185 protein-coding genes, 12 tRNA genes and 1 other RNA gene (1 of these 198 running past the window's edge) are annotated in these 200,663 nt (G+C 69.0%); 83 read left to right on the top strand and 115 right to left on the bottom strand.

All coding sequences use genetic code 11. The annotated features are described in order from the left end of the window. Positions 1 to 32: 32 nt before the first annotated feature. The 3 genes from IE075_RS01720 to IE075_RS01710 form a co-directional block, all read right to left on the bottom strand. A complete protein-coding gene (locus IE075_RS01720) occupies positions 33 to 857 on the bottom strand; it encodes a hypothetical protein (protein WP_189452696.1) in 825 nt (274 codons plus the stop codon). A gap of 108 nt (positions 858 to 965) precedes the next feature. Next, a complete protein-coding gene (locus IE075_RS01715; RefSeq protein WP_189452694.1) occupies positions 966 to 1,679 on the bottom strand; it encodes a pseudouridine synthase in 714 nt (237 codons plus the stop codon). A gap of 59 nt (positions 1,680 to 1,738) precedes the next feature. Further along, on the bottom strand, positions 1,739 to 2,023 hold the full coding sequence (locus IE075_RS01710) for a GNAT family N-acetyltransferase (protein WP_189452691.1): 285 nt from the start codon (positions 2,021 to 2,023) through the stop codon (positions 1,739 to 1,741). A 330-nt stretch (positions 2,024 to 2,353) separates the two neighbouring features. Between IE075_RS01710 and IE075_RS01705 the strand changes: the two genes are divergently transcribed. Continuing rightward, positions 2,354 to 3,496: a hypothetical protein gene (locus IE075_RS01705; RefSeq protein WP_189452690.1), complete on the top strand. Its 1,143-nt coding sequence runs from the start codon at positions 2,354 to 2,356 to the stop codon at positions 3,494 to 3,496. A gap of 80 nt (positions 3,497 to 3,576) precedes the next feature. Here IE075_RS01705 and IE075_RS01700 read toward each other — a convergent pair whose 3' ends face one another. The 3 genes from IE075_RS01700 to IE075_RS01690 all read right to left on the bottom strand — a co-directional run bounded on the left by IE075_RS01700 (position 3,577) and on the right by IE075_RS01690 (position 6,592). Continuing rightward, positions 3,577 to 4,185 carry a rhomboid family intramembrane serine protease gene (locus tag IE075_RS01700; protein ID WP_189452688.1) on the bottom strand — a complete coding sequence of 203 codons (609 nt, stop codon included), beginning with the start codon at positions 4,183 to 4,185 and terminating at the stop codon, positions 3,577 to 3,579. 15 nt (positions 4,186 to 4,200) lie between these two features. After that, positions 4,201 to 5,757: a POT-type proton-dependent oligopeptide transporter gene (locus IE075_RS01695; RefSeq protein WP_484484279.1), complete on the bottom strand. Its 1,557-nt coding sequence runs from the start codon at positions 5,755 to 5,757 to the stop codon at positions 4,201 to 4,203. Between the two features lie 187 nt (positions 5,758 to 5,944). Beyond that, positions 5,945 to 6,592, bottom strand: a complete 648-nt coding sequence (locus IE075_RS01690; RefSeq protein ID WP_189452684.1) for a glutathione S-transferase family protein — start codon at positions 6,590 to 6,592, stop codon at positions 5,945 to 5,947. Positions 6,593 to 6,797: 205 nt separating this feature from the next. On the opposite strand from IE075_RS01690, the gene IE075_RS01685 reads away from it, so the two are divergent. Beyond that, the gene (locus IE075_RS01685; RefSeq protein WP_189454712.1) at positions 6,798 to 8,603 is read left to right on the top strand and encodes a M14 family metallopeptidase; all 1,806 of its coding nucleotides are present in this window, start codon (positions 6,798 to 6,800) and stop codon (positions 8,601 to 8,603) included. A 29-nt stretch (positions 8,604 to 8,632) separates the two neighbouring features. On the opposite strand, the gene IE075_RS01680 is transcribed toward IE075_RS01685, so the two are convergent. After that, positions 8,633 to 9,484, bottom strand: coding sequence for a DUF72 domain-containing protein (locus IE075_RS01680; protein ID WP_189452682.1), 852 nt, complete (start codon positions 9,482 to 9,484; stop codon positions 8,633 to 8,635). A gap of 165 nt (positions 9,485 to 9,649) precedes the next feature. Between IE075_RS01680 and IE075_RS01675 the strand changes: the two genes are divergently transcribed. Beyond that, a complete protein-coding gene (locus IE075_RS01675; protein ID WP_189452681.1) occupies positions 9,650 to 9,892 on the top strand; it encodes a hypothetical protein in 243 nt (80 codons plus the stop codon). Between the two features lie 7 nt (positions 9,893 to 9,899). Here the strand turns inward: IE075_RS01675 and thpR are convergent, their stop codons facing one another. Beyond that, positions 9,900 to 10,424, bottom strand: coding sequence for an RNA 2',3'-cyclic phosphodiesterase (gene thpR / locus IE075_RS01670; protein ID WP_189452680.1), 525 nt, complete (start codon positions 10,422 to 10,424; stop codon positions 9,900 to 9,902). A gap of 170 nt (positions 10,425 to 10,594) precedes the next feature. Between thpR and IE075_RS01665 the strand changes: the two genes are divergently transcribed. Continuing rightward, on the top strand, positions 10,595 to 11,386 hold the full coding sequence (locus IE075_RS01665; protein WP_189452679.1) for an SDR family oxidoreductase: 792 nt from the start codon (positions 10,595 to 10,597) through the stop codon (positions 11,384 to 11,386). Between the two features lie 58 nt (positions 11,387 to 11,444). On the opposite strand, the gene IE075_RS01660 is transcribed toward IE075_RS01665, so the two are convergent. Further along, positions 11,445 to 13,328 (bottom strand): ATP-binding cassette domain-containing protein, encoded by a 1,884-nt coding sequence (locus IE075_RS01660; protein WP_189452678.1) that lies wholly within the window; start codon positions 13,326 to 13,328, stop codon positions 11,445 to 11,447. A gap of 147 nt (positions 13,329 to 13,475) precedes the next feature. Here IE075_RS01660 and IE075_RS01655 point away from each other — a divergent pair, with 147 nt between their 5' ends. Next, positions 13,476 to 15,557 (top strand): S8 family serine peptidase, encoded by a 2,082-nt coding sequence (locus IE075_RS01655; RefSeq protein WP_189452677.1) that lies wholly within the window; start codon positions 13,476 to 13,478, stop codon positions 15,555 to 15,557. A 99-nt stretch (positions 15,558 to 15,656) separates the two neighbouring features. Here IE075_RS01655 and IE075_RS01650 read toward each other — a convergent pair whose 3' ends face one another. Beyond that, positions 15,657 to 16,409, bottom strand: coding sequence for a DUF5666 domain-containing protein (locus IE075_RS01650; RefSeq protein ID WP_189452676.1), 753 nt, complete (start codon positions 16,407 to 16,409; stop codon positions 15,657 to 15,659). 149 nt (positions 16,410 to 16,558) lie between these two features. After that, positions 16,559 to 18,118 carry a protein adenylyltransferase SelO gene (locus IE075_RS01645; RefSeq protein WP_189452675.1) on the bottom strand — a complete coding sequence of 520 codons (1,560 nt, stop codon included), beginning with the start codon at positions 18,116 to 18,118 and terminating at the stop codon, positions 16,559 to 16,561. Between the two features lie 162 nt (positions 18,119 to 18,280). On the opposite strand from IE075_RS01645, the gene IE075_RS01640 reads away from it, so the two are divergent. The 3 genes from IE075_RS01640 to IE075_RS01630 all read left to right on the top strand — a co-directional run bounded on the left by IE075_RS01640 (position 18,281) and on the right by IE075_RS01630 (position 21,110). Further along, complete coding sequence (locus IE075_RS01640) at positions 18,281 to 18,436, top strand: hypothetical protein (RefSeq protein ID WP_189452673.1); 156 nt, start codon at positions 18,281 to 18,283, stop codon at positions 18,434 to 18,436. Then, positions 18,433 to 18,906 carry a YaiI/YqxD family protein gene (locus IE075_RS01635; protein ID WP_268244902.1) on the top strand — a complete coding sequence of 158 codons (474 nt, stop codon included), beginning with the start codon at positions 18,433 to 18,435 and terminating at the stop codon, positions 18,904 to 18,906. The genes IE075_RS01640 and IE075_RS01635 overlap by 4 nt, the downstream gene beginning before the upstream one ends. A gap of 137 nt (positions 18,907 to 19,043) precedes the next feature. After that, positions 19,044 to 21,110 carry a DEAD/DEAH box helicase gene (locus IE075_RS01630; protein ID WP_189452670.1) on the top strand — a complete coding sequence of 689 codons (2,067 nt, stop codon included), beginning with the start codon at positions 19,044 to 19,046 and terminating at the stop codon, positions 21,108 to 21,110. A gap of 564 nt (positions 21,111 to 21,674) precedes the next feature. Here the strand turns inward: IE075_RS01630 and IE075_RS01625 are convergent. Beyond that, complete coding sequence (locus tag IE075_RS01625) at positions 21,675 to 22,556, bottom strand: pseudouridine synthase (protein ID WP_189452668.1); 882 nt, start codon at positions 22,554 to 22,556, stop codon at positions 21,675 to 21,677. A 147-nt stretch (positions 22,557 to 22,703) separates the two neighbouring features. Between IE075_RS01625 and IE075_RS01620 the strand changes: the two genes are divergently transcribed. Both IE075_RS01620 and IE075_RS01615 read left to right on the top strand, forming a co-directional pair. Beyond that, the gene (locus IE075_RS01620) at positions 22,704 to 23,258 is read left to right on the top strand and encodes a YaeQ family protein (protein ID WP_189452667.1); all 555 of its coding nucleotides are present in this window, start codon (positions 22,704 to 22,706) and stop codon (positions 23,256 to 23,258) included. 3 nt (positions 23,259 to 23,261) lie between these two features. Further along, positions 23,262 to 24,455 carry a BaiN/RdsA family NAD(P)/FAD-dependent oxidoreductase gene (locus tag IE075_RS01615; RefSeq protein ID WP_189452665.1) on the top strand — a complete coding sequence of 398 codons (1,194 nt, stop codon included), beginning with the start codon at positions 23,262 to 23,264 and terminating at the stop codon, positions 24,453 to 24,455. A 97-nt stretch (positions 24,456 to 24,552) separates the two neighbouring features. Here the strand turns inward: IE075_RS01615 and IE075_RS01610 are convergent, their stop codons facing one another. Beyond that, on the bottom strand, positions 24,553 to 25,074 hold the full coding sequence (locus IE075_RS01610) for a pyridoxamine 5'-phosphate oxidase family protein (RefSeq protein WP_189452662.1): 522 nt from the start codon (positions 25,072 to 25,074) through the stop codon (positions 24,553 to 24,555). A gap of 104 nt (positions 25,075 to 25,178) precedes the next feature. Between IE075_RS01610 and IE075_RS01605 the strand changes: the two genes are divergently transcribed. Beyond that, positions 25,179 to 25,646: an FKBP-type peptidyl-prolyl cis-trans isomerase gene (locus IE075_RS01605; RefSeq protein ID WP_189452660.1), complete on the top strand. Its 468-nt coding sequence runs from the start codon at positions 25,179 to 25,181 to the stop codon at positions 25,644 to 25,646. Here IE075_RS01605 and IE075_RS01600 read toward each other — a convergent pair. The 3 genes from IE075_RS01600 to IE075_RS01590 all read right to left on the bottom strand — a co-directional run bounded on the left by IE075_RS01600 (position 25,630) and on the right by IE075_RS01590 (position 28,301). Beyond that, positions 25,630 to 26,406: a sulfurtransferase gene (locus IE075_RS01600; protein ID WP_189452658.1), complete on the bottom strand. Its 777-nt coding sequence runs from the start codon at positions 26,404 to 26,406 to the stop codon at positions 25,630 to 25,632. The two genes, IE075_RS01605 and IE075_RS01600, sit on opposite strands and share 17 nt — an antisense overlap. 61 nt (positions 26,407 to 26,467) lie before the next feature. Then, complete coding sequence (locus tag IE075_RS01595) at positions 26,468 to 26,620, bottom strand: hypothetical protein (RefSeq protein ID WP_189452656.1); 153 nt, start codon at positions 26,618 to 26,620, stop codon at positions 26,468 to 26,470. A 31-nt stretch (positions 26,621 to 26,651) separates the two neighbouring features. Further along, a complete protein-coding gene (locus tag IE075_RS01590; RefSeq protein ID WP_189452654.1) occupies positions 26,652 to 28,301 on the bottom strand; it encodes a serine hydrolase in 1,650 nt (549 codons plus the stop codon). A 107-nt stretch (positions 28,302 to 28,408) separates the two neighbouring features. Between IE075_RS01590 and IE075_RS01585 the strand changes: the two genes are divergently transcribed. Then, positions 28,409 to 29,659, top strand: a complete 1,251-nt coding sequence (locus IE075_RS01585; protein WP_189452652.1) for a TIGR03862 family flavoprotein — start codon at positions 28,409 to 28,411, stop codon at positions 29,657 to 29,659. Here IE075_RS01585 and IE075_RS01580 read toward each other — a convergent pair. Both IE075_RS01580 and IE075_RS01575 read right to left on the bottom strand, forming a co-directional pair. Continuing rightward, positions 29,637 to 30,248 (bottom strand): DUF998 domain-containing protein, encoded by a 612-nt coding sequence (locus IE075_RS01580; protein ID WP_189452650.1) that lies wholly within the window; start codon positions 30,246 to 30,248, stop codon positions 29,637 to 29,639. The two genes, IE075_RS01585 and IE075_RS01580, sit on opposite strands and share 23 nt — an antisense overlap. Positions 30,249 to 30,261: 13 nt before the next feature. After that, on the bottom strand, positions 30,262 to 30,771 hold the full coding sequence (locus IE075_RS01575) for a DUF1993 domain-containing protein (protein WP_189452649.1): 510 nt from the start codon (positions 30,769 to 30,771) through the stop codon (positions 30,262 to 30,264). Positions 30,772 to 31,014: 243 nt separating this feature from the next. Here IE075_RS01575 and IE075_RS01570 point away from each other — a divergent pair, with 243 nt between their 5' ends. Together IE075_RS01570 and IE075_RS01565 are read left to right on the top strand one after the other, a co-directional pair. After that, complete coding sequence (locus IE075_RS01570) at positions 31,015 to 31,383, top strand: response regulator (protein WP_189452647.1); 369 nt, start codon at positions 31,015 to 31,017, stop codon at positions 31,381 to 31,383. A gap of 1 nt (position 31,384) precedes the next feature. Continuing rightward, positions 31,385 to 32,233 (top strand): cyclic di-GMP-binding domain-containing protein, MshE-related, encoded by an 849-nt coding sequence (locus IE075_RS01565; RefSeq protein ID WP_189452645.1) that lies wholly within the window; start codon positions 31,385 to 31,387, stop codon positions 32,231 to 32,233. Positions 32,234 to 32,354: 121 nt separating this feature from the next. On the opposite strand, the gene IE075_RS01560 is transcribed toward IE075_RS01565, so the two are convergent. Continuing rightward, positions 32,355 to 32,969 (bottom strand): HD domain-containing protein, encoded by a 615-nt coding sequence (locus tag IE075_RS01560; RefSeq protein ID WP_189452643.1) that lies wholly within the window; start codon positions 32,967 to 32,969, stop codon positions 32,355 to 32,357. Then, positions 32,959 to 34,044, bottom strand: a complete 1,086-nt coding sequence (dinB, locus tag IE075_RS01555) for a DNA polymerase IV (protein WP_189452640.1) — start codon at positions 34,042 to 34,044, stop codon at positions 32,959 to 32,961. The genes IE075_RS01560 and dinB overlap by 11 nt, the downstream gene beginning before the upstream one ends. 114 nt (positions 34,045 to 34,158) lie before the next feature. Between dinB and IE075_RS01550 the strand changes: the two genes are divergently transcribed. Next, a complete protein-coding gene (locus tag IE075_RS01550) occupies positions 34,159 to 35,400 on the top strand; it encodes an App1 family protein phosphatidate phosphatase (RefSeq protein ID WP_189452638.1) in 1,242 nt (413 codons plus the stop codon). Between the two features lie 297 nt (positions 35,401 to 35,697). Then, positions 35,698 to 35,997 (top strand): hypothetical protein, encoded by a 300-nt coding sequence (locus IE075_RS01545; RefSeq protein ID WP_189452636.1) that lies wholly within the window; start codon positions 35,698 to 35,700, stop codon positions 35,995 to 35,997. 67 nt (positions 35,998 to 36,064) lie between these two features. Here the strand turns inward: IE075_RS01545 and IE075_RS01540 are convergent, their stop codons facing one another. After that, on the bottom strand, positions 36,065 to 36,721 hold the full coding sequence (locus IE075_RS01540) for a COG4315 family predicted lipoprotein (RefSeq protein WP_189452634.1): 657 nt from the start codon (positions 36,719 to 36,721) through the stop codon (positions 36,065 to 36,067). 183 nt (positions 36,722 to 36,904) lie between these two features. Here IE075_RS01540 and IE075_RS01535 point away from each other — a divergent pair, with 183 nt between their 5' ends. Next, positions 36,905 to 37,804 (top strand): SDR family NAD(P)-dependent oxidoreductase, encoded by a 900-nt coding sequence (locus IE075_RS01535; protein ID WP_189452632.1) that lies wholly within the window; start codon positions 36,905 to 36,907, stop codon positions 37,802 to 37,804. Between the two features lie 121 nt (positions 37,805 to 37,925). Here IE075_RS01535 and IE075_RS01530 read toward each other — a convergent pair whose 3' ends face one another. The 4 genes from IE075_RS01530 to IE075_RS01515 all read right to left on the bottom strand — a co-directional run bounded on the left by IE075_RS01530 (position 37,926) and on the right by IE075_RS01515 (position 42,761). Then, positions 37,926 to 39,032, bottom strand: a complete 1,107-nt coding sequence (locus IE075_RS01530; protein ID WP_189452630.1) for a sensor domain-containing diguanylate cyclase — start codon at positions 39,030 to 39,032, stop codon at positions 37,926 to 37,928. 245 nt (positions 39,033 to 39,277) lie between these two features. Then, a complete protein-coding gene (locus IE075_RS01525) occupies positions 39,278 to 39,883 on the bottom strand; it encodes a GIY-YIG nuclease family protein (RefSeq protein ID WP_189452628.1) in 606 nt (201 codons plus the stop codon). Positions 39,884 to 39,938: 55 nt separating this feature from the next. Then, the gene (locus tag IE075_RS01520) at positions 39,939 to 40,880 is read right to left on the bottom strand and encodes a M48 family metallopeptidase (protein WP_189452626.1); all 942 of its coding nucleotides are present in this window, start codon (positions 40,878 to 40,880) and stop codon (positions 39,939 to 39,941) included. 39 nt (positions 40,881 to 40,919) lie between these two features. Beyond that, a complete protein-coding gene (locus IE075_RS01515) occupies positions 40,920 to 42,761 on the bottom strand; it encodes an SUMF1/EgtB/PvdO family nonheme iron enzyme (RefSeq protein WP_189452623.1) in 1,842 nt (613 codons plus the stop codon). Positions 42,762 to 42,843: 82 nt separating this feature from the next. Between IE075_RS01515 and rnd the strand changes: the two genes are divergently transcribed. The 4 genes from rnd to IE075_RS01495 all read left to right on the top strand — a co-directional run bounded on the left by rnd (position 42,844) and on the right by IE075_RS01495 (position 45,465). Beyond that, entirely contained in the window at positions 42,844 to 43,941 is a 1,098-nt protein-coding gene (gene rnd / locus IE075_RS01510) for a ribonuclease D (protein WP_189452621.1), read from the top strand. Between the two features lie 39 nt (positions 43,942 to 43,980). Further along, positions 43,981 to 44,056, top strand: a tRNA-Ala gene (locus IE075_RS01505). 177 nt (positions 44,057 to 44,233) lie between these two features. Then, positions 44,234 to 44,674, top strand: coding sequence for a DUF2243 domain-containing protein (locus IE075_RS01500; RefSeq protein ID WP_189452620.1), 441 nt, complete (start codon positions 44,234 to 44,236; stop codon positions 44,672 to 44,674). Positions 44,675 to 44,676: 2 nt separating this feature from the next. After that, positions 44,677 to 45,465, top strand: a complete 789-nt coding sequence (locus tag IE075_RS01495; RefSeq protein WP_229792259.1) for a cytochrome c oxidase assembly protein — start codon at positions 44,677 to 44,679, stop codon at positions 45,463 to 45,465. A 204-nt stretch (positions 45,466 to 45,669) separates the two neighbouring features. On the opposite strand, the gene IE075_RS01490 is transcribed toward IE075_RS01495, so the two are convergent. After that, positions 45,670 to 47,361 carry a D-(-)-3-hydroxybutyrate oligomer hydrolase gene (locus tag IE075_RS01490; protein WP_229792258.1) on the bottom strand — a complete coding sequence of 564 codons (1,692 nt, stop codon included), beginning with the start codon at positions 47,359 to 47,361 and terminating at the stop codon, positions 45,670 to 45,672. A gap of 223 nt (positions 47,362 to 47,584) precedes the next feature. Here IE075_RS01490 and IE075_RS01485 point away from each other — a divergent pair, with 223 nt between their 5' ends. Further along, positions 47,585 to 48,349 (top strand): 3-hydroxybutyrate dehydrogenase, encoded by a 765-nt coding sequence (locus IE075_RS01485; RefSeq protein WP_189452613.1) that lies wholly within the window; start codon positions 47,585 to 47,587, stop codon positions 48,347 to 48,349. A gap of 6 nt (positions 48,350 to 48,355) precedes the next feature. Continuing rightward, complete coding sequence (locus IE075_RS01480) at positions 48,356 to 49,021, top strand: response regulator transcription factor (protein ID WP_189452610.1); 666 nt, start codon at positions 48,356 to 48,358, stop codon at positions 49,019 to 49,021. 440 nt (positions 49,022 to 49,461) lie between these two features. On the opposite strand, the gene IE075_RS01475 is transcribed toward IE075_RS01480, so the two are convergent. Together IE075_RS01475 and IE075_RS01470 are read right to left on the bottom strand one after the other, a co-directional pair. Continuing rightward, positions 49,462 to 52,854, bottom strand: a complete 3,393-nt coding sequence (locus IE075_RS01475; RefSeq protein WP_229792257.1) for a hybrid sensor histidine kinase/response regulator — start codon at positions 52,852 to 52,854, stop codon at positions 49,462 to 49,464. A 147-nt stretch (positions 52,855 to 53,001) separates the two neighbouring features. Then, positions 53,002 to 55,257, bottom strand: a complete 2,256-nt coding sequence (locus tag IE075_RS01470) for a TonB-dependent receptor (protein ID WP_189452608.1) — start codon at positions 55,255 to 55,257, stop codon at positions 53,002 to 53,004. A 247-nt stretch (positions 55,258 to 55,504) separates the two neighbouring features. Between IE075_RS01470 and IE075_RS01465 the strand changes: the two genes are divergently transcribed. Further along, complete coding sequence (locus IE075_RS01465) at positions 55,505 to 56,908, top strand: GntP family permease (RefSeq protein WP_189452606.1); 1,404 nt, start codon at positions 55,505 to 55,507, stop codon at positions 56,906 to 56,908. A 19-nt stretch (positions 56,909 to 56,927) separates the two neighbouring features. Here IE075_RS01465 and IE075_RS01460 read toward each other — a convergent pair whose 3' ends face one another. The 5 genes from IE075_RS01460 to IE075_RS01445 are packed head-to-tail and all read right to left on the bottom strand — an operon-like array spanning position 56,928 to position 66,121. Further along, positions 56,928 to 57,377 (bottom strand): SMI1/KNR4 family protein, encoded by a 450-nt coding sequence (locus IE075_RS01460; protein ID WP_189452605.1) that lies wholly within the window; start codon positions 57,375 to 57,377, stop codon positions 56,928 to 56,930. 8 nt (positions 57,378 to 57,385) lie between these two features. Beyond that, a complete protein-coding gene (locus IE075_RS01455; RefSeq protein ID WP_189452603.1) occupies positions 57,386 to 62,062 on the bottom strand; it encodes an RHS repeat-associated core domain-containing protein in 4,677 nt (1,558 codons plus the stop codon). Positions 62,063 to 62,094: 32 nt separating this feature from the next. Beyond that, positions 62,095 to 62,223 carry a hypothetical protein gene (locus IE075_RS15765; RefSeq protein WP_268244901.1) on the bottom strand — a complete coding sequence of 43 codons (129 nt, stop codon included), beginning with the start codon at positions 62,221 to 62,223 and terminating at the stop codon, positions 62,095 to 62,097. After that, complete coding sequence (locus IE075_RS01450) at positions 62,220 to 63,842, bottom strand: hypothetical protein (protein WP_189452601.1); 1,623 nt, start codon at positions 63,840 to 63,842, stop codon at positions 62,220 to 62,222. Before IE075_RS01450 ends, IE075_RS15765 begins: the two co-directional genes overlap by 4 nt. Positions 63,843 to 63,850: 8 nt before the next feature. Beyond that, a complete protein-coding gene (locus tag IE075_RS01445; protein WP_189452599.1) occupies positions 63,851 to 66,121 on the bottom strand; it encodes a type VI secretion system Vgr family protein in 2,271 nt (756 codons plus the stop codon). Positions 66,122 to 66,357: 236 nt separating this feature from the next. Between IE075_RS01445 and IE075_RS01440 the strand changes: the two genes are divergently transcribed. The 6 genes from IE075_RS01440 to IE075_RS01415 all read left to right on the top strand — a co-directional run bounded on the left by IE075_RS01440 (position 66,358) and on the right by IE075_RS01415 (position 71,570). Then, positions 66,358 to 66,434, top strand: a tRNA-Arg gene (locus IE075_RS01440). Between the two features lie 126 nt (positions 66,435 to 66,560). Next, the gene (gene amaB / locus IE075_RS01435) at positions 66,561 to 68,093 is read left to right on the top strand and encodes an L-piperidine-6-carboxylate dehydrogenase (RefSeq protein WP_189452598.1); all 1,533 of its coding nucleotides are present in this window, start codon (positions 66,561 to 66,563) and stop codon (positions 68,091 to 68,093) included. Between the two features lie 51 nt (positions 68,094 to 68,144). Further along, on the top strand, positions 68,145 to 68,432 hold the full coding sequence (locus IE075_RS01430) for a DUF4190 domain-containing protein (protein ID WP_189452596.1): 288 nt from the start codon (positions 68,145 to 68,147) through the stop codon (positions 68,430 to 68,432). Positions 68,433 to 68,436: 4 nt separating this feature from the next. Then, on the top strand, positions 68,437 to 69,504 hold the full coding sequence (locus IE075_RS01425) for a quinone-dependent dihydroorotate dehydrogenase (RefSeq protein ID WP_189452594.1): 1,068 nt from the start codon (positions 68,437 to 68,439) through the stop codon (positions 69,502 to 69,504). Further along, entirely contained in the window at positions 69,501 to 70,541 is a 1,041-nt protein-coding gene (murB, locus tag IE075_RS01420) for a UDP-N-acetylmuramate dehydrogenase (RefSeq protein WP_189452592.1), read from the top strand. Before IE075_RS01425 ends, murB begins: the two co-directional genes overlap by 4 nt. 123 nt (positions 70,542 to 70,664) lie before the next feature. Further along, positions 70,665 to 71,570, top strand: coding sequence for a DMT family transporter (locus IE075_RS01415; RefSeq protein WP_229792256.1), 906 nt, complete (start codon positions 70,665 to 70,667; stop codon positions 71,568 to 71,570). A gap of 3 nt (positions 71,571 to 71,573) precedes the next feature. Here the strand turns inward: IE075_RS01415 and IE075_RS01410 are convergent, their stop codons facing one another. Further along, complete coding sequence (locus IE075_RS01410; RefSeq protein ID WP_308427800.1) at positions 71,574 to 72,305, bottom strand: phosphatase PAP2 family protein; 732 nt, start codon at positions 72,303 to 72,305, stop codon at positions 71,574 to 71,576. Beyond that, positions 72,283 to 73,554, bottom strand: a complete 1,272-nt coding sequence (gene ispG / locus IE075_RS01405) for a flavodoxin-dependent (E)-4-hydroxy-3-methylbut-2-enyl-diphosphate synthase (RefSeq protein ID WP_189452590.1) — start codon at positions 73,552 to 73,554, stop codon at positions 72,283 to 72,285. The genes IE075_RS01410 and ispG overlap by 23 nt, the downstream gene beginning before the upstream one ends. A 118-nt stretch (positions 73,555 to 73,672) precedes the next feature. Between ispG and xseA the strand changes: the two genes are divergently transcribed. Both xseA and IE075_RS01395 read left to right on the top strand, forming a co-directional pair. Next, positions 73,673 to 75,040 carry an exodeoxyribonuclease VII large subunit gene (xseA, locus tag IE075_RS01400; RefSeq protein ID WP_189452588.1) on the top strand — a complete coding sequence of 456 codons (1,368 nt, stop codon included), beginning with the start codon at positions 73,673 to 73,675 and terminating at the stop codon, positions 75,038 to 75,040. A gap of 140 nt (positions 75,041 to 75,180) precedes the next feature. Continuing rightward, on the top strand, positions 75,181 to 76,611 hold the full coding sequence (locus IE075_RS01395; protein ID WP_189452586.1) for an aldehyde dehydrogenase family protein: 1,431 nt from the start codon (positions 75,181 to 75,183) through the stop codon (positions 76,609 to 76,611). A 12-nt stretch (positions 76,612 to 76,623) separates the two neighbouring features. Here IE075_RS01395 and IE075_RS01390 read toward each other — a convergent pair whose 3' ends face one another. After that, positions 76,624 to 79,596 (bottom strand): EAL domain-containing protein, encoded by a 2,973-nt coding sequence (locus IE075_RS01390; protein ID WP_229792255.1) that lies wholly within the window; start codon positions 79,594 to 79,596, stop codon positions 76,624 to 76,626. A 139-nt stretch (positions 79,597 to 79,735) separates the two neighbouring features. Between IE075_RS01390 and IE075_RS01385 the strand changes: the two genes are divergently transcribed. From IE075_RS01385 to IE075_RS01370, 4 genes are all read left to right on the top strand, one after another. Further along, positions 79,736 to 80,293, top strand: coding sequence for an RNA polymerase sigma factor (locus IE075_RS01385; protein ID WP_189452584.1), 558 nt, complete (start codon positions 79,736 to 79,738; stop codon positions 80,291 to 80,293). 153 nt (positions 80,294 to 80,446) lie between these two features. After that, on the top strand, positions 80,447 to 81,394 hold the full coding sequence (locus IE075_RS01380) for a flagellar biosynthesis protein FlhF (RefSeq protein WP_189452582.1): 948 nt from the start codon (positions 80,447 to 80,449) through the stop codon (positions 81,392 to 81,394). Further along, on the top strand, positions 81,391 to 81,987 hold the full coding sequence (locus IE075_RS01375; protein ID WP_189452580.1) for an IMPACT family protein: 597 nt from the start codon (positions 81,391 to 81,393) through the stop codon (positions 81,985 to 81,987). The genes IE075_RS01380 and IE075_RS01375 overlap by 4 nt, the downstream gene beginning before the upstream one ends. 232 nt (positions 81,988 to 82,219) lie before the next feature. After that, a complete protein-coding gene (locus tag IE075_RS01370) occupies positions 82,220 to 84,010 on the top strand; it encodes an ABC transporter transmembrane domain-containing protein (RefSeq protein WP_189452578.1) in 1,791 nt (596 codons plus the stop codon). Positions 84,011 to 84,194: 184 nt separating this feature from the next. On the opposite strand, the gene IE075_RS01365 is transcribed toward IE075_RS01370, so the two are convergent. The 8 genes from IE075_RS01365 to IE075_RS01330 form a co-directional block, all read right to left on the bottom strand. Continuing rightward, positions 84,195 to 84,413, bottom strand: a complete 219-nt coding sequence (locus IE075_RS01365) for a cold-shock protein (RefSeq protein WP_189452575.1) — start codon at positions 84,411 to 84,413, stop codon at positions 84,195 to 84,197. Between the two features lie 114 nt (positions 84,414 to 84,527). Next, positions 84,528 to 85,280, bottom strand: a complete 753-nt coding sequence (locus IE075_RS01360) for an S-methyl-5'-thioinosine phosphorylase (protein WP_189452573.1) — start codon at positions 85,278 to 85,280, stop codon at positions 84,528 to 84,530. Between the two features lie 81 nt (positions 85,281 to 85,361). After that, a complete protein-coding gene (locus IE075_RS01355; RefSeq protein ID WP_189452571.1) occupies positions 85,362 to 85,913 on the bottom strand; it encodes a hypoxanthine-guanine phosphoribosyltransferase in 552 nt (183 codons plus the stop codon). Continuing rightward, positions 85,913 to 86,908, bottom strand: coding sequence for a beta-N-acetylhexosaminidase (nagZ, locus tag IE075_RS01350; RefSeq protein ID WP_189452569.1), 996 nt, complete (start codon positions 86,906 to 86,908; stop codon positions 85,913 to 85,915). Before nagZ ends, IE075_RS01355 begins: the two co-directional genes overlap by 1 nt. 111 nt (positions 86,909 to 87,019) lie before the next feature. Continuing rightward, a complete protein-coding gene (locus IE075_RS01345; protein WP_189452567.1) occupies positions 87,020 to 87,532 on the bottom strand; it encodes a CYTH domain-containing protein in 513 nt (170 codons plus the stop codon). A 151-nt stretch (positions 87,533 to 87,683) separates the two neighbouring features. Beyond that, entirely contained in the window at positions 87,684 to 89,057 is a 1,374-nt protein-coding gene (gene rlmD, locus IE075_RS01340; protein WP_229792357.1) for a 23S rRNA (uracil(1939)-C(5))-methyltransferase RlmD, read from the bottom strand. A 103-nt stretch (positions 89,058 to 89,160) separates the two neighbouring features. Then, positions 89,161 to 89,799 carry a DUF1318 domain-containing protein gene (locus tag IE075_RS01335; protein ID WP_189452562.1) on the bottom strand — a complete coding sequence of 213 codons (639 nt, stop codon included), beginning with the start codon at positions 89,797 to 89,799 and terminating at the stop codon, positions 89,161 to 89,163. Positions 89,800 to 89,820: 21 nt separating this feature from the next. Further along, positions 89,821 to 91,845 carry a hypothetical protein gene (locus IE075_RS01330; protein WP_189452560.1) on the bottom strand — a complete coding sequence of 675 codons (2,025 nt, stop codon included), beginning with the start codon at positions 91,843 to 91,845 and terminating at the stop codon, positions 89,821 to 89,823. Between the two features lie 30 nt (positions 91,846 to 91,875). On the opposite strand from IE075_RS01330, the gene IE075_RS01325 reads away from it, so the two are divergent. Next, positions 91,876 to 92,574 (top strand): Hpt domain-containing response regulator, encoded by a 699-nt coding sequence (locus IE075_RS01325; protein ID WP_189452558.1) that lies wholly within the window; start codon positions 91,876 to 91,878, stop codon positions 92,572 to 92,574. 6 nt (positions 92,575 to 92,580) lie between these two features. Here IE075_RS01325 and recO read toward each other — a convergent pair whose 3' ends face one another. The 9 genes from recO to rpoE form a co-directional block, all read right to left on the bottom strand. Continuing rightward, positions 92,581 to 93,324 (bottom strand): DNA repair protein RecO, encoded by a 744-nt coding sequence (recO, locus tag IE075_RS01320; RefSeq protein WP_189452556.1) that lies wholly within the window; start codon positions 93,322 to 93,324, stop codon positions 92,581 to 92,583. A 106-nt stretch (positions 93,325 to 93,430) separates the two neighbouring features. Continuing rightward, the gene (gene era, locus IE075_RS01315) at positions 93,431 to 94,324 is read right to left on the bottom strand and encodes a GTPase Era (protein WP_189452554.1); all 894 of its coding nucleotides are present in this window, start codon (positions 94,322 to 94,324) and stop codon (positions 93,431 to 93,433) included. A gap of 185 nt (positions 94,325 to 94,509) precedes the next feature. Continuing rightward, complete coding sequence (gene rnc, locus IE075_RS01310) at positions 94,510 to 95,196, bottom strand: ribonuclease III (protein WP_189452552.1); 687 nt, start codon at positions 95,194 to 95,196, stop codon at positions 94,510 to 94,512. A gap of 7 nt (positions 95,197 to 95,203) precedes the next feature. Further along, a complete protein-coding gene (locus IE075_RS01305; protein WP_189452550.1) occupies positions 95,204 to 95,590 on the bottom strand; it encodes a DUF4845 domain-containing protein in 387 nt (128 codons plus the stop codon). Between the two features lie 42 nt (positions 95,591 to 95,632). Continuing rightward, positions 95,633 to 96,418 (bottom strand): signal peptidase I, encoded by a 786-nt coding sequence (gene lepB, locus IE075_RS01300; RefSeq protein WP_189452548.1) that lies wholly within the window; start codon positions 96,416 to 96,418, stop codon positions 95,633 to 95,635. A 127-nt stretch (positions 96,419 to 96,545) separates the two neighbouring features. Next, positions 96,546 to 98,339, bottom strand: coding sequence for a translation elongation factor 4 (gene lepA / locus IE075_RS01295; protein ID WP_189452546.1), 1,794 nt, complete (start codon positions 98,337 to 98,339; stop codon positions 96,546 to 96,548). Between the two features lie 97 nt (positions 98,340 to 98,436). Further along, entirely contained in the window at positions 98,437 to 99,957 is a 1,521-nt protein-coding gene (locus tag IE075_RS01290) for a Do family serine endopeptidase (RefSeq protein ID WP_189452544.1), read from the bottom strand. Between the two features lie 69 nt (positions 99,958 to 100,026). Further along, on the bottom strand, positions 100,027 to 100,899 hold the full coding sequence (locus tag IE075_RS01285) for an RseA family anti-sigma factor (protein ID WP_189452542.1): 873 nt from the start codon (positions 100,897 to 100,899) through the stop codon (positions 100,027 to 100,029). Further along, on the bottom strand, positions 100,896 to 101,516 hold the full coding sequence (gene rpoE, locus IE075_RS01280; protein WP_189452540.1) for an RNA polymerase sigma factor RpoE: 621 nt from the start codon (positions 101,514 to 101,516) through the stop codon (positions 100,896 to 100,898). Before rpoE ends, IE075_RS01285 begins: the two co-directional genes overlap by 4 nt. 205 nt (positions 101,517 to 101,721) lie before the next feature. Here rpoE and IE075_RS01275 point away from each other — a divergent pair, with 205 nt between their 5' ends. Further along, positions 101,722 to 103,794: a 3-hydroxyacyl-CoA dehydrogenase NAD-binding domain-containing protein gene (locus tag IE075_RS01275; protein ID WP_189452539.1), complete on the top strand. Its 2,073-nt coding sequence runs from the start codon at positions 101,722 to 101,724 to the stop codon at positions 103,792 to 103,794. Positions 103,795 to 103,891: 97 nt separating this feature from the next. Here the strand turns inward: IE075_RS01275 and IE075_RS01270 are convergent, their stop codons facing one another. The 13 genes from IE075_RS01270 to IE075_RS01210 form a co-directional block, all read right to left on the bottom strand. Further along, complete coding sequence (locus IE075_RS01270; RefSeq protein WP_189452537.1) at positions 103,892 to 104,251, bottom strand: PilZ domain-containing protein; 360 nt, start codon at positions 104,249 to 104,251, stop codon at positions 103,892 to 103,894. Then, positions 104,248 to 105,297 (bottom strand): DNA polymerase III subunit delta', encoded by a 1,050-nt coding sequence (locus tag IE075_RS01265; protein WP_189452535.1) that lies wholly within the window; start codon positions 105,295 to 105,297, stop codon positions 104,248 to 104,250. The genes IE075_RS01270 and IE075_RS01265 overlap by 4 nt, the downstream gene beginning before the upstream one ends. Then, positions 105,294 to 105,947: a dTMP kinase gene (gene tmk / locus IE075_RS01260; RefSeq protein ID WP_189452533.1), complete on the bottom strand. Its 654-nt coding sequence runs from the start codon at positions 105,945 to 105,947 to the stop codon at positions 105,294 to 105,296. The genes IE075_RS01265 and tmk overlap by 4 nt, the downstream gene beginning before the upstream one ends. Further along, on the bottom strand, positions 105,944 to 106,993 hold the full coding sequence (mltG, locus tag IE075_RS01255; protein ID WP_189452531.1) for an endolytic transglycosylase MltG: 1,050 nt from the start codon (positions 106,991 to 106,993) through the stop codon (positions 105,944 to 105,946). Before mltG ends, tmk begins: the two co-directional genes overlap by 4 nt. Beyond that, positions 106,990 to 107,826, bottom strand: coding sequence for an aminodeoxychorismate lyase (gene pabC, locus IE075_RS01250; RefSeq protein WP_189452529.1), 837 nt, complete (start codon positions 107,824 to 107,826; stop codon positions 106,990 to 106,992). Before pabC ends, mltG begins: the two co-directional genes overlap by 4 nt. A gap of 30 nt (positions 107,827 to 107,856) precedes the next feature. Then, positions 107,857 to 109,209, bottom strand: a complete 1,353-nt coding sequence (locus IE075_RS01245; RefSeq protein ID WP_189452527.1) for an aminodeoxychorismate synthase component I — start codon at positions 109,207 to 109,209, stop codon at positions 107,857 to 107,859. Between the two features lie 228 nt (positions 109,210 to 109,437). Beyond that, positions 109,438 to 110,691 carry a beta-ketoacyl-ACP synthase II gene (gene fabF / locus IE075_RS01240; protein WP_189452525.1) on the bottom strand — a complete coding sequence of 418 codons (1,254 nt, stop codon included), beginning with the start codon at positions 110,689 to 110,691 and terminating at the stop codon, positions 109,438 to 109,440. Positions 110,692 to 110,925: 234 nt separating this feature from the next. After that, positions 110,926 to 111,165 (bottom strand): acyl carrier protein, encoded by a 240-nt coding sequence (acpP, locus tag IE075_RS01235; RefSeq protein WP_189452523.1) that lies wholly within the window; start codon positions 111,163 to 111,165, stop codon positions 110,926 to 110,928. A gap of 124 nt (positions 111,166 to 111,289) precedes the next feature. Next, positions 111,290 to 112,033, bottom strand: coding sequence for a 3-oxoacyl-ACP reductase FabG (gene fabG, locus IE075_RS01230; RefSeq protein WP_189452520.1), 744 nt, complete (start codon positions 112,031 to 112,033; stop codon positions 111,290 to 111,292). A gap of 61 nt (positions 112,034 to 112,094) precedes the next feature. Then, on the bottom strand, positions 112,095 to 113,057 hold the full coding sequence (gene fabD, locus IE075_RS01225; protein WP_268244900.1) for an ACP S-malonyltransferase: 963 nt from the start codon (positions 113,055 to 113,057) through the stop codon (positions 112,095 to 112,097). A 181-nt stretch (positions 113,058 to 113,238) separates the two neighbouring features. Next, the gene (locus tag IE075_RS01220; protein WP_189452519.1) at positions 113,239 to 114,219 is read right to left on the bottom strand and encodes a beta-ketoacyl-ACP synthase III; all 981 of its coding nucleotides are present in this window, start codon (positions 114,217 to 114,219) and stop codon (positions 113,239 to 113,241) included. Between the two features lie 207 nt (positions 114,220 to 114,426). Beyond that, on the bottom strand, positions 114,427 to 114,621 hold the full coding sequence (rpmF, locus tag IE075_RS01215) for a 50S ribosomal protein L32 (protein WP_189452517.1): 195 nt from the start codon (positions 114,619 to 114,621) through the stop codon (positions 114,427 to 114,429). A 39-nt stretch (positions 114,622 to 114,660) separates the two neighbouring features. Next, entirely contained in the window at positions 114,661 to 115,182 is a 522-nt protein-coding gene (locus IE075_RS01210; protein ID WP_189452515.1) for a YceD family protein, read from the bottom strand. Between the two features lie 135 nt (positions 115,183 to 115,317). On the opposite strand from IE075_RS01210, the gene IE075_RS01205 reads away from it, so the two are divergent. Both IE075_RS01205 and IE075_RS01200 read left to right on the top strand, forming a co-directional pair. Further along, the gene (locus IE075_RS01205; protein WP_189452513.1) at positions 115,318 to 115,695 is read left to right on the top strand and encodes a hypothetical protein; all 378 of its coding nucleotides are present in this window, start codon (positions 115,318 to 115,320) and stop codon (positions 115,693 to 115,695) included. Further along, entirely contained in the window at positions 115,692 to 116,267 is a 576-nt protein-coding gene (locus IE075_RS01200; RefSeq protein WP_189452511.1) for a Maf family protein, read from the top strand. Before IE075_RS01205 ends, IE075_RS01200 begins: the two co-directional genes overlap by 4 nt. Here the strand turns inward: IE075_RS01200 and IE075_RS01195 are convergent. The 3 genes from IE075_RS01195 to IE075_RS01185 all read right to left on the bottom strand — a co-directional run bounded on the left by IE075_RS01195 (position 116,264) and on the right by IE075_RS01185 (position 120,924). Continuing rightward, positions 116,264 to 118,060 carry a glycosyltransferase 87 family protein gene (locus IE075_RS01195; RefSeq protein WP_189452510.1) on the bottom strand — a complete coding sequence of 599 codons (1,797 nt, stop codon included), beginning with the start codon at positions 118,058 to 118,060 and terminating at the stop codon, positions 116,264 to 116,266. The genes IE075_RS01200 and IE075_RS01195 overlap by 4 nt on opposite strands. Continuing rightward, positions 118,050 to 118,952 carry a glycosyltransferase gene (locus IE075_RS01190; RefSeq protein ID WP_229792254.1) on the bottom strand — a complete coding sequence of 301 codons (903 nt, stop codon included), beginning with the start codon at positions 118,950 to 118,952 and terminating at the stop codon, positions 118,050 to 118,052. The genes IE075_RS01195 and IE075_RS01190 overlap by 11 nt, the downstream gene beginning before the upstream one ends. 100 nt (positions 118,953 to 119,052) lie before the next feature. After that, positions 119,053 to 120,924, bottom strand: coding sequence for a glycosyltransferase family 39 protein (locus IE075_RS01185; RefSeq protein ID WP_425489328.1), 1,872 nt, complete (start codon positions 120,922 to 120,924; stop codon positions 119,053 to 119,055). Between the two features lie 43 nt (positions 120,925 to 120,967). Between IE075_RS01185 and IE075_RS01180 the strand changes: the two genes are divergently transcribed. The 4 genes from IE075_RS01180 to IE075_RS01165 all read left to right on the top strand — a co-directional run bounded on the left by IE075_RS01180 (position 120,968) and on the right by IE075_RS01165 (position 125,412). Beyond that, a complete protein-coding gene (locus IE075_RS01180; protein ID WP_189452507.1) occupies positions 120,968 to 121,921 on the top strand; it encodes an AAA family ATPase in 954 nt (317 codons plus the stop codon). A 3-nt stretch (positions 121,922 to 121,924) separates the two neighbouring features. Continuing rightward, positions 121,925 to 122,890 carry a DUF58 domain-containing protein gene (locus tag IE075_RS01175; RefSeq protein WP_189452505.1) on the top strand — a complete coding sequence of 322 codons (966 nt, stop codon included), beginning with the start codon at positions 121,925 to 121,927 and terminating at the stop codon, positions 122,888 to 122,890. A gap of 1 nt (position 122,891) precedes the next feature. Beyond that, positions 122,892 to 124,859: a transglutaminase TgpA family protein gene (locus IE075_RS01170; RefSeq protein ID WP_189452503.1), complete on the top strand. Its 1,968-nt coding sequence runs from the start codon at positions 122,892 to 122,894 to the stop codon at positions 124,857 to 124,859. Positions 124,860 to 124,926: 67 nt separating this feature from the next. After that, a complete protein-coding gene (locus tag IE075_RS01165) occupies positions 124,927 to 125,412 on the top strand; it encodes a Slp family lipoprotein (protein ID WP_189452501.1) in 486 nt (161 codons plus the stop codon). Between the two features lie 63 nt (positions 125,413 to 125,475). Here the strand turns inward: IE075_RS01165 and IE075_RS01160 are convergent, their stop codons facing one another. After that, the gene (locus IE075_RS01160) at positions 125,476 to 125,826 is read right to left on the bottom strand and encodes a histidine triad nucleotide-binding protein (RefSeq protein ID WP_189452498.1); all 351 of its coding nucleotides are present in this window, start codon (positions 125,824 to 125,826) and stop codon (positions 125,476 to 125,478) included. Positions 125,827 to 125,933: 107 nt separating this feature from the next. On the opposite strand from IE075_RS01160, the gene IE075_RS01155 reads away from it, so the two are divergent. After that, positions 125,934 to 127,070: a saccharopine dehydrogenase family protein gene (locus tag IE075_RS01155; RefSeq protein ID WP_189452496.1), complete on the top strand. Its 1,137-nt coding sequence runs from the start codon at positions 125,934 to 125,936 to the stop codon at positions 127,068 to 127,070. Here IE075_RS01155 and IE075_RS01150 read toward each other — a convergent pair. The 9 genes from IE075_RS01150 to dnaX all read right to left on the bottom strand — a co-directional run bounded on the left by IE075_RS01150 (position 127,060) and on the right by dnaX (position 134,494). Beyond that, positions 127,060 to 127,473: a thiol-disulfide oxidoreductase DCC family protein gene (locus IE075_RS01150; protein ID WP_189452494.1), complete on the bottom strand. Its 414-nt coding sequence runs from the start codon at positions 127,471 to 127,473 to the stop codon at positions 127,060 to 127,062. The genes IE075_RS01155 and IE075_RS01150 overlap by 11 nt on opposite strands. Further along, a complete protein-coding gene (locus IE075_RS01145) occupies positions 127,460 to 127,999 on the bottom strand; it encodes a DUF4166 domain-containing protein (RefSeq protein WP_189452492.1) in 540 nt (179 codons plus the stop codon). Before IE075_RS01145 ends, IE075_RS01150 begins: the two co-directional genes overlap by 14 nt. Next, a complete protein-coding gene (locus tag IE075_RS01140) occupies positions 127,996 to 129,258 on the bottom strand; it encodes an FAD-dependent oxidoreductase (protein ID WP_189452490.1) in 1,263 nt (420 codons plus the stop codon). Before IE075_RS01140 ends, IE075_RS01145 begins: the two co-directional genes overlap by 4 nt. 145 nt (positions 129,259 to 129,403) lie before the next feature. Then, on the bottom strand, positions 129,404 to 130,282 hold the full coding sequence (locus IE075_RS01135) for a carbon-nitrogen hydrolase family protein (RefSeq protein ID WP_189452488.1): 879 nt from the start codon (positions 130,280 to 130,282) through the stop codon (positions 129,404 to 129,406). After that, on the bottom strand, positions 130,279 to 130,884 hold the full coding sequence (locus IE075_RS01130) for a GNAT family N-acetyltransferase (protein WP_425489327.1): 606 nt from the start codon (positions 130,882 to 130,884) through the stop codon (positions 130,279 to 130,281). The genes IE075_RS01135 and IE075_RS01130 overlap by 4 nt, the downstream gene beginning before the upstream one ends. Beyond that, entirely contained in the window at positions 130,881 to 131,306 is a 426-nt protein-coding gene (locus IE075_RS01125) for a ketosteroid isomerase-related protein (protein ID WP_425489326.1), read from the bottom strand. The genes IE075_RS01130 and IE075_RS01125 overlap by 4 nt, the downstream gene beginning before the upstream one ends. Positions 131,307 to 131,561: 255 nt before the next feature. Beyond that, on the bottom strand, positions 131,562 to 132,158 hold the full coding sequence (gene recR / locus IE075_RS01120) for a recombination mediator RecR (protein ID WP_189452484.1): 597 nt from the start codon (positions 132,156 to 132,158) through the stop codon (positions 131,562 to 131,564). A 170-nt stretch (positions 132,159 to 132,328) separates the two neighbouring features. Continuing rightward, on the bottom strand, positions 132,329 to 132,649 hold the full coding sequence (locus IE075_RS01115; protein WP_189452482.1) for a YbaB/EbfC family nucleoid-associated protein: 321 nt from the start codon (positions 132,647 to 132,649) through the stop codon (positions 132,329 to 132,331). Positions 132,650 to 132,655: 6 nt separating this feature from the next. Beyond that, positions 132,656 to 134,494 carry a DNA polymerase III subunit gamma/tau gene (dnaX, locus tag IE075_RS01110; RefSeq protein ID WP_189452480.1) on the bottom strand — a complete coding sequence of 613 codons (1,839 nt, stop codon included), beginning with the start codon at positions 134,492 to 134,494 and terminating at the stop codon, positions 132,656 to 132,658. Positions 134,495 to 134,685: 191 nt separating this feature from the next. Between dnaX and IE075_RS01105 the strand changes: the two genes are divergently transcribed. Both IE075_RS01105 and ffs read left to right on the top strand, forming a co-directional pair. Next, positions 134,686 to 134,778, top strand: a tRNA-Ser gene (locus tag IE075_RS01105). A 105-nt stretch (positions 134,779 to 134,883) separates the two neighbouring features. Continuing rightward, an RNA gene (gene ffs / locus IE075_RS01100) (signal recognition particle sRNA small type) lies at positions 134,884 to 134,980 on the top strand. Between the two features lie 81 nt (positions 134,981 to 135,061). Here the strand turns inward: ffs and IE075_RS01095 are convergent. Continuing rightward, a complete protein-coding gene (locus IE075_RS01095; protein ID WP_189452478.1) occupies positions 135,062 to 135,817 on the bottom strand; it encodes an MBL fold metallo-hydrolase in 756 nt (251 codons plus the stop codon). Beyond that, the gene (locus tag IE075_RS01090; protein WP_189452476.1) at positions 135,817 to 136,566 is read right to left on the bottom strand and encodes a 3-deoxy-D-manno-octulosonic acid kinase; all 750 of its coding nucleotides are present in this window, start codon (positions 136,564 to 136,566) and stop codon (positions 135,817 to 135,819) included. The genes IE075_RS01095 and IE075_RS01090 overlap by 1 nt, the downstream gene beginning before the upstream one ends. A gap of 22 nt (positions 136,567 to 136,588) precedes the next feature. On the opposite strand from IE075_RS01090, the gene IE075_RS01085 reads away from it, so the two are divergent. Next, positions 136,589 to 137,656 carry a glycosyltransferase family 9 protein gene (locus tag IE075_RS01085; RefSeq protein WP_229792253.1) on the top strand — a complete coding sequence of 356 codons (1,068 nt, stop codon included), beginning with the start codon at positions 136,589 to 136,591 and terminating at the stop codon, positions 137,654 to 137,656. A 95-nt stretch (positions 137,657 to 137,751) separates the two neighbouring features. Here the strand turns inward: IE075_RS01085 and IE075_RS01080 are convergent, their stop codons facing one another. Beyond that, on the bottom strand, positions 137,752 to 138,159 hold the full coding sequence (locus tag IE075_RS01080; protein ID WP_189452474.1) for a DUF6165 family protein: 408 nt from the start codon (positions 138,157 to 138,159) through the stop codon (positions 137,752 to 137,754). A gap of 123 nt (positions 138,160 to 138,282) precedes the next feature. Here IE075_RS01080 and IE075_RS01075 point away from each other — a divergent pair. Together IE075_RS01075 and IE075_RS01070 are read left to right on the top strand one after the other, a co-directional pair. Continuing rightward, positions 138,283 to 138,373 (top strand) — tRNA-Ser (locus IE075_RS01075). Between the two features lie 254 nt (positions 138,374 to 138,627). Continuing rightward, complete coding sequence (locus IE075_RS01070; RefSeq protein WP_189452472.1) at positions 138,628 to 139,332, top strand: PP2C family protein-serine/threonine phosphatase; 705 nt, start codon at positions 138,628 to 138,630, stop codon at positions 139,330 to 139,332. A gap of 82 nt (positions 139,333 to 139,414) precedes the next feature. Here IE075_RS01070 and dnaQ read toward each other — a convergent pair whose 3' ends face one another. The 3 genes from dnaQ to IE075_RS01055 all read right to left on the bottom strand — a co-directional run bounded on the left by dnaQ (position 139,415) and on the right by IE075_RS01055 (position 141,425). After that, positions 139,415 to 140,167: a DNA polymerase III subunit epsilon gene (gene dnaQ / locus IE075_RS01065; protein WP_189452470.1), complete on the bottom strand. Its 753-nt coding sequence runs from the start codon at positions 140,165 to 140,167 to the stop codon at positions 139,415 to 139,417. Positions 140,168 to 140,212: 45 nt separating this feature from the next. Beyond that, a complete protein-coding gene (gene rnhA, locus IE075_RS01060) occupies positions 140,213 to 140,689 on the bottom strand; it encodes a ribonuclease HI (protein ID WP_189452468.1) in 477 nt (158 codons plus the stop codon). A gap of 64 nt (positions 140,690 to 140,753) precedes the next feature. Next, on the bottom strand, positions 140,754 to 141,425 hold the full coding sequence (locus IE075_RS01055) for a class I SAM-dependent methyltransferase (RefSeq protein WP_229792252.1): 672 nt from the start codon (positions 141,423 to 141,425) through the stop codon (positions 140,754 to 140,756). Positions 141,426 to 141,500: 75 nt separating this feature from the next. Between IE075_RS01055 and gloB the strand changes: the two genes are divergently transcribed. Next, positions 141,501 to 142,265, top strand: a complete 765-nt coding sequence (gene gloB, locus IE075_RS01050) for a hydroxyacylglutathione hydrolase (protein ID WP_189452464.1) — start codon at positions 141,501 to 141,503, stop codon at positions 142,263 to 142,265. A 324-nt stretch (positions 142,266 to 142,589) separates the two neighbouring features. Beyond that, entirely contained in the window at positions 142,590 to 143,384 is a 795-nt protein-coding gene (locus IE075_RS01045; RefSeq protein ID WP_189452462.1) for an enoyl-ACP reductase FabI, read from the top strand. Between the two features lie 82 nt (positions 143,385 to 143,466). On the opposite strand, the gene IE075_RS01040 is transcribed toward IE075_RS01045, so the two are convergent. The 14 genes from IE075_RS01040 to IE075_RS00975 form a co-directional block, all read right to left on the bottom strand. After that, positions 143,467 to 145,443: a SurA N-terminal domain-containing protein gene (locus tag IE075_RS01040; RefSeq protein WP_189452460.1), complete on the bottom strand. Its 1,977-nt coding sequence runs from the start codon at positions 145,441 to 145,443 to the stop codon at positions 143,467 to 143,469. Between the two features lie 190 nt (positions 145,444 to 145,633). Continuing rightward, positions 145,634 to 145,710: transfer RNA gene (locus IE075_RS01035), tRNA-Asp, on the bottom strand. Between the two features lie 87 nt (positions 145,711 to 145,797). After that, a tRNA-Asp gene (locus tag IE075_RS01030) sits at positions 145,798 to 145,874 on the bottom strand. A 103-nt stretch (positions 145,875 to 145,977) separates the two neighbouring features. Continuing rightward, positions 145,978 to 146,052, bottom strand: a tRNA-Val gene (locus IE075_RS01025). Positions 146,053 to 146,089: 37 nt separating this feature from the next. Next, positions 146,090 to 146,362, bottom strand: coding sequence for an HU family DNA-binding protein (locus IE075_RS01020; protein WP_189452458.1), 273 nt, complete (start codon positions 146,360 to 146,362; stop codon positions 146,090 to 146,092). Positions 146,363 to 146,562: 200 nt separating this feature from the next. After that, positions 146,563 to 149,010 (bottom strand): endopeptidase La, encoded by a 2,448-nt coding sequence (gene lon, locus IE075_RS01015; protein ID WP_189452456.1) that lies wholly within the window; start codon positions 149,008 to 149,010, stop codon positions 146,563 to 146,565. 217 nt (positions 149,011 to 149,227) lie between these two features. After that, positions 149,228 to 150,517, bottom strand: coding sequence for an ATP-dependent Clp protease ATP-binding subunit ClpX (gene clpX, locus IE075_RS01010; RefSeq protein ID WP_189452454.1), 1,290 nt, complete (start codon positions 150,515 to 150,517; stop codon positions 149,228 to 149,230). 154 nt (positions 150,518 to 150,671) lie between these two features. Beyond that, positions 150,672 to 151,298, bottom strand: coding sequence for an ATP-dependent Clp endopeptidase proteolytic subunit ClpP (clpP, locus tag IE075_RS01005; RefSeq protein ID WP_189452452.1), 627 nt, complete (start codon positions 151,296 to 151,298; stop codon positions 150,672 to 150,674). Between the two features lie 143 nt (positions 151,299 to 151,441). Next, the gene (tig, locus tag IE075_RS01000; protein WP_189452450.1) at positions 151,442 to 152,734 is read right to left on the bottom strand and encodes a trigger factor; all 1,293 of its coding nucleotides are present in this window, start codon (positions 152,732 to 152,734) and stop codon (positions 151,442 to 151,444) included. A 249-nt stretch (positions 152,735 to 152,983) separates the two neighbouring features. After that, a tRNA-Leu gene (locus IE075_RS00995) sits at positions 152,984 to 153,068 on the bottom strand. Positions 153,069 to 153,149: 81 nt separating this feature from the next. Further along, positions 153,150 to 153,225: transfer RNA gene (locus IE075_RS00990), tRNA-Lys, on the bottom strand. 66 nt (positions 153,226 to 153,291) lie between these two features. Continuing rightward, positions 153,292 to 153,368, bottom strand: a tRNA-His gene (locus IE075_RS00985). Between the two features lie 24 nt (positions 153,369 to 153,392). Beyond that, positions 153,393 to 153,469, bottom strand: a tRNA-Arg gene (locus IE075_RS00980). Between the two features lie 31 nt (positions 153,470 to 153,500). Beyond that, positions 153,501 to 153,577 (bottom strand) — tRNA-Pro (locus tag IE075_RS00975). 159 nt (positions 153,578 to 153,736) lie between these two features. Here IE075_RS00975 and IE075_RS00970 point away from each other — a divergent pair. Then, a complete protein-coding gene (locus IE075_RS00970) occupies positions 153,737 to 154,471 on the top strand; it encodes a Bax inhibitor-1/YccA family protein (protein ID WP_229792251.1) in 735 nt (244 codons plus the stop codon). 69 nt (positions 154,472 to 154,540) lie between these two features. Here the strand turns inward: IE075_RS00970 and IE075_RS00965 are convergent, their stop codons facing one another. From IE075_RS00965 to grxC, 3 genes are all read right to left on the bottom strand, one after another. Next, a complete protein-coding gene (locus tag IE075_RS00965; RefSeq protein WP_189452446.1) occupies positions 154,541 to 155,548 on the bottom strand; it encodes an isocitrate dehydrogenase in 1,008 nt (335 codons plus the stop codon). A 143-nt stretch (positions 155,549 to 155,691) separates the two neighbouring features. Next, the gene (locus IE075_RS00960) at positions 155,692 to 156,090 is read right to left on the bottom strand and encodes a carboxymuconolactone decarboxylase family protein (protein WP_189452444.1); all 399 of its coding nucleotides are present in this window, start codon (positions 156,088 to 156,090) and stop codon (positions 155,692 to 155,694) included. Next, positions 156,087 to 156,377 carry a glutaredoxin 3 gene (gene grxC / locus IE075_RS00955; protein WP_229792250.1) on the bottom strand — a complete coding sequence of 97 codons (291 nt, stop codon included), beginning with the start codon at positions 156,375 to 156,377 and terminating at the stop codon, positions 156,087 to 156,089. The genes IE075_RS00960 and grxC overlap by 4 nt, the downstream gene beginning before the upstream one ends. Before the next feature lie 197 nt (positions 156,378 to 156,574). Between grxC and IE075_RS00950 the strand changes: the two genes are divergently transcribed. The 9 genes from IE075_RS00950 to IE075_RS00910 all read left to right on the top strand — a co-directional run bounded on the left by IE075_RS00950 (position 156,575) and on the right by IE075_RS00910 (position 167,800). Next, positions 156,575 to 158,155, top strand: coding sequence for a M48 family metalloprotease (locus IE075_RS00950; RefSeq protein WP_484484278.1), 1,581 nt, complete (start codon positions 156,575 to 156,577; stop codon positions 158,153 to 158,155). Positions 158,156 to 158,249: 94 nt separating this feature from the next. Further along, a complete protein-coding gene (phoB, locus tag IE075_RS00945; RefSeq protein WP_189452440.1) occupies positions 158,250 to 158,957 on the top strand; it encodes a phosphate regulon transcriptional regulator PhoB in 708 nt (235 codons plus the stop codon). A 42-nt stretch (positions 158,958 to 158,999) separates the two neighbouring features. Further along, positions 159,000 to 160,319, top strand: coding sequence for a phosphate regulon sensor histidine kinase PhoR (phoR, locus tag IE075_RS00940; protein ID WP_189452438.1), 1,320 nt, complete (start codon positions 159,000 to 159,002; stop codon positions 160,317 to 160,319). Then, complete coding sequence (gene ppk1 / locus IE075_RS00935) at positions 160,316 to 162,439, top strand: polyphosphate kinase 1 (protein WP_189452436.1); 2,124 nt, start codon at positions 160,316 to 160,318, stop codon at positions 162,437 to 162,439. The genes phoR and ppk1 overlap by 4 nt, the downstream gene beginning before the upstream one ends. 14 nt (positions 162,440 to 162,453) lie before the next feature. Next, positions 162,454 to 163,983 carry an exopolyphosphatase gene (gene ppx, locus IE075_RS00930; RefSeq protein ID WP_189452435.1) on the top strand — a complete coding sequence of 510 codons (1,530 nt, stop codon included), beginning with the start codon at positions 162,454 to 162,456 and terminating at the stop codon, positions 163,981 to 163,983. Positions 163,984 to 164,091: 108 nt separating this feature from the next. Then, positions 164,092 to 165,270 carry a glycosyltransferase family 4 protein gene (locus IE075_RS00925; protein WP_189452433.1) on the top strand — a complete coding sequence of 393 codons (1,179 nt, stop codon included), beginning with the start codon at positions 164,092 to 164,094 and terminating at the stop codon, positions 165,268 to 165,270. Beyond that, positions 165,267 to 165,812, top strand: a complete 546-nt coding sequence (locus IE075_RS00920) for a phosphatase PAP2 family protein (protein WP_189452431.1) — start codon at positions 165,267 to 165,269, stop codon at positions 165,810 to 165,812. The genes IE075_RS00925 and IE075_RS00920 overlap by 4 nt, the downstream gene beginning before the upstream one ends. 120 nt (positions 165,813 to 165,932) lie before the next feature. Next, positions 165,933 to 166,790 carry a 23S rRNA (adenine(2030)-N(6))-methyltransferase RlmJ gene (locus IE075_RS00915; protein WP_189452429.1) on the top strand — a complete coding sequence of 286 codons (858 nt, stop codon included), beginning with the start codon at positions 165,933 to 165,935 and terminating at the stop codon, positions 166,788 to 166,790. A 107-nt stretch (positions 166,791 to 166,897) separates the two neighbouring features. Further along, complete coding sequence (locus IE075_RS00910; RefSeq protein WP_189452427.1) at positions 166,898 to 167,800, top strand: DUF808 domain-containing protein; 903 nt, start codon at positions 166,898 to 166,900, stop codon at positions 167,798 to 167,800. Between the two features lie 31 nt (positions 167,801 to 167,831). On the opposite strand, the gene chrA is transcribed toward IE075_RS00910, so the two are convergent. Beyond that, positions 167,832 to 169,142: a chromate efflux transporter gene (gene chrA / locus IE075_RS00905; protein WP_189452426.1), complete on the bottom strand. Its 1,311-nt coding sequence runs from the start codon at positions 169,140 to 169,142 to the stop codon at positions 167,832 to 167,834. Next, positions 169,126 to 169,476 carry an MmcQ/YjbR family DNA-binding protein gene (locus IE075_RS00900; protein ID WP_189452423.1) on the bottom strand — a complete coding sequence of 117 codons (351 nt, stop codon included), beginning with the start codon at positions 169,474 to 169,476 and terminating at the stop codon, positions 169,126 to 169,128. Before IE075_RS00900 ends, chrA begins: the two co-directional genes overlap by 17 nt. Positions 169,477 to 169,527: 51 nt before the next feature. Here IE075_RS00900 and IE075_RS00895 point away from each other — a divergent pair, with 51 nt between their 5' ends. After that, the gene (locus IE075_RS00895; RefSeq protein WP_189452422.1) at positions 169,528 to 170,073 is read left to right on the top strand and encodes a GNAT family N-acetyltransferase; all 546 of its coding nucleotides are present in this window, start codon (positions 169,528 to 169,530) and stop codon (positions 170,071 to 170,073) included. Between the two features lie 60 nt (positions 170,074 to 170,133). Here IE075_RS00895 and IE075_RS00890 read toward each other — a convergent pair whose 3' ends face one another. Then, positions 170,134 to 170,559, bottom strand: a complete 426-nt coding sequence (locus IE075_RS00890) for an organic hydroperoxide resistance protein (RefSeq protein ID WP_189452420.1) — start codon at positions 170,557 to 170,559, stop codon at positions 170,134 to 170,136. Between the two features lie 246 nt (positions 170,560 to 170,805). On the opposite strand from IE075_RS00890, the gene mfd reads away from it, so the two are divergent. The 6 genes from mfd to IE075_RS00860 all read left to right on the top strand — a co-directional run bounded on the left by mfd (position 170,806) and on the right by IE075_RS00860 (position 180,062). Next, the gene (gene mfd / locus IE075_RS00885; RefSeq protein WP_189452418.1) at positions 170,806 to 174,321 is read left to right on the top strand and encodes a transcription-repair coupling factor; all 3,516 of its coding nucleotides are present in this window, start codon (positions 170,806 to 170,808) and stop codon (positions 174,319 to 174,321) included. Between the two features lie 122 nt (positions 174,322 to 174,443). Continuing rightward, the gene (locus tag IE075_RS00880) at positions 174,444 to 177,746 is read left to right on the top strand and encodes a PAS domain S-box protein (protein ID WP_189452416.1); all 3,303 of its coding nucleotides are present in this window, start codon (positions 174,444 to 174,446) and stop codon (positions 177,744 to 177,746) included. Beyond that, positions 177,743 to 178,327, top strand: a complete 585-nt coding sequence (locus IE075_RS00875; protein ID WP_189452414.1) for a SixA phosphatase family protein — start codon at positions 177,743 to 177,745, stop codon at positions 178,325 to 178,327. The genes IE075_RS00880 and IE075_RS00875 overlap by 4 nt, the downstream gene beginning before the upstream one ends. Continuing rightward, positions 178,324 to 179,064, top strand: coding sequence for an endonuclease V (locus IE075_RS00870; protein ID WP_229792249.1), 741 nt, complete (start codon positions 178,324 to 178,326; stop codon positions 179,062 to 179,064). Before IE075_RS00875 ends, IE075_RS00870 begins: the two co-directional genes overlap by 4 nt. A 14-nt stretch (positions 179,065 to 179,078) precedes the next feature. After that, the gene (locus IE075_RS00865) at positions 179,079 to 179,447 is read left to right on the top strand and encodes a hypothetical protein (RefSeq protein ID WP_189452412.1); all 369 of its coding nucleotides are present in this window, start codon (positions 179,079 to 179,081) and stop codon (positions 179,445 to 179,447) included. A 165-nt stretch (positions 179,448 to 179,612) separates the two neighbouring features. Then, complete coding sequence (locus IE075_RS00860; protein ID WP_189452410.1) at positions 179,613 to 180,062, top strand: hypothetical protein; 450 nt, start codon at positions 179,613 to 179,615, stop codon at positions 180,060 to 180,062. Positions 180,063 to 180,155: 93 nt separating this feature from the next. Here IE075_RS00860 and IE075_RS00855 read toward each other — a convergent pair whose 3' ends face one another. The 4 genes from IE075_RS00855 to IE075_RS00840 form a co-directional block, all read right to left on the bottom strand. Next, positions 180,156 to 181,019 carry a pirin family protein gene (locus IE075_RS00855; RefSeq protein ID WP_189452408.1) on the bottom strand — a complete coding sequence of 288 codons (864 nt, stop codon included), beginning with the start codon at positions 181,017 to 181,019 and terminating at the stop codon, positions 180,156 to 180,158. Between the two features lie 219 nt (positions 181,020 to 181,238). Further along, positions 181,239 to 183,677, bottom strand: a complete 2,439-nt coding sequence (gene rlmKL, locus IE075_RS00850) for a bifunctional 23S rRNA (guanine(2069)-N(7))-methyltransferase RlmK/23S rRNA (guanine(2445)-N(2))-methyltransferase RlmL (protein WP_229792248.1) — start codon at positions 183,675 to 183,677, stop codon at positions 181,239 to 181,241. 3 nt (positions 183,678 to 183,680) lie between these two features. Beyond that, on the bottom strand, positions 183,681 to 184,211 hold the full coding sequence (locus IE075_RS00845) for an alpha/beta hydrolase (RefSeq protein WP_189452407.1): 531 nt from the start codon (positions 184,209 to 184,211) through the stop codon (positions 183,681 to 183,683). Then, positions 184,208 to 184,723, bottom strand: coding sequence for an MOSC domain-containing protein (locus tag IE075_RS00840; protein ID WP_189452405.1), 516 nt, complete (start codon positions 184,721 to 184,723; stop codon positions 184,208 to 184,210). Before IE075_RS00840 ends, IE075_RS00845 begins: the two co-directional genes overlap by 4 nt. Before the next feature lie 40 nt (positions 184,724 to 184,763). Between IE075_RS00840 and IE075_RS00835 the strand changes: the two genes are divergently transcribed. The 7 genes from IE075_RS00835 (at position 184,764) to IE075_RS00805 (ending at position 191,529) form a co-directional block, all read left to right on the top strand. Then, a complete protein-coding gene (locus tag IE075_RS00835; protein WP_189452403.1) occupies positions 184,764 to 185,339 on the top strand; it encodes an N-acetylmuramoyl-L-alanine amidase in 576 nt (191 codons plus the stop codon). Between the two features lie 173 nt (positions 185,340 to 185,512). After that, the gene (locus IE075_RS00830; RefSeq protein WP_189452401.1) at positions 185,513 to 187,117 is read left to right on the top strand and encodes an MFS transporter; all 1,605 of its coding nucleotides are present in this window, start codon (positions 185,513 to 185,515) and stop codon (positions 187,115 to 187,117) included. A 117-nt stretch (positions 187,118 to 187,234) separates the two neighbouring features. Continuing rightward, positions 187,235 to 188,134 carry an acyl-CoA thioesterase II gene (gene tesB / locus IE075_RS00825; RefSeq protein ID WP_189452399.1) on the top strand — a complete coding sequence of 300 codons (900 nt, stop codon included), beginning with the start codon at positions 187,235 to 187,237 and terminating at the stop codon, positions 188,132 to 188,134. A gap of 31 nt (positions 188,135 to 188,165) precedes the next feature. Further along, positions 188,166 to 188,990 carry a hypothetical protein gene (locus IE075_RS00820; RefSeq protein ID WP_189452397.1) on the top strand — a complete coding sequence of 275 codons (825 nt, stop codon included), beginning with the start codon at positions 188,166 to 188,168 and terminating at the stop codon, positions 188,988 to 188,990. A 106-nt stretch (positions 188,991 to 189,096) separates the two neighbouring features. Continuing rightward, a complete protein-coding gene (locus tag IE075_RS00815; RefSeq protein WP_189452395.1) occupies positions 189,097 to 189,852 on the top strand; it encodes an arginyltransferase in 756 nt (251 codons plus the stop codon). Beyond that, positions 189,747 to 191,117 carry an endonuclease/exonuclease/phosphatase family protein gene (locus tag IE075_RS00810; RefSeq protein WP_425489345.1) on the top strand — a complete coding sequence of 457 codons (1,371 nt, stop codon included), beginning with the start codon at positions 189,747 to 189,749 and terminating at the stop codon, positions 191,115 to 191,117. The genes IE075_RS00815 and IE075_RS00810 overlap by 106 nt, the downstream gene beginning before the upstream one ends. A 46-nt stretch (positions 191,118 to 191,163) precedes the next feature. Beyond that, the gene (locus tag IE075_RS00805) at positions 191,164 to 191,529 is read left to right on the top strand and encodes a cupin domain-containing protein (protein WP_189452393.1); all 366 of its coding nucleotides are present in this window, start codon (positions 191,164 to 191,166) and stop codon (positions 191,527 to 191,529) included. Positions 191,530 to 191,586: 57 nt separating this feature from the next. On the opposite strand, the gene IE075_RS00800 is transcribed toward IE075_RS00805, so the two are convergent. Next, positions 191,587 to 191,985, bottom strand: a complete 399-nt coding sequence (locus IE075_RS00800) for a hypothetical protein (RefSeq protein WP_189452391.1) — start codon at positions 191,983 to 191,985, stop codon at positions 191,587 to 191,589. Positions 191,986 to 192,027: 42 nt separating this feature from the next. Further along, on the bottom strand, positions 192,028 to 193,260 hold the full coding sequence (gene purT, locus IE075_RS00795) for a formate-dependent phosphoribosylglycinamide formyltransferase (protein WP_189452389.1): 1,233 nt from the start codon (positions 193,258 to 193,260) through the stop codon (positions 192,028 to 192,030). Positions 193,261 to 193,371: 111 nt separating this feature from the next. On the opposite strand from purT, the gene IE075_RS00790 reads away from it, so the two are divergent. The 7 genes from IE075_RS00790 (at position 193,372) to IE075_RS00760 (ending at position 198,156) form a co-directional block, all read left to right on the top strand. Beyond that, positions 193,372 to 194,298 carry a hypothetical protein gene (locus tag IE075_RS00790; RefSeq protein WP_189452387.1) on the top strand — a complete coding sequence of 309 codons (927 nt, stop codon included), beginning with the start codon at positions 193,372 to 193,374 and terminating at the stop codon, positions 194,296 to 194,298. 99 nt (positions 194,299 to 194,397) lie between these two features. Continuing rightward, positions 194,398 to 195,261 (top strand): SPFH domain-containing protein, encoded by an 864-nt coding sequence (locus tag IE075_RS00785; protein ID WP_189452385.1) that lies wholly within the window; start codon positions 194,398 to 194,400, stop codon positions 195,259 to 195,261. A 10-nt stretch (positions 195,262 to 195,271) separates the two neighbouring features. Then, the gene (locus IE075_RS00780; protein WP_189452383.1) at positions 195,272 to 195,619 is read left to right on the top strand and encodes a hypothetical protein; all 348 of its coding nucleotides are present in this window, start codon (positions 195,272 to 195,274) and stop codon (positions 195,617 to 195,619) included. Then, the gene (locus IE075_RS00775) at positions 195,619 to 195,804 is read left to right on the top strand and encodes a type II toxin-antitoxin system antitoxin (protein ID WP_189452381.1); all 186 of its coding nucleotides are present in this window, start codon (positions 195,619 to 195,621) and stop codon (positions 195,802 to 195,804) included. The genes IE075_RS00780 and IE075_RS00775 overlap by 1 nt, the downstream gene beginning before the upstream one ends. Continuing rightward, positions 195,801 to 195,980, top strand: coding sequence for a DUF4177 domain-containing protein (locus tag IE075_RS00770; protein WP_189452379.1), 180 nt, complete (start codon positions 195,801 to 195,803; stop codon positions 195,978 to 195,980). Before IE075_RS00775 ends, IE075_RS00770 begins: the two co-directional genes overlap by 4 nt. A 1-nt stretch (position 195,981) precedes the next feature. Next, positions 195,982 to 197,337 carry an alpha/beta hydrolase gene (locus tag IE075_RS00765; protein WP_229792247.1) on the top strand — a complete coding sequence of 452 codons (1,356 nt, stop codon included), beginning with the start codon at positions 195,982 to 195,984 and terminating at the stop codon, positions 197,335 to 197,337. A gap of 9 nt (positions 197,338 to 197,346) precedes the next feature. Next, positions 197,347 to 198,156, top strand: coding sequence for a M15 family metallopeptidase (locus IE075_RS00760; protein ID WP_189452377.1), 810 nt, complete (start codon positions 197,347 to 197,349; stop codon positions 198,154 to 198,156). Between the two features lie 36 nt (positions 198,157 to 198,192). Here the strand turns inward: IE075_RS00760 and IE075_RS00755 are convergent, their stop codons facing one another. The 4 genes from IE075_RS00755 to IE075_RS00740 form a co-directional block, all read right to left on the bottom strand. Then, complete coding sequence (locus IE075_RS00755; protein ID WP_189452375.1) at positions 198,193 to 198,591, bottom strand: hypothetical protein; 399 nt, start codon at positions 198,589 to 198,591, stop codon at positions 198,193 to 198,195. 94 nt (positions 198,592 to 198,685) lie between these two features. After that, a complete protein-coding gene (locus tag IE075_RS00750; RefSeq protein ID WP_189452373.1) occupies positions 198,686 to 199,357 on the bottom strand; it encodes a DNA-3-methyladenine glycosylase family protein in 672 nt (223 codons plus the stop codon). Next, entirely contained in the window at positions 199,357 to 199,704 is a 348-nt protein-coding gene (locus IE075_RS00745; RefSeq protein WP_229792246.1) for a DUF423 domain-containing protein, read from the bottom strand. The genes IE075_RS00750 and IE075_RS00745 overlap by 1 nt, the downstream gene beginning before the upstream one ends. 238 nt (positions 199,705 to 199,942) lie before the next feature. After that, positions 199,943 to 200,663: the 3' portion of a polyketide cyclase gene (locus IE075_RS00740; protein ID WP_189452369.1), read on the bottom strand. It continues 416 nt past the right edge of the window; the window shows 721 of its 1,137 coding nt (coding positions 417–1,137); its start codon lies beyond the right edge, outside the window; its stop codon occupies positions 199,943 to 199,945.

Below are 200,663 nucleotides of genomic sequence, written 5' to 3'. Positions count from 1 at the left end.
TGGAGGTTCGGGCGGGCGGGTGGGCATCGCGGTCAGCCGGCAGGCGCTGCGAACAGATCACGGTACTGCGGCGCCACCAGCGGTCGAAGCGCGTCGGCGGGCACTTCAACCGTGTGCGTGCCATGCAGCCCGGTGTCGAGCTGCGCCGCCGGGAACACGAAGCGCAGCGCCCCGATCCGCCCGCCCGGGCCCGCTACCGGCTCGAACATCGCGAAATGCGTGGCGCCTGCAGCGGTTCCTCGCTCGATGCGCTTGGCGGCCTCGCGCGTCGCCGCGCTGCGCTCCGCCGCCGGCATGCCATCGGCCTCGATGCGCTGGGCGTAGGCCGTGCGCAGCTGCGATCGCACGTCCTCGGCGATGCGCGTCCAGTTGCTCTCGTCGGGCACCAGATCGGCTGCGGTGAGCAGCCGGTCCTCGTCTCGGAGCCACACGAAGCGCGCGGCCAGCGGGCGGCTCGCATCACCCCCGGTGTAGGTGCTCCCGTCCGCAGCCACCGCGATCAGCTGGGGCGACTCGTAGACTTGGCTGAAGCTCAGCGTCAGGTCGTACGGGGGCGCGTCTGCGCCGCGTCCGGCGACCGCCTTGGCGAGCTCCTCGCGCTGGCGGTCCGCATAGCGCTTCAGTTCGACCGCAAGCCCAGGCTCGCCGGAGATCGTCTTGGGGTAGCTGATGCCGACGACATGCGTGGGCGCGGTTTCGACCACGTCTTCGAGCGCGGCCGCAGGAGGCGCAGCTGGGGCAGCAGCCTCGGCAGCGGGCTGAGCATCGGCGCCGGCCCGCGGCGCGACGCCGTCGCGCGGTGTGTTGTTTGCATCAGGCGCGCCGCGTTCGCACGCGGCAAGCAGAACGCACGCCATCACCGCCGCAGCCCCGCACCGCATCATTCGATTCATTTCAACGCCGGCCCGACCGTTCATTGCAGCCAGCCTAGGGCGCGCGTCGTGACGTCCGGATCGACGCGCTTGCTACCACTCCGTACGCAGCGGCAGCAGTCCGCGCAGCTCCGCGTCGGTCAGGTTGCGCCACTGCCCCGGCTTCAGGTGCGCCAGCTTCACGTTGCCGATGCGCACGCGCACAAGCTGCTTCACCCGATAGCCGAAGTGCGCCGCCATGAGGCGGATCTGCCGGTTCAGGCCCTGCACGAGCACCACACGGAAGCCGAACTTGCCGAGCCGGCCGGTCTTGCACGGCAACGTCGTCTGCCCGTGCACCGGCACGCCGCGGGCCATGCCGCGCAGGAACTCGTCGGTCACCGCGTTGTTCACCGCCACGAGGTACTCCTTTTCGAGCTTGTGCTCCGCTCGCAGGATCTCGTTGACGATGTCGCCGTTGCTCGTGAGCAGGATCAGCCCCTCGGAGTCCTTGTCGAGGCGACCGATCGGGAAGATGCGTCGCTCGTGCCCGACGAAGTCGACGATGTTGCCCTTGACGTCGCTCTCCGTCGTGCAGGTCACGCCCACCGGCTTATGAAGCGCGATGTAGACGTGCTTGCGCTGGCCCTTCGCGACGCTGCGCGCCTGCAGCTTCTGGCCATCGACGAGGACCTCATCGTCCTCCCCCACTTCCGCGCCGACACGCGCCCGCGCACCGTTGACGGTGACGCGGCCCTCGGCAATGAGGCGGTCGGCCTCCCGTCGCGAGCAGAAGCCGGTTTCGCTGAGGTGTTTGTTCAGGCGCATGCGAAGGTCGCGTTCGGCAGGGCGCGCATGCTGTCACAACCGCGAGGGCTGCGCAGCGATCACTGCAGCAGGTCGCGCACCTCGGGGTGGCGTTCCGCCCAGCCCGCGGCGTAGGAGCACATCGGGCGCACCTGCAGCCCCTCCTCGCGCGCGGCCTCGAATGCGCGCCGGGTCAGGCGACTTGCGACGCCGCGGCCGGAAATCGCGTCCGGCACGCGCGTGTGGGTGATGACCATCCAGCCGTCGACTCGGTCGTACTCGAGCTGTGCCTCGTGTCCGTCCACGCCAGCGCGGAAGCACTGCGCGTCGCGATCGTGTTCGATTTCGCTCAGTCGTTCGTTCATGCGGTTCCTTGTCACAAAGGGAAAGACCAGCGGACATCATCGATGCGGGCGCGTGGAGCGCCCGCATCGACTCGCGCGACACTGATCGGGATGCCGCGTCAGACGGATGGCTGCGCGCCGCCGCCCTGATACGACGACGCGGGCACGATGCCTGCCGGTGCGGTCAGCCGGTCGCTGCCGCCTCCGTCACGGCTCCGGCGCTTGCCCGGCCCCTGTGCGCCGACGCCGGCACTCGACGCGTCGGGGCGGTTCGCGGCGCCCGCGCCGCGTCCACGCGTCGGCGTATGCGGCGAGGCCGTGCCCTTGCTTACACGCTTCGTCGAGGCGGACTTGTTGGTGTCGCTCGTGGCGGTGTCGGGGATGCGGGCGCGCGTCGACGCACCCGCGCGGCCCGCGTCGCGAGACACGCTGCTCGCAGCACGGCCGCCCGCGTTTTTGCCGACGGCCGCTCGCGCCGTGTCGTTCGACGTGCCACTTCCGGCGGTCCGGCTGCCGCGGCCCTCGGACGACTGCCGCTGCTGCGGCGTCCCCCGGCTCGACTGCGTGGCACCGCCCGTCTCGCGGCCGGAGTCCGCGGCGCTCCTGCCCGTGGGTTCAGCACCGGACGCGCGAGCGGCGCCCGCGGATTTCGCCGAGCGCGACTGCGTCCCGTTGCCGCCAACGTCCGCGCGCTCGCGCGACGCGACCGAGCGGCCGTTCGACTTCACGCGTTCGGAGTCCTTTTTGGAGGCCGTGCTCGTCGAGCCAGGGGCTTTAGAGGCTCCGTTCTTCGACGGTGCATCCGTGGCGCCCGCGCTCTTCGTTTCAGCCGCTTTCGACCCGGTGCGCTTCAGGCTCGCATCGGACCGGGAGGCCTTCGACTTCAACGCGCCGTCCTTGCGTGCCGTGTCGCCCCGCGACGCCGACGCATTTCGCTCGGCTTCGGCGCGATCGGACGCGCCGCCGCGTCCGGCAGCCGTCTTGCTCTTGGTCGACTTCGATGTTCCGCCTGAGGTCGCAGTGCCGGAGCGGGCTGCAGAGCTCGCGCCGCGGGACGAGCCCTTCGACGTCGAATCGCCGGCTCCGTTCGACGCCGACGATTTCGATGCCACGGACTTCGACGCTGCGCCCTTCGATGATCCGCTTCGGGATGTTGAGGCGCCCGCGCCTGTGGACGCCGCACCGGTCTGCTTCGACGCACCCGCCGCCTTCGACGCGCGCTTGCTCGCGCCGTTCGCGCTCGACGCAGCCGCGCCGTCACCCGCCGCGCGCCGGCCCGCCGACCGCGAAGAGGCGGACGACTTCTTCACTGCCGAACCGCGTGACGCAGTCGATGCGTCGTCCCCGAGTGCCTCGCGCGCGCTCTTCGATCGTCCTGCCTGCTTGCTGACCGTGCCGGCCCGCGCGGCGCCCGGTCCGGTACGTCCACCTGCTGTCGTTGCCATGGGAATGCTCCGTTCGAACGTCGCGCCGGCTGGCGCATCGCCCTCGTAGCACGCAACGCATTCAGATCAGGTGACAAAAAAGCCCGGACATGCCGGGCTTTTTTGCATTCGAGCGCAGCGCTTGGCGCGTCAACGGAGAAACTGCGGATTCGTCAGCTCTCGCACGAAGGTTCCGCCCACGCCGGGGTCCATCAGCAGCATGAAGAGCACGCCGTAGGCGGCACCGGATAGGTGCGCGCTGTGATTGACGTTGTCGTGCCCGAGCCGCTCGGCATAGAACGAATAGCCGACGTAAGCGACCGCATAGACGATCGCGGGCACCGGCAGGAAGAACACGAAGATCAGCGACCAGGGCTTGAGCAGGATGAAGGCGAACAGCACGGCGGACACCCCGCCCGACGCGCCGAGGCTGCGGTAGCTCGGGTCGTGCCGGTGCCGCAGGTACGTGGGCAGGATCGCAACCACGATCGCCGACAGGTAGAACAGCACGAAGCCCAGCGGCCCCATGTAGTCCGCGAATAGCGGCTCGATCGTCTGCCCGAAGAAGAACAGCGTGATCATGTTGAACAGCAAGTGCTGCCAGTCCGCATGGATGAATCCGTGCGTGACGAGGCGGTCGTACTGCCGCTTTTTATCGATCGCGGGCGGCCACAGGATCAACCGCTCGAGCAGGCGCGGCCGTTGGAACGCGAGCCACGACACGAGCACGGTCACGGCGATGACGATGAGGGTCAGCATCGTTATGGCTCCGGGTCAGGCCGACCGGTAGTGGTCCTGCATCGGGTAATGCCGGGCGTACAGCGCAAATATCCCGGCAACCACCAGCGCGAACGCGGCGAAGAAGAACATGAGGAATGCCGTCTCGCTGATGCCCCATGAGGCCACCTCGGCGGAGACCACGTCGTTGCGCAGCGCGGTGTTGGTCAGCAGCACCCACAGGTTGCCGACCGTGACCGACAGCAGCCAGAAGCTCATGATCGTGCCCTTCATCGGCTGCGGCGCCTGGCTGTAGGCAAACTCGAGGCCGGTCGCCGAGACGAGCACCTCGCCAAACGTGAGCAGCGCATACGGCAGCACCTGCCAGACGATCGACACCGGGTCGCCGCCGTCGAGGGCCAGCTGCAGCATGCCGGCCGCAACCCACGCGAGCCCCGAGAACGCGATGCCCCAGCCCATGCGGCGCAGCGCGGTGACCTGGAAGCCCATGCGGCGCAGGGCCGGGTACAGCACGAGGTTGTTGAACGGGATGATGAGCATCACGAGCAATGGGTTCAGCGCCTGCATCTGCGCGGCCTGGAACCAATCGGGCTTGGCCATCTCCTGCCCCTGGAGCACCCAGGTCGAGGCCTTCTGGTCGAAGAGTGACCAGAACGGGGTGACCAGGGCGAACACGATGAGGATGCGCAGCACCGCACGCACGCCGTTCACCGCCTCATCGGGATGCGCGCCCCGCGCGCGGTCCAGGTTGACTGACGCGCCCCAGCCACCGAACGCGATCACGAACACGAGCGCGAGGCAGAACGAGGACACGAGGCCGAGCGTGCCGATGTAGAAAAAGCTCACGACCGCCAGCGCGGCGCCCACAAGCGCGATCCCAAGCCCCTTGCCGCCGCCCGACGCGGTGAGTGCAGTGCGCACCACGTTGATGAACGAGTGCGGGTTCGGCGGCGTGGGTGCGAGCTTGACGTACTTGTCGCGTCCGGCCCAGAAAATCGCGAGCGCGACGAACATCAGCAGGCCCGGAATGCCGAACGCCACCGAGGCACCGTAGTTCTTCAGGAAGAACGGCATCAGCAGCGATGCGAAGAAGCTGCCGAAATTGATCGTCCAATAGAACACGTCGTAGACGATCTTTGCCTTCGCCTTGTTCGTTTGGTCGAACTGGTCGCCGACGAACGCCGAGACCAACGGTTTGATACCGCCCGAGCCGATCGCGATCAGCAGCAGGCCGGTATAGAAGCCCTTCGGATTGTCCTCGAACACGGCCAAAAACCCGTGACCGATCACGTAGACGACCGACAGCCAGAAGATCGTGTTGTATTTGCCGAAAAACCGATCGGAGATCCAGCCACCGATCAGCGGGAAGAAATACACGCCGATCACGAAGGTGTGGAAGATTTCCTTCGCCAGGCCCTCGCGCTCGGCGAGCGGCGCGTAGGCGAGCATCATGCTCGTGACCAGGAACGGCACGAGGATGTTGCGCATGCCGTAGAAGCTGAAGCGCTCGCACGCCTCGTTGCCGATGATGTACGGGATCTGGCGGGGCATCGGGCCCGACGCGTCGGTCGGGGCGGCGGCGGTGTTCATCAGCGGGACTACCTCACGGCATGCAACGAGACGGCGGCGCGCGATCGTTCGGGATCGCCGCGCCTGCGGGTATGGATGGGGCAGCCAAGCCTAACCGATGAGGCTCAGCCGGATGGAGCCCGCACGCGGCCTCCGGCGGGGCCACGCGGCTGCCGCCTCGGCATGCGCGCGGCCCACCTGCGTCAGTGGGTCACGGCCATTCGGTGAGGCCTTCGCGTTCGTAGAGCGTCCGGAACGACGGGCGGGCGGTGAGCGTGCGGGCGAGCGTCGCCAGGTGTGGCCATTCCGTCGCCGGACGCGGCATGTTGCGCGACCACCGCATCAGCATGAGCAGATAGAAATCCGCTGCGCTCATGCGGTCACCGAGCAGGTGCGGGCCGTTCGCGGCGAGATGCGCGTCCAGCCGCTCCCAGGCCGCCTCGATTCGGGGCGCAACGTGCGCACGGGCGGCCTCGGCCTGCGCCTCGCCTGCGACCTCATGCGGATACCACCAGATGCGGAAAAGCGGCTGCACCGAGTTCGCGAGGTGGAACATCCACTGCGTGTGCGCGCCCCGGCGCGGGTCGTCGAGCGCGGGAGCGAGCCCGGCCTCGGGGCGACGATCGGCGAGCGTCTGCACGAGCGCGGCAGCTTCGAACTGCGGCTCGTTGTCGATCACCAGCGTCGGGACCACGCCGTTCGGGTTCAGCGCGAGGTACTCGGGCGATTTCTGCTCGCCCGACTTCGTGTCGACGAGCCGGAGCTCATAGGCTTCGTCGAGCTCAATCAGCAGCCAGTGGACGACCAGGCTCGCAGCGCCGGGTGAGTAATAGAGGGTATGCGGGGCGGTCGACGACACGGCAGACTCCGGGGGCGGGAAGCCGCCGAGTTTATGCGGCGCACGCGTCGGCCGGCACGCCGTGGCGCCGCGGCGGCAGGCGCGCGCGTCGCCGGACTTCGCCCACTCGCGCGCTTTGCGCGATCGGTGCGGCCAAGGGGCCGCACGGCGCCCGCGCGCGGGGCTTCGTTACCATCGCGGTTTTCTACGAACGGACCCGCCCATGATGCGTCGACTGCCGTCGCTTCCGCGCCTCACGACGATCGCTGCCGCGCTCGCAGTGCTGGCCGCTCCGGCCTCCGGCCTTGCGGCAACGCCGTCGGCCGACGCGCTCACGACCGTCGCCGAACGCAGCGGCTACGCGCGCACCGGCCGCTATGACGAGGTGATCGCGCTGTGCGATGCGTTCGCGCAGCGTTACCCCAAGTCCGTGCGCTGCGAGACGTTCGGCACCACGCCCGAAGGTCGGCCGATGAAGCTGCTCGTCGCATCGACGTCTGGCGCACTTACACCCGAGGCCGCGCGCGAACGCGGGCTGCCGGTGACGCTCGTGCAGGGCGGCATCCACGCCGGTGAGATCGACGGCAAGGACGCAGGTTTCCGTGCGCTGCGCGAAGTGCTCGAGGGCCGCGCGGCGAAGGGCGCGCTTGATGCGCAGGTGCTCGTGTTCGTGCCGGTCTTCAACGTCGACGGACACGAGCGCTTCGGCGCATGGAATCGCCCGAACCAGCGCGGCCCCGAGGAAATGGGCTGGCGCACCACCGCGCAGAATCACAACCTCAACCGCGACTACGCCAAGGCCGACACGCCCGAGATGCAGGCGATGCTCGCGCTGATCGACCGTTGGGACCCGCTCGCCTACGTCGACCTGCACGTCACGAACGGCGCGAAGTTCGAGCACGACGTGTCGATCCAGGTCGAACCGCTGAACTCGGGCGACGCCGAGCTGCGCAAGGTTGGCCGCGCGTTCCGCGATGGCGTCATCGCCGACCTCGCGAAGGAAGGCGCATTGCCGTTGCCGTTCTACCCCTCTTTCGTCGAGAACGACAACCCGGCTTCCGGCTTCGAGGACAGCGTCGCGCCGCCGCGCTTCTCCCACGGCTACATGCCGCTGCGGAACCGGCTCGGCATGCTCGTTGAAACGCATTCTTGGCGCCCCTACTCGCACCGCGTCGAGACCACGTACGACACCGTCGTCTCCGCGCTCGACCGCGTGGCGCGCCGCGGGCGCGAGTGGCAGGCCGCGACGCGCGCCGCCGATGCGCGTGCCCGCGAGCTCGGCGGCGACCCGGTGCCGCTCGACTACAAGACGACCGACACGGCCCGCACCATCCCGTTCCGCGGCTACGCGTACTCGCGCACGCCGTCGGAGGTGTCGGGCGCACTGATGACGCGATACGACGAAACCACGCCGCAGCTCTGGCAGGTGCCGCTGCGCGATGAGATCGCGCCCGGCCGCACCGTGACCGCGCCCGGCGCGGGCTACCTCGTGCCGGCCGCTCACGCCGCGTGGGTGGGCGACAAGCTCCGGCAGCACGGTGTCCGCTTCGAGACCCTGAAGGCGCCCCTGGACGATGCGCGCGTGGAGGCGTTCCGCGCTGAAGGCAGCGAGTTCGCGAGCGGCTCGGTCGAGGGCCGGCAGCGCACCACGTTGGCCGGCGCGTGGGCGCCGGAGACGACCGACGTAGCGACGGGCGCGCTCTTCGTGCCGATCGCGCAGCCGCTTGCGCGGCTTGTCGTCGCCCTGCTCGAACCGCAGGCGCCGGACTCGCTGGCGTCCTGGGGCGGGTTCAACAACGCGTTCGAGCGCAAGGAGTACATGGAGGACTACGTCGCCGAGGAGGTCGCCCGCGAGATGCTCGCGCGCGATCCGCGGCTGAAGTCCGAGTTCGAGGCCCGCCTGCGCGACGACGCGGAGTTCGCGAAGAACCCACGCGCACGGCTCGACTTCTTCTACCGCCGGCACACCGCGTGGGATGAGCGCTACGGCCTGTATCCGGTGCTGCGTACGGACCAGGCGCCCGCGCGGTAAATCACACGGCCGCCTGACCCGGCGCTGCCTCAGAAGCCGAGGTGCGCCTGGGTCGGCGGCGATGCGCGCGGCCGCCGTGCGGCCGGTGTGTCGTACGCACCGGTCGGCTCCACGCCGCACAGCGCCTGCATCGTGGCGGCGTCGCTGGTCGCGTGGCCAGCGGCCGTGTTGTCGAGGATGCACCACGCCTCGCGCCCGGGCCGGGCACGTACGAGCAGGTCGTCTGCAAGCGTACGCAGGGCCGCGTCGTCGTATGCGCTGTAGTAGATCTTCGGCGATCCATGCCATCGCCAGTAATGCCAGCCGCCGTGCCCAGCGACCTCCCCCGCCCCTTCGACGCGCGCCGGGTCGGCGGCGACGCGCGCCACGTCAAAGCGCTCCCAGAGCGCGTCGAGCTCCGGCACGAACCAGCTGCGGTGCCGCGGCTCGCAGGCGAGCGCGACGTCCGTCCGCACCCGCAGTCGCTCGAAGAAGTTCTCGACGATGCGCGCATCGAACGCGAGGCTGGGCGGCAGCTGCACCAGCACACCGCCCAGGCGGTCGCCTAATCCGCTCACCTCGTCGAGGAAGCGGTCGAGGACGTCGTCGGCGCCGATCAGCCGCGCCTCGTGCGTAATTGCACGCGGCAATTTCGCGGAGAAGCGGAAGTCCTCGGGCACGGTTGCCGCCCAGCGCTCATAGGTCTGACGCCGATGCGGGCGATAGAAACTGGAGTTGATTTCGACCGTGTCGAACCGCGTCGCGTAGCGCGCGAGCATGCTGTCGCCCTCGCCGAACAGCGCGGCATGCGCCGACGCAATCGACCAGCCGGCGCAACCGATGCGGATCGGGGGGCGGGTACCGGACACTACGGACGGGTCATCGTGAGGGCGCGCGTGCATGCTCAGAGCCTGCGTCGCGTCACGCCGATAGCCCGTGAACGCTTAAGCTCGGCCATGCACGCTTCCATCACTGCCGCAGGCGAATATCGCCGCGCTGGAGTCCGCTCGCGCGGATGTTGCACGTTTGAATCATCACACGCCCGCAAATCCGTTCGAGGCTCTCCGATGCTGATCCAGGACCGCCGCCGTTGCCGCCCGCAGTCGACGAAAGACTTCCGCGCCCTTCTCAACACCTCCCAGCTCGTGCAGCTCGCGCAGTTGGAGCGCGATGGCTGGCGCCTGCAGTTCGTTCGCCAACGGCCATCGCAGCTGCCGGTCACCGTGCTCGCCGCCCGCGACCGTCGCACCGCCGTCCTGCGTTCCGACGGCCGCCTCGATACGACCACCTCGGTCTCGCTGCGCGACTGACCGGCGCTCAGCCGCGCAGCGGCCAGCGCCCGATTTCGACGTAGCCGCAGCCCTTGCGGCTTTCGATCAGCACAAACGCGTCCACCGGCCAGTCGATCGGTTCGATCGATGCGTCCGCCGTGGGACGGCGCACATCGCGCCGCACCGTCACGTGCGGCGCAAACGGACGCGACTCGACCGCGAAACCCCGCTCGCGGAGCGCCGCGCCCAGTTGAGCGTGGAGGTCGATGAGCGCGGCAGGTGTGTGCGAACACCCCAGCCAGGCCACCCGGGCGCGCGCGAAGCCGCCGGCGCGATCGAGCACGAGATCGAACCGATCCGCGGCAACGGCCGCGCCGGCGTCGCGCACTCCATTGCACGCACCGTCCGGGACATCGCCGAGAAAATGCAGGGTGAGATGCAAGCGCTCTGCCCTCACGCGCCGTGCTCCGGGCGCCGCTGCAAGAGACTCGGTCGCAGCGTCGATGCGCGTCCGCACGGCAGCGTCGGGCCACAGCGCAAAGAACAGTCGACGATGGCTTGAGTCGTCCATCGGGGCAGCATGTCAGCGCCTCTGCCGATGACGCGTGGACGTGGCGGCCGCCCGTGCCTTCATCGCTCTGCGACAGGGCCCTGACCACCATCGTCGCTTCTCACCAAGGGACACACTCTGTGGCCGCAAAGCGCGCGAAACGTGGCATTTCCCCCGGGCATCAGCGCTCCATGACGCGTAAGCCGGAGACGATCCGCGATAGCTATCGCGGCAGCGGCAAGCTCGAGGGCCGGGCCGCGCTGATCACCGGTGGCGACAGCGGCATCGGCCGCGCCGTTGCCGTGCACTTCGCGCGCGAGGGCGCCGACGTCGCCGTCCTCTATCTCGACGAGGACGACGACGCGCGCGATACCCAGGCCATGGTGGAGGCGGAGGGCCAGCGCTGCCTGCTGATTCGCGGCGATGCGCGTCGACAGGCGTTCTGCAAGAACGCGGTGGCCCGCACGGTGAAAACGCTCGGGCGCCTCGACGTGCTCGTCAACAACCTAGCGGACCACACGGAACAGGCGAAGCTCGAGGACATCACCGCAGCGCAGTTGCGGACGACGTTCGAGAACAACGTGTTCCCGTTCTTCCACCTGAGCCGCTATGCGCTCGAACACTTCGGGCCCGGCAGCACGATCATCAACACCGGCTCGGTGACCTCGTTCCGCGGCAGCGATCATCTGATCGATTACGCCGCGACCAAGGGCGCGATCGAGAGTTTCACGTACTCGCTTGCGAAGAACGTCGTGGACCGCGGCATCCGCGTCAACGGCGTCGCGCCCGGCCCGATCTGGACGCCGCTGATCACGTCGACCTTCGACAAGAAGAAGCAGCGCGAATTCGGCCGCAATACGCCGATGAAGCGCCCGGGCCAGCCCAGCGAAGTCGCACCCGCGTTCGTTTACCTGGCCTGCGACGACAGCAGCTACGTCACCGGCCAGTTCATCCACGTCAACGGTGGCGGGTTCATCGGCTGACCGGCAAAGACCGCGCGTCGCGGGGTGGGCGACGCGCGGCCACGGCGCCGCCGATGATTCAAGCGTCGAGTTCGGTCCAACGGGCGTAGGCGGCGTCCAGTTCCGCCTGCACGCGCGCGAGTTCCGCGCCGTGCGACGCAACGGCCGCGCTGTCCCGGCGGTAGAAGTCCGCCTCGTTCATCTCCGCCGTCATCGCGGCAATGCGCGTCTCCAGCGTCTCGATCCGCGCGGGAAGCTGTTCGAGCTCACGTGACTCCTTGAAGCTCAGCTTGCGTTTCGGTGCAGATGGCGCCGCGGCGCTCGGCGCGCTGGCAGCCGAGGGCGCAGTCGTCGCGCCCTTGCGTTCCGCGGGGGTCGGCGCGACCGGTCGCTGACGCACCCAGTCGGAGTAGCCGCCCACGTAGTCACCGACCTGCCCGTCGCCTTCCATCACCAGCGTCGAGGTCACGACGTTGTCGATGAAGTCTCGATCGTGGCTGACGAGCAGGAGCGTGCCGGAGTAATCGCCCAGCAATTCCTCGAGCAGCTCGAGTGTTTCCACGTCGAGGTCGTTCGTCGGTTCGTCCATCACCAGCAGGTTCGACGGCTGTGCGAAGAGCTTGGCGAGCAGCAAGCGGTTGCGCTCGCCGCCCGAGAGCCGCGTGATCGGCGCGCGCGCTCGCTCGGGCGTGAACAGGAAGTCCTGCAGATAGCCGATCACGTGCTTCGGCTTGCCGTTGATCTCGACCGACTCGCGCCCTTCGGCAACGTTCTCGATTGCGTTCCAGTCCTCGCGCAGCGTCGCGCGGTACTGGTCGAAATACGCGACCTGCAGGTTCGTGCCGATACGCACCTCGCCCGCCTTCGGCTGCAGGTCGCCGAGCAGCAGCTTGAGCAGCGTGGTTTTGCCGCTGCCGTTCGGTCCAATCAGGCCGATGCGGTCCCCGCGCATGATGGTCGTCGAGAAGTCGCGCAGGATCGGCCGACCGCCGTAGCCGAAGTCGACGTTCTTGACGTCGATGACCTTGCGGCCCGAACTTTCGGCGTTCGCCACTTCCATGCGCACGTTGCCGACGCGCTCGCGTCGCTGGCCTCGCTCATTTCGCATCGCCTCCAGGCGGCGCACCCGGCCTTCGTCGCGCGTGCGGCGCGCCTTGATGCCCTGCCGGATCCACACCTCTTCCTGCGCGAGCAGCTTGTCGAAGCGCGCGTTCTCCTGCGCCTGCGCGTGCAGCCGTTCCTCGCGGCGGCGTTCATAGTTGGCCCAGTCGCCGGGCCAGCTCGTGACCTGGCCGCGGTCGATCTCGACGATGCGGGTGGCGAGCGCGCGCAGGAAGCGACGGTCGTGGGTGATGAAGATCAGCGCGCCGGTCCAGCCCTTGAGGAAGGCCTCGAGCCAGTCGATCGCCTCGATGTCGAGGTGGTTCGTCGGCTCGTCGAGCAGCAGCACGTCGGGCGTGGAGACGAGCGCACGCGCGAGCAGCACCCGCCGCTTCATGCCGCCCGACAGGCCTGAGAACGCGGCCTCGCCGTCGAGTTCGAGCTTGGTCAGGGTCTCGGTCACACGCTGGTCCAGCGCCCAGCCATCGGCCGCTTCGATCTTCGTCTGCACGCGTGCAAGTGCGTCGCCGTCGAACACGTCAGCATGGCTGAGGTGGTGGTACTCGGCCAGCCAGCGGCCGAGATCGCCGAGGCCCTCCGCTACCACGTCCCACACCGCGCCTCCCGCGCCGATCGGCACCTCCTGCTCGAGCCTCGCGACGCGCACCCCGCCCTCGCGGCGGACCTCGCCGTCGTCGGCCTGCAACTCACCCGCGATGAGCTTGAGCAGCGTGGACTTGCCGGCGCCGTTGCGTCCGATGAGCGCGATGCGCTCGCCTTTATCGATGGAAAGCTCGACGTTCTCGAGCAACAAGGGGCCGCCGACGCTGTAGTCGACGTTCTGCAGGGTGATCAGGGGCATCCCGGCATTCTACCGGTCCGCGCGCCCGCGCCCGCCCGCATTCCGTGGCGCGTGAGGGTTTTCCCTCTTGCGAACGGGGCGGAATCCCGGATGGCCGTGCGCGACGGCGAGGCGGAGAGTCGGGTCATCCCCCTGGAGGCTGCCCCCATGCGTCGTCGCTCCGTCACCCACTCCGCCCTCGGCCTCGCCATTGCGCTCGGCCTTGGCGTCTCCTTCACCGCACAGGCCGATGCGCTGGTCTCGAAGGACCTCGAGCAGCGCCTGGCCACGCAATCCACGCACCGCGTCATCGTGACGTTCAGCGACAAGGCGCAGATGTCGCGCCTCGCGAACCTCACGAGCCAGATCCTGCCGATGAAGGCGCTGCCGATGGCCGGCGCGCTGCTCACCTCCTCGCAGGTGCGGGAGGTCGCGCAGTGGGACGGCGTCGAGAGCATCTACTTCGATGCGCCGTTGAAGTACTTCAACTACGACGCGGGTGAAATCACCAACGGTCACAAGGTGCACGACGGCATCGGGCTGAGCGGCAAGGGCATCACGATCGCCGTGCTCGACTCCGGCGTTGACGCAACGCACCCGGACCTGCCGCAGGGCACCAAGGTCGTGCAGAACGTGAAGCTCGTCGGCGACCTCGGCATCGCCGGCGCTTCGGCGTGGGTCGAGAACGTGCCGAACTCCGACACCAGCAGCGGCCACGGCACGCACGTCGCGGGCACGGTCGGCGGCACGGGCGCTGCCTCGATCAATGATTCGCGCCGCGCCCGCGCGCATGACGGCATTGCGCCGGGCGCGAAGCTCGTCGGGCTCGGTGCCGGCGAAGGCCTGAGCATCCTGTATGCACTGATGGGCTTCGACTACGCGCTCGCGAACCGCGAGAAGTACGGAATCGACATCATCACCAACTCGTGGGGCAGCTCGAACAGCGTCTACGACCCGAGCAACCCGATCAACAAGGCGAGCTACGAGGCGTACCGCCAGGGCATGATCGTGGCGTTCGCCGCGGGTAACGACGGTCCGGCGGAGAACACGCTCAACCCGTATGCGATCGTGCCATGGGTCATCAATGTCGGCTCGGGCACGAAGGCGAAGGACATCTCGAACTTCTCGAGCCGCGGTGTAGAAGGCGACTTCTACAAGCACATCGACGTGGTCGCTCCGGGCTCGAGCATCATCTCGACGCGTGCACCGAACACCGCGCTCGGCCAGACCGGCCTGATCGCCGACGTCAACAATCCCACCTACACGCAGTACTACCACACGCTCAGCGGCACGAGCATGGCGACGCCGTTCGTCGCGGGCGCCGCGGCGGTGTTGCTCGAAGCCAACCCCGATCTGTCGCCCGACCAGATCGAAACCATCCTGATGCAGACCGCGTCGCCGATGAACTACCCGTACCACGTCGTCGGCGGCGGCTACATCGATGTGCTCGCGGCGGTCGATCTCGCGTCGAAGACGCAGGGCCAGCGCAGTGAGTTCCTCAAGGGCATCACAAAGTGGTCGAGCAAGGGCCGCTGGGTCATCGCGGCGGACTCGCATTCGCTGCTGTCGTACAGCGGCACCTGGTCGAGCGTTGCAGACGAAGGCACCGTCGGCGGCAGCTACAAGACGGCGAAGGTCAGCAAGAAGTCGGTACCGCGCGTGAAGCTCGCATTCGAAGGGAGCGCGGCGCAGATCCTGTATCCGCGCGACCCGCGCGGCGGACTGGCCGATGTCTATGTCGACGGCAAGAACGTGGGCCGCATCAGCTTCTACAGCACGACCGAGGACGACCGGAACAGCTTCCCGATCACCGGGCTCGGCAGCGGCCTGCACCACGTCGAGATCCGCGGCGTGCAGGGCAACGTGTACTTCGACGGCAGCCTGACCGAGGGCCAGCTGTACTCGACGAACACCGTGCTCAGCGAAACCACCACGCGCTTCACCGGCACGATGGGCCCGTCGGCCGAGAACCTCGAGATCGACGAGTTCGCGTTCGAGGTGGGTGCAGACGCGATCACGGTCAAGGCCGTCATCGGCTGGGACGGCGGCGTCGACATCGACTTCTCGCTCGTCGATCCCGACGGCAACGAGGTTGCGTCCGGCGCCACGCTGAACAACCCGGAAGTGCTGGAGTTCGCAGTCGCCAAGCCGGGCACGTACAAGTACCTCGTCAAGGGCTACGCGACGGTGCTCGCGAACTACACGCTCGACAGCACGGTGGTCACCGCGAAGACGACGGTCGCGCCGTAAGGCTGAGGCTCTGCAACACAAATAGAAGCGGCCGGGGAAACCCGGCCGCTTTTTCATGCCCGTGATGGCCGCCTCGTCGGTCGGCCCCAGTGCCGGATCTCAGGGATACCGCGACCGCGCGTCGACCTGCACCTCGACGCGCTCGGCCAGCCAGTCCTGCCCGAAGCGCCGCGCCTGCACGCGGATCACGTCGCCCGATTGCAGCTGCTCGGGCCGCAGCCGCTGTCCGCGGTGCACCACTTCGGTGCGCTCGTCGTAGAACACGCGCTCGGCCCGACCGGTGTAGCCACCGCGCGTGATCTCGATCAGGCGGGCGCGCGGATCGACCATCCGCACGGCACCTTCGATCGCACCGCCGTAGGTGTCGCCGTAGCCGCTGCTCGGCGCCTCACGCACGTTCTGCACCACTTCGATGAAGCGCGCCTGCAGACGGCCGCCGGCGTTCGTCGTCTCGACGCGGATGCGGTCACCACGCTCGAGGCCTTCAACCGGATAGTCGCGCCCCTGGTACACCAGCCGCGTGCCGCGGTCGTAGGCGATCTCGAGCGCGCGTGCGCCGCCGTATCCGCTGCCGTCGGACGCGATGACGATCCGCCCGTAGTTCGGGTCCACCTGCTGGACCGTGCCGAGCACGACTTCCGCGCCGTACTCGCCGGGGTACTGCCCACCGGGGTACTGCCCGCCTGGGTAGCCTGTAACGGGACCGCCGGCCCCGGGGTACGCCGTCTCGCGGTACCCGCCGCCGGGATATCCACCGCCGTACGGCGTGGCGCACGCGGCGAGCAACAACACGCTCCCGCCGAGCGCCGTGGCGCGTGCCCGCTGAATCCATCGGACCGAATTCGGGTTCATTGCCGCTCTCCAACTGGACCGCGGCCAGCATCGGCGCACGCAGGTGAATGCGCGGTCTGCACACCGTCGGCTCTCCGACCCTCGGTTAAACCACGTCGAACAGACGCCTGTTTACGGCCGAGCGAGCGCGGCTCAACGGCGCACGGCGCCTACGAACTGCACGAAAGCATCGAGCACCCGGCCTTCGTCCGCGCCCAGTCGGGTCGGCGCTGCGCAAAGCGCTCGCTGCCGGGTTGGTCGTCGTACGGCCGGCGCATCACCTCGAGCAACTCGACGATCCCGCCCGGGTCGCCCTGCTCCGCGCGATCGATCGCCTGCTGCGCTAGGTAGTTGCGCATGACGTAACGCGGGTTCGCGAGCCTCATGCGCTCGCGGCGCGCGTCAGCCGGGGAGTCGTCCTGCGCAACACGGGCGGCATACCGACCAAGCCAATCACTGAGTCCCTGTGCCACCTCGTCTCGCTTCTCCGCGTCGTAGAACGTCTCCTCGAACGGCACGAGCGACGGCGCCGCGAGGTCCACGTCTATCAGGGCGCGGAAGAACAGCGTCATGTCGACTTCGCCAAGCGCGAGCAGCGAATACAAGGATTGGGCCAGCTCGACGTCCTCATCGCGGCACTCGGCAAGCCCGAGCTTGCGCGCGATCGTGTCGCGATCGGCATCGATCCACGCATCGACGTACGCCTGCAACGCCTCCTCGAGCGGCGTGGTCGTGCCGAACAGCGGCACCAGCGCGTTCGCGAGTTGCAGGAGGTTCCAATGGGCGACCTGCGGTTGCCGGCCGAAACGGTAGCGGCGGTTCTGGCGATCCGTCGTGTTCGGGGTCCAATCCGGGTCGAAGTTGTCGACCCAGCCGTACGGGCCGTAATCGATCGTGAGGCCGAGGATGGACATGTTGTCGGTGTTCATCACCCCGTGCACGAAGCCCACCCGCATCCAGTGGGAGACCATCACCGCCGTGCGCGTGCACACCTCGCGGAACCATGCGGCGTACAGCGCCTCGCCCTCGCCCGACAAATGGGGAAAGTCGCGACGGATGCAGAACTCCACGAGCCGGCGCAGCAACTCGACGTCGCCTCGTGAGGCCGGCAGCTCGAAGTTTCCGAAGCGAAGAAACGATGGGGCCACGCGGCAGACGATCGCGCCCGGCTCCGGCCGCGCATTGCCGTCGTAGAACATGTCGCGCACGACGTCGTCACCCGTCGCGACGAGGCTCAGCGCGCGCGTCGTCGGCACGCCGAGGTGGTGCATCGCCTCGCTGCACAGGAATTCGCGGATCGACGAGCGCAGGACGGCGCGGCCGTCGGCGGACCGCGAATACGGCGTGGGGCCTGCGCCCTTGAGCTGCAGCTCCCAGCGCTCTCCTGCGTCGTTGATCGCCTCGCCCAGCGTGATCGCGCGGCCGTCGCCGAGCTGCCCGGCCCAATGGCCGAACTGATGTCCGCCGTAGTTCGCGGCGAAAGGCTGCATGCCGGGCATCAGGCCGTTTCCGCCGAACACCCGGGCGAACTCGGGCGACTGCACGTCAGCCTCGTGCAGGCCCAACCGCGAGGCCATTTCGGCCGAGTGCGCGAGCAGACGGGGCGCCGCTACGGGCGTGGGGTCGACACGGGACCACGCCGCGCCGTGGACCTGCCGGATGCGCGATCCGGTTTCGGTGTCGCCCGGCAGCTCGCGCAGGAACGCATTGTCGAATCGCAAGGTACGCATGCGCACACCTCCGGGTAGTCGGCTCGCGATGGTGGTTAGATGCCTGCGACCGCGGCGTGACTGCCGCGCGCCCTCGCGCGTACACGCGTGACACGGACGTGTTTCACCCCACGTGTAGACCTTTCGCGCCTACACTGCCTCATTGACCGACCGGAGCCGACCTTGGCCAAGCCCAACTATTCCTTCGAAAAACGCCAGCGCGAAATCGCCAAGAAGAAGAAGCAGGACGAGAAGAACGCGAAGAAGCAGGCCGCCAAGGATCAGGCCACCCGCGACGCCGAGCGCGCGGCTGGCACCGGGTCCGACACCCAGGGGTGAGCCCCGCCGACGCGGCGTCCGATCGCTGCATCTGGGTGGACGCGGATGCATGCCCCGGCGTAATGCGCGACATCCTCGTGCGCGCGGCGCTGCGCGCTGCGGTGCCGATTACGTTCGTCGCGAACCAGTGGATCCGCGTGCCGAGTTCTCCGCTGATCCGTGCGCTGCAGGTCGAGCACGGGCCTGACGTGGCCGACACGGCGATCGTCGAGCGCGTGCAGACAGGCGACCTCGTGGTCACGCAGGACATCCCACTGGCTGCGCGCGTGATCGAAAAAGGCGCAGACGCGCTCAATCCGCGCGGCGAGCGCTACACGGCGGGGACGATCGCCGAGCGCCTGTCGATGCGAAATTTCATGGACGAGTTGCGCGGTGCCGGCGTGCAGACCGGCGGTCCGCCGCCGCTGCACGCGCGGGATCGGCAGGCGTTTGCCAATGAACTTGACCGGTGGCTCGCCCAGCGCGCTTGAGGTGCAATAGGCCCCGCGCCAGCGCGCCTACCTCGCTTGTACGAACATCCCGCATACGCAGCCCACACGCCGCGTTTTAACCCCACCGCTACACTGTCCGCATTCAGGCCGGTGTTCACCGGCAGCGAGCCCGCCCCATGAGCGCCGAATCTCCCGCGCCTTCGATCAAATTCACCGACCTCGACCTGCCCGAGCCGCTGCTGCGCGCGCTGACGGATGTGGGCTACGAGTCCCCCTCCCCCATCCAGGCCGCCACGATCCCGCCGCTGCTGCAGGGCCGCGACGTGCTCGGGCAGGCGCAGACCGGCACCGGCAAGACCGCCGCGTTCGCACTGCCGATCCTCGCGCGGATCGACGCCTCGCAGGCCAAACCGCAGGCGCTGGTGCTCGCGCCGACGCGTGAACTTGCGATCCAGGTCGCCGAGGCGTTCCAGAAATACGCGCACCATCTGCCCGGCTTCCACGTGCTGCCGATCTACGGGGGCCAGAGCTACTACCCACAGCTGCAGGCGCTCAAGCGCGGCGTGCAGGTCATCGTCGGCACGCCCGGCCGCGTGATCGACCACATCAACCGCGGCTCGCTGGATCTCTCCGAGCTGCGCTGCCTCGTGCTCGACGAGGCCGATGAAATGCTGCGCATGGGCTTCATCGACGACGTCGAGGCCGTGCTCAAGAAGACGCCAGAAACGCGCCAGGTCGCGCTGTTCTCGGCCACGATGCCGCCGCCGATCAAGCGCATCGCGCAGACGTATCTCAAGGAGCCGGTCGAGGTCGCGATCAAGTCGTCGACCACGACCGCCGCGAACATCCGCCAGCGCTACTGGTCGGTCAGCGGCATCAACAAGCTCGACGCGATCACGCGCATTCTCGAGGCCGAACCGTTCGACGCGATGATCGTGTTCGCGCGCACCAAACTCGGCACCGAAGAACTCGCCGAGAAGCTCGCCGCGCGTGGGATTGCGGCGGCGGCGATCAACGGCGACATCCAGCAGGCGCAGCGCGAGAAGACGATCCAGAACCTCAAGGACGGCAAGATCGACGTCCTGGTCGCCACCGACGTCGCTGCACGCGGCCTGGACGTCGACCGCATCAGCCACGTGCTGAATTACGACATCCCGTACGACACCGAGAGCTACGTGCACCGCATCGGCCGCACCGGCCGGGCGGGCCGCAAGGGCGAGGCGATCCTGTTCGTGACCCCTCGCGAGCGCGGCATGCTGCGCGCGATCGAGCGCGCGACGCGCCAGCCGATCGAGCCGATGACGCTGCCCACCGTCGAAACGGTCAACGAGCGGCGCGTGGAAAAGTTCCTCGACCGCATCTCCGAAGCGCTGCAGAGCCCCGACGTCGCCCAGTACCGCGACCTCGTCGAACGCTTCGAGCGCGAACGCAACGTGCCGGCGGTCGAGATCGCCGCGGCGCTCGCCAAGCTCGTGCAGGGCGACATGCCGCTGCTGCTCAAGGCCACCGATGACCAGGTGCGCGCCGCACGCGGTGCGGACTACGAACGACCGGCGTACAACCGCGGCGGACGCGAAGAGCGCGGGCCGGCGCCGCGTCGCGACGACGCGCGGGGCGGTCGCGAGCGCGGGTTCGACCGCGGTGGCGACCGCAGCGCGGGATCGCGCGATGGATTCGAACGCAGCGAACGCGCTCCGCGAGAGTCCGGCTTCAACCACGACGCACAACGCGGGCCCGCCCGCGACGATGCGGCGCGCGGTTCCGGGGCGAATGCGGGCGAAGGCGTTTTCGACGAGTCCCCTGCCCGGGCGCCGCGCGAGCCGCGCAGCGCGCCCGAAGTCGGCATGGAGACGTTCCGCGTCGAGGTCGGGCACGCCCACGGCGTCAAGCCCGGCAACCTGGTCGGCGCGATCGCGAACGAGGCGGAGCTCGAAAGCCGCTACATCGGCCGCATCGACATCCGCGACAGCTACAGCTTGGTCGACCTGCCGCAGGGCATGCCGTCTGAAGTGATGGATCACCTCAAGCGCGTGCGCGTCGCGGGGCAGCAACTCCAGCTCGCGCGCGCCGCGGAAGAGGACATTGCCGGCGGCCACGGGCGCGGGCCGCGCCCTTCGGGTCCTGGCGGTCCGCGACCGGGCGGTCCGGGTGGTCCGCGTGGCCCACGCACGGGCGGTCCAGGCGGTCCGCGTTCCGGCGGCCCCGGCGGGCGCCCGGGATTCAAGCCGCGGCCGCCGCGTTAAGGCGCTGGGGCGCCGCGTCGCGCGGCAGTTTCCAGCGCAATTCGGGCTCAGGCGAGCGGGGTCTTTCACTCGTGACCCCGCACCCGGTGCGGACGCGGCCTCGGCGGCGTTCCGTGCCGATGTCCGCTGTCGGCCGGCGCGGCAGATGCGCTCGCGTGCCGAGTCGGGCGCGTTTGACGTTCCGATCGCCTGCGCCATTCCGACGATCCGGCTGCGCCGCATGGGCATGCACCGCTAGCAAAAAAGGCATTGGCTCACTGATCGGATCGGGGTGCGAGCGAGGCGTCGTCCGACCCGTACTCCGCCATCCACGAAGCCGATATCGGCCAGCCGCGTCAGCGACTTCGGCTCACAAGCTCAAGCCCGGCTCCGGTCTTCCCACAAAGAAAGCCGGCTCTCGAACACGCGCTCGCGGCCATCCAGCGGATCGGCGAACGCGAGGCCGCGCGCGAGCAGCTTCAAGCGAGGCGTCGCCCGACTCGTACTCCGCCATCCACGAAGCCGATATCCGCCAGCCGCGTCAGCGACTTCGGCTCACAAGCTCAAGCCGTAGCTCCGGCCTTCTCACAGAGAAAGCCGGCTCTCGAACACGCGCTCGCGGCCATCCAGCGGATCGGCGAACGCAAGCCCGCGCGCGAGCAGTTTCAGCGGTCGCTCGAAATCGTCCGCGGCGGCGGGCGCAAGTTCGGGGTACAGCGGATCGTGTCGGATCGGCGCACCGAGCGAGGCCATGTGCACGCGGAGCTGGTGCTTGCGCCCGGTGACGGGTTCGAGGCGGTAAGCCCACTCATCCGGATGCCGGTCGATAATGTCGATGCGGGTCTCGCTGTTCGACGTGCCGCTGCATTCCTGCATCCGGAAGAACGGCGCGCCGGGCTCGAGTCGCGAGCGGTGCACATACGGAAACGACAACGATCGCAATGCCGGCGCGATCGCTTCGTAGTGTTTGACGATGCGCCGCTCGCGAAACAGGGTCTGGTAGCGGTCCCGCGCCTCGGTGTTTCTCGAGAACAGCACCAGCCCCGCCGTCAGGCGATCGATGCGGTGGAGCGGCGCCAGATCGTCGTCGGGAAACGCACACGCGAGACGCGCGAGCAGGGTCTCGCGCACGAAGCGACCCGCCGGCACCACCGGCAGGAAATGCGGCTTGTCGACCACGATCAGATGCGCGTCGACATGCAGCACGGTCTCGCGCACGGGGATCGGCGGTTCGTGCTCGAGCTCGCGGTAGTAGTAGATGTCGAGCCCGGTGCGCACCGGCGCGTCGGGGTCGAGCGCGCGCCCGCCCTCGCCCAGCACGCGCCCGCGCGCGAAGCGTCCAAGCCACACCTCCGCCGTCACGCCCGGGAACCGTTCGCACAGCGCATCGAGCAGCCGCGGCGCAGCGCCGGGCGCCAGTTGCAGGTGGCTGGCGGCGATGCCGTCGATCGATGGCGGGCGTGTCATCGGCGCAGCTTAGCGGCCACGCCGCAGCCGGCGCGCCCGAACCGACGCACGCATGCGGGACCGGCGAAGACACGGGCCGGCCCCCGGATCGGGTCGGCGACCGCGTTCGCCCCTAGAATGACGCCCCCTTCCCGCCCGGCCGCCACGATGTCGCCCAAATCCACCGTCGTCAAAGCCGAGCTGCAGGTCAGCGACATGGACCGGCACTACTACGCCACGCACGCGCTCACGCTGGCGCAGCACCCGTCGGAAACCGAGCGCCGACTCATGGTGCGGCTCCTCGCGTTCGCGCTGTTCGCCGACGAGCGTCTTGCGCTCGGGCGCCCGCTCGACGGCGAGGAGGAGCCCGACCTGTGGCGCCGCGACTACACGGGCGACATCGAGCAGTGGATCACGCTCGGCCAGCCCGACGAGGCCGACGTGCGCCGCGCCAGCGGCCGCGCCCGCGAAGTGATCGTCGTGACCTACTCCGGCGCGAGCGCGCAGCAGTGGTGGGACAAGAACGCCGCCGGCCTGTCGCGGCTCAAGAACCTCACGGTCATCGACATCGCCGAGGCCGACGTCGACGCACTCGAGGCGCTATACGGCCGCACGATGCGCTTCAACGCCCTGATCCAGGACCGCGAAACGCAGCTCATGGGCGAGACGGGCAGCCTCGCGCTGCGGCCGAACGTGCGCATGGGCGACGCGCTCGGCCACTGATCGATGGAGCATGTCGACGTCCTCGTGATCGGCGGCGGGGCCGCGGGCCTGTATGCGGCGATGACCGCGGGCCGGCGCGGGCGGCGCGCCGTCGTGATCGAGCACGCGAACAGGGTCGGCAAGAAGATCCTGATGTCCGGCGGGGGCCGCTGCAATTTCACGAACACCGGCACGACTCCGGAAAACTACCTCTGCGGCAACCCGCACTTCTGCAAGTCCGCGCTTGCACGCCACACGCCCTGGCACTTCATCGAGCTCGTCGAGCGGCATCGGATCGCGTATCACGAGAAAGAGCTCGGCCAGCTGTTCTGCGACGAATCGTCGAAGCTCATCGTGCGCATGCTCGTCGACGAGTGCACGTCGGCCGGCGTGCGCATCGAGACATCGTGCAGCGTCGAGCGCGTGGCTCACCGCGACGACGGGCAGTTTGAATTGCACACGACGCACGGCGCCTTCGTCGCGACGTCGCTCGTGGTCGCGAGCGGTGGGCTGTCGATTCCCAGCATGGGCGCGAGCGGCTTCGGCTATGAACTCGCACGCCAGTTCGGACACGCGCTCCTGCCCACGCGCGCGGGGCTGGTGCCGCTCACGCTCAGCGGCAAGCACCACGAGCGGCTCGCGGAACTCAGCGGCGTCGCGCTGCCCGTCGTCGCGACCTGCAACGGGCAGTCGTTCGAGAACTTCATGCTCGTCACGCACCGCGGCGTCAGCGGGCCATCGATCCTGCAGATCTCGTCGTACTGGCAGCCCGGCGACGCACTGACGCTGGATCTGCTGCCCGGCGTCGACGCGTACGAGGCGCTGTTCGGCTGGCAAAAGGCGCGTCCGGCCGCGGAGTTCAAGACCGTGCTCGGCGACGCGATGCCCAAACGGTTCGCACAGCGCCTGTGCGAGGTCTACCTGCCGCACGGCCCCCATACGCGGCCGCTGCGGCAATACACGCCGGCGCAGCTGCGGGCGATTGCGGATGTGCTGCAGGCATGGCCGCTCGTCGCGAGCGGGACCGAGGGCTACCGCACCGCCGAGGTCACGCTCGGCGGCGTGGACACCGACGGCGTTTCATCGAGCACGATGCAGTCGCGGCTCGTGCCGGGCCTGTACTTCGTCGGCGAAGTGCTCGACGTGACCGGCTGGCTCGGCGGCTACAACTTCCAGTGGGCCTGGGCGTCGGGACACGCGGCCGGGCTTGCGGCCTGAGCGGTCGGCCTGATCGGTCGCAGTCCCCGCATGCGATGACGCCAGCAGGCGCGCCGCATCACACGGCACGCCCGCCTCGACACCAACGGTGCGTCACTCAGTGGCGAAGATCGATCGTGCGATTTTCGTTCATGTGGCTCGGGTTCTTCGTCACCGCGGTGGTGACGAAGTACAGGCCCTTGCCGATCGCCGTGCTGGGGCCGTCCCAGTACTCGGCGCTCTCGGGATCGATGCGGATCAGGCACAGATTCGGATCGTCCTTGCCGTCCTTGAAGAAGATGCTCATCTGCGGCGACCACAACTCGTCGATGGTCTTGCGATCGCGGGTGATCGACGCTCGACCGGCTACGGACACGTAGGTGCCCTTGCTGCGCGATGCGTACGCGACGTTGACCTGCGGGTTCGCTTCAAGCTCGCGGACCTTCTCGCTGTGATAGCCGGTGGCGAACCAGAGCGTGCCGTCCATTTCGGCGCGCAGCGTGTGCAGCGGGCGGCTGTGCAGTCGGCCGTCGGGGGCGACTTCGGTCAGCATTGCGACTTCCACGTCCTCGATGAGGCCGTGCAGCTTCTTGAGAGCGTTATCGCGGTCGAGCGGGCGGTGCTCGTCATGGTCGGTCATGGTGGGCTCCTCAGGGGCGAACGGGACCGCTCCATCTCAACAGCCCTGCGGGAAACACGGAGTGAAACCGCAGGTTGGGGCAGACTGCGCGGCGGAGGACGCCCATGACCCACATCCCTCGCGCCATCGCGGCGCGCCCGTTCACTGCGTTGCTCTGCGCAGCGCTGCTCGTGTTGCCGGCCTGCCGTGACCCCGGACCGCCCCCGGGCGGCCGCGTGGCCGAGCTGCAGCGCGTCGAAAGGCAGCGCGGTGAGGGTGCACTCGCCCTGCCCGGCACGGAGGTGGCGGTGCACTACACCGGCTGGCTCTACGACGAGCGCGTGCCTTCAAAGCGCGGCGCGCAGTTCGACAGTTCATACGCGCGGGGCGAGCCGATCACGTTCCTGCTCGGCGCAGGCCGCGTGATCCGCGGGTGGGACGAAGGCGTGGCCGGCATGCACGTCGGCGGCAAACGCACGCTGCTGATTCCGCCGGAGCTGGCCTACGGGCGCCGGGGCGCGGGCGGCGCGATTCCGCCCCATGCGTCACTCGTGTTCGACGTGGAGCTGGTGGACGTCAAGCCACCGCGCTGATCACATCGCCCTCGCCCTCGCCCTCGCCGTCGACGAGCGGCTGCAGCTGCGCGTCGAGCGCGACGCGGCCGTCGAACACGAAACACCGGCCGTCGTAACCGAACCCGCCGACGCGTTCAAAGTAGTTGAGGATGCCGCCCTCGAGCTGCAGCAGGTTGTCCATGCTCGAAGCCTGCAGATGCAGCGCAGCCTTCTCGCAGCGGATGCCGCCGGTGCAGAAGCTCACGACCGTCGCATCCGCGAGCGCGTCCCGATGCGGCGCGAGCGCGTCGGGCAGCTCGGTGAAGTTGTCGATCGGCAGGGTGAGCGCGTTGTCGAACGTGCCGTAGCCGAACTCCTCGCGGTTGCGCGTGTCGAGCAACACGAGGCGGCGGCCCGTGTCGTCGTGGCCCTGTTCGATCCAGCGCGCGAGCGTCTCGGGTTCGACCGCCGGCGCGCGATCGCGGCCGAGCGGTTGGGCCTCGTCGATGCGGTAGCTGATGATCTCGGGCTTGACCTTGACCTTCAGCCGCCCGAACGGCTGCATGCGGCTCCAGCTGCGCTTGACGACGATGTCGGCAAAGCGCGCATCGGCACGAAGTGCATCGAGGAAACCGTCGAGCGCCGCTGCGTCGCCCGCGAGGAACAGGTTCAGGCCTTCGGGCGCGACGAGCACGGTGCCGCGGAGTTCCGCGGCTTCGGCACGCGCCTGAAGGGTGTCGGCAAGCGCGCGCGGGTCGGCAACCGCGACGAAGCGGTAGGCAGCGATGTTGAGGATCATGTCCGCGATTTTAAGGCCGCCGCAGCGCGCGGCGCCCGCTGTCGCTGAACCGCGGTCGGGCTTAGCGCACCGACAGGCCCAGGTGCGGCGCGAGCAGCCAGTACACGGCCCCTAGCACGAGCGCCCAGAGCGCCACCCGCACCACGAGGCCGACGGCCTTGATCGCGAGCCACAGGCCGATCACGACGATCGCGATCGCAATCCACAGGCTCATGCGTGCGCCGCCGTTCCGAACGTTCGCCGGCTCATGGTGAGCCCTGCCCGTCTTTGACCGGCGCCAGGCGCAGATCGTGGAAATCGAAGCTGAAGTCCGTCAGCGGCGAGATCGCGTGCATGCGCACGTCGCGGATCGCACCGTCCGGATCGAGCGAGAAGTTCACGAACGCGTCTGCGTTGAGCCAGCGCGCGTCCCAGCGGACGATGAATGTGTCGTGCTGCCAGTGCTCGAGCGTGCCGACGAGATCCGGGCTCGGCTTCATGCGCAGCCGCATTGCGCCCTTCTCGCGGGAGACCTCGACATCCCCGTACCAGGGATCGCGATAGGTGCCAGCGTACTTTTCGAGTGGCAGCGACGGCTTCGAACGTGCGTCGCGCGCGGCGACGTGCTTGGCCCAGTCCTCACCCGCGTCGTCGCGCGCTTTAGCGAGCGACGCTGCGTAGGCGGCCACCCAGTCGGTCTCCGGCGCACCGAGGTAGGCATCGAGAACGCGCAGCGTGATCGCCTGGAACGGCGCAGCGAGCTCCGCATTCGTGAGCACGACGACGCCGAGGTCATGCCCGGGCACGAGCGTGAGGCGCGAGACCATGCCCGGCCAACCGCCGGTGTGCCAGACAAGCTTGTGACCGCGGTAGTCCGACAGCTGCCATCCCTCTCCGTAGCCCAGGAAATTCGGCTTGGCCGCGCGCAGTTCGGGCACCGACGGGTTGGGGATCTTCATCGGCGTGACGACGGACCACATCGCCTCCTGCCGCTTCTCGCTGAAGAGCCGCTGCTCGTTGCCGGCCGCGTCGAGGTAGGTGCCGCCGGCGAGCTGCATCTGCATCCACTTCGCCATGTCGAGCACGTTTGAGTACAACCCGCCCGCGCCCGACACGTTGTGCCACGACACGCGCGGCGCGGGGACCGTGTGCTTGAAGTCCGCCTTGGCGTAGCCGGTGGCGACGTCGTCGCCGTCGCGGAGCGCGTCGCTGTTGTAGCGCGTGTCGCGCATGCCGAGCGGGTCGAGGATGCGCGTGCGCAGGAAGGCATCGAAGTCCTGCCCACTGGCCTTCTCGATCACGAGCTGGGCGACGCCGTAGAGGATGTTGTCGTACGCGTACTGGCCGCGGAAGCTGCCTTCGAGCGGCACGTCGCGCAGGCGCCGCGCGACCTCTTCCGTGCTGTAGCCGGTGCCCGGCCAGTACAGCAGGTCGCCAGCGCCCAGCCCGAGCCCGCTGCGATGCGCAAGAAGGTCACGGATGCGCATTTCGTGCGTGACGTATGGATCCGACATGCGGAACCACGGCAGGTGCTCGATCACGCGGTCGTCGAGCGAAAGCTTGCCCTCATCGGCGAGCATCGACAGCGAGGCGGCAGTGAACGCCTTCGTGTTCGACGCGATCGCGAACAATGTGTCGGCTTCGACCGGGGCGCCGGACTCCAGGTCGCGCACGCCCCAGCCGCGCGCGAGCACGACCTCCCCGTCCTTGACCACGGCGACGGCGATGCCCGGCACGTCGAATTCGGATCGCGCGCGCTCGACGAAGGCATCGAGCCCCGCCAGCGCGGGCGGGGTCACGCCCGGGGCGGTCGCCCGCGGGGTGGGCGCGGGCGTCGCCGCAGCAGCGCCCAGCGCCACCACGAGCGCGGCGCATGCGATCAGGACGAGAGGCAGGCGGCGGGCGGTGGACGTCATGCGGCGCACGGTGGGGAATGGATGGCCACCATAACCGACGCTGCCTGCACCGCCGTACGTACGGCCCCCGCGCCTATCATGGCGCCCCGTTCTCCGCCCCGCGCCCGATGCCCGACCCCGTTTTCCTTCCTGGTCTTGCCATTATCGGCGGCGGCCCCGCCGGCCTGATGGCGGCCGAAGTCGCGCGCGCCGCGGGCGTCGAGGTCGATTTATTCGACGCGAAGGGATCGGTCGGCCGCAAGTTCCTGATCGCTGGCAAGGGCGGGCTCAATCTCACCCATTCCGAACCGCGGCCCGAATTCGATGCGCGTTATCGCGAGCGGTCGATGCACGTCGGCGCATGGCTGGATGCGTTTGATGCGGACGCCCTTCGGGAATGGTCGCGCGGGTTCGGCATCGAGACCTTCATCGGCACCTCGGGACGGGTCTTCCCGACCGACCGCAAGGCCGCGCCGCTCCTGCGCGGCTGGGTGCGGCGGCTTCGCGAATCGGGCGTTCGGTTCCACATGCAGCACCGGTTCCAGGGCTGGGCCGACGACGGCGCGCTGCACATCTCGACGCCGGATGGCGAGGTGCTGCTGCACGCCCGCGCGACGGTGCTCGCGCTCGGTGGCGGCAGTTGGCCGGAACTCGGCTCGGACGGCGCGTGGGTGCCCTGGCTGGTCGATCGGGACATCGACGTGGCCCCGCTCGAGCCCGCGAACTGCGGCTTCGACATCGGCTGGAGCGAACATCTATCGACGAAGTTCGCCGGCGCGCCGCTGAAGCCCGTCGTCGCCCACTGGACCGATCCGAGCGGCGTCGCCCATGCACTGCAGGGCGAATGCGTGCTCACGACGACGGGCATTGAGGGCAGCCTGGTCTACGCACTGTCGGCCGACCTGCGCCAGCTCATCCAGCGCGACGGGCATGCCCGGCTCGAACTCGACCTCGCGCCGTCGCGCACGTTCGAGGCACTGCGGGACGCGCTCGCGCAGCCGCGCGGCAGCCGCAGCCTCGGCGAGCACCTGCGGCGGCGCGCGGGCCTGGAGGGCGCAAAAACCGCGCTCCTGTTCGAGTGCGTGGACCGCGCGGCGATGCAGGACCCGGCTCAACTCGCCGCGGCGATCAAGCGCCTGCCTCTCAAACTCGTACGGCCTCGCCCGATCGCGGAGGCGATTAGCAGCGCCGGCGGCGTGCGGCTCGAGGCCCTCGACGAGGCGCTGATGCTGCATGGCCTCCCCGGGACGTTCGTGGCCGGGGAGATGCTGGACTGGGAGGCGCCGACCGGCGGCTATCTGCTGACGGCCTGCTTCGCGAGCGGCGTGGTGGCAGGACGCGGCGCCGTCGAGTGGCTCAGGCGACGCGGCGCCGGCTGAAGCCGAACGCAGCCGCGCCGAGCCAGACCAGCACGAGCAGCACCACGATCTTCTGGGTCAGCCCGCGCGGGGCGTCGCGCCAGAGCGCATGCGTCCACAGCGCGATGAACGCGAGCGCGGCCAGTGCCAATGCCGGCGCATACCGGTGTCGCCACGCGGCGTCGAGCCTGAGCCGCCACGATTGCAGCAGCATCGCGACCGTCACGCACAGGAACGCCGCCTGCGCCGCGATGCCGTGCACGAGCGTCTCGAGCGTGACGTCCTGCCCCGGCAGGCGGCTGTCGGCAACCGCGACCACTGCCAGCGCGATGCCCGCCCACGCAAACAGCAGCGCAGGCGCGCCGCTGCGAGCGCCGCGGGACAGGCCCGCGTAGCCCGCTGCGCCCAGCCCCAACAGCGACGCGGCGAGCGCGAAGTACGCGGCCTTGAGCCACGCCCCGTGCGTGCCGAGCAGGTACAGGCTCAACGGGGCGTCGCGCCAGTCGAGATCGGTGCGCACGCCCTGCAGCGCTAACGCCACGGCCGCGAACGACACCACGCCCGCGAACGCGAATGCGCCCAGGGGGCGCGCGAGTCGTTCGTGTTCCATCGTCGGGTCAGGCTCAGTACTGACCCATGAAGTCCTTCTTGCCGATCGGCACACCGCCGTGGCGCAGCAGACCGTACGCGGTCGTCACGTGGAAGAAGAACTGCGGCAGGCCGTAATGCACGAGGTAGGTGCGGCCGTCGAGGCGGCGCTCCTTCGGCGTGCCGGGCCGCAGCACGACGTCGCGCCCTTCGCTGCCCTCGAACGCGCTCGCATCGAGCCCCTCGATGAACTCGCGCGTGCGCGCGATGCGCGCCTGCAACTCGTCGAACGTGCGCTCGGTGTCCTCGTAAGACGGCACCTCGACACCCGCAAGCCGGGCCGACACACCCTTGGCGAAGTCGCAGGCAATCTGCACCTGCCGCACGAGCGGGAACATGTCGGGCGACAGCCGCATCTGCAGCAGCGCGTCGGGCTCGATCTTGCGCTCCTCGGCGTGGGCCTGCGCCTTGTGCAGCACGTCGGCGAGACTGGCGAGCATCTGGCGGAACACGGGGACGGACGCGTCGTGCATGGAAAGCGCCATGGGCAGCTCCTGTTGAAGTCGGGCGGGGAAAAGGAATCGAGGCGCGCGATGGTAGCCGGTGTTGCGGCCGGGTCCGACCGGCCGCGCGTCGCGAGGCATCCGAAGCGACACGCTCGAGCCGCCGCGCCCTCACGAGGCCTTCCCGAACCCAGCGCTAAAGAACCCTGAGACGCAGCCGTTCATGTAGCAAGCACCGCACTCGCGCGGTCCCGTCCTGTTCCAATCTGACGCCGAGGTCCACCGATGACGCCCCGCACCACCGTCCTGCTCTGCGACGATTCCCGCGCGCTGCGCCTTCTCACCGCGCGCCAGCTCGCCGAATGCGGTTTTGACGTGATCGGTGAAGCCGACAACGGCGTCGCGGCGGTCGAGCAGTACGAGAAGCTGCGCCCGGACGTGGTGCTGCTCGACCTCGTGATGCCGCAGCAGGACGGCAAGGAAGCGCTGCGCCGCATCCGCGAGCTCGATCCGAATGCGCGCGTCGTGATCCTCAGCTCGCTCGGCGCGCAGCACGACATCGAGGAGTGCCTGAAGCTCGGGGCGAAGTCGTACCTGCAAAAGCCCATCGACCCCGACGCGATGGTGCGCGTGCTGCGCGAGACGGTGGCCTGACATGGCAGCGAAATTCTTCGGACAATTCCTGCTCGAACAAGGCCTCATCGACGGCGCGCAGCTGCTCGAGGCGCTCGAGGTGCAGCGCGCGTCCAATCCGCTGCTCGGCGAGCTTGCACAGGCGCGCGGCTGGCTGACGGCGGCGCAGGCGGCCCGCATCAACGAGCGCCAGCGCGCGGAAGACAAGCGCTTCGGCGACATCGCCGAAGAGATGGGGCTGCTCGACGGCCACCAGCTCTCGCAGCTGCTCGACGAGCAGAAGGCGCGTCGCAAGCTGTTCGGCGAGATCCTCGTCGACCGCAACATGCTCACCCGTGAGCAGGTGGAGTCGGCGCTCAAAGCGCAGCAGAACGACCGCGATGATGCGCTGAAGTCGCTCGAGCTGGGCATGGCCGGCCACCCGCTTGCCGACATCGCCAGCGCTGCGCTCGCGACCTGCGGCCGGCTGTTCCCGCGGCTGCTCAAGCAGCAGGCACAGTTCTCCCGCCTTGTCGACGCGGGCGAAGCCGCGCCGCCGACCGGTGTCGTGGCCTCGGTGCACATCGCGGCGCAGCGTTCTTTCACGCTCGCGCTGGGGTGCGATGCCGCCACGGCAACCGGGATCGCATGCGGATTCCTCGGCATCACGGCCGATGAGTGCGACGACGCGCTTGCACAGGACGCACTGGGCGAACTCGTCAACGTGCTCATGGGCTACGTCGTCAAGGATGTGCTGCCCGACGACATGGCCTACCGTCCGTCGCCGCCGTCGTTCAGCGACAACGTGGAGCCGCTGCTGGACGGCGCGCCGTCACTCGCCCTTGTGCTGACCTCACAGCTGGGTCCCGCGGTCCTCGTCGTCCGGGGCTGAGGTTCGAGGCAGCTGTCCCGCTTGGAGCAGTGACATGCGCCCGGGCAGGCTCGCCGCGTTGAGACGCGGGCGGTTGCACGCCCTTCACCGCGCTCGGCTACCGAACGGCTAGCGGCCGCGCTCAGCGCTTCTCGGTCACCGCGCGACGCAGGTTGACGCGGGCCGGCGCGTCGTAGCGCGCGTGGAAGTGCTCGCTGAGGAACAGCCGCTCGCGAGCAAGCAGGCCCTTCAGGAAGCGACGCCGGTTCAGCCGGTACATCCACGCCGGCACGGCGCCGCGGTATTCGGCAGCGATCGCACGGTCGTACGCCGCGAATTCCGCCGGCGACGCACCCAGGATTGCCATATCGCAGTCCAGGAACAGCGCTGCGTCGCGATCGACACCCGCGGGCCCGAGCCGCCCGTGCCGGGCCGTGAGCTCGATGAGCGCCGCGACGCGCCCGCCGTCGCCCCCCGCCTGCCAACGCGCCATGTGCTCGACGGCCAGTGCCGCGGAGTTCGCCTCGTTGTCGCTGCGACCGGGGACGTACACCGCGTCGTGGTAGAGCACCGCGAGGAACGAGGAGACGGGATCGTCCCAGCCCGGGCCGTCGTGCACATCGCGCCAGTGACGGAGCACGGCATGTACGTGCGAGAGGTTGTGGTACGCACGCGGCGGCGAGGCATGTGCGGCGGCAAGCGCCTCCCACTGCGCCTCGGGCACGTCGATCGGAAACGGGGCGAGTTCAGGCCACATCGTCGAACAATCCGCTCTGGGCATGGTGGAGGTCGCGGTCGACGAGGCCGCCGAGCCCGACCCCGACCAGCCGATACCGCGTCGTCGCGGGCAAAGCGACGCGCTCGCGCAACGCCAGCGCGATCCGCACCAGCGCATCGGCCGATGTCGGGACGGCGCGCGGCGTGAGGCTGCGGGTCAGGATGCGGAAATCGGACGTCTTGAGCTTGAGCACCACGGTGCGCGCCACGCGCCCGTGCTCGCGTTCGTAGTAGGTCCACGCCTTCTGGGCCATGCGCTCGATGTGCGGCGCAAGCGCGTCGAGCGGCACATCGTGTTCCAGCGTGTCTTCGGCCGAGACCTGCAGCGACGGGCGCTCGGGCTCCACGGGGTGGTCATCGATGCCGCGGGCGAGCTCGAACAGCCGCCGGCCCCAGCGTCCGAAACACTGCTCCAGCTCCGCAAGCCGCCGCTCGCGCAGGTCGCCGACGGTCGCGATGCCGAGCTTCATGAGCCGGGCCTCGGTGACCTTGCCGACGCCGGGCAGTCGACCGACGGGCAGCGGCGTCAGGAAACGCTCGACCTGCTCCGGCCGGATCACGAACTGGCCGTCGGGCTTGCGCCAGTCCGAAGCGATCTTCGCGAGGAACTTGTTCGGTGCGACGCCGGCGGACGCGGTAAGCGCCGTCGCCTCGCGAATTTCGGCCCGAATCGCCTCCGCGGTTGCGGTCGCGCTCGGCAATCCGGTCTTCGTTGTAGTGACGTCGAGGTAGGCCTCGTCGAGCGAGAGCGGTTCAACGAGATCCGTGTGGCGCGCGAAGATCTCCCGCACCTGGCGCGACGCCTGCTTGTACCGGCCGAAGTCCGGCGGGACGAACACCGCATCCGGGCACAGGCGTTCGGCACGCACGGCGGGCATCGCCGACCGCACGCCGAACACGCGCGCCTCGTAGCTCGCCGCGCACACGACCGAGCGCGGACCCCGCCATGCGACCACGACGGGCCGGCCGCGCAACGTGGGATCGTCGCGCTGCTCGACCGACGCGTAGAACGCGTCCATGTCGACATGCAGGATCTTGCGCAAGGGTGTGGTCATGGGGGCGGCGCGGCGGGACGCGGCCATTGTGAGCCAAGCGTGCGCGCTGCAGTCGCCGGCTGAGTGACTCGCATCATGACGGTGCATTCGCGCTGCGCACCGAAGGATGTGCGCATGGACAAGCCCTCGCCCCGCCGCCGCTGGCCCACCGCCCTTCGCGGCCATCTCCACAACATCGCAGTCGACGTCGACGAACACGTTGACACCGCCTGGCGCCGCGTGAACACGCGGCTTGGGACGAATGCCCCGCGCCACATTGCCGCGTATCGCGGGTTCGCCGATGCGCGTGGCGTCGAGCTGTTCGGCCGCGTGCTGTCGAACCGCCCACGCGGCGGCCCCGGCGACGACGACCGGTGGTGGGACAACCTGCTCAACACGTACCGCCGGTTCGAGAGCGACGAGGTGCCGAACGTGCCGCTGCGGCTGCGCTTCCGCGACGCTGACTTCGAGATCGCGAGCGATTCCGAGGGTTACTACACCGCGACGTTCGACACGAGCGCCACGCCGAGCGACGCGCTGTGGGACAACGCGATCGCGTCGCTCGCCGACGGCACGCTCGCGACGCCGCAGCCCGTGCTGCAGGTGGCCGACGGACCGGGCATCGGCGTGATTTCGGACATCGACGACACGATCCTGCACAGCGGAGTGACCGATTGGAAAACCGCCGCGCAGCTTACGTTCCTGCACAACGCCCGCACGCGAAAGCCGTTGGAAGGCGTTGCACAGCTCTACCAGGCCTTACAGGCCGGCGCCGACGGTCGCGGACGCGTGCCGATCTTCTACGTCTCGAGCTCGCCGTGGAACCTCTACGAGTTGCTCGAGGACTTCATGGAGCTCAACACGATTCCCGCGGGGCCGATCTTCCTTCGCGATCTCGGCGTCGACACCGGAAAGTTCATTAAGTCCGCAGGCCACGGCCACAAACTCGAGCGTGCAAGCCAGCTCATCGAGCGGTTCCCGCAGTTGCGCTGGGTGCTGCTCGGTGACTCAGGCCAGGCCGACGCCGAGCTTTATGCCGAAGCCGCGCATCGCTTCGGTGACCGGATCGCGGCGATCTACATCCGCGACGTCGATCCGGCGGCGCTGTCGCGCTACGACAGCGGCGTCGACGCACAAATCGAGCGCGTGCAAGGCACCGGCGTGCCGATGCTGCGTGCGGCCGACAGCCTGGCGATGGCCAGGCACGCGGCGTCGCTGGGACTGATCGCCACCGACGCGGTGACCGCCGTGGCACACGAGGTCGTGCGTGACACCCAGCGCCCGACGTTGACCGAAGCTGCAGGCGACGCTGCAACGGGTGCGAGCGCCGGGCGCTCGGATCCTCAGCAGGACAACGGCGACAATCGGGAAGCGTAGCGTTGCGAGTTCGATTTCGGCGCCGGGAATCCGCGACGTGCCGACCGTATAAGCGCCGATCAAATCGGCGTCCGCGCCGGCCGATTGACGCTCGGCGGCGACACTCCGTCGGCAAAAAACTGGCGGGGCTACGCACGTTTGCGACGTAGCGCTGCATGCGCCGGCAATTCGGCTAAATAGCCGATTTCGTACAAATAACGAACCGTTTTCGTAAACTAAATTGCGTGTTTACGCACGGTTGCGTATTGCAATTGGGAAGAGGCTGTCTATTAACAGTCCAACGCCCCCAGCGCGCCGATGCTCGACTCGCACCCCTCGATGGCATGCAAACGCGTCAGGTCGACCGTACGCAGTCGCTCGCGCTGGATCGCGCTCCTGACGGTGTTGCTGCTGGCCCCGCCCATTGTCATGGCACAGCCGCACGCGCCGGGAGAGAACCCCTCTCAAGCGAGCGCCGCCGTGGATTTCCGCATCGTCATTCCGGAAACCATTCGCTTCGTCCGGAACCAGGAGCAGCGCGAGCGCACGCAGCAGTACACCAGCCGCACCGTCGAAGCCGTCGACGGCCGTCAGGTCGTCACGGTCGCCCGCCCCTGATCTGCTGCGCGATTAAATGAACCGGCCGGGCGCCAAACAGGCCACCCGGCCGACCCACCCTCAATCGTCAGCGCATGCCACCCGTCGTGGGTGCCGCTCCGCCAGCCGGCTGCGCCGTACCGCCTGCCGCGGCAGCGCCGTCGCCCTTGTAGGGCTCGCCACGCGTGGTCAGCAGATACCAGTGGCCCGTTTGGTCTTTCACATCGTGACCCTGCGTCATCCCGCGGCCGCCGTCGGCTGCGTAGTGGTACAGCGGGTGGCTGTTGTACGTGACCTGCATCGACCCGTCCGGGCGCTTGATGCTCCCGACCAGCGCCGGGTCGAGGTTCGCCCCTGAGGTCGGCTGAGTTTCCGTGACGAGCAACGGCGGCCACGCCTGCAGGCAGCCACCCGTGCACTTGCTGCCGTCGCGATCGCCTTCGAGCATGTAGACCGCACGGCCGGCGCTGTCGGCCAGGAACGTACCGCCGTTCGGGCCGGCCGATCCGCTTTCGACCAGCGTGTGCCCCGTGACGGGAGCCGCGGGCATCGGGCCGCCCTCAATACGGGCCTGGCTGCTCGACATCGTGTCTGGCATCGCCTCCGGCGCCTGCGACGCGGCTTCGTTCGGCGTCACCACGGCGTTCGCATCAGCCCCCACGACCGGCGCCTCGGCCTCGCGGTTGCAACCGGCAATCGCCACGATCGAAGCGAGCACAGCCGACACGATCAGTTTCGTCTTCATTCCAATCTCCTCACCACGTCGGTGCCGGTGCGGCACGAACCGCCCGGCGGGCGTCTGGGCTCCACTGATAGGCAAACGATCGTGAACACGAGGTGGTCGCGCGTGGATTCACCGCCACACCACGCGCGTCCGCAGAGCATCCCAGCACCTGCCGCGCGCGGCACACGCCATCGGAGCATCGACATGCAGGGTCAGACCGTCGTCATCACCGGAGCGTCGAGCGGGTTCGGCCGCGGCATCGCACTGCGCTGCGCTGAGCGCGGGGCGAACGTCGTGGTCGCCGCGCGCCGCAAGGACCTGCTCGACGCGCTGTCCGAGGAATGCGGTCGCAACGCGCTTGCGGTGCACTGCGACGTGGGCAACCCCGACGATGTCGAGAAGCTCGCGCGCGCCGCGGTGGCGCGCTTCAACCGCATCGACGTGTGGATCAACAACGCCGGCGTCGCGGCGTTAGGTCCGTTCGACGAGATCCCGGTCGAGGACCATGTGCGCGTGATCCAGACGAACCTCGCGGGCACTATCGCGGGCAGCCATGCGGCGCTGACGCGCTTCCGCCGCCAGGGCTTCGGCACGCTCATCAACATGGCGTCCATGCTCGGCCACACGCCGGCGCCGTACTTCGCGTCGTACTGCGCAAGCAAGTTCGGCATCGTGGGGCTGTGCGGCGCGCTTCGCCAGGAGATGCAGGCACAGGGCCACGACGCGATCCACATCTGCGCGATCCTCCCGATGGCGGCCGATACGACGTTCTACGAACACGCGGCGAACTACACGGGCCACACGCTGCAGCCCTACCCGATCACCGACCCGTCGGAGGTCATCGATGCGGTGATCGAAGCGATCGACCGGCCGCGCGCGGAGATCAACGTCGGCCTGCCGGCCCAGGCGGCATCGCTGTCGCAGCAGATCCTGCCGCGGCTGACGGAGTCGGTGACCGCCACCGTGTCGCACCAGATCCAGATGGAAGACGCGCCGCCCGCGTCGACCACGCGCGGCAACCTGCATTCTCCGGTTGCGATGGGCCGCGGCATCAACGGCAATGTGCGTTCGCGGATGGCGCAGGAACGCGGCGGCGCCCACTGAATCGAGCGATGCCACCTCGCGGTCGCGGGCGGCATCGGTCTATGAGTCGAATGTTCCCGGAGCACGGGCGCGTACAGCCATTCGCTCGCGTGCAGCTTCGCGATAAGGAGTCGGCGACGCCTCAGCGTTGACCGCGTTCCTTCTTATTGCGGTACATCGCCTGGTCAGCCGCGGCCAGCATGCTCTGCGCGTCGTGGTTGTTGAATGTCTCCCAACCCACACTCGCACGAATCGTAAACTCGACGCCGTCGATCTCCCGCGGCTGTTCGAGGGAGCGCTTGATCGCCGCGGCAATCAGCTGGACGTCGTTCTGCGCATCGCGCAACGGTGACAGCAGGATCACGAACTCGTCGCCGCCGAGGCGGGCCACGAGGTCGGTGTCGCGCACGCAATCATGCAGCACGCGGCCGACCTCACGCAGCACGGCATCGCCGGTCGCATGGCCGTAGGTGTCGTTGATCGGCTTGAAACCGTCAAGGTCGATGAACATCAGCGCGAAGCGGTTCGCATGACCTTCGTGCGTGCGACAGGCCTCTTCGAGCTGGCCTTCGAGCATCGCGCGATTCGGTAGGCCGGTGAGCGCGTCGTACAGTGCAGCGTCCTTGTACTTGCGTGCCGTGGCCTGCGTGACGTGCAGCGCTTCTTCGAGACGCGCGAGCAGGCGGGCGTTGTCATCGAGCGCCATCTGACGCCCGAGCGCGCCGCCCATTGCGTTCCCCAGCAGCGCGACAGCCTGCGCATCGATCGTGTCAAACGCATGCGTCACGCTCGAGCAGACCTCGAGCACGCCGAGCACGTCGTCGCCGTAGCGCAACGGCGTGGCAATCAGCGAGCGCATCTTCGCGCGATGGCAGCCGGGTCCGTGCACGCGGGGGTCGTCGTGGGTCGCGTCGCTGTGCAGGACCGAGTGTGATTCAAGACAGGCGCGTGCAAGCGTCTGGCCGCTGTCGAACGCGCTGCGGTCGACCTGGGTCATCTGGCCTTTTACGCTTGCGACCGCCAAGCCCTTGCCCGCCTCGCTCAACAGCACGACAGCGCCCGTCGCACGGGTGAGCTCCATCACGGTGTTGAGTGCATCGTCCAGCAAGGACGCCGTGCTGCCGGAATGCTCGGCCGTGCGTACCAGGGCGTCGACGACGTTGCGCAGCCGGAGGAACTCGCTGTTGCCACGCGAGGCCGCGACCCAGGACCGGGAATCACGAGTGCTGTGCCCTGTCGTGGATTGCATGCGCCGAAGACCGTACAAAATCAGGGGATGATGCTAGTCGTCGTGGGTCAAGCGCATGTGAGTGCTTGCCTCATGCAGTGGAACACTGCGCACGAGCTACGGCCCGTCGTCGTGCGGATGACGCCGTGTGACTGAACCGCGCACCACTGCCGGGCCCTGGTTCGTAAACGCGGGTCGCGCGGAAGACTTCCGGACGGCCACCGGGCGTATGGGCGGGCGGCGCCGTCCCATGCCCGCCTACCCGTCTACCCGCGTCCTCCGCGCTGCCGATGCCAAGCGAGCACGGCCGGCGGAAGCCGCGGCTCGAGGTCGATGCCCAGTGCGCCGCACGCATCGAGCGCGTCGGAGACGAGGGCGCACGCGCGCGGGTCGCCCGCTTCGACCGGATCCGTTGGGAGCACTGCGAGCGTCCACGCGTACAGCAGGTCGCTGCGCGCGGTGAGCGCCGCCCTGAACCACGTGTCGGCCGGCCGATGCACGCGGTGCCCGCCCGCTTCGAGCGCGAGAACGGCTTGGTCGAGCCGACCATACGCGCCGCGGTACCACTCGCTGGCGCCGCCCGCCTCTTCGCGCATGACCAGCGGCGCAGGCGCGTTGTGCTCGCCGAGTTCGCGTCGAAGCCGCAGTTCGATTGCACGTGCATCGCGCACCGTCTCCGTTTCGACAAGCATCGCGCGGCCGAGATCGAAGACTTCGAAGTAGCGCCGATGCAAGGACCGCAACCGGTCCAGCGGGTCACGCGAGAACCCGAGCTTGAGAAGATCTTCGTAGGCGCACGGCGCGACATACACGTAACACGCGCCGCGACTTGCGGTGCGTCCCGCTGGATCGCGCCGATCGACGGGGCTCATCGTCGCGCAAGGCCGTCGCGGCTTGAGCGCAAGAGCGTTAACAGGACGGACTCGGTCACTGCAGCGGCGGCCGGTCAGCGCAATGCTCGCGGTAGAACGCTTCCGCCTGCGGCATCAGCGCGCGCAGCGTTTCCTGGCGGTTCGCGGGATCGGGATGCGTCGATGCGAACTCCGGCGGCCGCTCGCCACCGCCGAGCCGCCCCATGCGCTCCCACAGCGGCACCGCCTCGCGCGGATCGAAGCACGCTGCAGCCGCGAGCATGAGGCCGACCTTGTCCGCCTGGGTTTCGTGATTGCGCCCGTACGGCAGGATGAAACCGTACTGCGCGCCTGCGCCGAGCGCGGCCATGACGGCCTGCTGCTGTCCGGGGTCCATGCCGCCGAGCGCGACGCCCGCCGCCATCTGCCCGACCTGCACAAGCTTCTGCTGGGCCATGCGCTGCGAGCCGTGACGCAGCAAGGCATGGGCGATCTCGTGCCCGAGGATCGCGGCCATCGCATTTTGGTTCTCGGCGACCGGCAGCAATCCGGTGTAGACCGCGATCTTGCCGCCGGGCAGTACGAACGCATTCGCGTCGTCCGACTGGATCACCGCCGCGTCCCACTGGAAATCGCGATAGATCTGCGGCGCTTCCTGGCCGTTCTCGGTGGCGAGGGCTTCGGTGACGGCCGGCACCTTCGCGATCAAGCGCTCGGCAATCTCGCGGATCTGCCGGCTCACCTCCGCATCGGCCGGCAGTAACGCGCCCTGCGCAGTCGCGTCGCTGAGCACCTGCTGGTACGCCTGCGCGCCGAGCTGCACCTCCTCGACCGGCGAAGCTCCGTAGTGCGCGGTCTCACCCGTGTATGGGTCGGTCTCGGCGCTGCCGAACCAGCTGAAAGCGGCGTAGCCCGCAAACAGCAACAGCACCCACCAGCGAATGCCGCCGAAGCCGCGCCCTGCCCGCGCGCCGCCCGAGCGGCCGCGCCGCATGCCTGCAAATGGATCCACTCTCATGCCACCGCTCCTCGAAGCGGCGCGCGCAGGCCGCGTGTGTCAGATCTCGCGCACGACGCGAAAGCCGATGCGCGCGTTCGTGGTGTCCGCCTCACTCGACTGACGCCACGCCGCGCGCGTCTGCTGCGGCGAGCTCGCCCACGATCCGCCGCGCACCACGCGCAGCCGACAACCGGGGTTGACCCACGCATCGCCGCCGCTCGGTGCACGCCGGTAGCTGTCGTGCCAGCAGTCGGCCACCCACTCGGCGACATTGCCGGCGAGGTCGTGAAGGCCAAATCGATTGGGCCGGTAGGTGCCGACCGGCGCCGGCCCCCAGGCATCGTCGCCATAGCCTTCGAACGCATTGCGCCACTCACGGCCGCTCGGCGACACGTCACGGGCGCCCGTGTAATTGCCCGACCCCGGCGGCGGCGCACCGTTGCCCCAGGGATACGTCCCCGTGCTGCCTGCGCGCAGCGCGTATTCGAACTCCGCCTCGCTCGGCAGCCGATACGCGTGCCCCGTGCGCTCGCTGAGCCAGTCCGCGTACGCCGCGGCGTCCTTCGCGCTGATGTGTACGACGGGCAGGTCGTCCGCTGCCGGGCGGCCGGCGTAGTCGTCCTGCCAGTCCACGCGGCTGCGCCTAACGAGGTTGCCTGCGCGCTCGTCATAACCGATCGAGTAGCCACGACGCTCCGCACGCGTGCGGTGGCCGGTTGCGTTCACGAAGCGCCGGAACTCGCCGACGGTGACCTCGTTGCGCGACATCGCAAAGCCCCGCTCGAAACGCACGTTGCGCACCGGCCGTTCGGCGTCGGTCGACCCGCGCTCACCGGCGGGCGCCCCCATCCGGAACCCGCCGTGCGGGACGACGACCATCACCGGCCCCCGCCCGACGCCGCCGGTGAGCGCGTCCGTGAACACCTGACCGGGGCGGAACAGTCCGTAATGCACTGCAAGGTCGATGCGTTCGCGCAGCTCCGCGGCGGCGTCATCGCCCGCCGGCGCGATGCGCAACAGTGCGGCGAGGTGCTCCCGCGCAGTCTCGATCCCGTCCTCTTCAGTCAGCGCCGCGATGCCGCGATCGCGCAGCGCGCGCACGCGTGCGGCGCGCTGCGCCGCGAGCCGCGCCCGTGCATCGTCGACCGTCGCGGCCTCCGGCCGCACTTTCGCCGCGAGGTCGAGCCAACGTGCGACCGCAGCGTAATCACCGTCGTCCGCGGCGGCTTCCGCTCGACGGATCAGCGCGCTTTCGGCAGCGGCCAAGCCCTGCAGCGCGCGCGCATCGCCTTCGCGCGCCTCCAGCGCCTGCCGGAACGCGGCGATCGCGCCGCCCCCGTTCTCGCCGATGCGATCGGCTTCGAGCAGGCGCTCGCCCTCGGCGTTGGCAGAATCGGCGCGCTCCGCCGCCTCGACGCGTTCCGCGAGCGCAGCCACTCTCTCATCCTCGGGCGCGACGGCCCGGGCGACCGACAGGGCCTCGCGCGCGGACGCGATCGACTGCGCATCCGTGTCGATCGCCCCCAGCGCCTCGTCCGCCCGCTTGATCAACGCGACCAGCGCACGGTCCGCCAGTGCCGCGACGGCCTTGTCGTCCGGCGCGGCTGTGCGCAACGCGAGCACGATGGGCACGGCGGCGTCGGCGTCCTCGTAGAGCCGCCCCGCCTCGAGCGCAACACGCGCGCGTTCGCGCAGGCGCCCCTTCGTGCCTTCCGTCACCTCGACGGCCGGCGGCGCCCAGCCTGGGACCGGCTTCGGCGCCGACGGTGCGCGGGCCGGCTTTGCGTCGCGCTCGACGGGCGCGCTCGCGGGCTCCGCAACCGGCGCGGGCGCGGAGTCCGGCGTGCGCGAACACGCGGCGATCAACAGCACGGACGCGACGGCAAGGGTGGCTCGCACTCGGTCTCCTGGGCGGCCCGCGCGGACGGCGGGCCCGTGGAAAGTAGGCTATTGTCGCCCGCCGTCGCCTCAACGCCCAAACGTGCCGACCTGGATCACCGACCCTGCCGCGCTGCGTGCGCGTCTCGCAACGCGCCCGGCTCGCATTGGCCTGGACACCGAGTTCATCCGGGAGCGCACGTACTGGCCGCAGCTCGCGCTGGTGCAGATCGCGATCGAGGGTGACGGCGACGAGCTCGACGTGCTGCTCGTCGACCCGCTCGCGCCCGGCATCACCGAGGCGCTCGCATCGATCCTCGCCGACACGACGATCCTCAAGGTCATGCACAGCCCGAGCGAGGACCTCGTCGCGTTCAAGCACGCCTGCGGGGTCGTGCCCGAGCCGCTGTTCGACACGCAGCTCGCTGCGGCGCTGACCGGCATCGGCAGCGGCCTGGGCTACCAGAAGCTCGTCGAGCAGATGACCGGCGTCGCGCTTGCGAAAGGCGAAACCCGCTCCGACTGGCTGCGACGCCCGCTATCTCCCTCGCAGCTCGAGTACGCGGCTGACGACGTGCGCCATCTATTCGAACTGCACGACGCGCTCGACGGTCTGCTCGAGCAGTTGGGGCGCCGCGAGTGGGTCATTGAGGACGCATCGCGTGTCGTGTCCAATGCCCGCGACGAAGCGCCGGAACGCTGGCCGCAGCTCTCAATGCGCGCCGCGCAGTTCCTCGATCGCGACGCGCAGCTTCGCCTGGCGCGGCTGCTCCGCTGGCGCGACGTGTACGCACGCGAGCACGATCGTCCGCGCACGTGGATCCTCGACAATGAACTCGCGACCGCGCTCGCGCGCACGCCGCCGATCGACCGCGCCGGCCTGCAGCGCGAGCTCGACGCGCACCCGAAAGCGCCGCGCAAGCTTGGCGACGCCATCTGGGTCGCGCTCACCACCCCGCTTTCCGACGAGGCCGAGGCGCCCGAACCCATCGGCGAACGAATCGACCGCCAGCGCCTGCGCGACTTTCAGGACGCCGTCGCGGGGGTAAGCCGCGAGCTCGAACTGCCCGACGGCGTGCTCGCCTCGCGCCGCTGGCTGGAGCAACTGGCCGAGCGCGGCGAGTGGCCGGACGCGTTGTCCGGCTGGCGGCGCACTGCGCTCGAACCCGCGCTCGCGCCGCTGCTTCAACCGAAGGGCTAGCGCGTCGCCACGGACGTCGCTAGACTTGCAGCCTCGTGTGGGGCGGTAGCTCAGCTGGGAGAGCGTCGCGTTCGCATCGCGAAGGTCAGGGGTTCGATCCCCCTCCGCTCCACCACACGAATCAGCAAAAAGCCCCGCTTCGGCGGGGTTTTTTCATTTCCGCAGCTGGCATGCGTTGCTGCGATGCCTAGAGCGCTGCACGCGGCACGCGTTGCACCATCCTTCGGCAGCGTCCCGATCCGGGCTTCACGACCGGGCCTGCACCGTGACGCACCTGCACGCCGGAGGCCTCATGGACAGCAACCGCAAGCACCTGATCCGCGCGACGGTGGTGATCGGCATCGGCCTGATGGCGGCAGTCGACGAGATCGTGTTCCATCAGCTGCTCGCCTGGCACCACTTCTACGATCGGTCCACGCCCGCCGTCGGGCTGTTCACCGATGGGTTGCTGCATGCGGTGGAACTCATCGCAGTCGTGGCCGGCTTCTTCATGTACGCCGATGCGCGCCGTCGCGGTCCGATCGACCGCAATGCAGCGTGGGGCGGGTTCCTCCTCGGCGCGGGTGGCTTCCAGCTGTTCGACGGCCTCGTCGACCATAAGCTGCTGCGGGTGCATCAGGTGCGCTACGGCGTCGAGGACCTCTGGCCCTATGACCTGGCCTGGAACCTTGCAGGTGTTGCGTTGCTGATCATCGGGCGGGCGTTGCTGCGGCGTTCGCGTCGGGACGCGTAGGCGTGCAGCACTCCCCAGCCGTCGTGCCGACTGCCCTCGCGCTCGTCTGGGCGCTGATCGCGCTGGTGCTCGGCAGCTACGTGGCGGCGGCCCGTCGCCACCCGCGCTGGAGCCCGTGGCGAACGCTGAGCTTCGTAGGCGGCGGCGCGTTGCTGCTGGTTGCGCTGTCATCGTCGGTAGTGCACTGGGCCCACGCCGACCTCCGGGGCCACATGTTCCAGCACCTGCTGCTGGGCATGTTCGCGCCGCTGCTGTTCGTCATGGCCGCACCGGTGACGCTGTTTCTGGCCAGCGTGGGGCCGCGCACGGCACGGCGAACGGTGCGTGTGCTGCACAGCAGGCCGGTGCGCGTGTTGAGCCACCCAATCGCGGCGCTGCTGCTGAACGTGGGCGGGATGGTGCTGCTGTATTCGACGCAGCTGTTCGTACTGTCGCGCAGTTCGGCATGGCTGCACGTGCTGGTGCACTACCACTTCCTTGCGGCCGGCTATTTGTTCGCGTGGTCGATCGCGGGCCCGGATCCTGCGCCAGGCCGGCCTTCGGTGCGCTACCGAGCAGTCGTCCTGTTCGTCGCAATTGCCGTGCACAGCACACTCGGCAAGCTCATGTACGTGCACGGCTGGCCGCAGGGCGCCGGGGTCGCGCGGTCCGAGCTCGAAGCCGCTGCGCAATGGATGTACTACGGCGGCGACCTGGCCGAGATGTTGCTCATCGCCGCCCTGGGCGCCGTCTGGTATGCCGAGCGCGGTCGTTCGTTGGCCAGCGCGCGGACGGAGGCGACGTCCCACTGACGCGACAGGCGCCGCCGCGGCGGTCGATCAGGCAGGCGCCTGCCTTGCTCTGACGGCAACTGCTTCCGCTCGGCCCGATTCCGTTGATCCGCTGTAGAAATCAGCGTCCGTGTCAGTAGACGCTCTCCCACGGCACCGCGCTGCGCTTCAGCGCTCGAAGCCGCGCGAGTTCGCGTTCGTGCTGGGCTCGGCCACCCGGCGGGTTCAATAAGGCAACGCGAGGTTCGCAGCGTCGAGCGGCTGGTCGGGGCTGCGCGGCATTGCCTCGATCACCGCATTCGCCGGCAGCGCGGCCGCGGTGTCGAGATGCGCCGACACGCGATCAAGCGCGCGGTAGACGTACGGGAGCAGCGGCACGTACCGCGCGCCGTAAGCCGGCAGACCCAGGAACGCGTCGAAATGCTGGGCGTTGCGAACGCGCCAGTGGCGCACGTCGCGACCGGCCGCTGCGGCCTGCGTTACGTAGGGAATGCTGCTGAACGCCTCGGGGATCAAGCCGTCGTCCGTGCCGTGCACCACGATCATCGGCAAGCCTTCGCGCGGCAGGCCCGCGCGTGTCGCGGCGACACCTTCGCGCACACGCTGCGCAGCCGCGCCCTCCCCCGCCCACAGCGCGCGCAGGCACTGCAGGCCGTCGGTCGCCGTTCGTCCATCGGGGTCGAGCAATGCGATGCCCGGCGACGGTGGGATTCCGCTACCGTCGGACCACCACGCGGCGCGTTCGGCAGGCGTTGGCGGCCGTGGACCGTCGCTCCCGGCGGTGACATAGCGATACCCGCACGGGTGCGCGCCAACGCCGTACCGGCCATAGGCCGAGGCGTACGCGGCGGCGACCGCGCGCCACAGGTCGAAGCCGGCGCTCAGTGCACCAGCGCGCAGCGCGGCGTCGGTCCAGCCGCCCTTGTGCAGGACGTCGAGCGCGCTGCGTTGCTGCGCGACGAGGTCGGCGCCGTCGATCAGCCCCGAACGCACCGCAGCCTCACAGCGCGCTGCGACGTCGGGCGCCGCCGGCAGGCCGAGCGCGGGGAGCGCGCAGGGCATCAACAGCGCGGCTTCGGTCGCGTAGTCGTACAGCGTGCGTGCGCCGGGCGCGTCCACGTAGACGTTCGGCTCACCTGCAACGACCGCGTCGAGCCAGCCGCCTTCGAGCTCGGCTGCGCGAAGCACGGCGCCTCCGCCGTTTGAGATGCCAACGGCGATTACACGGGTGTTGTCGAACGTGAAAGGCGCCTGCTGCGGATAGGCCTGCGTCAGCGCGTGCAGTCCGAACTCGGCGGCCTGCTTCACGTGCCGGCCCCAGTCGGCCTCAGGATTGTCGCGCGAGTGCGCGTGCTTGAATGCGATGCCTGCGGCCGCCGCGTCCTGCGGCTCGAACGCGAGCGGCGCGCCTGCCGGCGCGCGCGTGCCGTCGAGGCGCACGCCGTCGGGCGCCGCAAAGTCGAAGTAATCCGTGCCCCCGCCCTTGTCGGTGTAGGCGACCGCGCAGCCGCGCGGCAGGCCCCACGCGCCGGCGACCGCAATCGCACCGTAGACGCCGCGCGAGCCCGACGAGGCAGTGACGAGCAGGCAGCGCTTGCCCGCATCGAACGCGTCCGGCGCCTGCAGCAGCACGCGGTGGGGCGTGCGCGCGCCGGGCAGCGTTGCGAACGCTTGGAACTCGCGTCCCGGCACCGCGACGGTGCTGCCGTAGAGCGTGCCGTAGCCGCCCGCGGGCGAGAGGTCCGCGATGCCGCGCCAGTTGCTCCACAGCGCGCGGCGGCGCAGCTCGGCCGGCGTCGGCGCCGTGGCGTCGGCGAACGCGGGCGGCGCCATCGCGCGCAGGCCGTCGAGGCCCAGCCCCGCGGTCAGCAGATCGTCGCCATCGCGGTGAGTCGTGACGCGCAGCGGTTCGAACATCGTCGAGGCTCCAGTCGAGGTCGCACCCTCTCGCGCGGGCCCCGGCGAAGCACAGGCGGACGCGAGGGCGGCGAGGCCGAGAGCGGAGGCGCGGATTAGCGGTCGGATATTCATTGCGCGACCGTAACAAGCGCGCGGTGGCGCAGCATCGTACCTTCGTACCACGTGGGCGCCGCGGCGGCTTGCTAGGCTGTCGGCGACCGTTCCACATGACAGCACGCCCATGACCCCACGCTGCATCCTCATCACCGGCGCCGGCAGCGGCATCGGTGCCGGCATCGCGACTGAACTCGCGCGCGAAGGCCACCATGTCGTGATCACCGATCTTGCGCTTGAGTCGGCCGAGGCCGTCGCCTCGCAGATCCGCAGCGACGGCGGCTCGGCCGAAGCGCTCGCGCTCGACGTGACCTCCGACGACAGCGTCGCGGCGGCGCTTTCCGCGGTGTCGCGCCCGGTCGACGTGCTCGTCAACAACGCGGGACTGCAGCATGTCGCACCCCTCGAGGACTTCCCGATTGCGAAGTGGGAGTTCCTCGTGCAGGTCATGCTCGTCGGCGTGGCGCGGCTCACACGCGCGCTGCTGCCCGGCATGCGCGAGCGCGGCTTCGGGCGCATCGTCAACATCGGCTCGATCCACTCGCTCGTCGCGAGCCCGTACAAGAGCGCGTACGTTGCCGCGAAGCACGGCTTGCTCGGCTTTTCCAAGGTGCTCGCGCTCGAGACGGCCGACACGGACATCACGATCAACACGATCTGCCCGACCTACGTGAAGACGCCGCTCGTCGACAAGCAGATCGCGGATCAGGCCCGTACGCGCGGGATCCCCGAGGACGAGGTGGTGAGCCAGGTGATGCTCAAGCCGATGCCGAAGGGCGTGTTCATCACGTTCGAGGAGCTCGCAGGCATCACGGCGTTCCTGATGTCGCCGGCGGCCCGCAACATCACTGGCCACACGATCGACGTCGACGGCGGCTGGACCGTCCAGTAAGCCGCGATGCCCACGCTGCTGATCGCCGACGACCATCCGCTGTTCCGGGCCGCCCTGCGCGGCGCGGCGGCCGATGCCGTTGCCGACCTGCACGTGCGTGAAGCGGACTCGCTCGACGGCGTGCTCGCGGTGCTCGATGCCGAGCCCGACGTTGACCTCGTGCTGCTCGATCTGCACATGCCGGGTAACCATGGGCTCGCAGGCCTCGCAGCGATCCGGGCCCAGTACCCGGGCGTGGCGGTCGTCGTGGTCTCGGCGAACGACGACCCGCGCGTGGTGCGCCGCGCGCTGGATCACGGCGCCGCCGGTTATTTGCCGAAAAGCTCGGGACTCGACGAGCTGCGCGATGCGATTCGCACCGTGCTCGCGTGCGAACAGTGGCTGCCGACCGGCCTGCGCGCGTCGGTGTCGCGCGCGCAGTCGTCTGCGCACGACGCTAACCTCGCGGCGCGGCTCGCGAGTCTCTCCCCGCAGCAGTTCCGCGTGCTCGTGCTTGTCGCGCAGGGTCTGCTCAACAAGCAGATTGCCGATCGGCTCGATGTGCAGGAACGCACGGTCAAGGCGCATCTCACTGCGATCTTCGAGCGGCTTGGCGTGCGCAACCGCACGCAGGCGGGCGTGGTGCTGCGCGAACTCGAACTCAGCGACCCGTCGCGGCAGATCGAGGCCTGAGGGCGGCCGCAGGCGGCTCGGAAGTAGCCGAGTTGCGCTTCCATTTCCGGCGTGAACACGACCGGGATGGCGGACGCCGCGGGTCTCGGCAGCCCCGACAGGTGCGGCAACTCCGGCTTGACGGTGCATGCCCGACCGCGTGCGCTTCGCTGACTCGGAACGCCACAAAGAGGCAGCCGGATAGCCACACGCTGTGGCGCGATCTCGACGCCGCGCACCCGCCGGATGGAGCGGCGCAGTGCGCTTCGCCTGCTAGGCCTACAACGGAATGGCAGCGACGCAGCGACCGGCATTTCGGCGCATTCTCGCTGTCAGGGATCAGCAGGAGTCAGGGTGACGGTGTAGTTCGCTTGGGCGCAGCTACCCAGACGAATGCACTTGAGGCGACACGCTGCGAGCCTTGCCGACTTGGGCTAATCGGCCCAGAGGTTGGCGTGGGGCTACGCGTCGCCGAGCTCGGCGTTTGCCATCGCAGGAATAGCCTGCACCGTGCGCGCTGCTAGCACGCGGTCGAGTACCGACTTCAGCGCCAGCGGCTTGAGCGGCTTGGTGAGCAGCGGCAGGCCCGCCTCGTGCACGGCACGACGCACCTCGGGGGTGTGATCGGCGCTGAGGATGACGGCGGGCCGCACGCCGAATTCCTCGCCGAGCGCCGCGCATACGGCCTGGCCGGTGTCATCGTCGTCGAGGTGGTAGTCGAACAGCCACACGTCGGCGGCCTCGTGCGCGAGCGCGGCGCGAGCTTCGGCTCGGTTGCGCACGGCGCTCACCCGACAGCCCCATCCGATGAGCAGGTGCTGCAGAGCCGACAATGCAACGGGCTCGTTGTCGAGGATCAGCACGCGCGTGCCCGGCAGGCGGACGCGGGTGTCGGCTTGGGGCAGCGCGACACGTGCCTGCGCACGTGCGCATCGCACTTCGATCGCGAACGCGGTGCCGCGGCCGGGCTTACTGCGCAAGGACAACGGCGCGTGCAACAGCTGCGCCATGCGGTCTGCGATTGCGAGCCCGAGGCCGAGCCCCTGCCCGCCCGCACCTTCGCCGCGGCGGAATTCCTCGAAGATCACACGTTGCTGCTCCAGCGCGATGCCGGGGCCGGTGTCGTGCACCTCGATGCGCACCGAACGCGCCATGCGCCGCACCCCGAGCACAATGCGGCCGCGGTCGGTGTAGCGCACCGCGTTCGCCAGGAAGTTCTGCAGCACCCGGCGCAGCAACTGCGGATCGCTGTGAACCCACGCGCGCGTCGGCATGCAGCGGAACTCCAGCCCACGCTCTGCCGCAAGTGCGCGGAACTCGGACGCGAGCGGATCGAGCACTTCGGCAAGCGGGAAGTCACGCGGCTGCGGCGCGAGGCCGCCCGCTTCGAGGCGTGACATGTCGAGCAGCCCGCCGAGCAGGCTCGTCGTCGACTCCAGGGCGCCGCGAGTCTGCGCGGCCAGGTCGCGCTGCGCGGCGACGGTGAGCTGCTGCGCGAGCGCGTCGGTGAACAGATGTGCGGCATGCAGCGGCTGCAGCAGGTCGTGGCCGATCGCCGCAAGAAATCGGCTCTTCGCATCGTTCGCGCGCTCGGCCTCGCGCTTCGCGCTTTCGAGCAGTGCCGTGCGCTCGGCGACGCGCTGCTCGAGTGTTTCGTTCGCCATGATCAGCGCGGCCTCGGTGCGACGGAATGCGGTGACGTCGGTAAACGTCGCGACGAATCCACCACCGGGCATTGGGTTGCCGCGGATCTCGACGATGCTGCCATCGGGAAACACGCGCTCGGACAAGTGCTCGGTGCCCGCACGCATGTGCGCGAGCCGCCGCTCGAGCGCATCGCCCGCGCTGCCCTGGTGCGACACGCGCTCGAGCGCCCAGGTCGAAAGCACGGCGATCGGCTGCCCCACGCGCACGAGCTCGTCCGGAAAGCCGAACAACTCGACGTAACGCCGGTTCCACGCGACGAGCCTCAGATGCGCATCGACGACGCTGATGCCCTGCGTCATGTTTTCGAGCGCGGCTTCGAGCACGCGCTGGTTGAATCGCAACGCCTGCGAGGCCTCGCCGACGATCGCGGCGACGGTATCGAAGTCGGCGCCCGCCTGCCGGTGAGCGGCATCGAGCAGCAGCCGCGCCGATGCGCTGCCGAGCACGGTCGCGAGCTCCTGCTCCACGCGCGTTTGCATCGCGGCCGGAACGGCGCCGTGAGTCGGCGCGTCGCGGAGCAATTCGTCGAGCCGCGCCTCGGTGATGAAGCGCCGGCCCGCGTTGCGCAGCGTGCGCTCATCGAATCCGCGCTCCTCCGGTCGGGGGCCATGTCCCCGGGCGGCGATCGCGAAGGTCACTGCGGTGCCGACGCACAGGCTTGCGCCGACCGCGCGGCCGAGCCTGCTCCATCCGGTGAGCCCAAAGAGCGCGTCAGGCGCAAGCCAGTCGATGCCGAAAAAGCCGCGCGCCAGCCACGCCGGCGACGCGCCCTGTGCCTGTGCCATCAGCGGCAGCAGCAGCGCCCAGCACCAGATCGCGAATCCCGCTGCAATGCCTGCGACGACCGCGCGCGGTGGCGTCTGCGGCCGCCACACCGCGAAGCCGAGCGCAGGCGCGAGCGTCGCGAGTGCGGAGAACGACACGGCACCCACGTCGGCGAGCGCCGCGTTGTCGCCGATGAGCCGGTGATAGGCCCAGGCGCAAAGCATGATCGCGACGATGCCGACGCGACGCAGACGCAGCACACTGGCACGCAGGTCACCTCCGGGCGTGGACCATGCACCGCGCAGCAGACCCGGCGCCAACCAGTGGTTGCCGATCATCAGACTCAGCGTGAGCGTGCTCACCACGACCATGCCGGTCGCGGCGCTGAGTCCGCCGAGGAAGCCGAACAGCGCGAGCGCCTCGTGGCCCTGCGAGAGCGGAAGCGCGAGCACGTACAGGTCCGGCGACAGGCCGGTGCCGGCGAGCAGCGCGTCGCCCGCATGCGCGAGCGGCAGCAGCGGCAGCGCGATGAGCAGCAGGTACAGCGGGAACAGCCAGCGCGCGGTGCGCAGGTGCGATTCGTCGCGGCACTCGACGACGCCGACGTGGAACTGGTGCGGCAGCGTGAACATCGCAAGCACGCCGAGCAGCACGAGCGGCATGAAACCGTCCGCGTCCGGGCGCTCGGCCGCAGCCGCACGTGTCGCTTCCGGCGGCAGGTCGATGCCGAACACGACGAACGCACCGATCGAGAGCATTGCGACGAGCTTGAACACCGACTCGAACGCGACGGCGAGCACGAGCCCGCGGTTGTGCTCGGCCGCGCTCACGCGCCGTGTGCCGAACAGCATCGCGAACGATGCCATCGTCAGCGCGACGTACAACGCGCCGTCGCGCCAGGGCTCGGGTGCGACGGCCGGCGACGTGCCTGTCAGCATCGCGTAGCTCATCGCGACCGCCTTCAGCTGCAGTGCGATGTACGGCACCAGGCCGAGCGCAGCAACCGCCGTGACCGTCGCCGCGATGCGCGTGTCCTTGCCGAGCCGCGTGGCGATGAGATCGGCGAGCGAGGTTGCGCCCGAGTCGCGCGCAAGCCGCACGAGCCGCGTCATCGCGGCCGCGGCGAATACGTAGAGAAGAATGGTGCCCACGAACGTCGGCGGCAGCGGCCAGCCGTAGCGCGCGGCCTGCGTCACCGTGCCGTAGAACGTCCACGACGTGCAGTAGACCGCGAGCGAGAGCGCGTAGACGAGCGGCCAGTGCGGCGCGAGCAGCCGCGGACGACGCTCGGCATGGAGCGCGACGGCGAACAGCACGCCCAGCCACGCCAGCGCGGCCAGCACCACGACCCCGACGCTCAGCACCGATCCGCCCCAGATCATCCCGTCACGCCGCGGCCGTCGCCGCGCCCCCTCGATGCCGGTGGATCAGTGTGCCGCCCGTCCGGAGCCGATCGCCCGCAGAATAACGCAGCGGCGAGCCGAAGCCCGCCGCTGCGTCCGCGCCGTCTTCGGGAGCGGCCGGATCGGTCAGAAGTCGTAACGCGCGGACAGCGAGACCTGGCGCGGCGCGCCGTAGAAGCCGGTGACGATCCCGTAGGAAGCGATGTTGTAGCCCGTGGTGCGATACTCCTCGTCGGCCAGGTTCGTACCTTGCAGCTGGATCGACCAGGCGTCATTGAGACGCAGGCTCACCGTCGCGTTGACCACGCCGTAGCCGTCCTGGCGGATCAGCGGGCTCAGGTCAGTCGTCGGCCAGACCTCGCTCTGGTAGGCGTAGCCCACACGCGCCGAGAGGTTGCCACCGCCCGCCAGTTCCGTGCGGTATTCGACATTGAGCGCGCCCGAGAACTCGGGTGCGTTCGTGAAGAACTGGCTGTCGGCGACGTTGACACCACCGGTGATGAACTCGTCGTACTTCGCGTCGAGCCACGCGAGGTTGCCGCTGATCGCCCAGTTCGGCGTCGGCAGGTACTGGTATTCGACCTCGACGCCGTTCACCGTGCCGGCGCCGGCGTTCGTGAAGTCGCCGAAGAAGCTCTGCTGGCCGTTGGGAAGCGTGAAAGCGGTGAACACCGACAGCTGGATGTCTTCGTACTTGTTGTGGAACGCCGCGAGGTTCAGGAACAGGCGGCTGTCGAGCAGTGCCATCTTGCTGCCGACCTCGAAGCTGTCGACCACCTCGTCATCGAACGGCTCACCCGAGCGCGGCACGGCCGTGGTGTTCGCGCGGATGTTGTAGCCGCCCGACTTGAAGCCGCGCGTCGCGAGGCCATAGACCATGATGTCCGGCGTGATCTCGTAGTTGAGCGCGACCTTCGGCGAGACATTCTGGAAGTTGACCGTCTTGTCGAAGTTCGCCGCGGTGCCCAGCGGCCCGACGACGGTGTAGGTGCGGTCGGTGTAGAAGCGGTTGAGCGCGAACGCGCTCTTGTCCTCGTCGGTGTAGCGCGCGCCGAGGTTCAACTCCATGCGGTTGCTGATATCGAACGACCAGTCCGCGTAGACGGCGATGCTCTCGGTGCCCACTTCGCCACGCGTGTCGCCGAAGATCGGGTTCACGATCGACACCGGCTGGCCCGGACGCCCGAAGATGTTCTGCACCACGCCGCCGGCGTCGCCGTCGAACGCATAGAGGCCGACCACGCCGCGCGCACGGCCGCCGGCGTCATAGTTCGCCTGCAGCTCGTGGCTGACCTGCTCGTCGTAGTAACGCGCAAACACGTCGACGATCTCGAGCGGCGTGGTGTCGAAGTCGATGTTCGTCGCGCTGTCGCTCTCGCGCTTGGCGATCACGTACTTGAGCGTCCAGTCCTCGTTCGCGCGCCAGTTGACGGTCGCGGACGCACCCTTGATCTCGGTGTCGTTGACGTTGCGCATGCCGCTGCGGATGTCGTAGCGGTCGGTGAGCGGCGGGAATGCCGGTGCGAACGGATTCGGGGACAGCATCTGCGCGCCGCGCACGCCGGACTGGTCGTCGACCCAGTCGAACGCGAACTGGATGTCGAGGTCGCCTCCGGAGTACGCGCCGAGGTTGAAGCGCGCCGCCGTGATTTCCTTGTCGCTGACGTCCTGACCGGTGAACAGGTTCTCACCGAAGCCGCCGCGGTTGAGGCTGGCGACGGCCACCCTGGCGCGCAGGCCGCTGTTCTCGCCGCCGATCGGACCGCCGACCGCGGCCTTCACGTCGAGCTGGTTGTAGTTGCCGACCGTGACGGATGCGAAGCCATCCAGCGAGGTCGGCAAGCCGCGTGAGATGTACTTGATCGCACCGCCGATCGTGTTCTTTCCATACAGCGTGCCCTGCGGCCCGCGCAGCACCTCCACGCGCTCGACGTCGAACACATCGAGTAACGCGCCCTGGGGACGCGCGATGTAGACGTCGTCGAGGTAGATGCCGACGCCCGGGTCCACGCCCCACAGCGGATCGGACTGGCCAACGCCGCGGATATACGCGGTGACCGTGCTCGTCGAGCCGCGCGCGGCGTAGACGGTGAGGTTCGGCACCTGCGCGTCGAGGTCGGACAGGTCGTCGACCGCGAGCTTGTCCAGCGCGTCGGCGGTGAACGCGGTGACCGCGACGGGCACGTCCTGCAGGGTTTCCTCACGCTTGCGCGCGGTGACCTTGACGCCGCCGAGGCTGGTAATGCCCGGGTCCGGACGGGACTCTTCCGCGCGCTCCGCCTGCAAGGCGGGCGTTGTGTCCTGCGCCCAGGCGGCCGGCGCAAGCAGCGCGCAGGCGATGGCGACGGTGAGGCGTTTGCGGCTGGTGGCGGTGCGGCCCATCGGTACTTCTCCCCGGATGCATGTCGATGTGCCGGACAGGTCGTCCGGCGCGATTCGGTCTGGCGGCGCTCGCCACCTTGCCCGCAAGCCTAGGAGCCGGCACCGCCGAGCAGCAGCTGTACCTTCGGACAATGCCTCGGCCGCGGCTAGCTGCGGACACTGCGACGCGTCGAACCGCGCATGCCGCGCAGGTGCGATGTCCGATCGCCGCGCGCGTCGCGCCGGCCCCAGCCCTCCGGGAGCCCCGATGTCCTTTCTGATCGTGCTGGCCGCGCTGCTGTTTCTGATGTTCGTCGCGTACCGCGGCTACAGCGTGATCCTGTTCGCGCCGGTCGCCGCGCTCGGCGCCGTGCTGCTGACCGACCCGTCGCTCGTCGCGCCGATGTTCACCGGCTTGTTCATGGACAAGATGGTCGGCTTCCTGAAGCTGTATTTCCCGGTGTTCCTGCTCGGCGCGATCTTCGGCAAGCTCATCGAGATCTCGGGATTCTCGAAGGCGATCGTGGCCGCGACGATCCGCCTGTTCGGCGCGGGCCGCGCGATGCTTTCCATCGTCGCGGTCTGCGCACTGCTGACCTACGGCGGTGTATCGCTATTCGTCGTCGTGTTCGCGGTCTATCCGTTCGCGGCCGAGCTGTTCCGCCAGAGTGACATCCCCAAGCGCCTGATTCCGGGCACGATCGCGCTCGGCGCATTCACGTTCACGATGGACGCGCTGCCGGGCACGCCGCAGATCCAGAACATCATCCCGACCGCGTTCTTCGGCACCACGTCATGGGCCGCGCCGGTGCTCGGCACGATCGGCGCGATCTTCATCGCGATCGTCGGCCTCGCCTACCTCGAATGGCGTCGGCGCACCGCGGCTGCACGCGGCGAGGGCTACGGCGACCCGGCCACCCTCCTCAACGAGCCCGCGCCGTATGCAGGCGGCGCGCTCGCAAATCCACTGGTCGCGATCCTGCCGCTGGTAATGGTCGGCGTGTCGAACAAGCTGTTCACCGCGCTGATCCCACGCGTGTACGGCACGAGCCACGAGTTCATGCCGGCGGTGATGGGCACCGCGACGCCGGTGGTGCAGGACGTCACCAAGGTCGCTGCGATCTGGGCCGTTGAGGGCGCGTTGCTCGTCGGCATCGCGACCGTGCTGCTGTTCGCGTGGAAGCAGGTGTTCTCGAGCTTTGCCGACGGCACGAAGACCGCGATCGGCGGTGCGCTGCTCGCGTCGATGAACACTGCGAGCGAGTACGGCTTTGGCGCTGTCATCGCCGCGCTGCCCGGCTTCCTCGTCGTCGCGAACGCGCTCGGTTCGATCCCGAACCCGCTGGTCAACGAGGCGGTCACCGTGACCGCGCTGGCCGGCATCACCGGCTCGGCCTCGGGCGGCATGAGCATCGCACTCGCGGCGATGGCCGAGAGCTTCATCGCGAACGCGCAGGCGGCCGGCATCCCCATGGAAGTGTTGCACCGCGTCGCCTCGATGGCGTCCGGCGGCATGGACACGCTTCCGCACAACGGCGCGGTGATCACCCTGCTGGCGGTGACCGGTCTTACCCACCGCCAGGCTTACAAGGACATCTTCGCGATCACGCTGATCAAGACCGCCGCAGTGTTCGTGGTGATCGCGGTGTTCTATGCGACGGGGTTGGTCTGACGGATCCGGCTGCCCCGCCCTAGGCGTACTCGTCGATCAGGCGCTCGAGAAACTGCGAGAAGGAATCGGCGTAGCGTTCCGGCTTGGCTCCGAACACATCCTCGCGAAATACCGCGTATTCACCGTTGGCCGATACGTCGCCTAGATCGAAGTAAAACACCTCTTCCGGACTGGTTTGGAGGATGAAGATGCGGCCCTCCGGCCAGTTGGGGTTCGCCCTGTTCAGGCGATGGATGTACACGAGATCGGCGTCGGCGTCGTCACGGAATTCGGGCGGCGCCAGCGTCAGAATCTCCGAGCCGCCTACGGCGCCACTGCCGAACGTTTTCAACCACCACTTGTATGACGGCGGCAGCCGAACCCCGAGTTCCTGCTCGGCGTCGGCAATCCACTCGTCCTCGACCTCCTGCCCCGGGTGCCAGCGGATCACATCGGTGCTGGAGATTTTTTCCTGAAGTTGCTCGTACATATGGGGTCCTATGACCTGCAGCCGGAAAGGAGATCGGCCGCGCGCCGTTTCCAGTAAGCGGTTCTGAAGTCGTTGAACTGCTTGTCGAGTGCGGATGCCGTTCCGTCAGCATTCTTACGGAAACTCGGGTAGCGGGGCAGCGTCTGCTTCGGACGGTTGGGATCACGCGGGAACGGATAGTGGAGGATCCTGGAATGATTCTGATGCGTGTCGGTCAGTATCTCGACCAGTGAACCGCGCTGCCCGGTGAATGTGTTGATCTCGGTCTGCGTCAGGTGGTGCAGCTGTACCGATTTCCCATCCGTGCCGATCGGCGCGAGCCCGTCACCCATGCGATCTAGGTTCGAACCGCGCTTCCATTGCCCGGTGACGGGGTCCTTCCAGGCACTCTTGCGTTGCGGATCGAATAGGTCGTCGCGCTGATATACGGTGCGGCCGTCGCTGGCGGTGACGCGCCGGTAGCGGCTCAGACCCAACGGATCGACGAACATGCCGGTGTTCGGGCCATACTCGTAAATGTTCGGGCCGGCAGCGATCCCTACCGGATCCTGCGAGATGTAGGCGCCCGTGCGGACGTCGTAATAGCGGAACCGGTTGTAGTGGAGCCCGGTCTCCATATCCAGATATTGTCCTTGCAACCGCAGGTGGTTCTGGATGCTGCCGGACTGCCGAGTCGTTGCCCCCCACGCCGTGTAGCTCGCCGACCAGACGACGTTTCCCTGCGGGTCGGTCAGGCGGGTGGGGCATCCGTTCGGATCGACGTGGTAGTAGTACACCTCCGCCGCGCCGGAATCTTCGGGTGGAATTCGAGCTGGGTCCGCCGGCCGCTTCCTTACTCGCGACTGGTCCGTCTCCGAAGGCCTGGCGGGGCGTGCAGGCGCCGGCTCGCGCACGATTCCGCCCAGCAGCGCCGTTCGGCCCAGCGCTCCCGCGCCCGGGCGGTCAGCCGGGGCGCCGCCCAGTGACAGTGACCCGAGGCCTCTGCTGCGCATCGCCCCGGATAGGCCGGCGGTGTGGCCGAGAACGGCCCATCCTGGATCTTCCGACAGGCTTGCCAGCAATACCCCGGTCGGATCGCCTGGATCAGGACGAAACCGGTTGCGCGACAGGGCGCGCGCGGCAGGCGCCGACGGCTCGGATGTGTTGTCCACGTCCGAGCGGGCAGTCACCTCGCAGGCCGACCGTGGTCGAACATGTAGGGCAGAGTCGATCGGCTGCCGCTCGATCAGCGCCAGCGGTACGAACGTACCGGGGTGATACACGTACTCACGGGCACGTGCGTGAAGCGCCGCAGTGCGCCGCTTCTTCTCTTGGAACTCGGTCAACTCGAGGACGTTGCTGCCCGTCGCGGCGCACGGCGCGCGCGACGCGTCATCCTGCACGACTTCAGCGGCGAGGGTGTCGCCGTCCCAGAAGAACCACGTGGTGTGCGTCGCGTTGCGCTTGAATACCCGACGGCCCACCGCGTCGTATCCGTACCGGGTGATTTCCGTGCCCTTCCGGCTTTCGACTAGGCGCTGGCTGGCGTCCCAGCGGAGGTGCAGCTCCTCCGACCGGTCCGCCAGGCCGGCACATGTTTGATCGGTGCTACGGAGCACCAGCGTGCCGGTGCGATCGAAGACGTAGCGGACCCCCTCGTGGACACCCTCTCGCGTCCACAGGTCGGGCATGGCATCACCACCGGAGACGCGCTTCATCCGCGCCGGCCGCACGCGCGTCTGGAGGCGGTCGCCAGCTGCATCGTTGAGAAAATGCGCGATGCGGCCCGTCGGGTCGGCGTGGCTCATGACCCGTCCCAGCGGGTCATGCGTGTAGCAATCGCTGCCGTGTTCGCTGTCCCTGCGCTCCGTCAGGTTGCCACTGCCGTCATAGCCGTACGAGGTTTCGAACAGCGGCAACTCGTCGCGCAGAACGGATTGCACGGTCATCAGGCCCCGTCCGTCGTAGTGCAGCCTGCGCTGCAGATGCTCACCCAGCTTCTCGTTGACCGCTCGCCCGAGAAGGTCGCGCTCGATCACGATCGGCACATCGTTGTTAATCCGCACGGTGCCGACCTGGCCACGAGCATCGAACGTATGCAGCACGCGATTGCCGGCGCTGGTCTCGCGAGCGACGCGCCGACCGAGTGCATCGAACCGGCTCGTGATGCGGAAACCGTCCTGCACCTCCTCGACGAGGCGGCCCTCCGGGTCGAACCGGCACGTGACATGGCGGTGCGGATTGCGGAGCTCGACCAGGCGCCCTCCGTCGTCGTATCGGAAGGTTTCCTGGACGAGATGGCCCGTCCGGTCCGGATCTGGAAGCGCTTTGCCCAAGACGCGGCCGAGTTTGTCGGTGGTATAGCTAACCGTATGGCCGAGCGCATCCTCGGTCGCGAGGAGCCGCCCGCACGCATCGTACCGATAGAGGCGGGCCTGCCCCCAGTAGTCGACCTCCTCGATGATGCGGCCCAGCGCATCGCGCCTGAGTTCGTAGCGCTCGCCACGCTGGTTGATGACGGCCGTCAGTTGCTCTTCGGTGTCGTACTCGTAGCACACACTGTGGCCGTCGGCCTGCAGGCGCCGCGCAATCTGGCCGATGCCCACGTACTCGAGCCTCGTGACATGGCCTGCCTCATCACGATGCCTCAGCAACTGGTCCTCGGCATCGTATTCGCAGTGGATACGGCCACCATCCGGCTGGATCATTTCCAGCAGGCGGCCTTTGCCGTCATGCCGGTAACGTGTCACCTGCCCCGCGGGACCGGTCTGTGCCTGCAGACTTCCAAGCGCATCGTGCTGGTAGTGACTTGTGACAGCCAACGGATCGACAACTTGCTGCAATTGGCCATGGCGGTCGAACTGCAGCCGCGTCACAGCGCCGAGTGGATCCGCGTGCGTACGCAACTGGCCGTAAGCGTTGTAGCCGAAGCGCGATATCGCACCGAGCGGCGTGCTCTGCTCGAGCAGCAGTCCACGGTCGTCCCATCGTTGCGACCATATCGCGCCGCCCGGATCTATGACATCGACAGGCCGGTCGCCGGCGTCATACGACGTTTCCAGTACGCTTCCGTCCGCCCGCGTCAGCTTCAGCAGATTCCCGCGCTCGTCATAGTCGAACGCGGTCCGCAACCCCATCGGATCGACCACAGCGGTCGTGCGGCCGACGTCGTCGTACTCGAACACGGCCACACCGTCGAGCGGGTCGATCTCGCACAGCGGCAGCCCGTTCTCGTCGAACTTCACCAGCGACGTGTGGCCGAGCGAGTCGGTGACCTGCGTCTCGCGCAGCAGCGCGTCGTACTCGAACGTATAACGGTAGAGCCCACCGTCGCCCCAGCTGCGAATGACGCGCCATTGGTCGTCAAACGCATAGTGGAACGACAGACCCAGACGGTCGGTATGCCGCACCATCCGGTGCTCGCGATATTCGAACGTCCTTGGCGCGTCCAGTGCATCGTGCGCGGCGATGAGGTCGCCCGCCGCATCGTATCGATAGCGAACGAGCGGATAGTTCAGGCCCGTGCCGGGGTCGTGCAGCGCGATGCGCTCGACGCGGCCCTGCCGTGAATCGATTTCGAGAAAGCGCCCCTGCAACGGTTGGCCGGTTTCCTCGTCGATGATGCCACTCTCGACAATACGCACGAGGTGCCCGTCGACCCGTTCGAACTGCCAGTGGTTGCCGCACAGGTCCTCGATGCGTTCGATCGGCATGCTCGACGGGCCGTTCGAGGGCGGGACGAAGACGTACCGCAGGCCGTCCTTCGTCCGGACGACGTACCGCACGCCGCAGGCATCGGCCTCGCGCATGAGACGGGCACCGTCGACGAACTCGAGCACCGCGTGTTCAGTGCCCTCCCCTGCCGGCAGATGTGGGAACACCGCCGTGCTCTGCACATCCACGAACAGCACCGCACCGTCCGGCTCGATGACCAGCCGGATGTCGGCGGGCGTCTGCCAGCCATGGCCGGACGCACCGGCATACGTTTCGGAGGAGCGGTAGTGCCGCGTCCATGCAAGCGGCAGGCGCCCGGGGATGGAGAAATCCTCGTGCGTCACGACGACGCTGCCGTCGCGGATATCGACCGGCTCAGCGCGCAACACCTTGCACTTGAGGAGCCCCGGGTTCATGTTCTTGCACGCCCGACGGCGCATGTTCGCGAACGCGTCGGCCGCACGCCGTGCGACACCGCTCTTCTTGAGCAGCCAGAACGCGCCCTTGAACGCCATGGCGGTCATTGAGATCGTCGGGGGGCCACCGACGTTCACGGTGGTCGGGATCGCCACGTTGATCGCGGTCGGCAGCGTCAGCGACATCTTTGGCTTCGGCGGGCTCTTCGGCCGCACGGGCGGGATCATGCCCACGAGGTTGCAATCGAGCACCGGCATGCCGAGGCGCGAAAACGGCTCGCCATCGGCAAGCACGGTGCGGCTGCCCATGAACAACTCGTCCTCGAACTGCGGGCCCATCGGTGCCTTCATGGGCGGTACCCACGCGCCGAGCGGGATGTGGATGCACAGTCCGCCCGTACCGGCCGTCGCGCGCTTCACTCCACTGACGTGCACGGTGCCGCCGATGATCGGCAGATAGTCGAACGGGTCCAGCACCATGCCGATATGCGGCGTCGGCAGCGGCGCGGGCGGAGCGAGGTACTGATGGATGTCGATCCCGAGTTGCGGGTCGAAATGCTTGGCGGCGAGGGTCACGGCAATCCTTTGCGTCGATGCGGGTTGATGCGCTAGAGCGCGCGGGCCACGGCGCGCAGCAGGGCGCGCGCTTCGTTGCCGTACTCGTCGCCGAGCATCCAAACGAGGCCGATCACGAGCGCAGTGACACCGGCGAGCACGAACAAACGGCGGGGCGTCATGCAACGGTTTCCTCGGCAGCGGGTGCGCGCGCCACGGTCGCCGACTCAGGCGTAAACAGCGGCTCCGGGTCGGGCAGCACCGCGAACTGCGGAGGCTCGCTCCACTCCACAATCGCCTTGTCGAGCGGATGCCGAATGTCGGGCAGGCCGCTCCATCTCGGATGCAGAAAGTCGCGGCCCACGGCGACCACGCGGCGGAAGAACGCGTCGCCACCCGCGATCTGCCGCTCGCGCTCGCGGGCGGCATTGGCGAATGCCGTCTCGTACCGCCCTTGCAGCTCCGCTTCGATGCGCTCCAGCTCCAGGCACGTTGGATCGGCGCCGAGTCGGGCAGCGCGCATCTCCGCGGCGTCGCGCGCCGATTCAACGGCCACGCGATACTGCTCCGCGGCGCGCTCGATCTTTTCGGTGCGCGGCGCGTCCTGCAGGCGTAACAGATCCTGCAGTAGAAGCGGCAGTGTGGTCATTGGACGGTCCGACGCAGGCACATCGCGCGCTGCTGCAAGCGCTTGCAGCCCGTAATCCCGCGCCGGTTCGCGACGCCCGGCTTGCGCGAGACAGAAGCCGGCCATGCGCAGGCCTTCGATCACGAACATCGCGTTCGGCATGCGCCGGGCCACCTCCGCGCCTTCGGCATATGCCGCCGCCGCTCGTTCCGGCTGACCGGCCACGAGCCACACGCCGGCTTCGCCGAACCACGTTTGCATGACGAGCTGGAGCCCGGCCGGGTGGGATGCGCGCTCGGCGTCGAGTGCCCGCTCGCGGGCGGTGCGGTAGCGGGCAATCGCCTCGGGAAACTGCTGCTCCTTCATGTACGCACCGGCGACTGCCATGTGCACCACGACCTGCTGATCGGGCCAATCAGCGCGCTGTGCAAGCGCGATAGCCCGCTCGCCGCGTGCGACCACCTGGGATGCACTGCCCTTGTCGAGCAGCGTCATGACATCGGCGAGCATCTGCCGGAATGCCGTCTGCGGGCCTGCCCCACCGGATTGAGCGGCGATGTCGCGCGCGATGTCGAACATGTCCACGGGCGCGTCGATGACGGTCACCGACGATCCGTGGCGCTCAACCAACGGCTGCCACTGCCGTGTGGACGCGTAGTCGACGAGGACGAGGCGGACATTGGCCGGGGCGGGCGTCGCGAGTGCCGCGTCCAGCCAGCGCTCGAACGCCGCCGGCGATGCGACCTGTTCGGGCGAGAGCACCGCCGCGAAGTAGCGCATCCGCTCCCGGTGGTGCGTCGCAAACGAGGCCCACTGCGCCAGCGTGCCCGCCGCGGTGTCCGGCTGTTGGCGGTAGGCATCGAGCCAGTCCTGCGCGACGCCCTCCTCTGCCATGTTGTCGCGGCTGTCCAGATAGCGACGCCGCAGATCTTCCTTCAGCGCCCGGCTGTACCCGAACCCGGTCTCGAACGGCGTCGACAGCCGCAGGAAGAAGTCGGGCGTGCCCGCCAGTTCGGGGTGCGCCTGCGCCTCGAAGAATGCCGCCATCATGCGATCGGCGTTATCGGGCACGCGCCAGATCACCGCTCGCACATCCGGTGCCTCAGTTGCGCGCAGCCATTGCTCGCACAGCACGTCGATACGCCGTTCAACGGCGTTCTTCTGCCTCGTCATGTGCACGCTCAGCAGTTGAGGTTGATGGTGGCACCGTCGACGCTCACGCCGCTCGCGTCGACCTTGATCGTCGACCCGCCTGCGCTGATCGTGATCGAGCCCGCGTCGATGACGACCGAAGCGCCGCCGACCGCAAGAACGACCTTCGCGCTCGATGCCACGGTCATGTCCGCGGTGGAGAAGCTCGTGTGGGGGCCCTGGACCTGATGGCTGCTGCTGCCGACCACGCTCACCGTGCGCTCGCCCTGATTGGAGTCCTCGACCGCGCCGACAACCGACCGGCTGTCACCGCCGGTGATCGAGACGGTTCGCCCGCCTGCGGTCACGGTTTCGGTCACTGCGGCATTGACGGTCCAGCTCGCCGGGCCGGTGATCGTCTCGTCCCACGGGCCATCGCGCAGGCTCTTGAATGGGCCCGTGAGCGCGCTGTCGAACTTGCCGGTGATGGTCTCCGAATATCCGACGGCCGGGATCGACAAGGTCTGCCCCGTCTCGAACGTCTCTGTGACCGCGCCCTTCACCGTCGTCGTGGCTGTGCCCTTGACGTCGGTCGTACGCCCACCGGTCACGCTCAACGAGTCGTCGCCGGTGACGCTGATGCCGCGCGTGCCACCGACGGAGATCGCCTGGTTCGCGCCGACACTCATCGTGTGGTTGCTTGCAACGCTGGTGGTCTTGTTGTTGTTGACCGTGGCGTTCTGGTCGTTGAGGACCGTCGTCGCCATGTCCTTCTGCGCGTGCAGGTTCAGCAACTGCTGGCCGGCCCCGTCATGCATGCTGACCTCGTTGTAGCCCTCGCCCTTGACGGTCCTGGACTTGATGCCGCTGACCTCGAGGCCGAACGGCGGCAGGTTGTCCTCGTTGTAGACCCGGCCGGTGATGAGCGGACGGTCTGGGTTTCCGTCGAGGAAATCCACGACGACTTCTTGCCCGACGCGTGGCGCGGAGACACCGCCCATACCCGCGCCCGCCCACGGGCTTGCGACGCGCACCCAGCATGAGCTCGCATCGTCAAACCGGCCGAGCCGATCCCAGTGGAACTGCACTTTGACCCGCCCGTAGCGGTCGGCGTGGATCTCCTCGCCGGGCGGGCCTACGACCGTTGCCGTCTGCGGGCCGGCCATGCGCGGCATGGGCGTCAGCCGCTGGGGGCGGAATGGAATCTTGTGGCGCAGGCACGTCGCGGCGCAGCGGTAGGTCGCGCCCTCGGCTTCGGTGTACCCGTCGCTGAAGTTGTTGCGGATGTCGTGGACGGTCTCGACAACGAGGAACTGCCGGGCCTCCTCGTCCGTTTCGAGATGCTCGAAGTGTCCGTGCAACACGAAGTGCCGCCCCGCCTGCAGCCCGCGGTGATCGCCCGTCGCCTCGAACCGCTTCGTCGGCCAGGCAGCCTCCTCGGCGCGCAGCAGCGCCAGCGCGTCGCCCACGCGGCAGTCCGCGAAGCGGGCCGCGCCGTCGTATCGGTAGGTCTCCAGTCGTGGGAGCCGCCCGTGGGGAATGCTCAACGGCAGATCCACCATCAGCGCGCTCTTGGGCTGCTTGAAGTCGAAGCTCTTCACGGCCTGCGCGTTGGAACCGATGCGCCGGCGCGAGATCCAGCTGTCGAGCCCATGCTCGTTTCGCACGCCGTCGTCCGCGTGGTAACTCACCCGCACCCGACCATCGATCGCGGGCGCACGCGTCGAGTCGTCCGACAGCACCATCGTGTGGCCGTCAGCGGCGTGGTCGAACCGGTAGTGGATGCCCTCGTCCTCGAGCAGCCGCGACACGAATGCAAAGTCGGACTCGTTGTACTGCACGCAGTACGGGAGCTTCGAGTAACGCGCCGCGTCGAGGTCGTAGCGGCAGGCGGCGAGCTCGGCGTACGGCGCAAACACCTCTTCGACGATCTCCACGACCGTGCGGTCCTGGAAGATCCGGCAATCGCTCGAGTGATCGAGAAACGCGAACCACGGCGCGAGCTCGGCGCGGTAGGTCGCCAGGTCTCCGTCGGTCCCGATGCGGGCGAACTCCTGCACGTAGCCGTGGAAATGGCGGTCGCCGTCCGGCGTGTGCAGGCTCAGGCGCATCGGATGGCCGACCAGCTGTTTGAGTTCCAGCTGCGCGTCCGGCGACAGCAGGTCCACGGAGAACTGGAAGGGGCGCGACAGCGCCTCGGTGCCGTGCACCCGATGGACGATGAATGCGTCGGCCTCGAGCGGCGACGCCACCCGGATCAGCCGGGTGTCCTGATTGAGGCGGGCAACGCGGGCGAGGCTTTCAGGGGTGTATCCGTACACGCTGCATCTCCAGACGGTGGGCCATCACCGCATCCGCGGCGGTTTGCATGGCACGACAAGGCTGGGAAGCGCCGCCGTCCATGGCTGTGCTGCTACTGCGCCTATGGTGGGGCCGCGGCGCTCTCATGGAAAGGCTCCCGCGCCTCGCGGGTGAGCGCGCCGCGAGCAGCGCCGGAGGCCGCCCGTCCAGGGGCCGATTCCGGCCCTCGGCCCGTTCGTGCAAAAATGCCCCGCTTGGCCCCGTAGCTCAGCTGGATAGAGCGGTCCCCTCCTAAGGGACAGGTCGCACGTTCGAATCGTGTCGGGGCCGCCAAGCAGGTCCCTCTGCATGAGCCCGCACGTCCCTGTGCGGGCTTTTCGTACGGGGCTTCGGCGGCGCGCTTTCGCGCGCGGCCTTCCGTGCCGGATGACCCGGCCGCTTTCGACTCAGGAGTTTCAAATGACCCATTCCGTCCTTACCGCCCTCGGCCTCACCGAACTCGAATCGGGCACCTATCTTGGCGGCGGGGAATGGTCGACCACCGGCGGCGCCGGCCTCGTCGAGTCCGTCAGCCCGACCGACGGCCAGGTGCTCGCGCGCGTGAACGCGACGACGCAGGCCGAGTACGAGACGATCGTCGAGCGCGCCCAGGCCGCCTTCAAGGTGTGGCGCCAGACGCCGGCCCCGCGCCGTGGCGAGGCGATCCGCCTGTGCGCCGATGCGCTGCGCACCCATAAGGACGCGCTCGGCTCGCTGGTCGCGCTCGAGATGGGCAAGTCCAAGCCCGAGGGCGACGGCGAAGTGCAGGAGATGATCGACATCGGCGAGTTCGCCGTCGGTCTGTCGCGCCAGCTCTACGGCCTGACGATGCATTCCGAGCGCCCGGGCCACCGCATGTACGAGCAGTGGCACCCGATCGGCCTGGTCGGAATCATCTCGGCGTTCAACTTCCCGGTCGCGGTGTGGGCGTGGAACTCGTTCGTCGCGGCTGTATGCGGCGATATCTCGATCTGGAAGCCGTCGCCGAAGACCCCGCTCTCGGCGATCGCGTCGATGAAGATCTGCAACGAAGCGCTGAAGGCCGGTGGCTTCCCGGACATCTTCTTCCTGTTCAACGACGCGGGTAACGAGCTCGCGCAGCGCTTCGTCGACGACAAGCGCGTCCCGCTGATCAGCTTCACCGGCTCGACCAAGGTCGGCCGCCACGTCGGCGAATGCGTCGCGCGCCGCATGGGCCGCTCCCTGCTCGAACTCGGCGGCAACAACGCGATCATCGTCGACCCGTCGGCCGACCTGAACCTCGCGATTCCGGCGATCGTGTTCGGCGCGGTCGGCACGGCCGGCCAGCGCTGCACGACGACGCGCCGCCTGTTCGTGCACGAGTCGATCTACGACGAGGTGCTCGGCAAGCTCAAGACCGCGTACAAGCAGGTCGAAGGCAAGATCGGCGACCCGACCGACGCGGCCAACCTCATGGGTCCGCTGAACAGCCAGGACGCGGTGAAGGGCTACCTCGATGCGATCGCCCGCGCGAAGGCGCAGGGCGGCACGATCGAGACCGGCGGCGAAGCGATCGATCGCCCGGGCAACTTCGTGCTGCCGGCGATCGTCACCGGCCTGACGAACGACGCGGAAGTCGTGCAGACCGAGACATTCGCGCCGATCCTGTACGTCATGAAGTACTCGACGCTCGAAGAAGCGATCGAACTGCAGAACGCCGTGCCGCAGGGGCTGTCGTCGTCGATCTTCACCACGAACCTCAAGAACGCCGAGCAGTTCCTCACGGCGTGGGGTTCGGACTGCGGCATCGCGAACGTCAACATCGGCACCTCGGGCGCGGAGATCGGCGGTGCGTTCGGCGGTGAAAAGGAGACCGGCGGCGGTCGTGAGTCGGGTTCGGACGCCTGGAAGGCCTACATGCGCCGCCAGACGAACACGATCAACTACTCCGACTCGATGCCGCTCGCGCAGGGCATCAAGTTCGATCTCTGATCCGAAGCCTGACGTCTGACACGTGGCCCACGACGCCCGGAGGGCGCCGCGATGAACGAACCCGCCCGCACGACTTCATCGCTCGCGATCGCGAGCCTCGTGTCGGGCGTGCTCGGCTGGACCTTGCTGCCGCTGATCGGCTGCCTCGTCGCGGTCGTCACCGGCCACATGGCGCGCGCCGAGATCCGGCGCGCGAGCGGCCTTGAGGGCGACGGGCTCGCGGTCGCCGGGCTCGTGCTCGGTTGGCTCGGCATCGGCATGGCAGTTGCCGCCGTGCTGATGGTGGTCGCGGCCATCGTGTTCTTTGGCGGACTCGCCTGGTTGTCGGAGATGCACTGAGACGATGCGCCCCGCCTACGCCCTCGCCCGCCCGCTGCTGTTCCGTCTGGATGCCGAAACCGCGCACGGCCTGACGCTGCGCGCGCTCGACACGCTGCACGCGATCAGCGGCAGACTGCTGCTGCCGCGCCCGCCAAAGCCGTTCCCGACGCGCGTGTTCGGGCTCACGTTCCCGAACCCGGTCGGCCTCGCTGCCGGGCTCGACAAGAACGCGCTGCACGCCGAAGCCCTGTTCGCGCTCGGCTTCGGCTTCGTCGAGGTGGGCACGGTCACGCCCCGGCCGCAGGCGGGCAACCCGAAGCCGCGCATGTTTCGCATCGCGGAGCACAGCGCGATCATCAACCGGCTCGGGTTCAACAACGACGGCGTCGACGCGCTCGCGCACAACGTCGAACGCATGCGCACGCGCCGCGGCGTGCTCGGCATCAACATCGGCAAGAACAAAGACACACCGAACGAACTGGCTGAAGCCGACTACTTGCATTGCCTGGAGCGCGTGTACCCGCTCGCGGACTACGTGACGGTCAATATCTCTTCGCCGAACACCGCGGGCCTGCGCGAGCTGCAGGAAGAACAGGCGCTGCGTCGGCTGGTCGGCGCGCTGCGCGAGGCGCAGGAGCGTCTTGGCGCGCGGCATGGCAAGCGCGTTCCGATGCTGGTGAAGATCGCGCCTGATCTGAGCGACAGCGATATCGAGGCCGCCGCGCGGGTGCTCAGCGACCTCCAGGTCGACGGCGTCATCGCGACGAACACGACGATAGGCCGGCCGGACGTCGAACACCTGCCCGTGGCCGACGAGGCCGGCGGCTTGTCCGGCCGACCGGTGATGGCGCAGGCAACGACCGTGCTGCGCATGATGCGCACCCGCCTGCCCGAGACGATCCCGTTGATCGGCGTCGGCGGCATCCTGTCCGGGGCCGACGCGGTGACGAAGATGGCCGCCGGGGCGAGCCTCGTGCAGTGCTACTCCGGCCTCGTGTACCGCGGGCCTGCGCTGATTGACGAGTGTGTCGAGGCGATGCGGCGGCGCAAGGAAGCCCCGAGCCGCGGCAACGTCCCGCCCGAGCAATGACCGACGCCGTAAGTCTCACGCGCGACGCCGACCTCACCGGGCGCAACACGTTCGGCGTTGCCGCGCGGGCGCCGTGGCTTGTCGAGGTCGCCGATGCGGCGCGCTTGCCCGAGGTGTTCGCACTTCCTCAGTTACAAGGCGCGCGGCCGCTCGTGCTCGGCGGCGGGAGCAATCTGCTGTTCGCAGGCGACGCGCCGGGTCCGGTGCTCGCGTTGACCGGCCGCGGCGTCTCGATCGTCAGCGACGACGGCGAGCGCGCGATCGTGCGCGCCGACGCGGGCGTGGAGTGGCACGCTCTCGTGATGGACACGCTGGGCCGTGGCTTCGCCGGGCTGGAGAACCTTGCGCTGATTCCGGGCACGACCGGCGCCGCGCCGATCCAGAACATCGGCGCGTACGGCGTGGAGGTCGGCGAACTCATCCATGCGGTCGAGGCGTTCGAGCCTGGAACGGGCACGATGCATCGGCTCGACCGCGATGCCTGCGCATTCGGGTACCGCGACAGCGTGTTCAAGCACGCGCCGGACCGCTTCGTCGTGACCGCGGTCGAGTTCGACCTATTGCGCACACCGTCGCTGACGCTCGATTACGCGGGGCTGCGCGAAGCGCTGGCCACGCGCGGCATCGAGTCGCCGACGGCACGCGACGTCGCGGATGCCGTCATCGACATCCGACGCAGCAAGCTGCCCGACCCCGCTGTGCTCGGCAATGCGGGCAGCTTCTTCAAGAATCCGATCGTGCCGGTCGAGCAGGCTGAGGCGCTGCTCGCCGAGCACCCGACGCTGCCGGTGTTCCGCGCCGGGTCGCCCGAGCTGCGCAAGCTCTCCGCGGCTTGGCTCATCGACCGCGCCGGCTGGAAAGGCCAACGCGACGGCGATGCCGGCGTCGCGCCTTCGCATGCGCTGGTGCTCGTCAACTACGGCAGCGCGAGCGGGCGCGACTTGCTCGACCTCGCCCGTCGCATTGCCGACAGCGTGCACGCCCGCTTCGGCGTGAGGCTGGAGCCCGAGCCGCGCGTCATCGGGGCCGCATGGTGATTCAGGCGTGACCGGCCACGCGGTCCCGCGCCCGGCCCGCGTCGCCTGCCCACAGCGGCAAAACGTCCTGCACGCGACTGCGCCTATCCTGCACGCCCCGACGCGCCCGCTGGAGACGCCCCGATGCCGCTGACGACGCACGGTCGCGCCGTGTGGCTCATGCTGTGCAGCACCGCGTTCTTCGCGCTCATGGCGGTCGCGATCAAGCTGGCGGCGGAAACGCTGCACACGTTCGAGATCGCGTTCTTCCGCAACTTCTTCGGCGTGATCGCCGCGCTGCCGTTGTTGGTCCACCACGGCCCGGGGCTGCTGAAAACCGACCGACTGTCGAAGTATTTCGTGCGCTGCCTCGTCGGCATCGTGTCGATGTTCTGCGGGTTCTGGGCCATCGGGAATCTGCCGCTCGCGCAGGCCGTCTCGTTGTCGTACTCGACCCCGCTGTTCGTCACGATTGCGGCGGTGTGGATCCTGCACGAGCAGGTGCGGGCGCGGCGCTGGGCGGCGGTCGTCGTCGGGTTTATCGGCGTGATGGTGATCGTCCGCCCCGGCACCGACAGCTTCACGGCGGGCACGCTCGTCGCGCTGACCGCCGCGGTGCTCAGCGGGCTCGTGTCGATCCAGATCAAGCAGCTGTCCGCCACCGAGCCGGCCGACCGCATCGTGCTGTGGACGACGATGCTGTGGGTGCCGATGTCACTTGGCCCGGCGCTGTTCGTGTGGGAATGGCCGCAGGGCATCACGTGGCTGTGGGTCGCGGCCGCGGGCACGCTGGGCACGCTCGGCCACATGCTCTGGACCCGAGCGCTCAAGCTCGGCGACGTCTCGGCGCTCACGCCGATCAGCTTCATGCAGCTGCCGATCGTCGCCGTGCTCGGCTACCTGCTGTTCGACGAGGCGGTCGACCGATGGACCGTCGCGGGCGCGGCCATCATCTTCGGCGCGAATGCGTACATCGCGCACCGCGAAGCGCAGCTGGCACGGCGAGCCGCGACCGCGGCCCCAAGCGCCGCCGCGAAGCCCGGCGAGTAGGCCTCAGGCGGCGCCGTGGTGCTGCCAGGGCCGGCGGCGCCCCCGGAACGCGACGAGAAACACCGCCGCCGTCCACGCGCTCGCCGCGGCCCAGCCCGCGAGGATGTCGGAGGGGTAATGCACACCGAGGTACACGCGTGAGAAGCCGACGGCGACGGTGAACGCGAGCGTCGCCAAGAGCACCGGCCACCGCCAGCGCGTGCGCCAGGCGAGCAGCACCAGCACACAGGCCAGCGTGGCCGATCCCATCGCGTGGCCGCTCGGGAAGCTGTAGGTCACCTCGGGCGCGATCGACTCCCATAAGGTCGGCCGCTCGCGCGCGAACGAGTACTTGGCCGCGGTGTTGAGCAGGCCGGAGCCGGCCAACGCGATCGTCGCGAACGTCGCCTCGCGGTACCAGCGACGCAGGGCGAGCGCCAGGATCAGCGCGATATCGAACGGAATCACGCCGTGCGCAAAGCCCAGCCGCGTGATCAGCAAGATTGCGGGATCGAGCGCATCGGACGCCATCGCACGTGCGTAACGCAGGATCGGCTCGTCGAAGTCGATCGCTTCCTGGTCGTGGATCTCGTCGGCCAGCTCGCTGAAGCCCCACATCGGCAGCAGCAGGCCGACGAACAGCAGCACCAGCCGCCAGCCGCGGCGGCGCAGGAAGCCGTAGGCGAAGTGCGCGCTGTGCCAGAGGGCGACCCCGGCGGCGCGGATGGCGTGCTCAGGCGGCGTCGGAAGCTGCACCGTACCGCCGCTCGACGTAGCGATCGATCAGGCCCACGAAGTCGTCGGCGATGTGCTCGCCGCGCAAGGTCACGGTCTTCTCCCCGTCCTCGAACACCGGCGCGGACGGGGCCTCGCCAATGCCCGGCAACGAGATGCCGATGTTCGCGTGGCGCGACTCGCCGGGGCCGTTGACGACGCAGCCCATCACCGCAAGCGTGAGGTTTTCCGCACCCGGGTGTGTGATCTTCCACTTCGGCATCTTCTCGCGCACATGCGCCTGCACCTTCTGCGCGAGCTCCTGGAAGAACGTGCTCGTCGTGCGACCGCAGCCGGGGCAGGCGGTGACCATCGGTGTGAAGGCGCGCAGGCCCATCGTCTGCAGCAGTTCCTGCGCGACGATGACTTCGTTCGTGCGCGACTGGCCTGGCTCGGGCGTGAGCGAGATGCGGATCGTGTCGCCGATGCCTTCCTGCAGCAGCAGCCCGAGCGCGGCGCTTGAGGCGACGATGCCCTTGCTGCCGATGCCGGCCTCGGTCAGGCCCAGGTGCAGTGCGTAATCGCCGCGCGTGGCGAGCTCGCGATAGACCGCGACGAGCTCCTGCACGCCGCTGACCTTTGCGCTGAGCACGATGCGATCGGCCGACAGGCCGAGCTCGACCGCGCGATCGGCCGAATCCAGCGCGCTGCGGATCAGCGCCTCGCGCAGCACGCGACCGGCGTCCCACGGGTTCGCGCGTTGCGCGTTCTCGTCCATGAGCCGCGCCGCGAGCGCCTGGTCGAGGGAGCCCCAGTTCGCGCCGATGCGCACGGGCTTGCCGTAGCGGATCGCGAACTCGATGAGCTGCGCGAACTGCAGGTCCTTCTTCTTGCCGAAGCCGACGTTGCCGGGGTTGATGCGGTACTTCGCAAGCGCCTCGGCGGCGGCCGGCTCGCCGGCGAGCAACTGGTGCCCGTTGTAGTGGAAGTCGCCGATCAGCGGCACCTCGATGCCCTGCATCGCGAGGCGATCGCGGATGCGCGGCACAGCCGCAGCGGCCTCGGCTGTGTTGACCGTGATGCGCACAAGCTCCGAGCCGGCGCGCCAGAGTTCGGCCACCTGCTTGGCCGTCGACTGCACGTCGGACGTGTCGGTGTTCGTCATCGACTGCACGACCACCGGCGCGTTACCGCCCACGCGCACGCCGCCGATTTCGACCTGGCGCGTGCGGCGTCGCGAATGCGGGCCGAACTCGGGAACCGTGCAGGGCGCGGGAGCTTCGAAATTCATCCGCCGATTGTAAGCCAGCCCTGCTGCGCGGCTGCCAAACGGGCGACCCGCCCGGGGCATGCCGGGTCGTCGACGGCCGCTGCGTTAAGGTAGCCGCCCTTCCGAGCCGCCTCCTCCGATGGAACCGAGCACTCCGCAGAACGTGTTCACGCCGAGCCAGCTCAACACGCTGGCCCGCGACATGCTCGAAGGCGCGTTCCCGTCGATCTGGGTCGAAGGCGAGCTCGGCAACGTGGCCCGACCGTCGTCCGGGCACCTGTACTTCAACCTCAAGGACGCGCGCGCGCAGGTGCGCTGCGCGATGTTCAAGCCCAAGAGCACGTGGCTGCGCTTCCAGCCGCGTGAGGGCCTGCGCGTGCTCGCGCGCGGCCGCGCCACGCTCTACGAGGCGCGCGGCGAATACCAGCTCGTGCTCGACCACATGGAAGAGGCCGGCGAAGGCGCACTGCGACGCGCGTTCGACGAGCTCAAGGCGCGGCTCGCCGCGGAGGGCGTGTTCGACGACGCACGCAAGCGGCCTCTGCCCGCGTACGCGCGCCGCATCGGGGTGATTACCTCGCCAACCGGCGCCGCGATACGCGACGTGCTGAGCGTGTTCGCGCGGCGTTTTCCGCTCGTCGAGGTCGACGTACTGCCGGTACCGGTGCAGGGCGCCGCGGCGGCCGCGCAGATCACCTCGATGCTGCAGAGCGCGGACGCATCGGGCCGCTATGACGTGCTCCTGCTCACGCGCGGCGGCGGATCGCTCGAGGACCTGTGGTCGTTCAATGACGAGCACCTCACGCGCGCGGTCGCCGCTTCCGGCACGCCGGTGGTCTGCGCCGTGGGCCACGAGACCGACTTCAGCCTCGCCGAGTTCGCGGCCGACCTGCGTGCGCCGACGCCGTCCGTCGCGGCCGAGCTCGTGGTGCCGAGCACGGACGACCTCGCCCGCCAGCTGCGTGCGCTCGCGTCACGTCTGCGCGCAACGCAGCTGCAGCGGCTGCGCCAGGCCATGCAGCGCACGGACCGCGCGTCGCTGCGGCTCAATGCGCTGCGGCCCCAGGCCCGCGTCGAATTGCTCCGCCGCCGCCAGGCCGAAGCGCTGCGGCGTCTGGAATCCGCGTGGCATCGCCGGCTCGACCGCGAGCGCGCCCGCGTGCGCCACGCCGACGCAGTGCTGCGCGCCCACCACCCGCAGCGCCGGCTCGCGCGGCTGCGCGAGCGGCTTGCGGCAATCGGCCACCGGCCGCAAAGCGCGATGGCGCGGCGGCTGTCGAACGATGCGATGCGCCTGCGCGGACTCGTGCGCTCGCTCGCCGCGGTGAGCCCGATCGCGACACTCGCCCGCGGCTACGCGATCGTGCGCGACGCCGACGGCGGAGTCGTGCGCAGCGCGTCGGACACGCAGCCGGGCGCAGCGCTTGATGTGCACCTGTCCGACGGCGGCCTGCACGTGCGCGTCATCGAGACGCGCAGCCCGCCCGCGGACGACTCGACGCCGTAGCAGGGCGGCCACCAGCTGGCGCCGGCGGCGCGCTTGCGCAGCTCAACCCGCCAGATGCTCGATGCATTGCCGCAGCGCGCAGCGTCGACGTTCGCCACACACGTCATCCGCATGCCGCACGCCCAACAGGAGTCCGCACCGTGACCGCTGATCCCCGCCCGTACTGGCTCGCGAACCGACCCGTCGCCCCGAACGGCGACCTCACCGTGCACGACAAATACACGCGCGAGCCGATCGCGCGCGTGGCGCTCGCCGATGCCGCCGCAGTCGACCAGGCGATTGCCGCCGCGCACGCCGCACGGGGGCCAATGCAGGCGCTGCCGCCCGACGCGCGGCGCGACGTCCTTGAGCATTGCGTCGGCCGGTTCCGCGAGCGGGAGGAAGAACTCGCGCAGCTGCTGTGCGCGGAAGCCGGCAAGCCGATCCGCGACGCGCGCGGCGAAGTCACGCGCCTGATCGACACCTTCCGCGAGGCCGCCGCGGAAGCCACGCGCATCGGCGGCGAGGTGCTCGAACTCCAGATTTCCCCGCGCACGCGCGGCTATCGCGGCATGACCAAGCGCGTGCCGGTGGGCGTGTGCGGCCTGATCACGCCGTTCAACTTCCCGCTCAACCTGGTCGCGCACAAGGTCGCCCCGGCGATCGCCGCCGGCTGCCCGTTCGTGCTGAAGCCGGCCGAGAAGACGCCGCTGGGCGCGCTGCTGATCGCCGAGGTGCTCGCCGAAACGGACCTGCCGACCGGCGCGTTCTCCGTGCTGCCCTGCACGCCCGATGAAGCGTCCGCAATCGTCGAGGATGACCGGATCGCACTGCTGAGCTTCACCGGTGGCCCCGTCGGTTGGGACCTCAAGGCGCGCGCCGGCCGCAAGAAGGTCGTGCTCGAACTGGGCGGCAATGCCGCCTGCATCGTGGATGCGGACCCCGGCGTGCCGCTGGATCGCGTCGTCGAGCGGCTCGTGCTCGGCGCGTACTACCAGAGCGGCCAGAGCTGCATCAGCGTGCAGCGCATCCTCGTGCATCGCAGCCTGATCGACGAGCTGCGTCCGCGCCTCGTCGAAGCGGTGTCGACCCTGTGCATGGGCGATCCGCGCGACGAGGCGACCTTCGTCGGCCCGATGATCGACGAGGCCGCAGCCCAGCGCGTGGAATCGTGGATCGACGAGGCCTGCGCGGGCGGCGCGACGCGTCTCGTCGGCGGCCCGCGCGACCGCCACCTGCTGCCGCCCGCCCTGCTCGAGAACGTGCCCCATGAAGCAAAGCTGCAGCGGTGCGAGGCGTTCGGACCGGTCGCGGTGCTCGAACCGTTCAACGAGTTCGACGCCGCGCTCAATGCGGTCAACGACAGCGCGTTCGGCCTGCAGGCCGGCGTGTTCACCGGCCGGCTCGAGCACGCGATGCGCGCGTGGGACCGGCTCGTGGTGGGCGGCGTGATCGTCGGCGACGTGCCGAGCTTCCGCGTCGACACGATGCCCTACGGCGGAGTCAAAGCGTCGGGCCTCGGCCGCGAAGGCGTGCGCTACGCGATCGAGGACATGACCGAATCGCGGCTGCTCGTGATCCGCGACCCCTGAGCGGCCGGTGCGCTACTGCGCGACAGCGGCCACGGGGTGCACAAGCTCCGGACGCGGCGCGTCGAGCACATCGACCCTCGGCCCCGGATGCTCGCTCGAATGCCCGAACAGGAATCCCTGTCCGTGGCTGCAGCCCAGCCCCTCGAGGATCTCGCGCTGCGCCTCCGTCTCGATGCCCTCGCCCACCGTGTGGATGCCGAGCGCGTTCGCGAGCGCCTGGATCGCACGCACGACGGCGATGCTCTCTGCGCACGACTCGCCGACCAGCCCGGCCACGAAGCTGCGGTCGATCTTCAGGCACTCGATCGGGAAACGGTGCAGGTACGACAGCGCGGAATAGCCTGTGCCGAAGTCGTCGAGCTGCGCGAGCACGCCGACATCGCGCAGCTGCTCCAGCATGCGCAGCGCGCGCGGCGCGTCGTCGAGCAGCGCGACTTCCGTGATCTCGATGCGCAGCCGTCGCGGGTCGGCGCCGGCGTAGGCGAGCAGGTCGAGCAGGCGATCGGCGAACTCCTCGCTGCGGAAATGCCGCGGTGAGACGTTGACCGAGATGTAGCCATCTTCGGTGCGCGCCAAACGGTGCGCCACCTGTTCGTAGACCAGCCAGTCGACCTCCTCGATGAGCCCGGTGTCTTCGCCCAGGCCGATGAACTCGCCCGGCATCAGCAGGCCGCGGCGCTCGTGTCGCCAGCGCAGCAGTGCCTCGTGGCCGATGACCTGACCGTCGGACAGGCGCACGATTGGTTGGTAGAACGCCACGAACCCGCTGCCGTTGATCGCGCGGCGCAGGTCGGCCTCGAGGTCGAGGATGCGCATCGCGTCCTCGCGCATTGCCTCGTCGAACACCGCCCAGTCGCTGCGACCGGCGGCCTTCGCGCGATACATCGCCGCGTCCGCGTCGCGCAGCATCTCGGCGCCGTCGTTGTAGCGCGGGTGCCACAACGCGATGCCGATGCTCGCCGACGGGAACAGCTCGCGACCGGCCACCCAGCACGGTGTGCCCAGCGCGCCGAGCATGCGCCCGGCCAGGTCTTCCGCGACCTGGCCGCTTTCGATGTCTTCGATGACCACGGCGAACTCGTCGCCGCCCAGGCGTGCGACGGTGTCCTCCGCACGCACGGTGTCGACGATGCGCCGGCTGACTTCTACGAGCAGCTTGTCGCCGGCCGCATGGCCCGCACTGTCGTTGATGAGCTTGAAGCGATCGAGATCGAGGAACAGCACGGCGAACTGGTGGCCCTCGCCCTCCCGCGCACGATCGATCGCGCGCGCGAGCCGCTGCAGCAGCTGCGTGCGATTCGGCAGCTGGGTCAGGGGGTCGTGAAGCGCCTGGTGCGTGAGCTGCTTCTCGGCCTTCACGCGCTCGCCGATCTGCGCGATGAGGCGCGAGTTCGACTGCGCGAGTTCGAAGGTGCGCGCCGCCACGCGCTGCTCGAGCTCGGCATGCGCCGCCACGAGCCGGTCCTGGGTCTGCTTGCGTGCCAGGCCGATACCGATGTGGTACGCGACGAACGTCAGCAACTCCTGATCACGCACGGTGAAGATCGTCTCGGGCGAATAGCTCTGCACGGCGATGCAACCGACGACGGCGTCGTCGCGACGCAGCGGCACGCCAAGCCAGCAGTGCGAGAGCGCACCGACGCTGCGCACCACGCCGTCGGCTTCGAGATCGAGGATGCGCGAGCGGTCGACGAGAAGCGCGCGCCCGGTGGCGATGACGTACTCGGTCAAGCCACTGGCCCGCTTGCGCGCAACGCGCTTCATGTCGCGCTCGTCGATCGAGTACGGGAACTCGAGCATCGTGCCGTCGGCCGACAGCAGCGCGATGTAGAAGTTGCGCGCGTACAGAAGTTCGCCGACGACGTCATGCACCTGCGCGTAGAAACGCTCGAGCGTGTCGGCGGTGATCGACAGTTCCGCAATCCGGAACAGCGCTCGCTGCAGGCGCTCGGCGCGCTGGCGCTCGATGATTTCGGCCTGCAGGTCGCGATTGCTCTTCCACAGCGCTTCGGTGCGCTGGTCGACGCGCCGCTCGAGTTCCTCACGCGCCCAGTGCCGCTCGAGTGCCGTCTGGATGTGCTGCGCCACGAACGCGAGCAGCGCGCGGTCCTCGTCGCTGTAGCAGTCGGCGCGGTCGTAGCTCTGCACGACGACCGCACCGCACACATGGTCGTCGCGCACGATCGGAACGCCGAGCCAGTCGAGGCTCTCCGGGCCGGCGGCGGCGGCGGCATCCGCGCGCGGGTCGCTGTCTTCGAGCAGCAGGCCGGTCTGCTGGCGGATCGCGTCGATCGACCCGCGAAGCGGCGCGCCGTGTCGCAACAATGCAAGCGTGAGGCTGTGCGGAAGATCCTCGGCGCCGATCTCGCGCTCGGGATCGGCCACGTACGGGTCGCGCTGGTCGGCGAAGTACAGGAACCGCATCCGCTCACGCTCGTCGTCGTAGGCGACGATGTAGAAGTTCTCAGCGAACATCAGCCGCGCGACGACTGCGTGCACCCGGCCGAGCATCACGCTGAACTCAAGGTCGGCGCCCGCGAGGTCGGCGATCTCGTACAGCGCCTGCTGCAGCCGCTCGGATTTGCGGAGCAGCTCGACGTGCGCCTGCGCGCGCGCTGCCACGAGGCTCGCCCACACCACGCGGCGCGTCAGCCCCGCCCATGCCGTGCTTGCGGCGGGAATCATCGGATCCGGCATCGAGGCGACGACCACCGCGCGCGTGCCGTCCTGCTCGTCCCACGCATCGATCAGCAGCTGGGCCGCGCGGGGCAGTGGGTCGTCGGAAAACAGGATCTTCTCGGCGAGTGGCGCCAGCCCGGCCGCCCCGTCGCTCAGCGAGCATCCCGACGTACCGTCCGGATTGCGCCAGCACACCGCGACTTCCGCGCTGCGCGGCAGCGTGTGCCGCAGCGACGCTGCGAGCGACACCAGTGCGCATACGCCATGGTCCCCCGCCGGCCGCGTCGTAAAGACCGCCTTCTGCACGTGCCGTCTCCCACCCCGCCACCCCCTGTGGCCGGGCGAGCATAGCGCGGCGTCTCAAATCGTGGCGCCGACATCGTCTTCACGCAGGCCGCGGGCAGTCCGCTATGCCTCATCCGCGCAAGACCGTACGCTGCGCCGGATGAATTCGGGCGCCGATCCCAGCGACGACGTGTTGATGCTCGCCTGGGCCGGGGGCGATGCCGGGGCGTTCGAGCGCCTCTATGCCCGGCATCGCGGTCCGCTGTACCGGTTCGTGCTGCGGCACGTGCGCGATCCCGCGCTTGCCGATGAGTTGTTCCAGGACGTCTGGCAGCGCGTCATCGCCGCGCGCGCGAGCTGGCGGCCGGACGCGGCGTTTCGGACTTGGCTGTTCCGCATCGCGCACAACCGCCTGGGCGACCACTGGCGCGCGCAGAAGCACCGCCCCGCGGCGCCCGCCGACGGCGAGGCGCGGCTTGCCGCGGCCACCGATGGGTCGACGCCCGAGCACGCGCTGTCCGACTTCGAAGAGCGGCGGCGTCTCCAGCGCGCGATCGAAGCCTTGCCCGACGAGCAGCGCACGGTCGTGCTGCTACGCCTTGAGCACGAGCTGAGCCTGGAGGCGATCGCCGAGGTGACGGGCGCTGGACGTGAGACGGTGAAGTCGCGGCTGCGGTACGCGATGGACAAGCTGCGTGCGGGGCTCGGCAGTGAGTGACCTGCACATGTTCGCGTTCGGCGCTGACAGTGCGCGCAGCGCTCGCGCGGCCGTGTGGGCTCCACGGTTTGGCGCTTCCCCGGATTTCCACGCTGCACGTGGCACGTTGCCGCGCCTGCTCCGCCTTTGTCACACGTTTCCGGACCGTCCCAAATGAGTGCTTCAGACCGCGACCCGCTGAGCCCCGACGAGCGCGATTTGGCCGCCCGCTTGGAGCGTGTGGCCGGTGCCGCGGGCCCGTCAGCCGCGGTCGACGCGCGCATTCTTGCCGCGGCGCGCGCGGCGGCAGGACCGGCGGCGGGCCATGCCAAGCGGGAGGCGCGACGTGCCGCCCGGTGGTCCGGCGGCGCCATCACCGCGGTCGGCACCGCGGCGGCATTCGCGATCGCAATCGGCACTGCGTGGCAGTTGCGGCCGGTCGACCGGCCGCCGCCTCGGGAGGAAACGATCGACGACGGCGTGGTCTCGGTCGAATTGCTCGGGCCCCGTCGGACGACTGCGCCGGCCGCTGCCGCCTCCGCCAACTCAGAGGCTGCGCCGGCGCCGGGCGCGGGCGCGCCGATTGCTTCGAAGCGCGCGCCCGGCAACAGCGCCAACGCGGCCTCGCCGGCGAGCCCGATCGCAGATGCGACCTCGATGCCGCCGGCGTCGTCGACGGCCCCCTCCGCCGCGGCTGCTGAACCTGCCACCGGCTCCGACGTTGCGCGTCCCGAGCCGCCTTCGAGTGAAACCCCGCAGGCGGCCGGCAGCGCGCCTGCACAACGCGCAATCACGTCGCCTGACGGCGCCGACGCCACCACGCAACCCAACCGCCCGCGTCGCGCCACCTACACCACGGCCGCGCGCGCACGTCCCGAGGCGCGCGACGACGCCCCCGGCGCTCCAAGCACACCCACGCAACGCGGCGCAGCGGCCCCCATCGACGTCACCGCGCTGCCGGTCAGCGACGACGCCGGCCTGGCGCCGGCCGAATGGCTCGAACGCGTGCGTGCGCGCCGCAACACGGGTGACGTCGAGGCCGCCCGCGAAAGCCTCCGTCGATTCAAAGACGCACACCCGCGCGTCCGACTGCCGCGCGACCTGCGTGAGCTCGCGCGATGACGCGCGACACGCTGGCCGCCCGCGCGTCGCACTCGCTCGAGATCAAGCACAGCCGGTTCCTCGCGCAGGCCGCGTCGGTCGAATCGCCGGACGCCGCCCTCGCGTTCCTAGCCGAGGTCTCCGATCCCGCAGCAACCCACAACTGCTGGGCCTACCGCATCGACGCGCAGTACCGCTCCAACGACGACGGCGAACTGGCCGGCACGGCAGGCCGCCCGATCCTCGCGGCGATCGACGGCCAGGGCTTCGACCGCGTCGTCGTGGTCGTGACGCGCTGGTACGGCGGGATCAAGCTGGGCGCCGGCGGGCTCGTGCGCGCGTACGGCGGGTGCGCGGCCGAGTGCCTGCGCGCCGCGCCGCGTGCGCCGCTGGTGGACATCGCGGAGGTGACGGTGTCGATCGCGTTCGACGACCTCGGCATCGCCCACTCGCTGCTTGCGAGCCTTGGCGCGACGCGGCTCGACGAGCAGTACGACGCCGACGGCGTGCGCCTTCGCGTCGCGCTGCCGGCCGACGGCGTCGACACGATGCGCACGCAGCTGCGCGACGCGACGCGCGACCGTGCGCGGCTGACGGTGGACTCGGACGGCTGATCGCGGTGCCGTTGCGCGCCCCAGGCGCGCCATCGGGTGCAACGCGTCGCGGCGCCGGCCCCGCCGAGGCTGCATCCGCTCTTCTTCAACCGAGTCAACAACGGTGAACGCGCACGCGCAGCCGCGCGCAACGGCCTGAAAGCACCCGCGACCGCCGCGGGCGTCGTCGCCGAAACACGCGAAAGCGAAGCCAACCCTGCGCCCGCAGCAGCCGATCGCCGACAATGCGCGGATGAGCGATTCCTCCGACGCCCCCTCCCCCGCCGACGCGACCCCCGCCACGAAGGCGCCGATCGGCAGCCTGCGCACGCTGTGGCCGTTCGTCAGCCGCCACCGCGGGCTGTTCGTCGGCTGGCTCGCCGCGCTGGCGGTATCGAGCAGTGCAACGCTGAGCCTGCCGATCGCGTTCCGGCGCATGATCGACGAGGGCTTCGCCGCCGGCGGTGGCGACGCGGTCGATCGTGCGTTCGTGCTGCTATTCCTCGTCGCCGTCGTGCTCGCACTCGCAACGGCCGCCCGCTTCTTCTTCGTTTCACTGCTCGGTGAGCGCGTCGTCGCGGACCTTCGCGAGCGACTGTATTCACACCTGCTCTCGCTCGACATCGGATTCCACGACCGGAACCGCAGCGGCGAACTCGTCTCGCGCCTGACCGCGGACGCCGAGCTGCTGCGTAGCGTGGTCGGCTCCGGCATGTCGGTGGCGTTGCGCAGCGCCGTGACATTCCTCGGCAGCATCGCGCTGCTGTTCGTGACAAGCCCCCGACTGGCGTCGTACGCGCTGATCGGCATTCCGCTCGCCGTGTTGCCGATCGTGCTCGGTGGGCGACGTCTGCAGAAGATGTCGCGCACAAGCCAGGACCGCATCGCAGAAGCGAATGCGCTTGCGAACGAAACCTTGGGGGCCGTGCGCACGGTGCAGGCGCACGCGCGCGAGCCGTACGAACGCGGCCGCTTCGGCGATGCAGTGCGCATGGCGGTGCACGCCGCCGCGCGACGCATCCGCGCGCAGGCCGTCGTCACCGCGGTTGCAATCGTGCTGATCTTCGGCGCGATCACGCTCGTGCTGTGGTCGGGCGCGCATGACGTCGTCGCGGGCCGCATGAGCGCGGGTGCCCTTGGGCAGTTCGTGCTCTATGCGCTGATCGGCGGCGGCTCGGTCGGCGCGCTCGCTGAAGTGTGGAACGAGCTGCAACGCGCTGCAGGCGGAATGAGCCGAATCAGCGAGCTGCTCGAAGAGACCAATGCCGTGCGCGCGCCGGATTCACCGACCGCCTTACCACCCCGCGTGCGCGGCGAGATCGTGTTCGAACGCGTGACGTTCCATTACCCACTCCGGCCCGACCTGCCGGCGCTCGACGACTTCGACCTGCGCGTGATGCCGGGCGAGACCGTTGCGCTTGTCGGCCCGTCCGGCGCGGGCAAGAGCACGGTGCTGTCGATGCTGCTGCGCTTCCACGATGCGCAGGCCGGCAAAGTGCGCGTCGATGGCGCCGATCTGCGCGCGCTGGATCCCGCGGCACTGCGCGAGGCGATCGCGCTCGTGCCGCAGCACCCGACGATCTTTGCAGCCAGCGCTGCCGACAACATCCGCTACGGGCGCCTCGATGCCGACGACGCCGCGCTCGCCCATGCGGCCCGCGCGGCGCACGCGAACGAGTTCATCGATGCATTGCCCGACGGCATGGCGACCGAGCTCGGCGAGCGTGGCGCCCGGCTGTCTGGCGGTCAGCAGCAGCGCATTGCGATTGCACGCGCGCTGCTCAAGGACGCGCCCATCCTGCTTCTCGATGAAGCGACGAGCGCGCTCGACGCGCAGAGCGAGCGGGCCGTGCAGCTCGCGCTGGAAACGCTGATGGAGGGCCGAACGACGCTCGTGATCGCCCACCGGCTGGCCACGGTGCTCAAGGCAGATCGCATCGTCGTGATGGACCGCGGACGCATCGTGGCCGAAGGCACCCATACGCAACTGCTCGAGCGCGGAGGGCTGTACGCGGAGCTTGCACGGCTGCAGTTTCTGGACTGACTGGCCGAGGTAACGATCGGCTGAAAAAAGACGCGTCGGGCTTTTCGATGCCTGCGCGGTACGCGTTCGCGACGTTCGCAAGGTTTACCGCGATAAAGGCCGACGCTTCGCTCCAAGCGAGCCGCACGCGACCGCTAAAAAAAGACCCCGCCGGAGCGGGGTCGGGAATTCGGCTCTGCGTCGATCAGGCCGTGGCGGCTGCCATCGGGGTGACACCCGATGCCTGCGCGCCCTTCGGGCCTTGGGTCAGCTCGTAGCTGACGCGCTGGCCTTCCTGCAGGCTGCGAAAGCCCTTGGCGTTGATCGCGGAGAAGTGCACAAAAACATCCGCACTGCCGTCCTCTGGCGAGATGAAACCGAAGCCTTTGGCGTCGTTGAACCACTTCACGGTGCCGTACTGCATATCCATGACCTCATGCTGGGTGCGATGTGCGCTGGCGCGTGATGCGGCTCAGTCGCGGTCCGAGTATGCAAACTGAACGATGAGAAAACAATTGCAGCAAAGTCCTGCAATGTTTCATTGCGGCAACAAAGCGCGCAACAGCGCCGGCAGGCCCTCGGAAGCAGCGGCCACGTTGTCGAGCACGTCCTGCAACGTGATGACTTCGTCCGGGTCCGGACCGGCGCCTGCGGCCCAGTTCGCGACGATAGCAAGGCACGCGTAATCCAGCCCGAGTTCGCGTGCGAGCGCAGCCTCCGGCATGCCAGTCATACCGACGAGGTCGCAGCCATCGCGGCGCATGCGCGCGATCTCGGCGCGTGTTTCAAGGCGCGGGCCTTGCGTAGCGCCGTAGCAACCGCCGTCGACGAGCGCGACGTTCGCGCGCTGCGCTGCATCGATCACTTCGCGGCGCAGCGCACGCGTGTACGGCTCACCGAAGTCGACGTGGATCACTTCCGTGCCGGATTCTTCGCAGATCGTCGAGACGCGGCCCCAGGTGTAGTCGATAAGCTGGTCCGGGCACGCGAGGACGCGCGGACCGAAGCGCTCTGTGATCCCACCGACGGTGTTGAGCGCCAGCACGCGGGTCGCACCGATCTGCTGCAGCGCAACGAGGTTTGCGCGGTAGTTGATGCGGTGCGGCGGCAGCGAATGTCCCTCGCCGTGGCGCGCGAGAAATGCGACGCGGTGACCCGCGAGCCGACCCACGCGGACCGGACCCGACGGCGTGCCGAAGCGTGTTTCAGGCTGCAGGGTCTCGACGTCGGCGAGGTCGGCCAAGCGGTACAAACCGGTGCCGCCAATGACGGCCAGTGCGATCGGATCCATGTCGTCTCCATTCGCGGCGCGATGCAAGTCGAGCGCCGCGTTTGATTCACTGCGCCGGGTCAACGCCGGCGCACACGCGGCTCAGCGCAGCGCGTAGATTCGCGGCAGGTTGCGGCCCTGCTCGTGGTAGTCCATGCCGTAGCCGAACACGTACCGGTCCGGCACGTCGACGCCCGCGTAATCGGCGCGGATGCCATCCACGCAGCGGTCATGGCGCTTCACCGCGAGCGCGGCGATGCGCACGTCGCTGGCGCCCTGTTCGACGCACCAGTTGCGCACTGCGAGCAGGGTGTGGCCCTCGTCGACGATGTCATCGACGAGCAGCACGAGTCGACCCTGCAACGACGTCGCCGGCCGGTGCTTCCACACGAGCTCGCCGCCCGAGGTCTCTCCGCGGTAGCGCGTCGCGTGCAGGTAGTCGAACTCGCAATCCAGCCCACGCTCGCCGAGTGCAAGTGCGAGTTGCCCGGCGAACGGCAGCCCGCCGTGCATGACGGTGAGGAAGACCGGCCGCGGGCCGTCCGCAAGGTCCGCGTTGATCGCGTCGGCCATCGTCGCGATCGCCTGTTCGAGCACGTCGCGCTCGTGGATCACGTCCGCGTTCGCGAGCGCGGCCTTCAGATCGCCGGCCATCAGCTCAGTCCCTCGAGGCGGTTGCGGGTGTCGCTGTAGCGGCCGTCGGCGAGCAGCCCGTCCCAACCCATCACGCCGCGGCCGAGCAGGCCGGCCAGCGCCATCGTGTTGAGCGTGCGGCCCTCGACCGCTTTGAGCGATTCGTCGACGAGGTCCGGGTGGCAGACGAGCACGACGTCGCAGCCGGCATCGAGGTGTGCGTCGATGCGCGACTTCACGCCGCCCGCGGAGAACGCAGCCGCCATGCCGATGTCATCGGAGAACACGACACCGCGAAAACCCATCTCCTCGCGCAGGATCTCCTCGATCCACTTGCGCGAGTAACCGGCCGGCTCGGGCGCCACCTTCGGATAGACGACGTGCGCCATCATCACCGCGTCGGCCTTTGCCTCGATGCCCGCGACGAACGGCACGAGGTCGAGCGCGCGGAGTTCTTCGAGCGGACGGTCGTCGACGGCGTTGTCGAAATGCGTGTCCTCAAGCACCGAGCCATGGCCCGGGAAGTGCTTGAGCGTCGCGGCCATGCCGGCCTCGTGCATGCCTTGGATGTACGCACGGGTGAACGCGGCGACGACGTGCGGATCGGCCGAGAACGCGCGATTGCCGATCGCGAGGTTGCCGCGACCGAGATCGACGACAGGTGCGAAGCTTAGGTCGACGCCGCTTGCGCGGATCTCGCTCGCCATCAGCCAGGCGTGTTCCTGCGCGAGCTGCAACGCGGCGGCCTGCTCCTGCGCGAACAGGGCGTTGAAGTTCTCGAGCGGCGGCAGCGCGCTGTAGCCGTCGCGGAAGCGCTGCACGCGACCGCCTTCTTGGTCGACGCACACGAGCTGCGGTCGCGGCGCGGCCTCGCGGATCGCCTGCGACAACTCGGCGACCTGCTGCTTCGATGCGAAGTTGCGCGAGAAAAGAATCACGCCGGCGCACGCGTCGTGCTGCAGCCAGTCGCGCTCCTGCGCGGTGAGTTCGGTGCCGGCGATGCCGATCACGAGCATGCGGAGACTCCTGGGCGGTGCCCAACGAAAGCGGCGCGCATTGTCGCGCAGATCGCGTGAGCGGGCATCCGGCGTGCGAGCGGTCGAGCCTGCACGGACCCTGCGCTGCCGTTATGGCGGGCCGGCGCGCTCCGTGTCGCTCCATTCGCAGAACGGCCGCGTCGACAGCGCGAGGTTGTAGAACCGCGACTGGTCCGTGACTTCCTCGCCGATCCAGTCGGGGCGTTCAAACGCCGCGTCGGCCGACTCGAGCTCGAGCTCGGCCACGACCAGCCCGACGTTGTCGCCGAAGAATTCGTCGACTTCCCAGGTGCGCCCGCCGTGGTCGACGTAATGGCGGCGCTTGTCGACGAGGCCGCCGACACACAGCGCGAGCAGTGCGCGCGCGTCGTCGACCGGGATCGGATAGTCGAACTCCTGCCGCGTGTGCCCGAGCTCGCGCGACTTGAGGTTGAGCCACGCGCCGTCGCCCGCGATGCGCACGCGCACCGAGGCTTTCATCGCGCCGCGGTCCATCGCCGCCAGATCGTTGAGGTAGCCCTGCGCCATCGGCTCGACCTTGCGCGCCGCAGCGCGCCAGCCGTCGCCGGTGACCCGGAACTTGCGTTCGATTTCGATGCCCATCGACTTTTCCTTTGGCGGGCCCGCGGGTTCAAGGCCTCAAAACGTGTTCGATCAAGCGTGGCGACGCGTCGCGTGAAGCCTGGCAAACGTGTTCAGCAGTGCGTGTGGACGCGTTGCAGGGGCCGCGCAACCGTGGTCATGCGCGGCCGGGTCACGCGCGGCGGGGCTCGAACACCGCGATGCTCTCGACATGCGCGGTGTGCGGGAACATGTCCATGACGCCGGCGGCCTCGAGCTTCCATCCCTTCTCGTTGACGAGAAAGCCCGCGTCGCGCGCGAGCGAGGCCGGGTGGCAGCTCACGTAGACGATGCGGCGGAACTGCGCCAGCGGCAGGTGCGCAAGCACGAAGTCCGCACCCGAGCGCGGCGGGTCGAGCAGCAGGCGATCGAAGCGTTCCCTCATCCACGGCTCGCGTGAAAGATCCTTCGCGAGGTCGGCCGCATGGAACTGCGCGTTCGCGATGCCGTTGTGCTCGGCGTTCTCGCGCGCTCGCTGCACGAGACCCGCCTCGCCCTCGACGCCGACCACTTCACGCACGCGACGCGCGAGCGGCAGCGTGAAGTTGCCGAGCCCTGCAAACAGGTCGAGCACGCGGTCGCCCGGTTCGGACTCCAGCAGATCGAGCGCCGTCTGGATCATCTTGCCGTTGAGGCCGGGGTTGACCTGGATGAAGTCGAGCGGTCGGAACTTGAACTGCAGGTCCCACTGCGGCAGCGAAAACGACAGTTGCGGGTCGGCCGGCCACAGCGGATGCACGGAGTCGAGACCGCCCGGCTGCAGGAAGATCGCAAAGCGCTCCGCCTGTGCGAACGCGACGAGCGCTGCACGATCGCCCTCCGACAGCGGCGCGAGGTGCCGGACGGTGAGCGCAACGCCGTCGAACTCGGGCGTCGGATCGCCTGCAATGAACTCGATCTGCGGAACGTCGCGGCGTGCATCGAGCGAATCGACGAGCGCGGCAATCGCTTCGATCCGCTCGCCGATCTGCGGCAGCACCGTGTGGCAATGCGTCACCTCCGCGACGAAGCGCGGATCGGTCTCGCGGAAGCCGACAAGCGTCTTGCCCTTCTTTTCGACGCGGCGCACCGAAAAGCGGCCCTTGCGTCGGTAGCCCCAGCTGGCATCGGCGAGCGGCGGCAGCACGCGTGCCGGACGCACGTGGCCGATGCGCTCGAGGTTCTCGAGCAGCACGCGCTGCTTCGCATGGATCTGCTGGGCCTCATCAAAGTGCTGCATCGCGCAGCCGCTGCAGGTGCCGAAGTGCCCGCAGCGCGGCTCGACGCGCTCGGGTGCCGCCTGCAACACCTCGACCGTGCGCCCCTCGTCGAAGTTGCGGTGGCGGCCCGTCTGCACGGCCATCACGCGCTCGCCCGGCAGCGCGCCGGCAACGAACATCGCCTTGCCGTCGCGGCGGGCAACGCCGCGGCCGTCATGGGTGAGGCCGGTGATCTCGGCTTCGAAGGGGGTCTTGTCGATGCGGGCCACGGTGCGCTGCTGCGAATACGAAGCCGCGCATTGTCGCAGAAGCCCGCACCGCGCCGGCCGCGCGCGTCGCCCGAACCCGCACAAACGCGAACGGCCGCACAGGCGGCCGTTCGGGGCGCAGGCACTCAGTCCGCCTGACGCGTCACTTTTGCTTCCACGCGCCGCCGCTCTGGTACCACCAGCCCGAACGCGCGCTGTCGATCCACTGCTTCGCAAACACCTCGCGGATGCGGTCTTCCCACTCCGGATGGCCGTTCGCCACCGCGACTTCGCGGTACACCGCCTTGCGGTCGCGGTTGTCGTCCGCAACGGCCGAGTTGATCGCGACGCGATCCTTGAGCGGCAACTTGCCCGCATCACGCACGACGATCGTGCCGTCGCTCGCAAAGCCGAGCGCGCCCGCCTCGAAGCCCGCACGCAGCTGGGATTCGAAACGCTCCGCCATGCGTGCCTGGATCGCCTGGATCGCCGGCGTCTTGATCGTCATGTCGGGCGACTGCGCATGCGCCGCGCCCACACCCAGAACCGCCCAGACATCAACCCGCCGCGCCAGCGCGGCCAGTTCGGACATCGCGTCGCGCGCGTCATGCCGCGACGCGCTCTGACCGCCCGGCCCCTGCTCGACCGGCTTCGGTGCCTTCGCCTCGTCGCCGATCACGTTCTCGACGAATTCGCGCGCGGCCTCCTTCGCCTCGGCCGCCGGGAAGTACACGTTGATCGTCACGCACGCGGTCAATGCCACGGCTGCGATCGGCAGCCCCATCCAACGCACCATCGTCATTTCTCCAGGCGCCTTGCGCCGTCAGTCCACCACGGGCCGTACATCGCCCGACCCCACGGCCGCCAGGCGCTCGACCAGCGTCGGCCAGTCGACGCGTTGGTTGAACCCTACAACCGTCAAACGCGGCAGCCCCGCGCCTTCGACGATAGTAAATGCGCGCCCCGCTGAACCGAGCCCGTTCATCGTGCACACCTCATCGACGAGACGGCACCCGATGCCGATCCGCGAGTAGCCGAAGTCGTCGAACAGCGCGAGCGCCTGCCCCTGCAACGTGTTGACGAACGACGCGTCACCGACGCTGGACAGGTCCTGCACCGCGCGCTGGCTGATGCGCTGTCGCACGCCTCGGCGGCGATCGGTCTGAAGCCGTGCGTCGAACGCAACCGGCTGCCAGTCGACGAGTCGGAGGCCGTCGATGCGACCGTCGAGTCGGCCGGTGATGCTGCCGAACCCGAACACGCCGGTGAGCGCTTCGAGATCGAGATCGTCGAGTGCGATGTCGGCCGTCATCGTGGGCGCCGTGCCGAACGGACGCTCCATCGCAACCGCCGACACCGCGACCTGCCCGTCGAACAGCTGCATCGAAAGGCCGCCGTCGAACGTGAGCCGATCCTCGCGATAACGCGCCTGTGGGATGCGCCCGCTCAGCGTGCCGCCGAACGCGGGCCACTCCATCGCCTGCGCGAGTTGCGACACCTCCAGGCCGTCGAGCCCGAGCCCGAAGCGCACATCGAAGCGCTCGCCGCCGGCGGGCGGCCGCAACACCAGATCCTCGATGCGCAGCGAGCCGCCGAGCACGCCGACCGCAAGATCCTCGCGCAGCCGCATGGCGCCGCCGCCGCTTGTCCACGGCAGGCGGGCGGGACCGAACGGCAGCCCGTACAGCGCGCCCTTGCGCCACGCGAGCGCGCTGTCGATCGCCGCCCCGGCCGAGAAGCGCACGTCGCCCGCCAGGCCCTCAAACGCGAAGCGCCCGCGCGGATCGTCGAACCCGGCATCGTCGAGCACGAGGGCGGCACTCTCCACCTCGCCGTCGTCGACCACGAGCGCGCCGCGCGCACCGCCGCTCGCGCGCAGATCACCCAGCCCCGCCGATCCAAGCCATCCGGACAGGTAATGCGCCGCAAGCGCCTGCAGGACCGGGCTGCGGAACTCGACGCCGAGCGTCGTGGGTGTGCCGTCGGGCGCAAGCAAGGCACGCGCGTCGACTTCGAGCACGCCCGCGTCGCGCCACGTAAGCACGGGCAGTTCCCAGCGCCCGCCTCCTGCCTGCCTGGCTTGCACCTGCAGCGGGACGGTGCGTGCGCCGAGCGCGACGTAGGTGCGGTCGAACAGCAACTCGCCGCCCTCCAGGCGGCCATCGATTGCGATGCGGTCGACATCACCGAATTCGGCATCGAGATCGAAGCGTGCGCCGAGCTGCTCGGCGGCAATGCGACCGTCCGGGGTGTCGAGGCCGGCGCCGCGCAGGACGACGGGCCCGGTGATGCGCAGCGACGCCCGCTCCGGCGCGGCAATGGTCAGCGACGCGTCACCGGTGCCCGCGGTGAACCGGGCCTCGCTCCACGCCTGCGCGAGCAACGCCTGCGTCCATTCGAGCGGCACGGCGGTCAGGTCGATGCGGGTCAGCGTCGGCTGCGCGGCGGCGCGGCGTACGTGGATCCGCGCGGCGCCGCGCGCGAGCGTGGCCTGCGTGTGGGCGTCGTCGAGCAGGAATGAAAACTCGAACGGCCTGGAGCCGCCGGCCCGCAGGGCGCCCGAGCATCGCCAGCGGCTTCCCTCCCGCTGCAGCGGACAGGTCCAGTCGAGGTTTCGGAACCGATAACCGAGGTCGGGCGCGTCGAGCCGCTCCGCACGCAGCCGGAGCGTGCCCGCCTCTGCGCCATCGGGCCAAGCGAGCCGCACTTCGACGCCCTGCAGCGTGGCAACCGGGGTCGCCACGCGTTCGATGCGGGCGACGGCCGTGCGTGCGTCCGCCACCGCCGGGCAGGCGGCAATCGAAACAAGCAGCAGCACTGAGAGCCGGCGTACGATGGCAAGCGACATGGTCGAAGGATACGGCCGGGAGACATCACGATGGACCGCAATCCCCGCGTATTGCTCGTCGAAGACGACGCCGTCAGTTCCAGCGTGTTCACTCTCGCGCTCGAACGCGCAGGCGCCCACGTCGATGCCCGTGGCTGCGTCGCGACCGCACACGACGCGGCAACACACGCACACCACGACCTGTGGCTCATCGACGCCCACCTGCCCGACGGCACCGGCATCGACCTGCTCGCATCGCTGCGTGCTCGAGGCCTGTTCGCGCGCGCGATCGCGCACACGGCTTCGAGCGATCCGGCGCTGCACGCGCGGCTGCGCGACGCCGGGTTTGTCGACGTACTCGTCAAACCGTTGCCGGCCGCCGAGCTGGTCGCGGCCGTATTGCCGTCCTCGAGCGTTGAACGCCGACGCGAGCCCGCTGATCGGTGGGACGACCCGCAGGCGCTTCGCGCGCTCGGCGGCCGCCGCGAATCGCTGCTCGCACTGCGCGCCCTCTTCCTTCAGGAGCTGCCCGACGCGCTTGCGCGCTGTCGCACTGCCGTGCACACGCATGACGACGCGGCGCTGCGGGCGACGCTGCATCGCCTGCAGGCAAGCTGCGCGTTCGTCGGCGCAGCCACCTTGCTCGAGTGCGTGCACGCCCTGCGTGGTGCGCCGGGTCCATCGACGCTTGCCGAGTTCGAACGCGAGGTAGGCGCCTTGCTCGCACGCGCGCCGACCGACGTCGCCTGACCGGCGCTATGGCTCCGGCGGCCGCGATTCACGGCCGACGCGGGCCATCTCCCCGATCAGTTCCCACGAGCGCAGGCCGCGCGGCCCCAGGTGATGCGCGAGCACCTCGCGCATCGGGCGTCGCAGGCTGACGAGGTCGTCCGGCGTCGGCGCGGTGTCCGACGCGAGCGCGATCAATGCGCGGCCCGTCGCCGCATGGCTGCGATCGCCGCGACCGCGGTCACTGAGCACGCGCTGCGGCCCCTGCTCGGGGTCGAGCCGGTAACGCGCGGCCGGATCGACCGGGCCGTGCGCGTCCTGCGCCCAGTCGAGCCCAACGCCGAGCGCATCGAGCAGATCGCGCTCGTAACGGCGCAATGTCCACGCAAGCGAGTCGCCATGACGAAGCCGCTCGCGTGCGTACGCGTACGCCTCGTACAGCTCCGGCTGCGGGTCGTCGCGAGGCGTCAGGCGCAGCGTGAGTTCGTTGAGATAGAACGCGGCGAGCATCGCGTCGCCGCCGAGCCGCGGAGCGGCATCGAGCGCTTCGGCCGACACCAACCGCGCGAGCTCGCCGCGCTGCACCGCATCGAAGCGGATCGACTGCAGCGGTTGCAGCGCCGCGCGCAGCACATGGCGCTTCGGGCCCTGCACGCCGCGCGCGACGATGCCGAGCCGCCCATGTCCCGCACTCAGCACCTCGACGAGCAGGCTCGTCTCTCGCCACGGGCGCGTGTGCAGGACGAACGCGGGCTCCGCGGTCAGGCGCATCGGACGGTCTCGGGACTCGCTTTAGTGCATCGGGGACGCGCGATCACGGTGCGCGACACCGCATCAACGCGCCGTGGTCCGCATCGATGCGAACCCGCCCTCGTCGTCAGTCGTATCCGAATGCGCGCAGCGCGGCTTCGTCGTCCGACCAGCCCTCACGCACGCGCACCCAGGTTTCGAGAAACACCTTCGATCCAAACAGGCGCTCCATCTGCTGGCGCGATTGGGAGCCGACCTCGCGCAGCCGCTCGCCGCCCTTGCCGATGACGATCGCCTTCTGGCCGTCACGCTCGACCCAGATCACCGCCCCGATGCGCAGCAGCGCGCCGTCGACGACGAAACGCTCGATCTCCACCGTCGTCGCGTACGGCACTTCGTCCCCGAGTTGGCGCATGAGCTGCTCGCGCACGAGCTCGCCTGCAAGGAAGCGCTGGCTCTTGTCGGTGATCTCGTCTTCGGCGTAGAGCGCAGCTTGCTCGGGCACGAGCGCGAGCACGTCGCGCACCAGCGCTTCGAGCCCTTTGCGCTTGAGCGCCGATATCGGATGGACGGCAGCGAACTCGCGTCCCTCGCTGATCTTCGCGAGGTACGGCAGCAACACCGTCTTGTCCTTGAGGCGGTCGACCTGGTTCACGACCAGCACGACCGGCACGCCGGAGCTGCGCAACACGTCGTAGGCCAGTCCGTCCTCGTCGTCCCACTGGCCGGCGCGAACGACCAGCATCGCGGCGTCCACGCCCTCGATCGCACCGCGCGCCGCACGGTTCATCATGCGATTCATCGCGCGCTTCTGCTCGCGATGGATGCCCGGCGTATCGACGAGCAGCAACTGCCCTTCGGGAAACGTCGCGATACCGAGCAATCGGTGCCGCGTGGTCTGCGGCCGGTTCGAGGTGATGCTGACCTTCGCGCCGACGAGCGCGTTGACGAGCGTGGACTTGCCGACGTTCGGCCGGCCGATGACGGCGACATGGCCGGCGCGATGGGGAGCGGTATTCATCCGGCGATTGTCGGCGCGCGGAGCATGCGTGGCAAACCGCATGCAGCAGACATCGATCTGGAGTTGGAATCGCGGGATGACGCCGGCTCTGATGCAAGCGGCATTTGTGGCCGCCTGGGTATGTGCGGATCGCACCTCGCGGGCTCAATGCTCTCCCGCGATCGAACCAGCGCAAAGGCCCGGTTTCAGCTCTTTGCGCGCCGAGCCTCGAGGTCCACGAGCGCCGCTTCGGCGGCGACCTGCTCGGCCGCCCGGCGCGACGCGCCTTCGCCCTCGGTCACGAGCGCCAGGTCGGTCACGGCGCAGCTCACGTGAAAGGTCTTCGCGTGCTCTTCGCCCGATTCGGAGATCAGCGTGTACACCGGCAACGGCTTCTGACGGCCCTGCAGCCACTCCTGCAGGCGCGTCTTCGCGTCCTTACCGACCTTGTGCGGCGGCGGCAGCGCTTCGATCGCGGACTCGAACCAGGGCAGCACGGCGGCGCGGCAGGCTTCGAATCCGGCGTCCAGGTAGATCGCGGCCACAATCGCCTCGAGCGCGTCGGCCAGGATCGAGTCGCGTCGGTGTCCGCCGGATTTCATCTCGCCCGGCCCGAGCGTCAGCTTGGACCCGAGCTCGAGCGTGCGGGCGATCGGCGCGAGTGCGGACTCGCGAACGAGTTCGGCGCGCGCGCGGGTGAGCGCGCCTTCGTCGGCCTGCGGCCAACGGGCGAACAGCGTCTCGGCGATGAACAGATTGACGAGCGCGTCGCCAAGGAACTCGAGCCGCTCGTTGTGGGGCGTGCCCGCGCTGCGGTGCCGCAGCGCCTGCGCGAGCAGCGCCGGGTCGCTGAAACGGTGCGCGTCGAGGCGCTCGGGCGAGGACCCGCTCACGCGCGGCTCAGTAGCTGCCGGAATCGCGCTCGCGGCGAAGTTCCTGCTCGGCTTGGAAGCGGCCGACGACGTCGATGTTGGCGATCAGCGGCTTGCGCACTTCGTAGTCCACGTTAACCACGAACCCGGCATCCTTGCGCGTGATCTTCACGTGCTCGGGCTTCACGTTCTCCGCGTAGCTCACGTACAAGCGACGGAAGAACAGGTCCTTGATGCGCGCGGTGTCCTGCGTCGTGATGCCCGGCTCCTTCGCGATGCCCTCGAGCGACTGCTTGACCGTGTAGTACTCCGAGTACATCGGGATCAGCTTCATGCCCATGTACGCGAACACGCCCGCGACCCCCAGGACCATGATGAACCCGATCAGGGTCATGCCCCGCTGTTGACGCTTCATCTGCTCACTCCCCTCGTCACGCCCGGACAGCCGGGCACCCGGTTACTCGATCGAGCTGCCGATGCGCGACAGATCGATGCCCCCGTCGATGTTCATCCAGATCAGGAACGCCTTCCCGCGGAGGTTCTTCTCCGGCAGGAAGCCCCAGTATCGGCTGTCTTCACTGTTGTCGCGGTTGTCGCCCATCACGAAATAATGCCCCGCCGGCACGACCCACTCGCCCTCGCCCTGACCCGGGTACAGCGACTCGGTGCGCTCGAGGATGCGGTGCGGCTGGTCACCGAGCTGCTCCTGGATCTCGGCGGCGCCGGTCATCTCGGTGCCGTTGCCCCGGCCCTCGTAAGTCCCGACCGGCGAATACGCGAGCGGCTCGCCGTTGAGAAGGACCTGGTTGTCGCGGTAGGCGATCCGGTCGCCCGGCAGGCCCACGACGCGCTTGATCCAGTCCTGCTCCGGGTGATGCGGCGGGCGGAACACGACGACGTCACCGCGCTCGGGCGCCCCAAGCTCGACGAGCTTGCGGTTCGTCACCGGCAAGCGCAGGCCGTAGGTGAACTTGTTGACGAGGATGAAGTCGCCGGTCAGCAGCGTCGGCATCATCGAGTTCGACGGAATCCGGAACGGCTCGGCGATGAAGCTGCGCAGCACCAGCACGACCAGGAGCACCGGGAAGAACGCCTTCGAGTAGTCGACGACGATCGGTTCCTTGCCCTCATCGAGCAGTCCCGACTCGGACGCGCGGCGCTTCTCGAAGAAAAGCTTGTCGAGCAGCCAGACGAGCCCGGTGAACACCGTCAGCACGACGAGGGCGATTTCAAACCAGCGCATCTTGTTTCCTTGAAAGGCGAATGCAGCCCGGCAGTCCAATCACGGCGCGGGCGGCGGCCGTGATGCCGCGGGCCGCGACCGGCTCACCGGGCGCGTGCCGCTCGAACGAGCGTCCAGGCGTTCCTTGTTATTTGTTGTCCATCTGCAGCACGGCCATGAAGGCCTCCTGCGGAATCTCGACGCTACCGACCTGCTTCATCCGCTTCTTGCCCTCTTTCTGCTTCTCGAGGAGCTTCTTCTTGCGGCTGATGTCACCGCCGTAGCACTTGGCCAGCACGTTCTTGCGCATCGCCTTGACGGTCGAGCGCGCGATGACCTGCGAGCCGATCGCGGCCTGGATCGCCACGTCGAACATCTGGCGCGGAATCAAGTCCTTCATCTTCTCGCACAGGTCGCGGCCGCGTCGGTCGGCATGACTGCGGTGGCAGATGATGCTGAGCGCGTCGACCTTGTCGCCGTTGATCAGCGTGTCCACGCGGACGAACGGGCCTTCCTGGAAGCGCACGAACTGGTAGTCCAACGATGCATAGCCGCGGCTGACCGACTTGAGCTTGTCGAAGAAGTCGAGCACGACCTCGGCCATCGGCAGCTCGTAGCTGATCTGCACCTGCTGGCCCATGTAGGTGATGCCGATCTGCGAGCCGCGCTTTTCCTCACACAACGTGATGACGTTGCCGACGTAATCCGGCGGCGTGAGGATGTTCGCGCGGATGATCGGCTCGCGCACTTCCTCGACCATGTTCACCGGCGGCAGCTTGGCCGGGTTGTCCATGGAAACGATCGTGCCGTCGGTCTTGAGCACCTCGTAGACCACGGTCGGTGCGGTCGAGATCAGGTTGAGGTTGTACTCGCGCTCCAGGCGCTCCTGCACGATCTCCATGTGCAGCATGCCGAGGAAGCCGCAGCGGAAACCGAAGCCCATCGCCTCGGAACTTTCGGGCTCGAAACGCAGCGCGGCGTCGTTGAGGCGGAGCTTGTCCAGCGCCTCGCGCAGGTCCGGGTAGTCCTCGGCATCGACGGGGAACAGGCCCGCGAACACGCGCGGCTGCATTTCCTGGAAACCGGGCAGCGGCTTCGGCGCCGGATCGCCGGCGAGCGTCAGCGTGTCGCCGACCGGCGCGCCGTGCACGTCCTTGATCGCCGCGTGGATCCAGCCCACCTCGCCCGCGCGCAGCGCCGGCAGATCCTTGCGCTTGGGTGTGAACACGCCGACCTTGTCGACCTGGTGCGAGCGGCCGGTCGACATCACCAGCAGCTTGTCGCCGGGCTTGATCTCGCCCTGCATGACGCGCACGAGGCTTACGACGCCGAGGTAGTTGTCGAACCACGAGTCGATGATCAGCGCCTGCAGCTTGTCGGTGTCGCGCGGCTTCGGCGGCGGAATGCGATGCACGATCGCTTCGAGCACGTCGACGACGTTCAGGCCGGTCTTGGCGCTGATCGCCACCGCGTCCTCGGCGTCGATGCCGATCACCGCCTCGATCTCGGCCTTTGCGCGGTCGATGTCGGCCGTCGGCAGGTCGATCTTGTTGAGCACGGGCACGACTTCGAGACCCTGCTCAACGGCGGTGTAGCAGTTCGCGACGGACTGAGCTTCGACGCCCTGTGCCGCGTCCACCACGAGCAGTGCGCCTTCGCATGCGGCCAGCGAGCGGCTGACCTCGTAGCTGAAGTCGACGTGCCCCGGCGTGTCGATGAAATTCAGGAAGTACGTCTGCCCGTCCTTGGCCTTGTAGGGCAGCGAGACGGACTGGGCCTTGATCGTGATGCCGCGCTCGCGCTCGATCGGATTCGAATCGAGCACCTGGGCCTCCATCTCGCGGGCCTCGAGGCCGCCGCACAGCTGGATGATGCGATCGGCGAGCGTCGACTTGCCATGGTCGACGTGGGCGATGATGGAAAAATTGCGGATCTGCTGCATCGGGCGGCGCGGCTCGGGAAACGGGCAAAAACAGCGCGGAAGTATCGCACAGCCCGCAAGGCCGCCCGCGCCGGTCCGGCGCAGGCGGCGCGCGGCGTCAGCGGCCGTCGGCCGTCACGGTCACCCACTGCGTTGCACCGCCGCGGCGGACGAGCAGCATCACGGTCTTACCGGCCTCAACGCCGCCAAGCGCCTTAGCGAGCGCTGCGGCGCCGTCGACCGGCGTGCGACCGACGCGCAGGATCACGTCGCCCGGCTGCAGGCCTGCCTCGCGGGCGCCCTCGCCGTCGACGCCGGTGATGATCGCGCCCTGCCCGGCTTCGACGCCCAGGCGCTGGCGCTCGGCGGGCGCGAGGTCACGCGCGGCAATGCCGAGCGCGTTGCGCGCCGCCGGCGCGGGCGGCGCCCCGGCCGGGGCCGGTGCGTTGCCCGGCGCAGCGGCGGCCGTGGCGGGCTCGAGCGCGTCGAGCACGACCGGGATATCGCGCTGGCGACCGTCGCGGATCACCGTGATCGTCGCGCGCGTGCCGGGCGGGAGCAGGCCCACCAGCGGCGGCAGGTCGCTCGACACATCGACCGGCTTGCCGTTGACGGCGCGGATCACGTCGCCGACCTCGATGCCGGCCTTCGCGGCTGCGCCGCCGGGCTGGACCGCGTTCACGAGCGCGCCGCGCACGTCCTCGAGGCCGAGCACCCGCGCCTCCTCGGCCGTGACGAGCTGCACGCCGACGCCGAGCAGGCCGCGGCTCACGCGGCCGGTCTCGCGCAGCTGCTGCACCGCGTTCATCGCCACGTCGATCGGGATCGCGAAGCTCACGCCCATGTAGCCGCCGGAGTTCGAGAAGATCTGCGAGTTGATGCCGACAACTTCGCCCTTGGTGTTGAGCAGCGGGCCGCCCGAGTTGCCGCGGTTGATGGCGACATCGGTCTGGATGAATGGCACGTACTGCTGGTTCGCGTAGGGGTTCGCGCGGCCGACGGCACTCACGATGCCCGCGGTCACCGAGTGATCGAGCCCGAACGGCGAGCCGATCGCGACGACCCATTCGCCTGCTTTGAGCGGCTTGCCGCTGGTGCGTAGCGCGGGCAGGCCCTTGCCTTCGACCTTCAGCAGCGCGACGTCCGACTGCTCGTCGCTGCCGATGACCTTGGCCTGGAACTCGCGCCGGTCGGCAAGGCGCACCGACACCGTCTCTGCACCGTCGACCACGTGGTGGTTTGTCAGCACGTAGCCGTCGTCGGAGATGAGGAAACCCGTGCCCTGCGAAATGCCACGCGGGCGCGGGCCCTGCTGCGGGCCCGGCATCGGCATCTCGTCGCCGAAGAAACGACGGAAGATCTCCGGAATTTCTTCCTGGCCCGGCGCGCCCTCCGGGCCGCCGCGCATCGCACTCCGCGAGCCGACTTCGGCCGAGATGCTCACGACCGCCGGGCCGACCTGCTGCACCAGGTTCGTGAAGTCCGGCAGGCCGGACACCATCGACACTGCCGGCGGCGCGGTCGAGGGCACGGGCGGCAGCGCGGCCGGGCGGTTGTCGGGCGATTGCGCCGTGCAGGCGGTCGGCAGAGCGATCGCGATCGCGCCGACGAGGGCGAACGCGCGCAGCGGTCGGTTCATGGAATCGGCCTCCGAAGGGGATAACGGATTGTGGTCACGCGCCGACGGTCGGCACGTGACGGCGGAACGTCAGGGCTCGCGCGACACCGGCACGTCCACCGGCGGCTCGAACGGGTAGAACGAACGCGCGTCGGCGTTTGGCGCCTCGAAACTTGCGGTCAACGCACCGGCGGCCTGCGAGTTCGGGAGCACCGCGCGCGGCCATGGACGCGTGACGATTTCGGTCGCGGGACGGAACGGATCCGGCGCAAGCTCGGCGACGCGCGCGTCGGCTTCGTCATCGCGCTGGACGTCGCGCGCATCCCGCGCCGTCGTCGTCCGCGCGGCGAGCACGCGGCGCTCCGCGCGCGGCACGCGACGAGCGACCCGCGGTTCGGCGTCGTCCGCACTGGAAGCGACGACGGCGGGCGCGGGATCAACCGACGGCGATGAAGCGGACGCGGCCACGTTGCGATCCTCGACGCCGGGCTGAGGCACGCTGACCGCGGCAATGTCGCGCTCGACCGCGCCAGGCTCTGCTGCTTGCTGCGCAACGACCGACGAGGCCGGATCAATCGCAGGCGGCTCGACCGGCGGGCGAGCAACGAACACCGCGACGGCGGCCAGCGATGCTGCGAGCGCGCCGCCGATCCACATCGGGGCGCGACGACGCGGTGCGGCGCCGGCCGCGGGCCGCGACACAACGGGCATGAACTCGGGCACCGGCACGGGCTCGCGTGCGACCGCGTCGTGCACGCGCAGGGCGAAGTCGGCCGGCGCGGCAGCCGTGGCCTGCCCGCGCAGCGCGTCGCCGATAAGCTGCCAGCGCCCGCAGGCCTGCTGCCACTCCGCGTCGTGGCCGAGGCGCTTGCGCGCAAAACGCGCGGCATCGGCATCGAGCGCGTCGTCGAACAGCGCGCTCAGGTTTTCCAGCTCGTCGGCATTCGGACGGTCGGTCGTCATGGGCGTGCCCGCTCCCGGGTGGTGTGGTCGAGCAAGGGTTGCAGTTGCACGTCGATCGCCTCGCGCGCCCGGAAGATGCGCGAACGCACGGTGCCGATCGGGCACGCCATGCGCTCGGCGATCTCGTCGTAGCTGAGGCCGTCCATCTCGCGCAGGGTGAGCGCAGTGCGCAGCTCTTCGGGCAGCGCCTCGACCGCGCGCATCACCGTGCGCTCGATCTCTTGCCGCAGCAGTTCGTGCTCGGGCGTGTCAGTCACGCGCAGGCGCGCACCGGTGTCGAACTGCTCGGCATCGGACGCGTCGATGTCGTCGGTCGGCGGGCGGCGGTTTTGGGAAACCAAATGGTTTTTTGCAGTGTTCACGGCAATCCGGTGCAACCAGGTATAGAACTGGGCGTCGCCCCGGAAACTGCCCAGCGCGCGGTAAGCGCGGATGAACGTTTCCTGCGCGACGTCCTGGCATTCGCTCCAGTCCGGCACGTAGCGTCCGATCAGCGAGGTGATCCGATGCTGGTACTTGCGCACCAGTGCATCGAACGCCGCGCTGTCGCCGCGCTGCACGCGACGGACCAGCTCGTGGTCGAATTCCGTTTCCGGGGAAAACAATTTATCGGCCATGCCGCGCCGGCACTCCTGTCAGCTCGGCCAGGGCCGAACACTGGGACAAGCCCGTGGGGAAAAAGTTCAATCGTCGCGACGGGGCGACGGCGCTCACGCGATTCAGCGGCCCGTTGCCGGGGCGCGAACGCACCCGCGAATTGACGCCGATGAAACTCGCTCGGGATGATAGCGGCTTGTTCCATACCTGAACGGATGGTGCGGCATGTCGAACGACGCCCACGGACACACGAGTTTCGACGGGCTGCGCCTGCAGCACTGGCAGGCGCAGCGGCGCGACGACGGGGTGCTCGTACTCGCGCTGGACCGCGCAGGCGAATCCGTCAACGCACTGTCGCAGGGCGTGCTCGTCGAACTCGAAGGGCTGCTCGAGCGCCTCGCATTCGATCCGCCCAAGGGCGTGGTTGTCGCCTCGGCGAAGCCGAGCGGCTTCATCGCCGGCGCGGACATCGGCGAGTTCCAGACATTCGACCGCAACGGCACGGTCGTCGACGCGATCCGCCGCGGCCAGGCGGTGTTCCAGAAGCTCGCCGACCTGCCCTGCCCAACCGTCGCCGCGATCCACGGCTTCTGCATGGGCGGCGGCACCGAGCTCGCACTCGCCTGCCGATACCGCGTCGCGAGCCGTGACGCGTCGACGCGCATCGGCCTGCCGGAAGTGAAGCTCGGCATCTACCCGGGCTGGGGCGGCAGCGTGCGTCTTCCACGGCTCGTCGGCGCGCCGGCCGCGTTTGACCTGATGTTGACCGGCCGCTCGCTGTCGGCGTCGGCCGCTCGCGGCATCGGCCTCGTCGACAAGCTCGCCGAACCCGCGCTGCTCGTCGACGAAGCCGCGAAACTCGCGCTGCGCGGCACGACCCGGCCGGTGAAGCAACGTGCGATGGGCTGGCTGACGAACACCTGGGCCGCGCGGCAGGCGCTGGCCCCGGTGCTCACGAAGCAGGTCGCGCGGAAGGCGCGTCGCGAGCATTACCCGGCCCCGTATCAGCTGATCTCGACTTGGCAGCGCACCGGCGGCGGGATGCGTCGCAAGCTCGACGCCGAGCGCCGCTCGGTCGTGAAGCTCGCTTCGACGCCCACGGCGCGCAACCTCATCCGTGTGTACTTCCTGCAGGAACGCCTCAGGTCGCAGGGCAGCAAGGACCACGGCGTGACGCACGTGCACGTCGTCGGCGCAGGCGTCATGGGCGGCGATATCGCGGCGTGGTCGGCCTACAAGGGTTTCGAAGTCACGTTGCAGGACCGCGAGCAGCGCTTTGTCGACGCCGCGCTCGAGCGCGCGCAGCAGCTGTTCGCGAAGAAGGTCAAGGACGACGCGAAGCGGCCGGCTGTCGCAGCACGGCTCAGGGGCGACGCCGAAGGCATGGGCGTGCCGAACGCGGACCTCGTCATCGAGGCGATCATCGAGAACCCCGACGCCAAGCGCGGCCTCTACGCGTCGGTCGAGCCACGCCTCAAGCCCGATGCGCTGCTGACGACGAACACTTCGTCGATCGCACTGACCGAACTGCGCGGCGAACTTGCGCGGCCCGCGCAGTTCGCCGGGCTGCATTACTTCAATCCGGTCGCGTTGATGCCGCTGGTGGAAATCATCCGCCACGACGCGATGGACGCCGGCGTCGAACAGCGCCTCGCCGGGTTCTGCCGCGCGATCGACAAGCTGCCGGTGCCGGTCGCGGGCACGCCGGGCTTCCTCGTAAACCGCGTGCTGTTCCCCTACCTGCTCGAAGCAGTGACGGCGTACGCCGAGGGCATCCCGGGTCCGGCGATCGACAAGGCCGCGCTGAAGTTCGGCATGCCGATGGGCCCGATCGAACTCGTCGACACGGTGGGCCTGGACGTCGCGGCCGGCGTCGCCCGCGAGCTCGCGCCGTTCCTCGGCCTCAGCGTCCCGGCCGCACTCGCCGCGCAGGCGGAGCCCGGTCGCCGCGGCAAGAAGGACGGCCAGGGCCTGTACCAGTGGGAGGACGGCAGGGCCGTCAAACCCGACCTGCCCGAGGGCTACACGCCGCCCGCCGATCTCGAGGATCGGCTGGTGCTGCCGCTGCTCAACGAGGCCGTCGCCTGCCTCCACGACGGCGTGGTCGAGGACGCGGACCTGCTCGATGCCGGTGTGATTTTCGGCACCGGCTTCGCGCCGTTCCGTGGCGGCCCGATCCAGTACATCCGCGAGACCGGTGTCGATGCGGTGCTCGCACGCCTCAAGCAGCTGCAGGCGCGACACGGCGAGCGCTTCGCACCGCGTCCGGGTTGGGATTCGCCGGCGCTGCGCGGCTGAGGTCGAAAACAAGCGCGCCACCGGAGGTCCGGTGGCGCGAGGAGTAGTCGTTGCCCAAGGCGGCGGCGCGATGCGCGCCGAACCGCAGCCGTCTCGGCTACATCGTATACGTGCCGCGGTCCGCGCCGAGTTGGCCCGCGAGCAGCGTCTCGATCTTGCCGCGCACGGCCTCGCCGTCGGGCGTCTCGGGGAACTGCACGCCGATGCCTGCGGGACGATTGCCCTGCGCGCCCGCCGGGGTGACCCACACGACCTTGCCCGCGATGGGCAAGCGCTCGGTGGACTCGGGCAACGTCAGCAACAGGAACACTTCGTCGCCAAGAAAGTAGCGCTTCGGCGTCTGCACGAAGATGCCGCCGCTCTTGATGTAGGGCATGTACGCGCCGTACAGCGCCGCCTTGTCCTTGATCGCCAGGTTCAGGATGCCCTGGCGCGCCCCACCGCCCGTCGCGCTCATCGCCGTCGTCCTCCCGCGGCTGCGCCGCCTGTTCCATGCCCGACGCCGCTGCGCCAGGCCATCAGCAATTCCACCACGGCCAGATCCGCGCGGACCGTCGTGCGCAACTGCTCGCGCACCCGGTTTGCGTGGTCGAACCAGACCCCCAGACTGCGCACGCGCTGCGCATCGGTCAAGCCGGCGGCTTCGGCGGCTGCCAGGTCGGCCGCGTGCACGAGCCGCAGCGAGGCTTGGCCATCCGCGATCCATCGTTGTGCCACCTCGACCGCACCCGCTTCGCCCCGCGCGATGCGCTGGAGGTCGGCCGCCACCTCGCGCCGGAGCGCCAGCCCATCGCCTTCAAGCCACTCGCGCGCGATGCCCGGATGACCACGCGCGGCTTCCAGCGCCTCGCGAGCAGCGGAGTCCGCGAAACCGCAGTCGAGCAGCCACTGCAACGACTCGTCCGCCGCCGGCAGCGTGAATTCGAGCCTTTGGCACCGGCTGCGCACCGTCGCCGGCAGGCGCACCGGATGCGCGCTGACGAGCCACAGATAACGCCCCGGCACCGGCTCCTCGAGCGTCTTGAGCAGCGCATTGCAGGCGGCATGGTTGATCGCATCGGCCGGATCGATGATCGCCACGCGCGCTTCCCCGAACTGCGGCGTCAGCGCCAGCTCCTCGCCGAGCCGACGCATCTGCTCGATCACGATCTCGCCCCGCATCTTCGGCGGGCGCGCCTTGTCGTTGTGCTCGAGTCCGATCAGCAGGAAATCCGGGTGCGTGCTGTGACCGAACGGCTGCGCGAGCGAGCCGTCTCCGCGCAACTCGACGGGATCGCGCTGGTGGCGCTGGGCGAACAGCCGGCACCCGCGGCAGACTCCGCACGGATCGCCGCCCGGCGGCCGAGCCAGGCACAGCACGCGCTGCGCGAGCCGTTCGGCAACCGCGCGTTTGCCGAGCCGGGCGGGCCCCGCGAACAGCAGGCCGTGCCCGAGGCGCCCGGCGTCGAGCGCGGCGGCCGCGCGATCGTGCATGCGCTGCTGCCAGGGCGCGAACGCCGTCATCCCATCGCCTCCAGATGCGCGCGCAGGTGCGCGACGGCAGCCTCGGCGACCTCGTCCGCCGGGCGTGATGCATCGACGACGCGGAAGCGCTCGGCGTGTTGCGTGGCCCGCGCCAGGTATGCGCCGCGCACCGTGTCGAAGAACGCGTCGTGCTCGGCTTCGATGCGATCGGGCGCGCCCCGGCCGGCGATGCGTGCACGACCCACGGCGACAGGCACGTCGAGCAGCAGCGTCATCGCAGGCTCGATGCCGACGACGCGACGCTCGAGCGTCTCGATGAGCGCTGCATCGCCGCCGCGCGCCGCGCCCTGGTACACATGGCTTGCGTCGGTGAAGCGATCGCTGAGAACCCAGTCACCGCGCGCCAGCGCGGGCGCGATCACCGTCGAAACGAGTTGAGCCCTGGCCGCGAACATCAGCAGCAACTCGGCGGGCGGCGTCGGCGCGTCACCATCGGCCTGCAGCAACAGGCCGCGGATGCGCTCGGCGAGCGGCGTGCCGCCGGGCTCGCGCGTGCAGACGACGGTTTCCCCGCGCGCCTCCAGCGCCGCCCGCAATGCGGCGAGCACGGTCGACTTGCCCGCGCCCTCACCGCCTTCAAGGCTGATGAACCGCGCCGGACGGCCGAGCGCAGACGCGGCTGCCGTCACTGCGCTGCCTTGCGGGCCGCGCGGTAATTGCGCAGGTACTGCGCCACGTTCGCCTCGTGCTCGGCGAGCGACTTCGCAAAGAGGTGTCGCCCGCTGCCGTCGCCGACCGCGACGAAATACAGCGCGTCGCCGTCCGCCGGCTGCGCGACCGCGTTGAGCGCGTCCACACCGGGCATCGCAATCGGCGTCGGCGGAAGGCCGGCGCGCGTGTAGGTGTTGTACGGCGTGTCCGTCTGCAGGTCGCGCTTGCGGATGTTTCCGTCGTACGACGCGCCGATGCCGTAGATCACCGTCGGATCGGTCTGCAGGCGCATGCCGATGCGCAGTCGCCGCTCGAACAATCCGGCGATGCGAGGCCGCTCTTCGGCAACTCCCGTTTCCTTTTCGACGATTGATGCAAGCGTCAGCATCTCCTCGGGCGACTTCAGGACGCTGTCGGGACGACGGCGCGCCCAGGCTTCGGCGAGCGCCTTCTCCATCGCGGCATGGGCCCGGCCGAGGACATCGAGATCGCTGTCGCCGGTCGTGTAGAGGTAGGTCTCTGGCAGGAAGCGGCCTTCGGGATGCTGGCCCGCATGGCCGAGCGCCTTCATGAGCTCGGCATCGCTCATCTTCGCGGCCTCCTGCTCGAGCGGCTCGGCCCGCGCGAGGGCCGCGCGGAGTTCGCGGATGTTCCAGCCTTCCACGATCGTGACGCGCCGCTGCACGACGCGACCTTCGCGCATCTGCGTGAGCAGTTCACGCGGTGTCATGCCGGGTTCGAGCCGGTACTCGCCCACTTGCAGCCGGTCGGCCGCTCCGAGCTGCTTGGCCAGCGCGCTCCACTCGAACGCCTGCCCGTTTTCGACACCCACCTCGCGCAGCTTGCGCAGCACGCTCGTCAACGCGTCGCCGCGTTCGATGACGAGTGTTTCGCCTTCCTCGATACCCGCAAGCGGCGCGTCTGCGAAGCCCGTATAGCGCTGCCAAGCCCAAACACCGGCAATGCCGAGCGCAATCAACAGCAGCAGGACCAGTCCACCGAAGGACGCACGTTTCCGGGTCACGAAAGCTCCAGGGCGAAGGCGGGATGTTCGTCAGCGAGGCGTTCGCGCAGCGCGCGCACCTGCGGGTGCGGCGGCCATGTGCGCTCGCCAAGCTGAGCGACCGGCAGGATACCGCGCACCGCGTTGCACACGAACACCGCATCGGCCTGCTCGACGTCCGCCCTCGACAGCCGTGCCTCAGCGGCGCCGAGCCGCTCGATGGCCCAGCCGCGGCAGACGCCGGCGACACCGCAGCGATCGACGAACGGCGTCTGCCAACGTCCGTCGCGCAGCACGAACACGTTCGCGGCCGTCGCGCACACGAGGTGGTCGTCCGCGTCGGTCAGCAGACCTTCGTGCACGGCCGGGTCGGACCACTCACCCCGGGCGAGGACCTGTTCGAGACGGTTGCAGTGCTTGATGCTCGCGAGCGCCGGCTGGACAGCGAGCCGCAGCGTGCACCAGCGCAGCACGAGCCCGCCGGTCGGCGCGGCCGCGGGCAACGCGTGGCGCGAAAGCGCCCAGCTCGGCTCGGCATCGGCCGGCGGCATGTAGCCGCGGCCGCCGCTTCCGCGGGTGACGACGAGCTTGAGCACGCCGCCGCCGCCTGCAAGCAATTCCTGCGCCTCGGCTTCCACGCGGCATCGCTCCGGGAGTGCAAAACCCAGCCGGCGCGCGCCGCCCTCGAGTCGCGTCCAGTGCGCGTCCCACCACGGCACGTGGCCCTCGTGTGCGCGCATGGTTTCGAACAGTCCATCGCCGTACGCCGCGCCGCGGTCCGCGAGCGGCCATGCGTCAATCCGTTCTCTACCGTGGAAGCCCACGGCAGCGGCCGCGCCGTCGCCGGGCCTCACGCCACGCACGTCCGATGCATCCGCGCGCGATCAGCCGAGCGCACGCAGCATCCCGCGCGCTTTCGCGCGTGTCTCTTCAAGTTCGCGATCGGGATCGGAGTCGATGACGATGCCGGCGCCGGTGCGGAAACGTAGTGCGTCGCCCTCGAGCGTCGCGCTTCGGATCAGGATGTTGAGATCCATGTCGCCGTCGTGCGCAAGCCAGCCCATGGCGCCGGTGTACGCGCCGCGCGGCTCGCCTTCGAGCTCGGCAATGATCTGCATGCACCGCACCTTCGGACAGCCGGTGATGGTCCCACCCGGAAACACGGCGCGGATGACCTCGCCCGGCGTCACGCCGGCACGCAGCCTGCCGCGGACGTTGCTGACGATGTGGTGCACGTGCGCATAGCTCTCGACCGTCATGAGCTCATCGACCTCGACGGTGCCCGGCGCGCACACGCGGCCGAGGTCGTTGCGCTCCAGGTCGATCAGCATCACGTGCTCGGCGCGCTCCTTCGGATGGCCGACGAGCTCGCCGATGCGCAGGGCATCGTCGTCGCCGGCCACCCGCGGCCGCGTCCCGGCGATCGGCCGCGTCTCCACGACGTCGCCCCGCACGGACACGAGCCGCTCGGGGGATGCGCTCACGACCGCTCGCCCCTTGTGCAGGAAGATGCCCGCGAACGGCGCCGGGTTGTGCTCCCGCAGGCGCCGAAACAGCGCGTCCGGCGCCGGCGTCTGCGCGAAGCGCGCGGCCCAGCCACGCGACAGGTTCACCTGGAACACGTCGCCCGCAGCTAGGTACTCGAGCACGCGCCGCGCCCCGTCCGTGAACCGGTCCGCCGGCGCCTCGTCGATCGCCTGAGGCGGTGTCCACGCCGCCGCCGGGGCAAGCGCCGCCACGCGGTGCGCGTCGTCGACGATGCGATCAAGCCATGCCTGCGCGCCGGGCTCGCACACCGCAGTGCAGGCGCCGGTGCGTCGATCACGCAGCACGGCCGCTGGACACCGCAACGCGACCGCCACAGGCCCGTCGTCATGCGGGGTCGGCAGTGCGAGCACGGGCTCGACCTGCGCGGCGCACTCGTACGCCAGCAGCACCGCCCAGCCACCGGCAAACGGCAGGCCCGTCGGATCGTGTGCGTCGTGGCCGACGCGCTCGCGTCGCCACGCCGTGTCGAGTTCGTGGAAGAAGTCCGCGCCCCGCGCCTCGCCTGCCGTGTTCCGGACGACGCCATCCGCATCAAGTTCCAGGCATTCCCCGTCGCTCAGAAGCAGCAGGTCCCAGCGGCCCTGCGCGGTGCCAGAGGCGGAGGATTCGAGCAGCACCGGGTAGCGCGCAGGCGCAAGGCGATGCAGGTCGAGCAGATCCAGATTCGACAACGGGCGGGTCAGTGACATGCCGGCATTGTCGTACACGCGCGGCGGTAACGCTCGATTGCCGATCGCGGCGAACCGCCCGTCAGGCGGCGCGAAAAGGCGAGTGCAGCGTGACTCTTCTCAAGCCGCGAGGTTACGCATCGTGGCGCGTGGGCCCTGGACGCGGGCCACGTCGATCGCAGTGGCTGCGTCGACCCGCAGCGCCGGCCGGGACATTGCTGGCCCGGCTACCCGCCACGCAGGCGCCGCTCAGACGCGGCGGAACACCAACGTGCCGTTCGTGCCGCCGAAACCGAAGCCGTTCGACACTGCAACGTCGACCTTCGCTTCCCGCGCGACGTTCGGCACGTAGTCGAGGTCGCAACCCGCGCTCGGATTCTCGAGGTTGATCGTGGGCGGGATGACGCCCGTGTGCAGCGCGAGCACGGAGAACACCGCTTCCGCCCCGCCGGCCGCGCCGAGCAGGTGACCGGTCATCGATTTGGTCGAGCTGACCATCGTGCGGTACGCATGCTCACCGAGCGCGGCCTTGATTGCCATCGTTTCGGCAAGGTCGCCAAGCGGCGTCGACGTGCCGTGCGCATTAACGTAGCCGACGTCGCCCGCATCGACGCCCGCGTCCCGCAGCGCGTTCACCATGCAGCGAGCCGCACCTTCGCCGGTCTCGCTCGGCGCGGTCATGTGGTACGCGTCCGACGTCGCGCCGAAGCCCGCGAGCTCGCAGTAGATGCGTGCGCCGCGCGCCTTCGCGTATTCGTACTCCTCGAGCACCAGCACGCCGGCGCCGTCGCCCATCACGAAGCCATCGCGGCCCTCGTCCCAGGGGCGCGATGCGCGCGCGGGGTCGTCATTGCGGGTGCTCATCGCCTTCATCGAGCAGAAGCCGCCCATCGACGTCGGCGACGAGCCGCGCTCGGCGCCGCCGGCCACCATCACGTCCGCGTCGCCGTATTGGATCATGCGCATCGCCATGCCAAGCGAGTGGTTCGACGTCGCGCACGCCGATACGGCCGAGAAGTTCGGCCCCTTCATGCCGGTGATCAGCGAGAGCTGGCCCGGCAGCATGTTGATGATCGTGCTCGGCACATAGAACGGCGAGATCTTCCGCGGGCCGCCCTCGGCAAACTTCACCGTCTGCTCCTCGATGCCGAGGATGCCGCCGATGCCCGAGCCCAGGAGCGCGCCAACGCGCTCGGCGTTCGACTCGGTGATTTCGAGCCCGGCATCCTGCAACGCCATCAGCGATGCGGCGATGCCGTAGTGGATGAACGGATCCATCTTCCGCGCATCCTTCGAGTTCACCCAGCGGGTGACGTCGAAGTCGCGCACCTCACCCGCGATGCGGGTGCTGAAGTTGGACGCGTCGAAATGGGTGATCGGACCGATGCCCGAACGGCCGTTGACGATGCCGTCCCAGCTGCTCGTGACGTCGTTGCCGAGGGGCGAAACGAGGCCGAGGCCGGTGACGACGACGCGGCGCGAAGTGGCCGAGCGATGGGACATGACGAACTCCCTCAACGGATGCCCCCGGCGGGGCCGGATCGGCAGATGATCGGGTGACTGGCACCGCCGCGGCGACGCTAGCCGCCGCACGCGCGGAAAATGCTGCGCCGGTTTCAGAGCCGACAAGGCGCGCGATGGCCAGGGTCTTCAACGACGCGGGGCCGCAATGCGGCCCCGGTCAAACGGTCACGAGCGCGAATGCATCGTCGCCCGGAACGCCGCGTGCTCGGCGGATTACGACTTGACGTGCGCCTTGACGTAATCGATCGCCTGCTGCACCGAGGTGATCTTCTCGGCTTCTTCGTCCGGAATCTCGCACTCGAACTCTTCTTCCAACGCCATCACGAGTTCGACGGTGTCGAGCGAGTCGGCGCCGAGGTCGTCGACGAACGAAGCGTTGTTGGTGACGTCTTCTTCCTTCACGCCCAGCTGTTCGACCACGATCTTCTTGACGCGCTCTTCGATGCTGCTCATGGATTTTCTCTCCTCCCGGACGGGAATGTTCGACGGAATAGTCTAATGGAAGCCGGACGTTCGCAAGAACATCCGGGGTGCGGCGCGAGCATGCTTGACTCGAGCATGCGCGCGCCGGATTCGGTTACGGCATGTACATCCCGCCGTTGACGTGCAGCGTCTCGCCGGTGATGTACGCCGCCGAGGGCCCCGCAAGAAACGCGACCGCGCGCGCGATGTCCGCCGGCTCGCCGAAGCGGCCAAGCGCGATCTGCCCGAGCATCGCATTCTTCGCATCGTCGGGCAGCGAGCGCGTCATGTCGGTGTCGATGAAGCCGGGTGCGACCACGTTCACCGTCACGCCGCGCGAGCCGATCTCCTTCGCGAGCGACTTGCTGAAGGCGATGATGCCGGCTTTCGCCGCTGCGTAGTTTGCCTGCCCCGCGTTGCCTGTCACGCCGATGACGGACGCGATGTTGATGATGCGGCCTTTACGCGCCTTCATCATCGAGCGCATCACCGCCTTGCTGGTGCGGAACACGCTGGTGAGGTTGGTATCGATGATTGCCTGCCAGTCCTCGTCCTTCATGCGCATCAGCAGGTTGTCACGCGTGATGCCGGCGTTGTTCACCAGCACGGAGATCGGACCGATCTCCTTCGCGATCGAGTCGAGCAGAGATTCGATCGACGCCGCGTCCGACACGTCGAGCACGCGGCCGTGGCCGCCATGGGTCGAGAGGCGCTCGCCGATGGCGTTCGCGCCGTTCTCGCTCGTCGCGGTGCCGATTACGGTCGCGCCCTGCGCGGCGAGCTCGTCCGCAATCGCGGCGCCGATGCCGCGGCTCGCGCCGGTGACGAGGGCGATTTCGCCCTGCAGCGTCTGGGTCATGCTCGTCCTTCTCCTTCGTTGCGACCTTGCGATGGCCGCCGTTTCATCGAATGCGTGGGCTTCAGCGCGTCGACCACTCGGTTGCCGCGGCGTCGAACTCCGCTTGCGTGCCTAGGGCGCGCGCATCGATCGTCTTGTCGATACGCTTGACCAGCCCAGTGAGCACCTTGCCGGGACCGCACTCGCCGATGCGGATCGCACCGCGTTGCGCGAGCGCTTGGACGCATTCCGTCCAACGCACCGGCAAGTAGAGCTGTCGGACGAGCGCATCGCGAATCGATTCCGCACCCTCGTGCACTTCCGCGTCGACGTTCTGCACGACCGGCAGCGCGGGAGCGTGCCACGTAAGTTCTGCCATCGCTTCCGCGAGCCGGTTTGCCGCTTCGCGCATCAGCGGCGTGTGCGACGGGACGCTGACAGCAAGCTTCACGGTCTTCCGCACGCCGCGCTCGGCAAGTTGCGCGAGCGCAGCATCGACTGCGTCGGTGTGTCCGCCGATCACAATCTGGCCCGGCGAATTGAAATTGGCCGGCACGACGACATGGTCGCCCGAAACAGAGGCGCAGACGTCCTGCACGAGTGCGTCGTCGGCGCCGAGCACCGCGGCCATCGCACCTGTGCGAGCGGGCGCGGCGTCCTGCATCAGTCGACCGCGCAGGCGAACGAGGCGCGCGGCATCGGCGAGCGACAGCACGCCGGCGGCGACGAGTGCGCTGTATTCGCCGAGACTGTGGCCAGCGAGCATCGCCGGACGGGCGCGCTCGCCGGCGCACCACAGCCGCCACGTGGCGACGCCCGCGGCAAGCAGCGCCGGCTGCGTGAATTCAGTGGTGTTGAGCTGCGCTTCGGGACCCTGCTGGCTCAGCGCCCACAGATCGACGTCGGCGCCTTCGCTGGCTTCGGAAAACGTCTGCTCGATGAGCGCATTGTGTCCGGCCAGATCCGCAAGCATCCCGACGGACTGCGACCCCTGCCCCGGGAAGACAAACGCGAGTTGCGGATCGATGGCGACAGTGGCGGTCACGCAGGCACCCGGTGCGAAGGACGCGGCATGATACGGGCGATCCCCCGGCGCCGTCTGTACTGACGCGTACAGTCCGCTTCAACCGCGTCGCGCACGCGCGTGCTTCCGGATTCGATTCGCCGTCCTCGCACATGAAAACGCCCCCTTTCGGGGGCGTCGCCAAATCGTGCTTGAAGTGCACTCAATAGCGCACGAGCGCCGAGCCCCAGGTAAACCCGCCGCCGAATGCCTCGAGCAACAGCAGGTGACCGCGCTGGACGCGCCCCGAGCGCACGGCTTCGTCAAGGGCAAGCGGCACCGAGCCCGACGACGTGTTGCCGTGCTTGTCGACGGTGACCACAACCCGCTCCATCGGCATGTCCAGCCGCTTGGCGGTCGCCTCGATGATGCGCAGGTTCGCTTGGTGGGGAATCAACCAATCGATCTCGTGGCGATCAAGGCCGTTCGCCTCGAGCGTTTCCTCAACGACGGAGTCGAGCGCCTTAACCGCGTACTTGAAGACCTCGTTGCCGGTCATCAGCACCTTGACGCCAGCGTTATGTTCCTCGGGCTTGAAGCCCACGGAGACACCGACCGGGTTGTAGAGCAGCTCCTTCTTGCTGCCGTCCGCATGCAGGTGCGTGCTGAGGATGCCGGTTTCACTGTCGGCCTTCAGGACGACCGCGCCGGCGCCGTCGCCGAATACAACGCACGTCGAGCGGTCCGACCAGTCGAGCATGCGCGTGAGCGTCTCCGCGCCGACGACGAGCGCGGTCTTGGCCGCGCCAGAACGAATGAACTTGTCGGCGATCGTGAGCGCGTAGACGAAGCCCGAGCACGCTGCATTCACGTCGAACGCAGGGCAACCGGTTGCGCCGAGGCGATGCTGCAACAGGCACGCGGTCGACGGGAAAATGATGTCGGGCGTGGTGGTGCCGAGCACGATGAGGTCGAGCTCGTCGGCGCGCATGCCGGCCGCCTCAAGCGCACGCGACGCCGCGTGGAATGCGAGGTCGCAGGTCGTCTCGCCCTCGGCGGCAACATGACGTTCGCGAATGCCCGTGCGCGCGGCGATCCATTCGTCGCTCGTGTCGACGAACTGCGCGAGATCGGCGTTCGTGAGCACTTTTTCCGGGAGGTAACTGCCGGTGCCGGCAATGCGTGCGTAAACCTGCTGGGTCATCCGACCTCGCCCCCTTGTCGACCAGCGCCCCGGTCTGCCGCTGCGCCATGCAGGCAGCCGCGCTCATGCATGAACGCGCGAGCCCCAAAGACAGATGCGACCCTGCGGGTCGCATTTGTTCGATACATCGGACCAGCCGGCCCGGTCGGGGCCGGGGCGGTGCCAGGCCCCGAAGCACGTGGTCCGCGCATACGCGCGACCCGCTGCTTATTCTTCGTCGGCGACCTTGGTCGTGGTGCTGATGACCTTCTTGCCACGGTAGTAGCCGTCAGCCGTCACGTGGTGGCGAAGATGCGTCTCGCCGCTCGTGGGGTCGGTCGCCAGCTGCTTGGGGCACAGCGCATCGTGCGCGCGACGCATACCGCGCTTGGACGGAGAAACGCGGGACTTCTGGACAGCCATGGGATTACTCCAAGAAAACGTCGAAAAGGCAGGTAAAACTTACTTCGGATTCTTTTTGAGCGAGGCCAGCGCGGCGAACGGATTGGGACGTTCCGGCTCATCCGGAGCAGCCTGCCCGTCAGTCCACTCGCGCTCGACTGGCTCGCTGTCAGGCCGCACCGGCACCACCGGCACCGCGAGGATCAGCTCGTCCTCGACCAGCTCCGCTGCGCGCAGCATGCCGTCCTCCGGCATCAACAGCGGCTCGTAGCCCGGTGGCAGCGCGGCCTCTTCGGCTTCGCTGCGGATCAGGCCCAGCCGCTGCTCGATGCTGACCGGCAGCACGAACCGCTCCAGCGTGCGCTGGCACTGCAGCGGCAGTTCGGTCTCGATGCGCAGTTCGGCATACGGCACCTTGAGCGCGTCGTGGCGGAACTCGATCGAAAAGCGGACCTCGCCTTCATCGTCGACCAGACTCTCGCCCAGGCGCTTAAGTGCCGACAGCGGCAGGCGTCCTTCGACGCCACGTCGCGCTGCGACCATGCGCCAAGCGTCCAACATCTCGGGCAGGTTCGCTGACATAAGCCGGGGAATGGTAGTGACGCCGTGGGCCCCTGTCAAATCCGTGTGTAGACGCTGCCGGGCCCGCCGCGCCCGGGTTTGCGACGGTGTAGCGCGCGCGTCAGACTGCACCGCCGCCCCGAGCCGTACCGCGCCGTGACTGCCAGCCTCGCCGTCCTGATTCTCGTCGCGCTCGCAGCGGCCGTCTTCGTAATCGTGCGACTCGCGCAACGCCGCCGCGAGCCGACGCCGCGCCAACGCATCATGCGCGATGTACTCGACGCGGCGGATGCGCTCGAGTCACGCCTGCGCGTGGCGCGCGCTGAAATTGAAGCGGTCGCGGGCGAAGACGGCGCCGACCCGGTCGGCGAGGCCATGCGCGAAATGCTGCGTCAACGCCTGTGGCTGCGCGACCACGCGCCGACCGCGAGTTTGGACCAGCTGGCCGAGGTGCGCGCGTCGATCGAAACCGCGCGCTCGCGGATCGAGCATCAGCTCGAACGGATCGAGCGCGCCCGCGCACCGATGGCATGACCCGCCCTCTCGTCCTCGCGTCCACCTCGCGATACCGGCGCGAACTGCTCGAACGCCTGCGCGTGCCGTTCGACGTCGCGCAACCGGATGTGGATGAAACGCCCCGCCCCGGGGAGGCGCCGCAGGCGCTGGCCGTGCGCCTTGCCGACGCCAAGGCCGGGGCCGTGATCCGGTCCCGCGACGCCTGGGTGCTCGGCTCGGACCAGGTCGCGGAACTCGACGGACGTCCGCTCGGCAAGCCCGGTGACCGCGCGAATGCACACGCGCAGCTTGCGGCGATGTCGGGCCGCGCCGTGGTGTTCCATACCGCGCTATCCCTCCGCCACCCGGACGGCCGGTGCCACGCAGCGTGCGACCGCACGCTCGTGCGCTTCCGCACGCTCGACGGCGACGAGATCGCGCGCTACGTCGAAGCCGAGCAACCGCTCGACTGCGCCGGTAGCTTCAAATCCGAGGGATTGGGCATCACGCTGTTCGACGCGATTGAAACCGTCGACCCGACGGCGCTGATCGGGCTGCCGCTGATTGCGACCGCACGGTTGCTGCGCGAGGCCGGATTTCGGCTGCCCTAGCCGCGCACGACGCTCACGCGGCACCACTGATAGGGCCGCGCCTCGGCCCCGATCCGGGCGTCCATGAAGCGACAGGACTCGGCATCAAGCTCCAGTCCGTAGGCGCGCAAGGACTGGACGGCCTGGGCAGCTGTGGCTTGATCGAGCGCAAGCGACTCACTCGAACCAGGCCGGTTCGCCGCTAGGCGGCAGCGTCCGGCAGCGTCGCGCGCGACGCTGACCCGCTTGACGCGTGCTGCCACCCAGCCCAGCTCCTGACAACTGTCCAAGCCCAAACGCCGCGCCGTCGCGTCAATCCGCGTTGCATGCGCAGCCTGGCGATCGATGTGCGCCGGCAGGATCGCGAAGCCGTGGCCGCCGCTCGCCCGCATCAACGCAAGCACGCGGCGCCGATACGCGGAGGACTCCGGGAAGTTCGACGCGGCTGCGACGTATCGCCATTGCTCGGGGAGGAATGGAACCATCCATGCCAACGGCTCTCCGCCCACAAGCAGCACGGTGGCCGAGGTAGGCACCGCCGAGACATCAGGCTGCTGGACAGTGAAGTCGCGCTCGCTCCAAGGCGCATGGCCCCAGGTGTTCCATCCCAGCAGCGACACGGCCGCCGTGAGCATCACGGCCCACCGGGCCAAACGGGGCCAGCGAGGGCGGAGCATGCACCACAGCAACAACGGCGCAAGCAACTCCAGCACCACCAGATATCGGTGGATGTTGAACACCAGCATCCAGGCAATGAAGCTCACGATGAAGAACACAAAGATGAAGCGAGTTTCATCGGATGCAGCTCGCCACCGGCCCCTTGCTCCACGCGCCCCCGCGAGCATGCGCACGAGAACGGCTGCGGCGGCGACGTAGAGCGCGGCCCAGATCGCCTGAGGCAGTGGACTGGTACCGACGCGCACCGGATCGATCGTGAACACCAAGGGCCACGTCAGCAGCTCCCCGAGGTGGCGCGGACCCCACTGCGCGTCCGCGACGCCGATCGACTGCGCGAGCGGCGCGCCGAACCAAGCGTTGAACTGCGGGAACAATGGGTTGCCGAAGGCAGACCACAGCGCCCAGTGCCACGACCCAGCCACGACAAGGAACGCCGCTGATGCGCTCGCGCTCAGCAACACGAATGAGCGCACGGGTCGATGGCGCGCGGGCTGCGCGAGCAGTGCGGCGCCCAGACCGACCGCGTAGATCGCATTGGTCAGCTTGAGCGCCACGGCAGTGCCAAGACACACGCCGGCGACCAATAACCAGCCGTCGCGCACCGGCCGGGCATGCACAGGCCAGCATAAAAGCAACGCCACAAGGACGAACACCGCCGTGGTGTTGTCGCCCATCGTGTTGCCCAGCTCGGACAGAAACGCCGCGCTCGTGCATCCCGCGAGCGCAATCCAGAGCGCGACGCGCTGCGGACGCGTTTCGTGGCCGAGCAGCCGCACCGCCACCAAAGCCACAAGCACGAAATTCAGGCCATGCCATGCACCGAGTGCGAGTCCAGCCCATTCCGCGCCTGCATGCCTGACGAGCAGGAAATACGGCACGTCGAGCAGCGGTGTGAAATAGCTCTGGAGCTGCGCGGGCGCGAGATCGAAGCCGATCCGGCCTTCGAGCCAGGCGTAGGCGTTGTACAGGTGATAGTTGCGCAGGTCCCAGTTGCGGTCCTGCCCGAGCAGCAGCGACACGATCCCGCCCAGCAGCACCGCAGCGGCACCCGCGATAGCGAAGTCCCGACCTGGCGCCGGTGCACCCGGCAGTGTCGCTTGGGTGTCCGTCGCGCGGCCGAACAGGTCAGTGCCCATCACCGGGCTCGATCAGCGGAGGCAGCGGCACCGACAGATAGGCCATGTGCTTGAGCTCGACACGCGCGCGCGTGACCGCATCCAGCACGAGGCCGCAGACGAGCGACAAGCCCGCCAGCACCATCAGCGCCGCGCAGAGGATCGCCGTCGGAAAGCGTGGGACGAGACCGGTCTCGAGAAACGTCTCGAGCAGCGGCACGGCCAGCACGATGGAAGTCACCGCGCATGCCGCCGCCCACAGCGAGAAGAACAGCATCGGCCGCTCGCTTTTCCAGAGCCGCACGATGCGCAACAGGATGCGAGCACCGTCCCGCCAGGTGTTGAGCTTGCTGCTGGATCCGTCGGGGCGCGCGCCGTAGTCGGTGTCGACTTCGGCCACGGGCATGCGCAGCTGCAGCGCGTGCACGGCGAGCTCGGTCTCGATGTCGAAGCCGGTTGAGTGCGCTGGAAACGACTTCGCATAGCGGCGCGAGAAGACGCGGTATCCCGACAGCATGTCGCGGAAGCTGCGCCCGAACAGCAGACCGGCGCACTTCGTCAGCAGATGGTTTCCCGCGCGGTGCCCGGCGCGGTACGCAGCGCGCTCGTGGCTGCAGCGCGCGCCGACGACCATGTCCAGCCGGTCCTCGAGCATGCGCGCGACGAGCGCCGGCGCGGCGCCCGCGTCGTACGTGCCATCGCCGTCCACCATCAGGTACACGTCGGCATCGACGTCCGCGAACATCCGTCGCGCGACCTGCCCCTTGCCCTGCAGGAGCACGCGGTGGACTTGGGCGCCCGCGGCGCGCGCGATCTCCGCGGTGCCGTCGTTCGAATTGTTGTCGAATACGTGGACCGTCGCGGTCGGCAGGCTGGCGCGGAAGTCCTGGACGACCCGGTCGATCGTCGCCATTTCATTGTGACAGGGCACGACCACTGCGATCCGCAACGCCGGCAACGAGGACAGACAGCGGGTGCTCACCGGAATTCCCAGGTCGTGATGGCGCGCGAGTTTAGCGCGCAGGGGCGATTTCGACGCGCTGCGCCGGCCACGTCTCGACGCTGCCGTCCGCTGCGTGAACCTGCAGCCTGAGCCAGTGCACGCCGGGCTCGACTCCCCGCGCATCGACGTGCGCCTCGAAGCCGACCAAGGGGTGATTCGGGTCGGTCGAGCGCGGCCAAAGGGCGCCCACGCCGGGATTCGCGATGCCGTACCGCGTCTCGGTGATCGGGCGGCCGTCCAGCAGCACGGTGACGCGCTCCACGCCCACCGCGTCCTTGATGGCCCACCCGCGCACGCTGAACTCGGCAGGCACGCGGGCGCCGGGCGACGGCGCATCGATGTACGCAAGCGCCGGCGTCACGCACGGCCCATCGGCCTGCTTTGCACTCGCGAACGGGAACAGCAGGAAGCGCTGGTGCCCGCGATCGATGTCGACGACACGTGCCGGCGGCAGCCCCTCCATGCGCCGGCATAGGGACTGATAGTGGTCGAGCAGTGCCTTGAGCTTGACCTCGGACGCCGAAACGACCAGCAGCACTGGCCCTTCCAGCTCGCTCCGACCGCTCGCCTCCAACCCCCACAGCCGCAACTGCGGCGCGCGGCCGTGGGCGTGGTTAATCGGGTGGTCGAGCACGGGGATGTCGGATTTGCCGAGCGCGAAGCCGAGTTCGGCGCCGACCTTGAAGCTGTCGGCCACGACGCGCGTGCCGGGTGGCATGCGGGCGAGTTCGGCGCGCACGGCGTCGGCGAGGGTGTCCCAGCCGGCGAAATTTGTCGGGTACCACTTCAGCCCCGCGGTCTTCTCGCGCAGCGACGGCACCGAAACAGCGGCGTAGTACCCGAGCGAGGCGAGCAGGCCCAGGGCGGCGAGCCCGGCGGTCGCCGCTCGCAGCACGCGTGGCCAGCGGGCGAGCGCAGCCGGAAGCAGCGGCAGCAGCGCGAGGTAACCGGGCAGCGGCCAGTGGAAGCTCACGCGCTCGGTGTCGGCGAAAAACCCGAGCACGAAGAAGCCGCCAACCACGAGCAGCCCCAACAGCGCGAAGTACTGCGACGACGGCGTCTTCGCGGCCCACCCGCGCCACCCCGCATGCAGCAGTGCGACGAAGAGAAGCGGCGTCACGAACAGCGCCTGGATCGCGAGGAACAGCAGGCCGTCGGCATGAAACGCCCAAGGGTGGCGGTCGACGAGCTGGAAGCGCAGGCCGGCATCGGCATTGTCGAGGTTCCAGGCAACGAGCGGTGCCCACGCGGACGCGCCGATCGCGAGCGCGGTCCAGACCCGCGGATCGCGCAGCGCACGTCGACCCGCAGGCAGCACCGCAAGCGCGACGAAGCCGACGGCGATCACGGCGATGAAGCGGTAGTGGCTCAGCGCGCCGAGCGCGAGCCCCGCGGCCAGTTCGAGCGACGCGGGCGCGTCCACGCGGCGCAGCAAGCGCGCGCCCGCGTCGACGCAAAGCAAGGTTGCCACCGCCATCGGCGCATCGGGCAGCGCGAGCAGGCCCAGCGACCCGACGAGCGGCAGCAGCAGCGCGAATACGCCCGCCAGCCAGCCCACGTTCGATCCGAATTCGCGCGAGGTGATGCGCATGACGAGCACGGGCACCGCTGCGGCGATGAGCAGGAACGGCAGCCGCAATGCAAGGAGTCGATCGCCGCCGAGCTCGACGCCCAGACGCGTCAGCCATGCAGTCAGGCCCGGCAGGTCGGAGTACGCGGGCGCGAGATGCTGCCCCTCCTGCCAGTAGAACGCCTCGTCGACAAACAGCGGAAGCGTCGAAGCGATGCCCAGCTTCACGACGAGGACGAGCGCCCACAGCGACCAAAACACCAGCCGCATGCGGCCGCCGGCATCGGCGTGAAGGGGTACGGCATCGCGCATGGGCCTGACCTCGTAAACTCGGACGACGAACAGGAGACACGCGATGGCGGCACCTTCTTCGGCGGCGGCAATGCTAACGGATGGCCTCCGCGAGGCCCTCGATCGCGCACAGGCGCAGGTCAATGCGCTCGTCCTCGGCAAGTCGCACGAGGTGCGGCTTGCATTCGTCGCGCTGTTGTCTGACGGTCATCTGCTGATCGAAGACCTGCCGGGCCTGGGCAAGACGACGCTCGCCCACGCGCTCGCGGCGAGCCTCGGGCTCGACTTCCAGCGCGTGCAGTTCACCTCCGATCTGTTGCCGGCCGATGTCGTGGGCGTGTCGGTGTTCGATGCGCAGGCACGCCGCTTCGAGTTCCATCCGGGACCCGTGTTCACGCAGGTGCTGCTCGCCGACGAGATCAACCGCGCACCGCCGCGGACGCAGAGTGCGCTGCTCGAGGCGATGGCGGAGCACCAGGTCACGATCGACGGACGCACGCATCCCCTGCCCGATCCGTTCTTCGTGATCGCAACGCAGAACCCGGTCGACCTGTCGGGCACGTACCCCCTTCCGGACTCGCAGCTCGATCGCTTCCTGCTGCGGCTCGGGCTCGGGTATCCGAACGAAGCCGCCGAGCGCGACCTGCTGGCCGGCAGCGACCGCCGCTCGCTGATCGCGAAGGTCGAGCCCGCGCTGCGCGCCGAGGACGTGGTGGCGCTGCGCAACGCCGTGGGGGACGTGCACGCGAGCGAGGCCCTGATCCATTACGTGCAGGCGCTGCTGGCGCGAAGCCGACGCCACCCGGGGGTCCGCGTCGGCCTGTCGCCGCGGGCCGGGCTCGCGCTGCTGCGGGCGGCACGGGCGTATGCCCTGCTGCTCGGACGCGCGCACGTAGTTCCCGAGGACGTGCAGGCGCTGTTCGGCGTCGTCGCGGCCCACCGCCTGGTGCCCGAAGCGCAGGCCGGAAGCGGCGAGACGCTCGCGAAGTCGATCCTGCACGCGGTGGCGGTGGATTGACGCATGCCGCGGGCGACCGTCCGGCGCTGGCGCACGCGGCTGCAAGCCCTCGCCCGGCCGCGCGCGCCCGAAACGCTGCCGGCCACGTTCGACCGCCGGCGCATCTACGTGCTGCCCACGCGCTTCGGCCTGTTCTACGGCACGCTCCTCGCGGCGATGCTCGCGGGCGCGCTGAACTACAACAACAACCCTGCGCTGCTGCTGGCACTGCTGCTCACGGGCGCGGGGCTGGCGAGCCTCGTCGCCTCGCAGTTGCAGCTGGCCGGGCTGCGCGTCGACGCAATCGACGCACAGCCGGTTGCCGCCGGGACGCCGCTGGAGTTGCGCGTGCACGCGCAGGCGAATGATCGGCGCGTGCGCCGCGGGCTGCGCATCGAAGACGACGTGCACCGCGAGCACGGCGCCGTGCTCAACCTCGTCGACGGCGACGGCCAGGCGGTGATCGCGGTGCCGACCGAGCGACGCGGCTGGCTCGATGCGCCGCGGCTGCGCGTGTCGACCGTGCGCCCGCTGGGTCTTGCCCGGGCGTGGGCCTACGCCTGGTCGGACGCGCCCTTGCTGGTGTATCCGGCGCCCGAGCCGCACGGCCCGCCGCTGCCCGAGGGCGCGGGCGAACTCGCGCAGACGCGGGTGCATCCCAGCGGCGACGACGTCCACCACCTGCGCCCGTACCGGGTCGGCGATGCGCGCCGCGCGATCGCATGGAAGCACTCCGCGCGCCGCGACTCGCTGCTGGTGCGTGAGTACGAACAGCCGCTGGGCACGGAGGTCGTGCTCGACTGGCAGCAGGCGGGCGCGATCCCGATCGAAGCGCGCATTGCGCGTCTGGCCCGATGGGTCGACGAGGCCGAACGAGACGGGCGCCGATACCGCCTCGTGCTGCCGGGCCAACCCGCGCTGGGCCCCGACCACGGGCCGTCGCACCGACACGCCTGCCTGCGCGCGCTGGCGCTGATGCCCGGTGGCTGACGTGCCCGCCCGCACGGCGCTCGATCCCGCCAGCCGCCACGCGGCGGTCGCGACCGGCGCCGTCTGCCTGCTGCCGCTGCTGCTGCACCTGCCGCCGACAATGGGCGCTGCATTGGCCGCGACCGCGGCGGCCGTCGCGGCGCTCGCATGGCGCCGGCCCGTGCCGCAGCTTGTGCGCGTGCTGCTCGCGGTCGCGGCGATCGCCGCCGTGCTGTCGCTGTCGGGCTTCCGGCTCGGACGCGACACCGGGTCCGCGCTGCTCGCGGCGATGATTGCGATCAAACCCGCCGAGACGTTCGCCCTGCGCGATGCGCGGAGTCTGGTCGGATTCGGGTTGTTCGCCCCGTTCGCGACGTTCCTCCTCGACCAGGGACCGCTCGCGCTCGGGCTGGGCCTGGTCGCCGTGCTGCTTGCACTCGCCACCCTGCAACGGCTTGCGGACGTCGAGTCCGGCGACACCGCGGCGCCGCTGCTCAGCCGGCGCACGGCGGTGTCGATCGGCCGCCTCGTGCTGCTCGGACTGCCACTCGCGCTCGCGGCGTTCTGGCTGTTCCCCCGGCTCGGCGCGCCGCTGTGGGGCGTGCCCGACCGCGCCCTCGCCCGCCCCGGGCTTTCGGACGAAATGCGGCCGGGCGAATGGCTGGACCTCCTCAACGATGAAAGCCCCGCCCTGCGCGCGGACTTCGACGGCCCGACGCCGCCGATGTCGGCGATGTACTGGCGCGGCCCGGTGCTGTGGCTGTTCGACGGCGCCGTGTGGACCTCGCCGCGCGGGCTGCGCTTCATTCCACCGGCGCCGGTCGACCCGGTCGCCGCGCCGCGCTGGCGGTACACGATCGAGGTCGAGCCGACCGATCGCCGCCAGCTCGTGGCGCTCGACGTGCCGCTCGACGTCCCGGCGGGCGCGTCCATGGCAGTCGACCGCGTCGTCTACACCCCACGGCCGTTGAGCTCGCTGACACGCTGGCGCTTCGAGTCGGCGCCGGTCGAAGAATTCCAGCCGGATCTGCCACCGGACCTCCGCGCACTCGCGCTGCAGCTGCCGAACGGGTTCAACCCGCGCACGCTCGCATTGGGCCGGCAGTGGCGGCGCGAGGCCGGGCGCGACGACGCGGCGATCGTGCAGCGCGCCCTCGCCTGGATCCGCGCCGAATTCGCATACACGCTGGACGCCCCGCTGGTCGAAGACCGCGCGTCGATCGACGCATTCCTGTTCGGCTACCAGGCCGGGTACTGCGAGCACTTTGCCGGCTCGTTCGTCGTGCTGATGCGGGCAGCCGGCATTCCGGCCCGGGTTGTCACCGGCTACGTCGGCGGCTACCGCAATCCGATCGGCGGTTACTGGGTCGTGCGGCGGTCGGACGCGCACGCCTGGGTCGAGGTCTGGCTGCCCGCGCAGGGCTGGACGCGCGTCGACCCGACTGCTGCCGTGGCGCCCGAGCGCATCTACGACACGCTCTCGGACCGCGCCTCCGCCGACACCGGCCTGCTGGGCGGCCTGGGCTCGGACGCGCCGCTGCGCGACGTGGGCGACTTCCTGCGCCGCGGCTGGAACGACCTGGTGCTCGGCTTCGACGCGCAGCGCCAGGACCGGATGCTGCAATCGATCGGCATCGACCGTCTGGGCGCCGCGCGGCTCGGCGCGCTGTTCGGCGGCGCCTGCGCGGTCGCGCTGCTCGTGATGCTGTGGTTCAGCGCGCGCGGCCCGCGCGAGACCGACCCGCTGCTGCGCGCCTGGCACCGGCTCGTCGCGCGCTACGCGTCGCTCGGCCTTGCACGCGCCCCACACGAGACGGCGCAGGACTGGGCCGCGCGCGTCGCGCAGGCCCGCCCGGAGGCGTCCGAGGCCCTGCTCGCGCTCACCCGCCGTTTCACTGAAGCGCGCTACGCTCCGGGTCACACCGCCGACGAGCGGGCGGCGCTGGTCCGAGACCTGCGTGCGCACCGTCCGACCCGCCGCAACCGGTGACCGCGCACGACGCGCGGAGCCCCCGCAGGGATCGCGACCCGCTGCCGCGCATCACCCGGAGACGCTCATGAAAATCCGCATCGCCACGCTCGCGCTTGCCACGCTCGCACTCAGCGCCTGCGTCACCCAACCCGTGCCGCTGCAAGGCGCGTTCGCGCAGGTCACTCCGCGCCAGGCCGTCGAAACCGAAAGCACCGGCGCGGTCGTGCGCTGGGGCGGCCGCATCGTGCAGGTCGAGCCGCAGGAGAACCGCACCTGTTTCGAGATGATCTCCACGCGCCTCAACACGAACGCGCGCCCGATCTGGGAAACCGACGACGTCGGCGGCCGGTTCATCGCGTGCCGCACCGGGTTCTACGACCCGGCGCTGTTCGAGAAGAATCGCGAGGTCACGTTCACGGGGCGCATCGCCGGCTATGAGAACCGCCGCATCGGCGCTTACGACTACCGCTTCCCGCGGGTCGACGCCGACACGGTCTACCTGTGGCCGGTGCGCGAGCGCGTCGATGTCGTGACGCGTCCGGCGCCGTGGCCGTGGTGGGGTTACTGGTGATCCCGCAGCGGCTCACGCGCAGCGCGAAGCCCGGCTCCGGCCGGGCTTCGTCGTTTCAGGCGATCAGCGCGGCGCGCCGAAGCCGCCGAGCGGCGCACCGGCCAGCAGGTGCAGATGGATCTGGAACACGGTCTGCCCGCCGTGTTCGTTGCAGTTCATGACCACGCGGTAGCCGTCTTCGGCGAAGCCTTCGCGTTTCGCGTAGGCCGCGGCCGCGGTCATCAGCCGGCCCACCGTCTCCACCTGCGACGGATCGAGGTCGTTCAAGGTCGGCACGGTCTCTTTGGGCACGAACAGCACATGCACCGGCGCCTGCGGCGAAATGTCGCGGAACGCGAACAGGTGCTCGTCCTCGTAGACGATGTCCGCCGGGATTTCGCGGCGCAGGATCTTGTGGAACACGGTCTCGGACATCGCGACGCTCCTCATTCGGCCAGGGCGGCAGGATAGCCAGTCCCGCGATGACGCCGTGGGAGGACGGGGCCGCCATCGTCCGCAGGCGCAGGCGCTAGCATCACCGGATGCCCTGCTTCCGCATCCTCATCATCGGCGCGTACGGACAGTTCGGCCGGCGAATCGCCGAGGCGCTTTCGTTCGAGCCGCGTGCCGAGCTGATCCTCGCGGGCCGATCGCTCGCAAAGGCCGCCGCGCTGCTCGACGAGCTCGTCGCGCTCGGGGCGCGCGCGGCGATGTCCGCCGCGCAGATCGATGTCGAAGCCCCCGCGCTTCACGACCGACTGCGTGCGCTCGAGGCGGATCTCGTGATCCACACCGCGGGCCCGTTCCAGCAGCGCGATTACCGCGTGGCCGAGGCGGCGCTCGCCTGCAACGCGCACTACATCGACCTCGCGGACGGGCGTGCGTTCGTGGCCGGCATCACGCGATTGGATGAGGAGGCACGAACGCGCGGCCGCTGGGTCATTTCCGGAGCGAGCAGCGTGCCCGGCCTGTCGGCCGCGGTGGTGGCTGCCCACGCGCCGCGCTTCGCGACGCTCGAGTCCGTGGAGTCGGCGATCAGCCCCGGCAACCGCACCGCGCGAGGCCTCGCCACGACCCAGGCCATCCTCGGCTACGTCGGGCGCCCGCACCGGGCGCTCATCGACGGGCGGTGGCGCAGCGTGCACGGCTGGCAGTCGCTGCGTCGCATACGCGTGCCCGGTCTGCCTTCGCGTTGGCTCGCACGTTGCGATGTGCCGGATCTCGACGTGCTGCCGGCACGGTATCCGACACTGCGCCACTGCGATTTCCGGGCCGGCCTCGAACTCCGGCGCATGCATTTGGGCCTGTGGCTCGCGAGCTGGGCCGTGCGCGGCCGCCTCGCGCCCGGACTCGAGCGCTGGGCGCAACCGCTGTTGCGAATCAGCGAATGGTGGCTGCACGCCGGCAGCGACACCGGATTGATGACCGTCGACATGCGGGGCATCGGTCGAGACGGGACGCCGCTGCAGTTGCAATGGTCGATCGTGGCCGAACAAGGCAGCGGGCCTCGCATCCCCGCGACGGCGGCCGTCGTGCTCGCCCGCAAGCTGATGCGCGGCAACCTCCCCGGCGCAGGCGCCCGGCCGTGCCTCGATCTGTTCACGCTACCCGAGTTTCTCGACGCGCTTTCGGACTCGCCGATCTGGACCGAGACGCGGGAGCTCGCGCTCAGTCGATAAAACGCGACGACTCGTCGGGCGTGGGCAGGCGGCATTGCGAACGCCGCCCGAACAGGCGATATCGGTGACGCGCGACGAACCGGTACACACGGTCAGCGACCGCGCTCGGAACTGCGCCGATCAGACCGTCTACCACGCGCCAGCCGCCACCGAGGCCTGCGAACACGCGGCGGATGGCACGCGCATCGGTCCACGCGCCGTCCCGGTCGACAAGCAGGAATGAGGCGGGATCATCCGCGTCGAGCCCGTGGCGCAGCATCAGCTCGCGCCCGGCCGCGGACTGCATCGACGCGAAGCGAAAACTCCGTCCACGGTCGTGACGCAACAGGAAGTCCACCCAGCGGTTGCACAGGCCGCAGACGCCGTCGAAGACGATGACGGCCTCATCCTCACGCATCGACATGCAGCCACCCCCGGTAGTGGACGAGCAGGCCCGCGAGCGGCAGCGCCGCACACACGTCGAAGCGATAACGCCCGTCCACTTCGGACTCCTTTGCTGAGACGCCGCGGAACAGCCCCACGGGCAGCGGCGCGCCGAGGGCCCGGGCGCCGGCAACACGCCAGATCAGCGCGTCGTTCTCGACATCGAGTTCGAACTCGAACGTCACCAGCCCCAGCCGCTCACACAGTCGGTCGCGCGTGGCCCACATCCGCGAGCGCATGACGTGCGGCCCCACGCAGCGGGCCCACGTCTCCCCCTGCGGTGAGGACTCGATATCGACATGCACGGGGCCGCGCCCGCCCGGCGGCAAGCGCGTCGCCCAAGCGCATGCTCGCGCAAGCCAGTGCCGACCGCGCTCGACGTCGATCTCCCCGTGGTATCGCCGCTTGCCCGTGTGCAGGTGCAGGCGCTGCACGGCGGGCGGCAGCCGCGCGAAGCGGGCCCCAAGCAACCGCGGAAACAGGGCCGGGCCGGCGGATGCGCTCATCCGGCCTCCACCGCACACGCGGCAGCACTGACCCCGGCGCGGCTCTCGAGCGAGTCTAGGAAGCCCGCTGGCAGCGTCACCCGGCCCAACCAACCCTGCTGCGTGCCGGTGAGCACCCGGAGCATCTGGCTGCGCCCGCCCGGCATGCGCGACATCGGATGGAACGTGAGATCGCGCAGCCGTGCCCATCCGTCACGCTCGGACTGGAACAGCGGCGTAAGCCAGCGGCTCCAGAAGTGATAGATGCCCACGTGAGCGCAGCGGGCGCGCTGGTAGGCCTGCAGTGCCACGCCGACGCTCGGCGCGGTGCGCAGCGCATCGCGCAGCGCCTGTGCATCGAGCAAGGCCATGTTGACGCCCTGCCCGAGCTGCGGGCTCATTGAGTGCGCGGCATCGCCGAGCAGCACGGCGCAGCCCCGGTGCCAGGTCGCGTGCGTGGTGTCGCGATACCGCGCCTGTGCCAATCCTGCCGGCACCGGCGTGGTGGCCAGTCGCTGGACCGCGTCAGGCCATACCGCCGCAACCTCGGCACGCCACGCGGCTTCGTCCTGGCCCGCCGCAGCCAACTCGGCCACGGGCAGGCTCCAGAAAAAGCTCAGTCGCGACACCGAATCGTCGGGGCGCGTCCCGACCGGCAGCATGCCGATCATGCGCCGGGCGCCGATGTAGCGCTGTTCGAGCACATCGGCCGCCGGCCAGTCGCCGGCGGGCACCAGGCACCATTGCGCGCCCCACGGGTAGGGTCGGTCCAATTTGGCCGGCGCGACCTTGCCGCGCAGCCCCGACGCCGCGCCGTCCGCGACGACGACCAGGTCGAACCCCTCGTGCCGGCGACCCTCGCCGTCGGTCAGGTCGCCGCGTTCGACGTCGATATCGACGATGCGGGTTCCGCAATGCAGCATCCGCTGCTCGGTCCACGCCGCGTCGAGCACGCCGAACAGGGCCCCGCGCTGGACGCCGAGACCGAACAGGCGCGCATCGAGCTCGGCGTAGCGCATGTCCATCACGGGGCGGCCGGTGGTCGTCTCCCCGTAGAGGCGCGCCACGCGCGCGCCGTAGCCGAGCACGGTGTCGAGCAGGCCGAGCTCCCACAGCACCGCTTGCCCCACCGGTTGAAGCAGAAACCCCGCACCCACCGGGCCCAGCGCTTCAGCGCGTTCGAACACCTCCACCGAATGCCCGTCGCGCGAGAGAAACAGCGCGGCCGCCTGTCCTCCGGTGCCATACCCGACCACCGCAATCCGCAAGCGCCTGTCCATGCCGTCCCGTGCTCCCCTGCACTGCGTAGGCGAATTCTAGGCCGGCCGGCAGGCCGCCGCGCGCACGCTCGAGTGCGCACCCGTGGGTTGCGTCGGGCGTCGCATGCAACGCGTCCCCGGTCCGGAAAACCCGCAGGCGCCTGCGTCAGTCCACCAGCCTCGCCCGCCGGAGCGACGGCAGCTCTTGCCCCGGCCAGTCGCGGTCGTTCGCCACCTGCGCCGTCGCGCGGCTCGCGTCGAGGGCAGCGAAGTCGAGATCTGCAATTGCCCACGCCTCACCGCCGCGCGTCATCGCGAGCACGCCGTCGGCGGGCAGGCCGCGGTCCATCGGTGCGTAAACGGCGGCCTCGCCCGTGTTCACGTCCAGCGCAGGGCTCCACTCGGCGAGACCCGCGGTCACCGACTGGGCCACGAACAGGCGGTTCTCGAGCGCACGCGCGAGGCAGCCCACGCGCACGCGGGTGGCGCCTGCCTCGGTGTCGGTGCAGCTCGGCACCAGGAGCAGGCGCGCCCCGGCTTCGCACTGCGCGCGCACCGGCAGCGGAAATTCTGCGTCGTAACAGATGGCGATGCCGGCACGCACGCCGCCGGCAGCGAACACCGTGAGCGCATCACCGCCCTCGATCACGCCGAGCTGCTTCTCGAACGCGGTGAGCTGCAGCTTGTCCTGGAAGCCGCGGCGGCCATCGGGCGTGAACCACCACGCGCGGTTGCGATAGCGGCCGTTGCCGACGTCGGTGAGAAACGTGCCCGGCTGCAGCACGAGCCCCGTCTCGCGTGCGAGGTCCGCGTACAGCGCCTGCCATGCGTCGGTGAGCGGCTGCAAGGCCGCGAGGGACGCGATGAGATCGGCGCGCACGGCCGGCGCCTGCGTCGCGGACAACTCGAGCGCGAGGTACTCCGGCAGCACCGCGCATGTCGCGCCGGCGCGGCGTGCCTCGCCAAGCAGACCGCGCTGCTTGTTCGCGAACGCGTCGAAATCGGCTGGCGCGTCGATGCGGTACTTCGCGACGGCAATTCTCACGATCCACCCTCCAACGGGCGAAGCCAGAACGTCAGCGGCTTCTCGCTTTCACGGGACTCGCCGACTTCTTTCCACGCCAGTCGCATCGTCATGTCCGGCTGGCGCTCGTACCCGCGCGCATGCCAGAACGCCTCGTTGCTGTGGTGCCCGGCGGGACGACGCGGATCGCGTGCATCGCGGTCAACCGACGCGAACGCGGTCCAGCGAAACCCGCCCAGCGCCCGCGCGTGCGCTTCGCGCGCATCGAAGAAGCGGTGCCCGATGCCTCGGCCGCGATACTCAGAAAGCAGCACTGATTCGCCGCAGTAAAAGACGTGGTCGACCGGAGTGCCTCGGGCCTCGAACGGTGCCCGGAACTCGGCGTCCTCGTCCGCAAGCGGCAACCCCGTCGATGCCCCCACAACGTGCTCGCCGTCGAGGGCGAGCACGAGCACGCTGTCGGGCGTCCGCGCGTACGCGGCCAGATACGCCGCTTCGTATGCCGTGTCACCGTCGTATAGATACGGCCAGTCACGAAACACCGCGATGCGCAGCCGCGCGACGTCGGGAAGGTGCGGCGCCATCTCGGCACCGCGCAGCACGCGGGTGTGCAACGTGCTCACGACGCGCGCGTGACCTGCTCGATCCAGTCGCCGAGGTTGTAATAGTTCGTGACGCGCGCGATGCGGCCGTCACGCAGTTCGAAGAACGCACCGCCCGGCAGCACGTAGCGCTGGCCCGTCGCGGCCGGCAGACCCTCGTCGTTGGCGAGGTAGGTGCCGTGCACCACGTACTCCGCGGCTGCGCGTGCGCCGTCAGCGCTCGTCATCACGACGATGTCGCGCAGCTGCTCGGAATAGCATCGATCCATGCGCGCCATGAACGTGCGGAACGCGTCGCGGCCGGTTTCGCGTGCGCCCTGATTGAGATCGTGAACGACGTCGTCCGTCAGCAGCGCGAGCATCGCGTCGCGATCGCCACGGTTGAACGCGTCGTAATAGCCGTGCACGGTTTCAACACCGCTCATCGCTCGTCTCCGGATCACGAGGGCACACGATAACGCTCAGGGCGCGGGCAGGAGATGGGATTCGACGAGACAGGGTGGGCTGTGCAGGGATTGCCGGATTCTGCGGCGCCCTAGCCGCGGTGGGCGATACGCACGGACGGCGTGATCGCGGATTCGAGCCGTCCGCAGTGGATTCAGCGCGCTCGGCAGAACCTGCAGGCACGACTTCCGTCTGCTGCGTCGTGGTTCATCGCTGGAAGCGACGCGCGCACGCGATGCCGCGATGGGTCGCGCTCAGGACTGCACTTCGGTACGCGAGCCAAACGCGTGCGACAACGTCCCACGGTCGACATATTCGAGCTCGCCGCCCAGCGGTACGCCGTGCGCGAGACGGCTCGGACGCACGCGGTGCTGCCGCGCCAGTTGCGCCAGGTAGTGCGCGGTCGCTTCGCCCTCGACCGTGGGGTTCGTCGCGATGATGAGCTCCTGCACCTCACCCTCCGCCAGGCGGGCCGCGAGCCTGTCGAGGCCGAGCTCCCGAGGGCCGATGCCATCGAGCGGGCTGAGCCGCCCTTGCAGTACGAAATACAGGCCGCGGTAGCCGGTCGCCTGCTCGATCGCGAGCCGGTCGGCCGGCGATTCGACCGCGCACAGCTGATGCGCATCCCGCGATGCGCTCGCGCACACCGGGCACACCGGCGTCTCGCTGAAGTCGCGGCAGCGTTCGCAATGCCCGATCCGCTCGATCGCGGAGGCAAGCGTATCGGCGAGCCGCTGACCGCCGCCACGTTCGCGCTCGAGCACGTGGTACGCCATGCGCTGGGCGGACTTTTGCCCCACGCCAGGCAACACGCGGAACGCATCGATCAGTTGTTCGAGCAGTTGGGACATGGCGAGCCGTGGGTGTTGCGTGGGCGCTGGAGGACGGTCAGCCGTCTATATGCGGCCGGCACACGTGCGATTCCAGCGCGTGCCGCGCGTCCGCGTCGCGCGGACAGCGCGGCGCGAACGAACCTCACCGCGTGCTGTCCACGACGCTGACTTCGCGCGATCGCCTCAGGTCAGAACGGCAGCTTCATGCCAGGCGGAATCGGCATGCCGGCCGTCGCGGCGGCCATCTTCGCCTGCGACTCCGTATTGGCCTTGTTGACCGCGTCGTTGAACGCCGCGGCAATGAGGTCTTCGGCCATCTCCGGGTCACTCAGCACGCTCGGGTCGATGCGCACCTTGCGGCACTCCATGCGACCGGTCAGCGTCACGGCGACCATGCCGCCGCCGGCGTTACCGGTGACTTCGATCTTGCCGAGATCTTCCTGCGCACGCTGCAGGTTTTCCTGCATCTTCTGCGCCTGCTGCATCAGTTGGGCGATGTTTCCACGCATGGTCGTTCACTCATCGAAAGGACGGATGGAATCGGGCACGAGCCGGGCGCCGCGCTGCTGGATCAGGCGCTGCACATCGGCGTCGTTCGTAAATGCATGCTCGGCCGCGGTCTGGCGCTCGTCGCGCACGCGGCGATTCCGCTCGCTGACGGACTCACCTACAAGCTCGGCCGTCTCGAACCGGATATCCGGCGCCGTGCCCAGGGAGGGGGCGAGCGCCTCAGCGACCAGGCGGACGAGCACAGGCCCCTGCAGATGCTCGTCGTCGGGGGCCAGCGACAGGCGCAGCACGCCGCCTTCGTAGGACACGAAGCCCGCGTGCTCGGCGAGCAGGCGCGCCGGCCCGCGCAGTTCGCTGCCGGCGACGAGCGCGTGCCAGTCTGCGGCATCCGCAAGGCGTGCATCGCGGGACGGCGTCGCCACGGTGGCGGTTTCGCGCGGCGCGGAACGAGCCGCCGCCGGAGGTGCCGCAGGCCGCACCTCGGCCTTGGGCGCAGTTGTTTGGGGTGCCGGCGCCCAAGGCGCGTCATGAGCCGTGTCGACCGGAACGGGGCGTTCCCTCGCCACTGCTGCGGGAACACCGACCGCGGCCGACATCGCCGGCCCGGTCTCGTCGCGGAGCAACGCCGCAGCCGCTGCGCGCGGTTCGAACGGGTTCTCGCGCGGACCGCTGCGCGCAGGCGCAGCCGCGGGCGGAGTCCGCCCGGATGCCGGCGCGCGGGTCGCGCCCGCGTCTCGCGGTCCTGGCGCACTGCCCGCTTCGCCGTCCGATGGGCGGAACGCGAGCATGCGCAGCAGCGTCATCTCAAACCCGGCGCGCGGACTGGGCGCATACGGCAGGTCGCGTCGACCGCCGAGCGACATCTGGTACCACAGCTGCACGAGTTCGGGCCGCACCGCTTCGGCGAGCGCGTCGACGTCGACGCCGTCGGCTTCGACGGCCGCGTCCGGCACCAACTGGCGCACCTGCACGCGGTGCAGGGCGTCGGCGATTGCGTCGAGCACGCTGCTCCAATCGGGGGAGAACTCCGCGAGCTCAGCGATCTCGGCCATGAGTCCGGCACCATCGGCGGCAGCCAGGGCGCCAAGCACCGCGCCCACCCGCGTGCGGTCGACACTGCCGAGCATCGCGGCAACCGATGCGTCCTCGAGCCGGCCGCCTGTGTAGGCAATCGCCTGGTCGAGCAGCGAAAGGCCGTCGCGCAGGCTGCCGTCCGCCGCCTTCGCGAGCTGCCGGATCGCGCCGGGCTCCGTCGCAATCGCCTCAGCCTCCAGGATGCGCGTCATCTGACCGCCGATCTGCGCCTCGTCCAGCCGCTTGAGGTTGAACTGCAGGCAGCGCGACAGCACGGTCACCGGCAGCTTCTGAGGATCGGTCGTCGCGAGCAGAAACTTCACATGGCCCGGCGGCTCCTCGAGCGTCTTTAGCAGCGCGTTGAACGCCGCTTTCGACAGCATGTGCACCTCGTCGATGAGGTAGACCTTGGTGCGGCCCCGCGACGGCATGTACTGCGCGTTCTCAATGACTTCGCGCACGTCGTCGACGCCGGTGTTGCTCGCGGCGTCGATTTCCAGCAGGTCGAGGAAGCGGCCGGCGTCGATGTCCTTGCACGAGTTGCACTCGCCGCACGGGTCGGCCGACGTGCCCTGCTCGCAGTTGAGCGACTTCGCGAAGATGCGCGCGATCGTGGTCTTGCCAACGCCGCGGGTGCCCGTAAACAGGAACGCGTGGTGCACGCGGCCGGTGTCGAGCGCGTTCGTCAGCGCCCGCACGACATGCTCCTGCCCGACCAGTTCGGCGAAGCGCTTCGGGCGCCACTTACGGGCGAGGACGAGGTAGGACATCGGGCGGAGCAGCTCCTGCAGCGGCCGGCGGTGGAGGCCGGCGGACGGTCGCGGCCGGCGTCGGCGCAATGGCGGCATTGTGCCACGCCCACCCTGACCGCCCGCGCCGCCTTGTCCACAGGGGGCGCCGGAGCTAGACTCTGCGGCCCCGTCGGCCGGACGTTGGCAGCCGGGGATGCAGTACCAGGTGCGGAGAGGTGTCCGAGTGGTTGAAGGAGCACGCCTGGAAAGTGTGTAAGCGTCTAAACCGCGCTTCGGGGGTTCGAATCCCCCTCTCTCCGCCAATATGTTCGTGACGATGTATCAAGCCCGCGGCGCTCCGCGAGCTGTTCCAGATGTGTACCGGCGGGTGTAGCAGCCGGTCGTGGTTGCAAGTCTCCGTGGTGGCCCCGTCGGCCCCTCGCGACGCTAGGTCGAAAACTCCGCCAGGGCCGGAAGGCAGCAACGGTATTGACTGATGCGGGCGCCGAGGTCAGCCGGCGGGGCCATCGCCATTTTTGACTTTGGCTTCCTGCGGTCGCGACTCGAGACGCGATCGGCGCGTCATTACTGCTTCCCCGAACGGACTCAATCCGCCGGCATGCCCGCGTGCGGCGGCGCCAGCGGCGTGACGTCACCAGGCCGCGCGACGCGATGGCCGCGTGCTTCCAACGCATCGGCGTCCTCCGCCGAGGCGTGGTGGTACAGCACGCAGCGCCCAAGCAGCGCAGGTGCATATTCGCGCTCGAGGTCGTCGATACCGCTGTGCGAGGGATTGCCGCGCAAAGCGCAGTCGTGCGCGATTACCTCGCCATCGCGCGCATGTTGCGCCAGCTGCTCCGGGATTGGTCGCGTGTCGCCGGTCCAGACCAGGCTCTGCGGCAGGCGCAGGCCGTACGCCGTATCCGGCCAGTGGTGCCGGACCGGGAACACCTCGACCCGCACGCCGTCGTGCCAGAACGCGTCGCCGACCGGCACCAGTTGGAACGCGTCCCAGAAGTTCGCCCCGCCCTCGGCAAGCACATTCGGGTAGTCCGCGACGCGCGCGTGCAACAGCGGCACGAGCTTGGCCGGCACATACAACCGCGTGCGGCCGAGCCGGGCCGCGTCGAAGAACGTTGCGATGAACAATCGCTCGAAGCCGCCGACGTGGTCGAAGTGCACGTGAGTGACGAACCACGCGCGCGGCGGCTCGCCGTACTGCGCGAGGCAGGACGTGAGCCCTTCACTGCCGCAGTCGATCGTCAGCCAGGGCGAACCGTCGCGCTCGATCGTCGCCATCGCCGAGCCGAGCTCGACTGCGCCCGCGCCGCCGGTGCCATGCCACCGCAAAGCCCAGGTCATCAGTAGCCGCGCTCCCAGGCTTGCTCGTATGCGCCACGCAGCCGTTTCCAATGCACGGCGACCTCTTCGAGCGAGCGCTCGCCGCGCACCTTTCGCAACGAACGTTCGAGGCGACGCAAATTGCTTTCACGCCAGCGAGTCTCGGGGATACGCAGCCGCGCGCGGTCGAGGTCGATGACCCAGCCACGGCCCGCCGGGTCGAACAGCAGGTTGTGCGCGTTGAGATCGGCGTGATCGAGCCCCGCCCGATGGCAGCGCGCTATCAGACGGCCGGCCTCTTCCCAAGGCGCGCCGTCGCTGGCTACCGCAGAGCGGTCGGCCAGCGTGCGCACGTTCTCAAGGCGTTCGAGCAAGATGGCCGCGGTGTAGAACACGCCTTCGCGGCGGTAGAACGCGGCGATCGGTCGCGGCACCGGCACGCCCTTCAGCGCCGCCTCGCGCGTGACGCGGAACTCCGCGAAACTGCGCGTGCGGCTCCCTCCGTGCCACCAGTAGCGCTCGCGGCTGAGCTTCGATGCAAGCCCGCCGCGCAGGTAGCGCCGCAGCAGCATCGCGCCGAATGGCGTGTCGACGTACCACGCGCCGCCGCGTCCACCGCTTTCGACCGGGCGTGCATGCTCACCCCAGTGCGTCGGCGAGAACCATACGGGCGTCGGTTGCCGCACGCGTGTCACGTCGAACAGAATCGAACCGTATCCGCTCTCATCGCGGAACGGCGTCAGTCCTTCGGCGGCGTCATACCCCGTCATCGCCCCGAGTCTAGCAACTGCCGTGCCGACTTCTCCGACCACACCGCTTTCCTCGATCTGTCTGCTGCGTCTGTCCGCGCTCGGCGACGTCACCCATGTGGTGCCGCTGGTGCGCACGTTGCGCGAGGGGTTGCCGCATGCCGCGCTGCACTGGGTGATCGGAAAAGGCGAGCGCCGTCTGCTCGAAGGCCTCGAGGGCGTGACCTTCCACGAGTACGACAAGCGCAGTGGATGGGCCGGCATGCGCACGCTGCGGCGCGGGTTTGACGGCATGCGCTTTGATGGGCTGCTCCAGATGCAGGTTGCCGCACGCGCGAACCTGCTCTCTGCGTTCATTCCCGCGCGCCGCCGTGTCGGCTACGACCGCTCGCGCTCGAAAGACTTGCACGGGCTGTTCGTCAACGAGCGCATCCCGGACCGGCCGGGCATCCACGTGCTGGACGCAATCGGCAGCTTCTGCGAGCCGCTCGGACTGCGACAGACACGCGTGCAGTGGGACCTGCCGGTGCCCGATGACGCGCGCGAGTGGGCGCGGGCGCAGTGGCCGGTCGACGACACGCCCACGCTGGTGATCTCGCCGTGCTCGAGCCACGTGCTGCGCAACTGGCGCGCCGAGCGCTACGCCGCCGTCGCAAACCATGCCGCCGCGCGCGGCTGGCGCGTCGTGCTCTGCGGCGGACGCAGCGAACTCGAACGCGCGACCGGCGATGCGATCCTCGCCGTGCTCGATTCACCGGCGCTTGATCTCATCGGCAAGGACACGCTCAAGCAGCTGCCCGCGTTGCTCGAACGCGCGGATCTCGTCATGACGCCGGACTCGGGCCCGATGCACATCGCGAACGCGATGGGCGCGAAAGTGCTCGGACTGCATGCCGCGAGCAACCCCGCACGCAGCGGCCCCTACAGCGACCGGCGCTACTGCGTGGACCGGTACGACGACGCGGCGCGCCGCTTTCGCGACAAGCCTGCCTCCGCGCTGCCGTGGGGGACCAAGATCGAGCACGAAGGGGTCATGGACCTCGTAACGGTCGACGAAGCGATCGCGGCCTTCGAGCGCTTTGTGGCGGATCGATCACGACACGGGGCGTGATCGCAGGCCTCAGCGGCACTTACTGAGCGCCGGACGCCGGGAGCACCCAGCGAGCCCCTCGTCGCGGCACCCACGACGCCCTGCGCAGGTCGCGGTTACGGCGCGGCCCCGGTGCGGTAGTCCTGATACGACTTCTCTTCGATGTAGGCCGAGCCGAGCGCAACGTTGATCTCGCGCTTGATCCGCGCGCGCTCGTCATTCTCGAAGTACACGCTGCGCGCGAGGCGGATGAACTCGGCGTCGAACGCCTGCGCCCGTTCCTTAATTCGGATGTCGTCCTCAATCACCCACAGGCGCTCGTTGACTTCTTTGAGCTCGGCGCGCAAACGCACGATGTCGTGCCCAGCGGCGGGATGCGCCATCCAGGTCTTCTCGAGCGCGGACAGTTCGTTGCGCACGTTCGCCAGCTTCGCTTCGTCCTGGATGCGCTCGGACTTGATCTGCAGGATCGCGATCTTGTCGAGCAGTTCGCCGAATGACACGGGGACAAGGATCTCGGACATGGGCAGACCACCGGAAATGGGGGCGGCAGTGTAGCGCCGCGGTCGATACGCCCGAAGCCGGCTTGTCCCGCCCCGGCACGCCACGTATCATGAGCGGCCCGTCGGCTCCGGCCGGCGGCCACCGGAGAGGTGGCAGAGTGGTTGAATGTACCTGACTCGAAATCAGGCGTGCGTTTATAGCGCACCGGGGGTTCGAATCCCCCCCTCTCCGCCAGACATGAGAAAGGGCAGCGCACGCGCTGCCCTTTTTCTTTGCGCCGTTTTTGAGCGGCGCCGGTCGTGGCCGCTCGGTCTACGGAAATCCGCGTTTACGCGTCCTGCGAACTGCGCGTTTCGCGTAACCCCGCGTACGGATGACCTCGCCGCGCTTGCCCGGCAGTGCGCGACACGGTTGCCTCGCGGCCGCCCGGCCGTGATGATCGCGTTATGCACGAGGTACAAGCGGATATCCGCCGGCATGATCGACCCATGATCGAATTCGGACACCTGACGCATGTCGGCTTGAGGCGTGACCTCAACGAGGACACGTACTACGGCGACAGCGAGCTGGGGCTGTGGCTCGTCGCCGACGGCATGGGCGGGCACGAGTACGGCGAAGTGGCCAGTGCACTCGCACGTGACACGATCGTGCGCGAAATCCGTGCGGGCACCTCGCTCGTTCAGGCGATCCGCATCGCCGACGAAGAAATCATCCGCACCTCGCGCCGGCGCAACGACGCACTGCCGATGGGCACGACCGTCGTTGCCGCGCGCGTGAACGGCGCGCGTTTCGAGGTCGCCTGGGTCGGCGACAGCCGCGTGTATCTGTGGCGGGACGGCCAACTCGCGCAGCTCTCGCAGGATCACAGCTACGTGCAGGAGCTGATCGCCACCGGTGCGATCACGCACGAGCAGGCGCGCAGCCATCCGCACCGCAACGTGGTCACGCAGGCGCTGGGCGTGACTGACCCGCGCAACCTCAACGTCGAAAGCATGACGGGCGAGCTGCGCGCGGGCATGCAGTTGCTGCTGTGCAGCGACGGGTTGACGGAAGAGGTCGACGACGCGCAGATCGCGCGCGTGCTAGGCCAGCACGACTGCAGCGCCCAGGAATGCGTCGACTCGTTGGTCGCCGCGGCGCTCGACGGCGGCGGCTCGGACAACATCACCGCGGTACTCGTCCGGCGCCACTGAGACCCGGTCGGACGCGAACGAGCGTCCTTACCGAGGAGCATGCGTCATGCGAACGCGGGCGCTGGAAAGGCCCCCCGCGGACTCAGACCGCTTCAAGCACTGTAGACAGCGCGGCCGCGTCCGCCGGCTGCTCCTCCCACGCGTCCCACACCGCGCGGCCGGCTTTCTTGCGCAGCTTCTCGAGACGCGCGTCATGCGCGGCCTGTTCTTCGGGCGCGACCTGCACTCGCGGCCGCGCCGCCGCCGGGGTCGCCATGAACGCAGCCGCAGCAGCCGCAGCCTCGCTCTTGCCGTCGTCAGCAAAGCCCAGGTCGCCCTGCCCCGACGTGAGGCCGATGTAGACCTCGGCGAGCAGCTGCGCGTCGAGCAGCGCGCCGTGCAGCTGGCGATGCGTGTTGTCGACGCCGAGCCGCTTGCACAACGCGTCGAGCGAGTTTCGCTGGCCGGGGAAGCGCTTGCGTGCGATCGCGAGCGAGTCCTCGATCGCACACCGGTCCGCAAGCCGTCCGTACTGCGGCCCAAGCAGGCGCAGTTCGTTGTCGAGGAAACCGACGTCGAACGCCGCGTTGTGGATGACGAGTTCGGCGCCGTCGATGAACGCGAGGAATTCATCGACGACCTGCTCGAAGCGCGGCTTGTCGGCCAGGAACTCGAGCGTAAGACCCGTGACCTCCTGCGCCCCGGCCTCAAACTCGCGGCCCGGGTTGAGGTAGACGTGGTACGTCCGTCCGCTCGGCCGGCGCTTAATGAACTCCACGCAGCCGATTTCCACGACGCGGTTGCCGCGTTCCCAACTCAGGCCGGTGGTTTCGGTGTCGAGAATGATCTGGCGCATGCAGGTTCGATGAGAAGCGGAAGGAAACGCGACCGCACGGTCCCGCTATAGCACCGTCGCGGCGCCGGATCTGAGACGCTGCGCCTGCAGGCTCGCAAGCCTGTCGACGCGTTCATTGCCCGGATCGCCCGAGTGGCCCTTCACCCAGCGCCAGTCGATGCGATGGCGCTGCGTCGCAGCGTGCAGCCGCTCCCACAGGTCGCGGTTCTTGACGGGGTCGCCGCCCGCCGTTTTCCAACCGCGTCGCACCCAGTTGCGCATCCACTCGGTGATGCCTTGGCGGACGTACTGCGAGTCGGTGTGGAGCGTGACCTCGCACGGCTCGCTGAGCGTCTCGAGCGCCATGATCGCGGCCATCAACTCCATGCGATTGTTGGTCGTCGGGGCTTCTCCGCCCGAGAGCTCACGCTCCTGCTCGCGGTACTGGAGCAACGCGCCCCAGCCGCCGGGGCCGGGGTTACCGAGGCAGGCGCCGTCGGTGTAAATCACGACGGGCTTGAGTGCAGAGGTGGTCGACGTCATCGGCGCATTATCACGACCGTGAGTCGCACGCGGGTCGTGGACGACAGGGCCGATCGCGTGCGACTCAGCGCCCGCGGCTCATCGTCGAACCGATCTGCAGACGCAGCCCGCGCAGCGGCGCAGGCGGTATCGCGGCAAGCGTGCGCTTGCTCACCGTCAGTGCAACGCCCGCCCGCAGGCGGTCGACGGCGCCCACGCCGACGTCGCCGTGCGCACTGCGCCACCGCGGCCCCAGCCATTGCAGGCTCAACGAGTCGATCGCAAATCCGGCCCGCTGCAGGCGCCGCTGCCAGCGGCCCGGATCGTGCGCACGCAAGCCCGACCGCAGCCAGCGTGCACGGTACGGGCTCCAAGGGTTGAGAACGGCGAGCCAGAGCACGCCGCTGGGGTCGAGCACGCGCGCACACTCGTCCAGCAGCGCGTCTCCGGGGAGTGCGTCGTCGAGCACGTGCTGCACGAGCACGACACCGAGGCTTTCGCTTGCAATCGGCAGCGGCAGCGCGCAGCGCACGTCGCCCGCGTAACCGCCCTCGTCGCGACGCAGCAGGAGGCCGCGGCGGCGCTCCGAGTCGGGTGGCGTCGCGCCGGGCACGCCCAACCAGAGCCATCCGGGTGCAGACGCCGGATTCTGCCCGAGCACGCGCGCCATGGCCGCCTGCTCGACCGCAAGCAAACCCTGCCCGGGCGCGCTGGCGTACCAGTCGAGAGCAGGTTCGAATTGACGCGTCGATCGCACGCGGGGCATGGTCGCCTGCAGCGGTCCGGGAACGGGCCGACCGATTCTGCGGCAATCCCAGAAGGAGCGACACCCGTGCGCCTGACCGCCCTTCCCGCCTTCGACGACAACTTGGTGTGGTGCCTGATCGACGACACCGGCCGCGCGATCGTCGTCGATCCGGGCGATGCAACGCCGGTGCTCGATGCCGCACGGGACGGCCTCGTGCCGAGCGCGGTGCTGCTGACCCACCACCACCACGACCACATCGGCGGCGTGCCGGCCCTGCTGGACCGCTGGCCGGAGCTTCCCGTGTTCGCTCCGGATGATGTTCGCATCGAGCACGCGACACAACGCGTCGGCGACGCCGCGCGCATCGAGGCGGGAGGCGTGCGCTTCGACGTGATGTTCGTGCCCGGTCATACGCGCTCGCATGTTGCCTTCGTCGGCGCGGGCAGCCTGTTCTGTGGCGATACGCTCTTCAGCCTCGGCTGCGGGCGACTGTTCGAAGGCACCGCTGCGCAAATGCATGCGTCGCTCGCGCGACTCGCCGCCCTCGACGATGCGACCCGCGTGTGTTGCGGCCACGAGTACACCGAGTCGAACGCGGCATTTGCGCTGGCGGTTGAACCCGACAACCCGGCGCTGCACGCCCGCGCTGCCGAGGTCCGAATGCTCCGTGCTCAAGGGCGGCTGACGCTGCCGAGCACGATCGCCAGCGAGCGCGCGTGCAACCCGTTCCTGCGCTGCGACGCCGCCGCGGTCCGCGACAGGATTGCAACGCGCTTAGGCCATGCACCTTCCGATGACGTCGAAACGTTCGCTGAGTTACGCCGCTGGAAGGACGGGTTTCGCAGTTGAGCGGCGCGAATACGTCTGTCTAGCCGGCGACAGGCGCGGCTAGTGACGAGCAGTCGCATCGATCGTCGTTGCAGTCACGGTCGAGCATTTGCTGTGTCGATGGCCGTCCGAACCTGGTGTTCGACCGCGGCCGTACACAACACATTGCGACAGGATCGAAGTGCGCCGCGCGCACCAAGTCGACCACAGCGCACGCCTGCGGCGGCCGACTTCGCATGAGCCCTCGCCGCCCATACCTCGCCGCAGGTAGCCCGGCCGAAACCCGCAGGGCACACTAGCCGCCTTTCGGGCGCCCACGCGCCCCTGTCCAACGAGGGAGCACACATGGGTTTTCTTCAAGGCAAGCGCGCGCTGATCACGGGCGTGGCCAGCCAGCGCTCGATCGCAAGCGGCATCGCCGAGGCCATGCACCGCGAAGGCGCAGAGTTGGCTTTCACGTATCAGAACGACAAGCTCAAGTCGCGCGTCGAATCCGCGGCCGCCGAGCTCGGCAGCGACATCGTGATTCCACTCGACGTCGCCGATGACGCGCAGATCGAGGCGTGTTTTGCGCAGCTCGGCGAGCGCTGGGGCGATGGCTTCGACATCCTGGTGCACGCGATTGCCTATGCACCGCGCGAGGCGATCGAGGGCGAGTTTCTCGACGGGCTCACGCGCGAGAACTTCCACATCGCGCATGACATCTCGGCTTACTCGCTCGCGGCGCTTGCGAAGGCGGCGCGCCCGATGATGCAGGGGCGCAATGGCTCGATCCTCACGTTGAGCTACCTCGGCGCCGAGCGCGCCCTGCAGAACTACAACGTGATGGGCGTTGCGAAGGCGAGCCTCGAGGCCACGGTGCGCTACCTCGCGCTCAACCTCGGCGCGGAGGGCACGCGCGTCAATGCGATCTCGGCGGGCCCGATCAAGACGCTCGCTGCGGCCGGTATCTCGAACTTCCGCAAAATGCTGCATCACTTCGAGACCTATGCCCCGCTGCGCCGGAGCGTGTCGATCGAAGACGTTGGCAACGTGGCCGCATTCCTGTGCTCGGATCTCGCATCCGGCGTCACTGGTGAGGTCACTTACGTCGACGCGGGGTACAACATCCTCGGCATGACCGGAATCGGCGACGAGTAACGCGAACGGCTAGGCCCGGAACGCAAAAAAGCCCGGCTTTCGCCGGGCTTTTTCATTGCCTCTCTCGGGTCGCCGCAGACCGTCAGAAGTTCGTTTCGACCACGTCGATGCGATAGCGCTGACGCAGCGCGCGCACGAGCGCCTGCACATCGCTCGCGCCCTGCAACGCCTGCAGCTGCTGCTGCAGTGTGGCGCGCTGGGTCGGGTCGAGCGTCGCGACGTCGCCGGGCATTACCGCGTCGACGGTGAAGAGCACGACGGAACCGTCCGGCAGCACCTCAGTGCCCGGCGTCACCGTCCCCGCCGCCGGCGCTGCAGCGCTGAAAACCGCTTCGGAAACACCCGGCGCGCCCAGCGGTGCGCCGCGTGGCAGCTCGGGAATTTGCGTCGGCTCGGCCGCGCCGTTCGCCTGCGCAATGGACGCGAGCGACGCGCCGCCCTGCACTTGCTTGACGAGCGCCCGGGCGCGCGCTTCCGCGGCCTTTCGGGTGCGATCCATGCGAACGGCCTCTTCGACACGCTCACGCACTTGAGCGAGCGGCAGCGTGCGCTCGGGCGAATGCGACGTCACGCGGATCAGCACGCTGCGGTTCGGGCCGATCTCGATCGGGTCGCTCACGGTCCCGTCCTGGATCAGCGCTTCCGAGAACGCGGCGCGCTTCACGGCGGGGTTCGCAAGAATCCCCGTCGACTCGTCCCGACTGACGGGGCCCAGCGTCTGCACCGGCAGCTTGAGTTCGCGTGCCGCCGGGACCAGCGACGACGGGTTCTTGTACACGAGGTCGACCAGGCGACCGCTCAAGTCGTTGAACGCGCGCTCGCGATCGGATTCGGCCTGCTCACGCGCCAACGCACTGCGGGCCTGTTCGAACGACTCCTGTGCGCCTGCCTGCAGATCGCGCAGCTGGATCACGTGCCAGCCGAAATCAGTCCGGACCGGCCCGGCAATTTCACCCGACTTCATCGAAAACAGCGCGTCTTCGAACGGGCCGACCATCAGCCCGCGGGTGACCCAACCGAGGTCGCCACCACCGGCCTTCGAACCTTCGTCATCGGTGTTCGCACGCGCGAGCGCCGCGAAGTCCGCGCCCGGAGCCCGGGCCTGCGCAGCCAACGCCTCGGCCTTCTTGCGAGCGGCTTCGACCGCGGCTGCATCCGCGCCCTCTGGCACCCGCACCAGGATGTGCGAGGCGAGGCGCTGCTCGGCGGCAACGTAGCGGTTCTTCTCCTGCTCATAGCGACGACGCAGCGCTTCGTCGTCGACGGCGGTCACGGGCAGCGTCGAGCCGTCGAGCTCGACGTACTCCAGCGTTACTTGCTGCGGCGCGCGATAGTCCTTCGCGTTCGCGGCGTACCACTTCTGGATTTCGGCGTCGCTGACCGGCGCGGCGTCGGGCGTCGCGGGGGGAAGGCTCATCAGGGTGACGGACCGCCGCTCACCGAGCAGCCGGATCATGCGCTCGATCTCAGACGGCGTCGTAAACGCACTGTCGTTGAGGTTGCTGGCAAGGAACGTCTGCAGCACACCCTCGCGCACGAGCTGCTCGAACTGTCGGGGTGTCTGCGGGGGAGACTGCGACGCGAGCGCGAGCTGGTACCGCTCGGGACTGAAGCGACCGTCCACCTGGAATGCCGGAATGCTCTGGATCTCGCGACGCACTAGGGCGTCGTCGACCGCTACACCACTCTCGCGCGCTGCAATCGCCTGCACGCGCTCATCGATCATCTGCTCCAGAACAGCGCGCTTGTTCTCGGCGGTTTCAAATGCCCGCGCATCGAACGCCTCGCCCTGCTCCTGTCGCGCGCGCTGCCGCGCGTTTTCCAGGCGCGTGCGGAACTCTTGCGTGGTGATGCGCTCGTGCTCCCACAGCGTTGAGACCGGCCACCACGCCGGTGCACCGCGCCACCACGAAGGAGGAACGTCGATCTCTGCGACATGCACATCGCCGCGCTGCACCAGGTAGTCCTGCAACCCAACCAGAGCAAACGGAATGATGAGCAGGCCGATGATCACGGTGGCGATCCAGCCGGAGGTCTTCTCGCGGAGTGTCTGCAGCATGTCCGGTACGCGTCGAGGCGAAGCCGGGCAGTTTAACGCGGTTGCGACAGGGACGCGTTTTCCCCGCCGATCGCTCGAGCGTCCGCGACCGAACACCTTCGATTGAGCAGGCTCGGGCACTAAGCCGCGACGTGGGCAACGGCGCACGACCCAAAAAAAAAGGCACCGTTTCCGGTGCCTTTTGAATCAATGGCGGAGTGGACGGGACTCGAACCCGCGACCTCCGGCGTGACAGGCCAGCATTCTAACCGACTGAACTACCACTCCGCGCTGAAACCACATGGCGTGCCTGCAAACTGCACAACCCTCAACCTTAGAAAAACAAGGGCGCCCGAGAGCGCCCTTGGCTACAACTGGCGGAGTGGACGGGACTCGAACCCGCGACCTCCGGCGTGACAGGCCAGCATTCTAACCGACTGAACTACCACTCCGCACTTTGAACCTGCTCCTCACCGATCGCTTCGAACCTGTGCGGCGCCAAGCGCCTGCTCGATTCGTCTTACCGCGGTCGCGTGCTTCGGGACATCACCCAGCTGGTGGGTGCTGAGGGTTTCGAACCCCCGACCCTCTCCGTGTAAAGGAGACGCTCTACCGCTGAGCTAAGCACCCGGCCTGTACCGCGCCAAAGCGCTGGTGGGCGAGCCGATTAATTTACAGCATCCTTGAGCGCCTTGCCAGCCTTGAACGCCGGATTCTTCGACGCGGCGATCTTGATCGTGTCGCCGGTCTTCGGGTTGCGACCCTGACGCTCGGCGCGCTTACGAACTTCAAACGTGCCGAAGCCGACCAGCGTGACCGCGTCGCCCTTCTTCAGCGCCGTCGTAATCACGTTGATCACACCGTCGACGGCACGCGTCGCATCGGCCTTCGACAGCTCGGCGGCGTCAGCGACGGCCGTGATGAATTCACCCTTGTTCATTCGAATTGGACTCCCTGTGCGGACTCGGCCGCGGTGTTCTGGTAACCGGACCAGCCTGCGCACTGCAGGCCCCCCCGATCGGCTCTCCGTATGCAGTTGTTAAGACTTCATACGGACGAGCCGTTATACCAGCGCCCCACAGGGGTCGCAAGCTGAAAGCCAGTATTGACGCGGCTTCCAGCGTTTTTTGCAGCGCTCGATCAGTGCTTGACGTCCACCATCTCGACCGCGCTGTCGCCCTCTACGACCTTGACCTCTGAGGTATCGACCGCGGGCACCCCACCCTGAGCCGGCGCAGCGGCGAGCGGCTTTTCGAGCGCAATGTCGAGCACCTGATCGATCCACTTCGCAGTGAGGATTTCCAGACCGTCCGTGACGTTCTTTGGAATGTCCGCAAGGTCCTTCTTGTTCTCTTCCGGAATGATCACCGTGCGGATGCCGCCGCGGAGGGCCGCGAGCAGCTTCTCCTTGAGCCCGCCGATCGGAAGCACGCGACCGCGCAACGTGATCTCGCCGGTCATTGCCACGTCGGAGCGCACGGGGTTCTTGGTCAGCATCGACACCAGCGCAGTGGTGATCGCAATGCCGGCGCTGGGGCCGTCCTTCGGAGTCGCGCCTTCCGGTACGTGCACGTGAATGTCGTGCTTCTGGAGGAAGTCCAGGTCGATGCCGAGCCGCTCCGTGCGTGCCCGCACGACCGACAGCGCGGCCGATGCCGATTCCTTCATGACGTCGCCGAGCTGGCCGGTCAGCATCAAAGCGCCCTTGCCCGGCACGAGCGTGGATTCGATCTGCAGCAGATCGCCGCCAACTTCCGTCCAGGCGAGACCCGTTACCAGGCCAATCTCGTTCTGCTCCTCCGCGCGACCGAAGTCGAAACGCTGCACGCCGAGGTACTTCTCAAGGTTGTCGGCACCGATCCGGATCGTAAGGTCCTCGCCCTTCGGGCGCGGGCCGGCAAGCGCGATTTCACGCACGGCCTTGCGGCAAAGCTTGGCGACCTCTCGCTCGAGATTGCGCACGCCCGATTCGCGCGTGTAGTAACGAACGATGCCGCGAATTGCTTCCTCTTCGATATTGACTTCGTCATCGCGCAGGCCGTTCGCCTTCATCTGCTTCGGCAGCAGGTAGCGCATCGCAATGTTGAGCTTTTCTTCCTCGGTGTACCCGGGGATCCGGATGACTTCCATTCGGTCGAGCAGCGGACCGGGGATGTAGAGCGAGTTCGAAGTCGCAACGAACATGACGTCCGACAGGTCGAGATCGACCTCAAGGTAGTGATCGTTGAACGTCGAGTTCTGCTCGGGGTCCAGCACCTCGAGCAACGCCGCCGACGGGTCGCCGCGGAAATCGTTCGCCATCTTGTCGATTTCGTCGAGCAAGAAAAGCGGGTTGCGGCTGCCGGTCTTGTTGAGGTTTTGCACGATGCGGCCCGGCATGGAGCCGACGTACGTGCGGCGATGGCCCCGGATCTCGGCCTCGTCGCGCACGCCGCCAAGGCTCATGCGCACGAACTTGCGGTTCGTCGCCTTGGCGATCGACTGCGCCAATGACGTCTTGCCCACGCCCGGTGGGCCCACGAGACAGAGGATCGGACCGCGAAGCTTGTTCACGCGCGCCTGCACCGCGAGGTACTCGAGAATTCGTTCCTTGACCTTGTCGAGCCCGAAGTGATCGGCGTCCAGCACGTCCTCGGCCGCCTTGAGGTCCTTGCGCACCTTCGTGCGCTTCTTCCACGGCACGCCAAGCAGCCACTCAAGGTAGTTGCGTACGACCGCGGCCTCGGCCGACATCGACGACATCTGCTTGAGCTTGTTGAGCTCCGAGCGGGCCTTGGTCTCGACCGGCTTGGGCATGCCCGCGTCAGCGATCTTCCGCGCCAGATCCTCAAGCTCGTTGGCGGTCTCGTCGGTTTCGCCGAGCTCCTTTTGGATCGCCTTCATCTGCTCGTTGAGGTAGTACTCGCGCTGGCTCTTCTCCATCTGCGACTTCACGCGGCCGCGGATGCGCTTTTCGAGCATCTGCACGTCGAGCTCGCCATCGACCAGGCCGATGAGCTGCTCAAGGCGCACACCGATCGCGTGCGTTTCCAGCAGCTTCTGCTTATCGGTCAGGCGAACACCGAGGTGGGCTGCGATGGTGTCGGCGAGCCGGCCGGGCTCATCGATGCCCGACAGCGTCTGCATGAGCTCCGGCGGCAACTTGCGATTGGCCTTCACGTACTGCTCGAACACGCCCATCAACGAGCGCACGATCGCTTCCATCTCGCGCTCGTCGCGGTCGAGCACGGGCGGCGCGACGTAGGCGCGGCCTGCCAGGGCGCCGTCCCGCTCGAGAACGCGTTCGACCTTCACGCGGTCGACGCCCTCGACCAGCACCTTGATCGTGCCGTCGGGCAGCTTGAGCAGCTGGAGCACATGGGCGAGCGTGCCGACGTTGTAGAGGTCGCCGGCGCCCGGGTCGTCGGTTTCGGCCGACTTCTGTGCGACGAGCAGGATGCGCTTGTCGCCGTCCATGGCGAGGTCGAGCGCGCGAATCGACTTGTCCCGGCCGACAAAAAGCGGAATCACCATGTGTGGAAACACGACGACATCGCGTAGCGGCAGAACCGGAAGGTCGAAGGTGTCGCGCGTGACGGGATCGGTCATGGGAATGCTCCGAATGGAGTGATATCCGACAAGATGCACCGGGTATCGAGAAAAAAACGTGGAGAGGGGCGGGTTTTACGAGATATTGCGTCCGATCTAACCGTTCTAAGCGTTATGCGGCCGACAAAAAAGCCCGGCGCTTGCGCACCGGGCTTCAGATTCACACCGTCCGGCCCGCGCGAAGCGGACCTGGATTTGGCCGGTCGAGCTTGCCGCATCAGTCGCCCGACGCCGCCTTCGCTGGGCCCGGCGGCGTCTGGTAAATCATGTACGGATCCGTTTTGTGTTCGATGACGGACTCGTCCACGACCACCTTGCTCACGTTCTCGAGCGACGGCAGTTCGTACATGGTGTCGAGCAGCACGGCCTCGACGATCGTGCGCAACCCGCGCGCACCGGTCTTGCGCTTGAGCGCCTTCTTCGCGATCGCCGCAAGCGCGTCCGCACGGAACTCGAGCTCGACGCCCTCCATTTCGAACAGCTTCTTGAACTGCTTCGTGATGGCGTTCTTCGGCTCGGTCAGGATCTGCACGAGCGCCGCCTCGTCGAGTTCCTCGAGCGTCGCGACCACGGGCAGACGGCCGACGAACTCGGGTATCAGCCCGAACTTGATCAGGTCTTCCGGCTCGACGTTGGCGAGCGTCTGGCCGATATCGGCCTTGCGCTCGCTGCTCTTGACCTTGGCGCCGAAGCCGATGCCGCCGGCATCGGAGCTGCGCTGCTGGATGATTTTGTCCAGCCCCGCGAATGCACCGCCGACGATGAACAGGATGTTGCGCGTGTCGACCTGCAGGAACTCCTGCTGCGGATGCTTGCGGCCGCCCTGAGGTGGAACGCTGGCCACCGTGCCTTCGATGAGCTTGAGCAGCGCCTGCTGCACGCCTTCACCGGAGACGTCGCGCGTGATCGACGGGTTGTCGGACTTACGCGAGATCTTGTCGATCTCGTCGATGTACACGATGCCCTGCTGCGCGCGGTCGACGTCGTAATCGCACTTCTGCAGCAGCTTCTGGATGATGTTCTCGACGTCCTCACCGACGTAGCCGGCTTCGGTCAAGGTCGTCGCATCCGCCATCGTGAAAGGCACGTTGAGCAAACGCGCCAGCGTCTCGGCCAACAACGTCTTGCCCGAGCCCGTGGGGCCGACGAGCAGGATGTTGGACTTGGCGAGTTCGACGTCGTCATTCTTTTGACGGCTTTCGATGCGCTTGTAATGGTTGTACACGGCCACCGCCAGCGTGCGCTTGGCGCGCTGCTGGCCGATCACGTACTGGTCGAGCACCTCGAGGATTTCGCGCGGCTTCGGCAGATGGCTGCGGCCGGATTGCGCCTTTTCCTCGAGCTCCTCGCGGATGATGTCGTTGCACAGCTCGACGCATTCATCGCAAATGAACACGCTCGGCCCGGCGATGAGCTTGCGGACCTCGTGCTGGCTCTTGCCGCAGAACGAGCAGTAAAGAATCTTGTTGCCGTCGCCGGCGCTGCGGCTCTGTCGGTCGTCGCTCATGCTTGTGCCTGATACTCATGTCTCGAGGCCGGCAAACGTGCCGGCCTCAGGTGTGGCGGCCCGAGGATAACACAGGCGCCCGAGCTGCCTCGGGCGCCTGCTTGAACTCCACAATTCCCTTGTCGAACAGCGACTTACCACATCGCCGGCAACATCAACCCGCCTGAACGGACTCTTCCGGACGGCGCTCGAGCACCTGATCGACCAAGCCGTACTCGCGGGCCGCCTCAGCGCTCTTGAAGTTGTCGCGCTCGGTATCGCGCGCGATCGTCTCAAGGGGCTGGCCGGTGTGCTTGGACAGCACCTCGTTGAGGCGCTGGCGCAGGGTGAGGATCTCGCGGGCGTGGATGTCGATGTCGCTCGCCTGGCCCTGGAAGCCGCCGAGCGGCTGGTGGATCATCACGCGCGAATTCGGCAGTGCGTAACGCTTGCCGCTCGCGCCGGACGCCAGCAGCAGCGCGCCCATCGACGCCGCCTGCCCCACGCAGATCGTGCTGACGTCAGGCTTGATGTACTGCATGGTGTCGTAGATCGCCATGCCGGCCGTGACGACGCCGCCCGGGGAGTTGATGTAGAGGCTGATTTCCTTCTCGGGGTTCTCCGCCTCGAGAAACAGCATCTGCGCGACGATCACGTTCGCCATGTGGTCGTCGATCGGACCGACCAGGAAGATCACTCGCTCCTTCAGCAGGCGCGAATAGATGTCGTACGCGCGCTCGCCGCGGCTGGTCTGCTCGACCACCATCGGAACAAGGTTGAGGGCACGGGTGAGGTTTTCCATTTAAACGGCACCTGGTCGGGCTTGGTCGGGTCCGTCCAACGTGGGGACGGACACCGCAGCATGCAAGTGAAATGGACGACGGTGCCGTCCGGCGCAAACCGGCCGTCGGTCCGCGTTCACGGACCGAGACCGCCATCACTGGATTACGGGCGGATCGCCTCGGCGAACGTGAGCGACTGCTCGTCGTGCTGGGCGCGCTCGGCGATCCAGTCGATGACCTGCTCTTCCATCACGCGCGACTGCAGCCCGGACATCAACTGCTGGTCATTTCGGTAGAGCTCGATGACCTGCTGTGGCTCCTCATAGGTCGACGCGATCAGGCGCAGCGTCTCGTTGAGGCGCTGCGGGTCGAGGCGCAGGTCGTTGCGACGCGCGATCTCGCCGACCAGCAGGCCGACCAGCACGCGCTTACGCGCAGCCTCCATGAAGCCGAGGTGGGCGTCGGCCGGCATCTGCCCGGAATGACCCTGGCGACGCGCCTGCTCGAACGCCTGCCGCGCCATCTCGCGCGCTTCGTTCTCGACCAGCTTGGGCGGCATTTCGACCGAGCCGTACTCCGCGATCAGCTGCTCACCGACTTCGCGACGCAGGCGTGTCATCAGCGCGCCCTTGAGCTCGCGCTCGAGGTTCGTGCGAATGTCGGCGCGGAACTGTTCGGCGTCACCGCTCTTGATGCCGAAGCTCTTGATGAATTCAGCATCGACCTCGGGAAGCTGCGACTCGGACACCTTCAGGGCTTTCAGATGCACCTGCACGTTCTTGCCCGCGAACTGCGGAACGCGCCAGTCGGCCGGGAAGTCGACGTCGACTTGCTTTTCGTCCCCGGCCTTCATGCCGACGAGCGCAGATTCGATCGTCGGGAACATTGCGCCTGAACCGATCATCGTGACGCCACGCTCGACGCCTTCGGCCGGGAAGCGCTCGTCGCCCACCTGCGAATAGGTTTCGAGCTCGACCGCGTCGCCTTCAGCCGCTTCGCGCTCGACCGGGTTCCAGCTGCGGCGCTGCAGGCGCAGATTCTCGATCATCGTGTCGATGTCGGCGTCGGCGACCTCGGCGGTGTGGCGCACCACGTTGAGCTTGGAGACGTCGATGTCGCCGAAGTCCGGAACGACCTCGAACGTGGCCACGTAGGAGAGCGCCTCGCCGTCCGCCGGGACGATCTGCGGATTGCCGGCGATCTTGAGTTCGTTATCGCGGACCGCGCGCGAGAAGCTCTCGCGCAGCAGCGCGTCGACGACTTCAGCGCGAACCTGCTGGCCGTAGCGCTGCTCGATCACCTTTGCCGGCACCTTGCCCGGACGGAAGCCCTTGAGCTTTGCGCCGCGTGCGATCTCGCGAAGACGCCCGTCGACCTGCTCGGCCACGCGATCCTGCGGCAGGCTGAAGCTGAGGCGACGCTCAAGGGCACCGACGGATTCGACCGAGACTTGCATATCCACTCCTGCGACCGCAGCCCGTGGCCGCGACGGTAAGTTCAATAAGGGAGCCGCGCCGCTAGCGGCCACGGAACGGGCAAGTTTCGCCGATAACGGCGCGCTCTGCCAGCGCACGGCCGGGCCGCTGGCGCGGGGCACCCAGCGGCGAACGGCGCGAAGCTCGGGTGGGCCCGGCCGTCGAGATACGTGCGCGGGGCAGCCGAAAAGAGTGCGAGAAAGCCCGGGCCGGGGTCGTGCCTCGTTGGGTGGTGCGAAAGGCGGGACTCGAACCCGCACGCCTTGCGGCGCTGGAACCTAAATCCAGTGCGTCTACCAGTTCCGCCACTTTCGCATCGGGACACCCCGCGGCGCATTCTGCACCGGGGACGCCGCAACAAAAAAGCACCTGGCCGGAGCCAGGTGCTTCGTGTTTTGGTGGGCCGTCAAGGATTCGAACCTTGGACCTATTGATTAAGAGTCAACTGCTCTACCAACTGAGCTAACGGCCCAAAACTTGTGAAGCGATACTGCTGAGGCGCGAAACTATAGCAATCTGCTGCGGTTCCGCACAAGAGTGGGGTGGCTGAGGGGACTCGAACCCCCGACATCTGGAATCACAATCCAGTACTCTAACCAGCTGAGCTACAGCCACCATAACAACCAACACTGTACCGCCTGGCGCGCCCGGCAGGAATCGAACCTGCAACCACCGGCTTAGAAGGCCGGTGCTCTATCCGGTTGAGCTACGGGCGCCAGCGATCGATCTTACCGGCGTTCCGCGTGATGGTCGGGGCAGAGGGATTCGAACCCCCGACCCTCTGGTCCCAAACCAGATGCGCTACCAGACTGCGCTATGCCCCGATGCCGGGCTCCCGTGCGCACCAGCGCCGCGAAAGGCCGTGCATTCTCTATTCCCCCCCGGGGTTCTGTCAATCAGGCGCGGGCAGCATCTGCAGCGGTATGCTCGCGGCCTCAACCAAACGTATTTCAGGGGACCCCATGCGCAGTGGCAATCCGGCCTTGAAGGATTCGACCTTCCTCGACCTCGGCAGCGGCGCCGTCGTCCGGCGGGACGCAGGTGCAATGACGCTCAACGGCACGGTCAACAAGACCGGGCTGCTGCTCGTGATCACGCTAGTCGGCGCGATGTACACCTGGGGCCTGTTCTTCTCAAGCAACGGCACCGCGAACATGACGCCGTACATGCTCGGCGGCGCAGTGGGCGGGTTGGTGCTCGCACTGATCACGGTCTTCAAGAAGACGTGGTCACCGGTCACGGCCCCGCTCTACGCCGCGCTCGAGGGCGTGTTCCTCGGCGCGATCTCGGCCATGGTCGAGCAGCGGTTCCCGGGCATCGTGCTGCAGGCGGTCGGGCTCACGTTCGGCACGCTCGCGGCGCTGCTTCTCGCGTACCGCAGTGGCCTGATCCGCGCCACGGAGAACTTCAAGCTGGGCGTGTTCGCCGCGACGGGTGGCATCGCGCTGCTCTATCTCGTCAACTTTGCGATGAGCTTCTTCGGCACGTCGATCCCGTTCATCCATGAGAGCGGCTGGCTCGGCATCGCGTTTTCCGCGTTCGTAGTCGTGATCGCGGCGCTGAACCTCGTGCTCGACTTCGACTTCATCGAATCGGGCGTCGAGCAGGGCGCGCCGAAGTACATGGAGTGGTACGCGGCGTTCGGGCTGCTCGTCACGCTGATCTGGCTGTACCTGGAAATCCTCCGCCTGCTCATGAAGCTGCAGTCGCGCGACTGACGCGACAGCCGGGGATCGAAACGAAAACGGGGCGCACAGCGCCCCGTTTTCACATCCGGCATCGGGCGATCAGAGCCGGCGGATGATCGCGTCGGCAAACGTATCGGTCGTTCCGCTGCCGCCGAGGTCGGGGGTCAACGAGTCCTTTGCCTCGAGCGTCGAGATGACCGCCTTGCGGAGGCGCTCGGCTTGCTCGGGCATTGCGAGGTGGTCGAGCATCTGAGCCGCGCCGAGCAGCAATGCGCACGGGTTTGCCTTGCCCTGCCCTGCAATGTCCGGCGCGGTGCCATGGACCGCTTCGAAAATCGCGGCATCGGTTCCGATGTTCGCGCCCGGCGCCAGGCCGAGGCCGCCGACGAGGCCAGCGCAGAGGTCGGAGATGATGTCGCCGAACAGGTTGGTGGTCACGATTATGTCGAACTGCTCGGGACGCATGACGAGCTGCATGCAGCAGTTGTCGACGATCATTTCGTTGCACTCGATGTCCGAGTACTCCTGGGCGACCGTGCGCGCGGTGCGCAGGAACAGGCCCGACGTCGACTTCAGGATGTTCGCCTTGTGGACGACCGTGACCTTCTTGCGGCCGGTCCTGCGGGCAAGCTCGAACGCGTAGCGCACGATGCGCTCCGAGCCGCGGCGCGTGACCTTCTGCTGCAGCACGGCCGTCTCGCCGTCCTCGCTCAGCGACTGGCCTTCGCCGATGTACGCGCCTTCGGTGTTCTCGCGCACGGTGACGAGGTCCACACCGGAGGGAAAGCGCGACTTCGTGTTCGGGAACGACTTGGCCGGACGCACGTTCGCGTACAGGTCGAAGCGCTTGCGCAGTTCGACATTGATCGACGAAAAGCCCTCGCCGACCGGCGTAGTCAACGGACTCTTCAGCGCGATGCGGTTGGTGCGGATCGACTCGAGCGTGGCAGCGGGCAGCAACTCGCCCTGCTTTTCGAGCGCGACCAGGCCGGCATCCGCGAACTCGTACTGAAGGCCGACGTTCATCGCGTCGAGCACGCGCAGCGTCGCGTCCATGATCTCGGGGCCGATGCCGTCGCCGCGGATCACCGTAATGGTCTGGGTCATTGGAGGAATTCCGGCTGGGGGCGCGCAAGTGGTTGGCGCGCCGGGGAAAAACGACCGTGAATTATGCCGGAAGCGGCCTGCACCTGCAGGCCGCGGACACGTCACATTGGGTCAATGCAGGCGCCCGGATGCATGGATTCGCTTCAATCGTGCTCGTGCGACGACGGCGCCGCGGCTTCGCCCTGCTCGAGCCGATCGAGAAAATCGACGGCCCGGCGCATGTGAGGGATCACGATCGAACCGCCGACCACGAGGCCCACCGAGAACGCCTCGAACATCTCCGCACGGTTCACGCCGGCCTCCTTGCACTGCGCGACGTGGTAGCTGATGCAGTCGTCGCAGCGCAGCACCATCGACGCGACGAGACCGAGCAGCTCCTTCGTCTTTACGTCGAGCACGCCGGGCTGGTAGGTCTGCGTGTCGAGCGCGAAAAAGCGCCGCACCACCTGGTTGGGCTCGGCAAGGATGCGCTCGTTCATGCGCTTGCGGAACGCGGTGAATTCGGCGATCCGGTCCTGCTCGGCCTGCTGCGCGTCGCTCATGAACGCTGACCCTCGCCGGCGAGCAGCGGGTCGAGCTTGCCCGCGCGGTGCATCGCGATCATGTCGTCGTACCCACCGACGTGCACGTTGCCGACGAAAATTTGCGGCACGCTCGTGCGCTTCGTGAGCGCCTGCATGCGCGAGCGCTCCTCGGGGTCAAGGTCGACGCGGACTTCGGTCCAGGTCTGGTCTTTGCTCTTGAGGAAGTTCTTCGCGGCAACGCAGTACGGGCACACCGCGGTGGTGTAAATCGTGATCGCGGGCGCGGATTGCGGCGATTGGGTCAAGATCGTGCTCCGGAAACTTGGGAGGGGTTCTGAGGTCTGAGGCAGGAGCGGCCCGCCGCGGACACGTGTCGCAATATGCGACCGGCGGCGCGGGTTTTCCATCCCGCTGTTGCAACGTCGCGTCCGACGGCCGCGCTTAAAGATGGGTTCACACGCGTCGCGCCACCGTGCGACGTGCTTCACGCGAGGACTTCCGATTGCGCCGCTCCCTGCTCACCACTGCCCTCGTGACGATGCTGCTGGCGGGACCGCTCGCGCTCGCGCAGGAACCGCGCCTGCCCGATATCGGGTCGTCCGCTGGCGAACTGCTGAGTCCGACCGATCAGTCGCGCTATGGCGGCATGATGCTCGCGCAGCTGCGCCACTACGATTACATCCTCGAAGACCCGCTGGTCGACAGCTGGCTCGACACCCTCGGCGCTCGGCTCGTTGCGCAGAGCGACCAGCCGCGGCAGCCCTTCACGTTCTTCATGATGCGGCAGCGTGAGATCAACGCTTTCGCGACGCTCGGGGGCTACATTGGCGTGAACGCAGGCCTGGTGCTCGCGGCCGAGCGCGAGGACGAGGTGGCCGCGGTGATTGCGCACGAGATCGCGCACGTCACGCAGGACCATGTGCTGCGCGCGGTCGAGCGCGCGCAGAAGGACCAGCTGCCACTGCTGCTCGCGATGCTCGGCGCAATCGTGGTCGCGCAGTCGGCCGGCGGCAACTCCAGTGACGACGCAGCGCAGGCGGCGATCGTGTCGGCGATGGGCCTCGCCCAGCAGCGGCAGATCGACTACACGCGCTCCAGCGAGTCCGAAGCCGACCGCGTCGGGATCCAGACCCTGTCGCGCGGCGGATATGACGTCGCCGCGATGGCCGATTTCTTCGCCACGCTGCACGCCCGCTCGCGCACGAACGCGGCGAACTGGTTCGGCGAAACGCCGGACTACCTGCGCACGCACCCGGTTACGACAACCCGTATCAGCGAGGCGAAGGAGCGCGCCGAGCAGATCGCGCGCGCGCCCGGGCGTCGTTTCGTGGCTTCGTCGCTGAGCGATAACCCGCTGCTGCCCGGCGGGATGCAGGTGTCAGCGGCTGCGCCGAACGGCGGCACGGGGGAGTTTTCATTCGCGCGCGAGCGCATGCGCGTGCTCACCGCGCAAACGCCGTCCACCGCCCTGGACGAGTACGCACGCATCGAAAAAACCGGGCGGCTCGACGACGCGCAGCGGTACGGCCAGGCCGTGGCCCGGTTGCGCGCGAACCAGGCGGGCCCTGCGACTGCGGCGCTGACGGCGCTTTCGGAGCGCCAGCCCAACAACCGCTGGGTGACGCTCGCGCTCGCGGAAGCCGAGTCGCGCAGCGGCCGCGCCGCAGCGGCTGACGCGCGCCTGGAAGCGTTGCTCCGCGCGAATCCGCGTGACCGCGCCGTCGCCCTGACGTACGCCCGCCTGCTGGGCGAGCGCGACGCGCCGGATGCGGGTCGTCGCGCCCAAGCTGTACTGCGCCCGCTGCTTTCAACCTCGTCGAACGATGCCCTCTTCCAGCGCACCTTCGCGCGCGCGAGTGAAATTGCGGGCGATCCGGTCCGGGCCGGCGAGGCCTACGCCGAGGCGGCCTTGCTGAGCGGGCGCGCGGAACAGGCGCTGCTGCAGCTCAACACGCTCAAGCAAAAAGGCGAACTCGACTATTACGCGCGGGCACGGATCGAGGCGCGCATCGCTGCGATCACGCCGACCGTCCTCGAGCTCAAGCGACAGGGCATTCGCGATGAGGACCTTCGTCGGCAGTGAGGACCAAGGCCTGACCGAAGATGTGACGATGTCACTGCCGCGTCATAAATCAGTAGTGTACTGACGCGGTTTCGAGCTAACTGTGCGGTGAAACGTGCTCAAGCGCATCCTGATCGTTGAAGACGAACCGGCCATTCGCGACATGGTCGCGTTTGCCTTGCGCAAAGGTGAGTACGACCCGGTGCACGCTGCCGACGGGCGTGAGGCGCAGGCGGCGATTGCCGACCGCGTGCCCGACCTGATCCTGCTCGACTGGATGCTGCCCGGCACGAGCGGGCTCGACCTGGCGCGCCGCTGGAGGCGCGAGTCGCTCACGCGCGAAGTGCCGATCATCATGCTGACGGCGCGGGGTGAAGAGAACGACCGCGTCGGAGGCCTTGAGGCGGGGGTCGACGATTACGTCGTCAAGCCATTCTCGGCGCGCGAACTGCTCGCCCGGATCCGCGCGGTACTGCGCCGCTCGCGCGACGACGACGAGGACGGCAGCGTCTCGGTCGGGGCGCTGCGCATCGACGGCGCCGCACATCGCGTGTTCGCGAACGCGGGCGGCGCCGATCAGCCGGTGCAGATCGGTCCGACCGAATACCGCCTGCTGCACTTCTTCATGACCCACCCCGAGCGCGTGTACTCGCGCACGCAGCTGCTCGACCATGTGTGGGGCGGCAGCGTCTATGTGGAGGAGCGCACGGTGGACGTGCATATTCGTCGCCTGCGAAAGACGCTCGAGCCACACGCCATCGACGGCATGGTGCAGACCGTGCGCGGCGCCGGCTATCGGTTCTCGGCGTCACTCGAAGGCTGAGCCGCGTTCGCCGTGCGCCACGGCCGCGCCTAGACTGATCCAATGCCCCATCGCACCCGCAACGCGTGGCTCCGCACGCTGTCTCAGCTCCTCGCCGTGCTAGCCGGCGCGGCGGCCGTTGGGGTCATGAGCGGACACCCGTGGCCGATCGTCACCTTCGCGGCGCTCGGCGTCGTGGCCTGGCATTACTGGCGCCTGCGCGGCGTGCTCCTGCGCCTCACTGCTCGCCAACGACTTGCGCCGCCGCTGGGCGATGGCGTGTGGAATGAACTCGACCGGCTGCTGTACCGCGGCCAGGCCGAGATGCGCGGCCGCAAGCGCCGACTCATCGAGATGCTGCGTGCGTACCGCGCGGCCGCCGCGGCGCTACCGGACGCGATCGTCGTGGTCGACCGCGGCACCCAGCGCATCCAGTGGTTCAACGAAGCCAGCGGTGCGCTGCTGGGGCTGCAGTATCCGGGTGATATCGGCGCGCCGCTCGTTGCGCGGCTGCAGCCGCTGCCGCTCGCACATTGGCTTTCTGCGGGCCGGCACGCGGAACCGATCGAGACGCGCTCGCCGGTCAATCCGGCCGTGACGCTGACGCTGCGCCTGATCCCCTACTCCGACGAGTTGTGGATGCTCGTCGCCCGCGATGTCACGCGCCTCCTTCTGCTGGAGCAGATGCGACGCGACTTCGTCGCAAACGTATCGCACGAGCTGCGCACGCCGCTGACCGTCGTCCACGGCTATCTGGACATGCTCGACCCGGAGGACAACCCGGAGTGGGCGCCGATGCTTGCGGAGATGCAGCGCCAGTCGCAGCGCATGACGCAGCTGGTCGAAGACCTGCTGATGCTCTCGCGGCTGGAATCGCAGGACAGTCTGCCGAGCGAGGAGACCGTCGCGATGGCGCCGATGCTTGCTGCGCTGCGCCGCGAAGCGACTGCGCTGAGCCAGAGCCGCCACGACGTCACCGTCGAGGACGAGGCCGGGGTCGATCTGTGGGGTTCGCACCGCGAACTGCACAGCGCGTTCTCGAACCTCGTCAGCAATGCCGTGCGCTACACGCCTGCCGGAGGCTCGATCCGCATTCGCTTCAGGCGCGACGGCCGGGGTGTCGCGCTCGAGGTGGTCGACAGCGGCTACGGCATCCCGGCGGCGCACCTGCCGCGCGTGACGGAGCGCTTCTACCGGGTGTCGAACAGCCGCTCCCGCGAGAGCGGCGGCACCGGGCTCGGGCTGTCCATCGTCAAGCACGTGTTGAACCTGCACCAGGCCCGGCTCGGCATCACGAGCGAGGTCGGGCGCGGCAGCACCTTCTCATGCCACTTCGGGGTCGAACGGCTACGATCGCGCAAGCCCCATCCGCAGCCCGCATGAACACCGCCAACGAACCACGCACCGTCGCCAGCCTTCCCACCTCCGACACCGGCGACGGCGCGTCGGACGATCCGCTGCGCCAGCCGTCGCTGTACTTCAATCGCGAGCTGTCGCAGCTGGACTTCAACTTCCGCGTGCTCGCGCAGGCGCAGGACGAGCGCGTGCCGCTGCTGGAGCGGCTGAAGTACCTGTGCATCAGCTGCACGAACCTGGACGAATTCTTCGAGATCCGCGCCGGCACGCTGCGGCACGCGCTGGAGTTCGGCTTCGGCGCAGGTCCCGACGGGCTGGCGCCGGCGACGGTGCTCGGGCGCATCCACGATCGCGCGGCCGAACTGGTTGCGGCGCAGTACGACTGCTGGAACAAGGTGCTGCGCCCGGCGCTCAACGACGCCGGAATCCGCGTGATGGGGCGCGACACGTGGACGCCGGCCCAAACTGAATGGCTGCGCGACGTCTTTCGTGAAGAAATCATGCCGGTGCTCTCGCCGCTCGGCCTGGACCCCGCGCACCCATTTCCGAAGATCCTCAACAAGTCGCTCAACATCGTCGTGGTGCTCGAGGGGCGGGATGCGTTCGGACGCGCGGGCAACCTTGCGATCGTCCGCGCGCCGCGCTCCCTCCCACGCATCATCCAATTGCCCGAGGCAATCTCCGGCGGCGCGAACGACTTCGTGTTCCTCTCGGCGATGCTCGCGACGTTCGTCGACGAGTTGTTCCCGGGCATGCAGGTCAAGGGCGCGTACCAGTTCCGGGTGACGCGCAATTCCGAACTGCTCGTCGACGAGGAAGAGGTCGACAACATCGCGCTTGCGCTGCGCGATGAACTCGCCGGGCGCGGCTACCTGCGAGCGGTGCGGCTCGAGATCGCGGAGCAGTGCCCGCCGGCGATCGTGCAGGCGCTGCTGCACAACTTCGAGTTGACTGAGAACGCCGTCTACCGGATCAATGGACCGGTCAATCTCAGCCGCGTGCTGCAGATCTACGACCTCGTGCAGCGCCCCGAGCTGAAGTTCCCGCCGTACACGCCGTGCGTGCCGAACGGCGTGGACACGATGTTCAAGACGGTCGCCGAGCGCGACCTGCTGCTGCACCATCCTTTCGATTCGTTCGCTCCGGTGCTCGAGCTGCTGAAGCAGGCTGCTGAAGATCCGAACGTGCTCGCGATCAAGCAGACGCTATACCGCGCGGGCAAGGACTCGCCCATCGTCGAACAGCTGGTGCAGGCGGCGCGCAACGGCAAGGACGTGACGGTTGTCGTCGAGTTGCGCGCGCGCTTCGACGAAGAGGCAAACCTCGGGCTGGCGGACCGGTTGCAGGAAGCCGGCGTGCAGGTGGTGTACGGGGTCGTCGGCTTCAAGACGCACGCGAAGATGATGCTGATCGTGCGCCGCGAGGGGCAGAAGCTGCGCCGCTACGTGCACCTGGGCACCGGCAATTACCACTCAGGCACCGCGCGGGTGTACACGGACTTCGGGCTGGTCACGGCCGATCCGCGAATCGGCAGCGACGTGCACATGATCTTCCAGCAGCTCTCGGGCCTGGCGCCAAAGCTCAAGCTCGAGTGCCTGCTGCAATCGCCGTTCACCCTGCATGCCGGCCTGCTCGAACGCATCGCGCGCGAGGCGGCACACGCGCGTGCCGGCCGGCCCGGCCGCATCATCGCCAAGCTCAACGCGCTCAACGAGCCGCAGGTGATCCGCGCGCTGTACCAGGCGTCGCAGGCCGGCGTTCAGATCGACCTCATCGTGCGCGGCGCATGCACGCTGCGCCCCGGAGTGCCGGGCATTTCTGAAAACGTCCGCGTGCGCTCGATCGTCGGTCGCTTCCTCGAACACCATCGCGTGTACTGGTTCGGAAACGACGGCTCGCCGGACCTGTTCTGCTCGAGTGCGGACTGGCTGGAACGCAACCTGCTGCGCCGCATCGAGGCCGGTTTTCCGATCCTCGATGAGCGCGCCGCCGAGCGCGTGTTCGACGAAGCGCTCGAGAACTATCTCGCCGACAACCTCAACGCCTGGACGCTCGCGCCCGACGGGACCTACCGACTCGTACAGGCCGCGGCAGGTGAACCCCTGCACTCGGCGCAGAGCGCGCTGTTGGCGCGTCTTTGCGGATAGCCGATCATTCCCCAATGACTGGCCTTCTCCACACCGCGCGCCTGCCGCTGCAGGACGGCGACCTCCTCGCCGCCGTCGACCTTGGCTCGAACAGCTTCCACATGGTGGTGGCGCGCTACGTGCTCGGCCAGCTGCGCGTGGTCGACCGCATCAAGGAGCCGGTGCGGTTGGCTGAAGGCCTCGACGCGCGCGGCGGGCTGGACCCGGCCGTGCGCGAACGCGCGCTTGAGTGCCTCGCGCGGTTCGGCCAGCGCATCCGCGACATCCCGCCGCAGCGCGTGCGTGCAATCGCGACGAACTCGGTCCGCCGGCTTTCGGTCCCGCACGCGTTTCTCATGCCCGCCGAAAGTGCGCTCGGCGCAGCGATCGAGGTCGTCGCTGGCCGTGAGGAAGCGCGTCTGATCTACCTCGGCGTCGCGCATGCGCAGCCGCCCAAGCCCGGCGAGCTGCGCCTCGTCATCGACATCGGCGGCGGCTCGACGGAATGCATCATCGGCGCCGGGTTCGAGGCGATCGAGCGCGAGAGCGTGCAACTCGGCTGCGTGGCCACCACGCGGCGCTTCTTCGACGACGGCAAGCTGTCGGCGAAGCGATGGCAGGAGGCGCGCGCGGAAGTCGCGGCCCAGTTCCAGCAGTTTGCGGCCGCGTATCGCGCGCTGGGCTGGACGGAAGAACTCGGCACCTCGGGCACGATCAAGGCGATCGGGTCGATCTGTGCGGAGCTCAAGCTCACCAAGGGCGCGGTGAGCGCCGAAGCACTGCCCGTCGTTCGCGATCGCCTGCTGCAGGCCGCGCACATCGACCAGATTGACCTGCCGGGCCTGTCGGACGAGCGCCGGCCGGTGATCGCGGGCGGCATCCTGGTGCTGGAAGCGGCGTTCGAGGCCTTGGGCCTGCAGCGGATGCAGGTCAGCAAGGCGGCGATGCGCGAGGGCGTGCTGTACGACATGCTCGATCGCGGCAGCTCGCTGGACCCGCGCGAGACGGCCGTCGAAGCGCTGATGCAGCGCTACGGGAACGACCGGGCGCAGGCGTCCCGCGTCGAAGCAACTGCGATGCGATTGTTCGACCAGGTCGCCAAGCCATGGCGGCTCGATGCGGACGATCGCCTCATGCTCTCGCGCGCCGCGCGCCTGCACGAGCTGGGGCTCGCGATCGCGCACAGCAAATACCACCTGCACGGCGCGTACGTGATCGAGCATTCCGACATCGCGGGGTTCTCGCGGCAGCAACAGCAATTCCTCGCCGCCCTCGTTCGCGTGCATCGCCGCACGATTCCGAAGGCGCCGTTCGATGCACTGCCCGACCGCCTCCTCGCCCAAGTGCGGCGCAGCACCGTCCTGCTCCGACTCGCCGTGCTGCTGCACCGAGCGCACGAAGCCGACCCGATCCCGCAGCTGGACGCCCATGCGCAGGACGACGCGCTGACGGTCACGCTCTCCGGCCGCTGGCTCGAAGCGCGCCCCCTGCTGCAGGCCGACTTGGCCGGCGAGCCTGAGATGGTGGAACGCATCGGCGTCGCGCTCCGGTTCGAAACCGCGTAAGCCTTATCGCGCGGTTCAAGACACCCAAGGCCGCGTCATGCCGCAGTCATGCGCGAGACACCGGTGTTTCATGCGCGCGGCGCAGGCTGCCCTCAACCGGAGGGCCGCATGCAGTACGCGATCGTCACCGAGACGTACCCGCCCGAGGTCAACGGCGTTGCGCTGACCGTCCAGTCGATGGAGTGCGGCCTTCGCGCCCGCGGGCACCAAGTATCGGTCGTGCGGCCGCATCGGTCCGACCGCGCTGCGCCGCACGAGCTGCTGGTTCCGGGCGCTCCGCTGCCGCGCTACGCGGGGCTGCAATTCGGCCTGCCCGCCACGACGCGCCTCGTGCGCCACTGGCGCACGCACCGCCCCGACGGGCTGTACGTCGCGACAGAGGGCCCGCTCGGCTGGTCGGCCGTGCGCGCGGCGCGCCGACTCGGCATCCCGGTCGCGACCGGGTTCCATACACGCTTCGACCGGTACCTGCGCGACTACGGCCTCGGGGCGCTGGAGCCGCTCGCGCTCGCGTGGCTGCGCCGCTTCCATAGCCGCGGTGATGCCACGTTCGTTCCCACGCGCGAGCTGCAGCAGCGCCTGCAGGCGCAGCGCTTCGACCGCGTCGTACACCTGCCGCGCACGGTCGATACCGCGCGCTTCTCGCCTGCGCGGCGCGATGCCGCCCTTCGCGCCCGGTGGGGCGCCAGCGACGACACGCTCGTCGTGCTGCACGTCGGACGTCTCGCGCCGGAGAAAAACGTCGGGTTGGCGATCGCGGCATTCCGATGCATCCAGCGGCTCCGTGCCGACACCCGCCTCGTCATAGTCGGCGACGGCCCGTCGCGGCCGGCGCTCGAGCGGGCACACCCCGACCTGACTTTCTGCGGGCTGCAGCGTGACGGGGCACTTGCTCGCCACTATGCGAGCGGCGATCTGCTGCTGTTTCCGAGCCGCTCCGAATCGTTCGGCAATGTGACGCTTGAAGCGATGGCGAGCGGCGTGCCGACCGTCGCCTTCGACACCGCCGCCGCCCGCGAGCATCTGCGCGGCAGCGGCGGCGGCGCGGCGACGGGTCCCACGGACGAGGAATTCATCGACGCCGCCGTACGCATCGCGGCCGATGACGTGCTGTGCCGCGCGATGGCGGGCGCAGCGCGCCAGGCCGTGCTGCACTTGCATCCGGCGCAGCTGGCATCGGACCTCGATCGCCTGCTGCAGGGGCTGGTCGACCGCCGTGCAGGCCGTCTGCGTGCTGCGGGGGAGCCCCGTCCCGCGCCGGCCTTGTACGAAGGGAGTGCGCGATGAAGCCAGTGCAATGGCGCCGCCACCTCGGCCGGCACGACGCGGGCTGGTGCCTGCGCGCGAATCGCTGGTGCTCGCGGGGGCGAGCCCGGCCCATCTTCGCGGTGATCAGCCGGCTCGGCGACGGCGTTGCCTGGTACGCGCTCATGGCGATGCTCGTGTTGTTTGACGGGTTTGCCGGTGTCCTCGCATCCATGCACCTGGCGCTGACCGGCGTCGTCGCGCTCGCGCTGTACCGGGTGCTCAAGCGCTACACGCAGCGCCCGCGGCCGTTCGTGTTCGACGCACGCATCCGCGCGTTGGTCGCGCCGCTCGACGAGTTCAGCTTTCCGTCGGGCCACACGTTGCATGCGGTGGCATTCAGCCTCGTGGCAATCGCGCACTACCCGTCGCTCGCGTGGATCCTCGTGCCGTTCACTGCGGGCATCGCGGCATCGCGCGTGGTGCTCGGCCTGCACTACCCCACCGACGTGCTGGCGGCGACCGTGCTCGGAGGTTCGATCGCGGCCGCATCGTGGTGGCTCTGGCCGCTGCCGGTTCAGTAGCACACGCGGCTGCCGTTCCCTCGGGTCGACGGCGTCGACCCTTGCCGCTGATTCGCGATTGCGGTTTGACCAGCCGCGCTCGCGCTGGGCGGCGCCGGGCGGACTGCGTAGGCTATGGAGATGAATTACCGCCACACATTCCATGCCGGCAACCACGCCGACGTCCTCAAGCACGTCGCGCTGCTGGCGCTGTGCGACGCGCTGACCGCCAAGCCGGCACCGCTGTTTGCGCTCGACACCCACGCCGGACGCGGGCTGTACGCCCTCGACAGCAATTCGGCGCTGCGCACGGGCGAGGCCGAAGGCGGCATCGGACGCTTGCTGGCCGAATCGCCCAAGCACCTGGCCATCACGCGCTATCTCGCGGCGGTCCGCGCGTGCCGGCAGGTCCACGGCTCGGCCAGTTACCCCGGCTCGCCGTGGCTGCTGGCGCATGCGCTTCGTCCCGACGACCGCATTGCCGCCTGCGAGCTCCACCCGGAAGAAGCGCAGCTGCTCGGCTCGACATTCGCCGCCGACGCGCGGGTGTCGGCGCACGAGCGCGACGGGTATGCGGCGATCAAGGCCTTGCTGCCGCCACGTATCGGCGACACGCGCTTCAACCGGGGCTTGGTCATCATCGATCCGCCGTACGAGGCGCAGCTCGAGGAATTCGACACCGCGATCCATGCGCTGCGCGAAGGACTGACGCGCTGGCCGCAGGGCACGTTCGCGCTGTGGTACCCGATCAAAATGCGTCGCGCGCTGCAGCCGTTCTACCGGCGCGCCGCGGCGCTGCCGGCGAAGTCCACGTTCGTCGCCGAGTTGCTCGTGCACCCGGACGACTCGCCGCTGCGAATGAACGGCAGCGGCCTGCTGCTGCTCAATGCGCCGTGGCGCCTGGACGAAACGCTGCGCGGCGCCCTGCAGCTGCTGGCGCGCACGCTCGGCGATCCGAGCGGATCGTGGCGGCTCGACTGGCTCAAAGAGCCCGCCTGACGGCCTCCCGCACGCTCGCGCGAGTCAAATCCTCGCGCTGACCTGCACGCGGCGCGCTGCACCGGCTGTGCGACACTCCTGCGCCCTTTCACGACCCGCCCTCGCCCATGCCCGCCGCCAGCCTGCTCACGCTCATCGACGACATCGCCGCAATCCTCGACGACGTTGCGGTGATGACCAAAGTGGCGACGAAGAAGACGGCCGGCGTGCTCGGCGACGATCTCGCGCTGAACGCGCAGCAGGTCACCGGGATCCGCGCCGACCGTGAGCTGCCCGTCGTATGGGCGGTCGCCAAGGGCTCAGTGCTCAACAAGGCGATCCTCGTGCCCGCCGCGCTCGTGATCAGCACGATCGCGCCGTGGGCGGTGATCCCGCTGATGATCATCGGCGGCGGCTTCCTCTGCTACGAGGGCGTCGAGAAACTCGCGCACAAATACCTGCATAGCGAAGAGAAGGCCGCAGAGCACGCGGAGCACGTCGAAGCGCTGCAGGACGAGAACGTCGACATGGTCGCGTTCGAGCGCGACAAGATCAAAGGCGCGGTGCGCACTGACTTCATCCTGTCGGCAGAGATCATCGTGATCACGCTCGGCACGGTCGCGACCCAGCCATTCATGACGCGGCTCTCGGTGCTCGTGGCGATCTCCGTGATCATGACGATCGGCGTGTATGGCCTCGTCGGCGGCATCGTGAAGCTCGATGACCTCGGCGTGGCGCTCAGCCGACGCGCGGACGCCGCGAGCCGGGCGATCGGTGCGGGCCTGCTGCGCTTCGCGCCGTGGCTGATGAAATTCCTATCAATTGCGGGCACCGCCGCGATGTTCCTCGTCGGCGGCGGCATCCTCGTGCACGGAATCCCGGCGCTCGAGCACTTCATCGAGCCGTACAAGCACGGCGCCGGCGGCACGCTGATCGGCATGGCGTTCGACGCCCTGGTCGGCATCGTCCTGGGCGCCGCGGTGCTCCTCGTCGTCAAGACCATCTCGAAGCTGCGCGGCAAGCGCAGCTGACGGGGAGCGGACGCGCCGCAGCGCGCAAACCTCAGACGATTGTTAGCACCGTCTGCGCGAGCGCTCCGAGCACGCCCGCACCGACCACGACGGCGGCGACCGGCCAATGCCAGCGCGCCAGCCCGACGTAGGTCACGACGGCCACCACGACCGCGAATGCCGCCGCTGCCGTCGTCTGCCCCGACAGCAGCGCCGCGCCGAACCACAGCGCGAGATGCGCGATGACGCCGACCACCGCCGCCGTCACGGCGGACAGCGCTGCGGCGACCGCCCCTGCATCGCCGATTCGATCGATCCACGGCGCGAGCACGAGGACGAACAGGAAGCTCGGCAGGAACGTCGCCCACAGCGATACCGCGGCGCCCAGCAGGGCCGACGCCAGTGGGCTGGCCAGATCCGGCTGCTGCCAGCCGCCCACGAAGCCCACGAACTCCAGCACGAGCACGAGCGGCCCGGGCGTGGTTTCCGCAAGGCCCAGTCCCGCCATCATCTGGCCCGCGTCGAGCCAGCCGTGGGTCCGAACGGCCTCCTCGGCGACATAAGGCAGCACCGCGTACGCACCGCCGAATGTCACGAGCGCGGCTTTGCTGAAGAACAGGCCCATCGCAAATGCCGTGCTGCCCGGTCCCGGCCACGCGGCGAGCGCCAGCAATGGCAGCCACCACGCGAGAAGCAGCGCAATGCCGATGCGAACCGAGTAGCCGGCGCCGAGCGAGGCGGTTGGCAACGCCGACGCGACACCCGGCGCACCGTGCGCGGACGTCGGCGCCGCGAGCCACTGGGGGCGCCAGCGCCGCACCGCGAGCCCCGCCAGCGCCGCGCCTGCCACCACGGCCGGAAATGGCACGGCAGCCAGCGCGATCGCGGCGAGCGCGAGCAGCGCAAGCACGAACGCGAACGGCGTCTTCAGCACGCGGCCGCCGATCTTGCGCGCGGCGTACGCAATGATCCCCAGCACCGCGGCCTGCAGCCCGAACACCACGCCCGTCGCCACTGGGGATTCCCCGAAGCGCACGTAGAGCCAGCTCAGCCCGGCGAGCAGCACCGCCGCCGGCACCACGAACAGCCCGCCCGCGACAAGCCCGCCACGCACGCCGTGCAGGCGCCAGCCGAGCCAGGCGGCCAGCTGCATCGCCTCGGGCCCGGGCAGCAACATGCACACGTTGAGCGCGCGCAGGAACGAGGCCTCATCGATCCAGCGGCGCTTGTCGACGAGCTCGGTGTGCATGACGGCGATCTGCCCCGCCGGCCCGCCGAAGCTGATGCAACCCAGCACGAACCAGAACCGCACCGCGGTCGAAAACGTGGGTGCAACCGGCGCCACCTCAGTCGATGAGTTCACGTTGTCTCCGTTTCGACAGCTTCCCGCGCACCAGCTCGTAGCTGCGGCGAACGAACATCCGCAGCTGTTCGCCGGGCAGGGCGTCCGGAGCCGACACCTGCACCCAGCGCGCCCGCGCGAGGTACGGCGCAGGCGCGAAGCCGGGCTGGCCCGTGAGCTCGAGGAATCGGTGGTCGTCGACCTTGAAGCTCACGCGACCGGCCTGCGGGCCGCGGACGCTCAGCACGCAGAACATCTTCGCGTCGACCGAGAACACCAGGTCGTCCTGCCATTTGATCTCCGCGCTCACGCCGGGCCAGGCCAGCGCGCAATCACGCAGTGCAGGCTCGTCCATGTCGACACCGAATGAAGAAGTTGGCCACCGGCAGTGTGCCAACATCGAGACATGATGGAACGTCAACGCCTTCCGCCCTGGCACGAACGCCAACGCCTGCCCAACGGACGCGAACTGCTGATCCGTCCGATCCGTCCCGAGGACGCCGAACCGCTGCGCGCCGGATTTCCGCTGCTGCAACCCGAAGAGGTGCGGCAGCGTTTCGCGTACACGATGGGCGAGCTGACACCGGAGCTTGCACAGCGGTTTACGCGCGTGAGCCCGCGCAGCGAATTCGCGCTTGTCGCAGCCGAGCCGTTGCCACCGGGCGAGGCGCTGATCGGCGCGGTCGCGCGGGTGGCGGTCGATGCGAACGAGCGCGACGGCGAGTTCGCGATACTCGTGAGTTCGCACATCGCGAACATGGGCGTCGGTCGGTACCTGATGACGCGCTTGGTGAAGTGGGCGCGCAGCAGGCGGCTGCAGCAGCTCTACGGCGAGGTGCTCGAGAGCAACGAGGCCATGATCGCGCTGGCCCAGTCGCTGGGTTTCACGCGCGAGGCCGCTAAGACACCCGGGCTCGTGCGCATGACGCTCGACCTGCGCGAGCTGCACTGATCGATAACAAAAACGCCGCGCCCGCGAGGGCACGGCGTCGTCATACGGCGAGCAGCGACGTCAGACCAGCGTCAGCATCACGTCCACATTCCCGCGCGTCGCATTCGAATACGGACACACGCGGTGCGCCTGCTCAACGAGGGACTGCGCCTGCTCCTGCGGCATGCCCGGTAGCGCGACCCGCAGTTCGACCTGCAGACCGAAGCCCTCCGGAATCTGGCCGATCCCGACACTGCCTTCCACGCGCGTGTCGGCTGGCAACGCGACCTTCTCGCGGGCGGCGACGAACTTCAGCGCGCCGATGAAGCAGGCCGAATAGCCCGCGGCGAACAGCTGCTCGGGGTTGGTGCCCTGACCGCCGGCGCCGCCGAGCTCGCGCGGCGTCGAGAGGGTGGCGTCGAGTGCGCCGTCGGACGACACGGCGCGGCCATCGCGGCCTCCGGTCGCAGTGGCCTGGGCGGTGTACAGCACGGAATCGAGCGGCATCGGGATACTCCTGAGGGATGGAATCGGGGGATCAGATCGCGCGCGCATGCTGCGCGACGGGTCGAACGACGTTAGTGAGCGCGTGCGCGGCGCGCAATCGTTCCTGCACGGCACGGCTGCAACGGTGCATCGCGCGGCTCGCGCCGTGCGCACCGCGTGGACGGGCCGCGCGAGGCGTTCCATTAGAATCGTCGCCCCGCACGCCGGCCCGGCCGCGTGCCGAATCGATCCGCGGACCGCGTCTTCATGCCCCTTCCCCCGATTTCGACTCCGCCGCTGCCGCGTCCGGGCCAGCTGCGCGCCTGGTGGCGCGCGCCCGCCTCGCCGTCTGCGCTGGCCTTCCACATCGCCACCGCCGCGGCCGCGTTCGACGGCCCGCTACTGGCCATCGCGCGCGACAACCACGCCGCGCAGCAGCTCGACAGCGACCTGCGCACGCTGCTGGCGTCCGGTCCGCCGAACGCGCGTGTACCGGTGCTGCTGTTTCCCGACTGGGAAACCCTGCCCTACGACCGCTTCAGCCCGCACCCGGATCTGGTGAGCCAGCGACTCGCAGCGCTGCATCGGCTGCCGAAGCTCAATCGCGGCGTCGTGGTCGTGCCGGTTCAGACGCTCATGCAGCGTCTTGCGCCGCCGAAGCACGTGGTGGGCGGCAACTTCGACGTGCGCGTGGGCCAGCGGCTCGACATGGACGAGGAGAAGCGCCGCCTCGAATCGGCCGGGTACCGCCATGTGCCGCAGGTGCTCGACCCCGGCGACTTCGCCGTGCGCGGCGGGTTGCTCGACGTGTACCCGATGGGCGCCGATCAGCCGTTCCGTGTCGAGTTGCTCGACGAGGACATCGACACGATCCGCCTGTTCGATCCGGAGTCGCAGCGCTCGCTCGACAAGGTCGATTCGATCGAATTGTTGCCCGGCCGCGAACTGCCGCTCGACGAGGCGTCGATCAAGCGTGCGCTCGACGCACTGCGCGAACGCTTCGACGTCGACACGCGGCGCAGTGCGCTCTACCAAGACCTCAAGGCCGGCAGCGCACCCGCTGGCATCGAGTACTACCTGCCGCTGTTCTTCAGCGAAACGGCCACGCTATTCGATTACCTGCGCGGCAATGCGCTGCCGCTTGTGGGCGATGGCGTGTTCGAGGCTGCCGAGCAGTTCTGGCAGCAAACGACCGACCGATACGAGCAGCGGCGCCACGATGTCGAGCGGCCGCTGCTTCCGCCGGGAGAGCTGTACCTCTCCCCCGAAGCCCTGCGCGCGCAGCTCAACCAGGGGCACCGCGTCGAAGTCTGGGCCGAGGGCCATGCGCAGATCGACCGCGCGCAGGCGCTCGGCGATCAGCCCGCGATGCCGCTGCCGCTCGCACCGCGAGATCCGTCGGCGGTCGACTCGCTCAAGTCCTTCCTCGGCGCATACCCGGGCGACGTGCTCATCGCCGCCGATTCTGCGGGCCGGCGCGAAGCGCTGCTCGAACTGCTCGACTCGGTCGGCCTCAAGCCGACGGTGCTGCCGGACTGGGCGGCGTTCACCGCGCGCGGACCGATGCGGCATCCCGAACCCGCGAACGAGGCCCCGCCCGACAAACTGTTCGCGATCGCAGTCGCGCCGCTCGAAGACGGCTTTGCGATCAGCACGCCGACGTTCACCGTCCTCACCGAGCGCCAGCTGTTCCCCGAGCGTGCCTCGCAGCCGCGCCGCCGCAAGCGCGTCGGCCGCGAGCCCGAGGCCATCATCAAGGACCTCGGCGAACTCACCGAAGGCGCGCCGATCGTCCACGAGGACCATGGCGTGGGCCGCTACCGCGGCCTGGTCACGCTCGACGTCGGCGGCACGCCGGGCGAGTTCCTCGACATCGAGTACGCGAAGGGCGACCGGCTCTACGTGCCGGTGTCGCAGCTGCACCTGATCAACCGCTACTCGGGCGCGTCCGAAGAAACCGCACCGCTGCATTCGCTCGGCGGCGAGCAGTGGACGAAGGCGAAGAAGAAAGCCGCCGAGAAGGTGCGCGACGTCGCCGCAGAGCTGCTCGAGATCCAGGCCAAGCGCCACGCGCGTGCGGGCCTCGCGGTCGATGTCGACCGCGCGATGTACGAGCCGTTCGCAGCCGCGTTCCCGTTCGAGGAGACGCCGGACCAGCACTCGGCGATCGAAGCCGTGTTGCGCGACCTGCAATCGAGCCAGCCGATGGATCGCGTGGTCTGCGGCGACGTGGGCTTCGGCAAGACGGAAGTCGCGGTGCGCGCGGCATTCGCCTGCGCCGTCGGCGGCAAGCAGGTCGCGTTGCTCGTGCCGACCACGCTGCTCGCCGAGCAGCACTACCGCAATTTCCGCGACCGCTTTGCCGACTGGCCGATCCGCGTCGAGGTACTGAGCCGCTTCAAGTCGAAAAAGGAGATCGCGGCCGAGCTCGAGAAGGTCGCCGAGGGCACGATCGACGTCATCGTCGGCACGCACCGCCTGCTGCAGCCGGACGTGAAGTTCAAAGATCTGGGCCTCGTGATCGTCGACGAGGAACAGCGCTTCGGCGTACGCCAGAAGGAAGCGCTGAAGGCGCTGCGCGCGAACGTCCACCTCCTCACGCTCACTGCGACGCCGATCCCGCGCACGCTCAACATGGCGATGGCCGGCCTGCGCGACCTGTCGATCATCGCCACGCCGCCCGCGCACCGCCTCGCGGTGCAGACGTTCGTCGTGCCCTGGGACGACGCGCAGCTCCGCGAGGCGTTTCAGCGCGAACTCGCGCGCGGCGGGCAGGTGTACTTCCTGCACAACGACGTCGAGAGCATCGGCCGCATGGAGCGGCAGCTGCAGGAACTCGTGCCGGGTGCGCGCATCGGCGTCGCGCACGGCCAGATGCCCGAGCGCGAACTCGAACGCGTGATGCTCGACTTCCACAAGCAGCGCTTCAACGTGCTGCTGTCGACGACGATCATCGAATCGGGCATCGACATCCCGAACGCGAACACGATCATCATCAACCGTGCCGACAAGTTCGGCCTCGCGCAGCTGCACCAGCTGCGCGGCCGCGTTGGCCGTTCGCACCACCGGGCATATGCGTATCTCGTCATCCCGGATCGCAAGGCGATCAGCTCCGACGCGAAGAAGCGTCTCGACGCGATCGAGGCGATGGACGAGCTCGGCGCAGGCTTTACGCTGGCCACGCATGACCTCGAGATCCGCGGCGCGGGCGAGCTGCTCGGCGAGGACCAGAGCGGCCAGATGGCCGAGGTCGGCTTCAGCCTGTACACCGAGCTGCTCGAGCGCGCGGTGCGCTCGATCCGACGCGGGCACCTGCCCGACGTTGACCTGCAGGAAGCGCGCGGCGCGGACGTCGAGCTCAGCATCCCGGCGCTGATTCCGGACGATTACCTGCCCGACGTGCACACGCGCCTGACGCTGTACAAGCGCATCAGCAGCGCGCACGACGCAGCGCAGCTGCGCGAGCTGCAGGTCGAGATGATCGACCGCTTCGGCCTGCTGCCGGACGCCGCCAAGCACATGTTCGCGATCGCCGAGCTCAAGCAACGCGCGACGGACATCGGCATCCGCAAGCTCGATCTCGGCGAGAACGGCGGCCGCGTGCAGTTCACCGAGAAACCAAAGGTCGACCCGATGGCGATCATCAAGCTCATCCAGGGCCAGCCGAAGACCTACCAGATGGACGGCCCCGACAAGCTGCGTGTGAAGCTCGAACTCCCGGACGCACCGTCGCGGCTGAACGCGGCGCGTGGCCTGCTGACGCTGCTGACGCAGAGCGCTTGAGTCGCGATTGATACGTCAGCCTGCGGCAATGCATGAGTTGCAATCACAGAACCTTTACCTCTTGAGGCGGCTTCGCATCGTATAAACACACGTTCGTCACGCGCTGACCTCCGGAGCCGCTCTTGCCGTCCTCCCGCATCCGCCCGTCGGTGCCGACCGGCGTGTCCGCCGGACCCTGCCTCGAGGTGCCGCTGATCTCGCTCGACCGATGCGACGCAGCCGATCCGCTCGCAGCTCTCGACGCGCTGGACGCGTGGTTAGATGCGGTCGGGTCGCCCGAGGCGGCAGCCCGCGTACTCGCGGCAGTCGCCGAAGGCGTGCGGCGGCTGGTGCAGGCCGATGCGGTGCTGATCGAGCCGGGGCGGGCGACCTCGAGCGCGGCGCCGCCCGCCGCGGCCGGCCTCGACGACGCCCAGTCACTCGCGCTCGCGGCGTTGCTCGGTGATCCCGCCGGCGTCACACCTCCGGAGTTCACCGCGGTGCCTGCGCTCGGCTTCGGGCGCGTCCGCCACGTGCCGCTCGCCGATGTCCCGGGCGCGCGCCTGACCGCGCTGCGCCGCGAGGCCTGCAGCGAGTTCGACGACGCGATGCTCGCGCGCTGCGCGCGGCTCGTGGGCCGCCACCTCGAGCGCTGGCGGATGCAGCAGTGCGTGCACGAGAGCGAGTCGCGCTTCCGCACCATGGCCGACCACGCCCCAATGATGATCTGGGTCAGCGAGGCCGACGGGCGCTGCACGTTCGTCAGCGACTCCTGGCGCGAGTTCACGGGCATTGCGACGCTCGATGTCGACGAAGACCGCCTCGCCTGCGTGCACGAGGACGACCGCGAGCGCGTCCGCACGACGTTGCTCACCGCACACGAGCGGCGGCGCCCCACGCGCATCGAATACCGGCTGCGCCGCCACGACGGCCAGCACCGCTGGGTGCTCGATGCGGTCGCGCCGCGCTTCGATGCGCACGGCGCGCTGCTCGGCTGCATCGGGTCGATGCTGGAAATCGACGAGCACCGGCGCAGGGAACGCGATGCGCGGTTTGCGTCGCAGATGCAGTCGGCGCTTGCGCAGCTCGACGACGCCGAAGACATCATGCACGTTGCGGCCGACCGGATCGGCCGCTACTTCGGCATCCCGACGCTCGTGTTCGCGGACGTCGGCGAAGACGGCCAAGACGCGACGGTCGTCCACCTGCACGGCGAGAACCATGTCGTCAGCGCGCCGCGCACGCTCTCGGACGTCATCGACGACCGCTTCTTGGAGCCGTTGCGCACCGGCAACACGATCACCGTGCACGACGTGGCGACCGACCCGCGTACGGCGGTGCGCCTGGACGAATACCGCGCGCGCGATATCGGCTCGGTGATGATCGTGCCGTTCCCGAGCGGGGGCCGCTGGCGTTTCGTGCTGGTCGCGCAGGACGCGCAGCCGCGCGAGTGGCGCGACGACGAGCGCGAGCTGCTGCACGAGCTCACCGCGCGCGTTCACCTGCGCCTGGAACGCGCCCGCGCGAACGCAGCAATGCGCGAGAGCCGCGAGCAGTACCGCCTGCTATTCGAGTCGATCGACGAGGGCTTCTGCGTCATCGAGTTGCTCTGCCACCCCGACGGCACCGCGTTCGACTACCGGCACCTCGAGGTCAACCCGGCGTTCGAGCGGCACTGCGGCGTGCGCAACGCGGTCGGGCATACCGCGCTGGAGCTGATACCCGGGCTTGAGCCGCACTGGTTTCGCACCTACGGCGAGGTCGCCCACGGCGGGCGTCCCGTCCGCTTCGAAGCACAGGCGCGGGCGCTGCAGCGGTGGTTCGACGTCTATGCGTTCCGCATTGGTCGCCCGGCCGATCGCCGCGTGGCCGTGCTGTTTTCGGACATCACCGGCCGCAAGCACACGGAGGCGGCGCTGCGCCGCAACGAAGAGCGCCTGCGCCTCGCGCTCGTGACCGGCCGGCTGGGCTCGTGGCAGCTCGACCTGCTCACGATGGACTTCACCTGCACCGCGCTGTGCAAGTCGCATTACGGGCTCGCTGCCGATGCCCCGCTCGCATATGCGCGCCTGTGGGACGAGCTCGTGCATCCGGACGACCGCGATGCGATGCAGGCCGAACTCCGGGCCGCGATCGAACATCACCGCGATTACGAGGCCGAATACCGCGTCGTCTGGTCGGACGGCAGCGTGCACTGGCTCGTCGCGCGCGGTCGCGCCGCCTATGACGCGCGCGGCCAGGCCATCGCGGTCGCTGGCGTCACGCTCGACATCACCGAGCGCCGCCAGACCGAGGAAGCGCTGCGCGACGCCGACCGCCGCAAAGACGAGTTCATCGCCACGCTCGCGCACGAGCTGCGCAACCCGCTCGCCCCGCTGCGCCACTGCCTGCATATCCTGCAGATGGAGTCCGCAGCCCCGGTCGACCTCCCGCGCATGCACGCGATGATGGATCGGCAGGTGCGCCACCTGGTACGACTGGTCGACGACCTGCTCGAGGTCTCGCGCATCAGCCGCGGCAAGATCGAGCTGCGCCGCGAGCGCATCGACCTGGCGCAGGTGATCCAGCACGCGGTCGAAACCAGCCGGCCACTCGTCGACGCCGGCCGCCACGCGCTCGACGTCGAGCTTGCAACGGCGCCTCTGCTGCTCGACGCCGACGCGATCCGGCTTGCACAGGTGTTCTCGAACCTGCTCAACAACGCGGCGAAGTACACGCCGCACGGCGGCCGGATTGCTGTGTCCGCGTCAGCCGAAGGCACGGACGCCGTCGTCCGCGTCCGCGACAACGGCGTCGGCATCCCGCTCGACATGCTGCCGCGCGTGTTCGAGATGTTCAGCCAGGTGGACCACACGCTCGACCAGGCACAGGGTGGCCTCGGGATCGGGCTCACGCTCGTGCGCAGCCTTGTCGAACTGCACGGCGGCACCGTAAGCGCGCAGAGCGCCGGCCGCGGCTGCGGCGCGGAGTTCACCGTACGGCTGCCGCTGTGCGACACGCCGACGGCACACGGCTCCACGCCGCGGATCGCCGATGGGGTAACAGATCGCGGTGACGGACCGCAGCGGGTGCTCGTCATCGACGACAACCGGGAGAGCGCAGATTCGCTTGCGATGTTCCTGCGCCTGTGCGGTCGGGAGGTTCATGTGGCTTACGACGGAAACGCCGGCATCGAAGCGGCGGAGCGCCTGCGCCCGGACGCGATGCTCGTCGACATCGGGATGCCCGGCCGGAACGGTTACGAAGTGTGCACGCACGTGCGCGCGCAAGCCTGGGGCCACGCGCTCGCGATCTTCGCGGTCACCGGCTGGGGCCAGCAGGACGACCGGCATCGCAGCGAGCGCTGCGGCTTCGACGGGCACCTCGTCAAACCGGTGGACCCCGACGCACTGCTGGCAAACGTCGACGAGGCCTGTCGGCGCCGCCGCGAGCTCACGACGCCGTGACCGCCCTGCCCCACATCACCACGCGCACCGGCGCGTGGACGCACGCGCGCGGCGCGGTGCGCATCGGCATTGCCGCCGTGGTCGGCTTCTCGACGCTGCTGCTCGGGTGCGCTTCCGCACCGGCCGCAGACGCCTCGGCGGTAGAGAGCGGCCCAACGTACCTGCTCGTGCGCCATGCCGAAAAAAGCACTGCCGACCCGCGTGACCCGACGCTGACGCCCGCAGGCGAGGCACGTGCGCAACGCCTCGCGGCGGAGTTGCGCGATGCCCCGCTCGTCGCCGTGTATTCCACGGACACGCGTCGGACGCGTGCGACCGCGACGCCGGCCGCGCAGGCGCACGGTCTGTCCGTCGAGGCCTACGACCCGCGCGCCGCTGAAGCACTCGCTCGCGACCTGCGAACCCGGCATCCGCGCGGCCTGGTCCTGGTGGTTGGGCACAGCAACACGGTCCCGGCGCTCGCGGCGGCGCTGTGCAGCTGCACCGTTCCGCCGATGGGCGAGCACGACTACGCGCTACGTTATCGCCTCCGCGCGCCCGGCGCCGACGGCCCGGCACGACTCGAGGCCGAAACGTGGTGATCAATGCCACCTGGCCCCGCGCCGGCCTCGCCGGTTGGGATGGCACGGAAGGCGGCGCGCGCGCGCTTCAGTGCACCCTCGCCGGCGAGGTCGAGCTTGGCGACGGCTTCCGCCCGACTCTGACGACCGTGGGCGGCTTCAGTGCGCGCACCGCTGGCGACGGCCGCCGCGTCCGCGCCGCGGCGGTTCTGATGGACCTGCAGACGTTGCAGCCGCTCCACGTGGACGTGCGCGAGGTCGAAGCACCGCTGCCCTACGTGCGTGAACTGCTCGGGTTCCGGGCGCTCCCTGCGCTGCTCGAAAGTCTCGACGCGCTGCCCTACCGCCCCGAAGTCGCGTTCGTCGAAGGCCACGGCATCGCGCACCCGCGGCGCTGTGGGCTCGCATCGCATTTCGGACTAGCCACGGGTGTGCCAACGATCGGCGTGGCCCGGGACCGGCTCGCCGGCAGCGCGCCCGAGCCGGGCCCGACGCCCTGCGATGCGACACGCTTGCGCGAAGGCGATCAGCAGGTCGGCTGGTCGGTGCGCACCTGCCGCGACGCGCGTCCGGTGTTCGTCTCGCCTGGCCACCGCGTGTCGCTCAAGAGCGCGCTCGAACTGACGCTGCGATCGTTGCAGGCACAGCGCCTACCGCGGCCGGTCGACCTCGCACACGAACTGGCACACGAACCGGGCGGGACCGGACCGCGCCGCTGGCATCCGGGCGCGCGGTCGGGCCCGTCGCTGCACACATGAGGTCTGCAGCGGCAATGGCGGTGCTGTTCGCGGTCGGCGCCTGCACGCAGCCGGATCTACGCGCTAAGCAGGCGGCGACCGCGCAGACGCCAGTCGAGATCCGGCTCGCGCCGGGCGAGCACGCTCCACTCCCGGGCGGAGGCCGCCTGCGCTTCGTCGCCGTCGTGTCCGACTCGCGCTGCCCGCCGAAGGTGCAGTGCATCCACGCGGGGGAGGCCGTCCTGCGTTTTGAACTGGATTCCAGCGTCGGCGCGCGCACCGTCGAGCTGTCGACAGCGACCGACGCGCACGCCGCAAGCGTCGGCGGCCACCGTGTTCGCCTGATCTCGGCAACTCAGGGGACGCCAGTCAGCGCGCGCGTCGCGGTGGGACCGTTTGACTGAGGCCGGACGGCGTCAACGGGTTGCACAGAATCGGTCAAACGGCGGAACAGGCAAACGAACACAACCGGTTCACAGTCTTCGAAACGCGGATTTGTCAAGGCCCTGTGAATGAGCTACGTTCGTGACGTGCCGCTCGGTTCAGCGGCCGTCAAGGGGGACCCCACAATGCGCACTTCGATTTTCTGTCTGCCTGTTCTGCTCGCGTTCGCCGGCGGGGCGTATGCCCAATCACAGAGCGATATCGCCTGCCCACAACTGCCCGCCGATTCCGGCCTCATCTGGCAGCACAAGGCCACCGCCAAGTCAGACTTCTGCCGCGCGCTGCGCCCGGATGGCTCCGAGGCATTCGGGCTTTTCATCGCGAACGACTCACCGTTCAAGCCCACGCGCGGGAACCGCGCCGAGCAGGCGGTGATCGACGGCCGCGAAGTCCAGTGGTACCGCAGCGAGCTCGCCGCACAGCCGGACGTGCAGGCGCGCGAAACGCTCATCGAACTGCCCGACGGCCGCGTCGCCCACGTGTGGGTGCAAGCGAAGACGCAGCAGCAGCTCGACCAGGCGCTCAGCCAGACCGCCGACCTGCGCTTCCGCAACGCCCAACTCAGCAGCAAGTGAGGTCAGGGCGGCAGACGCCGCCCGATTTCGCGGCTGCAGCCGACGTAGACCGCACGCCACGGCGGCTGACGTCTGCGGCCGCAGTGCGGTCGACTAGAACCGGCCCTGCTGGAGGTCGACAAACGCCTGCATGAGCTCCTCGCGGGTGTTCATCACGAACGGCCCGTGCCGCGCCACCGGCTCGCGCAACGGCCGGCCGGCGACGAGGATGAGGCGCGCACCGGCCTCGCCGCCCGCGAGCGCCACGTCCGCGCCGCCGCCGAGAACGCCGAGTTCCTGCGCGCCCACGCGGCGACGCGCCTCCCCCTCGCCGACCGACGCCGCGCCTTCGTACACATAGACGAACGCGTTATGCCCGCCGGGCAGCGCGTGCGTCCACGCCGCGCCAGGCGCGAGCTCGATGTCGAGGTAGACCGGCGCCGTCGCCGCGTCGCCCGCGGCGTACACGGGGCCAACCGTATCGCCGACGCGTCCGGCAATCACCTTAACGCGCACGCCCTCGGCCGGCTCGGCCTGCGCGATGCGCTCGGGCGCGAATTCCTGGTATCGCGGCGGCTGCATCTTGTCGCGTGCGGGCAGGTTCACCCACAGCTGGAAACCGCGCATGCGGCCCTCCAGCTGCTCCGGCATCTCCGAGTGCACGAGCCCGCTGCCGGCCGTCATCCACTGCACGCTGCCCGGCACGAGCACGCCTTCATTGCCCCGGTTGTCGCGGTGCCGCATGCGGCCGTCGAGCATGTAGGTGACGGTTTCGAACCCGCGGTGGGGGTGCTCGGGGAATCCGGCGAGGTAATCCTCGGGCCGGTCGGTGCCGAACTCGTCGAGCATGAGGAACGGGTCGAGGTCGGGCAGCTGCGGCGTGCCGATCACGCGCGTGAGCTTCACGCCCGCGCCGTCGGAGGCGGGCATGCCGCGCAAGGTGCGGATCACGCGGGCGGCGGAGGGGACGGTGGACATGGCGGCCTCGGGTCGAGTGGACACGTCAGATAATGGCGTCGGCGTCCGGCCGTACGAGGGCGGGCCTTGGAAACCACCGTTGCGCAGGCGTGCATCGGCGCACCGCAGGCGCGCGTCGGCGCACCGGTTGCGCCACGCGGTGCGAAACGCCTGCTTTCACGCGCTCCCACGCTGGCGCCGCGCGGAGGCGCCCGCAACGGGTCGACGACGTCCGCGCGCTCAGCGGCGGGTGAGCCGCCAGCAGCGGTGGATGCGCGCGTCCCGCTCGAAATCGGGCGGAATCGTGCTCGCCGAAATGTCCTCGACGTGTGCGAACGACGCGATCTCCGCCTCGTCGAGCCGGAAGCGACGGTAGTTGTTCGAGAAATACAGCACGCCGCCGGGCGCGAGACGCGCGACGGCCGCACGGAGCAGCCGGACGTGCGTCGCCTGCACGTCGAAGTCGCGCGCGCGCTTGGAGTTCGAGAACGTCGGCGGGTCGCAGAAGACGAGGTCGTACTGCGCGGTGTCGGCCTCGAGCCAGGCGAGCGCATCGGCCTGCACGAGGCGGTGGCGTGCGCCGCCGAGCCCGTTTTCAGCGAGGTTGTCCACGCACCACTGCAGGTAGGTGCCGGACAGGTCGACGGTCGTCGTCGTGCGCGCGCCACCGAGCGCGGCGTGCACGGTGGCTGCGCCGGTGTAGGCGAACAGGTTGAGGAAGCGCGTGTCGTGCGCCTCGTCGGCGATGCGCAGGCGCATCGGCCGATGATCGAGGAACAGGCCCGTGTCGAGGTAATCGAACAGGTTCACGCGCAGCCGCGCATCGCCTTCGCGCACGACGATGAAATCGCCGCGCGTGTCGAACCGCCCGTACTTGCTGCCGCCCTTACCCGTGGCGCGCGTCTTGAGCGCGACACGCTCGCGCGGCACGTCGAACACCTCGCGTGCAGCGGCGAGCAGGTCGTTGAGCCGGCGCCGCTGCAGGTCGGCCGGAATGTCGGCCGGCGCGGCGTATTCCTGCACGTGCAGCCAGGTGCGTTCGCGCTCGGGCACGCGGCCCGTGTCGTCCACCGCAACATAGACGTCGATCGCGGCCGAGTATTCGGGCAGGTCGGCGTCGTAAGCGCGGAATGCGCCGATGTCTTCGCGCTCGCGCCAGGTCTTGAGCTTGCGCAGGTTCTTGCGAAGCCGGTTCGCGACCATCTGCGCGTTCTCGGGCAGCGCAGGCGCGGCGTCGGCCGTGCGCTCGCGCTGCGGCGGCGCGATGCGCTCGACGTCGAGCAGCGTGCATTCGATCGCACCGTTGAACATCGTGTAGGTCTTGCGTGCGCGCAGGCCCGTCGCATGGGCAAGCTCGACGCTGCCGCACAGCAGGCTCGCGCGCCATTCGGGCGCGGCGCGGCGCAGCGCATCGCCGAGCGCGCGGTAGAGCGCGGGATCGGCTTGGAGTCGCAGGTCGTACGGTGGGTTACAGGCGACAAGACCGGGCGCCGCCGCGCGGTCGGTGGACTTCGCAGCCCCCGCCGCGGTCGCGTCGAGCGGCGTGGGAGCGGTGTCGGCGCGCGACGGGTCGCCCGGCTCCGCGCGGTCGGCCGGTGCGGGGGGTTTCGCGCGCGCGCCTGCCCACGGGTTCGGCGCGGCCGAATCTGCATGTCCATCGGGAGCCGCGTCGGCGGGGGCACCTGCGCTGCCTCCACCGTGGCGGTCGGCTGACGCGCCCATTGAGTTGGTCGGCAGTTCCACCATCGAGCGCACGCGCTCCAGCCCTGCGAGCGCCTCCGCGTCGAGCGTGCGAATGTCGCCCACGCGCCACCCGATCGCATCCATGAGCCCCGCGTGTGCGGCGTTGTCGCGCGCGATGCGGATTGCGTCCGGATCGACATCGAATCCGAGGAACATCGGACGCAGCGCTGCACGCCCGACGCGCTCACGCGCGATCGCCTCGTCGACGAGCCCGCGCCAAGTGCTCTTATCGAAGCCGAGCCAGCGCGTCGGCGCCGCGTGCCCGCACCGCAGCAGGCCGGGCGCGACGTCCGCGGCCATGAGCGCGCCTTCGATGAGCAATGTGCCGCTGCCGCACATCGGATCGACCAGTGCGCCGCCGTCGGCATACACCCGCGGCCAGCGGCCGCGCATGAGCACGGCGGCTCCAAGCGTCTCCTTCAGCGGCGCCTCGCCCTGCGCCAACCGCCAGCCGCGGCGGTGCATGGGGCCGCCGGACAGGTCGATCGATACCGTCGCACGGCCCTTGCGCACGACAAGGTGCACCCGCAGGTCGGGGGCGTCGACGTCGACGTCCGGCCGAATGCCACCCGCGCCGCGCACGGTGTCGACGATCGCGTCCTTGACGCGCTGTGCCGCGTAGCGCGCATGCGTGAGCGCGTCGCCCGAGACGTGCGCATCGACCGCGATCGTGTCGCCCTCCGACAGGTGTTCGGGCCATGCGATCGCGGCGACGCCCGCGTACAACGCGTGCTCGTCGGCGCATTCGAATTCGGCCAGCGGCCACAGCACGCGGCTGGCGAGGCGCGACCACAACACGGCGCGCTGCGCGTCGACCGGCGTGCCCTCGACGTTGACGCCGGCAACGGTGGCCGTCGCGCGCGCGCAGCCGAGAGCGAGCAACTCGTCGGCCAGCAGGTATTCGAGGCCCTTGCCGCAGCTCGCGAAGAATTTCATCGGTTACAACCCCTCGAGCAGCGCCGCGAACGCACGGGCGCTCGCGTCGACGTGGTCGGCAAGGCGATGCGCATCGTCGACGAGCAGCAGCCGCGCGCGGCGCGTGTGTGCCCAATCGACGACATGCATCGCCGGAATCAGTTCATCGTCCCAGCCGTGGACGATCGACGTCGGCACCGCGGCGGCATCCAGCGCAGGCGCGGCGCCCATGCGCGTCGGCGGCGCCAGCAGGAACAGCGCCGCCACCGGCACCTCGAGCGTCACGCGCGCGCTGATGTACGCGCCGAGGCTGGAGCCGGCGAGCACGAGCGGCCCGCGAGCAGCGGCGGCCTGCGCGAGGTCGAGCAGGCGCTGCTGGCGTGCGAGCACGTCGCCGAGTTCACTGACCTCACGCTTTGCGTCGAGGTCGCGGTAGTCGGGGCGCTCGCAGCTCCAGCCGAGCGCGGTCGCCGCCGCTTCGAGCGCGGTGACCTTGGTCGCGTCGGGGCCGCTTTCGAACCCGTGCGAGAGGATGCAGTGGCCGCGGGCCGTCATTGCAGATCCAATTCGGCTTGCAATGCCGCAACGGTGTCGCCACGGCGGATCCGCCCGCCGTCGATCACGCGTGCGCAAAGGCCGCCGTGCCCGCGCATCGCGTTATAACCGCCCGGCCCGAGCGCCTCTTCCATCTTCGAGCATGGATCGCACGGGCTCGTACCCTCGAGCACGACGTCGCCGACGCGGAAGCGCCGGCCCTTGAGCGCGATGACGGGGATGCCCGATACGACGAGGTTGCGGCGCAGCGTGGCCGGATGCACGGCGTCTAGGCCCGCGAGCGTCGCGATCACCGGCAGGTGCTCGGCCTGGATCAGGGTCACGCCGCGCTTGCCGCTGCCGCCGGCGTAACGATCGCCGACCAAGCCGGCACCGGTTTCCGCGCTCACCTCGTCGCACTCGATGACCGGCTCATCGCGCCCCGGCCGCACGCCGATCCACTCGACGCGGCCGCTGCGCGGCAGCGAGGCCATGAGGCGGCCGAGCGCGGAATCGGCGGGAGGCAGTTTCATCGCGGGCTCCGGAGCGGGGCCGAATGCTAGCATCCGGCGCATGGTGCCCGAGCTTCCGCCCCTGCCCGTGCAGGTCGACCCGCTGCCGTACGAAGCGCGTCTCGACGTGCGCCCGGCCGAGCAGATCGACCTCGTCGTCATCCACTGCACCGAGCTGCCCGATCTCGCCATGGCGCGGCGCTGGGGCGAACAGGTGCAGTACACGGGCTCCGGCACCGGCAACAGCGGCCACTACTACGTCGACCGCGACGGCACGGTGCACCGCTATGTCGATCCGCTGCGCGTCGCGCACCACACGCGCGGCTACAACCCGCGCTCGATCGGCATCGAACTCGTCAACACCGGCCGCTACCCGAACTGGCTCGCCGCCGACCACCAGGCGATGGACGAGCCCTACCCGGACGCGCAGATCGACGCGCTGATCGCGCTGCTGCAGCGCCTGCACGCCGAGCACCCGACGCTGCGGTTCATTGCAGGCCACGAAGACCTCGACACCGCGCGGGAACCCGCGAGCGACGACCCGACGCGCGAGGTGTTCCGCAAGCGCGACCCGGGCCCGCAGTTCCCGTGGGAGCGCGTGCTGCAGCAAGTGGGGTTCGAGCGACTGCGGCCGTAGCCGCAGTCCGCCCCTAGGTCGGCGGAGCCTATCGAGGGCGGCGTACGGCTCATCGCCGATCGTAGGTGCCGCGCCCTGCCCTCCTAAGCGTTCGAAGATGGCCGACCGAGGCGCCGCCAACCCGCCGCGCCCGTACTCGCACCGCTACCATGCGCACGTCGCCAGGGGGCCGCATGCGCAACGCCGAATTCTCGTTCCACCATCCCGTCGCGTTCTGGATCGGCTGCGCGCTGATCACGGCCGGCGTCTTCGCGCACGCGCCGATGTTCCTCATGGGCGAGCACACCCACTGGCAGATGGTCGGCATGCCGATGACGGCCGAGATGTGGGCCGGCATGGCGATGATCCCGCTTGGCCTCGTGCTGTCGGCCTACGGCATGCTGCCGCGGCGGCCCGCGCTTGCGCCTGCGGCAGGCTTCGCGCCGCTGCGCTTCCACGTGGCCGACGGCGTACCGCTTAACCGTGAGCACTGGACGCTGGTCGCGGTGCTCGTGGTCACGCTCGCGATCGACGTCATGAAGCCCGCGACGCTCGGCTTCGTGATGCCGGGCCTCAGCGCGGAGTACGAGATCGGCAAGTCACGCGCGAGCCTGCTCGCCTTGTGCGCGCTAACCGGCACGACAGTCGGCTCGGTCGTTTGGGGCCGCATCGCGGACCGCTTCGGCCGGCGTGCGGCGATCCTGCTGTCGGCGCTGATGTTCATCGGCACCGCGATCTGCGGCGCGATGCCGTCGTTCGAATGGAACCTCGCGATGTGCTTCCTCATGGGCGCGTCAGCGGGCGGCTTGCTGCCGATCACGTTCACGCTGATGGCCGAGACTGTCCCGGCCTCGCATCGCGGCTGGCTGCTCGTCGCGCTCGGCGGCATCGGCACCTCGGCCGGCTACCTGCTGGCGGCCGGCGCCGCGGCCGTGCTCGAGCCGATGTTCAGCTGGCGCGTGCTGTGGCTGCTCGGGCTGCCGACCGGCGCGATCATCATCCTGCTCAACCGCTGGATCCCGGAGTCGCCGCGCTTCCTGTCGAGCATGGGCCTGCACGAGCAGGCGCGGGCGCTGCTGCAGCGCTTCGCCGGCCGCCGCGACGGCGTGGAGCCTGACGACGCCGCGCACCCCGGCGCGCCCGTCATCGACGAATCGCACCCGGTCGCGAGCACACGCCAACTGCTGCAGGGCCGCCATGCGGCCATCACCTGGAGCCTCCTCGTTGCGGGCACCGCATGGGGACTCGTGAATTTCGGCTTCCTGCTGTGGCTGCCGGTCAACCTCACCGAACTGGGCGTGGACCCGGCCGGCGCAAGCGCGCTGCTCGCGAAGTCGGCGATCTACGCGCTGCCCGGCATCGGCCTCGTCATCTGGCTGTACCACCGCTGGAGCAGCTTCAAGTCGCTGGTCCTGTTCCTCGCGCTCACGGCGGGTGCACTTCTCGTGTTCGGCGCGCTCGAGGCGACCGGCGCGCGGTCGGCGCTGCTTACGACACTTGCAACCGCCGCGCTGCTCGTGAGCGTCAGCGGCGTGATCGCGATGCTGATCCCGTACGCGGCCGAGATCTACCCACTGCGCTTGCGCGGCACCGGCTCGGGCGCGATCGCGGCGAGCTCGAAGTTCGGCGGCATCGTCGGCGCGGGCCTCGGCGTGGTGGGCTTTTTTGACAACTTCCTCGCATCCGCGTTGTTGCTGGCGGCGCCAATGGCGGTGTCGGCGGTCATGCTCTGGCGCAGCGGCGTGGAGACGCGCGGCTTCGGGCTCGAAGAAATCCAGACGGCGATCGCGACGCGGTAGCCGCCGCGTTCCGTGAGCGCGGACACCAAACAGCCTGCTCGACGCGACGGGAGCCGCGGACCCACCGGCCTGTAAAAAGTGCCGCCCTATACTGACGCCCCGCATTCCGGCACGACCATGACGACGTCACCCGTTTCAGAGCTCATTGAGCTGCTTTCGCTCGAGCGCCTCGAAGTCAACCTGTTCCGCGGCCAGAGCCGCGATATCGGCACGAAGTACGTGTTTGGCGGGCAGGTGCTCGGGCAGGCGCTGTCGGCTGCACAGTCGACGATGACCGAGCCGCGCACAGCCCATTCGCTGCACGCTTACTTCCTCAAGGCCGGCGACATCGAAGCCCCGATCGTCTATCAGGTCGACCGCACGCGCGACGGCGGCAGTTTTTCGGTGCGTCGCGTCACGGCCATCCAGCACGGCCAGCCGATCTTTTTCCTCGCGGCCTCGTTCCAGAAGGACGAGGAAGGCGGCGAGCACCAGCTCACGATGCCCGAGGTGCCGATGCCTGAGGACGTCGACCCTTCGCCGACGGTGCCACCTCAGGTGATGGCGAAGCTGCCGGAGAAGATCCAGCGCTGGCTGTCACGCCAAGGGCCGTTCGAGTTCCGCCAGGTCTACCCGCGCGACGAGCTCAAGCCGCCGAAGCGGCCGCCCTACCAGCAGGTGTGGTTCCGCCTGACCGAGAAGGTCGGCGACGCCGCCGAACTGCACCGCGCGTTGCTTGCGTACGCGTCGGACTTCCACCTGCTCGGAACGGCGACGTTCCCGCATGGCATCAGCTACTACCAGCCGAACGTGCAGATGGCGTCGCTCGACCACGCGCTGTGGTTCCATCGTCCGTTCCGCGCCGACGACTGGCTGCTGTATTCGCTCGACAGCCCGAGCGCGCAAGGCGGCCGTGGCCTCGCCCGCGGCATGATCTACGACCGTCAGGGCCGGCTTGTGGCCAGCACCGCGCAGGAAGGCCTGATCCGCGTCGTGCAGTCGGCCGCAGCGGTCGGCCAGGTGCCTGCCAAGGGCTGAGGCCCGCCCGTTCCGGACCGAGGATTGACCGATGCGCCAGGTGTTCAGCAGCCCGCGGCTCGAGAACGTGGAACGTGTCGCGCAGTTGCTGCGCGACGACGATATCGAGGTGCGCGTCACGCAGGGCCGCTCGTACAAGGGCAACCGCCGGGGGGCATTCAGCTACAGCGAGAAGGGCGGGCCGCAGCCTGCGGTGTGGGTCGCGAAGTCGGAGGACCAAGTGCGCGCGCGTGAGCTGCTGCGTGCAGCGGGTTTGATCGACAGCACGCGCGGCGCGGGGCCTGGGAATGCGCCGTTCCGCTTCGAACCCAAGACGCAGGCGGGCCCCGATGCGTCGCGCCGTCGCGCCACGCGTATCAAGCTCGCCCTGGTCGGCGGCATTGTCATCGTGGGGGGCATGGCCGTCTTCGATGCACTGCGCAGCCCGCCGGCGCCGCAGTTCGCCTCGCCCCCGTTTGGGACGCAGCAGGCGACGCCGCCAAGTGCTGCGCGAGCAGCGTTTGCGCATGCGTACGACGAGGCCAATCTCCCCGTCCTCTGCCTGTCGGTCGACGGGCGGGACGCCCCTGCAGCGCTGATCGACACCGTCGCCCGCAAACCGTTCACGTCGGTTCCAGCGTCGCACTGCCGTCGCGTGGCCGACAGCGAGACCGGCAGCGTGCTGCCCAACACCCGCCAACCGGCGCTGATCGTCGAAGTGCGCCGGTTCACGCCGAGCGCGCCCGATGCAGCGACCGTCGAACTCGAGGCGTACCACCACCAGCTGTACGGCAGCTACAAAACGCTGCAATTGCGGTACGTCGACGGGGCCTGGCGCGTCACCGACACGCTGCGACACGTCTCGATGCAGGGCTGAGACCCCCGCCCGCACGCCGAAGCGTGCGCATGAATCGCTGTCAAACCGCGTTCCGGCTGCGGCCCGTCACGCGGCGCAGCCAGGAACGCGGGTTTATTCTCAGTCGATGGGCTCCCAGCACCTGCACGGCGACGACCTGCGTCTCTTCCACACGAGTGAGCACCCGTGTGGTTACTGGCCTGACCGGGTCGCGCGCGACCTCGTCCTCGATCCACGCGACCCGCGCCTCGCCCATTGGTATCCGCTTGCGCTCGGCTGGGGGTTTCGCCGCTCGGGTGACATCGTCTATCGCCCGCATTGCGGGGCCTGCCGCGCATGCGTGGCGGTGCGCATCCCGGTCGACCGCTTTACGCCGAGCCGCAGCCAGCGACGCACGCTGGCTCGCAATGCGCAGGTGCAGATGCGCGTCTGCGCGCCCGACCGCACGGACGAGCAGCTCGCGCTGTATCGCCGCTACCTGAAGGCGCGCCACGCAGGCGGCGGCATGGACACGCACGGCGCTTCCGAGTTTGACCAATTCCTGATCGGCAGCTGGAACGAGGGGCGATTCCTCGAATTCCGCGACCCCGCGCCAAGCGGAAGAGGCCCGGGCCCCTTGCGCGCCGTCGCGGTGACCGATGTCACCGCCGATGCGCTGTCGGCGGTCTACACCTTCTACGACCCCGACCACGTCGACCGCGGGCTCGGCACGCTGGCGATCCTTCACCAGATCGAATGGGCGCGCCGCGAGCACCGCGGCCACGTGTACCTGGGCTACTGGCTCGCGCGCCACGGCAAGATGGACTACAAGCGCCGCTTCCGCCCGCTCGAGGGGTTCGACGGCCGCCACTGGCGCGATCTGGCAGAGACCGTGGACGCGTGAGCCGGCGGTCGTCGGAAGCCGTCTGGTGGCGCGGGCCCGCGTTCTGGCTGGGCCTCGCGGCCGGCGTGCTCGTCACTGCCTGCGTGCGCGTGAACGTGCATGGCACGCGGCCCGGCCCCGAGCCACTGCGGGTGGCGACCTACAACACCTCGCTGTACGACGACGTCTCCGGCCGGCTGATCAACCGGCTTGAAGCCGGCGACGAGCCGGCGCGCCGCATCGCCGCCGTGCTGCAACGGGTTCGGCCGGACATCGTCCTGCTCAACGAGTTCGACTTCGATCCGGCGCATCGGGCGGCCGATCTGTTCCAGCGGCATTACCTCGAAGTGGCGCAATCCGGCGGCGGCAGGCCCCTCCACTACCCGTACCGATTCCTCGCGCCAGTGAACACCGGCGTGCCGAGCGGGCTGGATCTCGATCGCAGCGGGAGCCTGCCCGGCGTTGATGCGGGCGCTGACGATCCCGCCGAAGCCGCACGCAAGCGCGGCAACAACGCCTGGGGTTACGGCCTGCACCCCGGGCAGTACGGGATGCTTGTGCTCTCGCGTTTCCCGATCGACGCGAACGCCGTGCGCACGTTCCAGCGGCTGCGCTGGAGCACGCTGCCGGGCGCGCATGCGCCGGTCGATCCGGAGACGGGTCAGCCGTGGTACCCGCCGCACGTCTGGTCGCAACTCCGGCTGTCGTCGAAATCGCACTGGGACGTCCCCGTGCACACGCCGCAGGGCGTGCTGCACCTGTTGGCGGCCCATCCGACGCCGCCGGTGTTCGACGGCCCGGAAAATCGCAACGGCCTGCGCAACTTCGACGAGATCGGGCTGTGGAAGCGCTATCTCGACGGCGGCAGCTCGAAATGGCTGTGCGATGACCGCGGCCGCTGCGGTGGCCTGTCGCCCGACGCCGCATTCGTGATCGCCGGCGATTACAACGCGGATCCGACCGACGGCGAAGGCGAGCCGGGGGCGATCGCGCAGCTCGTCGCGCATCCGCGCGTCAACGGCTCCGTCGTGCCCCGCAGCGCAGGCGCGCCCGAGCGCGCATCGGCGCACAGCCTGCCGCGTCGCGGCGACACGGCCGCGCACACCGGCGACTTCGGCCCGCGGACCGGCACGCTTCGTCTCGATTACGTGTTGCCCTCGCGCGAGCTGCGCGTGCACGATGCCGGCGTCTTCTGGCCGCCGGCCGACTCGCCCGATGCGGCCCTCGCAGGCGCGAGCGACCATCGCGCCGTGTGGATCGACGTCACCCTGCCCGCCACTGACTAGCCCGCGGTCTCATCCGCAGGCGGTCTACCCTGGATCCGAGCCCGCGATGGGATACGAAGCAATCAACCTGATCGACAAATTCGCGCGTATCGACGCCCAGTGGTCGCCCCGCGTCGTGGCTGAAATGAACGACGTGCAGTTCAAGCTCGCGAAGATCGAGGGCGAGTTCATCTGGCACCGTCACGACGACACCGACGAGGTGTTCATCGTCATCGAAGGCCGCCTCGTCCTCGAATTCCGCGACGGGCGCGTCGAGCTCGGCAGCGGCGAGATGTTCGTCGTGCCCCGCGGCGTCGAGCACCGCCCGATCGCCGATGGTGAATGCCGGATCATGCTCGTCGAGCCCCGCGGGGTCGTGAACACCGGCGACGCGGGCGGCGACCGCACCGCGCCGAACGACCTCTGGGTGTAGCGGCGCGGCCGCGCCGAGGCCTCAGACGCACACGGCAGCAGTGAGGGCTCGGCGCGCTTAGGGCTGAGCCGGCGTCTGCACCGGCTCGGGGCCCGCATCGGAATCGGGCATCGCCTGCGACGGCGCATCCACCGGCGATGCGGTCGGACCGAGTGGCGGCAACGCCGTGGTCAGCCCGCCGGCAGGACGCGGCATGAAGCCGAACGGCGCGTCGGCCCGCGAAGAGACGATGAGCTTGACCATGTTCGTCGGCACGATGAACTCCAGGTCCGTCTCCCGCCCCTCGCGATCGCAGCCCAGCAGCGTCATCTCGACGAAGCTGCCCGCCGTGTCGACGTCGCGGCACACGAGGTGCTTGCCCTGGGGGCCATCGCACAGGTACGGCGTGACGCAGGCGCCGAGCGCCTCGAGCGCGTTGTCGTAGAGGAAAACCGCGTAACCGTGCTGCTCGGGCATTGCCTCTCTCCGTCAAACCGAACCTGGACCCGATCGAGCCGCTCAGCGCAGCGCAATGTGGAGTTTCTCTGCCGCCTCGCGAGCGCGTGCGCGGGCCTCGTCGACGTCCGCACCAGTCGCGAGCGTGACGCCGACCCGGCGCTTGCCCTCGACGCGCGGCTTGCCGAACAGTCGCAGCTGCGACGTCGGCACGGCGAGCGCGGCGTCGACCGCGTCGAACACCGGCACGCCGTTGCCTTCGGCCAGCACCGCGCACGAGGCCGACGTGGCCAGCAGCGGCACGTCGCCGCCGTCGTCCGCCGGGATCGGCAGGCCGAGGATCGCGCGCGCGTGCAGTGCGAACTCGCTGAGCGTTTGCGAGGCGAGTGTCACCAGCCCGGTGTCATGGGGGCGTGGCGAGACCTCGCTGAACCACACCTCGTCGCCCCGCACGAACAACTCGACGCCGAACAATCCCCACCCGCCGAGCGCGTCCGTGATGCGCCGCGCGATGTCGCGTGAGCGCTCGAGTGCGAGCGCGCTCATCGGCTGCGGCTGCCAGCTTTCGCGGTAGTCGCCGTCGCGCTGCAGGTGCCCGATCGGCGCGCAGAAACTCGTCCCACGCGCGTGACGCACGGTGAGCAGGGTGATTTCGTACTCGAAGTCGACGAAGCCTTCGACAATGACGCGCCCGGCGCCCGCCCGGCCGCCGCTCTGCGCGTAGTCCCACGCGGCGTCGACCCCCGCCGCGTCGCGCAGCGTGCTCTGGCCCTTGCCCGAGGACGACATCACCGGCTTGACCACGCAGGGCACGCCGATCGCGTCGACGGCCTCGCGGTATTCGGCGCGGGTGTCGACAAAGCGGTACGGCGACACGGGCAGGCCGAGCTCTTCCGCAGCGAGGCGGCGGATGCCTTCGCGGTCCATCGTCAGTCGCGTCGCGCGCGCGGTCGGCACGATGCGCGTTGCGGTGCCACGCTCGGCGAACTCGTGCTCGAGCTCCACCAGCGTCTGCGTGTGGATCGCCTCGATCTCCGGCACGATCAGGTGCGGCCGCTCCAGCGCGACCAGATCGCGCAGCGCGGTCGCGTCCAGCATGTCGATCACGTGCGCGCGGTGCGCGACCTGCATCGCCGGTGCATCGGCGTAACGGTCGGCCGCGATGACTTCGACGCCGAGCCGCTGCAGCTCGATCGCGACTTCCTTGCCGAGTTCGCCCGAACCGAGCAGCAGCACGCGCGTGGCGTGCGGGGTCAGCGGCGTGCCGAGCGAAACCGGGGCATCGGAAGGCGTCATGGCGGAGCGTCCTGGCGGAAAGGCGCGCAGTCTACCGTCGGTGTGCACGACACAAGTGCGTGCGTCGGCCAACGGGTTGGGAGCCGCGCGCGTGCATGCGATCCTGCCGCCATGTCGCCCCGCATCCGCCCTGCCGCACTGCTGCGCCTCGCATGGACGATCGCGTTCGCGCTGCTGCTGACTGCATGCGCCGCCGAGTCGCCCGAAGACACATCGGGTGCACGCCTGAGCGGCCTGGTCGTCGACCCGCAGCTCGATGAAATCAGCGGCCTCGCTGCATCCCGCCTGCACCCCGGCGTGCTGTGGTCCGTCGATGACGGCGGCAACCCCGAGCGCCTGTTCGCGATCGACGCGCGCGGGCAGCGCATCGCGACGTTCCGCGTCGAGGGCGTGCCGAAGACCGACTGGGAAGACCTGGCTTCGTTCGAACTCGATGGCCGCGCGTACCTGCTGATCGCGGACGTGGGCGACAACGGCGGGCTGCGTCGTTCGCTGCAGCTGCATGTGGTCGAAGAGCCCGCACGGCTCGAGAATGCACGGCTCAAGCCGGCCTGGTCGATCGCGTTCCGCTGGCCCGACGGGCCACGGGACTGCGAGGCCGTGGGCGTCGATGTCGCGCGCCGGCAGGTGCTGCTGGTCTCGAAGAAACGCGAGCCGCCCGAGCTGTTTCGCCTGCCGCTTCGCGCGCCCGACGAGGGGCTGCTCACCGCGCGCCGCGTCGGCACCCTCGCGGGCGTGCCGCGCCCGGTCGCGACGCCTGATCGTCCGCTGACGCGCCTTCAGCGCATGCAGAGTCACGTCACCGCCGCCGACGTGTCACCGGACGGGCACACGCTCGCCGTGATGACGTACCGCCACCTGCTGCTGTACCGGCGCGATGCGCGGCAGTCGTGGCGGAGCGCCGTGACCGACGCACCGGACGTGCGGGTGCTGCCGGTGCTGCCACAGGCCGAGGCGTTGGCCTGGTCGCGCGACGGGCGGACGCTGTACGCGACGGGCGAGTTCATCCCAGCGCCGCTCTACCGGATCGTGCCCTGACCACGACCGTTCGTCGGCTCACCGCCCACTCTCGATTTTTGGTGATATCTTTTTGATATCAACCTACGCGTCAGCGTGCACCTGAGAGGAGCGACGGTCATGCAAGAGAAAACCATCCGGTCCCTGCCCGGCATCCCGATGCTGCTCGCCCTGCTCGTGGCAGTGGCGGGATGCGCTGTCGCGTTCCTGGACGGTGCCGGCGACGGCGACCGAGTGCAGGCGCTCGTCGCCGCGCTGGCGGGCGCGATCGCCGTGTTCTGCCTGTTCGGCCTGTACATGGTCGAGCCGAATCAGGCCGCGGTGCTGAGCCTGTTCGGCAAGTACGTCGGCACCGTGAAGCACGACGGCCTGCGCTGGAACAACCCCTTCTATTCCAAGCGCAAGGTCAGCCTGCGCGTGCGCAACTTCGAGAGCGGCAAGCTCAAGGTCAACGAGCTCGACGGCAGCCCGATCGAGATCGCCGCCGTGATCGTCTGGCAGGTCGTCGACTCGGCCGAAGCGGTCTACAACGTCGACGAGTACGAAAGCTTCGTGCACATCCAATCCGAGTCCGCGCTGCGCGGCATGGCGACGAGCTATCCGTACGACCAGCACGAAGAAGGCCAGCTTGCGCTGCGCAGCCACGCGCTCGAGATCAGCCATCACCTCAAGGCCGAGCTCGGCGAGCGGCTCGCCGACGCCGGCGTGGCGGTGCTCGATGCACGCATCAGCCATCTCGCCTACGCCCCGGAGATCGCACACGCAATGCTGCAGCGGCAGCAGGCGAACGCCGTCATCGCGGCGCGCACGCGCATCGTCGCGGGCGCGGTCGGCATGGTCGAAATGGCGCTCGCGGAGCTCGAGAAGAGCGGCACCGTGAAGCTCGACGAGGAGCGTCGCGCCCACATGGTGAGCAACCTGCTCGTCGTGCTCTGCAGCGATCGCGGGACGCAACCGGTCGTCAACGCCGGCACGCTGTACTGAGGAGGCCGCGATGCTCAACGATGTGCTGATTGCCCCCCTGCTCGTGGGCCTGACGAGCCTGCCGGTGTTCGTGATCGCGTACTACGTGCGCCGCGGTCGTCTGCACCTGATCCACGGGATCGATGCCTCGCGACTCGTCGATCCCGTCGGCTTCGCGATCCGGATCTCGCGGCTGCTGTTCGCAGTCGGTTTCGCAATGCTCGGCGCGGCCGGCGGGCTGCTTTGGGCCGGCCACGACGCCGGGCGCGGACAGGCGGTTGTCGTCGCGATGGTCGTGGTAGTGAACCTGCTTGGCCTCGCCCTCGTCGTGAGCGTCGCGCGGGCCCGCATGCGCGACGGCGCGCCTCCACGCCGCTGATGAGCGAGAAGAAGGCCTACCCGCTGCGCATCAACGCCGAGGTGCTCGCCGCCGCACAGCGGTGGGCCGACGACGAGTTGCGCAGCCTCAATGCACAGATCGAGTACGTGCTGCGCGACGCGTTGCGCAAGGCTGGGCGCTTGCCGAAAACCGATGAATCCAGGAAGGACGAGGATGGAACATGAAATCGAAATGGATCTACAACGTGGTCGAGATCAGGCCGGGCTTCATGGGGCGCGTGAAGCCCGAGCACATCCAGGAAGAGCTCAACCGACAGGGCGCGCAGGGCTGGGAGCTCGTGAACATCGCCTTCTCCGCCCCGACGCGTCCGTGCGTGGCCGTGTTCAAGAAGGAGCAGTGACGTGACACTCCAGACGATCCGGATTCTTTTCCTGCTCTCGATGCTCGTCATCGCGCCGTGGTCTGCCGCAGCACCAAAAATTGAGCCGGTGTCGATCGCGACTGGCTTGCTCGACGACCTGGACCGCGGCGCTTACGAGGCGGCGGCCGCGCGCTTCTCGCCCGAGATGCGGGCCGCGATCGGCGCGGACAAGCTGCGCGCGGTCTGGCAGTCCCTGCCGGCGCAGGCAGGAGCGCGCATCGGACGGGGCGACGCGCGCGTGTCCCAGCGGGACGGGACCGATGTCGTGGTAATTCCGGTGCGCCATGAAAAAGCGGCACTCGACGCGCAGATTGCGGTCGATGCACAGGGCCGCATCGTTGGCTTCTTCATCGCCCCGGCCGCGCCACCTCCGCCCACGCCACCTGCCGCCGATGCGGGCTTCACCGAGCGCGATGCCCGGATCGGCACGGGCGAACACGCGCTGCCGGGCACCATTACGCTCCCGGATGCCGCGAACGGCACCCTGCTGCCCGCCGTCGTGCTCGTGCATGGCTCAGGCCCACAGGACCGCAACGAGACGATCGGTCCCAACCGCCCGTTCCTCGACCTCGCGCGCGGCCTCGCCAAACACGGCGTCGCCACGTTGCGGTACAACAAGCGCACGCATGCGCGCCCGCAGGATTTCGCGTCGGGCGACTTCGACATGGACGACGAGACCACGCGGAACGCGGTCGCTGCGGTGGCGGCGCTGAAGGCGACGCCCGGCATCGACCCGCAGCGCGTGTTCGTGCTCGGCCACAGCCTGGGCGGCATGCTCGCACCGCGCATCGCGTCCGGCGCCAGCCCGCTCGCAGGCCTGATCCTGCTGGCCGCCCCGGCGCGCCCTGTACTCGACATTCTGCTCGAGCAACACAATCGTCTCGCGGCCATGGACGGCGCCGTCTCGGCCGATGAAAAAGCACGCATCGAGGTCCTTGCCCGGCAGATCGCGTCGGTGCGCAGTGACGCGGCCGTCCCGGCCGGCGAGTCGCCGATGGGCCTCCCTCCACGCTATTGGCGGGCACTCGAGCGCGTCGACCCGGTTGCCGAAGCAAAGGCCACGACGCTCCCACTGCTGTTGCTGCACGGCGGCCGCGACATCCAGGTCACGGACGCCGACTGGCAGAAATGGAAGCAGGCGTTGGCCGACACGCCGCGCGCAACGCTGCGCCACTATCCGGCGCTCAATCATCTCGGCATGGCGGGCGAAGGCCCCGGCTCGATCGCCGAGTACCAGACTGCCGGTCGCGTCGATGCGCAATTGATTTCCGATATCGCGGGCTGGGTCACCGTGCAGCGCCCACCCGCCCTGCCCGACACCGGCGAGGCCCGCTAACCTGCACCGATGCGAGTTCCCGCCCTTCCGCTGATCAACACCCCCGACATCGAACTGTGGCCCGCGCGGCTGCTCTCAGCGCGCAGCAACCGCGACGCGCGCATGATCGCCGGCGCAAGCCGCGTACTGCGACGCAAGCGCGACGGCCGCTTTTTGGCCGCGCACACGGTGTCAGGCCTAGTGGACCTGCTGCCCGGCTGGCAGCGGGACGGCGGCGCCGATGCGGCGCTTGCCGCGCTGCGTGAGACATCGGATCGCCGCGGACACGATTCACGGCCGCCGAAGTTGCTGTCGCTCGACCGCATTGCCGCGCACCTCGAACGCCTCGGCCTCGACGACCGGTACGCGCTGCGCACCGGCCTGCCGTTGGTCGCCGAGCCCGCGCGCCTGGCGTTCGCTGGCGTAGACCGCTATCGCCGCGCGTTGTGGCTGGACGCCCAGGCGGCGCGCGCGTGGCAACGCATGCAAGCGGCCGCGCGGCACGACGGTGTAGTTCTCGAGGCGATCTCCGGCTATCGCAGCCACGACTATCAGCTCGGCATCGTCGAGCGCAAACTCGCGCGTGGCCTCACGCTCGATGCGATCCTCGCGGTGAACGCCGCGCCCGGCTACAGCGAGCATCATTCGGGCCGCGCGCTCGATATCGGCGCGCCCGGCGAGCCGCCTGCGGAGGAATCGTTCGAGCGCACCCCGGCCTTCGCCTGGCTGCAGCGCCACGCTGCAGCGCACGGATTCGCCATGAGCTATCCGCGCGACAACCCGCACGGCATCGTGTACGAGCCGTGGCACTGGTGCCACAGCCCCGCCGAGTCGGACTGATGCAAAGCGGCGCGAACGTCTTCGCGCCGCGCCCGCCTACTCGCGGTCGAGGTTGATCCCCAGATCCGCAACAGTCGATTCGCGCACGCGCAGGTCAAAATCGGCCGCGCCGTCGAGCTTCTTGACCAGCACGTCCTCGCCGTCATCGACTTCGACGCTGTAGCGCCCTGCGAGCTGCGCTTCCATCGTGTCGCGGATGAGGTCGGCCACGTCGTTCTCGTCGGTCTCATCCGGCACCTGCACGGCCACGGCAATCGGCTCTCCGCCGACCGGCAGCAACTCGAACACGATCGTGCCGGCGCTGTCGGCATCGCTGCTGATCTCGATGCGCCACTTGTTGGACGGGTCTGCGGCGGCCGGCGCAGCGGCGACCGCTAGGCCGAGCGCAGCGCCGGCGCACAGCGATTTCAACGTCAAGGAATTCCTCAGGGACATGCAGCACCTCCTCGATTGGACGCATGGCCGCGGCCCAGGCCGTCAGCCTCGCGGCGACGCTAGCGGCCGCGACGCCGAGGGCGCGTGATCGACGTCAGCCCTGCGAACGCGGCGTCGCCGCAGCGTCCGCTGCAAAGTCTGCGATGCGCCACAGGTAGAGCCCGGCGTAGCTGCGGTACGGCGCCCAGACGTTTCCGCGCTCGCGAGTTTCCCGCGGCGTCGGCATGACGTCGGCTTCGTCGACGCGCATCAGACCCTTTCGGATGCCCAGGTCGTCCACTGCCAGCACATCGGGCCGACCAAGCCGGAACATCAGCATCATCTCGACCGTCCAGCGGCCGATGCCTCGCACGGGCACGAGCGCCTCGACGATGGCGTCGTCGCTCATCGCCGCCATCCGCTTGAGGTTGGGGATCTCGCCCAGCGCCTCACGCCGCGCGAGGTCGCGCAGCGCAAGCAGCTTGTTGCCCGATACGCCGCAGGCACGCAGCGTTTCGTCGTCACAGCGGCCGAGCGTGTCGCCGTGCAATCGATCGCTGGCGATCGCGGTCTCGACGCGGCCCACGATCGTCGCGGCTGCCTTCCCGCTGAGCTGCTGGTAGAGAATCGCCCGCGCCAGCGCGTCGACCGGATCGAACGGCGCACGCCAGCGAGGATCGCGTGGAATGGGACCGATGCGTTGCATCCATGCCCCGAACTTGCGATCCACGCGCATGAGGTGCGCGTGGGCGGCATCGACATCGAACCCGCGCGCGTGGCGCGGCATCAGCGACGCACCCGGTCGATGCCGAGCACCAGCCAACCGAGCATCAGCAGCGTGCCGCCGAGCGGTGCGAAACGCGTAGGCGTGCCGAAAAACTGTGCCGCCACAAGGCTGCCGGAGAACAGCGCCACGCCGATCAGCAGGAGCGCAAGCGAGAACCGGGCGGCCCGCCGCGACGCCTGCGGCGCGATCGCCGCGGCCGCAAGTCCGTGCCCGAACGCGAACACCGCCGCTAGCATCAAGCGTTCGCGCGCCTCGCCCTCAACCCCGTGCGACGCGTATGCCGCAAGCGCAACCGAAGCACCGGCGAGCCATGCGCCGACAGCCCCGAACCAGGGTGAAACGCGCATGGCATGTGCGGTGGTCGACATCGGGCAGCCTCAGGAACGCGGCGTCGCACGATAGCAGCGACGCCCGCTCGCTTACCGCGCACGCCCGTCGCGTTCAAGAGCTGCCCGGCCGAACATTCCGCCTCCCTCGAACGAAAAGGCGTCGCTTCCCGGCCCACCGCCCGGGCGCCGGCGCCCCAAAAAAGAACGCGCCGCGGTTGCCCGCGGCGCGTCGATCCACTGCGATGAACTGCGGCGCTTACTTGATCGCCCAGTACACCTTGAACTCGCCTTCCTCGGTGAAGCCCGGCGCGATCCCGTTGATCCAGGCCTCGTACGGACGCTCACCAGCCTCGTAACCGCGCGTCATCGCCCAGCCACGCACTGCGTCGCGGACCTTCGGCAGGCTCGCCATGTGGCCCGTGAACGGCACGGTCGCCACGCGGCTGGCCGGGCTGAACACCTGCTCGACAGGACCATCGAGCTTCAGGCCTTCGAGCTGCGTCACCGGACCGGCGGCGACCGGTGCTGCGGCAGCAGCGCCCTCTTCGCCTTCGCTTGCAGCAGCGGCCGAGCCGGAGCCCGCCTTGCGGACCGGCTGCGCGACGTCGAACGAATACGTCTCGGCGCCGAACTCGTTCGTGATGATGCGGACCGGGCCGGCGGGCTCGAGGTTGTTTGCCGCCATGACCTTCTTGATCCACTCCATGTTGCTCTGCATCTGCGCCTTGACCTTCTCGTTGTCGCGATCGACCGCGGCGCTGACGACGAGGAGGTTGGCTGCTTCACGCTGTTCGAGCTTCGGTGCGCGGCTCGGGTCGTCCTTCGCGAGGTCGGCGTAGTCGTAGTTCGGCACGCCCGCGAGCATGTTGCTCAGGCGGCGCAGACCCATCTTGATGTCCTCGCCGACGCTGCTGCTCACGTACAGGCCCGCGTAGCGACCCAGCAGGTTCCAGCCGTAGTCGACGTCGTAGGTCTGC

This window comes from Cognatilysobacter bugurensis (assembly GCF_014652095.1).
Classification (GTDB): Bacteria; Pseudomonadota; Gammaproteobacteria; order Xanthomonadales; family Xanthomonadaceae; genus Cognatilysobacter; species Cognatilysobacter bugurensis.
The sequence above is the reverse complement of the archived record's forward strand: the minus strand, read 5'-3'. Positions and strand labels throughout refer to the sequence as shown.

What these genes read in the sequence shown, in the direction of transcription:
- IE075_RS01720 (WP_189452696.1), bottom strand. Translation starts at nt 857, where the DNA reads ATGGCGTGCGTTCTGCTTGCCGCGTGCGAACGCGGCGCGCCTGATGCA.
- IE075_RS01715 (WP_189452694.1), bottom strand. Translation starts at nt 1,679, where the DNA reads ATGCGCCTGAACAAACACCTCAGCGAAACCGGCTTCTGCTCGCGACGG.
- IE075_RS01710 (WP_189452691.1), bottom strand. Translation starts at nt 2,023, where the DNA reads ATGAACGAACGACTGAGCGAAATCGAACACGATCGCGACGCGCAGTGC.
- IE075_RS01700 (WP_189452688.1), bottom strand. Translation starts at nt 4,185, where the DNA reads ATGCTGACCCTCATCGTCATCGCCGTGACCGTGCTCGTGTCGTGGCTC.
- IE075_RS01685 (WP_189454712.1), top strand. Translation starts at nt 6,798, where the DNA reads ATGCGTCGACTGCCGTCGCTTCCGCGCCTCACGACGATCGCTGCCGCG.
- IE075_RS01680 (WP_189452682.1), bottom strand. Translation starts at nt 9,484, where the DNA reads ATGCACGCGCGCCCTCACGATGACCCGTCCGTAGTGTCCGGTACCCGC.
- IE075_RS01675 (WP_189452681.1), top strand. Translation starts at nt 9,650, where the DNA reads ATGCTGATCCAGGACCGCCGCCGTTGCCGCCCGCAGTCGACGAAAGAC.
- thpR (WP_189452680.1), bottom strand. Translation starts at nt 10,424, where the DNA reads ATGGACGACTCAAGCCATCGTCGACTGTTCTTTGCGCTGTGGCCCGAC.
- IE075_RS01665 (WP_189452679.1), top strand. Translation starts at nt 10,595, where the DNA reads ATGACGCGTAAGCCGGAGACGATCCGCGATAGCTATCGCGGCAGCGGC.
- IE075_RS01660 (WP_189452678.1), bottom strand. Translation starts at nt 13,328, where the DNA reads ATGCCCCTGATCACCCTGCAGAACGTCGACTACAGCGTCGGCGGCCCC.
- IE075_RS01655 (WP_189452677.1), top strand. Translation starts at nt 13,476, where the DNA reads ATGCGTCGTCGCTCCGTCACCCACTCCGCCCTCGGCCTCGCCATTGCG.
- IE075_RS01650 (WP_189452676.1), bottom strand. Translation starts at nt 16,409, where the DNA reads ATGAACCCGAATTCGGTCCGATGGATTCAGCGGGCACGCGCCACGGCG.
- IE075_RS01645 (WP_189452675.1), bottom strand. Translation starts at nt 18,118, where the DNA reads ATGCGTACCTTGCGATTCGACAATGCGTTCCTGCGCGAGCTGCCGGGC.
- IE075_RS01630 (WP_189452670.1), top strand. Translation starts at nt 19,044, where the DNA reads ATGAGCGCCGAATCTCCCGCGCCTTCGATCAAATTCACCGACCTCGAC.
- IE075_RS01625 (WP_189452668.1), bottom strand. Translation starts at nt 22,556, where the DNA reads ATGACACGCCCGCCATCGATCGACGGCATCGCCGCCAGCCACCTGCAA.
- IE075_RS01620 (WP_189452667.1), top strand. Translation starts at nt 22,704, where the DNA reads ATGTCGCCCAAATCCACCGTCGTCAAAGCCGAGCTGCAGGTCAGCGAC.
- IE075_RS01615 (WP_189452665.1), top strand. Translation starts at nt 23,262, where the DNA reads ATGGAGCATGTCGACGTCCTCGTGATCGGCGGCGGGGCCGCGGGCCTG.
- IE075_RS01610 (WP_189452662.1), bottom strand. Translation starts at nt 25,074, where the DNA reads ATGACCGACCATGACGAGCACCGCCCGCTCGACCGCGATAACGCTCTC.
- IE075_RS01605 (WP_189452660.1), top strand. Translation starts at nt 25,179, where the DNA reads ATGACCCACATCCCTCGCGCCATCGCGGCGCGCCCGTTCACTGCGTTG.
- IE075_RS01600 (WP_189452658.1), bottom strand. Translation starts at nt 26,406, where the DNA reads ATGATCCTCAACATCGCTGCCTACCGCTTCGTCGCGGTTGCCGACCCG.
- IE075_RS01595 (WP_189452656.1), bottom strand. Translation starts at nt 26,620, where the DNA reads ATGAGCCTGTGGATTGCGATCGCGATCGTCGTGATCGGCCTGTGGCTC.
- IE075_RS01590 (WP_189452654.1), bottom strand. Translation starts at nt 28,301, where the DNA reads ATGACGTCCACCGCCCGCCGCCTGCCTCTCGTCCTGATCGCATGCGCC.
- IE075_RS01585 (WP_189452652.1), top strand. Translation starts at nt 28,409, where the DNA reads ATGCCCGACCCCGTTTTCCTTCCTGGTCTTGCCATTATCGGCGGCGGC.
- IE075_RS01580 (WP_189452650.1), bottom strand. Translation starts at nt 30,248, where the DNA reads ATGGAACACGAACGACTCGCGCGCCCCCTGGGCGCATTCGCGTTCGCG.
- IE075_RS01575 (WP_189452649.1), bottom strand. Translation starts at nt 30,771, where the DNA reads ATGGCGCTTTCCATGCACGACGCGTCCGTCCCCGTGTTCCGCCAGATG.
- IE075_RS01570 (WP_189452647.1), top strand. Translation starts at nt 31,015, where the DNA reads ATGACGCCCCGCACCACCGTCCTGCTCTGCGACGATTCCCGCGCGCTG.
- IE075_RS01565 (WP_189452645.1), top strand. Translation starts at nt 31,385, where the DNA reads ATGGCAGCGAAATTCTTCGGACAATTCCTGCTCGAACAAGGCCTCATC.
- IE075_RS01560 (WP_189452643.1), bottom strand. Translation starts at nt 32,969, where the DNA reads ATGTGGCCTGAACTCGCCCCGTTTCCGATCGACGTGCCCGAGGCGCAG.
- dinB (WP_189452640.1), bottom strand. Translation starts at nt 34,044, where the DNA reads ATGACCACACCCTTGCGCAAGATCCTGCATGTCGACATGGACGCGTTC.
- IE075_RS01550 (WP_189452638.1), top strand. Translation starts at nt 34,159, where the DNA reads ATGGACAAGCCCTCGCCCCGCCGCCGCTGGCCCACCGCCCTTCGCGGC.
- IE075_RS01545 (WP_189452636.1), top strand. Translation starts at nt 35,698, where the DNA reads ATGCTCGACTCGCACCCCTCGATGGCATGCAAACGCGTCAGGTCGACC.
- IE075_RS01540 (WP_189452634.1), bottom strand. Translation starts at nt 36,721, where the DNA reads ATGAAGACGAAACTGATCGTGTCGGCTGTGCTCGCTTCGATCGTGGCG.
- IE075_RS01535 (WP_189452632.1), top strand. Translation starts at nt 36,905, where the DNA reads ATGCAGGGTCAGACCGTCGTCATCACCGGAGCGTCGAGCGGGTTCGGC.
- IE075_RS01530 (WP_189452630.1), bottom strand. Translation starts at nt 39,032, where the DNA reads ATGCAATCCACGACAGGGCACAGCACTCGTGATTCCCGGTCCTGGGTC.
- IE075_RS01525 (WP_189452628.1), bottom strand. Translation starts at nt 39,883, where the DNA reads ATGAGCCCCGTCGATCGGCGCGATCCAGCGGGACGCACCGCAAGTCGC.
- IE075_RS01520 (WP_189452626.1), bottom strand. Translation starts at nt 40,880, where the DNA reads ATGAGAGTGGATCCATTTGCAGGCATGCGGCGCGGCCGCTCGGGCGGC.
- IE075_RS01500 (WP_189452620.1), top strand. Translation starts at nt 44,234, where the DNA reads ATGGACAGCAACCGCAAGCACCTGATCCGCGCGACGGTGGTGATCGGC.
- IE075_RS01490 (WP_229792258.1), bottom strand. Translation starts at nt 47,361, where the DNA reads ATGTTCGAACCGCTGCGCGTCACGACTCACCGCGATGGCGACGATCTG.
- IE075_RS01485 (WP_189452613.1), top strand. Translation starts at nt 47,585, where the DNA reads ATGACCCCACGCTGCATCCTCATCACCGGCGCCGGCAGCGGCATCGGT.
- IE075_RS01480 (WP_189452610.1), top strand. Translation starts at nt 48,356, where the DNA reads ATGCCCACGCTGCTGATCGCCGACGACCATCCGCTGTTCCGGGCCGCC.
- IE075_RS01475 (WP_229792257.1), bottom strand. Translation starts at nt 52,854, where the DNA reads ATGATCTGGGGCGGATCGGTGCTGAGCGTCGGGGTCGTGGTGCTGGCC.
- IE075_RS01470 (WP_189452608.1), bottom strand. Translation starts at nt 55,257, where the DNA reads ATGGGCCGCACCGCCACCAGCCGCAAACGCCTCACCGTCGCCATCGCC.
- IE075_RS01465 (WP_189452606.1), top strand. Translation starts at nt 55,505, where the DNA reads ATGTCCTTTCTGATCGTGCTGGCCGCGCTGCTGTTTCTGATGTTCGTC.
- IE075_RS01460 (WP_189452605.1), bottom strand. Translation starts at nt 57,377, where the DNA reads ATGTACGAGCAACTTCAGGAAAAAATCTCCAGCACCGATGTGATCCGC.
- IE075_RS15765 (WP_268244901.1), bottom strand. Translation starts at nt 62,223, where the DNA reads ATGACGCCCCGCCGTTTGTTCGTGCTCGCCGGTGTCACTGCGCTCGTG.
- IE075_RS01450 (WP_189452601.1), bottom strand. Translation starts at nt 63,842, where the DNA reads ATGACGAGGCAGAAGAACGCCGTTGAACGGCGTATCGACGTGCTGTGC.
- amaB (WP_189452598.1), top strand. Translation starts at nt 66,561, where the DNA reads ATGACCCATTCCGTCCTTACCGCCCTCGGCCTCACCGAACTCGAATCG.
- IE075_RS01430 (WP_189452596.1), top strand. Translation starts at nt 68,145, where the DNA reads ATGAACGAACCCGCCCGCACGACTTCATCGCTCGCGATCGCGAGCCTC.
- IE075_RS01425 (WP_189452594.1), top strand. Translation starts at nt 68,437, where the DNA reads ATGCGCCCCGCCTACGCCCTCGCCCGCCCGCTGCTGTTCCGTCTGGAT.
- murB (WP_189452592.1), top strand. Translation starts at nt 69,501, where the DNA reads ATGACCGACGCCGTAAGTCTCACGCGCGACGCCGACCTCACCGGGCGC.
- IE075_RS01415 (WP_229792256.1), top strand. Translation starts at nt 70,665, where the DNA reads ATGCCGCTGACGACGCACGGTCGCGCCGTGTGGCTCATGCTGTGCAGC.
- ispG (WP_189452590.1), bottom strand. Translation starts at nt 73,554, where the DNA reads ATGAATTTCGAAGCTCCCGCGCCCTGCACGGTTCCCGAGTTCGGCCCG.
- xseA (WP_189452588.1), top strand. Translation starts at nt 73,673, where the DNA reads ATGGAACCGAGCACTCCGCAGAACGTGTTCACGCCGAGCCAGCTCAAC.
- IE075_RS01385 (WP_189452584.1), top strand. Translation starts at nt 79,736, where the DNA reads ATGAATTCGGGCGCCGATCCCAGCGACGACGTGTTGATGCTCGCCTGG.
- IE075_RS01380 (WP_189452582.1), top strand. Translation starts at nt 80,447, where the DNA reads ATGAGTGCTTCAGACCGCGACCCGCTGAGCCCCGACGAGCGCGATTTG.
- IE075_RS01375 (WP_189452580.1), top strand. Translation starts at nt 81,391, where the DNA reads ATGACGCGCGACACGCTGGCCGCCCGCGCGTCGCACTCGCTCGAGATC.
- IE075_RS01370 (WP_189452578.1), top strand. Translation starts at nt 82,220, where the DNA reads ATGAGCGATTCCTCCGACGCCCCCTCCCCCGCCGACGCGACCCCCGCC.
- IE075_RS01365 (WP_189452575.1), bottom strand. Translation starts at nt 84,413, where the DNA reads ATGCAGTACGGCACCGTGAAGTGGTTCAACGACGCCAAAGGCTTCGGT.
- IE075_RS01360 (WP_189452573.1), bottom strand. Translation starts at nt 85,280, where the DNA reads ATGGATCCGATCGCACTGGCCGTCATTGGCGGCACCGGTTTGTACCGC.
- IE075_RS01355 (WP_189452571.1), bottom strand. Translation starts at nt 85,913, where the DNA reads ATGGCCGGCGATCTGAAGGCCGCGCTCGCGAACGCGGACGTGATCCAC.
- nagZ (WP_189452569.1), bottom strand. Translation starts at nt 86,908, where the DNA reads ATGCTCGTGATCGGCATCGCCGGCACCGAACTCACCGCGCAGGAGCGC.
- IE075_RS01345 (WP_189452567.1), bottom strand. Translation starts at nt 87,532, where the DNA reads ATGGGCATCGAAATCGAACGCAAGTTCCGGGTCACCGGCGACGGCTGG.
- IE075_RS01335 (WP_189452562.1), bottom strand. Translation starts at nt 89,799, where the DNA reads ATGACGATGGTGCGTTGGATGGGGCTGCCGATCGCAGCCGTGGCATTG.
- IE075_RS01330 (WP_189452560.1), bottom strand. Translation starts at nt 91,845, where the DNA reads ATGTCGCTTGCCATCGTACGCCGGCTCTCAGTGCTGCTGCTTGTTTCG.
- IE075_RS01325 (WP_189452558.1), top strand. Translation starts at nt 91,876, where the DNA reads ATGGACCGCAATCCCCGCGTATTGCTCGTCGAAGACGACGCCGTCAGT.
- recO (WP_189452556.1), bottom strand. Translation starts at nt 93,324, where the DNA reads ATGCGCCTGACCGCGGAGCCCGCGTTCGTCCTGCACACGCGCCCGTGG.
- era (WP_189452554.1), bottom strand. Translation starts at nt 94,324, where the DNA reads ATGAATACCGCTCCCCATCGCGCCGGCCATGTCGCCGTCATCGGCCGG.
- IE075_RS01305 (WP_189452550.1), bottom strand. Translation starts at nt 95,590, where the DNA reads ATGAAGCGTCAACAGCGGGGCATGACCCTGATCGGGTTCATCATGGTC.
- lepB (WP_189452548.1), bottom strand. Translation starts at nt 96,418, where the DNA reads ATGCGCTGGTTTGAAATCGCCCTCGTCGTGCTGACGGTGTTCACCGGG.
- lepA (WP_189452546.1), bottom strand. Translation starts at nt 98,339, where the DNA reads ATGCAGCAGATCCGCAATTTTTCCATCATCGCCCACGTCGACCATGGC.
- IE075_RS01290 (WP_189452544.1), bottom strand. Translation starts at nt 99,957, where the DNA reads ATGAACCGACCGCTGCGCGCGTTCGCCCTCGTCGGCGCGATCGCGATC.
- IE075_RS01285 (WP_189452542.1), bottom strand. Translation starts at nt 100,899, where the DNA reads ATGACGACCGACCGTCCGAATGCCGACGAGCTGGAAAACCTGAGCGCG.
- rpoE (WP_189452540.1), bottom strand. Translation starts at nt 101,516, where the DNA reads ATGGCCGATAAATTGTTTTCCCCGGAAACGGAATTCGACCACGAGCTG.
- IE075_RS01275 (WP_189452539.1), top strand. Translation starts at nt 101,722, where the DNA reads ATGTCGAACGACGCCCACGGACACACGAGTTTCGACGGGCTGCGCCTG.
- IE075_RS01270 (WP_189452537.1), bottom strand. Translation starts at nt 104,251, where the DNA reads ATGAGCGCGACGGGCGGTGGGGCGCGCCAGGGCATCCTGAACCTGGCG.
- IE075_RS01265 (WP_189452535.1), bottom strand. Translation starts at nt 105,297, where the DNA reads ATGACGGCGTTCGCGCCCTGGCAGCAGCGCATGCACGATCGCGCGGCC.
- IE075_RS01245 (WP_189452527.1), bottom strand. Translation starts at nt 109,209, where the DNA reads ATGTCACTGACCCGCCCGTTGTCGAATCTGGATCTGCTCGACCTGCAT.
- fabF (WP_189452525.1), bottom strand. Translation starts at nt 110,691, where the DNA reads ATGTCCCATCGCTCGGCCACTTCGCGCCGCGTCGTCGTCACCGGCCTC.
- acpP (WP_189452523.1), bottom strand. Translation starts at nt 111,165, where the DNA reads ATGAGCAGCATCGAAGAGCGCGTCAAGAAGATCGTGGTCGAACAGCTG.
- fabG (WP_189452520.1), bottom strand. Translation starts at nt 112,033, where the DNA reads ATGACCCAGACGCTGCAGGGCGAAATCGCCCTCGTCACCGGCGCGAGC.
- IE075_RS01220 (WP_189452519.1), bottom strand. Translation starts at nt 114,219, where the DNA reads ATGACCCAGCAGGTTTACGCACGCATTGCCGGCACCGGCAGTTACCTC.
- rpmF (WP_189452517.1), bottom strand. Translation starts at nt 114,621, where the DNA reads ATGGCTGTCCAGAAGTCCCGCGTTTCTCCGTCCAAGCGCGGTATGCGT.
- IE075_RS01210 (WP_189452515.1), bottom strand. Translation starts at nt 115,182, where the DNA reads ATGTCAGCGAACCTGCCCGAGATGTTGGACGCTTGGCGCATGGTCGCA.
- IE075_RS01200 (WP_189452511.1), top strand. Translation starts at nt 115,692, where the DNA reads ATGACCCGCCCTCTCGTCCTCGCGTCCACCTCGCGATACCGGCGCGAA.
- IE075_RS01195 (WP_189452510.1), bottom strand. Translation starts at nt 118,060, where the DNA reads ATGGGCACTGACCTGTTCGGCCGCGCGACGGACACCCAAGCGACACTG.
- IE075_RS01190 (WP_229792254.1), bottom strand. Translation starts at nt 118,952, where the DNA reads ATGGCGACGATCGACCGGGTCGTCCAGGACTTCCGCGCCAGCCTGCCG.
- IE075_RS01185 (WP_425489328.1), bottom strand. Translation starts at nt 120,924, where the DNA reads ATGCGCGATGCCGTACCCCTTCACGCCGATGCCGGCGGCCGCATGCGG.
- IE075_RS01180 (WP_189452507.1), top strand. Translation starts at nt 120,968, where the DNA reads ATGGCGGCACCTTCTTCGGCGGCGGCAATGCTAACGGATGGCCTCCGC.
- IE075_RS01175 (WP_189452505.1), top strand. Translation starts at nt 121,925, where the DNA reads ATGCCGCGGGCGACCGTCCGGCGCTGGCGCACGCGGCTGCAAGCCCTC.
- IE075_RS01165 (WP_189452501.1), top strand. Translation starts at nt 124,927, where the DNA reads ATGAAAATCCGCATCGCCACGCTCGCGCTTGCCACGCTCGCACTCAGC.
- IE075_RS01160 (WP_189452498.1), bottom strand. Translation starts at nt 125,826, where the DNA reads ATGTCCGAGACCGTGTTCCACAAGATCCTGCGCCGCGAAATCCCGGCG.
- IE075_RS01155 (WP_189452496.1), top strand. Translation starts at nt 125,934, where the DNA reads ATGCCCTGCTTCCGCATCCTCATCATCGGCGCGTACGGACAGTTCGGC.
- IE075_RS01150 (WP_189452494.1), bottom strand. Translation starts at nt 127,473, where the DNA reads ATGTCGATGCGTGAGGATGAGGCCGTCATCGTCTTCGACGGCGTCTGC.
- IE075_RS01145 (WP_189452492.1), bottom strand. Translation starts at nt 127,999, where the DNA reads ATGAGCGCATCCGCCGGCCCGGCCCTGTTTCCGCGGTTGCTTGGGGCC.
- IE075_RS01140 (WP_189452490.1), bottom strand. Translation starts at nt 129,258, where the DNA reads ATGGACAGGCGCTTGCGGATTGCGGTGGTCGGGTATGGCACCGGAGGA.
- recR (WP_189452484.1), bottom strand. Translation starts at nt 132,158, where the DNA reads ATGTCCCAACTGCTCGAACAACTGATCGATGCGTTCCGCGTGTTGCCT.
- IE075_RS01115 (WP_189452482.1), bottom strand. Translation starts at nt 132,649, where the DNA reads ATGCGTGGAAACATCGCCCAACTGATGCAGCAGGCGCAGAAGATGCAG.
- dnaX (WP_189452480.1), bottom strand. Translation starts at nt 134,494, where the DNA reads ATGTCCTACCTCGTCCTCGCCCGTAAGTGGCGCCCGAAGCGCTTCGCC.
- IE075_RS01095 (WP_189452478.1), bottom strand. Translation starts at nt 135,817, where the DNA reads ATGACCTGGGCTTTGCGGTGGCATGGCACCGGCGGCGCGGGCGCAGTC.
- IE075_RS01090 (WP_189452476.1), bottom strand. Translation starts at nt 136,566, where the DNA reads ATGACGGGGTATGACGCCGCCGAAGGACTGACGCCGTTCCGCGATGAG.
- IE075_RS01080 (WP_189452474.1), bottom strand. Translation starts at nt 138,159, where the DNA reads ATGTCCGAGATCCTTGTCCCCGTGTCATTCGGCGAACTGCTCGACAAG.
- IE075_RS01070 (WP_189452472.1), top strand. Translation starts at nt 138,628, where the DNA reads ATGATCGAATTCGGACACCTGACGCATGTCGGCTTGAGGCGTGACCTC.
- dnaQ (WP_189452470.1), bottom strand. Translation starts at nt 140,167, where the DNA reads ATGCGCCAGATCATTCTCGACACCGAAACCACCGGCCTGAGTTGGGAA.
- rnhA (WP_189452468.1), bottom strand. Translation starts at nt 140,689, where the DNA reads ATGACGTCGACCACCTCTGCACTCAAGCCCGTCGTGATTTACACCGAC.
- IE075_RS01045 (WP_189452462.1), top strand. Translation starts at nt 142,590, where the DNA reads ATGGGTTTTCTTCAAGGCAAGCGCGCGCTGATCACGGGCGTGGCCAGC.
- IE075_RS01040 (WP_189452460.1), bottom strand. Translation starts at nt 145,443, where the DNA reads ATGCTGCAGACACTCCGCGAGAAGACCTCCGGCTGGATCGCCACCGTG.
- IE075_RS01020 (WP_189452458.1), bottom strand. Translation starts at nt 146,362, where the DNA reads ATGAACAAGGGTGAATTCATCACGGCCGTCGCTGACGCCGCCGAGCTG.
- lon (WP_189452456.1), bottom strand. Translation starts at nt 149,010, where the DNA reads ATGACCGATCCCGTCACGCGCGACACCTTCGACCTTCCGGTTCTGCCG.
- clpX (WP_189452454.1), bottom strand. Translation starts at nt 150,517, where the DNA reads ATGAGCGACGACCGACAGAGCCGCAGCGCCGGCGACGGCAACAAGATT.
- clpP (WP_189452452.1), bottom strand. Translation starts at nt 151,298, where the DNA reads ATGGAAAACCTCACCCGTGCCCTCAACCTTGTTCCGATGGTGGTCGAG.
- tig (WP_189452450.1), bottom strand. Translation starts at nt 152,734, where the DNA reads ATGCAAGTCTCGGTCGAATCCGTCGGTGCCCTTGAGCGTCGCCTCAGC.
- IE075_RS00965 (WP_189452446.1), bottom strand. Translation starts at nt 155,548, where the DNA reads ATGACCCAGACCATTACGGTGATCCGCGGCGACGGCATCGGCCCCGAG.
- IE075_RS00960 (WP_189452444.1), bottom strand. Translation starts at nt 156,090, where the DNA reads ATGAGCGACGCGCAGCAGGCCGAGCAGGACCGGATCGCCGAATTCACC.
- phoR (WP_189452438.1), top strand. Translation starts at nt 159,000, where the DNA reads ATGCCCCATCGCACCCGCAACGCGTGGCTCCGCACGCTGTCTCAGCTC.
- ppk1 (WP_189452436.1), top strand. Translation starts at nt 160,316, where the DNA reads ATGAACACCGCCAACGAACCACGCACCGTCGCCAGCCTTCCCACCTCC.
- ppx (WP_189452435.1), top strand. Translation starts at nt 162,454, where the DNA reads ATGACTGGCCTTCTCCACACCGCGCGCCTGCCGCTGCAGGACGGCGAC.
- IE075_RS00925 (WP_189452433.1), top strand. Translation starts at nt 164,092, where the DNA reads ATGCAGTACGCGATCGTCACCGAGACGTACCCGCCCGAGGTCAACGGC.
- IE075_RS00920 (WP_189452431.1), top strand. Translation starts at nt 165,267, where the DNA reads ATGAAGCCAGTGCAATGGCGCCGCCACCTCGGCCGGCACGACGCGGGC.
- IE075_RS00915 (WP_189452429.1), top strand. Translation starts at nt 165,933, where the DNA reads ATGAATTACCGCCACACATTCCATGCCGGCAACCACGCCGACGTCCTC.
- IE075_RS00910 (WP_189452427.1), top strand. Translation starts at nt 166,898, where the DNA reads ATGCCCGCCGCCAGCCTGCTCACGCTCATCGACGACATCGCCGCAATC.
- IE075_RS00900 (WP_189452423.1), bottom strand. Translation starts at nt 169,476, where the DNA reads ATGGACGAGCCTGCACTGCGTGATTGCGCGCTGGCCTGGCCCGGCGTG.
- IE075_RS00895 (WP_189452422.1), top strand. Translation starts at nt 169,528, where the DNA reads ATGATGGAACGTCAACGCCTTCCGCCCTGGCACGAACGCCAACGCCTG.
- IE075_RS00890 (WP_189452420.1), bottom strand. Translation starts at nt 170,559, where the DNA reads ATGCCGCTCGATTCCGTGCTGTACACCGCCCAGGCCACTGCGACCGGA.
- mfd (WP_189452418.1), top strand. Translation starts at nt 170,806, where the DNA reads ATGCCCCTTCCCCCGATTTCGACTCCGCCGCTGCCGCGTCCGGGCCAG.
- IE075_RS00865 (WP_189452412.1), top strand. Translation starts at nt 179,079, where the DNA reads ATGGCGGTGCTGTTCGCGGTCGGCGCCTGCACGCAGCCGGATCTACGC.
- IE075_RS00860 (WP_189452410.1), top strand. Translation starts at nt 179,613, where the DNA reads ATGCGCACTTCGATTTTCTGTCTGCCTGTTCTGCTCGCGTTCGCCGGC.
- IE075_RS00855 (WP_189452408.1), bottom strand. Translation starts at nt 181,019, where the DNA reads ATGTCCACCGTCCCCTCCGCCGCCCGCGTGATCCGCACCTTGCGCGGC.
- rlmKL (WP_229792248.1), bottom strand. Translation starts at nt 183,677, where the DNA reads ATGAAATTCTTCGCGAGCTGCGGCAAGGGCCTCGAATACCTGCTGGCC.
- IE075_RS00845 (WP_189452407.1), bottom strand. Translation starts at nt 184,211, where the DNA reads ATGACGGCCCGCGGCCACTGCATCCTCTCGCACGGGTTCGAAAGCGGC.
- IE075_RS00840 (WP_189452405.1), bottom strand. Translation starts at nt 184,723, where the DNA reads ATGAAACTGCCTCCCGCCGATTCCGCGCTCGGCCGCCTCATGGCCTCG.
- IE075_RS00835 (WP_189452403.1), top strand. Translation starts at nt 184,764, where the DNA reads ATGGTGCCCGAGCTTCCGCCCCTGCCCGTGCAGGTCGACCCGCTGCCG.
- IE075_RS00830 (WP_189452401.1), top strand. Translation starts at nt 185,513, where the DNA reads ATGCGCAACGCCGAATTCTCGTTCCACCATCCCGTCGCGTTCTGGATC.
- tesB (WP_189452399.1), top strand. Translation starts at nt 187,235, where the DNA reads ATGACGACGTCACCCGTTTCAGAGCTCATTGAGCTGCTTTCGCTCGAG.
- IE075_RS00820 (WP_189452397.1), top strand. Translation starts at nt 188,166, where the DNA reads ATGCGCCAGGTGTTCAGCAGCCCGCGGCTCGAGAACGTGGAACGTGTC.
- IE075_RS00815 (WP_189452395.1), top strand. Translation starts at nt 189,097, where the DNA reads ATGGGCTCCCAGCACCTGCACGGCGACGACCTGCGTCTCTTCCACACG.
- IE075_RS00805 (WP_189452393.1), top strand. Translation starts at nt 191,164, where the DNA reads ATGGGATACGAAGCAATCAACCTGATCGACAAATTCGCGCGTATCGAC.
- IE075_RS00800 (WP_189452391.1), bottom strand. Translation starts at nt 191,985, where the DNA reads ATGCCCGAGCAGCACGGTTACGCGGTTTTCCTCTACGACAACGCGCTC.
- purT (WP_189452389.1), bottom strand. Translation starts at nt 193,260, where the DNA reads ATGACGCCTTCCGATGCCCCGGTTTCGCTCGGCACGCCGCTGACCCCG.
- IE075_RS00790 (WP_189452387.1), top strand. Translation starts at nt 193,372, where the DNA reads ATGTCGCCCCGCATCCGCCCTGCCGCACTGCTGCGCCTCGCATGGACG.
- IE075_RS00785 (WP_189452385.1), top strand. Translation starts at nt 194,398, where the DNA reads ATGCAAGAGAAAACCATCCGGTCCCTGCCCGGCATCCCGATGCTGCTC.
- IE075_RS00780 (WP_189452383.1), top strand. Translation starts at nt 195,272, where the DNA reads ATGCTCAACGATGTGCTGATTGCCCCCCTGCTCGTGGGCCTGACGAGC.
- IE075_RS00775 (WP_189452381.1), top strand. Translation starts at nt 195,619, where the DNA reads ATGAGCGAGAAGAAGGCCTACCCGCTGCGCATCAACGCCGAGGTGCTC.
- IE075_RS00770 (WP_189452379.1), top strand. Translation starts at nt 195,801, where the DNA reads ATGAAATCGAAATGGATCTACAACGTGGTCGAGATCAGGCCGGGCTTC.
- IE075_RS00760 (WP_189452377.1), top strand. Translation starts at nt 197,347, where the DNA reads ATGCGAGTTCCCGCCCTTCCGCTGATCAACACCCCCGACATCGAACTG.
- IE075_RS00755 (WP_189452375.1), bottom strand. Translation starts at nt 198,591, where the DNA reads ATGTCCCTGAGGAATTCCTTGACGTTGAAATCGCTGTGCGCCGGCGCT.
- IE075_RS00750 (WP_189452373.1), bottom strand. Translation starts at nt 199,357, where the DNA reads ATGCCGCGCCACGCGCGCGGGTTCGATGTCGATGCCGCCCACGCGCAC.
- IE075_RS00745 (WP_229792246.1), bottom strand. Translation starts at nt 199,704, where the DNA reads ATGCGCGTTTCACCCTGGTTCGGGGCTGTCGGCGCATGGCTCGCCGGT.